At 46.1% G+C, this 230,686-nt stretch carries 195 protein-coding genes and 1 rRNA gene (1 of these 196 cut by a window edge); 142 read left to right on the top strand and 54 right to left on the bottom strand.

The window, feature by feature from the left end; translation table 11 throughout:
* The 3 genes in view from J2Z66_RS19680 to J2Z66_RS19670 are tightly spaced (at most 14 nt apart) and all read right to left on the bottom strand, a layout consistent with a single transcriptional unit that may run on beyond the window.
* Positions 1 to 1,476 carry the 5' portion of a hypothetical protein gene (locus J2Z66_RS19680; RefSeq protein WP_209973507.1) on the bottom strand. Its footprint begins 483 nt before the window's first position, so the window shows 1,476 of its 1,959 coding nt (coding positions 1-1,476); the start codon lies at positions 1,474 to 1,476; its stop codon lies off the left edge, out of view.
* Between the two features lie 14 nt (positions 1,477 to 1,490).
* Entirely contained in the window at positions 1,491 to 2,432 is a 942-nt protein-coding gene (locus tag J2Z66_RS19675; protein ID WP_209973504.1) for a hypothetical protein, read from the bottom strand.
* Complete coding sequence (locus tag J2Z66_RS19670; RefSeq protein ID WP_209973502.1) at positions 2,422 to 2,577, bottom strand: hypothetical protein; 156 nt, start codon at positions 2,575 to 2,577, stop codon at positions 2,422 to 2,424. The genes J2Z66_RS19675 and J2Z66_RS19670 overlap by 11 nt, the downstream gene beginning before the upstream one ends.
* Before the next feature lie 193 nt (positions 2,578 to 2,770).
* Between J2Z66_RS19670 and J2Z66_RS19665 the strand changes: the two genes are divergently transcribed.
* The 15 genes from J2Z66_RS19665 to J2Z66_RS19595 all read left to right on the top strand — a co-directional run bounded on the left by J2Z66_RS19665 (position 2,771) and on the right by J2Z66_RS19595 (position 25,856).
* Positions 2,771 to 4,579 carry a VWA domain-containing protein gene (locus tag J2Z66_RS19665; protein WP_376774442.1) on the top strand — a complete coding sequence of 603 codons (1,809 nt, stop codon included), beginning with the start codon at positions 2,771 to 2,773 and terminating at the stop codon, positions 4,577 to 4,579.
* Positions 4,580 to 4,601: 22 nt separating this feature from the next.
* On the top strand, positions 4,602 to 7,991 hold the full coding sequence (locus tag J2Z66_RS19660; protein WP_209973500.1) for a tubulin-like doman-containing protein: 3,390 nt from the start codon (positions 4,602 to 4,604) through the stop codon (positions 7,989 to 7,991).
* 83 nt (positions 7,992 to 8,074) lie between these two features.
* Entirely contained in the window at positions 8,075 to 10,414 is a 2,340-nt protein-coding gene (locus J2Z66_RS19655) for a hypothetical protein (RefSeq protein ID WP_209973498.1), read from the top strand.
* A gap of 75 nt (positions 10,415 to 10,489) precedes the next feature.
* Entirely contained in the window at positions 10,490 to 11,773 is a 1,284-nt protein-coding gene (locus tag J2Z66_RS19650) for a vWA domain-containing protein (protein ID WP_209973495.1), read from the top strand.
* A gap of 49 nt (positions 11,774 to 11,822) precedes the next feature.
* On the top strand, positions 11,823 to 12,461 hold the full coding sequence (locus J2Z66_RS19645; RefSeq protein WP_209973493.1) for a hypothetical protein: 639 nt from the start codon (positions 11,823 to 11,825) through the stop codon (positions 12,459 to 12,461).
* A gap of 52 nt (positions 12,462 to 12,513) precedes the next feature.
* Complete coding sequence (locus J2Z66_RS19640; protein ID WP_209973492.1) at positions 12,514 to 13,785, top strand: TRAFAC clade GTPase domain-containing protein; 1,272 nt, start codon at positions 12,514 to 12,516, stop codon at positions 13,783 to 13,785.
* A complete protein-coding gene (locus J2Z66_RS19635) occupies positions 13,782 to 16,418 on the top strand; it encodes a GAP1-N2 domain-containing protein (protein WP_209973491.1) in 2,637 nt (878 codons plus the stop codon). Before J2Z66_RS19640 ends, J2Z66_RS19635 begins: the two co-directional genes overlap by 4 nt.
* A gap of 243 nt (positions 16,419 to 16,661) precedes the next feature.
* The gene (locus J2Z66_RS19630; RefSeq protein ID WP_209973489.1) at positions 16,662 to 17,444 is read left to right on the top strand and encodes an IclR family transcriptional regulator; all 783 of its coding nucleotides are present in this window, start codon (positions 16,662 to 16,664) and stop codon (positions 17,442 to 17,444) included.
* Positions 17,445 to 17,945: 501 nt separating this feature from the next.
* The gene (locus tag J2Z66_RS19625) at positions 17,946 to 18,728 is read left to right on the top strand and encodes an SDR family oxidoreductase (protein ID WP_209973486.1); all 783 of its coding nucleotides are present in this window, start codon (positions 17,946 to 17,948) and stop codon (positions 18,726 to 18,728) included.
* A 163-nt stretch (positions 18,729 to 18,891) separates the two neighbouring features.
* Positions 18,892 to 20,229, top strand: a complete 1,338-nt coding sequence (locus J2Z66_RS19620) for a neutral/alkaline non-lysosomal ceramidase N-terminal domain-containing protein (protein ID WP_209973484.1) — start codon at positions 18,892 to 18,894, stop codon at positions 20,227 to 20,229.
* A 154-nt stretch (positions 20,230 to 20,383) separates the two neighbouring features.
* Positions 20,384 to 21,385: an ornithine cyclodeaminase family protein gene (locus J2Z66_RS19615; protein WP_209973482.1), complete on the top strand. Its 1,002-nt coding sequence runs from the start codon at positions 20,384 to 20,386 to the stop codon at positions 21,383 to 21,385.
* Between the two features lie 69 nt (positions 21,386 to 21,454).
* Positions 21,455 to 22,561, top strand: coding sequence for a Gfo/Idh/MocA family oxidoreductase (locus J2Z66_RS19610; RefSeq protein WP_245375674.1), 1,107 nt, complete (start codon positions 21,455 to 21,457; stop codon positions 22,559 to 22,561).
* Between the two features lie 49 nt (positions 22,562 to 22,610).
* The gene (locus tag J2Z66_RS19605; RefSeq protein ID WP_209973480.1) at positions 22,611 to 23,993 is read left to right on the top strand and encodes an ABC transporter substrate-binding protein; all 1,383 of its coding nucleotides are present in this window, start codon (positions 22,611 to 22,613) and stop codon (positions 23,991 to 23,993) included.
* A 114-nt stretch (positions 23,994 to 24,107) separates the two neighbouring features.
* Complete coding sequence (locus tag J2Z66_RS19600) at positions 24,108 to 24,986, top strand: carbohydrate ABC transporter permease (RefSeq protein WP_209973478.1); 879 nt, start codon at positions 24,108 to 24,110, stop codon at positions 24,984 to 24,986.
* 24 nt (positions 24,987 to 25,010) lie between these two features.
* Positions 25,011 to 25,856 (top strand): carbohydrate ABC transporter permease, encoded by an 846-nt coding sequence (locus J2Z66_RS19595; RefSeq protein WP_209973476.1) that lies wholly within the window; start codon positions 25,011 to 25,013, stop codon positions 25,854 to 25,856.
* 922 nt (positions 25,857 to 26,778) lie between these two features.
* Here the strand turns inward: J2Z66_RS19595 and J2Z66_RS19590 are convergent.
* Positions 26,779 to 27,630, bottom strand: a complete 852-nt coding sequence (locus J2Z66_RS19590) for a helix-turn-helix transcriptional regulator (RefSeq protein WP_209973474.1) — start codon at positions 27,628 to 27,630, stop codon at positions 26,779 to 26,781.
* Between the two features lie 304 nt (positions 27,631 to 27,934).
* Here J2Z66_RS19590 and J2Z66_RS19585 point away from each other — a divergent pair, with 304 nt between their 5' ends.
* The 8 genes from J2Z66_RS19585 (at position 27,935) to J2Z66_RS19550 (ending at position 38,086) form a co-directional block, all read left to right on the top strand.
* A complete protein-coding gene (locus J2Z66_RS19585; RefSeq protein WP_209973472.1) occupies positions 27,935 to 31,546 on the top strand; it encodes a fibronectin type III domain-containing protein in 3,612 nt (1,203 codons plus the stop codon).
* 167 nt (positions 31,547 to 31,713) lie between these two features.
* Positions 31,714 to 32,775, top strand: coding sequence for an S-layer homology domain-containing protein (locus tag J2Z66_RS19580; RefSeq protein ID WP_209973469.1), 1,062 nt, complete (start codon positions 31,714 to 31,716; stop codon positions 32,773 to 32,775).
* A 552-nt stretch (positions 32,776 to 33,327) separates the two neighbouring features.
* Positions 33,328 to 34,386 (top strand): MBL fold metallo-hydrolase, encoded by a 1,059-nt coding sequence (locus tag J2Z66_RS19575; RefSeq protein WP_245375673.1) that lies wholly within the window; start codon positions 33,328 to 33,330, stop codon positions 34,384 to 34,386.
* Positions 34,387 to 34,409: 23 nt separating this feature from the next.
* Positions 34,410 to 35,660 (top strand): M48 family metallopeptidase, encoded by a 1,251-nt coding sequence (locus tag J2Z66_RS19570; RefSeq protein WP_209973467.1) that lies wholly within the window; start codon positions 34,410 to 34,412, stop codon positions 35,658 to 35,660.
* 171 nt (positions 35,661 to 35,831) lie between these two features.
* Positions 35,832 to 36,293, top strand: a complete 462-nt coding sequence (locus tag J2Z66_RS19565; protein WP_209973465.1) for a flavodoxin — start codon at positions 35,832 to 35,834, stop codon at positions 36,291 to 36,293.
* Positions 36,294 to 36,313: 20 nt separating this feature from the next.
* Entirely contained in the window at positions 36,314 to 37,087 is a 774-nt protein-coding gene (locus J2Z66_RS19560; protein WP_209973464.1) for a hypothetical protein, read from the top strand.
* Positions 37,088 to 37,106: 19 nt separating this feature from the next.
* Entirely contained in the window at positions 37,107 to 37,283 is a 177-nt protein-coding gene (locus tag J2Z66_RS19555; protein WP_209973463.1) for a hypothetical protein, read from the top strand.
* Positions 37,277 to 38,086 carry a hypothetical protein gene (locus J2Z66_RS19550; RefSeq protein ID WP_209973461.1) on the top strand — a complete coding sequence of 270 codons (810 nt, stop codon included), beginning with the start codon at positions 37,277 to 37,279 and terminating at the stop codon, positions 38,084 to 38,086. The genes J2Z66_RS19555 and J2Z66_RS19550 overlap by 7 nt, the downstream gene beginning before the upstream one ends.
* A gap of 664 nt (positions 38,087 to 38,750) precedes the next feature.
* On the opposite strand, the gene J2Z66_RS19545 is transcribed toward J2Z66_RS19550, so the two are convergent.
* The 4 genes from J2Z66_RS19545 to J2Z66_RS19530 all read right to left on the bottom strand — a co-directional run bounded on the left by J2Z66_RS19545 (position 38,751) and on the right by J2Z66_RS19530 (position 43,916).
* Positions 38,751 to 39,896 carry a virulence factor gene (locus J2Z66_RS19545; RefSeq protein WP_209973458.1) on the bottom strand — a complete coding sequence of 382 codons (1,146 nt, stop codon included), beginning with the start codon at positions 39,894 to 39,896 and terminating at the stop codon, positions 38,751 to 38,753.
* A 569-nt stretch (positions 39,897 to 40,465) separates the two neighbouring features.
* Entirely contained in the window at positions 40,466 to 41,053 is a 588-nt protein-coding gene (locus J2Z66_RS19540; RefSeq protein WP_209973456.1) for a guanylate kinase, read from the bottom strand.
* Positions 41,054 to 41,203: 150 nt separating this feature from the next.
* Positions 41,204 to 43,102, bottom strand: a complete 1,899-nt coding sequence (locus J2Z66_RS19535; RefSeq protein ID WP_209973454.1) for a DEAD/DEAH box helicase — start codon at positions 43,100 to 43,102, stop codon at positions 41,204 to 41,206.
* A 127-nt stretch (positions 43,103 to 43,229) separates the two neighbouring features.
* Entirely contained in the window at positions 43,230 to 43,916 is a 687-nt protein-coding gene (locus J2Z66_RS19530) for a hypothetical protein (RefSeq protein WP_209973453.1), read from the bottom strand.
* Positions 43,917 to 44,205: 289 nt separating this feature from the next.
* Here J2Z66_RS19530 and coxB point away from each other — a divergent pair, with 289 nt between their 5' ends.
* The 22 genes from coxB to J2Z66_RS19420 all read left to right on the top strand — a co-directional run bounded on the left by coxB (position 44,206) and on the right by J2Z66_RS19420 (position 70,531).
* Positions 44,206 to 45,222, top strand: coding sequence for a cytochrome c oxidase subunit II (coxB, locus tag J2Z66_RS19525; RefSeq protein ID WP_209973450.1), 1,017 nt, complete (start codon positions 44,206 to 44,208; stop codon positions 45,220 to 45,222).
* 62 nt (positions 45,223 to 45,284) lie between these two features.
* Positions 45,285 to 47,135: a cytochrome c oxidase subunit I gene (ctaD, locus tag J2Z66_RS19520; protein ID WP_209973448.1), complete on the top strand. Its 1,851-nt coding sequence runs from the start codon at positions 45,285 to 45,287 to the stop codon at positions 47,133 to 47,135.
* Complete coding sequence (locus tag J2Z66_RS19515) at positions 47,132 to 47,755, top strand: cytochrome (ubi)quinol oxidase subunit III (protein ID WP_209973446.1); 624 nt, start codon at positions 47,132 to 47,134, stop codon at positions 47,753 to 47,755. Before ctaD ends, J2Z66_RS19515 begins: the two co-directional genes overlap by 4 nt.
* Position 47,756: 1 nt before the next feature.
* The gene (locus J2Z66_RS19510) at positions 47,757 to 48,074 is read left to right on the top strand and encodes a cytochrome C oxidase subunit IV family protein (RefSeq protein ID WP_209973444.1); all 318 of its coding nucleotides are present in this window, start codon (positions 47,757 to 47,759) and stop codon (positions 48,072 to 48,074) included.
* An 88-nt stretch (positions 48,075 to 48,162) separates the two neighbouring features.
* Complete coding sequence (locus tag J2Z66_RS19505) at positions 48,163 to 48,993, top strand: cytochrome c oxidase assembly protein (protein WP_209973550.1); 831 nt, start codon at positions 48,163 to 48,165, stop codon at positions 48,991 to 48,993.
* A 45-nt stretch (positions 48,994 to 49,038) separates the two neighbouring features.
* Complete coding sequence (locus J2Z66_RS19500) at positions 49,039 to 49,494, top strand: DUF420 domain-containing protein (protein ID WP_209973442.1); 456 nt, start codon at positions 49,039 to 49,041, stop codon at positions 49,492 to 49,494.
* A gap of 596 nt (positions 49,495 to 50,090) precedes the next feature.
* Entirely contained in the window at positions 50,091 to 50,828 is a 738-nt protein-coding gene (locus J2Z66_RS19495) for a hypothetical protein (protein ID WP_209973440.1), read from the top strand.
* A gap of 32 nt (positions 50,829 to 50,860) precedes the next feature.
* On the top strand, positions 50,861 to 51,283 hold the full coding sequence (locus J2Z66_RS19490) for a GntR family transcriptional regulator (protein ID WP_209973438.1): 423 nt from the start codon (positions 50,861 to 50,863) through the stop codon (positions 51,281 to 51,283).
* Complete coding sequence (locus J2Z66_RS19485; RefSeq protein WP_209973436.1) at positions 51,280 to 52,194, top strand: ABC transporter ATP-binding protein; 915 nt, start codon at positions 51,280 to 51,282, stop codon at positions 52,192 to 52,194. Before J2Z66_RS19490 ends, J2Z66_RS19485 begins: the two co-directional genes overlap by 4 nt.
* A gap of 42 nt (positions 52,195 to 52,236) precedes the next feature.
* Complete coding sequence (locus J2Z66_RS19480; protein ID WP_209973434.1) at positions 52,237 to 53,139, top strand: ABC transporter ATP-binding protein; 903 nt, start codon at positions 52,237 to 52,239, stop codon at positions 53,137 to 53,139.
* Positions 53,132 to 54,421 carry an ABC transporter permease gene (locus J2Z66_RS19475; RefSeq protein ID WP_209973432.1) on the top strand — a complete coding sequence of 430 codons (1,290 nt, stop codon included), beginning with the start codon at positions 53,132 to 53,134 and terminating at the stop codon, positions 54,419 to 54,421. Before J2Z66_RS19480 ends, J2Z66_RS19475 begins: the two co-directional genes overlap by 8 nt.
* Positions 54,422 to 54,632: 211 nt before the next feature.
* Entirely contained in the window at positions 54,633 to 55,004 is a 372-nt protein-coding gene (locus J2Z66_RS19470) for a PDDEXK family nuclease (protein WP_209973430.1), read from the top strand.
* A gap of 206 nt (positions 55,005 to 55,210) precedes the next feature.
* Positions 55,211 to 56,956 carry a sensor histidine kinase gene (locus tag J2Z66_RS19465; RefSeq protein WP_209973428.1) on the top strand — a complete coding sequence of 582 codons (1,746 nt, stop codon included), beginning with the start codon at positions 55,211 to 55,213 and terminating at the stop codon, positions 56,954 to 56,956.
* A 3-nt stretch (positions 56,957 to 56,959) separates the two neighbouring features.
* Positions 56,960 to 58,618 carry a helix-turn-helix domain-containing protein gene (locus J2Z66_RS19460; protein WP_209973426.1) on the top strand — a complete coding sequence of 553 codons (1,659 nt, stop codon included), beginning with the start codon at positions 56,960 to 56,962 and terminating at the stop codon, positions 58,616 to 58,618.
* Between the two features lie 118 nt (positions 58,619 to 58,736).
* Positions 58,737 to 60,431 carry an extracellular solute-binding protein gene (locus J2Z66_RS19455; RefSeq protein WP_209973424.1) on the top strand — a complete coding sequence of 565 codons (1,695 nt, stop codon included), beginning with the start codon at positions 58,737 to 58,739 and terminating at the stop codon, positions 60,429 to 60,431.
* A 68-nt stretch (positions 60,432 to 60,499) separates the two neighbouring features.
* Complete coding sequence (locus J2Z66_RS19450) at positions 60,500 to 61,393, top strand: ABC transporter permease (RefSeq protein WP_209973423.1); 894 nt, start codon at positions 60,500 to 60,502, stop codon at positions 61,391 to 61,393.
* Between the two features lie 10 nt (positions 61,394 to 61,403).
* On the top strand, positions 61,404 to 62,288 hold the full coding sequence (locus J2Z66_RS19445) for a carbohydrate ABC transporter permease (RefSeq protein ID WP_209973421.1): 885 nt from the start codon (positions 61,404 to 61,406) through the stop codon (positions 62,286 to 62,288).
* Between the two features lie 36 nt (positions 62,289 to 62,324).
* The gene (locus J2Z66_RS19440) at positions 62,325 to 63,806 is read left to right on the top strand and encodes a glycoside hydrolase family 28 protein (RefSeq protein ID WP_209973419.1); all 1,482 of its coding nucleotides are present in this window, start codon (positions 62,325 to 62,327) and stop codon (positions 63,804 to 63,806) included.
* A gap of 63 nt (positions 63,807 to 63,869) precedes the next feature.
* Positions 63,870 to 69,587 carry a DUF4838 domain-containing protein gene (locus J2Z66_RS19435; RefSeq protein ID WP_209973418.1) on the top strand — a complete coding sequence of 1,906 codons (5,718 nt, stop codon included), beginning with the start codon at positions 63,870 to 63,872 and terminating at the stop codon, positions 69,585 to 69,587.
* A gap of 143 nt (positions 69,588 to 69,730) precedes the next feature.
* Entirely contained in the window at positions 69,731 to 69,949 is a 219-nt protein-coding gene (locus J2Z66_RS19430; protein ID WP_209973416.1) for a hypothetical protein, read from the top strand.
* Complete coding sequence (locus tag J2Z66_RS44110) at positions 69,897 to 70,202, top strand: SDR family oxidoreductase (RefSeq protein ID WP_376774441.1); 306 nt, start codon at positions 69,897 to 69,899, stop codon at positions 70,200 to 70,202. Before J2Z66_RS19430 ends, J2Z66_RS44110 begins: the two co-directional genes overlap by 53 nt.
* A gap of 113 nt (positions 70,203 to 70,315) precedes the next feature.
* On the top strand, positions 70,316 to 70,531 hold the full coding sequence (locus J2Z66_RS19420; protein ID WP_209973413.1) for a hypothetical protein: 216 nt from the start codon (positions 70,316 to 70,318) through the stop codon (positions 70,529 to 70,531).
* A gap of 743 nt (positions 70,532 to 71,274) precedes the next feature.
* Here the strand turns inward: J2Z66_RS19420 and J2Z66_RS19415 are convergent.
* The 4 genes from J2Z66_RS19415 to J2Z66_RS19400 all read right to left on the bottom strand — a co-directional run bounded on the left by J2Z66_RS19415 (position 71,275) and on the right by J2Z66_RS19400 (position 75,582).
* Entirely contained in the window at positions 71,275 to 72,498 is a 1,224-nt protein-coding gene (locus J2Z66_RS19415; RefSeq protein WP_209973412.1) for a GerAB/ArcD/ProY family transporter, read from the bottom strand.
* Between the two features lie 82 nt (positions 72,499 to 72,580).
* Complete coding sequence (locus J2Z66_RS19410) at positions 72,581 to 72,808, bottom strand: hypothetical protein (protein ID WP_209973410.1); 228 nt, start codon at positions 72,806 to 72,808, stop codon at positions 72,581 to 72,583.
* A 4-nt stretch (positions 72,809 to 72,812) separates the two neighbouring features.
* Positions 72,813 to 74,018, bottom strand: a complete 1,206-nt coding sequence (locus J2Z66_RS19405) for a Ger(x)C family spore germination protein (RefSeq protein WP_209973408.1) — start codon at positions 74,016 to 74,018, stop codon at positions 72,813 to 72,815.
* Positions 74,019 to 74,055: 37 nt separating this feature from the next.
* Complete coding sequence (locus J2Z66_RS19400) at positions 74,056 to 75,582, bottom strand: spore germination protein (RefSeq protein ID WP_245375672.1); 1,527 nt, start codon at positions 75,580 to 75,582, stop codon at positions 74,056 to 74,058.
* Positions 75,583 to 75,754: 172 nt separating this feature from the next.
* On the opposite strand from J2Z66_RS19400, the gene J2Z66_RS19395 reads away from it, so the two are divergent.
* The 7 genes from J2Z66_RS19395 to helD all read left to right on the top strand — a co-directional run bounded on the left by J2Z66_RS19395 (position 75,755) and on the right by helD (position 85,547).
* Positions 75,755 to 76,831 carry a DUF4432 family protein gene (locus tag J2Z66_RS19395; RefSeq protein WP_209973406.1) on the top strand — a complete coding sequence of 359 codons (1,077 nt, stop codon included), beginning with the start codon at positions 75,755 to 75,757 and terminating at the stop codon, positions 76,829 to 76,831.
* Positions 76,832 to 76,838: 7 nt separating this feature from the next.
* The gene (locus J2Z66_RS19390) at positions 76,839 to 77,198 is read left to right on the top strand and encodes a c-type cytochrome (protein WP_209973404.1); all 360 of its coding nucleotides are present in this window, start codon (positions 76,839 to 76,841) and stop codon (positions 77,196 to 77,198) included.
* Between the two features lie 133 nt (positions 77,199 to 77,331).
* Positions 77,332 to 79,308, top strand: a complete 1,977-nt coding sequence (locus J2Z66_RS19385) for an LTA synthase family protein (protein WP_209973402.1) — start codon at positions 77,332 to 77,334, stop codon at positions 79,306 to 79,308.
* Positions 79,309 to 80,657: 1,349 nt separating this feature from the next.
* Complete coding sequence (locus J2Z66_RS19380) at positions 80,658 to 81,434, top strand: ABC transporter permease (RefSeq protein ID WP_209973400.1); 777 nt, start codon at positions 80,658 to 80,660, stop codon at positions 81,432 to 81,434.
* A complete protein-coding gene (locus J2Z66_RS19375) occupies positions 81,431 to 82,222 on the top strand; it encodes an ABC transporter permease (protein ID WP_209973398.1) in 792 nt (263 codons plus the stop codon). Before J2Z66_RS19380 ends, J2Z66_RS19375 begins: the two co-directional genes overlap by 4 nt.
* Positions 82,223 to 82,250: 28 nt before the next feature.
* Positions 82,251 to 83,222: an ABC transporter ATP-binding protein gene (locus tag J2Z66_RS19370; RefSeq protein ID WP_209973396.1), complete on the top strand. Its 972-nt coding sequence runs from the start codon at positions 82,251 to 82,253 to the stop codon at positions 83,220 to 83,222.
* A gap of 57 nt (positions 83,223 to 83,279) precedes the next feature.
* On the top strand, positions 83,280 to 85,547 hold the full coding sequence (gene helD, locus J2Z66_RS19365) for an RNA polymerase recycling motor HelD (protein ID WP_245375671.1): 2,268 nt from the start codon (positions 83,280 to 83,282) through the stop codon (positions 85,545 to 85,547).
* A 188-nt stretch (positions 85,548 to 85,735) separates the two neighbouring features.
* Here the strand turns inward: helD and J2Z66_RS19360 are convergent, their stop codons facing one another.
* Entirely contained in the window at positions 85,736 to 89,230 is a 3,495-nt protein-coding gene (locus tag J2Z66_RS19360; protein WP_209973394.1) for a DUF642 domain-containing protein, read from the bottom strand.
* A 247-nt stretch (positions 89,231 to 89,477) separates the two neighbouring features.
* On the opposite strand from J2Z66_RS19360, the gene J2Z66_RS19355 reads away from it, so the two are divergent.
* The 6 genes from J2Z66_RS19355 to J2Z66_RS19330 all read left to right on the top strand — a co-directional run bounded on the left by J2Z66_RS19355 (position 89,478) and on the right by J2Z66_RS19330 (position 96,872).
* A complete protein-coding gene (locus J2Z66_RS19355; RefSeq protein ID WP_209973392.1) occupies positions 89,478 to 90,617 on the top strand; it encodes a Gfo/Idh/MocA family protein in 1,140 nt (379 codons plus the stop codon).
* Positions 90,618 to 90,801: 184 nt separating this feature from the next.
* Positions 90,802 to 92,211 (top strand): extracellular solute-binding protein, encoded by a 1,410-nt coding sequence (locus tag J2Z66_RS19350; RefSeq protein WP_209973390.1) that lies wholly within the window; start codon positions 90,802 to 90,804, stop codon positions 92,209 to 92,211.
* Between the two features lie 302 nt (positions 92,212 to 92,513).
* A complete protein-coding gene (locus J2Z66_RS19345; RefSeq protein ID WP_209973388.1) occupies positions 92,514 to 93,944 on the top strand; it encodes an ABC transporter substrate-binding protein in 1,431 nt (476 codons plus the stop codon).
* A gap of 75 nt (positions 93,945 to 94,019) precedes the next feature.
* On the top strand, positions 94,020 to 94,910 hold the full coding sequence (locus J2Z66_RS19340; protein WP_209973386.1) for a carbohydrate ABC transporter permease: 891 nt from the start codon (positions 94,020 to 94,022) through the stop codon (positions 94,908 to 94,910).
* Positions 94,911 to 94,926: 16 nt separating this feature from the next.
* Entirely contained in the window at positions 94,927 to 95,754 is an 828-nt protein-coding gene (locus tag J2Z66_RS19335) for a carbohydrate ABC transporter permease (protein ID WP_209973384.1), read from the top strand.
* Between the two features lie 155 nt (positions 95,755 to 95,909).
* Positions 95,910 to 96,872 carry an aldo/keto reductase gene (locus tag J2Z66_RS19330; RefSeq protein WP_209973382.1) on the top strand — a complete coding sequence of 321 codons (963 nt, stop codon included), beginning with the start codon at positions 95,910 to 95,912 and terminating at the stop codon, positions 96,870 to 96,872.
* Between the two features lie 514 nt (positions 96,873 to 97,386).
* Here J2Z66_RS19330 and J2Z66_RS19325 read toward each other — a convergent pair.
* Positions 97,387 to 97,569, bottom strand: a complete 183-nt coding sequence (locus J2Z66_RS19325) for a hypothetical protein (RefSeq protein WP_209973378.1) — start codon at positions 97,567 to 97,569, stop codon at positions 97,387 to 97,389.
* Between the two features lie 1,350 nt (positions 97,570 to 98,919).
* Here J2Z66_RS19325 and J2Z66_RS43845 point away from each other — a divergent pair.
* The 3 genes from J2Z66_RS43845 (at position 98,920) to J2Z66_RS19310 (ending at position 101,656) form a co-directional block, all read left to right on the top strand.
* The gene (locus J2Z66_RS43845; protein WP_209973377.1) at positions 98,920 to 99,960 is read left to right on the top strand and encodes a sensor histidine kinase; all 1,041 of its coding nucleotides are present in this window, start codon (positions 98,920 to 98,922) and stop codon (positions 99,958 to 99,960) included.
* Complete coding sequence (locus J2Z66_RS19315) at positions 99,957 to 100,592, top strand: response regulator transcription factor (RefSeq protein ID WP_209973376.1); 636 nt, start codon at positions 99,957 to 99,959, stop codon at positions 100,590 to 100,592. The genes J2Z66_RS43845 and J2Z66_RS19315 overlap by 4 nt, the downstream gene beginning before the upstream one ends.
* A 113-nt stretch (positions 100,593 to 100,705) precedes the next feature.
* Positions 100,706 to 101,656: an alpha/beta hydrolase gene (locus tag J2Z66_RS19310; protein ID WP_209973374.1), complete on the top strand. Its 951-nt coding sequence runs from the start codon at positions 100,706 to 100,708 to the stop codon at positions 101,654 to 101,656.
* Between the two features lie 76 nt (positions 101,657 to 101,732).
* Here J2Z66_RS19310 and J2Z66_RS19305 read toward each other — a convergent pair whose 3' ends face one another.
* Together J2Z66_RS19305 and wrbA are read right to left on the bottom strand one after the other, a co-directional pair.
* Complete coding sequence (locus tag J2Z66_RS19305) at positions 101,733 to 102,785, bottom strand: S-layer homology domain-containing protein (RefSeq protein WP_209973372.1); 1,053 nt, start codon at positions 102,783 to 102,785, stop codon at positions 101,733 to 101,735.
* A gap of 447 nt (positions 102,786 to 103,232) precedes the next feature.
* Positions 103,233 to 103,850, bottom strand: a complete 618-nt coding sequence (gene wrbA / locus J2Z66_RS19300; RefSeq protein ID WP_209973370.1) for an NAD(P)H:quinone oxidoreductase — start codon at positions 103,848 to 103,850, stop codon at positions 103,233 to 103,235.
* Between the two features lie 284 nt (positions 103,851 to 104,134).
* Between wrbA and J2Z66_RS19295 the strand changes: the two genes are divergently transcribed.
* The 6 genes from J2Z66_RS19295 (at position 104,135) to J2Z66_RS19270 (ending at position 111,441) form a co-directional block, all read left to right on the top strand.
* A complete protein-coding gene (locus J2Z66_RS19295) occupies positions 104,135 to 105,058 on the top strand; it encodes a hypothetical protein (RefSeq protein WP_209973368.1) in 924 nt (307 codons plus the stop codon).
* A gap of 149 nt (positions 105,059 to 105,207) precedes the next feature.
* Positions 105,208 to 105,948 (top strand): ABC transporter ATP-binding protein, encoded by a 741-nt coding sequence (locus J2Z66_RS19290; protein WP_209973365.1) that lies wholly within the window; start codon positions 105,208 to 105,210, stop codon positions 105,946 to 105,948.
* Positions 105,941 to 106,693, top strand: a complete 753-nt coding sequence (locus tag J2Z66_RS19285) for an ABC transporter permease (protein WP_209973364.1) — start codon at positions 105,941 to 105,943, stop codon at positions 106,691 to 106,693. Before J2Z66_RS19290 ends, J2Z66_RS19285 begins: the two co-directional genes overlap by 8 nt.
* 2 nt (positions 106,694 to 106,695) lie before the next feature.
* Entirely contained in the window at positions 106,696 to 108,153 is a 1,458-nt protein-coding gene (locus J2Z66_RS19280) for a sensor histidine kinase (RefSeq protein ID WP_209973362.1), read from the top strand.
* A 122-nt stretch (positions 108,154 to 108,275) separates the two neighbouring features.
* Complete coding sequence (locus tag J2Z66_RS19275; RefSeq protein ID WP_209973360.1) at positions 108,276 to 108,965, top strand: response regulator transcription factor; 690 nt, start codon at positions 108,276 to 108,278, stop codon at positions 108,963 to 108,965.
* Positions 108,966 to 109,296: 331 nt separating this feature from the next.
* A complete protein-coding gene (locus J2Z66_RS19270; protein ID WP_209973358.1) occupies positions 109,297 to 111,441 on the top strand; it encodes an S-layer homology domain-containing protein in 2,145 nt (714 codons plus the stop codon).
* A gap of 374 nt (positions 111,442 to 111,815) precedes the next feature.
* Here J2Z66_RS19270 and J2Z66_RS19265 read toward each other — a convergent pair whose 3' ends face one another.
* The 5 genes from J2Z66_RS19265 to J2Z66_RS19250 form a co-directional block, all read right to left on the bottom strand.
* Positions 111,816 to 112,205, bottom strand: a complete 390-nt coding sequence (locus tag J2Z66_RS19265) for a spore germination protein GerPE (protein ID WP_209973356.1) — start codon at positions 112,203 to 112,205, stop codon at positions 111,816 to 111,818.
* A gap of 17 nt (positions 112,206 to 112,222) precedes the next feature.
* On the bottom strand, positions 112,223 to 112,393 hold the full coding sequence (locus tag J2Z66_RS44360; protein WP_512699954.1) for a spore germination protein GerPD: 171 nt from the start codon (positions 112,391 to 112,393) through the stop codon (positions 112,223 to 112,225).
* Positions 112,394 to 112,395: 2 nt separating this feature from the next.
* Positions 112,396 to 113,001: a spore germination protein GerPC gene (gene gerPC, locus J2Z66_RS19260; RefSeq protein WP_209973354.1), complete on the bottom strand. Its 606-nt coding sequence runs from the start codon at positions 112,999 to 113,001 to the stop codon at positions 112,396 to 112,398.
* Between the two features lie 85 nt (positions 113,002 to 113,086).
* A complete protein-coding gene (locus J2Z66_RS19255; protein ID WP_209973352.1) occupies positions 113,087 to 113,308 on the bottom strand; it encodes a spore germination protein GerPB in 222 nt (73 codons plus the stop codon).
* Complete coding sequence (locus J2Z66_RS19250; protein WP_209973350.1) at positions 113,305 to 113,532, bottom strand: spore germination protein; 228 nt, start codon at positions 113,530 to 113,532, stop codon at positions 113,305 to 113,307. The genes J2Z66_RS19255 and J2Z66_RS19250 overlap by 4 nt, the downstream gene beginning before the upstream one ends.
* 136 nt (positions 113,533 to 113,668) lie before the next feature.
* Between J2Z66_RS19250 and J2Z66_RS19245 the strand changes: the two genes are divergently transcribed.
* The gene (locus J2Z66_RS19245; protein ID WP_209973348.1) at positions 113,669 to 114,133 is read left to right on the top strand and encodes an Hsp20/alpha crystallin family protein; all 465 of its coding nucleotides are present in this window, start codon (positions 113,669 to 113,671) and stop codon (positions 114,131 to 114,133) included.
* 123 nt (positions 114,134 to 114,256) lie between these two features.
* Here the strand turns inward: J2Z66_RS19245 and J2Z66_RS19240 are convergent, their stop codons facing one another.
* The 4 genes from J2Z66_RS19240 to J2Z66_RS19225 form a co-directional block, all read right to left on the bottom strand.
* On the bottom strand, positions 114,257 to 114,754 hold the full coding sequence (locus J2Z66_RS19240; protein ID WP_209973346.1) for a C40 family peptidase: 498 nt from the start codon (positions 114,752 to 114,754) through the stop codon (positions 114,257 to 114,259).
* A gap of 158 nt (positions 114,755 to 114,912) precedes the next feature.
* On the bottom strand, positions 114,913 to 116,277 hold the full coding sequence (locus tag J2Z66_RS19235; RefSeq protein WP_209973344.1) for a sensor histidine kinase: 1,365 nt from the start codon (positions 116,275 to 116,277) through the stop codon (positions 114,913 to 114,915).
* Entirely contained in the window at positions 116,274 to 116,984 is a 711-nt protein-coding gene (locus J2Z66_RS19230; RefSeq protein WP_209973342.1) for a response regulator transcription factor, read from the bottom strand. Before J2Z66_RS19230 ends, J2Z66_RS19235 begins: the two co-directional genes overlap by 4 nt.
* 174 nt (positions 116,985 to 117,158) lie before the next feature.
* On the bottom strand, positions 117,159 to 118,115 hold the full coding sequence (locus J2Z66_RS19225) for an aldolase catalytic domain-containing protein (RefSeq protein WP_209973340.1): 957 nt from the start codon (positions 118,113 to 118,115) through the stop codon (positions 117,159 to 117,161).
* Positions 118,116 to 118,296: 181 nt separating this feature from the next.
* On the opposite strand from J2Z66_RS19225, the gene J2Z66_RS19220 reads away from it, so the two are divergent.
* Both J2Z66_RS19220 and J2Z66_RS19215 read left to right on the top strand, forming a co-directional pair.
* The gene (locus J2Z66_RS19220) at positions 118,297 to 118,644 is read left to right on the top strand and encodes a hypothetical protein (RefSeq protein WP_209973338.1); all 348 of its coding nucleotides are present in this window, start codon (positions 118,297 to 118,299) and stop codon (positions 118,642 to 118,644) included.
* A 171-nt stretch (positions 118,645 to 118,815) separates the two neighbouring features.
* The gene (locus J2Z66_RS19215) at positions 118,816 to 119,475 is read left to right on the top strand and encodes a hypothetical protein (protein ID WP_209973336.1); all 660 of its coding nucleotides are present in this window, start codon (positions 118,816 to 118,818) and stop codon (positions 119,473 to 119,475) included.
* Positions 119,476 to 119,532: 57 nt separating this feature from the next.
* Here the strand turns inward: J2Z66_RS19215 and J2Z66_RS19210 are convergent, their stop codons facing one another.
* Complete coding sequence (locus J2Z66_RS19210; RefSeq protein ID WP_209973333.1) at positions 119,533 to 120,861, bottom strand: BaiN/RdsA family NAD(P)/FAD-dependent oxidoreductase; 1,329 nt, start codon at positions 120,859 to 120,861, stop codon at positions 119,533 to 119,535.
* Between the two features lie 223 nt (positions 120,862 to 121,084).
* Here J2Z66_RS19210 and J2Z66_RS19205 point away from each other — a divergent pair, with 223 nt between their 5' ends.
* The 14 genes from J2Z66_RS19205 to acpS all read left to right on the top strand — a co-directional run bounded on the left by J2Z66_RS19205 (position 121,085) and on the right by acpS (position 131,787).
* A complete protein-coding gene (locus tag J2Z66_RS19205; RefSeq protein ID WP_209973332.1) occupies positions 121,085 to 121,309 on the top strand; it encodes a hypothetical protein in 225 nt (74 codons plus the stop codon).
* Positions 121,310 to 121,660: 351 nt separating this feature from the next.
* Entirely contained in the window at positions 121,661 to 121,951 is a 291-nt protein-coding gene (locus J2Z66_RS19200) for a LiaF transmembrane domain-containing protein (protein ID WP_209973330.1), read from the top strand.
* 45 nt (positions 121,952 to 121,996) lie between these two features.
* Positions 121,997 to 122,656: a PspA/IM30 family protein gene (locus J2Z66_RS19195; protein ID WP_209973328.1), complete on the top strand. Its 660-nt coding sequence runs from the start codon at positions 121,997 to 121,999 to the stop codon at positions 122,654 to 122,656.
* A gap of 6 nt (positions 122,657 to 122,662) precedes the next feature.
* Complete coding sequence (locus J2Z66_RS19190) at positions 122,663 to 123,157, top strand: PspC domain-containing protein (protein WP_209973326.1); 495 nt, start codon at positions 122,663 to 122,665, stop codon at positions 123,155 to 123,157.
* 3 nt (positions 123,158 to 123,160) lie between these two features.
* Positions 123,161 to 123,853 carry a PspA/IM30 family protein gene (locus J2Z66_RS19185; RefSeq protein ID WP_209973324.1) on the top strand — a complete coding sequence of 231 codons (693 nt, stop codon included), beginning with the start codon at positions 123,161 to 123,163 and terminating at the stop codon, positions 123,851 to 123,853.
* 241 nt (positions 123,854 to 124,094) lie between these two features.
* Positions 124,095 to 124,790, top strand: a complete 696-nt coding sequence (locus tag J2Z66_RS19180) for a response regulator transcription factor (RefSeq protein WP_245375669.1) — start codon at positions 124,095 to 124,097, stop codon at positions 124,788 to 124,790.
* A complete protein-coding gene (locus tag J2Z66_RS19175; protein WP_245375668.1) occupies positions 124,780 to 125,889 on the top strand; it encodes a sensor histidine kinase in 1,110 nt (369 codons plus the stop codon). Before J2Z66_RS19180 ends, J2Z66_RS19175 begins: the two co-directional genes overlap by 11 nt.
* A gap of 1,684 nt (positions 125,890 to 127,573) precedes the next feature.
* Positions 127,574 to 128,470: a D-alanyl-D-alanine carboxypeptidase family protein gene (locus J2Z66_RS19170; RefSeq protein ID WP_209973322.1), complete on the top strand. Its 897-nt coding sequence runs from the start codon at positions 127,574 to 127,576 to the stop codon at positions 128,468 to 128,470.
* Positions 128,467 to 128,700, top strand: a complete 234-nt coding sequence (locus tag J2Z66_RS19165; RefSeq protein WP_209973320.1) for a hypothetical protein — start codon at positions 128,467 to 128,469, stop codon at positions 128,698 to 128,700. Before J2Z66_RS19170 ends, J2Z66_RS19165 begins: the two co-directional genes overlap by 4 nt.
* Positions 128,701 to 128,758: 58 nt before the next feature.
* Positions 128,759 to 129,082, top strand: coding sequence for a hypothetical protein (locus J2Z66_RS19160; protein ID WP_209973318.1), 324 nt, complete (start codon positions 128,759 to 128,761; stop codon positions 129,080 to 129,082).
* A 22-nt stretch (positions 129,083 to 129,104) separates the two neighbouring features.
* Positions 129,105 to 129,560, top strand: coding sequence for a DUF3905 domain-containing protein (locus J2Z66_RS19155; RefSeq protein ID WP_209973316.1), 456 nt, complete (start codon positions 129,105 to 129,107; stop codon positions 129,558 to 129,560).
* Between the two features lie 109 nt (positions 129,561 to 129,669).
* Positions 129,670 to 130,107, top strand: coding sequence for a BrxA/BrxB family bacilliredoxin (locus J2Z66_RS19150; protein WP_209973314.1), 438 nt, complete (start codon positions 129,670 to 129,672; stop codon positions 130,105 to 130,107).
* Positions 130,108 to 130,259: 152 nt separating this feature from the next.
* Entirely contained in the window at positions 130,260 to 131,069 is an 810-nt protein-coding gene (nadE, locus tag J2Z66_RS19145) for an NAD(+) synthase (protein WP_209973312.1), read from the top strand.
* Between the two features lie 319 nt (positions 131,070 to 131,388).
* Positions 131,389 to 131,787 (top strand): holo-ACP synthase, encoded by a 399-nt coding sequence (gene acpS, locus J2Z66_RS19140; RefSeq protein WP_209973310.1) that lies wholly within the window; start codon positions 131,389 to 131,391, stop codon positions 131,785 to 131,787.
* A 101-nt stretch (positions 131,788 to 131,888) separates the two neighbouring features.
* Here the strand turns inward: acpS and J2Z66_RS19135 are convergent, their stop codons facing one another.
* Together J2Z66_RS19135 and J2Z66_RS19130 are read right to left on the bottom strand one after the other, a co-directional pair.
* Entirely contained in the window at positions 131,889 to 132,266 is a 378-nt protein-coding gene (locus J2Z66_RS19135; RefSeq protein WP_209973308.1) for a c-type cytochrome, read from the bottom strand.
* A 40-nt stretch (positions 132,267 to 132,306) separates the two neighbouring features.
* Complete coding sequence (locus J2Z66_RS19130) at positions 132,307 to 132,894, bottom strand: hypothetical protein (RefSeq protein WP_209973306.1); 588 nt, start codon at positions 132,892 to 132,894, stop codon at positions 132,307 to 132,309.
* Positions 132,895 to 133,137: 243 nt separating this feature from the next.
* Here J2Z66_RS19130 and mutY point away from each other — a divergent pair, with 243 nt between their 5' ends.
* The gene (gene mutY, locus J2Z66_RS19125) at positions 133,138 to 134,259 is read left to right on the top strand and encodes an A/G-specific adenine glycosylase (RefSeq protein WP_209973303.1); all 1,122 of its coding nucleotides are present in this window, start codon (positions 133,138 to 133,140) and stop codon (positions 134,257 to 134,259) included.
* Between the two features lie 12 nt (positions 134,260 to 134,271).
* Here the strand turns inward: mutY and J2Z66_RS19120 are convergent, their stop codons facing one another.
* The 4 genes from J2Z66_RS19120 to J2Z66_RS19110 all read right to left on the bottom strand — a co-directional run bounded on the left by J2Z66_RS19120 (position 134,272) and on the right by J2Z66_RS19110 (position 137,777).
* Positions 134,272 to 134,949: a Crp/Fnr family transcriptional regulator gene (locus J2Z66_RS19120; RefSeq protein ID WP_245375682.1), complete on the bottom strand. Its 678-nt coding sequence runs from the start codon at positions 134,947 to 134,949 to the stop codon at positions 134,272 to 134,274.
* Between the two features lie 32 nt (positions 134,950 to 134,981).
* Positions 134,982 to 136,103, bottom strand: a complete 1,122-nt coding sequence (locus J2Z66_RS19115; RefSeq protein ID WP_209973299.1) for an HD-GYP domain-containing protein — start codon at positions 136,101 to 136,103, stop codon at positions 134,982 to 134,984.
* A 594-nt stretch (positions 136,104 to 136,697) separates the two neighbouring features.
* Positions 136,698 to 136,826: a hypothetical protein gene (locus J2Z66_RS43465; RefSeq protein WP_281068861.1), complete on the bottom strand. Its 129-nt coding sequence runs from the start codon at positions 136,824 to 136,826 to the stop codon at positions 136,698 to 136,700.
* A 339-nt stretch (positions 136,827 to 137,165) separates the two neighbouring features.
* Positions 137,166 to 137,777, bottom strand: a complete 612-nt coding sequence (locus J2Z66_RS19110; RefSeq protein WP_209973297.1) for a superoxide dismutase — start codon at positions 137,775 to 137,777, stop codon at positions 137,166 to 137,168.
* A gap of 471 nt (positions 137,778 to 138,248) precedes the next feature.
* Between J2Z66_RS19110 and J2Z66_RS19105 the strand changes: the two genes are divergently transcribed.
* From J2Z66_RS19105 to J2Z66_RS19065, 9 genes are all read left to right on the top strand, one after another.
* On the top strand, positions 138,249 to 138,680 hold the full coding sequence (locus J2Z66_RS19105; protein WP_209973295.1) for a GNAT family N-acetyltransferase: 432 nt from the start codon (positions 138,249 to 138,251) through the stop codon (positions 138,678 to 138,680).
* A gap of 126 nt (positions 138,681 to 138,806) precedes the next feature.
* Positions 138,807 to 139,352, top strand: coding sequence for a DUF402 domain-containing protein (locus tag J2Z66_RS19100; RefSeq protein ID WP_209973291.1), 546 nt, complete (start codon positions 138,807 to 138,809; stop codon positions 139,350 to 139,352).
* A 10-nt stretch (positions 139,353 to 139,362) separates the two neighbouring features.
* On the top strand, positions 139,363 to 140,544 hold the full coding sequence (gene queG / locus J2Z66_RS19095; protein WP_209973289.1) for a tRNA epoxyqueuosine(34) reductase QueG: 1,182 nt from the start codon (positions 139,363 to 139,365) through the stop codon (positions 140,542 to 140,544).
* Positions 140,541 to 141,068 carry a methylated-DNA--[protein]-cysteine S-methyltransferase gene (locus J2Z66_RS19090; protein ID WP_245375667.1) on the top strand — a complete coding sequence of 176 codons (528 nt, stop codon included), beginning with the start codon at positions 140,541 to 140,543 and terminating at the stop codon, positions 141,066 to 141,068. Before queG ends, J2Z66_RS19090 begins: the two co-directional genes overlap by 4 nt.
* Before the next feature lie 31 nt (positions 141,069 to 141,099).
* On the top strand, positions 141,100 to 142,134 hold the full coding sequence (locus J2Z66_RS19085; RefSeq protein WP_209973287.1) for an HD-GYP domain-containing protein: 1,035 nt from the start codon (positions 141,100 to 141,102) through the stop codon (positions 142,132 to 142,134).
* Between the two features lie 138 nt (positions 142,135 to 142,272).
* Positions 142,273 to 142,482 carry a YneF family protein gene (locus tag J2Z66_RS19080; RefSeq protein WP_209973285.1) on the top strand — a complete coding sequence of 70 codons (210 nt, stop codon included), beginning with the start codon at positions 142,273 to 142,275 and terminating at the stop codon, positions 142,480 to 142,482.
* A gap of 103 nt (positions 142,483 to 142,585) precedes the next feature.
* Positions 142,586 to 143,167 carry a TetR/AcrR family transcriptional regulator gene (locus J2Z66_RS19075; protein ID WP_209973283.1) on the top strand — a complete coding sequence of 194 codons (582 nt, stop codon included), beginning with the start codon at positions 142,586 to 142,588 and terminating at the stop codon, positions 143,165 to 143,167.
* A 17-nt stretch (positions 143,168 to 143,184) separates the two neighbouring features.
* Positions 143,185 to 143,775: a GTP cyclohydrolase I FolE gene (folE, locus tag J2Z66_RS19070; RefSeq protein ID WP_209973281.1), complete on the top strand. Its 591-nt coding sequence runs from the start codon at positions 143,185 to 143,187 to the stop codon at positions 143,773 to 143,775.
* Between the two features lie 56 nt (positions 143,776 to 143,831).
* Complete coding sequence (locus J2Z66_RS19065) at positions 143,832 to 145,148, top strand: deoxyguanosinetriphosphate triphosphohydrolase family protein (RefSeq protein WP_209973279.1); 1,317 nt, start codon at positions 143,832 to 143,834, stop codon at positions 145,146 to 145,148.
* Between the two features lie 60 nt (positions 145,149 to 145,208).
* On the opposite strand, the gene J2Z66_RS19060 is transcribed toward J2Z66_RS19065, so the two are convergent.
* On the bottom strand, positions 145,209 to 146,468 hold the full coding sequence (locus J2Z66_RS19060; protein WP_209973277.1) for a Fe-Mn family superoxide dismutase: 1,260 nt from the start codon (positions 146,466 to 146,468) through the stop codon (positions 145,209 to 145,211).
* 183 nt (positions 146,469 to 146,651) lie between these two features.
* Positions 146,652 to 147,671: an alpha/beta hydrolase gene (locus tag J2Z66_RS19055; protein WP_209973275.1), complete on the bottom strand. Its 1,020-nt coding sequence runs from the start codon at positions 147,669 to 147,671 to the stop codon at positions 146,652 to 146,654.
* 389 nt (positions 147,672 to 148,060) lie between these two features.
* Between J2Z66_RS19055 and J2Z66_RS19050 the strand changes: the two genes are divergently transcribed.
* From J2Z66_RS19050 to J2Z66_RS19020, 7 genes are all read left to right on the top strand, one after another.
* On the top strand, positions 148,061 to 148,804 hold the full coding sequence (locus tag J2Z66_RS19050) for an IclR family transcriptional regulator (RefSeq protein WP_209973273.1): 744 nt from the start codon (positions 148,061 to 148,063) through the stop codon (positions 148,802 to 148,804).
* 99 nt (positions 148,805 to 148,903) lie between these two features.
* Positions 148,904 to 149,794, top strand: a complete 891-nt coding sequence (locus tag J2Z66_RS19045; RefSeq protein ID WP_209973271.1) for a cation diffusion facilitator family transporter — start codon at positions 148,904 to 148,906, stop codon at positions 149,792 to 149,794.
* A gap of 155 nt (positions 149,795 to 149,949) precedes the next feature.
* The gene (locus J2Z66_RS19040) at positions 149,950 to 150,837 is read left to right on the top strand and encodes a helix-turn-helix domain-containing protein (RefSeq protein ID WP_209973269.1); all 888 of its coding nucleotides are present in this window, start codon (positions 149,950 to 149,952) and stop codon (positions 150,835 to 150,837) included.
* Positions 150,838 to 151,690: 853 nt separating this feature from the next.
* A complete protein-coding gene (locus tag J2Z66_RS19035) occupies positions 151,691 to 152,539 on the top strand; it encodes a sugar phosphate isomerase/epimerase family protein (RefSeq protein WP_209973267.1) in 849 nt (282 codons plus the stop codon).
* A gap of 3 nt (positions 152,540 to 152,542) precedes the next feature.
* Complete coding sequence (locus J2Z66_RS19030; RefSeq protein ID WP_209973265.1) at positions 152,543 to 153,553, top strand: Gfo/Idh/MocA family protein; 1,011 nt, start codon at positions 152,543 to 152,545, stop codon at positions 153,551 to 153,553.
* A 16-nt stretch (positions 153,554 to 153,569) separates the two neighbouring features.
* Positions 153,570 to 154,274, top strand: coding sequence for a PIG-L deacetylase family protein (locus J2Z66_RS19025; protein WP_209973263.1), 705 nt, complete (start codon positions 153,570 to 153,572; stop codon positions 154,272 to 154,274).
* A 49-nt stretch (positions 154,275 to 154,323) separates the two neighbouring features.
* Positions 154,324 to 155,271, top strand: a complete 948-nt coding sequence (locus tag J2Z66_RS19020; RefSeq protein ID WP_209973261.1) for a sugar phosphate isomerase family — start codon at positions 154,324 to 154,326, stop codon at positions 155,269 to 155,271.
* Positions 155,272 to 155,724: 453 nt separating this feature from the next.
* On the opposite strand, the gene J2Z66_RS19015 is transcribed toward J2Z66_RS19020, so the two are convergent.
* The 4 genes from J2Z66_RS19015 to J2Z66_RS19000 all read right to left on the bottom strand — a co-directional run bounded on the left by J2Z66_RS19015 (position 155,725) and on the right by J2Z66_RS19000 (position 159,303).
* Positions 155,725 to 155,925, bottom strand: coding sequence for a twin-arginine translocase TatA/TatE family subunit (locus J2Z66_RS19015; RefSeq protein ID WP_209973259.1), 201 nt, complete (start codon positions 155,923 to 155,925; stop codon positions 155,725 to 155,727).
* Positions 155,926 to 155,966: 41 nt separating this feature from the next.
* A complete protein-coding gene (gene tatC / locus J2Z66_RS19010) occupies positions 155,967 to 156,698 on the bottom strand; it encodes a twin-arginine translocase subunit TatC (RefSeq protein WP_209973257.1) in 732 nt (243 codons plus the stop codon).
* 70 nt (positions 156,699 to 156,768) lie between these two features.
* The gene (locus tag J2Z66_RS19005) at positions 156,769 to 158,490 is read right to left on the bottom strand and encodes a GMC family oxidoreductase (RefSeq protein WP_209973255.1); all 1,722 of its coding nucleotides are present in this window, start codon (positions 158,488 to 158,490) and stop codon (positions 156,769 to 156,771) included.
* A 54-nt stretch (positions 158,491 to 158,544) separates the two neighbouring features.
* Positions 158,545 to 159,303, bottom strand: coding sequence for a gluconate 2-dehydrogenase subunit 3 family protein (locus tag J2Z66_RS19000; protein ID WP_209973242.1), 759 nt, complete (start codon positions 159,301 to 159,303; stop codon positions 158,545 to 158,547).
* Positions 159,304 to 159,458: 155 nt separating this feature from the next.
* On the opposite strand from J2Z66_RS19000, the gene J2Z66_RS18995 reads away from it, so the two are divergent.
* The gene (locus J2Z66_RS18995) at positions 159,459 to 159,806 is read left to right on the top strand and encodes a c-type cytochrome (protein ID WP_209973240.1); all 348 of its coding nucleotides are present in this window, start codon (positions 159,459 to 159,461) and stop codon (positions 159,804 to 159,806) included.
* A gap of 130 nt (positions 159,807 to 159,936) precedes the next feature.
* On the opposite strand, the gene J2Z66_RS18990 is transcribed toward J2Z66_RS18995, so the two are convergent.
* Complete coding sequence (locus J2Z66_RS18990; protein WP_209973238.1) at positions 159,937 to 160,734, bottom strand: AIM24 family protein; 798 nt, start codon at positions 160,732 to 160,734, stop codon at positions 159,937 to 159,939.
* Between the two features lie 113 nt (positions 160,735 to 160,847).
* Entirely contained in the window at positions 160,848 to 161,741 is an 894-nt protein-coding gene (locus J2Z66_RS18985; RefSeq protein WP_209973236.1) for an SDR family oxidoreductase, read from the bottom strand.
* A 135-nt stretch (positions 161,742 to 161,876) separates the two neighbouring features.
* Here J2Z66_RS18985 and J2Z66_RS18980 point away from each other — a divergent pair, with 135 nt between their 5' ends.
* Together J2Z66_RS18980 and J2Z66_RS18975 are read left to right on the top strand one after the other, a co-directional pair.
* The gene (locus tag J2Z66_RS18980; RefSeq protein WP_209973234.1) at positions 161,877 to 162,227 is read left to right on the top strand and encodes a winged helix-turn-helix transcriptional regulator; all 351 of its coding nucleotides are present in this window, start codon (positions 161,877 to 161,879) and stop codon (positions 162,225 to 162,227) included.
* 73 nt (positions 162,228 to 162,300) lie between these two features.
* The gene (locus tag J2Z66_RS18975; protein WP_209973232.1) at positions 162,301 to 163,464 is read left to right on the top strand and encodes a P-loop NTPase family protein; all 1,164 of its coding nucleotides are present in this window, start codon (positions 162,301 to 162,303) and stop codon (positions 163,462 to 163,464) included.
* Between the two features lie 25 nt (positions 163,465 to 163,489).
* On the opposite strand, the gene J2Z66_RS18970 is transcribed toward J2Z66_RS18975, so the two are convergent.
* Positions 163,490 to 164,143 (bottom strand): transmembrane-type terpene cyclase, encoded by a 654-nt coding sequence (locus tag J2Z66_RS18970; protein WP_209973230.1) that lies wholly within the window; start codon positions 164,141 to 164,143, stop codon positions 163,490 to 163,492.
* Between the two features lie 293 nt (positions 164,144 to 164,436).
* Here J2Z66_RS18970 and J2Z66_RS18965 point away from each other — a divergent pair, with 293 nt between their 5' ends.
* Positions 164,437 to 165,222 carry a TetR/AcrR family transcriptional regulator gene (locus J2Z66_RS18965; protein ID WP_209973227.1) on the top strand — a complete coding sequence of 262 codons (786 nt, stop codon included), beginning with the start codon at positions 164,437 to 164,439 and terminating at the stop codon, positions 165,220 to 165,222.
* Between the two features lie 640 nt (positions 165,223 to 165,862).
* Here the strand turns inward: J2Z66_RS18965 and J2Z66_RS18960 are convergent.
* From J2Z66_RS18960 to J2Z66_RS18950, 3 genes are all read right to left on the bottom strand, one after another.
* Positions 165,863 to 166,654: an ABC transporter permease gene (locus tag J2Z66_RS18960; protein WP_209973225.1), complete on the bottom strand. Its 792-nt coding sequence runs from the start codon at positions 166,652 to 166,654 to the stop codon at positions 165,863 to 165,865.
* Positions 166,651 to 167,607, bottom strand: a complete 957-nt coding sequence (locus tag J2Z66_RS18955; RefSeq protein WP_209973223.1) for an ATP-binding cassette domain-containing protein — start codon at positions 167,605 to 167,607, stop codon at positions 166,651 to 166,653. Before J2Z66_RS18955 ends, J2Z66_RS18960 begins: the two co-directional genes overlap by 4 nt.
* 467 nt (positions 167,608 to 168,074) lie before the next feature.
* A complete protein-coding gene (locus tag J2Z66_RS18950; RefSeq protein WP_209973221.1) occupies positions 168,075 to 168,713 on the bottom strand; it encodes a GGDEF domain-containing protein in 639 nt (212 codons plus the stop codon).
* A gap of 242 nt (positions 168,714 to 168,955) precedes the next feature.
* Here J2Z66_RS18950 and J2Z66_RS18945 point away from each other — a divergent pair, with 242 nt between their 5' ends.
* Complete coding sequence (locus J2Z66_RS18945) at positions 168,956 to 170,182, top strand: hypothetical protein (protein ID WP_209973219.1); 1,227 nt, start codon at positions 168,956 to 168,958, stop codon at positions 170,180 to 170,182.
* A gap of 41 nt (positions 170,183 to 170,223) precedes the next feature.
* Positions 170,224 to 171,000 (top strand): RNA ligase family protein, encoded by a 777-nt coding sequence (locus tag J2Z66_RS18940; RefSeq protein ID WP_209973217.1) that lies wholly within the window; start codon positions 170,224 to 170,226, stop codon positions 170,998 to 171,000.
* A gap of 357 nt (positions 171,001 to 171,357) precedes the next feature.
* Here the strand turns inward: J2Z66_RS18940 and J2Z66_RS18935 are convergent, their stop codons facing one another.
* Positions 171,358 to 172,128 carry a YwaF family protein gene (locus J2Z66_RS18935; RefSeq protein WP_245375666.1) on the bottom strand — a complete coding sequence of 257 codons (771 nt, stop codon included), beginning with the start codon at positions 172,126 to 172,128 and terminating at the stop codon, positions 171,358 to 171,360.
* Positions 172,129 to 172,357: 229 nt separating this feature from the next.
* On the opposite strand from J2Z66_RS18935, the gene J2Z66_RS18930 reads away from it, so the two are divergent.
* Complete coding sequence (locus tag J2Z66_RS18930; RefSeq protein WP_245375665.1) at positions 172,358 to 173,122, top strand: Imm51 family immunity protein; 765 nt, start codon at positions 172,358 to 172,360, stop codon at positions 173,120 to 173,122.
* A 90-nt stretch (positions 173,123 to 173,212) separates the two neighbouring features.
* On the opposite strand, the gene acnA is transcribed toward J2Z66_RS18930, so the two are convergent.
* The gene (gene acnA / locus J2Z66_RS18925; protein WP_209973215.1) at positions 173,213 to 175,927 is read right to left on the bottom strand and encodes an aconitate hydratase AcnA; all 2,715 of its coding nucleotides are present in this window, start codon (positions 175,925 to 175,927) and stop codon (positions 173,213 to 173,215) included.
* Positions 175,928 to 176,103: 176 nt separating this feature from the next.
* Here acnA and J2Z66_RS18920 point away from each other — a divergent pair, with 176 nt between their 5' ends.
* From J2Z66_RS18920 to J2Z66_RS18910, 3 genes are read left to right on the top strand one after another with little or no spacing between them, the layout of a single operon-like run.
* Positions 176,104 to 177,144 (top strand): amidase domain-containing protein, encoded by a 1,041-nt coding sequence (locus J2Z66_RS18920; RefSeq protein ID WP_209973213.1) that lies wholly within the window; start codon positions 176,104 to 176,106, stop codon positions 177,142 to 177,144.
* Between the two features lie 30 nt (positions 177,145 to 177,174).
* Positions 177,175 to 178,323: a D-alanine--D-alanine ligase gene (locus tag J2Z66_RS18915; protein WP_209973211.1), complete on the top strand. Its 1,149-nt coding sequence runs from the start codon at positions 177,175 to 177,177 to the stop codon at positions 178,321 to 178,323.
* A 6-nt stretch (positions 178,324 to 178,329) separates the two neighbouring features.
* Complete coding sequence (locus J2Z66_RS18910; RefSeq protein WP_209973210.1) at positions 178,330 to 178,647, top strand: hypothetical protein; 318 nt, start codon at positions 178,330 to 178,332, stop codon at positions 178,645 to 178,647.
* Between the two features lie 24 nt (positions 178,648 to 178,671).
* On the opposite strand, the gene J2Z66_RS18905 is transcribed toward J2Z66_RS18910, so the two are convergent.
* Positions 178,672 to 179,019: a GyrI-like domain-containing protein gene (locus J2Z66_RS18905; protein ID WP_209973208.1), complete on the bottom strand. Its 348-nt coding sequence runs from the start codon at positions 179,017 to 179,019 to the stop codon at positions 178,672 to 178,674.
* Positions 179,020 to 179,088: 69 nt separating this feature from the next.
* Complete coding sequence (locus J2Z66_RS18900; RefSeq protein ID WP_209973206.1) at positions 179,089 to 180,069, bottom strand: helix-turn-helix transcriptional regulator; 981 nt, start codon at positions 180,067 to 180,069, stop codon at positions 179,089 to 179,091.
* Between the two features lie 209 nt (positions 180,070 to 180,278).
* On the opposite strand from J2Z66_RS18900, the gene uvsE reads away from it, so the two are divergent.
* The 16 genes from uvsE to J2Z66_RS18825 all read left to right on the top strand — a co-directional run bounded on the left by uvsE (position 180,279) and on the right by J2Z66_RS18825 (position 197,678).
* On the top strand, positions 180,279 to 181,322 hold the full coding sequence (uvsE, locus tag J2Z66_RS18895; protein ID WP_209973204.1) for a UV DNA damage repair endonuclease UvsE: 1,044 nt from the start codon (positions 180,279 to 180,281) through the stop codon (positions 181,320 to 181,322).
* Between the two features lie 277 nt (positions 181,323 to 181,599).
* Positions 181,600 to 182,370, top strand: coding sequence for an enoyl-ACP reductase FabI (fabI, locus tag J2Z66_RS18890; RefSeq protein ID WP_209973203.1), 771 nt, complete (start codon positions 181,600 to 181,602; stop codon positions 182,368 to 182,370).
* 220 nt (positions 182,371 to 182,590) lie between these two features.
* Positions 182,591 to 183,451, top strand: a complete 861-nt coding sequence (locus J2Z66_RS18885; RefSeq protein WP_209973201.1) for an inositol monophosphatase family protein — start codon at positions 182,591 to 182,593, stop codon at positions 183,449 to 183,451.
* 701 nt (positions 183,452 to 184,152) lie between these two features.
* Positions 184,153 to 185,025: an ABC transporter ATP-binding protein gene (locus J2Z66_RS18880; RefSeq protein WP_209973199.1), complete on the top strand. Its 873-nt coding sequence runs from the start codon at positions 184,153 to 184,155 to the stop codon at positions 185,023 to 185,025.
* Between the two features lie 655 nt (positions 185,026 to 185,680).
* Positions 185,681 to 185,830 (top strand): hypothetical protein, encoded by a 150-nt coding sequence (locus tag J2Z66_RS18875; RefSeq protein WP_209973197.1) that lies wholly within the window; start codon positions 185,681 to 185,683, stop codon positions 185,828 to 185,830.
* A gap of 139 nt (positions 185,831 to 185,969) precedes the next feature.
* Complete coding sequence (locus J2Z66_RS18870; protein WP_209973534.1) at positions 185,970 to 186,920, top strand: sugar kinase; 951 nt, start codon at positions 185,970 to 185,972, stop codon at positions 186,918 to 186,920.
* 66 nt (positions 186,921 to 186,986) lie between these two features.
* Positions 186,987 to 187,649, top strand: a complete 663-nt coding sequence (locus tag J2Z66_RS18865) for a bifunctional 2-keto-4-hydroxyglutarate aldolase/2-keto-3-deoxy-6-phosphogluconate aldolase (protein ID WP_209973195.1) — start codon at positions 186,987 to 186,989, stop codon at positions 187,647 to 187,649.
* A 25-nt stretch (positions 187,650 to 187,674) separates the two neighbouring features.
* Positions 187,675 to 188,643 (top strand): DinB family protein, encoded by a 969-nt coding sequence (locus tag J2Z66_RS18860; RefSeq protein ID WP_209973193.1) that lies wholly within the window; start codon positions 187,675 to 187,677, stop codon positions 188,641 to 188,643.
* Between the two features lie 225 nt (positions 188,644 to 188,868).
* Positions 188,869 to 189,075 carry a hypothetical protein gene (locus tag J2Z66_RS18855; protein WP_209973192.1) on the top strand — a complete coding sequence of 69 codons (207 nt, stop codon included), beginning with the start codon at positions 188,869 to 188,871 and terminating at the stop codon, positions 189,073 to 189,075.
* 319 nt (positions 189,076 to 189,394) lie between these two features.
* Positions 189,395 to 190,483, top strand: a complete 1,089-nt coding sequence (locus tag J2Z66_RS18850) for a LacI family DNA-binding transcriptional regulator (protein ID WP_209973189.1) — start codon at positions 189,395 to 189,397, stop codon at positions 190,481 to 190,483.
* Positions 190,484 to 191,542: 1,059 nt separating this feature from the next.
* Positions 191,543 to 192,580 carry an alpha/beta hydrolase family protein gene (locus tag J2Z66_RS18845; RefSeq protein ID WP_209973187.1) on the top strand — a complete coding sequence of 346 codons (1,038 nt, stop codon included), beginning with the start codon at positions 191,543 to 191,545 and terminating at the stop codon, positions 192,578 to 192,580.
* Positions 192,571 to 193,818 carry a Gfo/Idh/MocA family protein gene (locus tag J2Z66_RS18840; RefSeq protein ID WP_209973185.1) on the top strand — a complete coding sequence of 416 codons (1,248 nt, stop codon included), beginning with the start codon at positions 192,571 to 192,573 and terminating at the stop codon, positions 193,816 to 193,818. Before J2Z66_RS18845 ends, J2Z66_RS18840 begins: the two co-directional genes overlap by 10 nt.
* Before the next feature lie 49 nt (positions 193,819 to 193,867).
* Complete coding sequence (locus J2Z66_RS18835) at positions 193,868 to 195,964, top strand: hypothetical protein (protein ID WP_209973183.1); 2,097 nt, start codon at positions 193,868 to 193,870, stop codon at positions 195,962 to 195,964.
* 234 nt (positions 195,965 to 196,198) lie between these two features.
* A complete protein-coding gene (locus J2Z66_RS43460; protein WP_281068860.1) occupies positions 196,199 to 196,333 on the top strand; it encodes a hypothetical protein in 135 nt (44 codons plus the stop codon).
* A gap of 20 nt (positions 196,334 to 196,353) precedes the next feature.
* Positions 196,354 to 196,521, top strand: coding sequence for a hypothetical protein (locus J2Z66_RS18830; RefSeq protein WP_209973182.1), 168 nt, complete (start codon positions 196,354 to 196,356; stop codon positions 196,519 to 196,521).
* Positions 196,522 to 196,880: 359 nt separating this feature from the next.
* Positions 196,881 to 197,678, top strand: coding sequence for an SGNH/GDSL hydrolase family protein (locus J2Z66_RS18825; protein ID WP_209973174.1), 798 nt, complete (start codon positions 196,881 to 196,883; stop codon positions 197,676 to 197,678).
* A gap of 387 nt (positions 197,679 to 198,065) precedes the next feature.
* On the opposite strand, the gene J2Z66_RS18820 is transcribed toward J2Z66_RS18825, so the two are convergent.
* The 3 genes from J2Z66_RS18820 to J2Z66_RS18810 all read right to left on the bottom strand — a co-directional run bounded on the left by J2Z66_RS18820 (position 198,066) and on the right by J2Z66_RS18810 (position 206,951).
* On the bottom strand, positions 198,066 to 202,628 hold the full coding sequence (locus J2Z66_RS18820) for a glutamate synthase-related protein (protein ID WP_245375664.1): 4,563 nt from the start codon (positions 202,626 to 202,628) through the stop codon (positions 198,066 to 198,068).
* A 1,732-nt stretch (positions 202,629 to 204,360) separates the two neighbouring features.
* The gene (locus J2Z66_RS18815; protein WP_209973172.1) at positions 204,361 to 205,785 is read right to left on the bottom strand and encodes an aspartate aminotransferase family protein; all 1,425 of its coding nucleotides are present in this window, start codon (positions 205,783 to 205,785) and stop codon (positions 204,361 to 204,363) included.
* 155 nt (positions 205,786 to 205,940) lie between these two features.
* Positions 205,941 to 206,951, bottom strand: coding sequence for an LCP family protein (locus J2Z66_RS18810; RefSeq protein ID WP_209973170.1), 1,011 nt, complete (start codon positions 206,949 to 206,951; stop codon positions 205,941 to 205,943).
* A 141-nt stretch (positions 206,952 to 207,092) separates the two neighbouring features.
* On the opposite strand from J2Z66_RS18810, the gene J2Z66_RS18805 reads away from it, so the two are divergent.
* The 5 genes from J2Z66_RS18805 (at position 207,093) to J2Z66_RS18785 (ending at position 211,233) form a co-directional block, all read left to right on the top strand.
* Positions 207,093 to 208,169, top strand: a complete 1,077-nt coding sequence (locus tag J2Z66_RS18805; RefSeq protein ID WP_209973168.1) for an ABC transporter ATP-binding protein — start codon at positions 207,093 to 207,095, stop codon at positions 208,167 to 208,169.
* Positions 208,162 to 208,956: an ABC transporter permease gene (locus J2Z66_RS18800; protein WP_209973166.1), complete on the top strand. Its 795-nt coding sequence runs from the start codon at positions 208,162 to 208,164 to the stop codon at positions 208,954 to 208,956. Before J2Z66_RS18805 ends, J2Z66_RS18800 begins: the two co-directional genes overlap by 8 nt.
* Positions 208,957 to 208,960: 4 nt before the next feature.
* Entirely contained in the window at positions 208,961 to 209,746 is a 786-nt protein-coding gene (locus J2Z66_RS18795) for an ABC transporter permease (RefSeq protein WP_209973164.1), read from the top strand.
* Between the two features lie 175 nt (positions 209,747 to 209,921).
* Positions 209,922 to 210,407, top strand: a complete 486-nt coding sequence (gene bcp / locus J2Z66_RS18790; protein ID WP_376774438.1) for a thioredoxin-dependent thiol peroxidase — start codon at positions 209,922 to 209,924, stop codon at positions 210,405 to 210,407.
* Between the two features lie 25 nt (positions 210,408 to 210,432).
* A complete protein-coding gene (locus J2Z66_RS18785) occupies positions 210,433 to 211,233 on the top strand; it encodes an SDR family NAD(P)-dependent oxidoreductase (protein WP_209973161.1) in 801 nt (266 codons plus the stop codon).
* A gap of 520 nt (positions 211,234 to 211,753) precedes the next feature.
* Here the strand turns inward: J2Z66_RS18785 and J2Z66_RS18780 are convergent.
* Together J2Z66_RS18780 and J2Z66_RS18775 are read right to left on the bottom strand one after the other, a co-directional pair.
* Entirely contained in the window at positions 211,754 to 212,440 is a 687-nt protein-coding gene (locus J2Z66_RS18780) for a YidC/Oxa1 family membrane protein insertase (protein ID WP_209973159.1), read from the bottom strand.
* 378 nt (positions 212,441 to 212,818) lie between these two features.
* Positions 212,819 to 213,691: a helix-turn-helix domain-containing protein gene (locus J2Z66_RS18775; RefSeq protein ID WP_209973157.1), complete on the bottom strand. Its 873-nt coding sequence runs from the start codon at positions 213,689 to 213,691 to the stop codon at positions 212,819 to 212,821.
* A gap of 339 nt (positions 213,692 to 214,030) precedes the next feature.
* Between J2Z66_RS18775 and J2Z66_RS18770 the strand changes: the two genes are divergently transcribed.
* The 7 genes from J2Z66_RS18770 (at position 214,031) to gdhA (ending at position 225,522) form a co-directional block, all read left to right on the top strand.
* Complete coding sequence (locus tag J2Z66_RS18770; RefSeq protein WP_209973156.1) at positions 214,031 to 214,861, top strand: sugar phosphate isomerase/epimerase family protein; 831 nt, start codon at positions 214,031 to 214,033, stop codon at positions 214,859 to 214,861.
* 70 nt (positions 214,862 to 214,931) lie between these two features.
* The gene (locus J2Z66_RS18765) at positions 214,932 to 215,909 is read left to right on the top strand and encodes a zinc-dependent alcohol dehydrogenase (RefSeq protein WP_209973154.1); all 978 of its coding nucleotides are present in this window, start codon (positions 214,932 to 214,934) and stop codon (positions 215,907 to 215,909) included.
* A gap of 1,153 nt (positions 215,910 to 217,062) precedes the next feature.
* Positions 217,063 to 219,045 (top strand): polysaccharide deacetylase family protein, encoded by a 1,983-nt coding sequence (locus J2Z66_RS18760; RefSeq protein ID WP_209973152.1) that lies wholly within the window; start codon positions 217,063 to 217,065, stop codon positions 219,043 to 219,045.
* Between the two features lie 68 nt (positions 219,046 to 219,113).
* Complete coding sequence (locus J2Z66_RS18755) at positions 219,114 to 220,091, top strand: AAA family ATPase (RefSeq protein WP_209973150.1); 978 nt, start codon at positions 219,114 to 219,116, stop codon at positions 220,089 to 220,091.
* A 34-nt stretch (positions 220,092 to 220,125) separates the two neighbouring features.
* Entirely contained in the window at positions 220,126 to 221,346 is a 1,221-nt protein-coding gene (locus J2Z66_RS18750; RefSeq protein WP_209973148.1) for a DUF58 domain-containing protein, read from the top strand.
* On the top strand, positions 221,333 to 223,912 hold the full coding sequence (locus J2Z66_RS18745) for a transglutaminase-like domain-containing protein (RefSeq protein ID WP_209973146.1): 2,580 nt from the start codon (positions 221,333 to 221,335) through the stop codon (positions 223,910 to 223,912). Before J2Z66_RS18750 ends, J2Z66_RS18745 begins: the two co-directional genes overlap by 14 nt.
* 230 nt (positions 223,913 to 224,142) lie before the next feature.
* Complete coding sequence (gene gdhA / locus J2Z66_RS18740) at positions 224,143 to 225,522, top strand: NADP-specific glutamate dehydrogenase (protein WP_376774436.1); 1,380 nt, start codon at positions 224,143 to 224,145, stop codon at positions 225,520 to 225,522.
* Positions 225,523 to 225,570: 48 nt separating this feature from the next.
* On the opposite strand, the gene gltC is transcribed toward gdhA, so the two are convergent.
* The gene (gene gltC, locus J2Z66_RS18735; protein WP_209973144.1) at positions 225,571 to 226,479 is read right to left on the bottom strand and encodes a glutamate biosynthesis transcriptional regulator GltC; all 909 of its coding nucleotides are present in this window, start codon (positions 226,477 to 226,479) and stop codon (positions 225,571 to 225,573) included.
* A 226-nt stretch (positions 226,480 to 226,705) separates the two neighbouring features.
* On the opposite strand from gltC, the gene guaA reads away from it, so the two are divergent.
* The 3 genes from guaA to J2Z66_RS18720 form a co-directional block, all read left to right on the top strand.
* Positions 226,706 to 228,244 (top strand): glutamine-hydrolyzing GMP synthase, encoded by a 1,539-nt coding sequence (gene guaA, locus J2Z66_RS18730; RefSeq protein ID WP_209973142.1) that lies wholly within the window; start codon positions 226,706 to 226,708, stop codon positions 228,242 to 228,244.
* Between the two features lie 309 nt (positions 228,245 to 228,553).
* Positions 228,554 to 229,954 carry an NCS2 family permease gene (locus J2Z66_RS18725; protein ID WP_209973139.1) on the top strand — a complete coding sequence of 467 codons (1,401 nt, stop codon included), beginning with the start codon at positions 228,554 to 228,556 and terminating at the stop codon, positions 229,952 to 229,954.
* A 552-nt stretch (positions 229,955 to 230,506) separates the two neighbouring features.
* Positions 230,507 to 230,686, top strand: a 16S ribosomal RNA gene (locus J2Z66_RS18720); the annotation flags it as partial.

The following is a 230,686-nucleotide window of genomic DNA, read 5'->3' as shown; positions in this document are numbered from 1 at the left end:
GTCGACTTCGAATGCTGCAAATCTAGATTTGCGGGAATTGGAGGAAGCCTCAAGAATTAGGGTGGGATTGCCTTGAAGGCTTATATTGTAGGCGATGGTCATGTTTTTGATAGTAAGGCTTTTGTCGATAAGCACCTCTTTTGTAGCAATGCTCATGTCTGGCATCCATCCTGCCCAAACAAGCTTGCCGCCCTCTGTAATTCCTGCTGCGTATATTACAGCGCCTAATTGATTGCTACTGGCTGCATTCCCTGATGTAGCTGAAGTATTTGATGTACCTGATGTACTGTCTGAAGGATCACCTGAGGCATTACCCACAGCATTTCCTGCAGCATTACCCGCCGCCGCATTACCAAAGGTGTTTCCTCCAGTTTTGCCTCCTATAACAAAGGTGAAGGTTTGGTCTGGCATTGCTTTTTGCAGGAGGTAGCCTGGCTCGTTCGCAGCCCATTTCAATTCGGTGTCTTGCTGTTGTTGAGTAGTGTCCTTGTAGTTTCCAAGCTCGATATAAGCGGCTATTGCATCTTTGTAGTTGTTATTTTTGGCTAGCTGGTCGGCTTGAGTGAATTGTTGGTTAATCGCTGTTTGAATGTAGGCAGCTACTTTGGGGCCAGCTATGGAAGCTGGCTTATTCGCCTCGAACTGTTTGGCAAGTTCAATGAAGCCTTTGATGTCTTGGTCAGTTAATTTTTTGGCCAACAGGTCTAGTGTATATTGCTCGATTATGGGCTGAAGCCAAGCAGGATCAACCGCTTTGTCCTGATAAAATTGTTGGAGTCGAACTCCTTCAGCAAGCATCTCGGCAAATTTTTTTGCGCCTGCCAGGGCTCCAACTCGGGCGTTGTCGTACTCTGTCAACTTGGTCTGAATTTCTTGCTCTCGTTGTTTATTGTCGCCGAAGTAGGCCGCAGGAATTTGGAGAAAGGCTGAGACGGTTTCATCGGAAAATTTGTGCTTGTTTATGCCTGTTTGCAGGTCTTTGCTTAATTGTTCTCTGAAACTGATGAAAGAAATAGTAAATTGTTCCCCAGTTTTGTAACGGGAGAGCATCTCCGTAAAAACACTTGAAAAGGAGGTGTCGGCTTCCTGGGCGGTAGTGTCTTTTTTTAATTTCTGATAATCGTTGTATGAGCTTATTAGTGCTTCGATATCTAGCTCTTTAGCAGCTTGGTCAGCCCGGGAGGTAATGGACTGCAGGCTGCTTTTGATATCTGTTACTGGCTTGAGCTGAAGCAATGCTTTTGAAATTTCGGCTTCCTTGTATCGGAACCATGTATTGTTCCTGGCTTGGTGAAAAAGCTCTTCTGCCGCGATCAGATCGTTAGCTGAGTAAGCAGCTTCGGCTTTAGTATAAATTTGTATTTTGGCATAATTATTGTAAAGCTTGTAACTGGTCGCGGCGAGTACTACTATTAACAGAATGGAGGCTGCAACTTTAAGCTGTTGTGAACGTTTATAGGATGGGATGAGCAGCATGGTTTCCTTCCCTTCTACCAAATGCCTTGGAAATCGGGATCAAAGCTGTATCGCGTTCTAACGATTTCCTTGCTTCTACTATAAAGAGTGCCCCAGTCATTTCCGGGGAATGCGGCCATAATTTTGCATAACCGGAGGAAGCGATCTTTGGGCAAGTAGTCCACGTGTTCAAGAATGAAATTTTGATAAATTGCTACGTATTGTTTCATACGCAGGGATGCGCCGGCAATATTCGTCAATATAGTAGGTCCATTCTCCAGCAATTCGATCTTGGCTTTGTAGCGGACTACATAATCAAGCACGTTGATCCGGATGAGCTGCTTGTTGACCTTGCTAACCTCCCATAAATATTTCACGAAATCCTTGTCATAATGGGAAGGGATTAAGGTTTCCAGCTCCAGATCCATGTCTTTACGAATAACGAAGTAATTGAGACACATGATTTTGCGGATTTTAATGCGGTCGTTGTTCAGGAAATAGCTGATTTCCCGGAGCTTTTCATAGGCAGTTTTATAATCTTCAGCCTGGATATCACCCACAGCTTCCATAAGGTCCTGCTGAAGTCCTTTGTAAATGGCAGGAGTATGCTCAATCAATACCTTCTGAAATCGAAATGCCTCTGTAGTTTGTTTATAGCGGCTGCGAAGGTAAAAATAAAGAGCCAGCAGCGCTCCCCCTGCGACGATAGCGACAAACATTTCAGTCACACTGTTAGCGAAAATAATGCCAAGGAAAAAAATGGATAGAGCGACAAGCGTCTCGGTCAGAGAAAGTCTTTTATTAAGGGACTTGGCATAGTCTGTTATGGAAATGAAGTTGTCTTCTTTACCGCAGGATGGGCAGTCGTCTTCAAATAGCACCGTGTAGCTTCCACAACGCTTGCAGTACTTCAAGCGCTGGAAGGCATACATCGTTCTTTTGCTTCTGCGGAATTGCACAGCTATTTTATTTTTCATGGGGCTCACTCTCTCGATTCAGTCTGACAATAAGAGCATCGTCGATTTGTGTGTTTGTGGCGGATTGCTTTTTATATCTGGCATAGGCGGTCCATTTGATCAATAAAAACACAGCGGCGACAATAAGTATGAAATAAGTGAACATATCTCGCTCCTATTCGCGTCTAATTTACATGTTCCAACATTTGCTGGTGTCCGGAAGAAGATTACTACTGGAATTTTTTACTTCTAGAAGGTATCATTAACCGTAACATAGGGACTATTTTACTATCAAGAAAACCTTTTGACTACCCACTCGAAAAAATTTAAGAAGTACTCTAACGGCGGAGGTACGCAACATGCGAATGACCAAAAAGAAGAGCAAAATGCTGCTATCGATAATAGGATTGAGCTTGATTTTGCTTGTAGGGATGGCGGGAAATGCTCTAACTTTGGCAACCACCTTTGCCGCTTCCAATACGGAGCCAAAGATTGATGCTGTGCTGACCATAGACGCAAGCACCTCCATGAACGAAAGCGATAAAGGCAAAGTGGCCAACGAAGCAATGAAGATGTTCATCGATATGACTTCAGTGCAGGGGGATAAAATTGGCATCATCTCCTATACGGATCAGGTTGTAAGAGAAAAGGCACTGCTGAAAATAAACTCCTCCAAAGATAAAGACGATTTGAAAGCATTTATAGATCAAGTAGCCAGAGGACCCTACACGGATATAGCCGTTGGCGTCAGTGAAGCTGTCAAAGTGATCGAGTCCGGGAAGGAAGCGGGTCATTATCCGCTGATCGTTCTGCTCTCGGACGGAAACAACTCGCTAAATGCGAATAGAACGCAGGAACAGTCGGATCTTGAGCTTCAGGAGGCTGTTAAGAAGGCTGCTGATCTGAACATACCGATCTACACGATCGGGCTCAACGCAGATGGACAGCTGAACAAAGATGTGCTGGAGAAAATAGCCAAGGATACGAACGGGAAATCATTTGTGACCAGCTCGGCGGATTCGCTGCCGCAAATTTTGAGTGAAATTTTCGCCAATCATTTGAAGCTGAAGGTTATTCCGCTGAAAGGTATAGTCGGCAACGGACAGTTCCAGGATGTTACGATCACGATTCCGAATGCGAACGTGCTGGAAGCAAACATTTCAATCATGTCAGCAAAGCCGATCGAAGCGAAGCTGATTGATCCTGCTGGTAAGGAGCATCAAATTCCTTCGGATGACATCGTGTATTCAAAGTCCAGTGCGTATTCTTTGATCAAAATTGCCAAGCCTGACATGGGCGACTGGAAGCTCCAGGTTAAGGGCAGCAGCAAAGATCAAATTGATATCAACTTAATTTTTAACTATGATGTTCAGCTTGTGATGGATGCTCTGCCTGGTGGTAAAACTTATAAGCCGGGAGACACCATTGATCTCCGGGCGCAGTTGTTGTCCAACGGACAAAGCCTTGCAGATGAAGATTTGTTCAAAAATGTGAAGTCAACGCTGCTGGTCACAGACTTGGATACGAAGCAGACGACAGAAGTGCCGCTGAATAATTCGGGCAAGGATTTCACGGGAAGCTTTAAGGTGGCCGAGGCCCATGAATATGAAATAAAGGCTAAGGTGGAGGATGCCAGCTTTTTCAGAGAAAGTGATCCTGTTCTCATCAACGCCAAGCCTGGGGCAAAGCCCTCTTCCAGCACTAGTGCCACACCGGCACCGGTAACAAAAGATGACTCCAAGCCGCTGCCATGGGGATATATTCTCGGTGGACTCGGGAGCCTGATTCTCCTGCTGGTTGCTGTGCTCTATATCATGGCTATGATGAAGAAAGCCAACAAAGGCTTTTATGGTCAAGTTGTTATCGAAATCCGGGATGAAGATACAGAGGAAAGAACAAGCCCGCAGTACAAAAAGCTGACTGGCTTCAAAGGTAAAGTGAAGCTGCACCAGCTTCTCCAGCTCGCTCCCGAATTCGCCGAAACAGATAAAATTATTTTCACGCCGGGCCGGGATTCAGTCATTATGTATAACCAATCAGAGTGCCTGATCGAAAAATCCGGCAGAGCCTTCGATGCCTCCAAAGGCAAGGAACTCAAAAATAATGATCGCATCAAAATTACGCTGCAAAAAGTAAATAAATCGATTTGGCTGGATTACATCAGCTAACTCTTCCTAGGAGGCTACATTCATGAAGGCAGTCGTCAGAGAACATATCCAGCAGTTGGACGTTTCCCAAGGCGGGGGAATTGTCAGTGATAAAATACGCGTAGATACTATTGACAATCCGATGCTGATCATCGGGCTTGGCGGCACAGGGATTGATGCGCTGCTGCGGCTCAAATATCAGATTAACCGCAGATTCCGGCTTCCAGAGGACCCTATCTCCAAGAAAAAGAGCGAAAAGCCCGATAATGTCGAGTTTATCGCCTTCGAAACCAATGAGCATGACCGCAACAAGAAATATCGCGGCATAGGTCTGGATCCAATGAGCGAATTCGTACTGCTGTCCAACTCGGAGGTAGGCGGATTGCTTCAGAACCGCAGTCTGCTAGAGCCTTATATTACGGAATGGCTCTCTCCAGAGCTGCTCATTTCCGATGGGATCAGCGGCGCTTCCGGTATTCGCCAGGCGGGACGGCTGCTGCTGTTCACCAAAATTGTGCAGGTCGTGCAGTCCATTGAGAAGAAAATCCGCAGCTTGTCTGTAGGTACGAATAAGAAGCTGATGGTTTTTGTGCTTACCGGCCTTGCCGGCGGTACAGGCAGCGGCTGCTTTCTCGATATCTCCTACATCGTAAGAGGTTTAATGGAGCGGGAGCATGGCTCGGCCGGTATCGACAAAGTGAGCATGCTGGGCTATTTGTTCATGCCAGACGTGAACTTGTCCAACAAAAGTCTGACCGACCACACCAAAGAATACATGAAGAAAAACGGCTATGCAGCTCTCAAAGAGCTGGACTACTGGATGAACGTAGATGAACGGGGCGAGCGCTTTAAGCAGCGCTACGGCAATGTGATGACCGTCAACTCACCTGTTCCTCCATTTAATCTGGCGCATTTAATTTCGGCAACGAACCTTGAGGGCAAGCTGCTCGAAAATGCTTATGACTATTGTATGAACGTAACGGCCGAGAACATTACCAATTTTATGGCCAGTGAGGATAAGCAGTCCGGCGAGGAATTTGCTATTCACGATTACATCAGCAATATTCGTACTAATATTAATCAAATGTCGAAGCCGTACGCGGCTAACTATCAATATAATATTATCGGTGCTTCCTCGGCTGTACTACCTATTGAGGAAATGACCACCTTTTTGGCCTATCGTCTGTTTAAACGCATGGAGAAAATGTTCCAGGTGGGCCCGACTCAGGAAGAGACAGAGAAGCTGGCCAGGAAGCTGGAGATCGACCCCGATTCTATACAGAGGGAATTCGAGAAGCGCGTGCCGGAACCTATTTCCGGCTATCAGAATAGCGAACGTCTAAGCTACAACAACGTGATCAAGCAGCAGGTCGTAAGCATCGATACGGAGCTTGAGCAGAGCTTCCTCTCCCGTGCACGGGAGGAATATGTGAAGGCTAAGCGGCAACTGCCGGGTCCGTGTCTGGAGCGTTTTGCCGAGCAAATCAACCGTATCTTTTTGAATCCGGAGCAGGGGCCTTTTTATGCCACCAGAATTATTTTTTCTGCGAAGGGTTATTGCCTGCTGAATCAGATCAGCTCCTATATCGAGGCTTTAAAAGAAAATTTATACCGCATTCCGCAGGATATAGAAGGTGCCAAAGAGACAGCGGCGCTCAAGCTGGGTGATGCCAGAAGTGCTTTCATTGCCAAGGACAAGAAGAAGGATGCCTATATCGAGGCCAAAATTCAAGAATATCTGCTCCATGCCGACCGGGAACGTACAGAGCAAATGATCGAGTTTTATGAGGATCTCTACAAGCTTCTCAATGATCAAAATTCTCGTGTTTATTCCGTATTTACGGAGCTTCTGAATGCGCTGAACAGCATTTTCGAGAAAAATGGCGACATTCTGGTTAACGGGGATGAGCAGACGGACCATAGAGGGAACAAAACCTACTATTGGAACCTCGTGAACGTGCCCGATATTGAGAAGGTTATCGACGGCATTATGGACGAGAAGCATGTGAATGACCTGATCAGGGATTTCACGAGTGAGCTGCTGGAGAAGTCGAATCAATGGATCAAGGAGCAAGAGGTTGATATCATCGGCTCGATTTCCGACTTTTTGACGGAGCAGTTTGGTGATTTGATCACGAAATCGATGGAAGAATTTTTGGCTATGAAATATGGCCAGGACGAATCGATCGAAAAGGTAGTTGAGCGGATGATCGCCAAGCGTCTTGATGAAGAAGCGATTCCGGTGTTTCATTTGAGCAACAGCTCCGGTAACTTCCATTTTCCGCAATGGGGCTTCGTTTCGGTGCCAGCGGATGCGCCCAACATCTATAAAGGGATCAAAAGGTTCCAGGAGGTTGCGCTTGGGCACTCCCGGTTTACAATCAAGGAAAGCCAGGTCAGGAATCGGATATTCTGGCTCAATACACGGAACGGGGTTCCGCTCTTTTCCTATTCGCCGCTGAAGGTGCTGGAGGAAAGCTATGAACGGACGATTCTCGATCAGGAGGGGATTGGACGCCATCTTGTACAGACGGATAAGGTCAACTGGACATATCTGCCGTCTCCGATTCCTGAGAAATCCTGGGGTGACGTCTACGTCAACAGCCGCGTGAGGAACTATAACGCCGGAGTGAGAGGCTTGTTTGACAGAGCCTTGAGTTTCCGCAGCATTATTGAGAAGCTAGAGAATGTGGCTACAAGCAGCCGCTTTGAGTGCATTCTAACGAAGCCATTCCAGCTTGACGATGTGCTGGGTAAATATAACCTGCAGCTCGGCAGTGAACGGCCGAATCTTGGTGAGCTGAAGCGCTGCATCGATGAGTTAAATGGCCTTGTGCGAAATGGGCTTGAGCGTGAGGCTGTGCGCGATATTTTCGGCAGCGTCAATGAGGAAATGGCCAGAGAAAACCTGATCCGTTCGCCGGAGCTGCTTGAGGCCATGCGTAAGGAAGTTGCCAAATATGAGCAAATTCAAAATAAAATTGCCGAGCTCGAAGCGGTAACGAACAGCCACCAGGATGGAGAGCGGCTGCTCGACCAATTCATCGAAGCGATGTACACGAAGACGATCTACAAGAAGGGCGCCCAGTTCGTCTATGACCACGACGCGGATGAAGATGCTTGGGAACCTCTAGTCAATCTGACAAAAGTGAATAAATTTGTTGAATATGCGATTTTTGAGCAGATTCGCAAGCTGGATAACAGGAAGCTTGGCTTGCTGCAGCGCAAATCCTCCAAACGCGGAGAGCTTATGGCGTCTTCCGACGATATTGCAGGTCTGCTGAACAACCTGATGGAAATGGCGGCAATCTACCAAGAAGGCAAGTCTGCACTTGATTATGACCGTAACGAGTGGACGAACGGCGAGGATATGTACAGCTTCTATAAGCAAATCTCCGTTAAGGTCAGCGATATGCTGAGAACATTAAAGTAGCTGTGGCGGCTTCATCGCAAGTGTCCCGAGAGCACCACAGGAGCGTCTCGTAAATGAAGCCGGACTATGTGGGAGGTAGAGCCATGCAGCGACAATTATTTGCTTTTGCAGGCGATTATGATGCGGAGGCGGATCGCTGGATCGATGACCAGGAGGGTCAGTTCAGTATCCATAATCCGCTCTTGTTTGTTTTTATCGGCGACAAGTCTCTTGATGCGCTGAACGCCGTTTATGATATGGGCCAAAAGAAGTGGCATAACGGCAAAGGTGTCTTATATGTCCACTTTTATACGGACAAAACGGTTTCCAGGGAAAAGGAAAATGTCTTTTCCCTGCAGCTTTCTGCTCCCGTAGCTGACCGCAGGAAAATACGCAAGGATTTGCATGGGAAGTTCTACGAGGACACGCGAAGACTGGTTGAGCTCAATCGGGCGGTAAGACAGGTCAGCAACCGGATTGCCGAATACGGCAGCATGTACTCTTCCTTCCAGCGGCTGAATATCGCTGTTGCAACGAGGGCGGATGATCCTTGCAATGTGCTGCTGCCGGAAATCGTGCTGCTGCTGAGGACGGTGCTCAGCGAATCCTTCAAGCTGATCCAGACGGATCTGTACGGATTGATTCAAGAAAAGCAGGGAGAGGAGGAGCACGCCTACTCTGCTTCTATGGGTATCAGCTTTCTGAATGAGCTGGAGCTTTATCAAAGCCGGTCGTACAGCTTTAACGCGATGCTGCTCGTGACAGAGGACCAGATGAGTCTGCCTGCCGTGCACGGCCCTGCGCCGCTGTTTGATCTGGTCTATTTGCTCAGTGATAAAAATGAGCAGGGGATATTTCCCGATGCCAGCATGGAAACGAACTATGAGATTATCTGCAATATGAGCCTGCTGAAAAACCGCAAGATCGTGGATGACTTCGATCATCGGCAGGAGCCTTATAACAATCAGCATTTCAGACAGCATATCAATCCTGCGGAAGCCAAGGGCAGCATTTATTCTACTGCCGGCTTCTCCAAGATTAAGCGGCCTAATCAGGCCATTGCTTTAACGGTCATTTATTATTTCTATCAAAGCTTCCTTGCCAAGCTCTCAGAGCAAAGCAAGACGGACAAAAGAAGCATCGCCCAGCTGCTGCAGCTGGATTCTGACGCTCTGGACCGCAAGGTCAGCGGGCTGCTTCCGAGGCAGGAGAAGCTGGAGGAGATGAATGCGCTCCTCTCTGACTATATTTCCTTTGATGAGCTGAAGAAGCTCAATCTGGGGCAAGCCGAAGAGCAGATGTACGGCAGGCATGCCGACGTTTTTTTCGATGAGCATTTCGCCCGCGCGGCTGCTTCCCGCCTGCATGAGTACGATTGTGAGAGCGAGCTGCGGGAAATTATGGACCGCAGGATCGTCGATAATCCGACCTATGGGCTTTACTGCGCGTATGCCTGGACCTCCGAGCGCGAGGATGCGGTCATATTTCAGGAGCTTCGCAGTATGATTAGAGATACGGCCAAACTGCTCGAGGATGCCCGTTCACAGCTGCAGCAGCTGCGGCAGGAGTCAGTTGAGCAGCAGTCCTTTCAGCGCATTCCTTTTATGAACAAAGCTAATGTGAAGAAGTTCAGCCGCCATTTTTTTCAACAGGTTTATGGTCAGAAGATGGACATTCTTTTCTACGAAACGAAGCTGAACCTGTTGAAAAGGTATGAGAATGCCGTGGAAAAGCTTCATATGTCGTTGAAAGCCAAGGTAGACCGGCTGCATGAGCTGGAGAAGCTGATGAAGGATGCTTGCCGGCAGAGCGTTTCCGAAGCGAACGACTATTTGGGGCGCAACATCGCTGAATATTACCGTACTGTCGTGACAGAAATCATTCAGGATATTCAAGCCAAAAGAGGCGAGAATTTCTACTTTGATGAGCGGTATATCGGCAATGTCGTTCCGCTAATAGCTTCCGGGGTTGAGCCCCTTCTTCGAAGACTGATGGAGGTTTGCCGCCAGGAAATTTTTACCTACCCGCAATTCCGCCAATCTTTCGAAGATGAGCTGCTGCAGCGGGCTAATGTAACTGTGAGATTCGAGGACAAAGACCATGTCTTGTCCAAGGAAGAGCTGTACCGTGATTTAAACCAAAGGCTGGAAGATCAGGCAACTGTACACATAGATGTGTATAATTATACACATAAGCATCGTTACGAGGAGAAGTATTTCTTCGCTGATTTCGACAGTGAGTTTATCCGCTATGCCTTTGCCATCGATAAGGGAAGCCGTATGTACAAGCTCGGCTGTGTGCATGAGAAGAAAAACAGCGGCATCGAGAAGCTGAACATTATGGGCGGCTTTCAATTGGAAGACCTTATGTACTACCGTAACGGGAAAAAATATTACGAAACCTATAAAGAGGGTGGATTTGAGTTCCATCCAGAGCCGGTGTAAGCATCATTCCGCTTCGTTCTGTTTCATACTGCTTCATTTTGCTTCATTCCATTGGCAAAGAAAGGAGAGTCCTCCATGTATCAACGTAAAATAAATCTGCTTCTCGTATTGTTCTGTCTAATCGGAGGCGTAGCCGGCTTCGTGTCGGGAGAAGCAATCCTTTCTTGGGGAGAAGGGCGGGTTCCGAACATGCTGCTTATGGGCATGTATTTCGGACAGCTAGCGCTGTGGATAGGTCTGCTGAGCCTGTTGGCTGAGCTGATTATGCCGGAGCTTAACGGCAAGGGCTGGAGACTGCGCTACGCCAAGGACGGCTGGAAGCTGCTGATTCCGGCAACGCTGCTGCTGCTCTTGATAGCGGGAGGCGTCGGGCAACTCGTGTATGGGCTTTACCTCGGCAAATATCAGCCTCCACGGGATATCCTGATGGCGATAGATGTATCGGAGAGTATGCTCCAGACCGATCCGAGCCGGGACAGCTTTGAAGGTGCCAAAGCATTGATTCAATCTATGGAAGCTGATAAACGCAGTGCGATTATCACGTTTAACGAGCAGGCGGAGCTGCTGCAGCCGCTGGTGGCATTGAATGATCAGGCTGCCAAAGATGAGGTCATCTCGAAGCTGGATGCATACGGCCCTCCTATCGGAGGGACGAACATAGGAGCCGCTTTAGCCACGTCTATGGAGCAAATTGACGCGGTCAAGGGAGACAACCGGAAGAGCATGCTGATTCTTATTTCAGATGGCTACAGCGAGGTTGATTTAGAACAGGCGCTTGCTCCTTACCGGAACGAGCAGATTGCTATCAGTACGGTCGGCGTCAACGCTTCGGACGTGCAGGGCAACAACTTGCTGCGGCAAATAGCATCGAAGACGGGTGGTACTTACCACAGCGTTGAAGACGTGCGCCAGCTATCGTCTGTGTATGCCAAGATCTACGAGGCGAACCGTTCCTGGCATTTGGTCGGAGAGCGAACGGGCTCGTCTGTAGACAGCTATTATTACATCATTCTGAGAGTTCTGTTCCTGCTTATCCTTGGAGCCCTTATGGGATTGTCACTGGGCATTATTTTCGATAATCGTTTTCTGGCGAAAAGTTTCTCTATCGGGGGGGCAATCGCTGGACTTATCGCCGGATTGATTCTGGAGCAGGGTCTGAAGAGCGCTGCGTTTTCACCTGCAGCCTATCGCGCGGCGGCGGATATTGTGCTTGCTGTTGTGCTTTCCTTGTCGACAGTTATGGTTGCTTACAAGCAAGGGGCATCTGTGGAAGCTGGCAGCCGTTTCTATCAGCGCAGTGGAAGAAAGGGAATACGCGGCTCAAGCCAACATCAAAATACCCATAAAGATTTTCACTGATTATTTTTAACTAGAAGGAAGATTTCGATAAAAGGCGGGTGGGGAACGGATGCGATGGCAGGACACTGTACCTGAACAGCGGCGCATTACCGACATGGGGCAGCGGATTCACAATAATGAGTGTATCCTGACCTGGAAATGGCCGGAGGATGTGCAGTTCGTCTATATATACGGCTTCGCAGCGGACAAGGAATTGCCTGTGGAAGAGCGCTCAAGCAGCTCCATGAAGCTCTACACCCGCGAGGAATATAAAGCTAAAGCAGGCTATAGTGTACGACTGGAGACGATAGGAAGCTATACGTTTCGCGTGTATCCCTGTGAGATGAAGGATAGCGATATGCTGATCCTGAAGCAGGAGGATGCCGATAACAAAATCCGGTTTAGTACGGGGAAGGCAAGAATTGTCTACTCCATCAAATATAGCAAATCCTTTTTCAGCAAGCTGAGAAGTGTGCGTATTGAACTGAACAGTGAAGTGCTTGTACCGAAGGAAGCGCTCTGCTATGTAAAAAAAGAAGGGGCCTTTCCACTGCAAAAGGATGACGGCACCATGTACCCCTTCATTCATGATATCATGCCCGGCCGGAATGCCCTGCCTGAAATTGAGATCCAGAAGCAGGATCAGATCAAGCTTTTTTTTACAGATGGCAAGAAGTATGGAGAAATGTATGAATTGATTCCAGAATAAACGCCAGGATAGTTTGTTAAGATCTTAAGATCAAACACTAAGGAGAATGGATATGCTGAAGTTTTTAAAAGACCTTTTCGAGAAAAAAGCGCCGGTCAAGATCAAGCCTCCTTTTTATCCGATTGTGTGCCCTTACTGCTTCAGCAAATTCGAACCGGATGAGGTTGTATTCCGCGCCGCTCATCATCGTGATGACGATCAGGATTACGCCTTGCAGGAAGACGAAGCGCTGAACAAATACCGCGAGAAATTCAACCTCTCTCCGATCGATGAGATCGAGGCAGTTATTTACCCGAACACTGTACCGGATGAGTACAAAATCATTTCCGAGCATGTGCTCGTAGGCATAACCGATCGTCACGGAATCATGACAAGGAAACGGCTTTGCCCGAATTGCCACAATGAGCTGCCTATCCCATCCGGCAAGGTGCCCAGCAATATTATTTCGATCGTAGGGGCAGCACAGGTGGGTAAATCGGTGTATATGACCTCTCTGATACATACCTTGCAGCATATAACGGCTTCTAATTTCAATGCAGCCTGTATGCCGCTTAATGCGGATATCAGCCGGAGATTTCGGCTTAATTATGAGGAGCCTATCTTTGATCGGGGCATGATGCTTGAATCCACCCAGAAGGAGTCCAAGCAGGAGCCTTTTATTTTTCAATTTGTGTTTAAGGATGAGGAGCTGGCTCCTATTACGCTGGTGTTCTTTGATGTTGCCGGCGAGGGCATGGTAGACAAAGAATATTTGGATCTCTACGCGTCCCACATCAAAAATTCCGCTGGCATTCTTTTTATGGTCGATCCGCTGCAAATCCGTACGATTCGCGATCGTTTGCGCATTAATTTCGGCGAGCGGCAGGAAGAGGAATTTACGTCCAGATATGATGATCCCCGTGAGGTCGTCATTACCTTGTTCGAGAATTTCATTGGTCATGAGGAGAAAAGCAAGACGGACATTCCTACTGCCATTATCCTGACCAAAAGTGATATGCTGCAGTATTTGAAGGAAGAGGACGGGGAGTACATTAAGTCGAACAGCAATGTGTTCCGCAATGTCGTGCATACCAAGCAATTGGATTTGAATGAGTTTGAGAATATCAACGGAGAAATCGGGCGGTTTATTGAGAAAGTGGACAGACCGTTTAAAGATGCCGTAGATGTTTATTTTACGAACACAGCTTATTTCGCTGTTTCTGCTTTAGGCAGCAATCCTGTGAACAAGCAAATCAAGGGAGTAGTGAACCCGACCCGGGTTGATGAGCCCTTTGTTTGGCTGCTTTACAAGCTTGGATACATTGAAGGGGGCGACAGCAGGTGAATACCGAAAGCAAAATCCTGCAGCAGGTATATACCCGCGGCCGTGAGGGCATTTTCCGGACCAACGAGGGTCTGGATACCATAGCCAAATCGCCTTCACTGGACAACGGTTTTATCAAAAAGACGCTGCATCCCTTCTGCGTGTACCACGCACCACAGGAGCTGCGCCAGCGCGGCGAGCAGGATCTGTCCTTGTATCCGGAATCGTTGACGGTATTCCATGTTGACTCTGGGGAGCTCGTCATAGGACGAAGTATTTTCGCCGGGGCGGATTTTACAGGTCAAAGGGATACTATATTTGTCCATAATTACATTTTTCCCCCAGATCGGGTGGAGTCCATGCTGCGGCAGGTCAGTCCGATGTTTCGGATTGAACATTTTGAATCGCATTATGATGCTCAATCAGGGAAGATCCTTCCTGAGCTGGATCATCTGGAGTACAATCAAGACTCGCATTTGGAGAGCCAGCAGGCTGTTTTGGACAAGCTGGGGATCGATGAGAGGGTGTTCAAGCAGCTATTATGGGCCATCATGATGTCCATTTCCAGTAACAAAAAGGTGTATATCGCCTTGGACGTGGATGTTACCCAAAGCTCTTTGTATGCAAATTTGCTGCTGGAGATCATGTTTCATTGCCTCCCTTATGAGATGCGCAGGCACTTCGGGTTTACGACTTACAGCAACGAGCCTCAAGGCAAGAAGCACATCAACGTCATGTTCGTGGAAAAAGGCAGTATCCGCGGCGGCGATCGAAACTTGGATAAGGATTACTTGTTTGATTTTGAGAATCGGCGTTTTGTTAATGTAGGTCTTCAAGAGCAGAATCAATATTATCTGGACTTTGCCTGGGATCATAAGGAGCGTCCAGAGGTTCTGACGGCTTTCTACGAGTTTGCCGAAGAAGCGCTGCAGGGCTCTGATTCTTCCAAAACGCTGGCTATAGCAACTTATTATCAGCTAAGCGCCTTATTTCTTGTGCAGCTAGGTGACACAGCGATTTATCGGGATAACAAGGAAGGCGTTATAAGCAGTATTCTCAGTTATTTGGATGCGGACACGATGCCTTTGAAGCCGCGGATGAGCGAATTGATATGGAAGCTGGTTGCCGAGGAAATATCCTTGATTCAAAACGGAAGCACCCCGTCTTTGGAGTATTTGAATGGGTTGATGCATTTTTACCGGATCAGCGGAGAGAAAGCGAAGTCCAAGCTGGTCACCTCTTTAGTCTATTTTCTGTATAATGGCTGGCAGCATCACGAGGATCCGAGTTACACACCTGAGGTTTTTCAAGCCATGCAGAAGCAGCCTGAGCTGTTCAAGTCTGTCATTGCGCTTATGCATACGCAGGAACGCTTCACCAAGGTGTATGAGGATTATATACAGAGCCGCATGCAGAAGCTGACGTCGGTTAAAGGGCTGCAGGAAGAAATCCTGTTTTGGGTTATGAATGCCGAGGATGCCGCAACCAGCTTGTTCTTTAAAGAGCAATGCTTGCGCAAAATCAAGGAGTTACTGGAAAAAAGTGACAGCAGCGATAAAAGCGAGAAAATTGCAGCAGGCAAGAGCATGTGCGAATTTCTGGACCAATTGTATGAAAAAACAAATAAAAATGCCAATAAAAAGCAGTATGAAAGCTTCTGCGATGATATAGAGCTATGGATTTCCATGTACATCCTGTCTGAACTAGATGTTTCTAATATAACCCAAATTGAGTTTCAAAAGTTGGACTATATTGTAAAAAACAAATCCGGCTTTTTAGAAAACAGCCTTGGCCGGCAAGAGCTCGAGAAGCTGCGGGTGCTGCGTGCCGTATCTGTGGTGCTGAGTGAAGAACAGGCACAGGAAGCGGTTATAGCAAGCTCGATCAATCAGCTAAGCAAGCCGGAATGGGAGCAAGCGCAAGCTATGCTGCAGTTCTTTCTGCGCGACCGAATCGGGCGGAAGCATTATGAACAAATCACCTATGCGTTCTATTCCAGTAAAGGACAGGGCGGAAGCGCACAGGAATACTCTAAAGAGTCCAAGAATGATTACCCGTATTTGTTTGCGGAAATGCTAGCTTATGTGCATCGTGCAACCAAAGATACAGGTGAAGTGTATGACTTCCTGATTTGGGCCGTTTCCCAGCCTAAGTTTTTGGATAAAAATCAAAATCTGTCCACTCCTTATAAGCAGGCGGTTCGCAGTTTTTTTATCAAGCAAGACAAAGAAGCTTTAAAAAACCGCAGCATCTTCAAAAAGCTGATGTCTTCAGATAATGCCGTCTTCAATAAAATGATCAAAGATATCAGATTGGAGCAATCGAACGCTCTCGTCCGTTTTTTTTCTCTAAATAAAAGAAAGCCCGTCCTTATTGGGCTAATTATCGTGGCCTTGCTGCTGCTTACGCTTATTGTCATGTCGATCATCAAAGCATTCGCGCCTTCCGCCGACCCTGAGCAAATCGAGGGGACACCAGTGCCTTCGCCAGTGGAGACTGCCAATAATGGCATTGGTCAAAGTCCGGTGCCTAGCCCGAGCCCGGAAGGAAGTCCAGGGGCAAGCCCTGATGCAAGTTCTGGAGTTAGCCCGAGTTCGAGTCCTGAAATGAGTCCGAGTGCTAGTCCAAGTTCAAGTCCAAGTGCGAACCCTTAGTAAGTTTCGAGTAAGTACGATGCGTGATGCGAGTCCGAATGTAAGTTAGAATGCAAGTTCGAATGCAAGTCTGGAATAGGTTCCGATATTATCCGCCGCTGGCAGAAATGGCTGGTGGCGGTCGATGTCGGCAAAGCTGCAGAAGAGAATAAAGATTTGTTGACACCAATCAATTATGCAGTTTATAATTATATTGAGACATCGTCTCTTAATTAGAGAAATGATGAATGAAAAGAGGATTTCATGAAGTCGGATAATTCACCCTATTTTTTGGTCCAGTCTGTCGATCGTGCCTTTCAGATTTTTAAATTGTTTATTCAGGAAAGAAAGCCGTTAGGTATTACAGAGGTTGCACAAGCGCTGAAGCTGCACAAAAGTGTAGTCCATCGGCTGTTGGCCACGATGCAGTCTCATCAATTGCTTGAGCAAGTGACAGAAACCGGTAAATACAAGGTAGGGCCGATGGCATTTGAGCTCGGGTCGGTCTATATGAATAATAGCTTGATGGCTGAAGGGAGACGCGTGCTGCCACAGCTGGCTGAGGAAACCGGCGGGCTTGCTCATATGGGGATTTTGCAGCAGGGCTCAGTCTTGTATTTGATCAATCAGGAGCCAATGAAATCAATGCGCATGAATGCGCCGGTCGGGGTGCGCAAGCCTCTTAGCACAACGGCGCTAGGGAAGGCGCTGCTGGCCTGGAAAGAGGAGGATGAGGTAAAGAGATTGCTGCAAGAGCAGGACATTGCTGTAAGCACGCCTCATTTGATCCCCACTATAGAGGCTAGTTTGGAGGAGCTGAGGAAGGTTCGCGAGACAGGCTATGCGGTCGACAACGAAGAGATGGCTGTAGGCTTTCGCTGTATTGCAGCACCTGTGCGCGATCAAACTGGCGAAGTCATAGCGGCAATCAGCATGGGAGGACGTATCGCTCTTACGGAGAACTTAGAGAAGATAGCAGACTTGGTCGTAAATTGTGCTAATCTCGTATCGGAGCGTTTGGGGTATGTCACCAAGGAGATGTTTTGAAGGATAGAACGATTATTGAGTGTGGCTTTCTGCGAAGGAAGCCTTTACTTTCGGGCTTATGATGAGACGTGGTCTCTTAATAAGAGAAAATCTGGGGATATTTCAAAATAAATCATCAAAACAAATCATTTAATCTAAGGCTTAACACCTAAATCAGTGCTTGATTAACCTCTGCCTATCATTTTGGCGTGCTGACTGACCTGAATATCTTCAAAATAATCGATGATCCAAGCCGAACCTGATCTGCACGCCCAAAAAAGCTGCAAATATACATCATTTTAGGGCCATTTCTAACCGGATAAAACGAATTACTGCAAATATACAGGAATTCTCCATTTCCTAGCCCGTTTCGGAAGTTTAAGCCCTAAATTCCTGCACTTTTGCAGGTTTAAGAAATCTAGCTGAGATTTTCTCCAAACTCATCTAAACCTAAATTATTTTCAAGGTCAAGCACCTACTAACAAAAGTACAAAACTAAAAAACGAAAATGGAGGCATTCATATGACTGTTTTGAAATCGTTCTCACTTGAAGGAAAGGTTGCACTTGTAACTGGTGGAGCTGGTAAATATGGAAGACAGATCGTTCAGGCACTGGCTGAGGCAGGGGCCATAACTTATTTCACTTCAAGTCGTAAGGATCAGCTGCTGCAATTGGAGGAGAGCTTTCGTGAGACGGGGCATGAGGTTAAGGCATTGTATATGGATCAAGGAATTGAAGCCACCGTTCTTGCAGCCAGGGACCAGCTCGAGGAGGCTGAAGGCCGTATTGATATACTAATCAACAATGCTGTGGCCAGAACTATGAAAAACGGTTGGGCAGAAAGCAGTGAACGTTTTGCTGAGAGCATGAACGTTAATGCAACAGGCTTGTTTGTGGTCACACGTGCTTTTGGAGACAGGATGGCTGCCAGGCAGAGCGGATCGATCATTAATATCGGTTCCATGTACGGTATGGTAGGACCTGACGTGACGATGTACGAGGGGCTGGGCACACGTGTGAACCCGGATTATTTCTTTAACAAAGCTGGTATGATCAACTTCACCCGTTTTACAGCAAGCCAGTATGGATCGTCTAATGTACGCTGCAATTGTATCAGTCCTGGGGGTTATTGGACACCTCAGGCTGCTGAGTCTTTTGTCGAGCGTTATGAGCAGCGGACACTGCTGGGTAGAATGGCAAATGATACGGATTTGAAGGGAGTTATTGTTTTTCTGGCTTCTGATGCTTCGAAGTATATTACCGCTGCTAATATTCCTGTTGATGGTGGATACACGGCGAAATAATAGGAAGATAGCACTCAAGTTGCTAAGACGAAATAAGCCGATAGGATCCATTAGCTGACATTAGTTGAAGGGGGTGATTTCGGGGCATGGAACATATAAGCACGATGTTAGAACACCCAATAACCGACTGAAATTAGGGGCTAGAGCAAAAGGAGGAATGGATATGATCCGGTGCGGTATGCATGAAATCCAGATTACACCTGCATTAGGTAGTTCAATACCCGGGTATTTGAGTGAGAGAAAGGGTACAGGGGTTCGAGATGAGTTGTTTGTAAAGGCGTTTGTTGTAGAGACAGCTGACGTCAACGCCGTGATGGTTGTGATTGATGCGCTCAATTTGACAAGAAAGGAGGTTCAGCGAATTCGCAGACGTATTCAAGAAGAGACCGGTATAGCGGAAAGCCATATTATGGTCTCGACGACTCACACTCATACGGGTCCTCCGATCCGTCCTGGATTTGATGGCAGCGATAGTGGGCCATACCTTGATTGGCTGGTGGCCAAGGCGGGGGATGCTGCTGCGATTGCTTTCCGCAATAAACGGGAGGCCAGAATCGGTTTTGGCACAGGTGAAGAGAACGGAATTTCTTATAACCGTCGCTATTGGATGGCCGATGACACTTTGCAAACGAATCCAGGCTTCGGGAACTCTGAGATTGTCCGGCCCGCTGGTCCTATCGATTCCGACGTCCAGGTTATCCGCATTGATGATACGAATGGGGAGCCCATTGGAGTTATTACCTGCTTTGCGTGCCACACAGATACAGTGGGAGGTACTGAATACAGTGCCGATTTTCCTGGAGAGCTGAGCCGTACTTTAAAGCAGGTGCTGGGTGAGCAGGTTGTCAGTCTATTCCTTCTAGGTGCATGTGGAGACATCAACCACTGTAATTTTATGAAAAGGAATCCCCCTGGCGAGGAGCACTATCGTACGATGGGACGTATATTGGCCGGAGAAGTGCTGAAGGTGCGGGAAAAGATCTTTCTCGAACCAAGTATCACTGAGCCGGTATTAGCGGTAGATCGTGTATTGTTTGAAATGGAGTTTCGCAGTCCTACCCATGATGAGGTGGAGGAGGCCAAACGGATTTTGACAATAACCCCTGATCCGCAAGGACATTATTCGGGACCTGCCCGGATTGATAATGAGCATTTTTTCGCCAGGCAATTGCTGGAGGTTCTGGATAACCCGGTTAGCTCCACCGAAATCGAAATTCAGGTGTTCCGCATAGGGGAATGTGCGATAGTTGGGCTTCCGGGAGAACTGTTTGTCGAGCTGGGCCTACAGATCAAAAGGGAATCGCCATTCTCCCAAACGATGCTCAATACGCTTTGCAATGGCTCGACTGTAGGATATGTATATACACGGAAAGCATATGAAGAAGGCGGATATGAGCCGCGAGTCAGAAATAACAGCCGCAATCCTGTGGGTGCCGGGGAGCTTTTCGCTGAACGGGCTGTTGAGCAGTTGAATCGTATGGCTGGAAAAACAGGACAGTGAATGCGCCGGAACGAGCAAAGCTACAGCGTAAAACGAGCAAGGCTACAACGATCAAAGCTACAACGTGCAGGCCTACAATGAGCAAAGCTACATATGAAGGGATACAAGAATAAGAAGGATTTTGCAAGATGATTTGCAAGAAGGAGCTGCTGCAATGAAACATACAGACGGGACGCTATTAATTGACCAGGCGAGCATTGAGAAATGCTTGACGATGAAAGACGTTGTTGAGATTTGCGATCGAACCTTTCAAGGCTTTGGTGAAGGTACAACGATAAATCCGACGAAGGTAACGCTGGATCTTGGTGAGGAGTCGGCTTATCCTCCGTATGAGGGATTTATGAATGCGATGCCTGCTTATGTAGGCCATCTAGACACAGCAGGGATGAAATTTGTAGGCGGATTTTTAGGGGAAAGAAGGAAGCAGGGTCTGCCTTATTTGACCGGACTGATTGTACTCGTGAATCCTCATACAGGGAATTTTACAGCCATACTTGAAGGGGCGCATATTACTAATATGCGCACGGGAGCGCAGACGGCTATTGCATTGAAATATATCAAAAAGGCAAGCTCAATCCGTCTCGGTCTTTATGGGGCTGGCATGCAAGGGCATACTCAAACGATGGCGATCAGTGAGATTTTTGATATCGAGGAATTGAGGGTGTTTGACAGCAGTAAGGAATCGGCACAGCGCTTTAAAGAAAACATGAAGCCCTATGTAAAGGGAGAAATCATCATTGCCGATACTCCAGAGCAAGCCGCCGATGCAGATGCTGTAGTTGCAGTGACGCCATCCAAAGATAAATTCATTCGCGATAGCTGGATCAAGCCAGGGACTGTCGTCTTCCCTATGGGCTCATACCAGGAATGCGAGGATGCGCTAATCCTAAATGCCGACAAGATTATCGTCGATCATGTGAGCCAAGCGCTGCATCGGGGGGCCTTAAAAAAACTCCACGCCGAAGGATTGATTGAGGAGAAGCATCTATACGCTACGATTGGCGAGCTTGCAGTCGGTACAAAAACGGTAGAAGACGAAAACGGCCGCATCTTGTGTATCCCAATCGGGACGGGCGCGCTGGATGTTGCGATAGGGCAGGTGGTGCTGGATAGGATCAAAGCGCAAGGAGGCGGCTTTTCCTTTTCGTTTGTGTAGCTTAAACAATCAGAACTTATTTGCAACATCGGCAAGCCACTATGATCCCATATAACAAGGAGACTTTCAATGAGAGCGCATGAAGAAAGCTTTGAGGCTTCCGGGAGTTCCTCAGCTAAGCAGTTAGAGCGACTTGTGACGCTGGAGCAGGGCGAGAAGCCGGCAACGAATGCGAAACGCACTACGAATACAGAACCAACAACGAATGGAGAATCAGCAACGAACACGAAACCGCTGCGTCTCGCGATGCTTGGCATGGTCGATGGCAATGGCCACCCCTATTCGTGGAGCGCGATCTTCAACGGTTACGACCCGGAAGAAATGAAGCACTGTCCATATCCGGGGATTCCAGTTTATTTGGATAAGGAGCCTAAGGAAACGCTGCAAATTCAGGGTGCAAGGGTAACGCACATATGGACAGATGACCCTGAGGATGCAAAGCGGGCATCGCGGGCTTCGTTGGTCCCTAACGTGGTCCTCCGTCCGGAGGAAGTTATCGGCCACGTTGATGGTGTACTTGTCGCGACAGACAAAGGAGGCGAGCATGTCGAGCGCTGCCGGCCTTTTGTGGAAGCGGGTATTCCGGTCTTTGTAGATAAGCCGCTCGTCGACAATGAGGCAGATTTGCTTGTTTTCACAGATTGGGTCAATCGTGGAAAGGCGATTTTGAGTTCTAGTGCGATGCGCTACTGTAAAGAGTTTATGCCTTATCGGCTATCGAAGTCGGAGCTGGGGGAAATCCGCTTTGCTACAATAACGACTTCAAAATCATGGGAGCGCTACGGCATTCACGCATTAGAGAGCATCTATCCCATACTCGGCCCAGGCTTTGTTTCCATCCGCAACAGTGGAACGGTGGAACGCAACGTTGTTCATATCAAGCACCGAAGCGGGGCGGACGTAGTAGTTGCTGCACATTCGGACATGTCGGGATCTTTTGGTTTGCTCCAGCTGTGCGGTACGGCGGGTCATGCCTTTGTGAAATCCAAGGATTCTTTCTTTTCCTTCAAGGCCCAACTGCAAAGCTTCGTCGATTATGTGCAGACTGGGCAGCGACCTTTTCCATTTGATGAAACCATAGAGCTGATGAAGCTGATTATTGCCGGTATTCGCAGCCGTGAGCAGCAGGGCCGGGAAGTGTTTCTTAAGGAGATTGCTCCGAATAGAGAATTGTAGATTTAAAAGCTTGGCATAACCAACAAACTAATCATGGAGGGGTTAAAAAATGAAAATGCGCAAAATAATGATGATTCTTCTTGCAGCGATGCTGGTGTTCATTACCGCTTGTTCAGGGGGGAAACAGGAAGCTGGCGGCAGCAGCAAGGAGCCTGCAGGGACAACGGCTGATGGGACCAAAGAGAAAGAGATCACAATCAGTTACTGGGTCGATCCGAGATTCAAATTAGTTCAAGGGTTGGAAGACCAGACAAAAGAATACGGCGATTGGGAGAAGCTTCAGGCCGCAGAGTTTACGAAATTACATCCCAATGTGAAAATTGAAGTGCAAGCGCTAACTTGGGACGATTTGGGTAAGAAGGTTCCTATTTCGATTACCGCACAAACCAACCCGGATATATTGCGTGACTACTTGGGCAGAACTTCACAGTATGCACATCAAGGCGTTTTGGAAAATCTCGAAGATTTAGTACCTAAGGAAGAATTGGACGATTATCTCCCAGACTATTTGGATTTGTACACGATCAATGGTCATCTGCATGCTCTTCCTTCCTTCGCGTGGACGTTGGGTCTGGTAATAAACAAGGAGTTGTGGAAGCAAAAAGGCAAGGAAAGCATGATTCCGACTCCTGATAATCCCTATTGGACGATTGACCAGTTCGACCAGGCCATTCGCGAAGTAGCGGACAAAGGCAAAGTGCCATTCTCTGTCATTGTGGCTACTGCCCAAGGCGATACAGGTCTCCTTTCGTTCTTCTGGGGCTTTGGTGCCAAGCTATTCAAGGAAAGTGATTACAGTAAAGTGGCCCTGAATTCGCCAGAAGGCGTCAAGGCGCTAGAATATTTGGTTAAACTGAATGACGATGGCCTCATACAGCCTAGTGCTGTATCGATGCAGGCAGGAGATATGGATACGCTGTTCACAACTGGAACGGTCGGGGCATATGGCGGTCAGTTAGGCTTATGGAAAACGATAGAAAATTCCAAAAAGGAAGGCAAAACCAAAGCAGAATTCGATTTGACGATGGTTCAGTTTCCGAGTGACGGAGATGTCAAGAACGGAGTAGCTGTTGGACCTACAGGTCTGGCGATTTTCAAGCAGGAAGATGAATATAAACGCAAGATGGTCGTGGAATTTGCCAATTTCCTGAACAGCACTCAGTATCAAAAAGATTATGCAATCAATGCCGGGCAATTCCCAGTGAAGAAATCTGCTGGCATTCCGATGGCCGAGGATCCTAACTATAAAGTGCTGCAAAAAATTATTGACGAGCGCGGTGTAGAAGACATGGGCCTAACGAATCCCAAATATGCGGAAATCCGGGCTCTGCTGCAGCCGGAAATACAGGCAGCTCTGTTAAAGCAGAAGACGCCTGCACAAGCGCTTCAAGATTACGAGACGGCGGCGAATAAGGTTTTATCGGAGAAATAAGTACTTATCTTATATCTTATATATCAGCTTGGCATGGTGGTAAGACAATGCGGGGCTGGTGGCGAATGCGCACCGGTCCTTATTTCCTGGATGTGAATGGAAGGGGTTGATCAAATGGTGCTCTTCAAACGGCTGTATGAAGGAAGATGGGGTTATTTCTTCCTGTTTCCCGCTTATTTCTTTTTTGTCATCTTTACTTTGATTCCCTTAATTCAAGGGCTTGGCTTCAGTTTTTACGAAGTTGGACTGAGAGAGAAAACATTTGTCGGTTTAGACAATTTCATAAAGCTTGCTGAGGACAAAGTGTTCTGGAAAGCATTGATGAATACGGTTCTTATTGTCGTTGGCGGTGTGCCAACTATCGTCATCGTTTCCCTGCTGATTTCGGTGGTGGTGTTTCCGTTGGCTCGCTGGGCTCAGGGCTTTTACCGAGTCGCCTTTTATTTACCCGTTGTAGCTAGTGGTGTTGTACTGTCGATGGTTTGGCTGTGGATTCTGCACCCGAGCTACGGTCTGCTGAATTATTTGATCGGCCTCTTGGGCATGGAACCGGTGGCATGGCTCGGCACACCCTCGTCCGCATTAATCATGATTATGTTGGTGGTCGTTTCCTTTACACTTGGGCAGCCTGTCATCTTGTTTCTAGCTGGACTCGGAGGCATTCCTATCGACTTGTACGAAGCTGCTATGATCGATGGGGCCAATTCGCGCGCGCGATTTTTCCGCATTACGCTGCCGCTTCTGAAGCCTACCACACTGTTTGTCACGGTGACACAGATTATTGGCGTTTTTCAGGTGTTCGTCGTGGTGCTGCTGCTTACCAAGGGGGGACCAGCTAATGGGACCCAGACGATTGTATACCGCATGTATGAAACTGCTTTCGAGTTTTTTAATTTCGGATATGCTTCAGCCATTGGCCTGGTGTTGATTTTCGTGATCGGGATCATATCTTGGATTCAGTTCCGTTTTTTCGGTCAGGATACGGATTACTAACTATGTGAAGCGGGGAAGAACGTTATGGAGAGTAAAAATTTAAGTGTACCGGAAAATGTCCTGAGGGTCATTGGCCTGGTGATGATTACGGTGATTGCCATAGTTGCGATTATGCCGCTGTACTGGATGATCACCGGTTCTTTCAAGATCCAGCTGTCCGCTATGAGCGTTCCTCCAGAGTGGTTTCCGGCGATGCCGACGCTGGAAAACTACAAGGATTTGTTTACGGACAAACCAACTTTGCGCTGGTTATTCAACAGCCTGTTCACTGCGGGCTGCATTTCACTCGGAGCGATTATTACGAGTACCATGGCCGGTTATGCCTTTGGCAAGAAGCAGTTTGTCGGCAAGAAGTTTCTTTTCTGGCTGATGCTGGGCACGATGATGCTCCCGCATCAGGTGCTGCTGATCCCGCTGTTTCTGATGATTACTAAGCTGGACTGGATCAATTCATATGCGGGGCTGATCGTTCCTTTTCTGGCATATCCGCTGGGAGTCTTTCTTGTGAAGCAATATATGCAATCGGTACCTAACGAGCTGCTTGAGGCGGCGAGAATAGATGGGGCCAATGAAATCAGGACATTTACAATGGTAGTTGTGCCGATGGCCAAGCCGGCGATTGGAGCGATCGGTATCTTTTCTTTTGTCGCCGGATGGAATGAATACCTGTGGCAGCTGGTCATTTCGGACAAGGAGCACATGCTGACACTGCCTGTTGCCGTATCCCGCTTGTCCCAAGGCTTGGGAGCCACTAATCTGGGACTTGCCATGGCAGGTGCGACGGTAGCCTTCATTCCCATGCTGATTTTCTTTATCGTGTTTCAACGTTTCTTTGTCAAAGGTATTTCCGTCGGTGCCCTAAAGGGTTGAACGCTGACGTCTAGCAACGCAGCTGATAATAAGCCTGTATGCCGCCTTGAAGGCTGCAGGCTTTTTGGTGCTTGGTAGAACGTTTACGTTTCTGGTTGAAGCCTGGAGTGAATAATTTATCTGTCATACGGTGTAGCTTTGCAGGGATAAAGTAATTGGTATTGTCATTCCTGCTCCAAGGGAAGCGAAAAGGAAGTGTAGTTTTTCTATATGGTCACTATCCCTTTCCCTCAGGAAGGCAAGTTGGAAAGCAAGTTTTCTGCTGACAGTCCGTTGGAGTTTGCATGTTTGGCATGTTCGGCATTTTGAATCTGAGAGAGAAGGGATGTGGGGAGGATGAGGGCAGAAGAGTGATAGTAGCAGTGTAGCAAGGTAGCGCCCAAAGTAGCAACCGAAGTAGTAGTCCAAGTAGCCACCAATTAGCGCCCGCCTCCCCCCGAAATGGGAGAGTGAGCTTCACTTAACGATGTTTTTAATCGTTAAAGGAAGTGTTTCCAGGTAATCCGTCACGTTAACGATGTTTTTCATGGCTAAAAGAGGACGGATGGCCTCTGTGGGTGGGAAAAAGGGATTTTACGATGTTTTTCATTGTTAAAGTAAGGTTGGGAAGCGGACCTGGTGCTTTTAACGATGAAAAACATCGCTAAAGTAGCAGATCCGCTCAGCTCTTCATTCCTAGCGGGCTGTCCGTTTGAGAATGGTTTTGTTCTGCGCTTTGTAGGCTGAGAGAGGGAACGGCTGTGGGTGGAAGAGCTTGAGCGCCCGCATTTAAAGATTTCATTCAAGGGAACAAATCTCTAACAGTGGCTGGAGCCCATAGCCATTTCTTCTCGTAACGCTCTCTAGTGTTTTCCTTATGTAAGCGCTATCGAACATGCAATTATTTGAGCGTGAATCGTACATCTAGTAGTTTAACTTACGGTTAAGTGCAGGGTAACAATTCTCTAACATTGTTTTTACGCCATTGGATGGGGCTCTCTCCATATTTTTTTTTAAAGAGCCGGCAAAAATAGTGCACACTGTTGAAGCCTGTCTTTTCTATGATTTTTTGCAGAGGAAGGTTAGTTCTTGTTAGATAGCTTTCTGCCGCGTTCATGCGGAGCAGCTGCAAATATTCGATAGGAGTGTACTGCGTACGTTCTTTAAAAATACGAACCAGATAGGAAGGGTTGAAATTCACCATTTGGGACAACATTTTGAGCGTGATATCGTCTATGTATCGCCACTCCATATAATTTTTAAGGATATCGATGGTTTCGTGTGTACTCCATTTTCTCTCATCTGGGCTGTGGGCCTGGTTGGAGGTGTAGATAAGAATATAGGCAATCAATTTGAAAATCTTTTGAACTTCGAGCAAACAGATCTGCTGGAGGTTTTCATGCTGCATAGCTTCGTATGTATGGATAAGTTGGCAAATAAAATCTAAGGAGTGTTGAATCGCGGTATGGAAATAAGCACTAGAGGCGGTTGGCTCTTGGGATTGCATCATATTCCAGCTGTCTACAATAGATGTAGTGAAGAAGTGATCATTCATTTCCGTTATTTCCAGAAAAAAGGTGCTGATTTCCTTGCCTATGCTTTCTACCATATGCGGTGTGGATGGAGAAACTAAAAAAATAGCAGGAGCCACTGTTTCGCAGCAATGATCAGCCCAATGAAATTTTGCAGTTCCTTTGGTGATATATAAGATTTCGAAGGTATTTACATGAATGCCGCCCTTGGGGAGTTCATCGGTTTCACTAATCGTCAGTGTGTTGCTGATCCGTATTTTCAATCCCATTCACCTCGTTTGTATGTAAGTATGTCAACATAGTTCAATTACAATGTGTAACTATGAACATTAGTGCCCATACATCATGATCAAATGATTGTAAAGTGTGATACACAGTGCAATGACGGATTACACTCTATATTGTACACTTAATTAAGACAAATAACTAATAGCAGCTTAGTAAAACAACATCTTTTTTCGGGTGAAAAAATGAGGAGTGGAGGGGTGATTTCCATAGGCAAAATCGATGCACTTGCACAAACTGAAAGCGCTTTAAAAAATATTGCTAAATAAAGGAGCGAATTAAATGAGAAAAAAAAGAACAGGACTATGTACACTGCTCATCACCTTCCTCGTTAGTATTGCGGCAATTTCCTTTTCATTCGCGAATGCTGCGCATGCAGCCACTGACGATGAATTTCAGATTGGCGCATTTTTTATGCCGACTTGGCCCTATACGAATGCAGCACAATACGATTATTTAAAAGATGCGCATGTAAATCTAATTCAGTCCTTTTATCCTAATGACACTCAATTTAAAACGATCGAGCATATGAAGACAGCGCTTGACTTAGCAGAAGCAAGAGGGATTACAATACAAGTTTCCGATGAGCGAAGCGGATTTCTGATGAACAGCGCAACGAATCAAGATATCGATGCGATCGCCAGCACCTATAAAGATCATCCTGCAACCAGCGGATATTATATTATTGACGAGCCGGGGATGGCTGCACTTTCAAGAGCCGCATATGTCTATAAGCGATTTCTATATAACGATCCTGACTCGCAATCGAATGTTAATCTATTTCCCAGCAATGGAGTGCCGGGAACGACATATACGACTTATCTAAAAACATGGGTAAATGAAGTTGACGCACGTAATTTAAAGTATTTGACGATGGACCGCTATCCGTTTGTAGGAACCGGGACCGCTATTGATGGCAATTTTTATTTGGATATGAGAGATCTAAGAACTATCGGATTGCAGACGCATGTGAAGACAGCGCTCTATCTGCAGTCCGTGGGGCTTGGCAATGATTTGCGCAGGCCTAATGCCAATGAGTTAAGATGGCACATGTATAATTCTCTGGCCTATGGTGTTAAAGGGGTGTATTGGTTTACATGGTTTCAACCTAACATTCCTGGCTTTGATTTCAAACCCGCGATCATAGATAAAACAGGAAACAAGACGGATCTGTACGCTCCAGCCAGCCAGTTGGGTGCAGAAGTTACAGCTTTAGGACCGACTTTGATGGGTCTCACATCGCTGAACGTCTATGTTAATGGCAGCGTGCCCGCTGGGACTGTGGCAATTCCGCCGGACTATTTCTGGAAACCAAGTACAAATGATAATTTGCTGATATCACACTTTGCCAATGCTCAAGGACGAAACTATATTATGGTAGTAAATAGAGACCATATCAACAGCAAAACCCTGTCCTTCACCTTGCCTGCGAAACCTGTCACCATTACGGAAGTCTCCAAAGAGACTGGCTCCGAGGAAAGTACAAACTATTCCAGCACAACAGGTGAGGTAAGCGCGACATTCTTGCCCGGTGAGGGCAAGCTGTATGCACTGCCTGCCGGATTCGAGCTGCAGCCTAGTGCAGATGTGAATGATACGGACACGACAATTATTTATACCGGAAGCTGGTCGCTGCAATCCAAAAATGCCCAGAAAGAGGATGCACACTATACTACCACGAGTGGTGCCTCTATGGAATACACCTTTACTGGAACCGGGATTGAGCTTATTGGCGAAACAGGCCAAAGCGGCGGAGAAGTTGAAGTTTATCTCGATAATAAGCTAGAAGCTACCGTATCTACTTATGCAGACGCTGCAACAAAACAGCAGCAAGTCTTATTTCAAAAAAATAATTTAACCAGAGGTACTCACACAATAAAGGTCGTAAAGAAGACGGGCGGTTCTTTATACTTTGACATGCTGCGGGTAGAAATAGGATCGGGGCCTATCATTTCAGTTCCTACTGTTCCGAAAAGTCTGACAGCAGATCACAGCGACCCGAGCCAAATTGCTCTTACTTGGAGCGGGCAAGGATCCAACATTGATGCTTACAACGTGTATCGTGCGGAAAATGCGACAGGCGTGTATACAAGATTGAATACAAATCCGTTAACAGAACCCGCTTTCACGGACAGCGCTTTAGTGGCAGATACGACCTACTACTACAAGGTGACTGCAGCTAACGGTGTGGGAGAGTCCAAGTTTTCTCCGATTGTGACTGTAACTACAGCAGATGATTTGCCTGCCAAGCTGGAGCCGGTCTTAAATCAGCTTCACTTGAAAAATATATATAGGAGCGGCAGCCTGCAAACCGACCTAACACCACTTCCTGAGGGATATTTTTGGAAACCGGCAAGCACTACAGACAATATGAGAATAAGTCATTACACTAGCAATGAGGGGAGGAGCTATGTGCTGGTTGTGAACAGAGACTATGCAAATAGCAAAACCGTCACCTTCAATTTGAACGATAAGCCCAATAATGTCACTGAAATATCTAAGGAAACAGGTAAGCAAATCAGCACCAGCTACAACAGCTCCAGTGGGCAGTTGAGCGCTGCTTTTCAGCCTGGGGAACAAAGATTATATGCGCTATCTACAGATTTTACAGAGACATCCATAGCATTAATCAATGATACGGACACGTCTATTTCATACACGAACTGGTTTTCCAGCCATCCGTATCCACGGAATATCGGCGACTATATGGATGACATTCACTATACGACTGCGCAAGGTGCATATTTCGAGTATACGTTCACAGGCACGGGTATCGATCTTGTTTTCGAGACGGACCGTAATGGCGGTACGATGGAAGTCTATATAGACGATTTGTTGGATAAAACGGTAAATACTTATGAAAATGTAGTTAGTAAGGTGATGCAAACTGTATATCAAAGGAATGATTTGGAGTATGGGACGCATAAGGTCAAGGTTCTGAAAACTTCAAGCAGCGCTACTTATTTATTTTTTGATATGATTCGAGTGAAGAATAAGCAGGCACTCACCATCACTTTACCTGACCTACCGCAAAACCTGGCTGAAGTGACAAAGAATGCGCAGGAAATCACCATCGGCTGGACCAGTGAAGAGCCTAATTCTGTAGACTCTTATCATGTATACCGATCTAGTACGGAGGGCGGCAGCTACACGAAATTGAATGATGCACCGGTTATCGGAAATACCTATACAGACAGCGGACTCAGCCCAGATACGAACTACTATTATAAGTTAAAGTCTGTGAACGTAATTGGCCAGTCAGATTACTCAAATGCGATCAACGTCAGGACTAACTCCGATGCACCTGCAACCTCCTTAACGACTCAGGCAAGCTCGGTCTCGGGAGGGGAGATGTTTAAAGTGAAATACGGTCTAGGTGTTGTTACTGCAAGGGTGTATGCACAGGATATTTTCCTTACTTACGATCCTGCAGTCGTAGAATTTATTTCGGCTGTATCGATCAAAGATGGGGTCAGTCTGCTTGAGACTGTAACAAGCCCAGTTGGAAGTATTCAATTGATTTTAGCCAGTACAGGAGCAGGCAACGAGATCACTGCTCAAGCTGAAATCGTCGAGCTCACGTTCAGAGCTAAGCATGTATCGCGAGCAGCAACAAGTGAAATCAAGGTCAGCAGTGCTACTTTGGCAGACGGTCAAGGCATTGAATATGCGGCAGCATTGTCATCGATTAACGTTCAAGTTATATCGGGTTTTCCTGGTGATGTTAACCATGATAATAAAGTGACGATCGGCGATTTGGCCATCGTGGCCGCTAATTATGGCAAAGACACGAGCAGTCCGGATTGGGAGCAAATCAAGCAAGCCGATCTGAATGGAGATGGCAAAATCGATATCGAGGATCTAGTGATTATTGCCAGGAAAATCATAAAGTAGCATCATAAAATAGCGGTATAAAATAGCAGCATATAATAACAGGTTATGAATTAAGTAGACTATCAAACAGGGGGTGCGTTGCCTCCTGTTTGATGGAGTGTGAGAAGTAGAAGAAGTACTAAGCATGAGCAGTTTGGGGAGCAGGATGAGATAAGGAGGGGATGATTTTGCGGATTTGGATCGCTTTGCTGCTGATAGTTACACTTAGTTCACCAGTTCAATTTTTTGAAACGGCTAACGCGGAAACAGCTCAAGCTCCAATGTTTCTTTTGGATGTGAGTAAAGCTGTCGAGGGAAAAGTTACTTTGACCATGAGCGGAAAAAACATCGTGAACGTATATGGATACGAAGCCGTATTCTCTTATGATCCTGACAAGCTTGAATTATTGGGCGCCAAATCAAATATGGATGGCTTCTCTGTCTCTCCAATCATCAAAAATAACAAGATTACCATTGCCCACACCAAAATCGGCAGCGTAGCTGGAGATAGCGGGAATATGACCATCGGTACCTTAACTTTTAAGCTCAAGAAGCATGGGGAAACCACAGTGAAATGGGAGTCTATGAAGGTGGTAACCGACCAATCGAAGAGCACCCTAACAAGCGTTGGAAAAAGTGTCTCAATGGGCAAAGCCTTCATAGATTTGGTTGGGCACTGGGCGCAAGCGGATATTGAGCTGCTCGCTTCGATGGGCATCATCGATGGTATGGATGAAAATCATTTCGTTCCGGAAGCCAAGGTGACCAGGGCACAGTTTGCTGCGATGATTTCAAGAGCATTGACACTGAAAGCAACGGCTGATCCCAATCCATTTACGGATGTACCGGCGGATTCCTGGTATGCTGGAGTAGTAAGCAGCGCATACACCGCAGGAATTATCAAGGGGAGGACAGACAGCAGCTTCGCTCCTGAGCAAGATGTTACCAGAGAAGAAATGACGGTTATGCTTATGAGAGCGGGCAGGTATGCTTCTGCGGGAACGTTTGAGGAACAAGGTTCATTAGGTGCAGTAGGTGGAATAGGTGAAATACCGTTTGCGGATGCACACTCTTTTAGTGAATGGGCGATTAAAGATATACAGATTGCCGTTCGTGAAGGCATCATCAATGGCAGAAGCGACAATAGATTCGTGCCGAAGTCTCAGGCAAGCAGAGCAGAAGCAGCTGTGGTAATTAAGAGATTGTTGTCCAAACGCTCAAGTGGAGACACAACCGGAGAGATTTCTTGAGATGCTTTATATGGATGGAGTCGGCTAGCTAGCGGAGGAAGAGAAGGAAGAGAAGGGAGAGAAGGGAGAACAGAAAGAGAAAAATTGCTACTTTAACGATGTTTTTCATCGTAAAAACGCTGGTGCTACTCCAAATACTTGACTTAACGATGAAAAACATCGTTAAGTGAAAGTGCCCGCTCAACTCGGGAGAGGCGAACTGTTCCAGGGCTGCGCTTCCGTTAAAAAAACTTTACTATACTAGTAAGTTCATCAGAAAGAAGAAGTCTGCCCTCTCGGGACTGTTGACAAAAGCCAATTTTTCGAAAAAAGACTTTTAGATTCCCAGTGTTTATGCGGGTTGTCAAACGTCAATTTCGTCAAAAAGGTAATTTGTCAACAGTCCCCTCTCTGCAGGCTTCTTCTTTTTGGGTTAAATTTCGGATACAAAAATGTTGAGCGATAGTAGGGCTTTGCGCATGCATGCTGACCGATCGGGGGAATCTCAGAGTAATATGTTTGCGCTAATGACATCTGCGAAGGAATTTTTCTCAAGGTGATGGTCATGTTATGATGCTTGTATCCATACATATAAGGGAGACTTCAAGGATGGCTCGAAAACGATATGTGAATATGAATGCAGCGGCGACTATTAATTCTCTTAAGGATGTACGCAAATGGCAAAAGGAACGGAAAACGAAGGTCAAGGATCTCAGCTTTACCGTGTCTCAAAGCGAGAAAAAGGAGCTTGAATTCTTGCTTAACAATCGTGAGAAGACGACGATTACCTGGATCGGGCATTCCACGTTTTTGTTGCAAACGGCCGGTCTCAACATCGTGACCGACCCCGTCTGGGCCTCGCGCATGGGCTTCGCCAGGCGGCTCACGGAGCCGGGGCTCGCGATCCGCGAACTGCCGGAGATCGACGTGATCCTGCTGTCGCACGGACACTACGATCACCTGCACTACAGCTCACTGCGGGCGCTGCCTGGCCGCCCGCAGCTGCTCGTGCCGGAGGGACTCGGCGGCACGATTAAGCGCAAAGGCTTCGCCGCAGTGAGAGAGCTTCCCTGGTGGGGAAGCATGGAGATTGGCGGAGCAGCCTTTCATTTCGTGCCCGCCCAGCATTGGACGCGGCGCACGCTGTGGGACACCAACACATCCCACTGGGGTGGGTGGGTCATTCAAGGCGTTGAAGGCGCCGCTGCAACGAATGTCGGGGTGGCTGGCCATGCCCGCTATGACAGTACCGGTAGGACAGGCGACGATGGCGACTTGGCTGACGGCAATGGCAGCACCAACACAATTTACTTCGCCGGGGACAGCGGCTACTTTGAAGGATTTAAACAGATTGGCGAGCGCTTTGGCAAGCTGCACTATGTGCTGATGCCGATAGGTGCTTACGAGCCGGAGTGGTTCATGTCTATGCAGCATGTAACGCCTGAGGAAGCTGTACAAGCTTTCATGGACGTCAAGGGTGAAGTATTTATCCCGATGCACTACGGAGCCTTCAGGCTGGCTGATGACACTGCTGATGAGGCGCTTCAACGGCTTTACCTGGAGTGGAAGAGGATTGGCCTCGAAGAGTCCAGATTACAGTCACTGCTTCTTGGCGAGACTCTAATAACATAGGACTTTGTTTGAGGGGGGCTGTCATGAGAAAAATCCATACCATGATCATCACGGGATTTATACTCTACGCAGCAGTAATTAGTATATATCTAATGCAGGGAGATTTGTATGCCATCCCATCAGGGCTGCAGGGGACTGCTGCCGACCCGGCGACCTTTATGACGGGGGAACAAATTATCAAGGCAGAATCTCTCTCACGAATCAATTCGCTTGGCTATTTTATTCTGACTCCGATGCAGATAGGGCTGCTGCTGATTTTGCTCGGTGTGTCCGTACGTCTGCGTGATTTGGCTGGGCGCTGGTTTCGGCATTCCTTTTGGCAAATGGCAGCTTTTGTCGGCCTATTTCTTTTATTGTTCGATCTACTTTTTCTGCCGATTGATTATTTGCTGCTGAGGGTGAATCAAAGCTATGGCATCTCGAATGAAACATTAGCTTTATTTTTCAGCGACCATATCAAAAATTTCCTGATCAACGGCATCGGAACCTTAATTATAGTGGCTATCTTCCGGTTGTTGTTGAATAAAAGTCCACGTCGCTGGTGGCTCTGGCTGTGGCTTATTTCCATACCGCTCCTGCTGTTTGTGTCTTTCGTGCAGCCTGTTTTGCTGGATCCGTTATACAATGATTTTCAACCGCTTCAGGATCAAGGTTTGAAAAAAGAGATCTTAACTCTGGCAGAGCAGGCGGATATTCCTACAGATCAAGTGTATCAAGTGAATATGTCGGAGCGAACGAACGCAATCAACGCCTATGTGAATGGAATTGGTGGAAATGCACGGATTGTCTTATGGGACACCATTTTAAACAAGCTGCAAAAAGAAGAGATTTTAAGCGTAATGGCTCATGAAATGGGCCACTTTGTGGAGAAGCATATATACTGGGGAATCCTTTATGGCATGATTTTGAGCTTTATTGGTTTTTGGCTGGCATCCTATATTTACCGATATTCGATTCAGCGATGGGGGGCTGTGTGGGGGATTCATGGCGAGCGGGATTTAGCTGCTTTACCAGTGCTTTTGGCTATCGTGGCGGCTATGGGCTTTTTGTCAGCGCCAGCACAGAACACCTTTTCGAGAGTCATGGAACATCGGGCTGATACATATGCTATGAAAATAACCCATAACGGCGATGCTGCCATTCACGCTTTTCAGAAAATAGCCAAAGAAAACCTGGCACCCGTCACCCAGCCTAAGCTGATCAAGTGGTTTCGGGGCTCACATCCAACGATTGCCGAGCGGATTGTGTACTTTGAACAATATGCAAAAGAATGAGGCACAAGCGGATAAAAAGCTGGTTGCAAGCTAAGCTGGAAATAAACTCGTGAAAACCGATGTCAATCCGAATCGGTTTTTATTTATATGTTGACAATGATAATCATTATCACTAATATGGAATTAGATAAAAAGAATTTTAATAATCTTAAGCCCATCGGAGGGAAATGAATGTCCAATATTATTATTGTTTTTGCAAGCATGACTGGAAATACAGAAGAAATCGCAGATGCCATTGCTGAAGGTATTCGCGCTGAAGGTATAGAACCCGTTGTAAAATCAGTCCTCGATACGAACGTTAGTGAACTCTCCGACTACGAAGGAATCCTGCTTGGAGCCTATACATGGGGGGATGGCGATCTTCCTGATGAATTCCTCGATTTTTACGATGAGATGGATGATCTTGATTTGCATGGGCGCAAAGCAGCCGTATTTGGTTCGGCGGACTCTTCCTACTCGGAATATGGAGCGGCAGTCGACATTTTGATCCGTAAGCTTCAGGAACTGGGCGCAGAGAACGTCCTGGAAGGAATGAAGATTGAGCTGAACCCGTCTAACGAAGAGAAAGCAAGCTGCAAGGAGTTCGGCAAGCAATTCGTAAGCATTCTGAATGCGGCTAAATCAATTTGTTGAACCGAAGGAGGAACCAACTTTTGGGCGCGATGCACCTGATTGAAGATTACAAGCTTGAAGAATTATTGAGATGCCCATACCGGTTTCATAAGCAAAAAGAGCAGGAGGATCAAGCTGCTTCAGATGTGAATTGGAGACAGTTAGTGCAGTATGCAGTAAGTCATACGATCAAAGACTACTATACCTTGCCTGCTTCCCAAAGAAAGAGTCTCAACGTAGCGGACCTGGTCAATAGACATTGGAGCAACCGGGGCTATAAGTTTGAATCCAGAGAGCATTTCTGGGAGATCAAAAGGAAAGTGATTTCTCATCTATCAAACACCTTGACTTCGCAGCAGCATGAAGAGAATCCAATGGTTCTTTTTGAAAAATGGGATACATATGTCAGCCGCCTTGATTTGCAAATGTCCTTGATTTTCCAAGCTATTTTCGGGCATCCTAACGCTTCAAACAGCGCTTATACCGTGCAAAAATTTATCGTTGATAACGACGACGAGGTCATAACCGCTTTTCAGCATATGGCGGCTGTTTTTTGCTTCAGTGCTTTTGCCAGATTGCCCGAAAAAATCGAAGTATTCACTATTCTAGACGGTAAAAAGCGGACCTTCTACCCCGATGAGCATACCATTGAAGCTTCTATGGATTATATGCGCCTTATCCGCGATTTTCTTCCGGAGGCTGTTGAAATAAAAAAGTTCGATGCAAAGAGCGAATGCCGCAGCTGTCCTTTTCAAAATGATTGCTATAGTCGCTTTGAAACTGAAACTGTTCCAACTAATTATAACGTTTGTTAGCGAGAGGGATGGGATACACTTGGGTGTGTTATATGAAATTGTAACGAGCTCCTTGGAGCAGCAACTGGAGAAAGAAACCGAAGATATGAATAGACAGCTGGAACAGATTTTAACGAAAACAATAACAGATACAATAACAGATACAAAAACAAAAATCAAAAATGATGACAAGCCTGTGGAGTTGAGAATATGTTAAATAACCCCAAGAACGAGCCAACTCGATATTTATTTCATTTTTCTTCTATTAAGATTTGTGAAGATGCTTCCTTGGTTGCGGCCCCGCTTGGCAGGGGGATATTGAGAAAGCAAAAGGAAAGTCATGAATGGGAAAATTTATCACGGGGACTGCCCAATAATACGCATGTAAACCGCCTGCAAGTATGCGGAAATCAACTGTATGCCTGTACAAATAACGGGCTCTTCAAATACGGGACAAATGAATGGCTGGAAACAGAGCTGGCTATCACCTGTTACCAATATAAAGAGCTGGAAGGGAACTGTTTTGCCACAACCCAATATGGTCTATGGTGCCGAACTTTAGGCGAATGGAAGAAAACGGCCTATTCCAATACAATTGTATATGATTTTTTATACTTGCCTCATTTTGTGATACTTGCACTTGCGCAGGGGCTTGCCATTTATGATCGTTATATGGATTCGTGGATGGAGTTTCCGATGGAATCTGCTATTACAAGCCTGGCTGTTTATCAGGGCCACATACTAGGAATAACGGACAAAGGTGATTTGTTAAAAGGGGACAAAAAAGGCGGCTTCGAAATTATTCATTTCGAGGATCATTTCCTTTTTTCCATCATTGCCAAAGGCAACGAGGTGTACGTTTGTTCCGAGCGCGGCTTGTACCGGTTAAGTTATTTCCGTGGAGATATCACCCTTGTGTCCATCAAACTGGGCTACCCCATTACCGACATAGACAGCGACGGCGACAACCTCTATTTGGCCACTTTATTTCAAGGCATTCAAGTATTAGATATGCTTTAGAGAAGCGTGTTTTTTACTTGTTGCTGCTGTCTGTGCAGATGCCTAATGCCTATTGCTAGATGCTAAAGCAAAATGCTAAAGCTAACTTCTTTTCTCCTCTTGGCTGCCTCATTTTCATTACTTGCCGCCTTGCTATTCTTCGACTTCACTCTATTTGGATTTACTTATCCTCTTTTATGATCAATTGCAAAGCTTTCCTCCTTAGCATGTCAAAGTTGAACGACTCTAGCGTCTGAAAAAGTGCAAAAGTGCAGGAATTTTGTTCAATATTAGTTCCTCGCCGAGAAATACCTGCGATTGCGAGATTGTGCAGGAATTTAGGGCTTGGATTACTCAAAATGGCAATAGAAGGGGCAAAATCCTGCATTTTTGCAGGAATGTATGTTAATTTGCCTGGAAATGGTCGAAAAAGATGTACATTCTGCATTTTTTGGCCGCGCATGGGGTTGGGTGGTCTTGCCTTTGAATCAACTTTTATAGATTGTGTAGACGCGGCGGATTTATCTTAAAATCCTTATAAGCAAAAAACAAGCATCGACTCTCATCTATGAAAGTGATGCTTGTTTATATACTAATATCGTATTGAATTAGCTATTTTAATTAACTATTTCAATTAACTATTCCAATTAGTGATTCAATTAATCATGTTTATTGATCATTTCAATTAGTCATTTCTTCGAGTCATTTGCTGCCACACTGAACCCTCAGCGGTATGTCCGCCTTCTATGCGCTCTAAAGCTATTTTAACTTGCATCCGTACCTCAAATTCAGAGTCGTCAGCCGCTTCCTGTAAGGCAGCTAAAGCAGTTTCATCGCCAACCTCGTAGAGAAACCGGGCTGCGCGCCAGCGTACCAGCTTGTTGGTGTCTTTAAGCGCCTTGATCATTGCTGGGATTGCTGAAGGATCGCCAAGATCAGATAGCGTATCGCCAGCCGTTCTTCGTACTGCAGGCGTATGATCCTCCAGGGCACGATAAAGGTAGGGCAATACTTCGGGCTCTTTGATATCGCCGAGATAGACGGTAGCCAGCCTCCGGACAGATACCTTCTCATCCTCCAGAGCCTGGATAAGAAGGGGGAGCGTTTCAAGCGAAGGCTTCACTCCTTGAAGCGCAGCATAACGTTTCTTCCAGTCAGGATCGCGCAGCAGCTCAGCTGTAGCACTGGCACTTAATGCTGACTCTGCTTCCAGCGGAGAATCTTCAGGGGTTTCCTGCATAGCATGGGAAACAAGGTCACTTAAACGCGCATCGTCATAAGAAGCATCCAACTCCTGGACAACTTCGTTAGCTATATCCTTAAGTTCGCCATAGCGGACTCCCAGTTCTTCAAGCTTGCGTTCCCTAATCAGGTTTGGCGATGCTGTACCTGCTTGTATGGCTGCTTGAGAGAAGCGATCTGGCATGGCAACCCGGGCTTCCTCCACACCGCCTCGTACACGAACCTGCAAGGGAATGCCGCGGAACATCTGTACCAGAACATGAGCCTCCCCGTAAGAGCTATCCGCTTCCTGCACAGCTTCAGCTTCAGGCGCTCTGTTCTCCGCTGTTGGAGCTTCACCAAACACCTTGCGGGCTTCTCCAAGGATAAGCTGCCAATCTCCTTTGGGGGTGCGGTCTACAGCAATGAAATCTGCTGCATGAAAAACACTTTTCACCCCTGGAATAGTAAGCAACTTTTGCATGTAGTCTGGGGCAGTTTCACTGTTATCGCGTGTATAAGTGATGCGAATGCCCTGAGCTAGTGACTCGTCCATATTCAGCTTCATAGAATTGGGACTGGGCGTAGGCTCTATGGAAATAATTTTCACGATTTCTTCGCTCCTTCATCCTATAAATTTTAAGTGTGAGTGTATCTTGATGATCCAGAGTATGAGGTTGACGAAGAATATACAGTCTGAATCATTGAAATAAACGCCTAGTGGGACTGTTGACAAAGTACTTTGATGTGCGTGTACGTGAAGTTGGAGCATGGAGGGAGGGAATCGCTGTGGTTTCAGCCGCTATTAAAGATTCGTTCCTTTGAATGGAATGGATGTGGAGGTTGGAACAAATCTTTAAAGACGGATGCTAATGCTTTTCCACCCATACCCTATCCCTTATCCCTTATCCCTTATCTCTTTCAGCTACAATCGTACGAACACCATAATCAAACGGACAACCAGCAAGGGTTTTCTCTTGGTTTGGAGGAGATTTCCTACCAACTGCAATACTTTTTTGACTGTAAGCCAATCAAAGTAAGATAATAGTGCCAACTAATGCCCAATTACACACTTTTACATACTTTAACAATACTTTAACACTGTAAACCTTAACTTTCTAATTATGCTGAAAAAACCCGGACGAGTATCGTCCAGGCATCTCAATCTATAACAGGTGATTAGTCCAAATCAACAAGATTGCGGCCTAGGGTCTCATCCAATGTTTTTGTTAAATCAAATACCGTGTGGGCTAAATCCAGATTTTCAAAGGATACCTCACATTCCTCGCGATAAGCCATTTCCTCTTCAAAATGAGATAGATAAAGCCGGATATTTTCTTCCGAATCGCCGCTTTCCCGCATCCTTTTCTCCAGTATATCCCTGTCGGCATAAATGAAAACCCGCACCACACGATCCCCGTACAATTCCTTTAGTGTGGCCGCGCCAAAACGGTTAAGAATTAAATAAATATTATGTCCGGCCAAAAACATTTGTTGAATATCGTTGCTTTTAATTCCATAAAAATGATGATTAATAGTGCCTATTTCAATAAATTCATTACGTTCTTGAGCATCTGCAAATTGCTTAGATGTGATAAAGTGGTAATCTTGCCCGTCAAACTCGGTTGGGCGCTGCGGTCTGGTGGTGTAAGAAATAACCTGCTTTAAGCCTAAGGTTGAGCCAGACATTTCTGCTACCGTTTTACGCCCTGCGCCATGTGGACCTGTAAAAACAAAAATCATTTCTTTTTCCTTTAAAGTGTACATAAATGTGCCTCCTTTAGTAGAAAACGATTTTTGTAAAGAGCAGGATCACCAAATGCAGCGAAGTCGCCCTTGCTGCATTGGTGGATACATGGTTTTATTTTACATCTTTCCTGACAAACGGTAAAGCAAAAGAAGTAATTGGTAAGCGATTTACTTTTTGGGTCTCTTGCCGCCTCTTGGGCTTCCTGTGGCCCCTTTGCCTTTTTGAACTCTGGCTGCAGCGCTTGATCTGTTGTCGCGTCCACGAGTATCGGCAGCTCCTGACCTGCTAGCAAAGCCGCGTTCAGGATTCGCTCCGGCTTTCGGTGTTCTTCCAGGATCTACGGTCTTGCGTCCAATCTTGATTCCACGTGTTTGCTCTGCGCTATCCCGGTTGCTGCGCTCGGTTCTTTCTGCTGCGTTCCTCATGTTTCCTGTTCCTGAGCGTTCGCCATACGGACTTGCCGCAGCTGTCCGCGCGCGTCCGCCTTCCTGGCCTCCGCCTGAACGTGCTCCGCGGCTGCGCTCACCGCCTGCCTCAGCACTAGGCTTGCGCCCGCCAGCGCCCCGCGTGTCCGCCCCGCGGCCACCAACACTGCGCCCTTCGGCGCTCCAGCCGCCAGCACCGCGCGTGTCTGCCCCGCGCCCGGAAGCGCCCCGGCCTTCAGCGCCTCTTCCGCCAGCGCCGCGCGTGTCTGCTCCGCGTCCTGAGTCGCCGCGTCCTACAGCGACTGATCCTGCAGCACGCCGCGTTGCTTCAGTGCCGCGTGAAATCCCCGCGCGTCCTTCAGTTACGCGGCCACTAGCACCACGACCGTTGGCTCCACCGCGGCCATCGGCGCCACGTCCGCCGCCTCGCGCAGCTGCGCGGCCACCAGGCCTGCCGTCTTTGCTTGAGCGTGGCTTCCTGCCATCGGCTTCGGAAGTGTATACCTTTTTGCCTGCTGATGCTGGCCTCGTTCTGCCACCAGATTTCAGTAAGGTCATGCGAATACCTTTTTCGATCAATTCCAGATTGACCATATCTCTTGGTGTCACGAAGGTGACAGCTACACCGGTTTGCCCGGCTCGTCCAGTCCGGCCTATGCGGTGGATATAGCCTTCAGCATCCTGCGGAATGTCATAGTTAAAGATATGTGTAATGCCTTCAACGTCAAGTCCGCGGGCGGCGACATCCGTTGCTACCAGCAGTTCGATTCTGGCTTCACGGAATTTCTTCATGACCTGCTCACGTTTGCCTTGGGAGAGATCGCCATGAAGCTCGTCCGACATAAAGCCGCTTTCCTGCAAGGCTTCGTTCAGCTCGCTTGCTCTGCGCTTTGTACGGCAGAAGATCATAGCCAGATATGGCTTGTATTGAATGATGGAGCGGATTAACGCATCCTTCTTATCCTGGTCCGATACTTCAACGATGATCTGTTCGATCTCCTCCAAAGTAACTTGTTTCGCTTTAATTTGAATTTCCAGCGATTCCTTCATATAGCGTTTGGCCAGCGTTCTCACTTGCTCTGGCATAGTAGCCGAGAACAGCAGGGTCTGTCTGCGCGGTGAAGTTTGTGCGATGATTTCCTCTACATCCTTCAGGAATCCCATATGCAGCATTTGATCCGCTTCATCTAAAACAAGCATGCTAAGCTTATAGAATTCTACAGATCCGCGGCGTAAATGATCAAGCAATCTTCCCGGCGTGCCTACTACTATATGTATATTTTTTTGCAGCTTTCTGAGCTGACGTTCTACATCTTGTCCACCATAGGCTGCCAGTACAGTTGCTCCCACGAGAGGGGCAAGCTCATTTAGCTCTGCAGTGATTTGAATAGCCAATTCCCGGGTAGGAGTTAGTATCAGGGCTTGAACATGTTCTTTTTCTATATCTATTAACTCCAGTATGGGAAGAACGAAAGCTAATGTTTTTCCAGTACCAGTCTGGGCTTGTGCAATAATATCGGTTCCTGAAAGCAGGGCGGGAATACTTTGCCGCTGGATCGGCGTTGGCTCGACCACTCCGGATTCCTTTAACCTTTGAACCAATTGTTCTCTTATACCTAGTGAAGCAAATCCGTTTGACATTTCGGTTCGCCAGCTCCCTTGTTTCTACATAATTTAATGTGATATCACTCCATTCTACAGCAGAAGGAGGAAAAATAAAACAGCGGATAGCCATTCTATCCGCTCCATGTTGTTTTAACAGCAGATTTTATCGCTGAGCAGCAGGTTGGGGGGGAGGTACTTGTTCAGTTCCAAATACATCCGTCACAAGCTTATTAAATTGTAAAAGATAAGGTTGAAGCGAATTCCCTTTCCAGCTTTCTTGGGCGTAACGGTTCATTTCATTGACAAAATCACGGTTCGCAGAAATATAGACATCTTGTAAATATGGCGCGCTGTAACGGATTTTATCAGCCAATACTTGTTTGAAGCGATGAGCAAGCAGGTCATGATGTATAGCTGTTTCTGCATTGTTGGCGCCATTGTTCAGCTTGTTAGGATCCATGGAATCAGATTCTGGCGTATCGGGATTGTAAATGCCGGTTACTGTACCCTGATTATTCGTTTCTCGGGTCTTTCCCTTGGTACCAGTAGCTGTACTATCCATCATTACAGCTACATAAGCCCGCTGATCCGTCGTCATAACAATAGCCGCATTGACGCCGTTAGCAGCCGCAACAATATTAGAAAGGGATTGGCTGTAGGATAACAAGCTGTTATTATGGGTAACGGGCCCAACAAGCTGCTGGGTTTGATAAGATCTTTCCGAGTCCGTCTTGTCTTCCCCCTGTAGTCCATAATTCATTTTTGCCGGTTGTTTGCCTACGGAGCAGGCGGATAAAAGCAGCAGTAAAAGGAAAGCGGCAGTTAGCCGATAATAGTTCTGAACGCTCATTTAGGACAGGCCTCCTTGGATTTTGGTCTCCTTCTATAGGATGGTATGGAGGCTTTCTTAATATGCGTTGGATATTTATCCACCTTTTATGTATAAAGAAGTTCAAATAAGGAAATCTAGAGGGAAGGAAAACATTGATGCAGCGCTGTATAAGAACAATTTGTGAACTTCGCTACAGCGATTGACAAAAGGTTTTAACGAATTTATAGTTAATAAATGTGGTACGATTAATAGACAATGGCGAGTTCTGTGCAGTAAAAATAATGGTTCAAAAGTGGGGCTGATAGAAATGAATCGATTGAAAAAAAATTGGCGTCTAATTCCCCTTTTTGCGGTATTGACGTTTCTGCTAACCGGTTGTGGTAATCCAACGATTTCCGCTTTGGTTCCCAAAGGTCCAGTAGCTTCAGAGCAATTTGATTTAATGAAGCTTAGTCTGTTTATTATGGCCTTAGTTGTTGTTGTCGTTTTTGCTATTTATGTATTTGTATTGATTCGCTTTCGTGCACGGAAGGGTCAAACAGGTGTACCTAAACAAGTAGAAGGAAATCACGTTCTTGAAATTATTTGGACAGTTATTCCTATCCTGCTGCTGCTAGTGCTTGCAGTACCTACTGTTGCTTACACATTCAAGCATTCGACCGATTACAGGCAGGATCCAGATGCCCTTCAAGTAAAAGTCACTGCTTATCAATTCTGGTGGCAGTTCGAATATCCTGATTTGGGAATTGTTACCGCTCAGGATTTGGTTATACCTACTGACAAGAAAATTGCCTTTGAGCTAATTTCTGCCGATGTTAACCACTCCTTCTGGGTACCGTCTCTGGGTGGGAAAATAGATACAAATCCTGGTATGGCTAACGTCTTCTATTTAGAGGCAAGTGAGATTGCTTTATTTCAAGGGAAATGTGCCGAGCTATGTGGAGCCTCACATGCTTTGATGGACTTTAAGGTTAATTCCAAGAGTCCTGATGATTTCAACGCATGGGTAGAAAGTATGAAAGCTCCGACCGCCATTCCAGCAAACGCACAAGCTGGAGAGCAGCTGTTTAAAGATAACTGCATGTCCTGTCATGCTGTAGATGTTAGCGGATTGGGGTTAGGGCCGAATCTTAACGGATTTGCAGATCGATCCATGCTTGCTGGCGTTTTGGAGCATACTCCTGAGAATATGGAACTGTGGATCAAGGATCCTCTTGAGCAGAAGCCAGGCAACAAGATGCCTGCTTTCGGTAAAGAAGCTGGTGGTCCGCTTGACGACAATCAAATCAAAGACATCGTCCAGTATCTGGAGTCCTTGAAATAAAACACTTAAATGTCTACGAAAGTCAGTTTTCCTAAGGGAAAACGCTAAAGGAGGTAAATGCGTTGGCTCACACTCACACGGTCAAACGATACAGCGGTTTAATGGATTGGCTTACAACAGTCGATCATAAAAAAATCGGAATTCTGTATATGCTGGCAGGCGGCTTCTTCTTCATCTTAGGAGGACTTGAAGCGATTCTTATCCGGATTCAGCTTGCATTTCCCGATCAGAAGATTTTTATCGGGGATACGTTTAATCAATTAACGACTATGCACGGAACGACGATGATTTTCTTTGCAGCGATGCCCATCATCTTCGGATTTATGAATGCAATTGTACCTTTACAGATTGGTGCAAGAGACGTAGCATTCCCTTTCTTGAATTCATTGGGCTTCTGGCTGTTCTTTGCCGGAGGAGTACTAATGAACACCAGCTGGTTCCTTGGTGGAGCGCCGAATGCTGGTTGGACAGGTTATGCACCCTTATCTATTCTACAGGATAATACGGGGAATTTTCTGGGTACGGATTTCTATGTACTAGGTCTGCAGATTGCTGGTATCGGTACGCTAATTGGTGGTATTAACTTTTTGGTTACGATCGTTAACATGCGTGCGCCAGGTATGACCTACATGAGAATGCCGATGTTTACATGGACAGTTCTAATTACATCAGCGCTTATTCTTCTTGCTTTTCCAGCAATCACAGTTGGACTTGTAGAGTTGATGTTTGACCGTTTGTTTAACGGAGCTTTCTTCGATGTAAATCGAGGCGGGAACACCGTCTTATGGCAGCATTTATTCTGGATTTTCGGGCACCCGGAAGTTTACATTCTGATTTTGCCTGCTTTCGGTATCGTTTCTGAAGTTGTTTCAACGTTCTCCAAAAAACGGTTGTTTGGTTACAGCTCCATGGTATTTGCAACCATACTTATCGGCTTCTTGGGCTTCATGGTTTGGGTTCACCATATGTTTACAGTAGGTATGGGACCAGTAGCTAACTCGATTTTCTCTATCGCTACAATGGCGATTGCTATACCAACGGGTGTGAAAATATTCAACTGGTTGTTTACATTATGGGGTGGGCAGATCCGTTTTACTACAGCTAACATGTGGGCAACGGCATTTATCCCAACATTCGTAATGGGGGGAGTTACCGGGGTTATGCTCGCGGTTCCTGCGGCAGACTTCCAGTATCATGACACATATTTCGTTGTTGCCCACTTTCATTACGTTATCGTTGGTGGTCTAATCCTTGGATTGTTTGCCGGAGCCTATTATTGGTGGCCTAAGATGTTTGGCCGTATGCTTAATGAAACTCTTGGTAAAATTCATTTCTGGACGTTCTTTATTGGCTTCCATTTAACATTCTTTCCACAGCATTTCCTTGGACTTATGGGGATGCCGCGGCGCGTATTCACCTACCAGCCGGGGAATGGGTTAGAAGAAGGGAACTTTATAAGTACCATTGGGGCTTTCCTGATGGGAGTCGGAATGATTGTTTTCCTTATTAATATTATTATTGTAAGCAGGAAAAAAGCAGACGCTGCTGCGGATCCATGGGATGGACGCACGCTGGAGTGGACCATGTCTTCACCAGCACCGGAGTATAACTTCAAACAAACTCCGCTCGTACGTGGTTTAGATGCACTCTGGAAAGAAAAGATGGCTGGCAATAAAGAAATGATTCCTGCAGAACCTGTTGGATCCATCCACATGCCTTCACCATCCATTCTGCCGCTGCTTATGTCAGTCGGATTGTTCATAGCTGGTTATGGATTTATATATGGCCATCACTGGGTCGCTGGTGCTGGAGTTGTTATGACATTTATTTGTATGATCGTACGTTCTTTATATGACGATCACGGTTTCCATATTGAACCTGAAGAATTGGAAGAGAAGGGGGTTAAGGCATGAGTACCGATACGCATGGCTCTCATGGCGTTCTGCCTGCAAATCCAGAAACGGCAACCCTTGAAGGAAAAAATAAAGTCCTTGCCTTTTGGTTCTTTCTAGGCGCGGAGGTCGTTTTATTCGGCTGCTTGTTCGCCACTTATATCGCTCTTCGCAATTCCGTACCAGTTGGTCCTACAGCTGAAGAAATATTTAACCTGACTACGGTTGGCTGGTCTACATTCATCTTGTTGACGAGCAGCTTGACAAGCGTACTGGCTATGATTGGTATGCACAAGCATAATCTTAAAGCTACACTGTTCTGGTTAGCAATTACTGTTCTTTTGGGTCTTGCCTTTCTTGGTCTGGAGATCTATGAGTTTTATGAGTATGTGCATGAAGAGCACACTTTTACAAGTAGTGCGTTTGCAACCTCATTCTACACATTGCTCGGTTTCCATGGAGCACACGTTGCATTTGGGGTAGCCTGGATTTCCTTGCTGATTGGTCAAGGATTAAAGAAGGGGCTTACTGTTGTAACAGCACCGAAGTTTTATGTAGCTAGCTTGTACTGGCACTTTGTAGACTTAGTGTGGGTGTTTATCTTTACAGTCGTTTACTTGATGGGGAAGGTGGGTCACTAAGATGAGCAGTAATACTCATGAAGCAGCCGCACCAAACAAACGTATCAAGCACGAGTCGCCAAGAAACCATTACATGTCTTACATTATATCGATATTATTAACAATGCTGGCCTTTGCCGTAGTTCTTTACGGCGGGCTGGATCGCTCCTTTATTATGGTTTTCATTGTTTCTTTGGGATTTGTGCAAGCAACCATTCAATTGTTGTTCTGGATGCATGCTAAGGAAAGAGGACACTTTCTGCCTTTACTATTTATGGTAGGTGGATTGATAGTGGCAATTACAGGAGTTATTGCAGCTTTATATTTGACGTGGTGGTAAAATAAATTGAAGAGGTGGCTTTGTTCAAACTTAGCTGCCTCTTCTTTTTTAAAAGCAATGGTGGAAAGGAGCAAGTGCAGTGGATCAAATGAACCATGCAGGCGGATTCTTTGAAATGTGGAATCCTATACTTCTGCTCTTATTAATTGTAATTGGATATGTGTACTGGAATCTGGTAGGCCCTGAGCAGCGAATATTTAAAGATGCCGAGCCGGTTGAGCGAAATAAAAAGCTGCTTTTTTATACCGGTTTATCGCTTTTTTATATAGCACAAGGAAGTATTGTTAACTATATTGGACATCACTATTTATTTAGTGTGCATATGCTTCAACAAACTATTTTATATTTAATGGTACCGATTTTGATTTGGAGAGGGCTGCCAGCTTGGCTGCTGCGTCCGTTTTTATACAAGGGATTCTTTGGTAAGATATTCACCTTTTTAACAAGACCGTTAATCGCTATTTTCACATTCAATATGGTATTCTCTATCTATCACATGCCTTTTATCATGAATGGTTTAATGCAGAACGAATGGCTGCTGTTTGGATATCATTTAATCCTGCAGATCACGGCGTTTACGATGTGGTTCCCTATTTTCTGTCCATTGCCGGAGAAAGATAAGCTGAGCGATATGCAGAAGATCGGTTATATATTCGCTAACGGAGTTCTACTTACCCCAGCCTGTGCATTAATTATTTTCGCAAAAACTTTATTATATGATATGTACTCCTATTCCAATGTTCCATTTGCGCATTTACCTGCGTTGGATGATCAGCAGCTTGGCGGAGTCATAATGAAAATTATCCAGGAAATCGTATATGGGGCTGTATTAGCACATATTTTCTTTAGATGGTATCGCAGGGAGCGTCAAGATGATAAGGATGATTATCCGCAAGGCTATGAGCCTCAACAGGGCTGATGCGCCTCCGGGTAACTGAATAGGCTATAAGGATGGGATCTTATTATGCAAGTATTACCCACGATCAGTACGTTTTTTATAGTAATTAGTGCGATCTTTGTCGGGTTTGGCTGGTATCATATCGTGAAAGGACATCGCGAAACCCATCAGAAGCTGATGGTAATGGGTGCAATTTTCGCATTAGCCTTTTTCATTATATATATGTCGCGGACCTTATTTGCAGGCAATACAGCGTTTGGTGGGCCAGAGAGTCTAAAACTTCCCTATCATTTGTTTCTATTTTTCCATATTGCCTTAGCAACATTAGGTGGGGTTTTGGGATTGGTCACACTATGGTTTGCTTACAAGAAGAAATTTTTCAAGCATAAAAAGGTTGGACGTGTAGCGGCGATCACATGGCTATTAACTGCTCCAACTGGAGTAGCGGTATACGTACTGTTGTATGTTCTTTATCCAGGTGGCCATACGAAGCCTGCTATTGATGCTATTTTTGGTTTATAAAATGGGAAAAGTACTTTGCTGCGTCCTTTGAGGAGGATGTTCGAGACTTGGGTGCATGGTGGAGGGAATGGATGTGGGCTCCAGCCGCTGTTAAAGATTTGTTCCCTTGAATGAAAATGAATGTAGGGTGGAACAAATCTTTAAATGCGGACGCTATCGCTCTTCCACCCACATCCATTCCCACTCTCTGCTACAAAGTGCCGAACAAACCATTCTCAAACGTACACCAGAAGTCTGTTTCCTGACCGAAAGGGATAGTGAACATAAGACTGCACTAGGTTCTCCTGTTCCGAATATGCTATAGCCCTAACGCTTTACCGCTGCAAAGCACTCGAACTTTTCTTAATTGTATAAAAAGACGGAGCCAAGGTTACGGATTTCACGTAAACGACAGGCTTCGTCTTTTTTTTTTGAACCTTAACACTTCAGCCCACAGCCACTCCTTCCCCCTAGCACTAGCGTCACGAATACGTTCCTCAAAGAACGCCGCAAGGCGACTTCCTCAAAAAAAGGCTCTTGTCAAATACCCATTCATATGTGTATACTGTTTATATAGATATACACACATAAACACCTAAACACAGCAGGGGGATAGAATGGATAAATTTCGAGATTCCTGGTGGCTGGCAATATGGGAGATTCGAAGTAAATGGATATCTCTGGTCTGGAGTTCTTTATTCAATATTTACTGCGTATTTGCAATTATTTCATTGACTAACCAAGCTCAGAATGCTGAAGCTCATGAGATTTATCGTTTAATATTGGCAGGAACAGTGAATTTTTTCGTATTGATTGTGATGCAGAATTTAGGTGTTCTTCAATTTCATCGGAGGTATTTTCGTTATTGGAAGACGGATATATACACGAAAAGACTTGCTTTTTTTAAGCAAATGCCAATTAGTAATGTGGTTCTTGTACGCAGCAGGTTGATCATATATCTGCTCTCACTTGGTTTGATGTCGTTTGTTTTTTTTATTCCCTATTATTTTTTAATGCGAATTGATCAACTTTTTATGCTGACAGTGAATGAATATATAGCCTTTGCTCTGTTTTGGTTAGGAGTTTCAGCAATTTTGGGAAGTTTGAGCATTTATGGAGAGTTTGCGGGGAGCGGTAAGTTGTATCTCCGACTTTTATTGCTTAGTTATGTAATTTTTTTAATAGGCGGTCTATGTATAACATACTTCTTAGAAACTCCAATATGGACTTCCTCTATGGAATTAATTCGATCGTATGGATATATAGCATCCGCTGTCTCTCTGGGGACAGGAGTTCTAGTCCTTTATGTAAGTGAAATCAGAGTCAGGAAGCTGTTGGAGAAAAGGAGCCTGTAATAGCTGCAGAGTTCAGGAAGAAGGTGTGAGCCTTGCATATCCCCATTCATATATCTCCGGATCATGCGGAGCCGATGTACCATCAGATTGAAACTCAGCTTAGATCGCTTATTTTGAGCGGCCAGCTTCCTGAAGGCACCTTGCTGCCATCAATTCGTGAATTTGCTCATGATTTATCCTGCAGCGTGATTACTATTCGTAGGGTTTATCAGGATTTGGAGGCAGAAGGGATGCTCCGAACGAAGCAGGGTACGGGTACATTTGTGGCCAAGGTTGGCGTTTCAAAGCTGGAAAATTACCGTCAGAGTGCTGTTGTGCAAGCGATGAAAGCAGCGATAGAGACCGGCATGCAAGTGAAATTTACTGTGGAAGAGCTGCGGCAGCTGTTTGAAGAAGCTTTGTTGCAAATTGTTCAAGACAAAGAAGGCTGGATAGGGGGAGAAAACAAGTCATGAAGACACTGGATCCGCTTATGTCTATTAGACTGAGGGGCTTGTCGAAACCACTCGGAAAGCTCACTCTAGGTCCCCTTGATCTGGAATTGGAGGCTGGCTATTTTACGGCTATATTAGGGAAAAATGGCTCCGGAAAAAGCACGCTTTTTCGGCTGTTGATGAATATGCTCAAGCCAGAGCAGGGAGAAATCGAGCTGTTAGGGGCTGGCTACCCCTTGGAGGAAGTGGCGTTGAAACGGCGAATCGGTTACGTGCCGGAAACCATGAATTGGCAGGAGATTGAATGCCGGACGATCAAAGAGCTCACAAGGCTGGTTTCCAGGTGGTATCCAAGCTGGGATAAGCAGCGTTACGATAGGCTTATGACAGAGTTCGAGCTGCAGGATAATTTCAAGCTTGAAGTGCTGTCGAAGGGAATGCAGCGAAAGCTGGCTTTCATTTATGCCATCTCACATAATCCCGATGTGCTGCTGCTCGATGAGCCGAGTTCAGGCTTAGATCCTTTCGCTTGGCGTATTATGATGAAAGAGATCGGGCGTTTCATGGAAAGTGGAAATAAAACCGTGCTGATGGCGACACATATTTTAGAAGAGATTAAGCTTATGGCAGACTATATAGTGTTCATGCATGACGGCCAGCTCTTGGGTAAGTATGAGAAGGACACACTCATGGATGGATGGAAAGCCTTCTGGGTTGGAATGTCAGCGTATAGTAAACTGCAGCTTCCTGGTGTTGTGCAGATTGAAGATAGTTCTCCCGGTTCTCCCGGGGTTGTAAGGCTGATTAGCGATTCCCCACTGGAAACGGAAGCGGCCCTAAATGAGCACAAAATAAATGTGATTAGCACGAAGGCGTTAGAACTGGATGAAATTCTGTCCTTTCTGATTCGCAATGGGAACAAGCAACAGTGAATTACAATATAAATTCAAATTCAAAAATGAGGAGCGATCAGCATGTATCCATTACAAATTGAGCGTGTATCCAAGCAATATGGTGATAAAACAGCAGTAAATGAAATAGACATCCGCGTGAGGTCAGGTGAAATATTTGGGCTGCTTGGAGCGAATGGGGCAGGAAAAACTACCACCATGCGTATGGTGCTGGGGCTTATTTACCCCGATGCCGGGAAAATTCTTTGGAAAGAGAAGGGCTATCGCGATGAGCTCAGAAGGCTTATGGGCTATTTACCGGAGGAGCGCGGCCTGTATCCCAAAATCAAAGTCAGCGAGCAGATTCATTATTTGGCTGAGCTGAGAGGAATGTCGCGGAAAGATTCCGATGTGAGCCTGACAAGATGGCTTGAGCGGTTTGGAGTGCCGGAATATTACAACAAAAGGGTAGAAGAGCTGTCCAAAGGAAATCAGCAAAAAGTTCAATTTATCGCAGCAGTCATTCATAATCCGGAAATACTTATTCTTGATGAAGCTTTCAGTGGACTTGATCCTGTAAATGTAGAGCTGCTTAAGACTACAGTAAAAAGTCTGCGGGACGAAGGGAAGACCATTCTATTCTCCAGTCACCGGATGGAGCATGTGGAGGAGCTGTGTGAGAATATTTGTATTTTGGATAAATCCAAGACCGTTTTAAAGGGAAGCTTGAATCAAATTAAAGCATCTTTTCCGAAGGAGAGAGTCCTTCTTCAGACAAGTCAGCCTATAGATGGCCTGGAGAAGCTCCCAGGGGTGACTTCAGTCGAAAAGAATATCAACGGGTACGAGATTCGTATTAGGGAAGCAAGCGCGGCCCAAGCTATTCTTGAGCACGCGATGAGCAGGGCGACTGTGCAGCGTTTTCAAATCATGGAACCGACACTCAATGAGATTTTTATCAAAAAGGTAGGTGTATCGCATGAATAGTATGTTTACGGTAATCAAGTTCACATTCCTTTCCAGATTCCGTTCCAAATCTTTTCGTGTTATGAGTCTGATTCTTATTGTCCTGATTACGGTTATGATGAATTTGCCAGCATTGATTCAAAAACTATCAACGGACGAGGTCACCAAGATCGGTGTGCTCGTGGAGAGTCAACCGGAGATTGCGGATAAGCTTGCTGCTTTCTACAGTGTGCAGGAGAAGCCTGAAATTGAGATTGTGCCAATTCCTTCTGCTGGAAGCAAAGAAGCGGATGAGAAGCTGGCCAAGCAGAAGATTACAGATAAAGAGATTGAGGGCTATCTGGAGTTTGACGAAGCTGCAGAGGGAAGTTTCCCAAAAGCAACGTACAAATCAGAGGGATCCATGGAGTTCAGTGTGAGCAACAAGCTGCAAACAGCACTTCAATTGATCAAAACGGATTTATTTCTAAAAGGAGCAGGAATTACACCGGAGCAATTAGCCAGTATTCAATCTCCTGTGACCATGGATACTGTACAAATTTCCACTCAGGAAAGTGGGAATAACGGCAAAACTGAATCACAAATGATGATGGCTTTTGCCTTGGTGTACGTGCTGCTTTTCCTGCTCTATATGGGAGTAATCGGCTTCGGCAATATGGTAGCGATGGAAATTACTGCAGAGAAAAGCTCGCGCGTTATGGAGATCCTGATTACGAGCGTGTCTCCACTGAAGCAGATGTTTGGCAAAATTATCGGAATATGCTTGCTGGCGCTTGTGCAGATCGTGATGATCATTGCAGTAGCAGCGGCGAACCTCTCTTTGTCATCAAACAATGAAATCATTAAGGAATTTAATTTAAGCTGGTCTGACTTAGAGATTTCGATGCTTGTGTATTTCTTGATTTTCTACATTATGGGCTTCTTCATTTATGCAACCATCTTCGCCGCTGTAGGCTCATTGGTGAGCCGGACAGAGGATGTGGGGCAAGCGATAATGCCTGTTACGTTCCTGATTATCGGAGCTTTCTTCATCGCCATGTTTGGTCTTAATGATCCTAACGCAGGTTTTGTTGTAGCGATGTCCTTCGTTCCTTTCTTTACGCCGCTTATTATGTTCCTGCGGATCGGACTCGGCAACCCGGCTATCTGGGAAATTTGGCTGTCTATCGGCATATTGTTCGCTTCGATAGTAGCCATTGGCTGGCTGGCAGCCAAGATTTACCGCACAGGCGTGCTGATGTACGGCAAACGCCCTTCGTGGAAAGAGCTTCGTAAAGCTATGCGGGCTTACAAGGTTAATTAAGACAATATAATTGTTGTGGGTAACGTCTATAATTGAGACTGATTACGTTAATAAATAAGACAAATAGTGTCACATGTTTGAGACAAACATTAAGACCTTGATAGCCAGTTTGATTGGTCTATCAAGGTTTTTTTGTCTTTTTAATAATCCTACATGTTCATCATACCCAGTATTTGTGCATAAATGATAATATGGAACATGGTGTTTTATTTTGATAATAAGTGATACTTATCGGGGGAGTCGTGTGGGTTATGACTGGTCAAACATGAATTGGAAGCAAGAGGATTTTCTGTATACTCCAAAGCGGAAGGTAAATAACTGGAGTAGTCACCAGCATCCGCATATCATTGGGAGTTTCTACAGTCACAAAACGGAACGTCCCGTGGAGTATGAATCCTTAGGGGAAAGACTCTTTTATTATTACTTGGGGCTGGATCAGTCAGTTGTAAGATACTACGTGCAACCCGTTGAAGTTTCGATTGAAAACCATGGAGAAGAAGCGTGGAATCATATTCCTGATACGTTGGTATTTCGTAAGCATACGATTCCGTTTCTATACCACACCATTTATATAGGTTTATGAAATATATAACCAAGTACAACACCATTTATATAGGTTTATGAAATATATAACCAAGTACAAAACACCATTTTGTTTGGTGTAATTGGAATTATCGAGATCCCAAAACGGCTCAACCCCATTTGTTATTCCTGAAGGATCTAGCGCCTCTGAAGGAATTACTTTATAATGTCTGCATACTTCAAATTAGTTATGTGGGGGACATGTGTATGCATATTGTTCTATTTCTTCGGAACAAAAACTTCTCGATTTATACGAAATTACTAAGTTCGTTTTTAATTGTGTTAATACCGGTCTTTACAGTGGCGCTGATTGCCAACTACGACGGAGCTCAGAAAGTCAAAACGGAAATTGAAAAGACGATCAAATCGAAAGTCAACTCCTACCAGAGCACGTTTGACAGCGAGATGCTCAGAGTTATCAACATGCGGAACGAATACATATTGGACAAGGATTTGCAGGATATCAGCGTGCTGTCCAGCATTATGTCTCCCTACCAATTTGCTCAGTCTGTCAGTCGGATCGTCGGCCGATTAAATGTACTCAGATCCTCCAGCTTATATGTAAGCGATGTCGAAGTCGGCATCCCCTCCCTTAATCGAACAATCTCAGTCACATCCTATGAAAATTCTGTAAATGAGATTGAGTTACTTCAACTAAATACAGTTTTGGATGATTCAATCATTGAAGACTCCAATGAGTATTATATTTACGGCGCATACCCGTTATCTCTTCCAGAAGGAGTTGCACCGCTGTATTCAGTAAAGATTCTTTTGTCGCAGGAAAAGATTGTGCAGTCACTCTCTGAAATGGTATTCATCTTGCGAGGAGGGGGAATGCTGTTTGGCTCCGAGATGGACTGGACGCTCCAGAGCGGTGAGAATGAAGATATGCGTGCCCATTTCCAGCCTTATGTGCAAGCATTTATCGCGGAGAAGAAAATGGAACAGAATGAGTGGATTAAAATCGATGATGTTCGTTATTTCGTGTCGATGGAGCGTTCGGAACGGACGGGAACTACTTTGCTGTTCTATGTGCAGGAAGATAAGATCCTTGGACCTTTGAAGGAGAATCAGACCTGGCTGGTTGCTTTGTCGATCGTATCCTTGTTTGTCGTAGCGCTGTTCGCTTACTGGATTCACCGGCTGATTCGAAAACCGATTCAGGTTATGGTTCAGGCGTTGCGCAATGTTGAGCACGGCCGCACCGGCGTTACGATTAAATACCGGTTCAGGGATGAATTTAATTATATGTACAATCAGTTCAATGCGATGACGAGGCGGCTTGATGTATTGATATACGAAGTTTACGAGCAGCAGATTCGTACCCAGCGGGCAGAGCTCAAGCAATTGCAGTCGCAGATCAATCCGCATTTTCTGTATAACAGTTATTTTGTGCTGTACCGTATTGCGCATATGAAGGATCTCGATAATGTGCAGCGGTTGGCTAAGCATCTGGGAGAGTACTTCCGGTTTATTACCCGCAATGAAAGTGAAGATGTCTCTCTACTGGAGGAGTGGAATCACACGCAGGCATACATCGAGATCCAGATGTTTCGGTATAAGCGGCGGATGAAGACGGTTTATGACCCGCTGTTGCCGGAGCATCATCGACTGATGCTGCCGCGCCTGCTCCTGCAGCCGATCATCGAAAACGCTTACGAGCACGGATTGCTCAACAAGCGGTCGGACGGTCTGGTCACGATCCGATTCGTCACCGGCGCTGATGGAATTGTAATCAGTATCGAGGATAATGGCGAAGAGATCGCTGACGAGCAGATTGTTCAATTGCAAAGGAAATTGACAGGATACAATGATATAGCCGAAACGACAGGGATGATCAACGTCCATAGACGCATTCAGTTGAAATTCGGTAAACCGTTTGGTTTATGGGTCTTACGTGCGTCGATTGGCGGATTATGCGTGCAAATTTATATACCCGGACAGGAGAATTGAAATATGTACAATTTGCTGGTCGTAGATGATGAGGATTATATTGTTGACGGGCTGATCACCTTGTTTGAGGAAACTTATCAGGAGACGATCCACTATTATCGGGCATACTCTCCGTTTGAGGCGATAGAGATGTTGGAAAGCACCAAAATGGATATTGTTGTATCGGATATTCGGATGCCGGGGATGACCGGTTTGGTTTTGCATGAGCAAATTATTCGGCTTTGGCCGAGTTGCAAAATGATCTTTTTGACCGGATACAATGATTTCAACTATATTCAGACGGCTCTGCGCAATGATAGCATCAATTACATTCTGAAGACGGAATCCGACGAGATCATTGTTCAGGCGGTAGATAAAGCGCTGGACCTACTGCGCAGTGCCGATGAAGCGAAACAATTGATGGAACTGGCGAAGAAACAGATGCAGGCATCGCTACCCATTTTGCAGCAGCAATATATAGGGGAGTTGCTGAATGGATCGGCGGAGCTTGCGGCTTTGCCAGGACAGTTGCTTGAACTGCAGCTGCCGCTTGAAGCGGAGCTGCCTGTATTAATGCTGTTGGGCCGGTTAGAAAATAGGGATAACATTGGCATTGCAACTGTTCAGAGTTCACAAATCTATGCCGTGAGTACAGTCGTCGATCGTTATTTTCATGGGCATGCTCAATGGCATGGCCTGTTCTACGAACAGACCAAATGGGTGTGGCTGATCCAGCCACAGTCCGGGGCAGGCCGGAACAGTGTAGCCGCTGATGGAACCAGTTCCAGTTGGGAAACGCTCAAGCACCGTATCGCCAATGTGCTGACGCATATTCAGTCGGATTGTATGCAGCATTTACAGCTGAAGCTTTCCTTGCTGGCGGCTGGCGAGCCGGTCAGTTGGGCGGTTTGCAGCGCGGAGTTCGCCAGAATGAAGGCTGTTTTCTATACGCAATATGGCATGCAGCAGCAGATGGCGGCAGTGGAAACAGACCTGCCGACCAGAACCCTTGGCCATGACAGTAAACGTTTCTATGAACTACGGCCAAATCATTGGCTGCAATTGCAAAGTTATCTCGAGAAAGGTCAGATCGAACCGTTCCGGGAGCTGTTCCGGGAAGTGACCGGGCGGGTCCGGGCAGATCAGATCAGGCAGGACGAGCTTTGGCTGCAAATCTATCATTCGCTGCTGTCCATTTTTTTCTCACACATTTATCAGTCGGATCAACGGGAGAGTTGGTCGGCATGGTTCGAATACGATCAATTGTTATACGGACACCATCAGACCTGGGGTGACATATCGGCCAAGCTGTGGCAGTTGGCTGCGTCTATTTTCCATAAGCAGCAGCATCAATTGGCAGACCGTGAACGGGAAGTTGTCCGCAAGGTCAGGCAGTACATTCAGAGCAATCTGGGGGGAGTTCTTTCATTGGAGCAACTCAGCAAAATTGCCGGATACAACCATTCGTATTTGTCGCGGCTGTACAAGGAAACAACAGGAGAGGGACTGACGGAATACATCACAAATGAGCGCTTGACGGCTGCCAAAAAACGGCTGTGCGAGCCGGATCAGCAAATCCAGGAGGTCGCTGAGTCGCTTGGCTTTGAGTCGCCCACTTACTTTACGCGCTTTTTTAAGAAGCATACCGGGATGACCCCAACCGAATATCGTGAATTTTTATAGCTGTCAGACAATGTGTAAAGAAAGGTTCAGTATGTAAACATTGTCTGATTGAGAGCGGTGTCATTCGTGCCTATACTGAATACAGGCATAAAAATATAGGTTACCAGGAGGAAAACAGATGGGCATCAAGGGGTTTCGGGTTGGATTTTTGTTTTTGTTAATCGCTGTTCTAATAACGGTTACAGCATGCAGCAAGGGGGAGCAAGGCGGAGAAGGGCAGCAAACGTCTCCAGCGCCGTCGGTTAAAGAGCAGACAGAAAGCAGTGCCAGCAAAGTTTCTGAGCAGTCGGAAGCAGTCGATCCATTGGGTAAAAATGATCCGGCTGTCGAAGTTACGGCAGTGCGAGATGTAAGCGGTGTTAATTTCCGTGAAGGAGAATCTCTTGAAAACAATGTGTGGAGCCGAGCGTTTGAGGAGCAGTTGGGTATCAAGCTCAAGTACCAATGGACGACGCAAGGGGAGTATGATCAGAAGCTGAACGTTTCGATAGCTTCTGGAGATTTGCCCGATTTGTTTCATGTAAATAGCTCACAGCTTAAACAACTGATTGAATCCGATCAGATCGCCGATCTGACAGAAATTTATGACAAGTATGCTTCGGAGCTGACTAAGCAGATCTTGGCTATGGATCCGTTGCAGATGAAGTCTGCTTCCAACCAAAGCAAACTGATGGCGATCCCGACAGTCGGTTCTGCCTCGGACTCGGCGCAGGTACTGTGGATCCGCAAGGATTGGCTAGACAAGCTGAAGTTAGCAGCTCCCCAGACATTGGCCGATGTTGAAGCGATTGCGCAAGCATTTGTCGCCCGTGATCCGGATGGCAACAATGTGTCTGACACATTTGGCATTGCGGTCAGTCAGGTGATGACCAAAGCCAGCTTCGCATCGTTAAAAGGCTTTTTCAATGGCTATCATGCTTATCCGAATCAGTGGTACCAGGATGAAGCCGGGAAATTTGTATATGGCAGCGTCCAACCGGAGACTAAGGCTGCACTGGCCAAGCTAAGCGAGATGTTCAAGGCGGGGCTGATTGATCCTGAGTTTATCGTGAAAGCTGGAGATAAGAATATTGAGCAACTGGCCGGGGGCAAAGTGGGCATTCAGTATGGAGCCTGGTGGAACCCGACTTATCCGCTACAATCCAATATCGATCAGGATCCAAAAGCGCGTTGGGTCGCTTATGGGATTCCATCTGCCGACAGTACACCTGCAAAAATTCAATTTGACTTTCCGGTTAACAAATACATTGTAGTGAAAAAGGATGCTGCTCACCCGGAAGCAGCGATTAAAATGCTCAATTTGATGATCAAAAAAGCTTACGAAGATATCGATATTGAAAACTACTTTATCGCCAAAGACGGTTTCCTGTACAACAATTATCCGTTGTTGTATGCCTCCAAACCGAACGGCAATCTGGATATTCATCTTAACCTGGTCAAGGCGCTGCAAGCGAAAGACGCCAGCGGCTTGAATGCGGAAGAGGCCGGATATTACGCGAAATTAGTTGATTACCAAAACGGCGATTTGAAGCAATGGTATGAAGAAGGGATGTACGGAGAAACGAGCGCATGGCCATTCGTGAAGGAAAAGATTGATCAGAATCTTGTGCAAAATCCTGGGTTTTTCGGCGCGGCAACGGAAACGATGTCGCAAAAGGGCGGCGTGCTGACCAAAATGGAAGATGAAACGTTTGCGAAAATTATTATGGGCGAGGTTGCCATCGATGAATTCGATAACTTTGTTCAGAATTGGCATAAGCTTGGCGGAGACGAGATTGCTAAAGAAATTACCGAATGGAATTCCAATCAGTAAACAATCCGAAAGAGGAGGAAAATCTCCCTCCTCTTTTCAATAGCCTGACAACGAGACAGGAGCGCATTATGAACAAAATTTATACTAAACAGTACCCGTTGCACGTAATGCTCATACCCGGGGTAATATTTGCGCTTGTATTCAGCTATGCGCCGATGGTGGGGATTGTCATCGCGTTTCAACGGTTTTTTCCAGTAAACGGTTTGTTCGGTTCAAGCTGGATCGGGCTGGACAACTTCAAATTCGCTTTCTCACTGCCTGATTTCTCCATTGTGCTGAGCAATACCCTCTCGATCGCTTCGATGAAAATTTTAGCTGGGTTGATCGTGCCCATTTTTGTTGCTTTGCTGCTTAACGAAGTGCGGATTCATTTTCTGAAGCGCAGCTATCAGACGCTGATTTACTTGCCGCACTTTCTGTCGTGGGTTATTCTAGGCGGCATTTTAACAGATATTTTATCGCTGGATGGGATTATCAATCAGCTGCTGCATTCAGTCGGTGTCGATCGGATCTCTTTTCTCAGCCGCAACGCATGGTTTCCGACAGTACTTATCGTATCAGATGTGTGGAAGGAATTTGGTTTTAACACGATCGTATACTTGGCAGCGATTACGAGTGTTAATCCTTCCTTGTATGAAGCAGCTGTTATCGACGGGGCCGGACGCCGGAGACAGATGTGGCATATAACGTTGCCTGGGATGAGAACGATCATTGTGCTGCTGGCGACGTTAAGTCTTGGGAATGTACTGAATGCCGGATTTGATCAGGTGTTTAATTTATATAATCCGGCAGTATATACAAGCGGTGACATTCTCGATACCTTTGTGTACCGGATGGGTATGATTGATTTCCAGTACGGTTTGGCTACGGCGATCGGCATGTTTAAATCGGTCATTGCAATGCTGTTAATCTCCATCTCCTACTGGACGGCGTACAAGTTTATGAATTATCGGATTTTTTAAGGAGGCAGTCATGCTCGAAAGAAAAACATTCAGCAACTATACCTTTCATGTATTTAATTTATTTTTCTTAACGACAATTGCCTTCTGTTGTGTAGTCCCGATTATTCATATTTTGGCTGTTTCGTTTAGTACCAGTAGCGCAGCTGCAGCGGGATTAGTCAAGTTTTGGCCGGTGGAGTTCACTACAGATTCCTATTCGTTTATTTTGAATAAACCGGAATTTCTTCGTTCAATGGTTGTGACGCTGATCAGAGTGGTGTTGGCCACGACGCTGGGTATGATTCTGACGATTCTTTGTGCTTATCCGCTGTCCAAAGAGAAAGAAACGTTCAAGTTTCGTGCGATTTACGCCTGGTTTTTTGTGGTTACGATGATCTTCAGCGGCGGATTGATTCCGTGGTATATGACAATCAAGTACATTGGTATTCTGGATAGCATCTGGGCGTTGATTCTCCCTTCGGCATTGCCGGTGTTTAACATTATTTTGCTGTTGAACTTTTTCCGTGCATTGCCCAAAGAAATGGAGGAGTCTGCTTTTATGGATGGCGCTGGTTATTGGCGCGCGATGTGGAGTATTTCTCTGCCTGCTTCGACACCGGCACTGGCAACGGTCGGACTGTTCATGATCGTCACACAATGGAATTCCTGGTTTGATGGCCTAATCCTCATGAATTCTCCGGATAAATACCCGTTGGCCACCTATTTGTACACCGTTATCAAGGGAATGGATCTGACCAAAATAAACGGCAATGATTTTCAAAATCTGGCATCGATCAGTGATAGAACGGCTAAAGCGGCGCAAATCTTTTTAGGGGCGCTGCCTGTGCTGCTGGTGTATCCGTTTTTACAAAGGTATTTTGTGAAAGGGATCGTGCTGGGAAGCGTGAAAGAGTAACCGTACGGCGTGCGGCAGGAAGAAAGGAAGAGGGCAATGAAGAGCTATGATGTGGTCGCTTTTGGAGCGGTTGGCGACGGGATTGTACCCGCAACGCATTCGTTTCAGCAGACGATCGACGCTTGCGCAGCAGAAGGCGGCGGAATGGTGTTCGTACCGGCAGGACGGTATTTGATCGGTACGATTTACTTGAGGAGCTATATATCGCTGGTTCTGGATGCAGGCGCGGTGCTGCTGGCTAGTACGGATCGACAGCATTATGAGATGGTAAACGTTTATCAGCGTACAGGCAATCCGACAGCTTATCCCGGTAATATTTGTGCAATCGGCGTTTCGGGAGTCACGATCAGCGGTCGGGGCCGATTGGACGGGCAGGATCAATCGTTCTGGATAGCCAAAGAGGGAGCAGGTAACAGCTCGGAATCAACCCTGATCGCCTACTGGCCGAAGGACTGGCGACCGATGTCGTTATTGTTCGAGCATTGTGAAGATGTGCTGATTGAGGGAATCACAATCAGTCACAGTTCTGTGTATGCGGGCTGGCTGATCGACTGCAATCGTGTAAATATCAACGGAGTGACTATTAGCAACGATTTGCGAGGACCGAATACCGACGGCTTCCATCTAAGCTCCTGTCGCTACGTAACGATTGCGAATTCGCATTTTCAGACCGGAGACGATGCGATCGCGATTGATGCCAATGGAACGCAAGCGGCCAGCTATATGACGATCACGAATTGTACATTTCATACTTCGGTCAATTGCTTTCGGATCTACACAGGACTGGATCCGTGGATTACGGAGCGTGTGTATTCCCTGGTAAGTCAGATTGTCATCTCCAATTGTTCTGTCTCTGAAGCAGCCGGTTTTATCAACCTCACAGCGGAGGATGGGGAAATCGCTGGAGTTGTTGTAACGGGGATTACGCTGCGGATGAATATTGAGGGCGTGCCGTTTTTTCTGATGACAAATCGGGGAAGCATCCGCCGAATTTCAATCAGTCAAGTGATCGCTGAAGCGAATGGAGTCTGTACGGTTGTCGGGCAACCCGGCGACTGCATCGAGCAGGTACAGATTGCCCAGTCGCAATTTGAAATAACGCCGCGAAAGAAAAAATATGGATTGGGGATTCCCGAGGATATCACAGGATACGCGTATCATCATTTTGCACCCTATCATATTTATATCCGCCATGTGAAATCGATCGGTTTTCATCAGGTGCGCGTACGTTGGACAGATAATGCGCTGCCAGACTGCTGGAGTCTGTTGCAAGCCGAGCATATCGAGCAACTCGTATTGCATCGCGTCCAGGGAGCAGCATATGGCGGTAATGCTGATGTTCCGGTGATCGCATTGCATCAGGCGGGGGAAGTTGAAGTGGCGGGCATGAAGGTCGACGCGGCGGCGACGGTATTTATACGTCTGACCGGCGATCAGGCAGAGCGGACACGACTGCGATTAACCGATAATCATCTGGAACTGATAGCAACAGAGGTACAATCTGATTTCAGAAAATAACATTTATTTCAATGATTGTGTCAAAGAGGGGCACTTAAAAACGAAAATGAGGTGTGAAATTTTATGATTAGAATAATCGATCGAAGGTTACTTTGCTGTTTGCTAGTTCTAAGCCTGCTCTGCTCCTTGATCACCCCGTCAATCTCAGCGGCTGACAGCCTGCCTGACAATAGCGGGACACAGACAGATTTATCAGGGCACTGGTCACAGCCAGTCATGGAAAAATGGATACAATTGGGGCTGCTGAGTGGTTATTCATCCGGCCAATATTTTCCGGACCGCACGATAACCCGTTCAGAGTTTGTTACATTGATCGATCGGGTGTTTAACTTTCCTGAATACGCCAAGCTGGACGACCAGCCCTTTAAAGATGTGTCAGCAGATGCGTGGTATTTCGGGGCTGTGCTGCGTGCATACCATGCTGGAGTTATAGAGGGTGTGGTTGGAAACAAGTTTACCCCGCTAGCTTTACTTACCCGTGAAGATGCAACTGTTATGGTAGCTCGTGCTTTTCAGATGAAAGTTAGCGATGAAGGCACATCTGCATTTGCCGATGCCCCCCAAATTTCCTCCTATGCTCGGCCAGCTGTTGGGCTTATGCAGAAACAAGGGTACGTAAAAGGCAATGCAGGGGGCTTATTCAAGCCTAAAGCGAGTATTACGCGATCAGAAGCCGTTCAAATGATGGACAATGTTACCGGAATGTTAGTGAGAGCAAATGAAGTGCTGAATGAGAGTGCAAAAGGGAACGTTATTATTCAGGGTGGAAGTACAACATTGTCAGATATGGTTGTGGCGGGAGACTTATACATTACCCAGGGTGCAGATGACGGGGGAATTTCGCTCACAGGCGTCACTGTAAAAGGCAATGTATTTATTTATGGCGGAGGACGCTTGGAACTTCTTGATACGACAATCGGCGGTTTAATTCATGTAAATAAGTCGAACGCTGATATTGAGATAGTTGCGGCTGGCAGCAGCCATATTCCAAAGATTGAACTGTTGACTGGAGCTGCCCTTAAGGAACAGCAGCTTGCTGAAGGTTATGAAGGCTTTGGCGATGTTGCGATTGGCGGGGGAGCTCAATCTGTGCCAATTAAGATTTTTTTGCAGGGCCAATTTAAACAGGTTTACAATTCCCTGAAGGGAGTCAAGCTCGCGATTGCTGAGATTACTACGGTTGCACGCTTGACGCTTGATGAGGCGGCTGATGTTAGCGTCGATGGGTTGATCCTCACGGCAGAGCTGAATAAAAGCGGCTCGACATTAAGCAAATGGCCTGCCAAGGTAAAGTTTGGCACAAGTGTAACCGCAACGATCGAAGGCAAGCTTGTTGTGCAAGAGCGGCAAGTGGAGGATACAGTTAAAGGCGTGATCTCTTCTGGAACATATCCAGAACCAGAACCGGAGACGAATGGTCCACTGCCAGTCGTTGAGAACAATCTTGCCAAGGCATCCGTCATTGTAAGTGACACTGCGGATTTACAGACGAGAGAAGCAGCAGATAAATTGATTCGTTATGTTAAGCAGTCAACAGGTGTCGAGCTTCCACTCGTTGTGGATAATAACACGACGGAAAAGTTGATCGCGTCCAATGGGAGCTTGCAGTATGAACCGATTGAGCGATTGGAATTGCCGCCGACAGTGGCGGATTTTAAAGTGCAAGCTGTAATAGACGGCATAGAAACGCTTGCCTACAGCCCACTTGAAGTGATCTGGAATGAAGCTGCCAATACCGGCAAGCTAATCATCCACTCTCTTGAAAACTTAAACAAGGAGCAAGCTGTTCAATATAAGGTCACTTATAAAGATCGTGATCCTATACATAGTACGATATTAACGATTCCGGGCAACAGCCAGGGGGCGTTGAGTGTAAATGGTTCTTTTGAAATTGGGTATGCAGGGGACGCCGATGCGAAGCCGTGGCGGTACTTTTATGAATGGGCAGGCCAAATGTCCCGCAGCAATGAGCAAGCCAGAAGCGGCGGCTATAGCCTGAAGGCTGCAGGGATTACCGGCATCGCCTGGCCGAACCAGCTAATTACTTTTGCCGAACCTGGTCAATATGAGCTATCAGCCTACATCTATGTCCCGGCAGGGGCGGCAGCAAGCGGTACGGCACAGTTGTTCGCCAATCTGGGCGGTGACGGAGGCGAGATGAATACCAGAGGTGCAGTTGTTGCGGCATCGAGCAGCGGTGGTGAGTGGAAGAAGCTGAGTCTGGAGCTTATCGTACCAGAAGCCATAGTGGGCAACGAGATTATGTTTGGACTTGAGCTGTTGGGCTTCGCAGCCAATGAGTCCGTATATATTGACGATGTGAAGCTTATTCGTACCGATGCCGGGGAAGAGCTTGAGGAGCAAGAACAAACGGGTACAATGGAGCCTGCCGATTTGGGTACGGGTACACAAATTTATATTGGCATGCAAGGATTAACAACCCCGGAGCATCAATTGCTGCTGGAAGGCGTGGATAGCGATGGCTTTGTCATTCATCCCAATGGCAATCGGATCACGATCGCGGGTCCTACATCGTGGGGAACCGAGTTTGGTGTCGACGAGTTTTTGGAGCGCTACATCGGTGTCCGCTGGCTCATGCCAGGACCGGATTGGGAAGATGTGCCTGTACATGATAACCTTTCAGTTTTACTCCAGGATACGATTCGTGAAGAACCGGCATTTTTCTCCCGATCATTTGAGACCGTGGGCAACGCTGCGCGGACACGCTGGATGAGAGATATGAGGATGAACTTCAAAGTGGAATTTGCACACAATTTGTACAATTTGCTCCCACCGAGTAAATATCTGGAGTCACATCCGCAATTTTACCCTGAGGGTGCAGACCTGTCATTAGACCATACTTGGCAGCCTTGCTTTAAAGCGGAAGGGATCGTGGAGGAATCCATTGAAGTCATTAATGCATATTTCGATCAACATCCGGAAGCGACCTCGTATTCCATCGGAATCAATGACACTACTCAATTCTGTAAGGAAGATTACGGAGATAATGTAACCTACAACTCGCTTGGAATGGTAGATATGTCGAATATTTTCTTTGACTGGGTAAATGAGGTGTCGATAGGTGTGTTTGAGGAGCATCCGGATAAATACTTAGGGACATACGCTTACTTTAACGTATATGATCCACCGACAAATGTCGAGCTTGACCCGCGTGTTGTTGTCTTTATAACAGATGACCGCCTGTCTTGGGGGGATCCTGACATGAGACAGTTAGGGCATACCCTGTCCGAGGGATGGGCAGAAACAGGGGCTACAGTAGCTTTCTATGACTATGTGTACGGTGCGCCATACGTGGCTCCGCGCAATGCCTATCAATTAATGGAGGACCAATATCGTTATGCGGAATCAATAGGGGTAAATGCTTATTTCAGTGAGCTGTTTCCGAATTTCGGAGAAGGTCCCAAGCCATACCTGTCTGCGAAGCTTCAATGGGATCCGGGCCTGGATAAAGATACTATCCTTGAGGAATGGTATGAGCGCGCAGTAGGTGCTGCAGCTGCAGCGGATGTGAAGGCCTATTATGAGATCTGGCAGAGGTTCTGGGAAGAAGATATCTATGAAACGCAGTGGTACCTTGCCTGGAAAAATAGCACACAGAGGACAAATTTTTTACCTTTGTATTCTGCGGCATACCTGTCCGATTTGAAATTAGAAGACTTGGAAGAGAGCCGCCGACTGCTGGAATCTGCTATCAGTAAGACGGAAACACCAGCACAGGAAAAACGTGCCCGAGATTTGCTGCATATGTTTGAATACTATGAGATATCAAAAGCAAGCTATGTGGACCAGGGAATCGTTGTTGCCGATCCGACAAGTGATGCAGAAGCCCAGGCTATCCTTGATCATGCAGTTGAAAAAATCGAGCTTATGAATAGTCGTTATGCCATGGTTGATGGCTTCAATACTGATGATGTCTATTTGCAAACTCTTCAGCCGTTAAAATGGGAAGTGGTGTCCAATAATGAAATATGGGCATTAGCAAGGTGGATCTCTCAAAATCCAGATAGCGAAATTCACAATCAGCTTGAACAATGGAAGGATTCGCCAGTGCCGGAAATTCAACAATTGGCTTACAAGATCACCACTGCCTCTTACGGGGCAGGAGTAAGGAATCCCGGGTTTGAAGAAGGGCTCACTTCTTGGTATGACTTTCCGGACACAGTGGCAGAACTGGTGGATGATGCTGCAGCCGGTAGCAAAGCGATCAGAGTCAACAGGAGTAGCGTGGAGCAAACGGTCTTCGTGGAAAGCGGAAAACAATATGAATTATCGTTCGATGCCAAGGTAGAGGGAAATGCCGGGGTACTCAATCTGGTTGGGATGAATTTCTGGAATGTACCCGGAATCGGGTTGACCGGCTCTCGGATTACGGTCATTCCCCAAACGTACACACGGATTAAAATCCGGTTTACTCCGCCGGCCGGATTCTCTCATGCAACGATCGTTATCTATAAAGATCCAGGCGACGGCTGGGTATATGCAGATAACTTCCAATTGAAGGAATGGTCGGAAGCAGACGAGATCCAATTGACAGGAGTAACAGGGACAAACGGCAGCATCGTTGCCGCTTTCGATGGCGTACCGGCGAATGTACCTGTAGCCCAGGATTTTATCGTTCAGCCGATCATTAACGGTATAGCTGCTGATGATATGCTTGTTAATCAGCTTATGTGGGATGAGGAAACACAGACTGTGACGCTCTCCGTTCCGGTTATAGCGGCTGCAGCAGTAGAGCAACAGATTGTATATAAGGTTACCTATGATGACGGAGAGGCAAAGGATAGTCCGGCCATAGTGATCAGTGCGGATCCAACAGCATCACTTCTCCTTAACACTTCCTTTGAAATCGGGTATGCAGGCGATGTGGATGCGAAGCCGTGGCGGTACATGTATGAATGGGTGGGCGAAATGTCCCGCAGTAATGAGCAAGCCAGAAGCGGCAGCTCCAGCCTGAAGGCGACTGGGATTACCGGCATCGCCTGGCCGAACCAGCTTATTACCTTTGCTGAGCCTGGTCAATATGAGCTTTCGGCCCACATCTATGCACCGGCAGGAGCGGAAGCAAGCGGTACAGCACAATTGTTCGCCAACCTAGGTGGTGAACTAAACACTAGAGGTGTAGTTGTTGCGGCATCGAGCAGTAATGGCGAGTGGAAGAAGCTGAGTCTGAAACTTAACGTGCCGGAAACCATAGTGGGGAACGAGATTATGGTTGGGCTCGAGTTGTTGGGCTTCGGCGCCAACGAGTCTCTCTACATGGATGATATTGAAATGGTGAAGGTATGGGAACCACTTAATGAAAATTTCTCTTTTGAGATTGAAGCACAAGGAGATGTGGATGCGAAGGCGTGGAGGTACTTTTATGATGACTGGGTGGGCGCAATGTCCCGCAGCAATGAGCAAGCCAGAAGCGGCAGCTATAGCCTGAAGGCTGCCGGGATTACCGGCATCGCCTGGCCGAACCAGCTTATTACCTTTGCAGAGCCTGGTCAGTATGAGCTTTCAGCCTACATCTATGCACCGGCAGGGACGGCAGCAAGCGGTACAGCACAGCTGTTCGCCAATTTGGGTGGTGAACTGAATACCAAAGGTGCAGTTGTTGCGGCATCGAGCAGCAATGGCGAGTGGAAGAAGCTGAACCTGGAACTTACTGTGCCGGAAGCTATAGTTGGGGATGAGATTATGTTTGGGCTCGAACTGATTGGCATAGACACTAATGAGACTCTATTCATTGATGATGTGAAAATAATGAAACGTTAGCTAGCCGATTCATCTCATTGATAATGAATTGTTCGACTCCATACACCTAAAACTATTGGCGTTCATGAAGCCGCCCCTTACTTTCTGAGTAAGGGGCGGCATTTTAACAGGTACGCGGGATGAGGAAACGGAGGATATTACGGATGTCCGAACTGCAATTACAGAATAAAGTGATTTGTATTACTGGCGCGTTAGGTGCAGTCGGGAGTGAAGCGATGAGACTATTTCTAGATCGAGGAGCACGGGTAGTGGCGTGTGATTTGAAGGAGCAAGGAGAATTCATCGAGCGGGAAATCATTTCAGATCTTTATGGGAAAGGGGAAGCAAACACCGGAATCGTTCAAGGCGACTATGAAAAATAACAGCTTGATTGGAAGGAGCGGCAGGCCAAATGAAATAAATGAGGTTGCCGCTTTTCTGCTTTCAGATGCTGCGTCTTATGTTACAGGATCCTCCTATCCGGTGACAGGGGGTTGCGCTTGTGAGAACGTCAAGGAACCTTTTAATGGATTAATGACATACACCAGAAAAAAAGTAGCAGTCATTATTACGGAATATCGGCTTAATTCCCATGCGGAGGTAATTGTCGCGGAATATGTTCCGTTCACACATTGACAGGCAGTGAGGTTTGGACAGCGATGGATCAGAAAGAGTGGCATCTCGAGGCGCTTGCCACCTACCGGGTTCATTATGTGGGGCATCTGTGAGAAAGAGTCAAAGAACCTGTTTTGTTTATCATCGAATATAATGATGGTTTAAAAGGATATGTAATCCAGCTTCAGAACGAGGTTGAGCAATGGTCGTTTGCCTTCTGGAGAGCTAAAGGGAATAGGGTTGCCGCTCTCTGCGATTCGGATATTGAACGTCCTTTCGGTCATTTTGACGTATTGACCCACCATATTGAAGATATGATTGTGACAGGGAAATCTCTGAATTATTCTTAGTGATGGGGATTATCATAAAAAACTTTGGAGCAGTTGGGATGGAAAATTGTGGGCTGCATCTCTACAAGATATACCATTGAGAGAAAGGCTAGATTGCTGGGGCATGGGTGGAAGAACGATAGTGTCCGCATTTAAAGATGTGTTCCAACCTCCCAAGTAGAGTCAAGGGAACGAAGAGCCCTCCCATAGCAGCCAACGTATCAGCTCGCCTCCCCCGAATCGAATTCTCCCGCCTCTAATGGAGCGTGTGGCTTCACTTAACGATGTTTTTCATCGTTAAAGCAAGTTTTTCGAGGTCAGTCGTCACTTTAATGATGATTTTCATCGCTAAAAGAGGCCGGATGGCCTCTTGGGGTGGTAAAAAGGGACTTTAACGATGTTTTTCATTGTTAAAGTAAGGAAGTGGAGTTGATCTGGTGTTTTTAGCGATGAAAAACATCGTTAAAGTAGCAGCTTTTCATCCCAAGCGCCTTTGCTGCTAGGAGATTTCCTCCATTCAAGAGAAAACCCTTGCTAGTTGTCCGTTTGAGCTTGGTGTTCTTGCAATTTGTAGCTGAGAGAGAAAGGGCTGTGGGTGGAAGAACGAAACCGTCCGCATTTAAAAGATGGGTTCTTACCGCCTAAGTCTAATCAGGGAAAACTATCTTTAACAGCGACAGGAGCTCACAGCCCACAGTCCTCCCCTCCCTCCATGCACCCAGGTAATGAACACGATAATCAAAGGGCGCCACAAAATGTCTTTCTCAAAATAAACGTTTAAGCAACTTTTCCTGATTATCAGAATCATTTGGGCTAGTGTCAGTGAGATTAGAATTAGAATTAGAATCTGAATTAGAATCTGAATTAGAGCCGGAGCCAGAGTCAGAGTCAGGTGGTGGAGCTAGTTTTTTTCGGCGCAGAAAAGCGACGATAAGGAGCAGGACCGGCAGTACAATGCCGTACATAGACGCGTAGGGGGTCCAGACTAGACCTGAAAATTTGTTGCCGTAAATAATGTCAGGATAAACGATCAGGGAAAGCGGGACAAGAATGACGCCGAGTGGTACAAGCACGGTGCGGTAATCCTTCAAGTTTAATATTTGTGCGAGTCCCAATGCGGAAACGTAATAGGTGACGGCGGATTTGAAGAAGATGGTTAGAAACCAGATAACGGCAAGTAAGGATTCCACCCTCTGCAAGAAGTTGCCGACATGGATTTTTTGTGTGAGAGAAAAGGTTGGATAATTGTTTCTGATTGTAAGACTGGCCCCTAACACCGTAATGGAAAGAAATGTGACAACAACAATTAAGAAGCCGCCTATGATACCTCCAATGAGAAAGGCCTGGCGCCTTTTATTTAAATTTTTTACATTGGGGAATATAAAAAGGAACAGCGATAGCTCCAGATAAGGTATTGAAATCAGTGGAAGAGAGCCCTGGAGTACAGGTTTAAGGCCATGCTCCAGCATAGGCTGTAAATTTATCATTTGGATTTGCGGGGAAACGAATACCGCTATGATGAAATAAAAGAGCACGATCCATGGAAAGAAAATTTCCGCCGCTCGTGTCAATACCTCCAGACCAAGAGAGGCTGCCATAATGACGATCACCATAAACAAAATAAGAATGGCTGTAATTGGTGTTTCCGGCATTACCTCCGTCGTTAAGAAGTCTCCGATATATCGCAGCATAAAAGCAGCGAGCAGGTAGGAAAAGATGAAAAACTGTATCGCGACAAAGAGGCCAATCCATTTGCCCAGCAGGATTTTGCAGTACTCGAACAGGGTCTTGCCAGGGAATTTACTCCCGATGGCGCAATACAGGACGATTAATCCAAGTCCCGCGGCGACCGCTAGAATCGAAGAAATCCAAGAGTCCTGCTTTGCATGCATCGCAATAGCCCCAGGAATCATGAGGATGGAGCTGCCGACGATGAACATAATGACCAGTACAGTAAATTGTCTTGTCCCTATTTGAGGATGCTCCATACCATCACACTCCTTTTCCTGCTCTTTCCTAACTCGTTTCCGTCTCTTCTTCGGTTGCTGGTTCTTCCTTTTCCGTCTCTTCCTATGGTGTGAATATGATTTTGCCCAGCGGTTCAAAGAGATAGATAATGAAGTCTACCGGGTTTGGAATTTTTAAATGAAGGATCTGTCCAATAAATAAGGCTGTGCCAAAAAGGAGCAGGACGGAGTAAGCGGCCAAATCCTTGATCATTTTTTTGCGCAGCATACCTGGAACCTGTACCAGGGCAATTAAGAGAATGACAATAATTAACCCAGCTATTCTAGTCATTTGGTTACTCCTTAGTTTCTTTTACAATGGTGTTCGTTATACTGCCTACTCTTCGGATATAATGATTAACTTTAAAATGGACAGGAATTGAAGTGAATTCTTCATTCCAATTATCTTTCATTTTGTCCCATTCTTTGGGATGAGTGCGATGAATGACGGATCCAAATCCAAGAAAATCGGTCTTGAAGACCGTTTGTGCTTTTTCTACTGTTTTCTCCATCAGATTTTTCAGATAGGCTGATCCGAGATCATTGAGCATCGTTATTGTTTTTGGATCATCCATTTTGATATTACAAGTAACTTCACCAACGTCCGCTTCAATGTCCATGGTGACGTCGATTTCCGGATGCCCATTTACCAGGTGACTGGTGGTTTTGGTATCCGTTCTTACAACTTCTATAGTCACACGCCCGCCGCCCTCAGGGCAATCCAGATGCCCCACCGTTTTCTCCACTTTTCCAGTGATATAATTATAGGCTTTGCTTTCACTCGGATTTAGCCAGCCGATCAGCTTGTCTTTTTTAAAAACACCAAGCCCCACATATTCCAGCTTGACAGGGGGGAGAAGTTTATCTGTATTTTCTGCTTGATTGATCAAGCTCTTATTGCCTTTGATTTCAATGCCGGTAATGACAGGAGAATTACCCGAGATGGAAAAGTCATTCAGCAAATCGTCCAGGTAAAATCCCTTGGTTGGGGCCCAAAACTTTTCAGACGCCTGAAGGGACAGGAACATTGAATTTGCTGGGATTTTTTCTAAGGGAGTAAGCAGCTTCAGAATATTGGAGGCGGAATCCTTCTTGGCAATGGCGATAAAGAAATCGCTCCGAACCTCATGGCTGCGTGAGAAAAAATCGAGCACATCGTTCAGGCCTTCCCTGGCCATGCTTTCACCCACGATCATCATCCGTAAATGCGATAAATAAATTCTGCGGGGAGCTGTCGTCGTCATTTGCCGCAAGGCCTCAAGAACACTCGAATTAGTTGCCGTAAAGATAGTGACAGGCAGTCCGCCATCGCCGCTGCCGCCTTTGCCTGCAACCAGACTGGGGACAACAACCTGAGCGGTTATCTTATATTCGCTGCCTATCTTATCAATACCGATACCTACGGTTATGCCAAGCTCATTTAATTCCCTGCGGTTCCAGCATCCCGTCAGCGGAAGGACAAGCAGGCCGACGAGAATAAGGCTCGTCATTTTTTTGAACATAGCAAGCTCCTCCTTATTCGGTGATGCTGTTATTTCATTAGGATGGTGATGGCTTCTTTGGTGCTGAGTTGTGCTCGCGAACCTTGTTTTTCTTCCCGATAAAGCGGGGTCTGGTGTGCATCATCCAGATGGGCAGCCGGATCAGTGTGTCCCGCTGCTCGTTCCAGATGAAGGGCGCGAATGGCGACATAAACGGAACTCCGAACGAACGCAAGCTGCATAAGTGAAGCACAATCCCGATCAGGGCGGCGCTGATGCCGAATAGGCCGAAGGAGGCAGCAAGCAGCATAATTGCAAAGCGCAGTACACGAATAGAAATAGCCAGATTGAAAGCAGGGATAACCAGGTTAGAGAGTGCAGTCAAAGAGACAACGATAACCATAGCGGGGGAAACAAGTCCAGCCTGAACAGCGGCATCTCCCAGAACGAGAGCGCCTACGATAGAAACGGCCTGACCGACTGCGCGGGGCATGCGAACTCCTGCTTCCCGTAAAATCTCGAAGGTCACTTCCATAATCAAGGCTTCCACAAAGGCTGGGAAAGGAATCCCTTCACGCTGAGCCGCAAGGCTGATCAGAAGCGGTGTGGGCAAAGTTTCTTGGTGAAAGGTAGTGATTGCGATATACATAGCCGGACCTAATAATGCTATAAAGAACGTCAGGAATCTTAATAGGCGAATGATTCCATAGTCATATCTTTGGTAATAATCCTCTGCTGCCTGGAAAAATTGGATAAATAAAGCGGGAATAAGCAGGACAAAGGGAGTGCCATCGATAAAAATAGCGATGCGCCCCTCCAATAAAGCAGCGGCAACCACATCCGGACGTTCGGAATTCATTATGGTTGGAAACGGTGTGTAGGTTTCATCCTGAATCATTTCTTCGATATAACCGCTTTCCAGAATGCCGTCTATATCAATCCGATCCAAGCGGATGCGGGCTTCCTCAACCACTTTCTTGTCTGCAATGCCTTCGATGTACATGAGGGCCACATCTGTTTTCGTAACGGTTCCGATGATTTTCTTTTCCAGCCATAAGTTTTCATTCTTGATTTTTCTGCGGACAAGCGCTGTATTGGTATTCAAATTTTCGGTAAACCCTTCGCGCGGCCCCCGTACGACCGTTTGGGTGGAAGGCTCCTCTATGCTTCGTTCTTCTCCGCCTTTTGTATTTAAAGCGAGGCAGCCTGTATGTCCATCGAACACAAGGATAGCTTCACCGGATAACATAGCTTCGAATAAGGAGCTTATCTCATAAAGGTTACGGATGCCCCCAACGGGTAAGCTGATATACTGCAGCAGATCTGGAAGATCATCCTGGAACCAGTCATTTGCTTTGAATTCCTGGGCATATTTATTTTCGAGTAAGGATTCAATGGCATTGCCTATCACTTTGGAATCGATTAAGCCAGCCACAAATATAATGGCAGCCTGGATTTGCCGGGACTCTCCTATGAAGAGGATTCGGGAAACCAAGTCACTGCTGTGACCCATCTTTGAAGAGAGGTAGCTCACCTTGTCTGCGAGCGAGGATTGGAAAAACAGTTCGGATTTTGATTCACTCAATGGCAATCACCTTCGATGTTAAAGGATACATAATTAAAGATACATACTAATTGTTTACCATGGCGGAATTTTTATGCATTTATGATTTCTCGTTGTAATGGTATAATGTCATAGTAAATATATGGAGCTTTGGCGTGATTTTCGATGCTTTTATTAGATGGGGGGAAGGGACTTGGATACATACCGTAAACAACGGAATTATGGCTGCCGTATACATGACCAAGGCACTTATTTGGGGATGAGAACCATTGTAATGGAGAATGATAAAGTGCGCATTTCCATTCTTGCTGATAAAGGAACAGAAATTTTTGAATATTTATACAAGCCCCTTGACCTCGATTTTATGTGGCTTTCCGAGAACGGTGTGCAGAACCCGCGGGATTACGTATCCACTTCATCGGACCCTATCTCGAACTTTATAGATTATTACCCCGGTGGCTGGCAGGAAATATTCCCTAATGGAGGCCCGACAAGTGTGTATAAGGGAGCACAGTTCGGTCAGCATGGAGAAGTCGCTCATATGCCATGGTCTTACCGGATTGTGGAGGACAGCGCAGAACGTATCCAGGTCTTGTTTTCAGTAAGAACGAAAAAAGTACCTTTTTTATTAGAGAAAACGCTGACGTTAGTATTAGGCTCATCCACCTTGACGATCGAGGAAAAGTTGGAAAATTTAAGTGATGTTCCCCTGCAATATATGTGGGGCCAGCATTTGGCGTTCGGGAAGCCATTCCTGGAAGAAGGCTGCCAAATTATTGTTCCCGAAGGCATTAAAATCGTAACGGAAGCAACTGGACCGGGTGAGGCTGGCCGAGTGGCACGAGGTGCTAATTACGAATGGCCTCTGGCAGCCGGACATAACGGTGAAAGTGTTGACCTCTCGATACTGCCGCCTCAAGGAACGCCAACAGATATTGCTTATCTGACGGGCTTTAACCAAACAGGGGAATACGCACTTGAGAACAGTAGAATAGGGGCAGGTATACAAGTGAAATGGGATGCCGAACAGTTCCCTTACTTATGGTTCTGGCAGGAATTTGGTGAGACGGTGGACTACCCCTGGTACGGACGGCATTATAATATTGGCTTGGAGCCTTTCTCGAGCTACCCGACCTCCGGCTTATCCGAGGCTATCCTTAATGGTACCGCTGCAGCGATTGAACCCAAAGGCAGGAAGAGCTTTACGATGGAAGTATCACCTTACACAATCACAAACAGTGAATCCAAAAGTGAAACGAAAGGGACATAGAGATGTTATGAAAAAAATAGCTTTTCCAATGCTCCTCATTATTTTGTTAATTTCAGGCATATCAGCGTGCAGTAAATCTGGCGGTAATGAAGTGACACCAGTCCCATCTCCAGCGGCTTCAGGCGAGACCACAGTCGATACTACAGCCAAAGCAACTGAGCTTTATAAGAACTTCTGTATTACCTGTCATGGAAGCAGTTTGCCAAGGATGGAAGCTCCTGATCTGCAAAAAGTCGGAGAACGTTTAAGCGCCGAGCAAATCGTGAAGCAAATTGAAAAAGGTGGAAATGGAATGCCGGGCTTTCGTGTTAGTATGAAGGACGAGGAGATCCAGATATTGGCGAATTGGCTAGCTGATCAGAAATAATTGGATTGTAAAGGTTTCGTAAAAGAGATAAATAGTTTACAATGGAAAGAGACTGCAGGGTGCCGGGTTAGCGGCAGTGCTATCTCTTTTTTTATTGTTTTAAACAGTTTAGATAGAGGAGTGTGCTAGAGAAATGCGTCTTACCTTTCCAGTACCTAAACAAGCGATTTACGGAAAGCTAGGCAACAATCGCTTTCAATCATACAGTATGATCATTATTGCTCTACTAATTGTCCCTATGCTCTTAGTTATTGCTGTTGAGTATATCCAGAGGGGCTCATTATCGCTGACACTAGATTGGGTGAATTTAAACCACAAATTATTTTTCGTCAATTATTTAATCAATTTTTTTGTATTTCTATTCATTTATTGTTTGCTAGGCTCTCTTGTAGTTTCTATGGGAGTGACTACGATGCTTATGTTCCTGGTATCATTGATTAATTTTTTTAAGATCAAGCTGATCGGAGAGCCCTTCTTTCCCTGGGATGTTCTTCTTAATAAAGAGGGAATGAACATCATTCCATTAGTTTCCGGGTCATCAACGATGATCAAGATTTTGGGCTTGTCGGTTATCGTCATCTGTATTTTTCTGCTCAGATTGATTGTGCCCCGGCTTTCGATGCATTGGATTATGAGGGTTACCCTTGGCCTGCTCTCCATATTCATCCTGTATTCAGTAGCTCTCAAAACACCATGGGCAGCTAAACTTGTAAGTAAAATGGACGTCAATGAAGTTGTTTGGAATCAGCGGCAGAGCTATTCGAGCAATGGCCTGGCCATAGCGTTCACCTTGAATGTGAAAAATTCAATTGTACCCAAACCATCGGGATACGAGAAAGAAGCTATTGAAGCCACAGCCAAAGCGATCACGGAAACAGCCCAATCCAAATCTTCGGACGCTGTCTCCATGAGCAGCAAGATCAGCACGAAGCAGCCTAATGTGATTTTTATTATGAATGAAGCTTTCTGGGATCCTACGTTGCTTCCGAATGTAACCTTTAGCGAAGACCCTATTCCTACAGTCCATCGTTTGCAGAAAGAACACAGCTCCGGTTATATGCTTTCCCCGCAATTTGGCGGGGGGACCAGCAATGTAGAGTTCGAAGTGTTGACTGGATTCTCAACAAGCTTTCTTCCAGGCGGTTCCATTGCCTACCAGCAATATATTAATAAGCCGACGCCAACGCTAGCAAGCTTATTTGAAGGAAGAGGCTATAAAAGTATGGGCATCCACCCTTATGAGGGTTGGTTTTGGAGCCGTAATACTGTATATAAGGAATTTGGATTTGAGAGCTTTAAAAGCAAGGATTATTTTGTGGAACCGGAAATCAAAGGTACGTTTATATCAGACGATGAGGTTTCCCGAAGTATTATCAAGGAAATCGATGAAACTGAAAACCCTATGTTCATTTATGCTGTCACAATGCAGAATCATGGTCCGTATGCGGATAACCGTTATGGTTCCAATCCCATCAAGGCTACGGGCAATTTAACTCCTGACGCCAAGAATATTCTGGAAACCTACACACAAGGCGCACATGATGCGGACAAAGCATTGCAACTCTTGATCGACCATTACGAGCAATCTGATGAGCCTACTATGATTGTTTTTTATGGGGATCATCTGCCGATGCTCGGGCTGGGATATGAAGTGTATGAACAAGGTGGCTTTATAAGCACAAATAATCCCGAAGAATGGTCGCTTGAGGAGCTAAAGAAAATGCGCAGCATTCCTTTGGTAACCTGGTCTAATTTCTCTTTACCTAAGGATGATCTGCCTATCATCAGCAGTTCTTTCCTCGGTGGATATGTGCTGGATGCATTGCAAATAGAGAAGCCAGGACAATTCGCGGTGAATAACGAGCTGTATAAGAAACTGCCTGGAATGATTAATGGTTTATCCATAGATGCCAATCTGCAGCTCCATAAGACAGTACCTGAGGAGTTGGAGTCAGAGGTTGAGGCATACCGCAATGTGCAGTATGATCTTCTGTTCGGTAAGCAATATTTGGCAGAATTTATGAATCCGGACTTTTTAAATACAGAATCCATTCCTACTTTTAACTTTCAGTTTGATGATAAGCAGGAGAATTCTTCAAGCAAGCAGTAAGTAGAAGGATTTCTATATGTGGAAAAGTGAAGAATAATTAAAATAGAATAAAGGCATGGGTTTTAAATAAGAAAGCTTCGAACTGCTTAAATAGCGGTTTGAAGTTTTTTTATGGTTTATTAGCGCCAGGAAGTATAAGTTTTTGGGGGATGCCTGAAGTGAATATTTGCGATTTCACAGTGCTGCTTTTTTAGCTTTGCAGTGATAAAGTATTTGAGCCACCCTTCAATCTTCAAGGGAATCAGAAAGTAAGCGTAGTTATTCCATATCGCCACTATCCCTTTCACTCAGGAAAGCAACTTATGCTGGCAGTCCGTTATCGGTTTGAGCGTGGCACGTTCGGCAATTTGTAGCAGATAGAGAAGGGATGTGGGAGGGGGAATGATAGTAAGAAGAGTAGTAAGAAGTAGTGATAAGTAGTAAGGAGCAGTAAGGAGCAGTAAGGAGCAGTAAGAAGTAGTAAGGAGCAGTGAAAAGAAGTAAGTAGCAGTAAGAAGTAGTTAGAAGTATGTGAGAAGTAGTGAGAATTAGTAAGAAGTATGTGAGAAGTAGTAAGAAGTAGTAAGAAGTAGTAAGAAGCAGTAATAAGCTGGTAAGCAGCCCTCCTTCCGCCGAAACGAGCATGTGCTTGACTTAACGATGTTTTTCATCGTTAAAGCAAGTGCTTCGAGGTCAATCCATCACGTTAGTGATGTTTTTCATCGTTAAAAGAGGTCGGTTGCTCCCCTCAGGGTGGAAAACAGGGATTTAACGATGAAAATCATCGTTAAGTAAGGATTTGGAGAAGAGCTGGCGCTTTTAACGATGAAAAACATCGTTAAAGTAGCAGATCCTTCTCAGCTGCGCGCGCTCTTCATCCCCAGCGCCTGCACCAGCTAGGAAATCTCCTCCAACCAAGAGAAAAACTCTTGCAGGCTGTCTGTTTGAGCTTGATGTTTCTGCGATTAGTACGATTGTAGCTGAAAATGGTAAATGGTAAGTGGTAAGTGGTAAGTGGTAAGTGGTAAGTGGTAAGCGGTAAGTGGAAAGTGGTGAGTGGTAAGTGTTAAAGGGGAAGGGGGATGGGGTATGGGAATAGGTGGAAGAGCGGAAGCGTCCGACTTCAAGGATTTGTTCCAACCCTCTCATCCATTTCATTCAAGGGAAGAAATCTTTAACAGCGGCTGGAGCCCACAGCCATTTCCTCCCTCCATGCACGAACGTCACGAACATGCTCCTCAAAGGACGCCACAAGGCGTGTTTCTTCATTTGAAAAAAAAGCTTGCCAAAGAAAAACCGCTTTTGATAAGATAGAAATCTTCTCTCAAAAAAGAGAACTGCTGGTAGAATTTTAAAAATGGAGGTGCTGCATGCTTTTTGCCGTATTGGTACGGAAGGCTTATGCGAGGAACCTGCAATATCGGGGCGCGCATATGCTGCATAATGTGGCCAGTGCTTTATTCGGATTTATTTATGTGTCCATATGGACAGGACTTGGCGCAGATAGCTCTCTTGGAGAATATGGCGTTAAGGGAATGGTCAGCTACATAGCCTTTAATCAGGCAAGCCTTTGGATCACACTATTCATCACTAATGGGCTAGGCATCGAACAGTCGGTGCGGACTGGACAAATTTCGCTCGATCTCATGCGGCCTGTGCATCTGTTCTATCAGACAATGAGCCGGGAATGGGGCCAAATTTATTATCAGTTTCTGTATAAGTTCATTCCGATTTATCTCCTTTACTTCTTCTTGTTCTCACTCCAGATTCCCAAGCAAGCTTCCGTCTATGCTACAACCGCTCTCGCACTCGTTCTCGCTGCATACATCTCAATTTGCATAAATTATTTAATTGGCGTCGCTGCCATGTGGACAACTGAATCACGCTGGCTTTACTGGGTAAATTATGCATTTAGCATGCTGTTATCCGGTTTTTTTATCCCTTTGGAGTGGCTGCCCAGCGGATTAAGCGATATTGCTTTCTATTCGCCCTATCCTTATCTGCTTTATTATCCGACACGCATTTACCTGCAAATGGAGCAGGGTACTGTGCTGTTTGGAAGTCTCTTGTGGTGTATCGGGTTTACTCTTTTATGTTTGTTTGCGACTGTGCTGGTAAGAAGAAAGCTGGAGGTGCAGGGAGGATGAGTACGCTTAAGCTCTATGGACTACTGGTTCGTGCCAGTATTCGCAGCCGGATGCAGTATAAATTCAATTTTGTTTTCTCTACCCTTATGGCAGCTTGTGTAAGTGCAGCGGAAATTCTGATGGTTGCTTTCGTGCTGATGAAATTCGGGCATGTGAAGGATTGGAGCTTTTATGAGGTTGGTTACTTATACGCCGTAATTATGCTGTCAAAAGCGATCTATCGCACATTTGCCTCAGATGTGCATCATCTGGAGAAATATCTCGTGAGTGGTGATCTGGATGCTTTATTAATTCGTCCGATCCCGCTGCTGCTCGCTTTGATGACCCAGAATGTACGCCTTCTGGTTGCCGAGTTTGGTCAGGGTATCCTCATCCTTTTTATCTCTATGAGAGCGCTCATATCCAGCGGACAAATAGATTGGGTCGCTATTCCGCAGACCCTGCTTATCGTGCTGAGCGGTTCAGTGATTCTCTTCTCTATAGGTCTGGCTACTTCAGCTATCGGGTTCTGGACCACTCGTGTGGAGGAGCTGCAAACGTTAACGGAGGATGCGGCCAGAACCGCTGCGCAGTATCCGCTCGTGTTATATCCGAAATGGATGAGCACCGTTCTGCTTGTTCTTATTCCTGTCGGCTTCGTTAATTATATACCATCGCTATTTATATTGAGGAATGAGTATGGAAGCTGGCTGCTTCTGTCTGTGGTTGGTGTTGCGGCTGTCTGCTGCATGCTGGCTTTACTGTTTTGGCGTATAGGAATATCCCGCTATCAAAGCACTGGCAGTTGAGGGAAATAAGAGGAAGAGGGAGTGAATCATGATCACGGTAACGAATTTAAGAAAAACATTCAAAAGCCCGCTTGTCAGAGAGGGCCGTTTTGTCGGGCTTCGCAGCTTATTCTCAAGAGCTTACCGGGAAAAGGAGGCGGTTCGCGACATCAGCTTTACGATAGAAAAAGGGGATTTTATCGGCTATATCGGTCCAAATGGTGCAGGCAAATCAACCACGATCAAGATGCTTACCGGCATTCTTCATCCGAGCTCTGGCGAGGTTCTGATTCGGGGCTTGAGTCCACAGAAGCACCGGCGTCAGGTGGTGCGGCATTTGGGCGTTGTTTTCGGGCAGCGCAGCCAGCTGTGGTGGGATTTGCCTGTGAAGGATTCTTACGACATTCTGGCAGCCATGTACCGGATTGAGGATGCGACTAAGCGCAGGCGGCTGGGAGAGCTGGAGGAGCTGCTCGGGCTTGGCGAGTTCATGGATACTCCGGTACGCAGGCTGTCGCTGGGACAGCGGATGCGGGCGGACTTAGCCGCGGCGCTGCTCCATGACCCTGATATTCTTTTTCTCGATGAGCCGACAATAGGGCTTGATATGGATGCGAAAAGAAATATTCGCGGCTTTCTGCGTACGCTTAACCGCGATTTCGGCAAAACGGTTCTGCTTACCACACATGATATGGACGATATTGAGCAGCTGTGTAAGCGGGTTATAGTTATTAATCATGGCCAGCTTGGTTATGATGGCACCATAGCCAGCTTGCGTGAACGGATTGGGCTGCCCACCGTTGTCAAAATCACTTACCGTGGAAAGGTTAGCGTCCCGGAAAGCTGGGAGCTGCCTTTTCAAATTACGGAGCAGGGTGAGGGAGTTTTAACAGTTCATTGTAACCGCCAGGAAATGAAGGCGATGGACATGCTGCGTGTAGTTAGCGGCTGGGGAGATATGGAGGATGTTCATATGGAGGAGCCCAATTTCGAGGAAGTCATCCACCGGATTTATCAATGATCCTTAAGTAGTGTAAGATAGAGTTAGAAAATGAGCCATTTCAAGGAGGTCATCCATATGACAATTGGACAGGATGAGTGGCAGCTTGAAGCAGCCCGCCTGATGAATGTCAGGGAACAGATAGAACGTAAGATTGAAGAACTGGATGCAACTGTAGATATCCGCCGAGGTGATGCGGAGACGATCCGTCTTAACTTCTGGAATGACATATCTGTAAATGTGGAAAATGAAGACGATCTGATAGAAACGGCGGCAAGTATTACCCAGCAAGCGCATGTGCTGTCCGGTCAGGAGCGGAGCTACAAGCTGGCCTATGATGCTTTGCGGAAGCTGGAGCAGATTGTGGACACGCCTTATTTTAGCAGAATTGACTTTGTTGAAGCGGGAAGCAGTCTTGAAGAGCAGATTTATATTGGACTTGCTTCCTTTCTTGATCCTGTTACAGATGAGATTCTGATTTATGATTGGCGGGCGCCTATCTCTAACCTTTTCTATGATTTTCCGCCAGGACCGGCTTCTTATACGACGCCAGAGATGACGATTGAAGGGGAATTGAAGCTTAAGCGGCAGTATATGATCAAGTCGGGGCAGCTACTAAATATGTTTGATACAGGCATTAGCATCGGAGATGAAATGCTTCAACAAATGCTTAGCCGCAACGCAGATGATAAAATGCACAGCATTGTCACGACCATTCAGCGCGAGCAGAATCTGATTATTCGTGACGACAAGCATAAGGTGCTGATCGTACAGGGCGCGGCAGGCAGCGGGAAAACGTCTGTCGCGCTTCAACGGATCGCCTACCTTCTGTATAAATACCGCAAAACGCTGAGTGCGGATCAAATGATTCTCTTTTCTCCCAATTCCTTATTTAGCGATTATGTGTCCAGCGTGCTTCCAGAGCTTGGGGAGACGAATATGCAGCAAACGACGCTTCAGGATTATTTGAGCTATAGGCTGGCAGGAGCAGAGTTAATGGTGGAAGATTCCTATGATCAACTGGAATTCGTGTTATCCGCAGACACTGTACTTCAACCCGAGGATGCAGCCCGTCTGGAAGGCATTCGCTATAAAGGCTCAGCTGCATTCCTGCAGGTTATTGAAGCATATGGAGCACGCCTTCGACAGGAGGGCATACGATTCAGCAGCTTTTCTGTAGGAGCCAAGGTGCTTATCTCTAGCGAGCAAATCAGTGGCTTTTTCTATGAAAAGCAAACCACTATGTCGCTTGGAGACCGGATGGAAAATATGAAAGAGTGGATTACAGGCAGGCTTGACGAGATACAGCTTGAGGCGGAGAAGCGTATTTATCGTAAGCTTAGCAAGGAGCCGAAGTATATTGGTGCCGATCAGGAATTGAAACGAATGAGCCGGCAAAAGGCGCAGCGCGCGCTTGGACCGCTCAAAGAAAAAGCGGAAAAGCTGCAATTTATTGATGTGCCTGGCTTATACAGGCAGCTGTTCGAAAGCTCAGAGCTGTATGCTTCACTCGCCCGGGAGGTTAGGCAGGAGCTGCCGGAGGCGTGGGAAGCGATTAAACAATATACGAGCTCAAAGCTGAAGCAGGGGCACATCATGTTCGAGGACGCCACACCACTGGTGTATCTCAAAGGTATTATTGAAGGTCAACAAACCGTTAATACGATTCGTTATGCCATTGTAGATGAGGCTCAGGACTACTCGCCGTTTCATTATGCTTATCTCAGGAAGCTGTTTCCGCGTGCGCGCTTTACATTGCTTGGTGACTGGAATCAGGGGATTTATGCCCATGCCAGCCAGGAGGGGGCTTACTCATCGATTGGAGAGCTGATGGCGGAGGAAACAGAGACAGTACGTCTGGTCAAAAGCTATCGCTCCACTCGTGAAATTGTCGAATTCGCAAGCCGCATTCTTCCTCATGGAGAGCCGGTGGAGCCCTTCAACCGCAGCGGTGAGGAGCCTCGTCTTGAGCGGGCCAGCGATGAACAGGATTTGACGCGCCGCGTGGTGGCCTCTGTGAAGGCATGGGCAGATCAGGGTATCCATTCGATGGCAATTATCTGCAAAACAAAACAGGAAACGCGCCGCGCCCACGAACTTCTAGTCGGTCATTTGCCGCATCTGCAGCTGATTACGAAGGAAACGCTCCATTTTGCCGCGGGTGTAATGATTCTTCCTGCCTACTTGGCCAAGGGCCTGGAGTTTGATGCTGTTCTAATCTATAACGCGGGCCGTCAAGTATATGCCGAAGAAAGGGAACGTAAACTTTTCTATACCGCTTGTACGCGTGCGCTTCATCAGCTGCAGCTTTGTTATGTGGGGGAGCCTTCTCCATTCATTATGTAATCCATATGAAGCATATCGATTCCACTACCAATACGATCATCTACGATCATCTTATGCACGTCCAATTATGCACGTCGACTTATGGCGGCCTCTTTATTTCAGGGCGTTCTCACAGGCTGCTTGGCAAGGCGATAAGGGGAGCCCCTTATCGCTTTGCGTTTATTAACTAGTCCAATAATGTAAGTGCTTTACAATGTGATACCCAATTCATCGACATAAATCACGCCCCCGCTTGCTGCGGGATTATCATGCTGAATGATAATCATTAATTCATGGTCAAAGCTGGTTGGAGCGGTAAAGACAGTTGAATAATCATAGAACTGTCCCGTATCCGTGAAGGTTATGGAAGTCAGATTAGTTCCGGCCGTCATATCTTTAATGATGACTTTGCCTCCCGTAGTTGACCCTGCCCCCAATGAAGCTGAAAACTTTAGCGTGTAGCTTCCAGAAGGCTTGTAACCATACCATGAATACATTAGCTCCTGAACGCCGTGAGCAGGTGAGGTTTCCAGCTTGAGGCTTTGACTGCCCCGGTAATTAAAGGCGGGTGCCACGACCACGCTGCCTTCCGCTGTCGTTGCCCCTCTGCTCCACCACTTGGGTAGTGTATGATCCGAGAGCTCCGTAAATTCGAACCCCCCATTAGGAATGGCGGAGTGGAATAAGGATGGAGTCAGGGAAACATCGTCGAAATAGCTGATTCCGCCGGACACTGCATAATTCTGATGATAGAGCCGTATTTTCAACTTTTCTGTGTTTGCTGCTGGAGTACGGAAAGTTGCCGTATATTTCGTCCAAGTTCCGTTGTCGAAATTGACGGTTGCAAGTAAGGAGCTTGACGTATCGGTAACGATATCCACCCTTCCTTTGGCAGCAGTCGCATTATTTTTGGCATAGAAGGTCAACGTATAGTCTGTGTTCGGTTCGTAATCGGCAACGATCTGCTCCAGCACCTGCCAGCCTGCTGCCGGGTTTGTTTTCACCGTCATGCCTGCTTTGCCGCTTCGGGAGTTGGCCGTATCGATATAGGCGGTGGCGCTTGTCGATTGCCACCTTTGCCAATAAAGAGGCAGTGTTGTGTCCATAGGATTGGAATACTCAAAGCCCTGATTCAGCAGTGTATGCTCATTCGCCCATCGCAGCGCAACGGTGCCTGTCAGTGGAAAGTATACCGATTGTTTCGGATCTTTGACGATTCCGCTTATGATAGGTTTCATTGAAGCGTTAACCTCGGCCAGCATTCCCCAGAACCCCGCATAGGGTGTCCATGAATGGTAATGAATCGGATACGTCCCCGTAGTATCGAGGCTGTGGCTGATCAAATAAGGCGACGTCGAACCGTTCCACATGACATCGGTTAAAGTTTTGGAGAACTTGACCATATCGGTTTGGCTAAACACTTGACCATGCCGATAGGCCTCGATCGCACCTGTCAGTGCCACGGCAGAATGCGTCAGATCATCTACGAAGGTGTACACGCTAGCGTTGTCAAACCAGAAGTTATTGTCCCATGAACCGTGATTGCTCCAATAATTCCATTGGTAACCGCCCGATGCATTCGTACTCAGCTTGTTTTTGAAGGCGGTAGCCATTTTATTGGCCCTGTTCAGATAGGTGGAGTCACTTGTAACATCGTACAATAAGTACAAGGAACCGGCATACGACAAATACTGATTGTTGGGCAGACTTCTGCCCGGATTGGATTGTCCGACGTTGCTGTTCGTTTGCTTATAAATACCCGAGGAGGCGTCTATATCCTGCCAATAAGGCTCCCATTTGTTGTACAGGTTGTCGGTAATGAAAGTTTTGTAAGTGTTGGCTTTGCTTAAATAGGTGGTATGGAGCGATGCATCGTTCTGGACAAGCTTCACAAAGTTCAGAATAGGATTCATAATCATACCTTCGTGAACCATATAAAATCCATACTCCCCGGCATTCACATTGCTGTAAACTGCACCATGCCCATTGACGTTATCTGCCAAACCAATCCTTATCGTCACAATATCAGAAGCATTCGATGGGGCTGTGAAGCCAAGAACAAATGACTGGAACTCGTTATTGGTAAAATCTTTATGGGCAATTTCCGTCCCGGTCGTTTCGTTGTATACCGTCACTCTTCCCGTCGAGCCGTTGAGCGCTTTGGCTGTCACGCTTAACCCGTGTTTGATTCCTGGTGCAAATCCCATCAGTCTTTGTGTGAAATAAGGAGACAGCGTGCTGCCGTTCGAAACGACAACACCCCAGGGAACGTTCAAGTTCGGACTGTGCTGATTGGTCCGATAGGCGAGGGTTGCATTTCCGTTCACAAGCTCCCATGAAGCGGGAGTCGTTTGGCGAACCGGATACACATTCACATTATCGTAGATCGTTATCCATTTATTATTCGTATAATCATTCTGAAGCAATCTCAGCTTCAACGTATGCCCAGCCGAAGACGGGGCGGTGAAAGTAAAGTTGTAAGCGGACCATGCGTTATTCTGAAACGTGATACTCCCATATGTAGTATTGTTTTCATCTATAATATCCGCTTTTCCAACTGCAGAAGACATATTGTTCTTAGCGAAAAATTTGACAGTGTATTCCGTGTTTGGCGAGTAAGCTATCGTCTGCTCCAAGGTCTGCCACGACGTGCCGTTAGCTTTGATGACCGCCGAAGCTGTACCGTCATATCCGTCGGTAACCAGGGTGGACCGGTAAGCGGTAGCCGGGCTGCCTTGCCAGCGGCTCCAGCTTTGCGGCAGTGTAGAATCGCTTCCGTTCACCGTCTCGAAGGAGGGGTTCTGGATAATCGTGGCTGCGGCTGAGGCGTATGAGGCCAACACCGAAATCTGATCGAAGTAAGCGATCCAGCTTGTATCCTGATTAGAAGTTAATGCGATTTCAAGCCTTACACTTCCTGATGTAGGAGCAGTGAAATTATAAGCGTAACGCTCCCAATTCGGATGGTAGACGACTGGCTCCATATCCGTCACCCTTGAATTAACAATGACCGTGCCGGTAGCGGTATCGACCGCGCTGAGGATGGCTCCTGTCTGATAACCGTTTGTCTTGGCATAGTAACTGAGCGTGTATTCCTGATTGGGCACAAGCGTTATTGTCTGGGTCAGTTTTGGCGTCCCGCTGCCATTGTATTTGACGGCGATCGCCTGATTTCCCGCGAACTTTTCCGTCGTCGATAAATAGACATCGGAGGCTCCCCCCGTCCTCGTCCAGTTGTTGGGAACGCCACCTGAAGCCGTCTCAAATCCGCCGTTCAGCACCATTTCCGTTGCTCCACCCAAAGCGCCCGCGAATTTGAAATCCTTGTTATCCAGCATCGGATAGGAGTACAAGGAAGGCCAGCCTTTAGCGGTACCACCAAGCGAGGAAGCGTTTACAAGAAGCCTATCGGTCTGATCTACGATTTTGTCCAGCCAGTAGTTATCCTTTGTGGCATGATAGCTGTTAACATAACCGTCAAGCAAGTAAGCTTCCGCCCATGCCACAGTCCCTCCATCAGCAGCATCCGTTGTCAGAGCAGGATCGCTGAAGCCTCTGCCATAATTCCAGCTCTGATCGTACTTTTTAAAACTGTCATACGTGTAATCGGATGCGTGAACCGGTAAATTCATGAACAACGCAAAAATGCTGATTGCCGTTAAAGCCACTACGGATCTGAAACTGAATCGGTTAATCTTCATCATTTACATCCCCTTTGAAAGTTTGGATTTCAATACAGTCATTCGAATTTAATTAAAACACATGTTTATACATGTTTATATTAAGTTTTGTATTACCCCTGTGTCAATACATTTATGAGTCTTATATTGACAGGAAGGAAAAATCGGTATAACATCGCATTACAAACATGTCCACACATGTATGTAATGAGATGTTGTTTTTTATTTCTTAAGGTGTCTGCGGGTTTTTCGAAAGGGGATGAGAGAAGAAATGCGTTTAGGAGTGATTGGTTATGGGCTTCGTATCGGACAAGTGCTGGATGAGTTGAAGCTTGTGGATGACGGCTGCCGTGTGGCTGCAATCACTGACGTGCGGTATGAAGAAATCAGGGACAATTGGACTGCCGTGCAAGGAGAGGTGCCTGCATGTTACGAAAGCCCGGAAGAGATGCTGGCAAATGAAAGGCTGGACGGCGTGCTGATCGGCACCCGCTGCTCCCTTCATACGGAGATGGCATTAAAGGTGCTGCCGACAAAGCTGCCACTTTTTCTGGAAAAGCCGGTCGCCACCCATTATGAGGACTTATTGCGGCTGAAGCGGGGCTTCGAAAGCTATCCCTCGCCTGTACTGGTTTCCTTTCCTTTGCGCGCCTCGCCATTGGTGAGCCTGGTTAAAGAGGTTCTGGAATCAGGCAAGATCGGAACGATTGAGCATGTGCAGGCCGTAAACAATGTCCCGTACGGTGGAGTTTATTTTCACTACTGGTACCGGGATGAGCGGGAGACAGGCGGATTGTTCCTGCAAAAGGCCACTCATGATTTTGACTATCTGAATCATTTGATCGGACAAAGACCAGTATCCGTATGTGCCATGGTTTCCAAGCAAATATTTAAAGGGGATAGGCCGGCCGGGTTAAAGTGCGCTGACTGTGAGGATAACGGGAGCTGTCCTGAAAGTACTGTCAGCATGACGAACCGCAAGCTAATGCCGTCTGAATGGGAGCATTGCTGTTTCTCGGAAGATACGGGTAATGAGGATTCGGGTAGTGCTATCATCAAATATGAATCAGGCATGCATATGAGTTATTCCCAGAACTTTTTTGCCCGCCGCAAAGCAGGAAGCCGTGGTGCAAGGCTGCTGGGTTATAAGGGCACGCTGGAATTTGATTTCTACACGAACGAGGTTAAGGTATTCATGCATCATCAGCCGCGCGTTGAAACCTATACCATAGACCCGGGTGAAGCGCACTTCGGAGGAGATGCCGTATTGGCGCAAAATTTCATCGGCATGATGAAAGGAATAGACCAATCGGCTAGTACACTGGAATCTGGACTGACAAGCGCTTTGATGTGTCTAAGAGCGAGGGAATCGGCACAGACCCATATGTTCCAAGACATAGCTTGGAGTTAGTATAGAGAGAATTAGGGGCTACCTTGGTTGTCTTAGTTGTCTGCATGCACTCCATTGCTCTTACCAGTCATTTACACTATAATATATACATGTATTAACAGGTTTATATTGTAGTCTATATGTGCTTAATTGTTATATAAAGAGGCAATTCAGTGTATTAGGCGCTGGGGAGGAAAGGGTTGGCATGAAGGAACTCAAACGCAGAAATAATTTCGATGAGCGCTATCAGGCGCTGCTCTCTGATTTACAAACTCATTTAAATACAGGCGTACTACGACCGGGGGATCCGCTGCAGCCGGAGAATTGGCTTGCAGAGCATTATGAAATGAGCCGGACTTCGGTACGTAAAGCGTTGGATTCGCTTGTAGAGGCAGATATTATTGTCAAGATTCCTGGTAAAGGGAATTACATTAAGCAAGTTCCGGTGTCCGCCACAACTAAGGAAACGTTGCATATTTGTATGTATAAGCCCTTTTATGATAACGAGGCAGTGAGGGCTGTTTTGTCCTCATTTGAAGCTGCCTACCAGAATGTGTCCGTGCAGCTGACGGAAATTTCAAGTATGACGTACTTAAAGGATTTGGATCATATGCTGGCGGGGGACGATGGACCTGACTTGTTTATGCTTACAGATATTCATCTGTCTTATAATGATTTTGGTGAATATTTAACTGATGTTACGAGTTGGTTGCCTGCTTCGTTCGATATTGACAGTGACAGCTATGCGGCTGCGTGGCAGCCGTATTTGAAGGAGGGCAGACTCTATTGCCTGCCTGTTTCTTTCTCGCCAGTCCTGCTAGCATACAATAAGAACTTGTTCAGGAATAATCAACTTACTTTTCCAGCCGAACTGATGAACTGGGAGCAATTGAAACAGCTTGCGATAAAGCTGACGACTAACAGCGCAGAAGAGCACAAAATTTACGGTTTTGGAATAAGCACGACAATTAACAGATTCAGCGGTTTTTTGATGCAAAGCGGCTTTCGGACCAGAGAGGGAGAAGTCATCGATTGGAACAGCGAATCTGTGCGCAAATCGGTTACTTTTGCCTATCAAATGCTTTTCGAGGATAAAGCCTCGCCGATTTATCCGGCTTCTGTAGGGAGGATGGTGGATGATTTGTTCCATCTCGGCCATATGGGCATGGTGCTGACGACTCTGATTACGTTGAATAACCAGCGTAAAGATGATTTTGACTGGGATATCGCGCACCCTCCTGTTGAGGATATGCAGGCCACACCAATGCTGACAGCAGGGCTTGGCATGAACCGGCGCAGTAACAAAAAGGCGCTAGCCCAGCTGCTGATGGAACATTGGCTTAAGCCTGAAACACAGTTGGAGTGGAGCAAATGGACGCTGAGCCCCCCTCTTTTGCGGCAGGTGGCTAAAGAAGCGGCAGCTATGCCCAACAAGCCGCAGAGCTGGCTTTTGTTCGAGGAGATTATCGCCTACAGCAAGCACTTGGCTGATGTCGTAGACCCACAGGCCCTGCAATGGTTTATGGATCAGCTGAACCCGCTATGGTCCAATATCGAAAATCCGCGTACAGCATGTGAGCGGGTTCAGAACGAATATTTATTGAAAAGTAAGTAATAGATCACCCCATAGCTTATCGCAGCCCGCATTCCCTGATGCAATAATTATTAACAAATTCCAATGTAATAGTTATTGACATGACGGAGTGCGTGTGATAATTTATACATGTATAAACATGTATGTTGTTTTTTTGTACAGCAAGGAAATGGTTAAAAGCAGTTTGAATCGCAAAATGCGGCAGTTTCGGGTGGGGCTATTAAAAAAAAGGATTTGAAATCGTTTTCAAAACAAAGGTTGTCGGATTTCCATTAATAAAAGAACTTCGAAAAGAGCAGTCATAACCAGGAGGAGAACAAACAATGAACCGAATCGTAAAAATGACTTGTCTGATGTTGGCAATCATACTTCTTTCCTTTATCACTGCCTGCGGTGGAGGCAGCAAAGCGGGGAATTCAACCAGCACCCCGAATAATGGCAGTACAGGGCAGCCGGAGGCATCTCCTTCGCAGAAGAAGATTACCTTGAAGCTGTACACCCTTGATGAAACAGATAAAGAGCTGGTCGATTCGACTATCGATGAATGGCATCAAATCAATCCCAATGTTGATGTGGAAACCGTGATTTTAACCGGAGAGGATTCCATGGACAAATTAAAGGTTATGCTGGCCGGCGGCGAGAAGATCGATATGGTCTATTATGACTTCTCCAACAGCTCCCGTGATAAAGCTTCGAAAATCTATTATAAACTGAATGATCTTATGGCTGAAGACAATTTCGATTATTTACAAACGTATGGTGATTACGGCCGTGCCACTATGATCGGCGATGATATTTATGGTTTTGCCAATTGGCTTTCGCCAAGCGCAGTATGGGTCAATACGAAAATGCTGGAGGCCAAAAACATTCCGCTACCGGACGATTCCACATGGACCTTCCAGGATTACTTTGATATGATCGCCAAGCTTTCTACGAAGGAAGGCGGTAAGCAGCAGTATGGAGGCATGCATTATCAGCGCGGCATTGCCGGTATTCTGGATGTTGCCGCATACGGAGATTGGGAAATTGTCAAGGAAGACGGCTCCCCTAATATCGACGCTCCAGCATTGAAGCAGGCTGCCCAGTGGTTCTACGACGCTATGTATACACAGAAGTCGATGCCTACCGAAGCAGATGTTGACGCCAATAAGCTCGTCGCTCTGTTCGATTACGCCAAAGGCGAGCTCCCTACGATGCTTGGCGCAGCCAATAGTGCCCTGTTCTTCGATGTATGGAAAACAATGGGCTACCTGACCGAAGAAGTGGATGCTCAAAACCCGTTCAAATTGCTCAAAATGCCTCATTGGAGCAGTGGCGGTGGAACAAATAAGCATACAGCGACTGTAATTAGTCATGCTGTAGCAAAGACATCTGCGCATCCGAAGGAGGCCTACCAGTACCTGAAATTTTTCACGCAGCAGGGCCTTGTCTTATCTTCCAAGACCGTGCACCGTATTCCTGTCTGGAAAGATGCCGATGCCAACACGCTGATGAATAATTGGAAGTTCTATAAAGATAAGGACGGAAATCAGGTTGAAGGCAAGGACCGGACTGATTTATACAAAGAAGCCCTCGATCGGAACCAAACGCCAATACTACCTAAATACGCCAATGAATACGCCTATTCCTCATTAATGCTCCAGGAGCTGAAGAAAGAGCTTAGTCTGGTGCTGGCAAATGAGAAAACGATCGATAAAGCGCTGGCTGACGCGCAGAAAGCATCAATGGACATTTACAAAAAGAACAGCAAATAGCAAGCAGCTTCACGGAGCCCTGATTCAACCTGCGTTGAGGCAGGGTTCCGCATCATGTTTGTCTGGAGAGATAAGATGCGTACAATGAGCCGAAAATCGAAAGAAAACGCAACGGGTTACTTATTTATATTACCTAATATAGTGGGGTTTATTTTATTTACGGCTTTTCCTGTCGGATTTTCGCTGGTGATGAGCTTAACGGACCGGCAAATATTCGATACTTTCGCGGAAAGCAGTTTCATCGGTCTTACTAATTTTATCGACGTATTTAAGGATAGCTGGTTTATTAATTCCATTCTTAACAATTTATATTTTTTGCTGTTTATTCCTGTACAAATGTTTTTGGCACTTGTGTGTGCCGTTATTTTTAACAGCAAATTTCTAGGTGCAAATGCGGTCAGAATGACGATCTATTTGCCCTATATCACCAGCTTTGTCGCTATATCGCTGATTTGGTTCCAGCTTCTGCATCCCAGCCAGGGAATTATCAATGAAATGCTGAAGCAACTAGGGGTGGAGCACCCTCCCTCCTGGCTTGGAAGCAGCTTGTGGGTAAAGCCCTCGATCCTGCTGATCCTGACCTGGCAAACACTTGGTTATAAAATGCTGCTATACCTGGCAGGCTTGCAGGGGGTGCCGGGGCATTTGTATGAGGCGGCTGAAATTGACGGCGCGGGCCCTGTACGGAAATTTTTCTCTATTACTATGCCGCTGATTTCTTCTGTCACCTTTTTTATTCTCATCATCTCTATTATTGATTCCTTTATGATGTGGTCGACCATTCAAGTGCTGACCGGAGGCGGTCCAGGAACATCAAGCACTGTCATCGGATATTACATTTATAAAACTGCGTTTGAGAATGACAATATGGGCTACGCTTCAGCTTTATCCTGGGTGCTGTTTTTTATTGTATTGATCGTATCCATGATGCAGTGGTGGGGACAAAAAAAATGGGTCAACTATTGATAGGCTCGGAGGTACTATGATCAAATTTATCCGTATCATTATTGCATATGCCATAGCAGCTTGTATGCTGCTGCCCTTTCTTTGGATGGTGTCCACATCGTTCAAAAATCCGGCGGACGTCTTTCAGTTCCCGATTAAATGGATTCCAAACCCGATTAATCTGGACGGGTACAAATATGTTTGGAAATCCTCTGTACTGGGTGTCTCTTTTTATACATTTTACTGGAATTCTTTGAAGGTTGCGTTTTTTGTGCTTGCAGGAACTTTCTTTAGCTGTACTTTGGCGGCTTACGCTTATGCAAGAATTAATTTTACAGGCCGCAGCGTTATTTTTATGGTGATGATTGCGACTATGATGATTCCTTTTCAAGTGACGATGATTCCGATCTTTATGATGTATAAAGAATTAGGGCTGCTTAATACGCATATGGCGCTCTGGCTGCCTTCTTTCTTTGGTTCTATGTTCGGGGTTTTTCTGCTTCGGCAATTTATTATTTCACTCCCTTTGGAGCTTTCAGAGGCAGCTGTTATCGACGGAGCGGGACATTTCCGTATTTATTGGAATATCGTGCTGCCGCTTATTAAACCTGCGATTACCGCCCTGCTGATTTTAACCTTGGTTGCGACATGGAACAATTATGAAGCTCCGCTTCTGTTCATCCGCAGTGCCGAGCTGTTTACGATACCTGTTGGACTTAAGGCGATGGCAGATGATATTTATAACATTAACTACTCAGGCATCATGGCCGGAGTCGTCAGCTCGATAGTACCGATACTGTTGCTGTTCGCGTTAGGACAAAGATATTTTGTGCAGGGGCTTACTTTTTCTGTGGTTAAAGGTTAATAGCATGAAAGAGTGACAGCAGGTGAGGACTTGATTATGGAGGCTAAAGGCTTGCCGGAACGGGCGGAACCCTTTAATATGGAAGGTGTACGGATTCAATTGAAATTCGTCCTTAGTGAAATAAGCCATATAGAAACGTATAGGGGGTTCCAAGCATGCTGAAGCAGCGCATTCCAGGTACAGATTTAGACGCTTCACTCATTTGTATGGGCACGGTGTCTCTGGGAAGTACGATAGACGATCAGGAGTCTTTCAGACTGCTGGACACTTTTGTTGATTTGGGCGGTAATTTTCTGGATACCGCTCTGAATTATGCGGACTGGTTGGATAATGGGGTGAAAGCTTCCAGTGAAAAGCTGCTGGGCAGATGGCTAAAGCAGCGGAAGGGCGGAGATCGTATTATCCTGGGCACTAAGGGCGCTTGTCCGACTGCGGAGCGATTTTTCCGGCTTAAACGAGAGGATATTTTGTCCGATCTTGAAAAGAGCCTTACCCATTTACAAACGGATTGCATAGATTTCTATTGGCTGCATCGGGATGACACGTCTGAGCCGGTTGAAGGTATTATCGATGTGTTGAACGAGCAGGTGCAGGCTGGTAAAATCCGCTACTTCGGCTGCTCCAACTGGACGTTGGAGAGAATTCAGGAGGCGCAGCAATATGCGCTTCAGCAGGGTAAGCAGGGGTTCAGCGGGAATCAAATGATGTGGAGCTTAGCGGATCCGAACTTCGAGAAGTTTGCCGATAAAACAATGGTACTTATGGATGAACAGACAAAGGCCTTTCACGAGCAAGTGGAACTTGCGGCAGTGCCATTCTCCTCACAAGCTGGAGGCTTCTTCAGCGGCAGATACAGTCGTGGTGTGATTCCTCAAGGGAAAGAAGATTTTGCGAACCAATATTTCAACGAGGTCAATTTCAACAGATTGGACCGTGTCCAAGAGGTAGCGCGGCAGCTGGGTCAGCCTAGTTCTGTCATCGCATTATCCTATATGCTGTCACAACCGTTCCCGGTCTATCCGATCATCGGCTCCCATACCGTTCAGCAGTTGACGGAAAGCTGCGCGGCAGGCGACTTGCGGCTGGATAGCGATACGGTCCGTTATTTGGAGGCTTAGTAATAGTAAGCTGGATTAGGCTGGATTACGCTAGAATACATACACTGGAAGAGACAGAGCTGTAGATGTGTGCTGTTGAAGCAGGTAGAATTGAAATAGCCTTACCTGGAGGGATTCTCTTGGGTAGGGTTATTTTTTGAGTTATGATCTTTGGAATAACCTTAGTTGAGGCAAGTTTGTTTTCAAAATCGAATCATTAATTTTGAGTTTTGTTAGGAGTTATTCATGATATAATGTGAATAGTGCTTTCTTTGTGGAATACTGTATTAGAATCTTATAGCTATTAATAAGTGATAGGAGCAAGTGTGAAAAACCACATAAGCCTTCCTAGAGGACGCAGCCTCAAGGAGGGCTGGTTCCTGTTCGTAGTCTAGTATCTAAGTAGTGACTTAACTTATGATTAGGTTTTTATAAAGAGGGTTTTGTAGCAAAGATGAGGAAGTTATTTATGTGCATCAAAAAGGGGATATACACCATTCTATATACCCCCTCTTTTATGTAACAGGACAAAAATTTATGCCCAAATTCCTAATGTACCTGCACGTGATACTTTGCTTTCACTCTTATCTTGAAATAAATTTTGAATGGCTTGCTTTTCTTCACTGGAGAAATTGGATTTCTCAACGTTGCTAACACCCTGTTGTTTGAAAAGTTGAACTGTTGATCTAACATTAGAAGACCATGCAAGAGAAGACATGCTAACACCTCCTTTTAATATCTAGTAGTTACTAATTATTATTATACCAAATTTATTAGAAATAGGTGAGTAAATTTGAAATTTTTTCGAATCATGTTTATATTACTAATTCTGACCCAAGCATGGTTTACATATGTCACTCTCAAGTACCCGTATATCGGAATTCAAGTAGAAGATTTAGGGCAAAATCAATGGGTTATTAGCGGTTTTGAGGAAGCAAGTCCCGATATATTAAGTAAATTAAATATTGGAGATATTGTGGTTAAAATTGATGGAGAAGACCCTGATAAGAATTTATCTGTTAAGAGATGGGGAAGTATCGATCAAGCAAAAAATCTCACTGTTGTACAAGGGAACATAGAGTCGCGTGTTGTTATAGATAGCATAAATAATTGGGGGAAACTAGAGTTTTTACCACTGATCGGCGAATTCATCAGTTTGTTTTTTGCGGGTCTAATCTACTTTAAGGCTAGAAATTCGCTCTCCGCTAAATTTTTAGCGTATTTATTTATTAGTATTGCTATGGTTTATATGAGCTTAGGAGCTTCTAGTAGAGGGGATGTAATAAGTAAAATACTGACGACGTCTGGACTCATGGTAATACCTGTTATCTTTTTTCATTTTCTTATTGTGTTTTTTAAAGAGAAGACAAATGTGGAAATTAAAAATAATTCATTGAAATATCTTTATAGCATTGTTATTATATCGGTCGTAGTGAAGATTTCGTATTTTTTTCCATATATCACCTATTACATTTATGATTCTTCTTTGTTAATTACTATTTTTTTCTTCTTAGTTGGTTTGATATTTAATATTGTTCATCTAACCCATATCTATATAAAATATAGAAAACAAAGTGTTTATTTATCAACTATGATAAAAACAATATTATTAAGTTTGTTAATCTCGTTCATTCCATTTGCAATCTTTTCTTTTCTCCCAATGCTATTAAACCAAAATGCATGGTTGGATCCTTATTACACAAGCTGGATTATCCTTTTCTTTCCATTAACTTTTGCTTATTTAATTATATCCAAGCAGCTTTACGATATTGAAACACTGCTTCGCCGGTTTTTGTTTACCACGATCATATCAATCATACCAAGTTCTATAATAGTACTCATTTATGATTTTTTTGGGCAATGGAAGGTATCTTTCAAAGAAGTTCTCAGTTGTTTCTTTATTGTGCTACTTATCTTTTCTTTCGTGCTCTATTCCCTGGAATACTTCACATCCAAATTCGAGCCTGTAGTTTTCCCAAGAAAACACAAGCTTCAAAGTGCATTAAGAAAAATCTCCAAAAATCTCGGGTCCATCTCAAGCTTCCGCGAAATGAAAGAGATTATTCTGGTGGATATCGTACAGACGCTTCAAGTATACGGTGGCGCGGTGGTGTTCAAGTATGCTCATAATATTGAAACGATCAGCGAAGGAGATATTAATAACGAAGAGGTGGAGTATCTGATTGAGGCGGGCAGGTTTGAGGATCACCCGGTCTACACTTTTTTCGAAATTAATCATCATGAGGAATACACCAGCTATCTGGTTATGACAAGAAAAAGGACGAACACGATGCTGGGGCTGGAGGATAAGCAGTGGCTCAATTTGATTATCTCTTACCTTGCTGTTAGTCTTGAGAATGTATATCTGATTCGTAAGCTTACAATGAAAATGCAAGAGCTCGCCGCGCAGCTTCCTAACGAAGAGGCAGGGGAAGATTTCATATGGTTCCGTAAGCTGATGTTTGAGCTGCAAGAGAAGGAACGGGTGCGGATTGCTACAGATTTACACGATACGACGATGCAGGATTTATTTTTCCTGAAGAAAAGATTCGCGTCCATTATGAACACGCTGTCGCTTGTTCCCGAGCAGCAGGCTCAGTTCCGCAGCATTATTGAATTTGTCGAGATTATCAATACGAATTTGCGGCAAAGCTGCTTTGATCTTCATCCGCATTTGCTGCAGGAGATTGGACTGGTTCAGACCATACAGAAGCTTGTGGATCGGGAATCTTACGAAAGCTCTTTTGAGATTCAGTTTGACGGAGACAAGGCATATTCGATTGAGAATCGCGATCTGGATACGAAGCGGCACTTATTTCGAATGGTTCAGGAGCTCATTACGAACGCTAAGAAGCATTCACAGGCATCCAAGGTGGTTATTCAAATGACGACAATCGGGAACAGTTTCAAGCTTTTGTACGAGGATAATGGTATTGGGTTTGACGAGCGGCGCATGGTTACGAGGGAAATCGGAGCCACGGGCATTGGGATGGAGCAGATTAAGAGTCGAACCCTGTACCTGAACGGACAATTTCATCTGGAAACGTCACAAGGACATGGCGTAAACATTCAAATAATGATTCCATTGAGAGAAGGGCTCAGCGCATGAAACCAAAAATTAAAACGTTAATTGTAGAAGATCACCCATTAATGGCAAGCGCCACGAAAACAATGCTGGAGCAAATCGACCGAATCGAAGTGATCGGCACTGCCGGCAGTGGAGAGATGGCGATTGAATTAGTAAACAAACTTCAGCCGGGCATTGTTTTTTTGGATTATCACCTGCCCGATGGTTTTGGCACCAAGGTGGCTGCACAAATTAAAGAGATCAACGCTGCTATACATGTTATTATTTTCACGGGAATAGACATCTCCGATATTTATAACAATTTATTGGAGATCGGAATCAGTGGTGTAGTTTCCAAGGAGTCAAGCGAGGATACTATACGAAACCTGGTCAACTGCGTGATGGATAATCATACGATGCTGCCGCTGCCGCTATACCATCAAATGAGGCTTACATCAGGCAAACAGGCGACTGAAGTCATTCTGACAGATGACGAAGTCCAAATCATGACCTTAATCGTCAAAGGTGTGACGCATGATTTAATCGCTGATCATATTCATGCCAGCCGGAGATCGGTGGACAATTATGTGCGTAAAATCTATGACAAATATGGCGTGAAGTCGCGTGTGCAGGCCATAGAACGTTTTGTGAAGAGCAAGTATTATTCAGAATGAACGATTTAAGTTAACATCTATGACAAGGCTGCCAGTTAATTTGGCAGTCTTTCTGTGCTAACGGACAGATCATGCTCAATCTCTTCATTCTCTTCATTGAGGCAGGGAGGATTATGAAAAAATTCCGCAACAGAATAAGAAAAGTGGTCGTCATCGCAGCAGCTTGTCTTATAATTGCTTTCGTGTCGGCAGTCGTATACTACCTTCTCATCAATAATAATCCGAACCTAGGCCGAGTCTATGCTAATATCCCTTATAAAATAACGAGCGGCCAGGAGCTCAAGCTGGATATTTACATGCCAGAAAGGCAGCTATCACCTAATATTCCCATGCTGGTGTTTTTTCATGGCGGCGGTTGGGACAGTGGCAGCAAAAATTTGAACGATAGCGACCTTGAGACCTTCAACATTTTTCGTTTACTGGGTTTTGCAATTGTGAGTGTGGAATATCGCCTGACCAATAAGAATATCATCTTCCCGGCACCTTTTGCGGACGCCTCCGACTCCATACGTTGGCTTCATCAGAACGGCTCACAATACGGACTTGATAACCGAAAAATTAATCTGATCGGCACCTCCGCCGGAGGCCAAATGGCACTGCTGGAGGGATTGGCAGGCAATCAGTTCAAGGATGACCCAGCTCTTGCTGATGTAACATTTAAAGTAAATAGCATCGTCTCGCTTTGTGGTCCGACCGATTTGACCGATCTTAGCGGGTATGATGATGTCGCTCGCGTCGATGCAGCCAAGCTGCTAGAGGGTCTAATTGGAGGTAGTATGGAAGAAATGCCCAGCCAGTACGCATTGGCATCGCCTATCAACCACATCAACAAGCACTCACCGCCAACTCTTATATCACATGGTACGCTTGACGAAAGGGTGCCCTTCCAGCAGGCTGTGAAATTTTATGAGGCTGCAAAAAAGGCTGGCGCACGAGTGACCTTTATTCCAGTGGAAAATGCTGATCACAAGTTCAAGGCACCTCCAGGTGAGACCACATCGCCACTTGTTAAAGATGCGCTCAGACAAATTTGCATATTTTTATTAAAGAGAAATTTGGTATAAACAAACAGCCATCGACAGATCTTCAGCAGATCCATCAATGGCTGTTTTGCATGTGGTTGAAGCTATGAAGCTGTTATTATTTGGCTGATAAATCTTCAGGATTCTCTACAGGTGTCGTTGGAGCTTCACCGACAGGAAGCATGAGCGATGTATCTGGTGCATCGGGTTCAACAGCATCTGTTGTCTTTTGTTCTACAGCCAGCGGCTTGTAGTAGGACGACAGATAGGTTTCTGCTTTACCGTCTGTGATAACTTGCGGATACGACATATTCGGGTCCGGTTTGTGTACGGAATAATGGACCGTTGCGATTTGATCGGATGCAAACTTAATCTCGTTTATAACAACCTTGTAGCCCGGGTTCGGTAAACCTTCAACAGTCAACACGACTTTGTTGACTTGATCGTTCACCTTCTCAATGGTAACTGTTGCTTTGTGGCTCTCTTCGACAACAGGTTCTTTTTCAGGTTCTGCCTGAATAACCCGGCGAACGAAGTCTGATGCTTCAAAGATCCAATCCGCTGCTTCGGAACGTGTAATGGCATCCTGAGGACGGAATTTGCCGTCTTCACCTAACTTAATAATTTTGGTGTTCAGCAGAATCTGCAGACGACCTTGAATATCCTGCGGCAGGTTTTCTCCGTCTGAGATCTGGAAGAACATTTTCGTTACAGGAAAGTTGCCCTTAGTATCCAAAGCTTCTCCAAGCAATTGAGCAAATTGGGCACGTGTGATTGTGCCGTAAGGATCAATATTCTTATCTAGGGATAAGCCATGAACACTCGCTATAATGAATGCTTCGGCAAACCAAGCATTATCAGGCACTTTTGTGAAATAATCACTGGCTTCCGGTTTTTTGATAAATTTGACTAGATCTAAATTAAGGTCAAGTCCCTTTACAATCAGCTGAACGCCTTGGGCAAAGGTTACCTTCTCCTTAGGGGCAAAAGTATCATTAGTAATGCCGCTAATAATACCTGACTTCTGTAAGGCATTAATCTTCGCTTCGGCAGGATCACCAGCCAAGTCTGAGAAGGCAAATGCTGATGTAGACCACATTAGTGCGGCAGCCACAATCCCTCCGGTTAACATGATCGTTCGATTGCTTCGTTGTGGTTTTTTATTTTTCATAATAATGCCACCTCCATCTATCCTAACGTTGATACTGAGTAAAAGGTTGCGGAGGAAGCTGGAGTGGGTTTCAGCCGCTGGGGATGAAGAACCGAGAGGACCTGGGGATTTAATGATGTTTTTCATCGTTAAAACCACCAGATCCTCTCCGTAACCTTACTTTAATGATGAAAAACATCGTTAAACCCCCCGTTAAGTCCCCTGAGAGGCCATCGTCCTCTTTTAACGATGAAAAACATCATTAACATGACGGATTGACCGGGAACACTTGTTTTAATGATGAAAAACATCGCTAAGTGGAGCTTTCCTGAAGGAAAGGGATAGTGGGAATAGGGGAATAGGGGGAATCTGCAGCGCGTTCTTTCTTATACTTTCTGGCGACTTTCCGGCGCTTATAAGTTCACAAAAAAAACCGCACCGCTTACGCGGCACGGATTCAAGCCCATATTATTGTCCTTGTCCTTGTTTGATCCAACCTGCAACAGTAACAGCGCGTTTTCCTTGATGCCTAGCTGCCTGAAGAGAAGCCTCAGGAATAGAACCGTCTTCTTTGGCAGTGACGCTAAGACCGTATGGATTGCCTCCGCTTTGAAAAATAACGGGATCAGTGTATCCGGGTGGAACGATGATGGCACCCCAGTGATAGAAGGTGTTGTTAAGCGACAAAATAGTGGATTCTTGACCACCATTAAGATTGCTTGCACTGGTCATGCTGGAAACAACCTTATTCGCCAGCTTGCCCTGGAACCATAGACCACCTGTTGTATCGATGAAGGCTCTTACTTGGGAAGCTGCGCTGCCGAAACGGGTAGGGGTACTAATGATAATGGCATCTGCCCATTCGAGATCGGCCAGGGTAACCGCAGGAACAACATCTTTAGTAGCCTCATAATGTGCTTTCCAGGCAGCGTTGGATGCAATTGCAGCATCTGGTGCGGTTTCGGGAATACGAAGCAATTTTACTTCTCCACCAGCTTCCTTTCCTCCTTCGATAGCTGCTTGAGCCAAACGATGGTTGGTTCCAGTGGAGCTGTAATAAATTACTGCAAGCTTTGCTTTACTCATAATCTGCCTCCTGTAGGGGGTTGCCCTTGTTATACAAGCCTTTGATCAAACAAACATAGTAGAACATGAATGAAACCTGCTGACTTCATATAGTTTATTAGGGTTTTTCGTGATCATTTTCGTGATCTTGGTGATTCCCCTGGGCAAAGGCGAGATGACAGTTTATAAAATATTAAGAATTGTTTTATAGTCGGTTTATATGTGCTTTATAGGCAGTTTATCCTGGGCTGATATGATGTTTGTAAGAGGCAGGTAGCTGCTTCTACATAAGGAGGAATAATTAAATGAATAAAAAGTTGGGATTGATTGGTGCAGGTGTGGCAGTAAGTAGTATGCTTCTCATTTCATCGGCTTATGCGGGAATTGGTGCAGACCCTGGGTATGAGGCATATAAATCGGCATTTAAAAATACGATGGCTATTCAAAATGTGACCCGAAATGTGAGTGTATCGGTCGAAGATAATGGATCTTCGCTGCTGAATGTGAACTCTACGATAAAAACAAATGGTGAAGATGCAATAGGAAGTGCCAATGTTGCTGTAAACAACGGCTCCACGGAGCAGACGATTCAGTTCTACAATCAAGATGGCCAGCAAATTGTAAAAACAAGCGGCTCTGACGTGTATCAAATCGTTGATATCGAAAATAGTGACTTTGAGGATAAGCACTGGAAGCATGATAAGCAGGCGGATCCGGCCTTGGCTCAAGAAATGGAAACGATTCTCGATTCACTCGTAGGCAATCTGAAAAATTACGTATCCGTCGAGGATGAAGTTGGTGGGGTGAGGGACATCCACTTTAAAGTATCGGGCAGCCAAATCTCACCTGTTGTCAACACGATAGGCTCCGTTATCATTAAGCATGGATCTCAGGCAAATCCTAGTCTTCCTGCACCTGCAGAAACCTTAGGTGTGAATTTAAGCAGCATCCAGGACAGCTTCCCCAAGCTGGCGCAGGATATCAAAATCGAATCTGTCTCGATGAACGCTACTGTAGACGCGGATAATCATATTACTAATCAAATAGCTGAAATTGAGATTTCCGGCAATGATGGGCAGGGAACCACACACAAGGTGATTGTGAAGCTTCAAATGGGCTTGTCGGATTTTAATTCTACGGTAGCCGATACGGTTGACTTGGAAGGGAAGCAAATAGAGAAAATAAACCCTTTTGAAAATCTTAAAGACAGACATGGCGATTCAAAATAATTGAACATAAAGAACAAGTACAGCAAGCATAGCAAGTATCAAACATCAGCAAATATGCTACTCTAGTTGCAGAAAAGGGCGTGTTCGATGCGAAAGAGATCGAGTTGCGCCTTCTTCATGTTGCAGCTCTAGGAAGGGAGACCGGGCTAATGGAGAAGATTGTAGAAATAGATGGATTGACGAAGGTATTCCGTAACAAGAGAGGCATTCATAACGTGTCCATGACTGTGGAACGCGGCGATGTATATGGTTTTTTCGGACCCAATGGAGCGGGGAAAACGACGGTAATGAAAATCATGACCGGATTAAGCAGAGCGGAGAAAGGCAAGGCAAAGCTTTTTGGCTTTGACGTATCTACCCAATATGAGCAGGCCATGGCGAAGGTTGGGGTGTTGATTGAAACAGCGGAAGCCTACACCTACATGAGCGGAAGGAAAAATCTTGAGCTTGCAGCCCGGTTTTATCCCGATCTGGAGAAGCAGCGCCTGGATGAGGTGCTGGAGCTGGTCGGATTAGAGAAATACCAGCATGAAAAGGTAAGCCAATATTCGCTAGGGATGAAACAGCGTCTAGGCATCGCGTCAGCCATTTTATCCAAGCCTGAGCTGCTCATCCTTGACGAGCCAACCAATGGCCTTGATATAGAGGGTATGGTGCAAATTAGGGAGATTATTCTCAGACTTGCTAAAGAAGAGCGGATTACATTTCTCATTTCCAGTCACCTGATTCATGAAATGGAGCTGATGTGCAGCCGGATCGGAATTATTTATGATGGGAAATTGATTTGTGAAGGTCTTCAGAACGAGCTGCTCGCAGGCCGCTTCGATTCACTCGAGGAGCTGTTCTTGTACGAAATTTCCGAAGAGAGGAGGGGAGTCGCTCATGTATAGCCTAACAGCCAGTATTCGCAATGAAACGAGCAAGCTCGCATTGAAGAAAAAAACGATATTTTTTCTGGCTATGACATTACTGCTGCCAGTCGGGGCCAGTTTGCTTATTGCCAACTTTCAGAGCAGCATGGGAATCGGTGCTGTAGCTTCCAGAGAGTTTCCGATTGTCATGCTGGGTCTTTTCACTGCTGTTTTTCTGCCGCTATTTGTTTTTATGGGAGCAGCCGACCAGTTTTCAGGTGAAATGGCGGACCGGACGATGAAGAACGTGCTAACCCGCCCTATTTCACGCTTCAAGGTATTCGCCTCGAAGCAAATTTCTCTGGGTATTTACATCGCCACTTTTCTGGCTGCGGCGCTGCTCGCATCCATTTTATCCAGCTTCTTGCTGAAGGGTTCAAGCGGCTTTGGAGCTTCAATGCTGGAGTGGATCAAGGCTTATGGTGCTGCCTTTCTGCCTCTTCTGACTTTGAGTATAGCGGCTGTGCTGCTGGCCCAATTTTTCAAAAGCAGCAGCGGCGCACTAACCACGAGCATTTTGCTTTATTTGACAGCGAAGCTTGGGGCAATCTTTTTTCCGCAGCTGGCTGTTTATTCACCGACCTCTTATACAGATTGGCATGTGATGTGGCTGGGAAGCCCAATGGCAACCGATAAAATCTTCAGTGTCTTTATGTTTCTGCTGGCATGTAGTATATTGTTTTTTACAGTTGGATTTTATTTGTTTGATAAAAAGGAGCTTTAATGATGTCTATTCGCATGCGGCTTGTACTTTCTTATATTGCCATGTTGATTGTGCCTATTGTGCTTTCCATAGTAGCCGCCGCGCTGATCATGATTTTCTTTATTGGAGATCTGCGCACCCTTTATCAGGTCACCGACAATCATCGGAACCCGTTCACAGATATTATGGAGCAAGAGGCAGCCATCACTGCTGATATCAAGCTTATGTCCGCACGCGAACCGGAAATGCTTATGGAAGATGCTGTAGCCGAAGAATTGGACAGCCGTCTGCATAAAATCAATATGAATCTGATTGTACGTAAAAATGATGAACTGCTTTATATCTCGCCCAATTTATCGAAGACTAGGGATTATAATCGCTTGCCTGCTTATGGCGGGTCATCGATTAAAGAAAATGATATTAGAGAGAGGCTTATTATTACAAGACAGGTGGATTTTCTGCTGTCAGGGCAGGAGAGAGCCAGTGTTTTTATCGTGACGGACGCCAATACATTTCAAAAATATGTGCATCAATATGCGAAATGGCTATTCATTGCCCTGCTCCTTATTCTGATTCTGACGAACGGAGCGTTGACCTACTTTGTTTCCCGCAGCATTATCCGCCCTTTGAAGGCTTTAAAGCAGGCAGCGGAAGAAATTAAAGAGGGTAACCTCGATTTCGAAGTGAAGCCCCAGTCCAAGGATGAAATTGGTGAGTTAAGTACGGCATTTGAGGAGATGCGCAGCAAGCTTAAGCACTCGATCGGACTGCAGCTGCAGTATGACGAGAATCGCAAAGAGCTAATTTCCAACATTTCGCATGATCTCAAAACACCTGTAACGGCTATAAAGGGATATGTCGAGGGCATTATGGATGGTGTAGCCGATTCCCCTGATAAGCTGGAGCGGTACGTCAAAACGATCTACAACAAAGCGAACGATATGGACCGGTTGATCGATGAGCTGTTTTTATTTTCGAAGCTGGACTTAGGAAAAATTCCTTTTCATTTCGAACGGGTGGACCTTGGACAGTATTTGGAGGATTGCGTGCAGGAGCTTTATTTTGATATGGAAAAAAAGGGCGTCAAGCTGGAACCGGAAAACGCTCCAAGTGCCCCACTCTATGTCAAGGCAGACCGTGAAAAGCTGAAGCGGGTGCTGCTCAATATTTTTGAAAATGCGGTAAAGTACATGGACAAAGACGAAGGAAATATTCGTCTGAAGGTACAGGAAATCGAAGGGAATGCAATCGTCAGCATCGAAGATAACGGACAGGGCATTTCAGCAGAGGCGCTTCCGCACATCTTTGACCGCTTCTACCGCGCTGATCCCTCTCGAAATACCGCGACAGGCGGGAGCGGACTCGGACTAGCCATCGCCAAGCAAATTGTGGAGGAGCACGGAGGCATGATCTGGGCCGCCAGTGAAATCGAACAGGGAACAAAAATATTCATCATGCTGCCTATATGGAGCAAACCATAGTTGTTGTACTGTAGTGTGTTGACAGATATAGCTTGGTTGAAGGAACGCTAGAAGCAATACGGTTGCCAGGAACATCAGGATTTGTGAAGTTTGTGAGGAGCGTGGGTGGGGTGGAGAATCATATGAGCCGAATATTGATTATTGAGGATGAGCAAAGCATTGCTGAGCTCGAACGGGATTATTTGGAAATTAGCGGGTACTCCGTTGATATAGAGAATAGTGGGGATAAAGGTCTGCAGCGTGCATTAAGCACGGATTATGATTTGGTTATTCTGGATCTTATGCTGCCGAAAATAGACGGCTTTGAGATATGCCGCAGAATTCGCAGTGAGAAGGATATCCCGATTTTAATGGTTTCCGCCAAGAAAGAGGATATTGATAAAATCCGCGGCCTCGGCCTCGGGGCTGACGACTATGTAATCAAGCCCTTCAGTCCTAGTGAGCTGGTTGCCAGAGTCAAGGCTCACTTGTCCCGGTATGAAAGGCTCAGGGGGAAGCGGGAAATCAAGAACGATGAAATTAGCATCCGCGGTCTGCTTATCGACAAAACAGCCCGCCGCGTCTTCATAAATGAGCAGGAAGTGATATTTACGACCAAGGAATTCGATTTGCTGACCTTTCTCGCATCGAGTCCCAATCGAGTATACAGCAAAGAACAGCTGTTTGATCAGCTGTGGGGCTTTGACTCCATAGGCGAAATTGCAACAGTCACAGTTCATATCCGCAAGCTGAGGGAAAAAGTAGAGCTCGACCCCTCCAACCCGCAATATATCGAAACGATCTGGGGCGCAGGCTATCGCTTTCGAATTTGAGCAGCAGCATTCGGGTCTCAGATCCGAACACCATCATTCTCCATTAATCTAAACCAACATCTTCAATCTAAACCAACATCTTCGTCAACATCTTTATCATAACAATCATAACAAGCTTGATTTGAGGCTTCCTTGTTCATCCAGATTATTCGGGTGGAAAAAAGGGGTCTTTTTGCATTTTGCATATAGATCAGAAAAAATTCTCTTAATAGATTGTTCATACGGAAAATAAAAAGCGTTACCATTATTTGTCCTTTGCATTCATAGACGTTTTAGCTGCATGATAGAAAGGTAACCCTACTTTTAGCTAATATGGAAAAGGAGAGAACAAATGACATATACAGATAATAAACGCAAGGAAAAACACACGGATAACGGCAGAAACATAGAGGCAGCATCTATTCAAAAATGTAGTGAAAGAGAGTACGATACTAGAGAAAATAATAAAAAAACTCCTGATTTTCGCAAGTTTCATCCTGATGGAAAAAATGTTAGTAGAGCTGAAGATATCATATATCTCTTGAAAAGCAGGATACATAGTAAAGATAGAGATCGTGATTGTACCAATGCCATTAGCAATATTAATAGCGAAAGCAGTGGTAATAGTAATAACAGCCAAACCAATAATGGCATTAGTAATAGAAATGAGAATAGCAATAAAAATATTAATGAAAATATTAATGAAAATATTAATGGAAATAGTACTGGAAATAGTAATGAAAGTAGTAATGAAAGTAGTAATGAAAGTAGTAATGAAAGTAGTAATGAAAGTAGTAATGAAAGTAGTAATGAAAACAGTAAAGTAAATAGTAATGTAGATAGTAATGAAAACCGTATTGTTAGTATCACTAGTAAAAAATCAATATGGGGTCGTACTACAAAGTTAATATTGGCTTCTATGCTATTCGTCTCGTTAGCTGGCTTAGGTAAGGAAATCCCTGTTGGGGCAGAAGCGGCGGGGAAATTCAATATGTCTTTTTTGTTTTCAGGCAATCCGCAAACTTATGTGAAGCAAGTAGATCAAACGAAAGGTTCGCTTCATGTGGTTTCGCCGAGTTATTTTGATTTGACCGATGCAGGGTATTTGAAGCTCTCTGGGTCGCTTGATCCTTCTTTTGTAAAGGAGATGCATAACAGAGGATTGAAGGTCGTGCCTTTTTTGAGCAACCATTGGGATCGGCAGAGCGGGATCTTGGCGTTGAAAAATCGGAAAGCATTAACGGAACAGCTTGTTCAGGCCATAGAGGACTATGAGCTTGACGGTGTTAATGTAGACCTCGAGAATATACCTGAAACACAGCGTGATGCCTATACGGACTTTGTCCGCCTGCTGCGTGCTGCGCTGCCTCCCTCAATTGAAGTCACAGTTTCCGTTCCTGCTAACCCATATGGAGCAACTAGTGGCTGGTTGGCTTCTTACGACTACAAGGCTTTGGCCGCGGCTAGTGATTATTTGATGCTTATGGCTTATGACGAGAGCTACCCAGGTGATCCGACACCGGGTCCGGTGGCCAGCTTGCCGTTCGTTAAGGCGTCAATTGAATTTGCCCTGAAGCAGGTGCCTGCTGAGAAGCTGGTGCTGGGTATTCCTTTTTATGGGCGTTATTGGAATGGTAATTCTGCAAATGATGGGGCGGGAGTTTCGAACCGGGTTGCTGAACAGTTGATTGCCCAATACAGCGGCCAAACTCGTTATGATACGGCCAGCCAGTCACCAGTCGCTACTTTTACGATTGGCTCTGCGGACGCTCCGTTCTCGCTTTCTGGTAAAAAACTTCCTCCGGGTAACTACACGCTTTGGTATGAGAACGAGCGCTCTATCAAAGAAAAGCTGAAGCTGGTCGAGGCCTACGGTTTAAAAGGTACGGGCAGCTGGAGTCTCAATCAGGAGCCGGCAGCTACGTGGAGCTACTATGGACTGTGGCTCAACGGTTTTCATTTTGCTGATGTGCAGGGGCACTGGGCACAGCAGTCGGTGCTAGCCGCGGCAAACCGGGGCTGGATGCTCGGCGCATCCTCCGAGCGGTTCTCGCCGGACGCGGCGCTCACCCGGGCTGAGGTCGCGGCGGTACTCGTCCGCGTCCTCGGCCTCAGCCCTGGAAACGAGGCCGCCGTAGCGGCAGCCTCGTTCAGCGACGTGCCTGCCGGCCACTGGGCCCGGCAGGACATTGCGCTGGCGAAGCAGCACGGGCTGATCCAGGGGATCAGCGACGGGCGCTTCGCCCCGGGCGAGCCCTTGACGCGGGAGCAGCTGTGCCAGCTGCTAGCCCGCGTCTTGAGCCTGACTTCGCCGGCGGCTGCGGCGAAGATGCCTTTCCCGGACGTGCCGGCCGGGAGCTGGTCGTACGGGCCTATCGCGGCGCTAAGCACGCTAGGCCTCGTCGACGGCTACGCAGACGGCACGTTCAGGCCAGGCGCGGCAGTGACCCGCGCCCAGATGGCTGCGCTGCTGGAGCGGATCGAAACGCTGTTATAGGCTTGTCAAGATAATCGTTACGGACACCAGAGACCTTATTTCCCGCAACGCCCCCTATTTAGGAAGGCTAACGGACATCAGATACGCTATTTGGATAAAAAGGGGCCCATATACCACTAGCCAAGGCGAATAACGTACCTCATGTCCGTAAGCTGCTTTTAATTTGCTCTATCTCAACTATCTCTCAACAATTTCAACTGGTTCAACTATTTCAATTATCTCGACTATCTCAACTATCCCCGTCACTCAGGCGGGGGAGTTGAGATTTTTTTGGATCAATCGGCCATTGGGAGGGAGGCTTCCTGAGCTTTGGGGATAGTGACGATAATAAGCTTTCCATCACCATTTAGGCGTGTGGCAGGAACTATTTTTCACTATTTACCCTTTGGCTTAGCCGGGAGCGGTTTGGCGAATTGACGGATATTTTTAGTACGGTTATCAGCGTCGATAACTCGGGTGTTTCCTACCTGCATAAGGGCAGCGGTTGAAATACCCAAAATCCGGACCTGACCGACCTGGATACAGGAGCCCAGATTGTCAATAGACATGGAAACGGAGTCCAGGAAAGGGGGCTGAGGAATCTCGCGGCTGAAGATGGGGTATAGGTCGAAATTGCCCTCTTTTTCGTTGAAGGTTGCAACTTCACGCTGAACGGCAAAAACCCGGCTTCTCGGTTGAATGACGGAGTTGTCCCCGATATGCAGAAGAGAGCTTTCGCTAATGCCGTTAATGATGATGTTTCCTACGATGGATAGTCTTTTCATGGTTATCCTCTATGCCTCTATGATTCTAGGGGTAGCGGAGCTAAGCCTTCGACAATGGATTCCAGAGGTGTATCAAACATCGATGATAAGGAAATAACCTCCGTATCGCCTATGAGGAACACTGAGGAGCTTGCAACACCGACGATGCGGACATTTCCTACAGCTATCACTTTATTTTCGATATGCAAATTCAAGGCTGTTCACCATCCGTTTCTGTCAAATTAGAAATATAGGCGTTCATGGCTGTGCGGATATCGTTTTTTGTTTGATCAATAATGTTTTCGCGGATGGCATCCAAAGGTTCTTTGAAGCCCGCGCTGCGGTACTGGTCGATATATTGCTTAATTCTTGGCTCCACCTGATTACGAATATCGTCTAAAATTAACTGTTTGTAGCTCTCATCTATAGGATATTGATATTTATTTTCCATGGCATTGATATCATCTTTGGCATCTTGACTCAAATAATCATTGATACTCCCGGAAATGTCATCTTTCAGATTGCACATGGGGTTAGGTGGCATAACCTTGCTGTTTAGGGGAGAACCATTAACCGTAAAATCCTCAACATCGTCAAAGGAAGATGGATTTATCCCTATTGAAAGACTTCCATCCAGCCGCTCCACTTTCAGTTGGTCGAACTTGTATTCAATTTTATCGATGTGAAACTTCTTCTGTCCTTTAGAGGCATCAATTTCTGCCTGCAGCTTGATCACTGTCTGCTCGAGCTTCTCAATACGCTTGGCTTGTGAGCTCAGGTGGGCGTAAACTTGCTGGAAAACTTGTTGACAAGACATCCCCGTATGCATCCTGAGTAACCTCCCTAGTGACTCCTATTTTCGTTTAACACATTAAGTACCCACTTAAATAACCAATAAATAACTAAGTAACAATTCTACCTGTGGGAGGTAGGGGGACTAAAGAGATTGGGTTTACTTCGTTTGTACCAATTTCCGGGGCAGGCTCGGTAAACCCGCCTGTATTATAAAGGTTAGACAGGGAGCGGATCATGCCCGCACTGCCGATTTGCAACACCGAGGAATTGGAAACAGAATTTACTTTGAGCTGTTGAATGGAAATCGTTTGGTTGATAGTCCAGTTCATAGTCCCCCCACCTTATTAGCGTTAGCCTCCACAAAATCTGAATCATTCGTTATTGTATTGCTAGCTCCATTCACAACTTGCGGGAAATCACCAGTATTAAAGGAACCGGCGCCGGCGAATGTTTTGGATGAACTATTTGGTGACAGAATGATGGAGTCTCCGAAGTGTACGATAGAGCTAGGGCCAACACTGAGTATTTTTACGTTACCTACAATAGCTGGCATAGTTCTGTCTCCCTTGCTCAAGGATACCCTTTGCTGCATTGTATGATGATATTAGCCCAGAGGTTCTCCCTTATGAGGATAGGGGTATCACTTCAGGGCGAAACCACATATACTGCAAACAAATGAGGTGATGAGCTTGAGCGAGTCCAATCGCCAGCCATGGCTGAAATGGGAGAATATCGAGAAATTCCTCGGCCAAAAGCTTCCTGTTAACGCTAAAGAAAAAGGCCAGTCGCTGCTGGATAATATGTCATGGGTGGAAAATTATGTGCAGGACGTTCTGAAGAAGTCCATGCCGAGGCTGCATGGAGAAGGAACTCTGAATGAGGAGCCTTCTATAGAGGTTTTCGAAACCCATGAGCATGTGATCGCGCAAATAAAACTTTCTAAGGAAGAGGACCCCAGAGCCCTTCAGGTGTTTGTTAAATCCAATCTAATCAAACTGACTGGCTTTCTGAAGGGAGGCAATAAATTCATCAAGCTCCCCGTTCTGGTTAATCCCAAAACGGCAAGAGCCAGCTATAAGGCACGCACCCTGCAAATCCAAATCCGCAAGCGCGATCAAAAAGAAAGCTACCATGAGGCGTATATCCGCTTCTGACGAAATAAAAGCAACCTTTGGATTATTCTCCAAAGGTTGCTCGATCTTTATTCAAAGTGCTGCATGCTTGCCATTAACGTGCTGTATGCCGCTTCAATGTTGAGCTGAGTCAACGTGCAGCGCCTACAGTACCCGGCGTGCTGTCATGTAACGCTTGGACCATGTTCCGGAAGATAGCTTCGTGAAACGAACGCCGCCCTCGCCATAGGTATGAAGAATTGTTCCATTACCGGCATAGATGGCGACATGATTCACAATTCCTGGCTTGCCAGGATTAGAGAAAAATATTAAATCTCCTTTACGGAGTTGGCTTCTTGGTACATAGCTGCCTGATTTAGATTGTGCTTTGGAAGTCCGCGGCAGGTTGATGCCGTAATTTTTATACACATACTGTGTAAAGGATGAGCAGTCGAACGTCCGTGTTTGTCCCGATTTAGCCCCGAAAACATAAGGTCTGCCTAAGAAATTATCACCGAATGATACAACCCGATTCGCAAGGGTGGATGACGATGTAGCCGCGCTCGCCGAGTGAGGAGTGATTACCAGACTTGATGAAAGTCCTATAGTTAACGCCATTGCGGTAATAACCAGCTTCTTGTACCATTTTTGTTGATAATTCATAATTACCTCCTGTGATTCTTTTTCGGTGTTTTGATCACCTAAGCCCAAGTATAGCAAAACAAATCAGGCCCACTATTTACATGTTGGCCGAGATGCAGTGCGGTCACAGGAGAAACGGGCCTTTCTGAGAAAATGATGAGAATCTGCTTATAATTTTTTTATTGACAGGTCGTTGGGAGCTTTACGGTGAGCAAAGTTCCTTTTCCGAGCTGACTGGAAATAGTGATGGTTCCTTGATGAAGCCTCACAATATTGTCAGCAATGGCGAGTCCAAGGCCTGCTCCGCCCTGCTTTCGGTTCCGGGCTTTATCTGTTCTATAGAACCTGTCGAATAGCCGGGGTAAATCCTCTTTGGAAATGCCAATACCCCTGTCCTCAACCTGCAGTTTTATGTAATGCGCATTTTTTTCTGCAGATACGATAATGGTTTGTTTGCTGTATTTAACTGCATTATCGATGAGGATAATTAGAAGCTGTTTGATTTTCTCAGGGTCGCCCTGCATGGTCAAGCAATTGTCATCACCCTCTGGTAATCTTGTTTCAATATTTCTGTTGAAGGTGAGCTTTAATGAAGCTGCCGTGGAGACTATGAGTGGAGTCAGGTCAAAATCGACCCGTTTCATCCGGTGCTCTTCTTCCATTAAAGATAATAAATTTTCTGTGAGCTTTTTAAGCTGGGCAGATTCGGTTTGTATGGCATCAAGTGCTTCTTCCCGCAGAGCAGGATCGCTGCTAGCCCATCTGCGGAGTAAGCTGGCGTAGCTGTCGATAACGGTAATGGGTGTACGAAGCTCGTGAGAGGCATCGGCGAGAAATTGCCTGTGTTTTAGAAAAGTATCCTCCAAGCGGTCAATCATGCGGTTAAAAGTAGCACCCAGCAGGGTCAGCTCATCCTGTTTGGGATCGTCGGGCAAGTGAATTCTTTTAAATACTCCGTTTTCTTCTATAGTCTGCATAGTTGCAATTAATTGGTCCAGCGGTTTTAATATGACCTTGATGTAGAAATGGAGGCCTGCGTAGGAAAGCATAACGGTACCAATGGATGTAAAAAGAAGAACGGATACAAGAGTCTCCAAATAACCGCTTAATGCTCCCAAGCTTTGGCCTATCTCCAAGGTAGCTAACTGCTGAAGGCGGTCATTGTATACCGGCATCATTACATAAATATAATAGCCGCCCTTGACGTGGACTATTTTCGTCGTTTCTTTGTTTGTGTAATGTGGGCGCTGCTTCAAAAGCTCTTCATCCGTGTAAACCTCGTGCAGTACCTTAAGGTCGGGTGTTACAAGACGTATCATTTCCTGAGGAATAAGGAATTCATCCAGAGGGCCGGGTTTCTGCCAATATTCAGGATGATTGTACAAATCTTTGGCTATAAGCGTATTAGCTTTTTCACGGAGAAGCCCGGCCTCGCTGTTCGTAGTGATGCGAATAAACAGGAAGTAAATGACTGAGTTTCCAAGCAGCAGAATAATCAGCAGCCAAGCGCTAAGCAGTAAAGTAATTTTAAGCTTTATACTCATGATGGAGGCTCGGGTTTTTCTCTAACCATGTAGCCAACACCGCGGATCGTATGGATCAGCTTACTGGAAAAGCCCTTGTCAATTTTTTGCCGCAAATAACGGATATAGACATCTACGACATTAGTATCTCCCATAAAATTATAGCCCCACACCTCGGAAATAATTTGCTCGCGTGACATTACCTCATCTTTATGGCGAATTAAAAAAAGCAGCAAATCAAATTCTGTTGGAGTCAGCTCTATCATTTTTTCCTCGCGGCGTACTTCTCTGCTTTTTAAATCCATCCTCAGGTCATCGATTTCAATTACATGTGAAGTTTGAGGCTTTACAAGCTTATCCTTTTGTCTAAGCAAATTGCGGATTCTGGCAAGCAGCTCCTCGATAGCAAATGGTTTGGTTATGTAATCATTGGCACCTTGATCAAGACCGCTAACCCGGTCAGGCACAGTGTCCCTCGCTGTAAGAAGGATAATGGGGATAATCGTATCAGTCTGACGAATTCGCCGCAATACTTCAAGGCCGCTAAGCTCAGGCAGCATAATATCAAGTACAATTAGGTCCCACTCGGGATCGGGGTTCGATAATGCAAGCTCCAGTCCGCTCCTGCCCCCGCCAGCGATGACAACCTCGTATCCGTCATGCTCAAGCTCCAACTGCAGAACTCTTGCTATTCGCTCCTCATCCTCAATCAGCAAAATACGGCTCATGCTTGCTACACTCCCGATTTTTTTTCACCTCAAGCAGAGGGTTATCTTCATATAGTCCCTAACGGGCTACTTTTGCATACATATGAGGCAAAAAAGAAGCATCCGGCCTCCCCTTGTGGGGAAACCGGATGCTCAAGTCATCGTATGAAATGATGAAAAATTTGTATGCTGATTTTATTCAGGAGTCGGGATAACCTCTGGTGAAGTCAACTTGTCGTAGAAGCCTAAGAATTTATCCTTCTCCGGGCTGTTCAGATGTGCCATAGCAACACGAGGATGCTCATCAAGAGATCCGACGATCATATAAGGAATGAGGTAGCCCCACATCCATTTCTCGCGCATTTCAAGCATATGACGCTCAATAATACCGAGTACAGGGCGAACATCGTACCGCGGGTTTTTCAGATAGCTGACGAGCAGCTCAGTCGGGCAGTTTCCAGCTGCTCTACCCATGCCGTAAACGGAAGAGTCCAGGAAGGTAACGCCTTTGGAAGCGCCAATAATCGTGTTGGAGTAAGCTAACTGCAAATTATTGTGCATATGAATGCCTAGTTCCTTCTTAGGAAGCAGACGTTGGAATTTAGTCGCCAGGTAATCAATGTCCTTGTAATCCATGCTTCCGTAAGAATCTACGATGTAGACGACATCAACGGGGCTTTTGTTAATTTCTTCAAAGCCTTCGATAAGTTCATTCTCCATAACATGGGAAAGTGCCATAATGTTGAGCGAGGTCTCGTAGCCCATATTATGGAACTTTTGCACCAATTCCAAGCCTTTATCCAGATCTTTAATGTAGCAGGCTACACGGATAAGATCCAGCAGGCTTTGTTCGCGGGGAAGAATATCATTCTCGTCCACACGGCCGATATCTACTAAAGCTGATAGCTTCGTATCGGTTTTCTTAGTGATGACATCTTTCAGGAAATCTTCATTGAGGAAGCGCCAAGGTCCGGAATTGCCGCCTTCAAGCAGCTTTTCCGAGTTTTTGTAACCAATTTCCATATATTCCACTCCGGCTTCGCTTAAGCCGCGATACATGTCCTGGACAAATTCTACGCTAAAATCCCAATTGTTAATTAAGCCGCCATCCCGAATTGTACAGTCCAAAATTTTATGCTGATCCTGTCTCATTGTTGTTCCCCTTCCGCCTACTAAATTGCATATTGATTTTGATATATTATCACTTATCTACGGGGAGGTTGTCAATGAATTGTCGCTGGGAAACAAAGAATGCGGGGAAGCCAGGTATGAGAGCATAGCAAATTGCAGATGCTAGTGGCAAATGGAAAACTACCCCGAAAGGAAGCGAACGATGAAATCTTTAGCGATTTTCTTTGAATTCGACAAAGAGAGGGATGCCCTGCTTGCTTTGGATACATTAGAAGAGCTGGGTTATTCACCTAAGCTCCAAGAGGATCGGCTTCGTCCAACCCTGCATATTCATTTGGATGATCAGGATTTAACCTCTGCGCTGGAGATTACACAAGCTCATGGAGGCAGGCTAGTGGAACAAGCTGCAATTAATGAAGGAGAATCCACATTTGCGATGGCCTATGATTTGGAGGACACGATCCCGATTCCTGCGCATGTTGTAAATGAAGATTGGACTGAGGATTATTCGAAGGATTACAATCATTTTCCGCCTGGCGTCAGATTCTAGTCAATCAGTTGCGGAATAGGATCATTTAAGCTTTATTGCAGCAATCCCGGCCGCTATCAGATTCATGATGGCGGTTTTTGGGCTTTTTAACCAAGTATGGTCCGTAACTTTTACATCATTAATTGCGTCTGATAAGGAGAAGATTATTCTAACTTTGAGGAGGAATCTTAGGTGCATCGTTTATCTGCAATAGCAATGGCTATGGTAATTTCGATTTCATTGACAGCTTGTTCAGCCGGAACTTTAAAGATGGATCAAGCGGGTAGTCAAGGAGCGGGAACCTCAGTTACTCCTGCAGCTCCTTTAACGGAAGAGGAATCCAAGACGATTATAGAGAACCGCATTAAGGAAACTATAGAGGCTTTTCAGTTAAAAGATATGAAGAAAATTACTGCTATTGTGCATCCCGAGAAAGGGGTCCAATTTTCCCCCTACGCTCATATCGATCCGGATAAGGATGTGCGTGTTCAAGCCGGAGAGCTTGAGGAGCTTTGGAATAACACAGCAGCCAAGAAAGTTTGGGGGCAGTACGATGGATCTGGTGAGCCTATTGAGCTGAGCTTCGCCGACTATTATCAAAAATTTATTTATGACCACGACTACGTCAAAGCTCCCAAAATAGGTTACAACAAAACGCTGGGTGTTAGCACTACTGTTAATAACATATTTACTTTGTATCCAAAGGATAGCTTCATTACTGTAGAATATCACTTTGAAGGTTTTGATAAGCAGTATGCGGGTATGGATTGGGCAAGCTTGCGCCTGGTTTATGAATATAATGAGGGCGAATTGTACCTAGTCGCTGTCGTTCACGATCAATGGACTACTTAATGTAAAAATAGAAAAGCGCTCTGAGAGCTCTCAAAACGGCTCATGAGCGCTTTTTATTTATTTAGGATAAACATGTTCGGCCGCGCTTTTGCCTGCTGTATAGCCTGTTGTAAACGCCGCAGTAATGTTGTAGCCTCCTGTATATCCATGAACATCTAGAATTTCACCGCAAAAATAAAGCCCGTCTGTTAATTTCGAATGCATAGTTCGGGGATCAATTTCTTTCAGATTGACGCCGCCTCCTGTAACGAAGGCTTCCTCGATGGACAATGTACCGTCCACGATAACAGGAAAGGCTTTAAGCAGCTTTATAAGCTCCAGCCAGGTAAGTTTGGGAATGTTGTGGTAGGTAAGATCCTCTGCCAAACCTGCCATCTTTAGAAGCAGCGAGATCATCCGCTCTGGAATAAAACCTTTCAACACATTTTTGAGCGATTTCTTTGGCTCGTTTGCTGCCAGCAGCAGAGCATCCGTCCGCAGCTCTTCGAGCTCCCTCTCGGGAAATAAATCAATGGTCAATAGGATTTCCTTAACGGAAAACTGCTTTCTTTGCTTGACCACATATTGCGAGCAGCGCAGCACGGCCGGGCCTGAAATGCCGAAATGGGTAAATATAAGGTCACCTTCGTGCTCTTTTACTTTCTTGCCCTTCGGACTCCAGACGGTTAGTGTAATATCGCGCAGCGATATTCCCTGGAGCTCACGGTTGCGTATAAAAGGCTCGCTGGAAGTCATGGGCACCTCTGTCGGATATAGCTCAGTGATCGTATGCCCGGCAGCCTCTGCCCAGCTGTAGCCATCCCCTGTCGAGCCGGTATGTGGCACGGACTTGCCGCCGGAAGCGATAACGACGCAGCGGCTCTCCAGCTTCTCACCGGAACGCAGCAGCACGCCGCTGGTCGCGCGGTCTTTCGCGGCGTCTGTTGCGCCATCAGTTGCACCATCAGTTGCACCATCAGTCGAGTCGTCTGTATAGAGAACCTCAGCCACAGGACTGTTGACGCGGATATCCACACCGAGCGAGCGGACTTTGTTCACTAATGCGTCGACTACAGTTTTCGCTTTATCGGAAACCGGGAACATCCGTCCGCGGTCTTCTTCCTTCAGGGCGATGCCCATATCCTCGAAGAAAGCCATAATATCTTTATTGCTGAACGTATCCAGCGCACTATAGAGGAATCTTCCATTACCGGGAATAAACTTAATGAGCTCGTCAATTTCCTTGGCATTGGTAACATTGCAGCGTCCGCCTCCGGAGATGCCAAGCTTTCTTCCAAGCTTGTCGCCTTTATCAATCAAGCCCACCTTGGCTCCATGCTCTGCCGCTGCAATGCAGGCCATTAGCCCTGAGGGACCTCCGCCTATCACAATGACATCATACTTCATAGCTGAGCTGCCCCTTTGTTGTCATATGTAGATTCGAGTATTTAACGCTATTACGAATCCTTCCTTTCAATTGTAATAGGTATTCCTACAAAATCCAAATTGCAATACGGCTTATACAACCTTGGCGGTAGGAAGGCATCTATCTTTAAATGCGGACGCTAGCGCTCATCCACTCAGAGTCACTCCTTCTCACAGCTGCAAATCGCAAGAGCACCACGCTCAAATGGAACAGCCATCTCAAAATGAATACCCATCTCAAAATGGACGCCAACAACGTTTTTTTGAGCGGGCATTGGCTCGCTGGGAAGGAAAAAGCGAGAGGAACAGGTACTTAGCGATGTTTTTCATCGCTAAAGTACCAGTCCGTCTCCATAAACCTACTTTAACAATGAAAAAGATCGTTAAAGTCCCATATAATCATCCAGAGAGGCCGTTTGCCCTCTTTTAACGATGAAAATCATCACTAACGTGACTGATTGACCTGGAGGCACATACTTTAACGATGAAAAACATCGTTAAAGTGAAGCGCACTCAGCAAGTCCGGGTCCGGGGAGGCGGACTGTAAATCAAGCACTTATCTTACATTCACTCGACACACATCAGGCACAAATCAAGCAATCACTAGGTAATCAATAGGCAATCAGCAAGACAGTCACCTTAGGTCTGACAACGACCTCGACTTAGGTCCAGGTTCAAAAACCGCCCGTAGTCCGTTTTAGCGGAAAGCGAAATGGACTAGAATAAAGACATGAACAAGGGGAACAACAAATAATCTCCTCACGAAAGGCGGTGACTAACAGTGAATAAAAATTTAGGAATTCCGCTCATCCTGATTGCAATCGGTGCCTTGATCCTGATGAATAAGTTCGGATTTAATCTGCTGGGCCCGATCATGAGCTATGTAATACCAATCGCTATGGTTGCACTAGGTTATCTGGGAATTAAGAACGGCAATAAGCTTGGATGGTTGCTTGCCGGAGTAGGAGCCATTATATTGGTTGGCAAGCTGGCCGGATGGCTGGTAATCCTCTTGGCAATCGGGCTTATCGTTTACGGATTCTCGATGCTAAGAAAAAGCCCTCAAACATAAAGTTTAAGATACAGGAAAGAGTAACAAGAAAAGGTGGTATGAGAGATGAGCTTGATGAAGCGAGTGAGAGATATAACAGCTGCAACGCTTAATGATCGTCTGGAACGCTCTGAAGATCCAGTTCGCTTGATTGATCAATATTTGACAGCGCAGCGTGAACAGCTTCAGCAGTCGGAAAGGCTGTATCAGCAATGCGTTACACATGCAGCCGCTCTTCGGCAGCAGTACTTAACGGCGCTGGAGACGAAGGAAAAGAGAGAACACCAGGCGCTGCTTGCACTTAAAGCCGGCGAGGAGCATATGGCGCGAATCGTGCTGCAGGAAAAGCTTCAAGCCGAAGAAAAGAGCGAACAGTACCGGGAGCTTTACGAGCAGGCAAAGCAGTCCATACTTGATCTGGATGAAGAGCTGCAGCAGCTCAAATCGGACTATAGAGAGGTCGCAGAGAAACGCGGCTACTATCTGGCAAGAATGGAATCGGCGAGATTGCAGCAAAGGCTCAACTCGCGGATGGGCGGAGTCGGCCAGAATGCGACCCCCCGTATGTTCAATCGGTTGGAGGAAAGTGTCTCCGACATGGAAATGCAGGCCAAATCGCTTCGTGATGTAAGACGCATGAGCAGAGAAGGCTACTATCCATCCGGTAATCCGGCGGTTGACGCAGAGCTTGAAGCTCTGAGGCAACGACTTAACAAGGAGGAATGAGTTTACATGAGCAAATTATACCGCTCTAGAAGAGACAAGAAAGTAACGGGTCTTTGCGGCGGTTTAGCGGAGACGCTTAATGTAGATGCTACGCTGCTCAGACTAGTAGTAGTAGTGACCGCGTTTTTCTCGGCGGGGACAGTGATTCTGCTTTACTTCGTAGCCAGTATGGTTATTCCTAAGGAGCCAGGCTTCTATCCGCCTCATCACGATCCTTATGCAGGACCTTACGGAAATCCGAATCCGAACTTTAACAGCGGAGGCTGGGATAACAACAGAGCTTATTCGGACAGAGGTCCTTCCTCAGCAGCCGGATTTAATCGCGGACCTGCTGGAGGAGCTGCCAGCTCAGCTTCCTATGAAGGCAGCAAGTCAAGCAATATAGACGAATTGATGAAGGATATTGAAAAAAAGGCGCTGCAAAAAGAACTTGAAGAGCTAAGAGCAAAGGTCGCCCAGCTAGAAAAAAATAATGAGAACAATAATAAAGGAGACGTGTAAACCATGGGAGTATTTACTAGATTGAAAGATATGACGAAAGCATCCATTCATGAGGTGCTCGATAAAGTGGAAGATCCGATCATTATGTTGAATCAATATCTGCGTGATATGGAGGAAGAAATTGCTCAAGCGGAGGTTACTGTAGCCCGGCAAATCGCAAGTGAGCGCAAGCTGAAACAACGTCTGGAGGAATCCGAACGCTTAACCGCGGATCGTGAATCCAAAGCAGCGGCAGCGCTGAAGAATGGTCAAGAAGCCACTGCACGCCAAGCCTTGGAAGAAAAGCTGTACTACGATGAGAAAATTGCCGAGTACACAGATTTGCATGCCAGCGCTAAAGGTCAAGCAGATGAATTAACACAACAGCTTCACGAAATGAAGGACGAATTCTACAAAATGCGCAACAAGCGCAATGAACTCGTATCCCGTGCCCAGCTAGCTAAGGCTAAGAAGCAAATGGCACAAGTATCATACTCCGGTGTTATTGAGAGTGGTAGTGCATCCCGCGGCTTCCAACGCATGGAAGAGAAAATCATCCAGCTTGAAGTAGAAGCGGAAATTGCCCGCAAGCCTTATGTACCTGTTGGATCCGCTAATGGATACACAACTGTTGACACAGCTAAGCAAGTTAAAGTGGATGAGCAGCTTCAGCTCTTGAAAGATAAGCTTAATGGTGGCAGCAAAGAAGAACAATAATCATAATTTCTTATAAGTAAAACAAAGAAGAACTGGTGGCGGCGCCCCGGTTCTTCTTTGTTTTGCGTGGCTGGGTGAGATTAATACAAGTAAATTAACTGCATATTAAACCCAATGCTTAAAAATGTTTTAAGAAACTCTTAAAGATCCTAAAACCGTAGTCACTTTGCGGACAAAGGCTGACTTCATCATGTATAGTAAGGGGAGAACGATGATTTTCCATCATAAAGGAGCTACAGCAATGATCAATCGCCGGATATTAATAGTGGATGATGACCGGGAAATTGCCGAATTAATCGGCATCTATTTGAAGAATGAAGGATTTGAAACAGACAAGGCTTATGACGGCCAAGAGGCACTCGAACGCTTCGAGCAGAATGAATATCACTTGGTCGTTCTAGATATTATGATGCCCAAGATGGATGGGCTGGAAGTTTGCCGCAGGCTCCGCCGCGATCGGACCTTACCGATTCTGATGCTGAGTGCGAAGGCAGAGGATATGGATAAAATCATGGGGCTTATGACGGGTGCGGATGATTATATGGTTAAGCCGTTTAATCCCATGGAGCTCATAACGCGAATTAAATCGCTTCTGCGCAGGTCTTATCAATACAACCAGGCAGCTTCTCCCAATTTGGACGGAGTACTGGTCATCGGAGCATTAAAAATCGATAAACGGATGCATACCGTGGAGGTTGAAGACAGGCTTTTGCATCTGACCTCAACTGAGTTTGGCATTCTGTATTTGCTTGCCAGCCACCCTGGCCAGGTATTTAGCGCTGAGGATATTTTTCAGCAGGTGTGGCGGGAGAAATATTTTGAATCGAATAATACGGTGATGGTTCATATTAGCAAGCTTCGCGACAAGCTGGAGCATGAGCTGGGAGATAAGCTTATCACTACCGTATGGGGGGTGGGGTATAAAATTGAAGGGTAATGTAACGGCCGGGATGCTGATCCGCTTTCTTGGATATGTGGTGCTCAGTATCGTGCTTTCATTTATCACTGTATTTATATGCTACAACTTGCTTAAAGGCTTGACCAGAAATTACTATTTTTTGAGCCGGGTGGCCAACGAAATCCTGGGGATCCTGGGCGAAACGGTTATTGTAATTAGTATGGGCGCAGTGTTTTTTGTACTTTACTTGATTATTTTGCAATGGCGATGGTTCCGTTATGTTGGTGAAATGAGCGAGGCCGTTATGCATATTGCAGAGGGGCACTTTGATCATAAAATAGCTGTTAAACAGAGCAATGAGCTAAGCAATCTAGCTGCTAATATCAACAGGCTCGTAGAGCAGCACCAGCGTTCCTTGGATGAAGAGAGGAAGACAGAGCAGACCAAGAATGAATTAATCACCAACGTATCCCATGATCTGCGCACGCCGCTAACTTCGATTATCGGATATTTAGGATTAATTGAACAGGACCGTTACCGCGATGAAGTGGAGCTCCGCCATTATGTGCAGATTGCTTATGAGAAATCTCAGCGGCTTAACCTGCTGATCAACGACCTGTTTGAATATACGCGAATGCGTCACGACGCTCCTCCCCTTCAAAGTGTGGCATTCAATTTGATCGAGATGCTGAACCAACTGCTTGTGCAGTATCGCATGCAGATGGAGCAGGCGGGCTTGGTCGGCAGGCTGCAAACTGCGGAAACGAAAGTGATGGTGGGCGGTGACCCGAATAAGCTTGTGCGCGTATTTGAAAATTTACTGATCAACGCGATTATATATGGCTGCGATGGACATGGAGCGGATATCCGGATCCGCTGTGAGAATGGCGAGGCGAATGTTGAGGTGGTTAACTATGGGGATCCAATTCCGCCGAGCGATTTGCCGCATATTTTTGACCGTTTCTACCGGGTTGATAAATCCCGTACCGAGCATGCTGGCGGATCCGGACTAGGACTGGCGATTGCCAAAGGGATTGTGGAAAACCACGGAGGCCGTATTAGCGTCACCAGCAATTCTTACGAAACATCGTTTCAGGTAGTTTTGCCGCTGGCGAGTAAGCAAGAGAAGCAAAGATAAATTAAGACGATCTAAGAGGATCTAAGATGCTCTAAGATGCTCTAAGGCGATCTAAGGCGATCTAAGAATAAATTATGATAAAAGGTTTGATTCAATGTTTTCATCGATATCTTTGAAGCTTCAGCCTTTTGCTGCAGCTTTTTTTATGCCTATCTGTTGGAAAGGCCAAGGATTCGTTGTTTATTGTTTAAATGTTTGAATCATGGAACCAGTAAGGAAGTCCAAATTTTTCATTGTAGTCACTTTCCCTTTGCCTCAGGGACAGACGTCTGGTGGCTGCCCGTTGGAGATTGGCTTGTTCAGCACCTAAGAGCCATTCCCTCTGCAACGCAACCAAGTCACGATGGAAGAGCAGTATTTTAGCAAGTTGTAGCAGCCCGCCTCCCCCGAATTGAGCGTGTGCTTTCCTTTAACGATGTTTTTCATCGTTAAAGGAAGTGTTTCCAGGTAAACAGTCACGTTAATGATGTTTTTCATCGCTAAAAGAGGACGGATGGCCTTCATGGGTGGTTAAAAGCGATTTTAACGATGTTTTTCATTGTTAAATAGGCATGTGGAGATTAGCGATGAAAAACATGAAAAACATCGTTAAAGTAGCATATTCTTTCTGTTCATCATCCCCAGTGCCTTTGGCAGCTAGGAAATCTCCTCCAATTAAGAGAGAAACCTTGCTGGTTGTCAGTTTGAGTCCGGGTGTTCTATGTTCTACGCTTGCAACTGAAAGAAATGGGGGTGGGTGGAAAAGCGTCCGCGTCCGCATTTAAAGATTTGTTCTTACCGCTAAAAATTATTCAAAGGAACAAATCTTTAACAGCGGTTGGAGCCCACAGTCCCAATGTTGTCAGGTTAAGCAACTTCTCAGGCGATACGCCGAGCAACCCGAGCAACGGCACGCGGAGAGTGGACGGATTTCTAACGGACATGGTTGCACCTTAGACGCATTTTTTTCATCCGTCGCCCATCTAACGGACATCAGCGACTCTTAGCCCGCTCAACAAGGGGAAAATACGCTCCGTTAGGGCTGTAAGAGGCCCCAATGTCCGTTAGAATTCCAGCTGGGCTTTTGGGGGGCGCTAAGGAGCGCTGGTGTCTAAACTTGCCCCACTATGCTTCCAATTTTATGGAAACATCAAATATTGGAAATTAAGTTGATTTTATATAAATAAAAAATATCCAAATGAGCCCAATAATAATAATTTTTCCCTTTTAAAAGCACTGGGAACGAACAAAATTACTAAAAACAGCTATGGCTTGCCGCGGACCCCCGACATGAAAGCGGCTCTTTTACAGAAAATAGAGCTGGGGCTCTACGAGGAGAGATCAAATTTCATCATATATTGGTAAAATAGTATATTTTCCGCTCTTGAACAACGCTCATATGGAGCTAATATGAAATCCCATTTTTCTGGAAGCGTTGTGGGTCAAGTTTAGGCGCTGGTGTCCGTTACAGTTACTGGCTTCCCATTCGCGTCCGCTGCCCCTCGTTAACCTGACAGCATGGCCCAAAGTCCTTCCCTCACTTCCTGCACCCAAGTTACGAACAAACCCCTCAAAGGACGCCACAAGGCATTTTTCGTATCGATTCTTAAGAAAAATTTATGATTTGGTTACGGTTTATTTAAAGCTTGCCAGTTACAATTATTAATAACGACAACAATCAATGGTTGTAAGGAGGAAGCATTTTATGAAACGTATACTACTTTTTGTAATCATTTCCGCTGTAGCTGTGGGTATATATAAATGGGAGGAATCGGTGCCGAGTGCGGCAGCTGGAAATTGGCCCCATGTACAAGCAACTGCCGCCATATTGATGGATGCTGATAGTGGTGAGATTCTGATGTCACAGAATGCTGAAGAAGCGCTCCCACCTGCCAGCATGTCCAAAATGATGACGGAACTGGTTGTTCTAAATCAAGTTAAGGCAGGCAAGCTGAATTGGGATGACATTGTGGTGACAAGCAAATACGCCGCGGTTGTTATTGGCGCTCAAATCGGTTTCAAGTCAGGGGAGCAATTAACAGTTAGGGAGCTGTTCGAAGCTATGATTGTCCATTCTGCAAATGATGCTGCTGTTGCACTTGCTGAGTTTACAGCAGGGTCAGAGGCGAAATTTGTAGAGTTGATGAATCGTCAGGCGAAGGAAATCGGGCTCTCATCAAGCGCACATTTTGCTAATGCTACTGGACTAGACCGTGAAGATTTAATCGGTTTATCGGGAGCCGCATCTAAGGGAAATACGTATTTAAGTGCTAAGGATACGGCAGAACTGGCGAGGCATCTGATTACAGCTTATCCGGAGGTTCTGGAAATAACTACGCGCAACGATATATTTTTGACAAATCAGGTTGAACTACGGACTACGAACTTAATGCTGCCTGGGGAGCGGTTTGCATACAGTGGCAACGATGGTTTAAAAACCGGCTATACTTCACAAGCTGGCTATTGCTTCACTGGGACAACTAAGCGTGGCAGCACACGTCTGATCGCGGTTGTCATGGGAGCTGATTCGGGAGATACCCGGTTCACAGAGACAAAGAAGCTGTTTCATTACGGCTTTAAAAAGGAGCGGGCCAGAGCATGAAATTTAAAGATAAAATCAACACGCTAAGAGCCTTTGAAACCGTGTGTTACCAGATGTGCATTTTTTTGCTGGGCAACCAGTCATCTGCGAACCAAGCAGCGGAGGCTGCCTTGATTGAGCTTTATAACGATCAAGATTTCTGGAAAGCAGAGGAAGAAGGGGAACGGCACAATCGGGTTCGCCTGGTTGCCAAGCGCCGCTGTTTGCAGCAGAAAATCCTTTCCTGCTAAGATGTGGGATGAAGTTTCTCCTTTGCAGGCATAATATAGCCAGAAGGGGGAGGCTTGCATGGAAACAGAAATGACGGCAGATATGACGGTAGGAACGACGGTAGAAACGGCAGCACAGAAGGAAGCACAGAAAGAAGAGCAGAAGGAAGTACGGAAATCACGGGAAGCATTGCAGACGCAGGAAGTACCTCAGAGTGTGTCACAGAGCGTATCACAGAAAGTACCACAGGATGTATCACAAAAGGCAGGGCATGATGATGCCGAATCTCTGATGAAGCAAATGCAGGAAGAAGAAAACGCTGGGAACAATGGGAGTTTGGATACGAACGGAGACGGTAATTTCGACAAAAAGCTGGACGGTCCTAACCGCCCGGCGGAATAAGCCGATTTAAGGAGAAGTAATTATGAACCATTCAAATCCAGAGCAGGACCGGGAACAACAACGGTTGAACGAGACAAAGACGAGCAGGGAAGATAAGCAGGTAACGGATACGGATGAAGACGCAAGCCTGGATCCTTACGAGATTAACTTCCTGCCTCAATATATGGAGAACCGTGGCCCAAGGGAGCCTTTTGTTAACGGCTATGGGGTAACTATTGGCGATCACGAATATGAATCTGCTGCCTCGCCGTTAAGCCAGTGGAATGAGGATACCGATCCTTCCGTTATGGCGGGTGATCAGTGGGTGCATCCTTTTAAGGATATAGGATTTCATACGGCAGAGAACCGTGACTATTTCGAAAAAGGGATTTTGCCGCAAAGCGAGATTTTCATGCATCCGGACAAGGATGCTGCTTATGAATACAAGGTAGGGCAGGGCGGTTCCGAGGCTGGCTCCGATGAAGAGCAGGAAAATTGAGTCAAGCGGTTTATGTCATTTTAACTTTGCTTTCACTGCAGACGGATGTATAATATAACTAATAGCGCAGTTTGTTATATAAAATTTTTTCCTGAGGAGTGAAAGTATAATGGCAATGTCTTTTGATTCATACATGAAGGATATGGTTCTGCCGATGAGACAGGATTTAACCCGTCACGGCATTAATGAGCTATTAACACCTGAACAGGTGACCGAAGCGATTGAAGCTTCCAAAGACGGCACTATGCTGCTTGTTATTAATTCCGTTTGTGGTTGTGCAGCTGGTCAATGCAGACCTGGCGTAGCCAAGGCGCTTCAGAATGAAGTGAAGCCAGATTATTTATATACGGTTTTTGCTGGTCAGGAGAAGGAAGCAACAGCCAAAGCTCGTGAATACCTTGCACCTTACCCGCCATCGTCGCCTTCAATTGCTGTATTCAAAAACGGCGAATTGGCACATTTCATCCAACGTCACCAAATCGAGGATCGCTCCGCAGACATGATCGCAGGAGACCTGATTGGTGCTTTCGAAACTTACTGCAAGTAATAATTAAGATCACAGCCTTCTTTGCAGCTTTCTGCAGAGAAGGCTTTTGTTTTGTAGTTAAGAAGTTCATTTTGAAATTTAGCAGTTGAGCGTCTATACTAGACTTTAGGGACAGACAGGTTCGATAATTATATAGAAAAGGTGGAGAGGGCATGGGTACACAGCAGGATATCATCGCAAAGCTGGGCGTTAAGCCTGAGATTGATGTTGATGCGGAAATTCGCAAACGGGTAGATTTTCTGAAAAATCAGGTGAAGCAATCGAATATGCGCGGGCTGCTTATCGCAATTAGTGGCGGCATCGATAGTGCCGTTGCGGCCGGTTTGTGCAAAAAAGCTACCGATGAGCTGACCGTAGAAAGCGGGATAGAGCATAAGACGATTGGTGTATTCCAGCCTTACGGAGCGCAGGTTGATATAGAGGACAGCTACGCTGTGGCCAAAGCCTTTGATCTGAAATATCAGATCGAAACGAATATTGAGGAAGCTGTTGGTGAAATAGCGCTTGAGGTTGAATATGGCTTGAAAACGATAGGTGTTCATCAGCATGTCAGCCGCGGCGGCAAAGGGAACATAAAAGCAAGAACACGAATGGTGATGCAGTATGCGTTGGCTTTTGAGCTGAACCTTCTGGTTGTCGGAACGGACCATGCTTCTGAAGCGATCACAGGCTTCTTTACCAAGTATGGCGATGGAGCGGTGGACATTACCCCCCTCAGCACGCTAAACAAGCGGCAGGTAAGGGTGCTGGCAGCCAAGCTGGGCGTTCCGCAGAGCATTCTGGACAAGGCTCCGACCGCAGGCTTATGGGAAGGGCAAACTGATGAGCAGGAGCTTGGCATTACCTATGAGGATAATAGCTCCTACCTGGAAGGCAAGCAAGTAGATCAGGCTGTAAGTGACAAGCTGGAAAAGCAATACTTCAAGACTGAGCATAAGCGGTCTGGAATCCCGGGAATTTAACTTAAGTTGATAACTCGGAAAATTAAGCAAATTAACATGAGGTTTGAAATTGCTTTGAAATTGCTTTGAAATAGGAGGGCCGCTCCAAAAGTCTAAGAGACCTGGGAATGGCCCTCCTTGCATGTTAAGCTAAATCCGTGCTGTGCTATAATTAATGTGATTTATAGTGCAGTGATTTTAGCGGGGACTAGTATTAGAGTATTAGAAAAAAATCTTAACCTCGTATAAATCTCTCGTATAAATCTTTCATATACGAATAAATCTCTCGCATAAATCTTTCGAATAAACTTAATAAAGAGGTCTAAAAGGCGGAAATCTAATGATACTAGGAATTGGAACGGATTTGGTGGAAATCTCCAGGATGCGCAAAGCGCTGGAACAGACAACTGGAGAACGTTTTCTGGAGAGGATCCTGACACCTGCTGAGCGGGAGTTGGCTTTGCAGCGCAGGGGAAGACTGGCTGAGTTTGCCGCAGGCCGGTTTGCCGCGAAGGAGGCGATCGTCAAAGCGCTTGGCTGCGGCATTGGCAAGCAGGTAGGATTTCAGGATATAGAGGTGCTGCCAGATTCACTCGGCAAGCCTGAATGCCGGATCTCACCTGGAGCGCTTCAGCGAGCAGGGCAGGAGGAGTCTCTGCGTGTTCACATCAGCATCACACACACAGAGTCAATGGCCTCTGCATATGCAATCGCTGAACGTATTGAACGTACTAACTGATTGCACTAATTGCACTAATTGCACTGATCGCCACTGATCGTACTGATCACACTGAATAAACCGAACGCACTGAGCATAAGCAGCCATGACTCGCTCATTACTCACTTCTTGGAAAATAGCCACTCGGTAAGCAGATTAATTTCATCATCTGTAAGCTTGGATTTATAGACGGGCATGCCGCCTCCGCCATTGCGGATTTGATCGGCTATTTGCTCTTTAGTTTTCGAAGCCCCGATCTTTTGTAGATTAGTCGTTGGGCCTATGCGACCAGAGAGATCAACTCCATGGCAGCTAATGCAGTTGGTTTTTTGAAAGAGCTCCTCTGCTTTCACGAAAGCTTCGTTCGTTTCTGCGCTTGGGGTGGAGGAGGCGCCGGGGGACTTGTCCCCGCCCGTTTGCGGTTTGGGGGATGCTGCCCCACAGGCTGAAAGAGCAGTCACTAAGAGCATCAGAATCAGCAGCGATATACTTTTGTGCATAAATAATTAACCTCCTGAATGAAATCTGCCCAAATGGGTGCTATCGGCTCCACGTTCGGAGCATCGAGCTAAATAGCAGAAGACTTAATCCTCCCATACCTTCGAGAACAACTGTAGAATAGCCTAAATACCAAAATCCCATAACGGCGATTAACGCAATAAGCCAGATGCCTAAATAAACAAGCCATTTGCTGAGTACGACTCCTAGCAGAATATAGAATGCTGCAAGTATACAGGCACGTAAAATAGGCAGAAAAAAGGGCCCAGTAGCAGTGGTATCATTCAGCAGCAGTATGACAATGATCAGCATAGCGCCAGGAAATAGCATAGCCAATGAACGAAGCAGCCAATTTGATACAGACACAGCATTCTGGGAATTATTTGTTTTTTCTTTGAGGCGCAGGAAAATTTTTTGCCCGATCAAGGCTGCACTTATAAAGATGGCCAGCAGTAAAGCTGTCAGCTTGGCAGGCTCCACGTTATACCAATCCTGAGCAACGTCGAGCAAAGAATTGGCAACGCCTTGAATTCCCCAGATTGCGAATAGTGGAAACAGCCAGGTTTCCTTTAGCAGCCAAAGCTTTCTTTTAGGATTAGGGGGAGAAGCTTCTTTGTTTGAAGCCAGCATAATATCACCTCAGATATTAACAGGATAAGATATAAGGGATCTATTATGCAAGTTATCCACCTGTTTATAAGCATATATACGGATTAGATTACAATCTATCAGTTTCTTCTCGGCTTAACTTTTCGTATAATGAAAGAAATGAATGAATAGACCACTAAACAAATAGCTAGCTTGGTCATGCCCGGGCAAAATGATGGATCCATTCTGGTGGGTTGGTCCTTATTTACCGGAGAAGGAGTTTCTATGTACAGCGAAGAGCAAAAACAATATTTTTCCGAACAATTATTAATCTGGTATGGAAGACATAAACGGGATTTGCCATGGCGGCAAAATAAAAATCCATATTATATTTGGATCTCAGAGGTTATGCTGCAGCAGACGCGGGTGGATACGGTAATTCCTTATTTTCATCGGTTTATTGAGCAATTCCCTACAGTAAAGGCGCTTGCTGAAGCTCCTGAGGAGCAGGTTCTCAAAGCATGGGAGGGTCTTGGCTATTATTCGAGGGCCCGTAATTTACAAAGTGCTGTGCGTGAGGTTCATGAGCGTTACGGTGGGCAAGTACCAAATGAGAAGGCGGAGATTTCATCATTGAAAGGGGTAGGCCCCTATACATCAGGTGCCATCCTCAGCATCGCTTATAATAAGCCGGAGCCAGCGGTGGATGGAAACGTTATGCGTGTACTTTCCAGGTATTTTCTGATCGAAGAAGATATTATGAAGCCAAGCACGAGAGTCCGCATGGAAGCCTTAGCGAAGGATTTGATCCCTGAAGGGACGGCAGGCGATTTCAATCAGGCTTTGATGGAGCTGGGAGCGATGGTGTGTACGCCGCGATCACCGCATTGTCTGACTTGTCCGGTTATGGTTCAATGCGCTGCCAGAGAAGAAGGGATGGAAGAAGCGCTGCCCATCAAGAAGAAGGCCAAGCCTCCCCGCCCGGAGCGAAGGCTAGTAGCACTGATTAAAGGTGAGGGCGTTAATGATGGCAAATGGCTCATACGGCAGCGGCCTCAGGAAGGCTTGCTGGCGCGGATGTGGGAGCTGCCCCACATAGAGCTCGGACATTCAGAGTGGCAGACGGATGAAGTGAATATGGACGTGCTTCGTGAGACAATCTCTTTATCCGAAGGCATCCGCCTGGCACCAAGCGGGTGGCTTATGGATACGGATCATACCTTCAGCCATATTTATTGGGATATGAAGGTGTACCAGTGCAGCCTGGATCAAGCTAGTCTCAGCCGTGAAAAGGAAGGCTTGCTTCCCTTCCATTACCGTTGGATCAGTCAAGAAGAGCTTGTCCAGTTCGCATTTCCTAATGTTTTCGTGAGAATCATGAAAGCTTGGCAGGAAGCACAAGGTTAACTTTATTTTATCTCATTTCATTTCATTTTGAAGAGATTCCGGGTTCTTAAGAATGATGCGTTTCTGCCGGACTTCTATAATATCTTCTTCCTGCAGCTCCAGCAGAACCTTGGTAACCGATTCCCGCACAGTGCCGACCATGTTGGCAATCTGCTGATGCGTCAGCTTCACATCTATAAGGATTCCTTCCGCGGTAGCTACGCCATATTGATCGGAGAGCCTGGTTACAATCTTCAAGATCCGGGAGCGTACACCGAGGAAGGTAAGATCATAGATCTGTTCGTTCGCTTTGCGCAGCCGCTGCATCGTCGCTTCCAGAAGTTTAAGACAGAGCTTGGGGCTCCCTTCCATAAACTGGGCAAACACGGAGCGCTTCATCAGAAATAAGGTGGTGGCTTCCAGCGTTTCAACAGTAGCAGATCTGGTGAGTCCCTCATGAATAAGTGACATCTCCCCGAAAAAATCACCATCACGGAACAAGGCTAATATAATTTCCTTGGAGTCGTCGATGCGATATATTTTGACGACGCCGGTTTTAATTAAATAGAAAGCATCGCCCGGATCTCCCTCCAGAAACAAAATACTCCCTTTCTTGCATTTTTTTTCCGTAAATAGTGGCGCAAGGGCAAGCAGCTCTTCCTCCGATAAGCCTTGGAAAATAGGAACTTGCTGCAGCATTTGGACGATCATATTCAAAGAGTACACCTTCTTTTCTTACATTATCAGACCATCGTCTGTTCCCCGATTTTAGTTATTACAATGTTCAGCTTGCGGGATAAGTCAATCTCATAGGGTTCCTTCAGATCTTCGCCTGATGCGTTCTTTAATACCCGGATCACAGGACGCTGCATGCTTTTGAAATTTAACTGCGATACGACTCCCTTGTCTCCGGAGCTTAGAGAAACGCTTAAGCCGATAGGAAATATGGCTACATGATTACGGAACAGCCTGACCATATCTATATCGTACAATGTTCCAGCACCTGCGTAAAGTGCTTCGAGTGCTAGATTGGGGGGCAACGCCTGACGGTAAGAGCGCGGATGTATCAAAGCATCGTAGGAATCCAACATTCCGATCCAGCGGGCGTACGGATGAATCTCGTCTTTGGTAAGTCCATAAGGATATCCGCTGCCATTGATTCGCTCGTGATGCTGCAGTGCGCACAGTGCGGCCACCTCGGGGATGCCTGCTTCATTTTTCAGTAATTGAAAGCCGTATTCGGGATGCTTTTTAATTTCCAGATATTCATTTTGTGTCAAATGGTCTGCTTTTTGCAAAAGCTGGAGAGGCAGATGCACACTGCCAACGTCGTACAGCAGGGCACTTAGCCCTATATTCATTAGTTCTTCTCTATTGAAGCTTCCTTCTGCCATAGCGAGCTTGGTGGCGTGGATACACATGTTAAGGGCTTTCTGAGTAAAATGCTGCTCCATGCTGCTTGGGAGGACCTGATTCAAAGTGCTCACCATAACATGGTCATTGTTGAGGGTCTGCAAATCGTCAATAACCCGTGACATCCCTTCCACGAAAAACTTGCTCATCGTAGAGAAGCTGTCTGGAGCAGCCGAGGAGATTCCAGCGGTGGCACCGAATTTCTCAAAAACCTTGCTCAAAGAGGAACTTAACAGCAGGCGGGTTTCTTCTTGAATAGGATCTACGATATGAATATCATCGGTTCTTGGGTCGTCAATATATAAATGCTGGATGCCCATTTGGCTTAGCTTGCGAATCATATTGTCTGTCAAGGATACATGAACACCTACAAGGACTTGTCCTTTATCAGTAAATATGGTTTTTCCAAGCCGCATCCCGGATTGACAAAGCAGAGTGGGGAGAATGCGCATCTGTAATTACACCAGCCTTATTCCATTCATTATTTCTCACATACTTATTTCTGGAAAAAAAGGAAAATACTCGATTATCAAAGGATGTCGACATAATTTCCTTAGTATAATTATAAATATGTATGATAAATTCACAAATAGGCATTTAGACATGTATGAATATGCCTAATTAAGCTAGACCTGGGAACGGGCAGGCAAAGTAAACGGTGGCCACAATATAACACAGATCACCCTGCAAACCTGCTTTATGAGGAGCCGCATTTTTCTTCAGGAGGATGGACGCAAAACTGACTTCATGAGAAAAACGCTTTGAGGGACTGTTGACAAATTATCTTTTTGACGAAATTGATGTTTGAGAACCCGCATAAACACTGGGTATCTAAAAGTCATTTTTTGTAAAATTGGCTTTTGTCAACAGTCCTTTGAGGCGTCCTTTTGATGAGCGTGTTCGTGACGTGGGAGCGTTGCGGAGGGAATGGCTGTGGGCTCCAGCCTCTGTTAAAGATTTGTTCCCTTCAATGATGAGGAGGTAGGAACAAATCTTTAAAGGCGGACGCTACCGCTCTTCCGCCCACAGCCATTCCCTCTCTTTAGCTAGACAGCCAGCAAGTTTTTTTCTCTTGATTCGAGTAGATTTCCCCACGGGTCCAGCTGCTGGGACTGAAGAACACACCGCTGGGCAGGATCCGCAACTATAACGATGATTTTCATCGTTAAAAGCATAAGGTCGGCTCCACACCCTAACTTTAATGATAAAAAACATCGTTAAAATCCCTTGTTAGCCTTCAGACAGGCTATCCGACCTCTTTTAACGATGAAAATCATCATTAAAGTGATGATTGGCCTGGAAAAATTTACTTTAACGATGAAAAACATCGTTAAATCAAGCACACGCTCATTTTCGGCGGAGGGCGGGCTGCTACTAGGTGGCTACAAACGCTCATCCTCTCCACATTCCATTGCTTTCCTTCCCTCTCAGCTACAAAGTGCCGAAGTATCACGCTTACTCTTATATGTCAAAAAAGACGACCCGAAGGTCGTCTTTTATCAAAAGCGCGTTTATTACTTAGCAGCGTCGTAAAGCTTGCCAACTGCATCCCAGTTAACTACGTTCCAGAAAGCTGCGATATAGTCTGGACGTTTGTTTTGGTATTTAAGGTAGTAAGCATGCTCCCATACGTCTAAGCCAAGCAAAGGTGTATCTCCTTCGGAGATCGGGCTGTCTTGGTTAGGAAGACTGTATACTTTCAGCTTGCCTTCTTTAGTTGCAACAAGCCATGCCCAGCCAGAACCGAAACGGGTAGCGCCAGCTGCTGCGAAAGTTTCTTTGAATTTATCAAAACCGCCAAGCTCGCTTTCAATAGCAGCTGCAAGAGCTCCTGTAGGTGCGCCACCAGCGTTAGGAGCGATTGTTTCCCAGAAGAAAGTGTGGTTGGCATGTCCGCCACCGTTGTTGCGAACTGCTGTACGGATATCTTCAGGAAGACTATTCAAATCGCTAAGCAGATCGTTTAAGGATTTGTCATGAAGCTCAGGGTGCTTATCCAGTGCTGCATTCAGGTTAGTTACATAAGCATTGTGATGACGATCATGGTGAATCATCATAGTAGTCTCGTCAATATGAGGTTCAAGTGCATTGTTCGGATAAGGTAATGATGGTAGTTGGTGTGCCATGAATAAAATCCCTCCTAAAGTTAGTTTAACACTTCCCATTATGGCCCATTTCCCATAATAAATCAACATTTATGTATACTAAGTCAGAAACCCATGTATTTAGAAATGCGGCCTGTAGCACGTGTAGTAGTATTAGGAACGTTTACGTTTTGTATACATTTTAGTTATTACTTTAACTATTGTGAGAATTTACAAGTAAATCATATAAAAATGGTAATAAATCCTTATATTAACTTGAAAACGCTTCCTATCAAGCGCTTTCACGAGGAAAACGTATGTATCTCGACTTTTTGTGAGTTTTTTCACCCTTTTTGCAGGAAATCGCCTACTTTTGTCGTATTTATAACATTAACATAGGAAAACGGCTATTCCGTTGGAAGAGACGGGGCGTTTGTCCTAGAAATATCAGCTTGCGTGTACACATACAATTGCTGATATTTTACAAAAATAAGCTTAATGGGAGAGAACTCTATGCACGTTCGTTCATTTCAGCTTGGGGATACACCATCGGTAACGAGACTATTGCAGGATGTATTATCGGAACCCTGTTACGAAGACACAATCACAGCATTTGCCAGACAGCTGTCCTGGGACACTGAGTTGGTGCTTATTGCAGAGGAAGATGAGCAAATCGTTGGGATCATTATCGGAACGATTGATAACAACAACGGTTACTACTATCGTATTGCAGTTGCCAAAGAGCATCAGCGTAAAGGCATTGGGAAGGCCATGATTGAAGGAATGAAGCAGCGCTTCCTGCAGCGAAAGGTAAATAAAATCATGGTAACCGTCGATGTTCATAACGAGATTATGCTTCCGGTCTATGAATCCGCAGGCTACCGGCAATCAGATTTCTCCAGAGCGGCGCACCGTTTAAGTATTGTTAAAAAGATAAGCAGCTAGTCCAGATGCTTACATGAGTATAAATTTGAAGCATATCGTTCCAATAATTGCAATTGCAATTGTTGAAGTGATATGCTTTTCTATTACTACGAGTCAAAAACCGAAGGGGACTGGGGTGTCTTGCATATGGAATCTTTTGAGCCTTTCATTATTAAAAGCTTCAAGCATGACGGACACCTCCATCGGATGTGGCTGGAGAATTGGCAGGTTCCAGGGCATCTGCTTCATCCTGATCATCAGGCTGAAGCCATGCGGGTGATGATTAACAATCAGACAAGGGTTGTGGAGTCGGATGGCAAGGAATGGACAAGCCGCACTCCCGGGGTATCCTTTTTTATACCGAAGATGTGGTTCAATATAGTTGCTTTGATTGAAGACAACGGTGTCAGATATTATTGCAATGTGGCTTCACCGCCTTATGTTGCGGGGGATACTATCACCTATATCGATTATGATCTTGATGTGATCAAATCGCCCGATGGCTCCATACATGTTGTGGACCAGGAGGAATATGAACGCCATCGGACGGGATACCGGTATTCAGCAGAGACCGAGAACAAGGTGAAGCAGGGCCTGGAATCGCTGCTGGAACGGGTGAATGAAGGCAAGCCGCCGTTTCAGGATGAGCTGGTTTTACGCTATTACGAGTTGTGGGACAAACAAAGAATTTGAGGTGATGTGAGTGGCTTTGACTGTAGCGTATGGAACCCAAAACGATTGGACATGGTTGAAGCGTGAAATCGTTGAAGCCGCTCCATCCTTAGGTATAGATAAAGTGGGCTTTACATCGGCGGAGCCTTTCACAGAGCTAAGGCATATTCTGCTTGAGCATCGTGCCAAAGGCTATGAATCAGGTTTCGAGGAGCCGGATATTGAGAAGCGAGTGAATCCTGAGCTTAGCTTCAAGGCTCCACAATCGATCGTGTCCATTGCCATCGCGTATCCTTCCAAGCTTAGCAATCCTCCACGTTCCGAGCCAGGAGCTTATCGTGGAATCATATCACGCTCTTCATGGGGCGCTGATTATCATCATGTGCTGCGGGACAGGCTTGCTAAGCTCGAAGGCTTTATTGCTGAGCGAGTTGCAGACGCAAGAATGGAAAGCATGGTGGACACAGGCGTGCTGGTAGACCGGGCGGTCGCTGAGCGTTCGGGAATCGGCTGGAGCGGGAAAAACTGTGCAGTCATTACTCCGGAGTGGGGCTCCTGGGTTTATCTTGGAGAAATGATAACAAATATACCGTTTCCTTCCGATACATCTATTATGGATCAGTGCGGGGACTGTACGATTTGCATCGATGCTTGTCCTACAGGAGCATTAGTAGGCCCGGGGCAGTTGAACTCCAGCGCATGCATTTCATTCGTCACACAGACCAAAGAGTTTGTTAAAGACGAATACATGCGCAAAATCGGCAATCGGCTTTACGGCTGCGATACTTGTCAGGTAGTCTGTCCGAAAAATAAAGGGAAGAATTGGACCCATCAGCCTGAGCTTCAGCCTGATCCGGAGAAGGTGAAGCCGCTCCTGATTCCACTGCTGCAGCTCAGCAATAAGGAGTTCAAAGAGAGGTATGGCCAGATCGCAGCTTCATGGAGAGGGAAGAAGCCGATTCAGCGCAATGCCATTATTGCTTTGGGTAATTTTAAGGACCGCACGGCAGTGCCGGTTATATCCGAGCTGCTGCGAGAGGATCCGCGTCCTGTTATCCGCGCCACTGCTGCGTGGGCACTCGGACGGATCGGTGGTCAGGACGCCAAGGAAGCGCTGCATGGCGCTTTGCAGAGCGAACTGGATCCACTCGTGCAAGAGGAACTGGAGAAGGCGAACGGACAATTAGATGCAGAGGGAGGCGGGGCTGTATGACACAAACGGCTGCAATCATTTATTATGATGAGATGGCTTCGCCGATCGGCCCTCTTTTGCTTGCAACAACTGAACGGGGGCTTTGCACAGTTGAGTTTGGCGGATATGAGGAGCGCAGAGAGAAGCTGGAGCGCTTTGCAGACCGCTGGATCGGAGAGCACCGGATCGAGCGCAATGAGAAGGCGCTTTCCTCTATCCGGGAGCAGCTGGAGCAATATTTTCAGGGCAGCAGGCGCAATTTTGAAGTGGAATATGATTTGTATGGGACGGAATTTCAAAAGCGTGTATGGCACGCACTCACTGGAATTTCTTACGGTGCGACGGTTTCCTATAAAGATATAGCCCAGGCTATTGGCTCACCTAAAGCAGTTAGAGCTGTAGGGGGAGCGAATAACCGCAATCCGATCTCGATTATTATCCCTTGCCATAGAGTAATAGGAGCAAGCGGTGAAATGGTCGGGTACGGCGGCGGCCTGGATATTAAATCGGCTCTTCTGAAGCTGGAGGGCTGGGCGTTGTCTTAACATCAATTATATCGGTTATGGAGTGAGAGGTATGAAATACATACACGTGGATTCCGTAGAGCCAGGGGAGCATTTGGGCAAAACCATATTCGCAAGCAGTGGCGCAATTCTTCTTTCCAAGGATGTTCAGCTTACCGTATTTATGATCAACACGCTTAGACGTATTGGGGTAACCATGCTGTACATCAAGGATCCAAATTTGGCAGATGTAGAAATATTGGACGTTATTTCCGAAGAAACAAAGCAACTGGTAATGAAGCGCATGGGCGAGACGTTCGATTCGATCCGCTCCGGCAAAGAAATCAATTCAAGGTCGTTCAGCATCAGCATTGATCAACTGCTGGAAGAGGTTATGAAAAATAAAGATGTGCTCATCCAGCTATCCGACATTCGTACCAAGGACAACGAAATGTATGTACATGCTACTAATGTATGTATGATGTCTGTTTTGGTCGGGATTGAAATGGGCTTGTCCCCTGGTCAGCTTAAGGAATTGGCGATCGGCGGGCTGCTGCATGATATCGGAAAGATAGAGTATTCCTGTGACGACGGTTCAGAAGATTTAAGACGGCATCACACTTGGCGCGGCTTTGATGTGATCAAGAACAAACGCGAATACAGCCTGCTTATTGCCCACGTCGCTTTCCAGCATCATGAGCATGTAGATGGAGAGGGGCTGCCGCGCAAGCTTACAGGGGAGCAAATTCATCTGTATGCCAAAATTGTTGCTGTTGCGAACGTCTACGATAATCTGCTTTTCGATCTGTCCCAGGGAAGGAGAATGCTTCCGCATGAGGCATGCGAGCATTTGATGGCGCTCTCGGGAACGAAGCTGGATCATGAAGTGCTGACTCATTTCTTAAAGACGATTTCTGTGTATCCTACGGGCACATCGGTCCGTTTATCTACTAAAGAAACAGGCGTAGTTGTGGGACAGCATCGGGGGCTGCCGGGGCGTCCTATCGTCAGGATTGTGAGGCAGGATGCGAATATTAAGGAGCTGGAAGTGAAAGAGATGGATTTAGCTAAGCTGACCACCGTTTTCATCGAGCAGGTGTTAGTCTAAAATTAGTCTAGTATTACTTTAGAATTACTCTAGAATTTGTCTAGTTTGTGGCTCACCGATTTGTAATCAGAATGCCGAAAATGCTATGATGGGAAAAGCTTGTCATTACTATTTATGCAAATACAGGGGGAGTTAGTGATGTGGGATTATATTATCCCGATTATTACCTTAATCGCCGGCTTGGCGGGGGGCTTTTTTATTGGGATCTATTATTTGAAAAGGCAAATGGAAGCAATGCAAAGCAACCCGGAAATGCTGCAAAAAATGGCTAAACAAATGGGCTATAACATGAATAAGCAGCAGATGAATAAAGTGCAGAATATGATGAAAAATCAAAAATGGAAATAAGGCAAAGGCAGGGCGGAACAGGCAATCGCCGTTTCGCCCTCTATGCTTCAAATAGTCAGAAAACTGGTTAGAACAGACCAGTACTACCTAGAGGTGAACGTTCATGACAAGCAACAAGGAAAAGATCGTTGTGGCTGCGATGGATTTGTTTCATGATAACGGCTTTCAAGCAACTGGACTGGAAGATATATTGACAAGCAGTGGCGTATGCAAAAGTAATTTTTATTATCATTTCAAAAGTAAAGAAGAGCTCGGGATCCAGGTCATTGAACGGAAAATCCGCCAAATGCGGGAGAAGTTTCTGGAGCTCAGCCTGGAAAATCGGGAGCTGACACCCAAACAAAGGATACTGCGCTTTTTTGAGAAAATGCTTGAATTTTGTGAGGAGCATGGCTGCCGCAAAGGTTGTTTTTTTGGTAATTTAGCTATTGAGCTGAGCGATCATCGCGAGGAGCTCAGGCGGCCGATCAGCCGCTTTTTCAAGGAGCTGGAAGAGAGCGTACATGCCTGCTTGGCCGAGGGCTGCCGCAGTGGCCAGCTTAAGCTGCACGGTATGCAGCCTGGTGATCTGGCTATGCCGATCGTTTCCCTGCTGGAAGGTGGGCTTTTGCTCGCTAAAAGTCATAAGAACAGTACGGCAATGCGTGTGAATATTAAGCTTTTACAGTTTTGCATCGAAGATTGAGAGAGGTGGAGAAGACGATGGCGTCTAAGGAATATACTAACACATCTGTGAATGAGAATCGTGAGCAAATTGAATACCATGTGAAAGAAATATTGAAATTGATCGGTGAGGATGCAGGCCGCGAGGGCTTATTGGAAACACCTGCCCGGGTTACCCGCATGTATGAGGAGATTTTCTCAGGTTATGCAACCGATCCAAGAGAAGTGCTGGGTGTTACTTTTGATGAAAGCCATGAAGAATTGGTCATCATTAAAGATATAGTGTATTACAGCCAATGTGAGCATCATATGGCACCTTTTTTCGGCAAGGTCCATGTGGGTTATCTGCCAAGCGGGAAAATAGCGGGGCTCAGCAAATTCGCCCGTCTCGTTGATGCTATAACCCGTAAGCTTCAAGTACAGGAACGGATTACTTCGGAGATTGCCGATATTTTGGATGAAGTGCTGCATCCGCATGGTGTTATGGTCGTTGTTGAGGGTGAGCATTTATGTATGTGTTCCCGCGGCGTCAAGAAATACGGCAGCAAAACGATCACATCTGCAGTACGCGGCTCCTTCCGTTCGGATGCGACCTTGCGTTCGGAATTCCTGTCTTTACTCAAGCAATAAGCGTTATCTAAGAAGAATAAAAATAAGAAAGAGCATTTGGTGGAGGCGATCAAGCAGTGGATCTAAGAAAAATACGGCCTGGCGAAGCTGCTTCTTCGAAGGTTGGCGAAGACCGGGATGAGTTTGAAAAAGATTATGCGCGGCTGATCCAATCTCCGGCATTTCGCCGTCTTCAAGGGAAATCCCAAGTGTTCGGTGCAGGTACCGGAGATTATTACCGGACAAGACTTACCCACTCCCTGGAGGTAGCCCAAATTGCAAGAGAAGTAGCCAAGCGGTTTGGCAGGACCATGCCATCCTTGCAGCAAGCGGAGCACCCAGGCTTGGTGATTGACCCTACAGTGGTGGAATGTGCGGCGTTAGCCCACGATTTTGGACATCCTCCTTTTGGTCATAAGGGTGAGGAAGTGCTTAACAACATTCTGTGGAGTGAATATGGGCTCAAATATGAAGGCAACGCCCAGAATTTCCGCATTCTGATGTTTCTGGAGAAAAGAGCCGGCAGTGAGAGTGGACTTGATTTAACGGCGGCTGTGCTGCTGGGCATTAACAAATACCCGTACCTGTTAGAGGAAGAAGGCAGGCTTAAAGGGGTGTATGCCTCGGAGTGGGAAAGCATTCAAATGCTGCGCACTATGTGGCAAATGCCGGCAGGCTGCCCTACTCTCGAAGCTCAGTTAATGGATTTATGCGACGACATTGCTTATTCTACGCATGACATTGAAGATGGAATACGGGCGGGTAAAATTCAGATGAACGCGACCTTTTTCGAAAATCAAAGGATGATTCGCCATCTGGTGCTGGAAATTATTAATGACCCTAACAATCACCGGTTCGGTTGGGAACAAGTGGATATCGAGGCTATGGTGCGCAAGGTTATGGCTGATTACCTGGAGCAGTGGGAGCGGATTTTTGTTGAATGCCACCGGGAAGAATCGAGAACCCGCAGAGAGATGAAGGCTCGCTGGGTAAGCCGTTTTGCCAATAGTCTTGGCATTGTTGATGATCCCGGAAAGAATTGGAAAAAGGTGACGCTGGTCATAGACGGCGTTGAAGATTGGGACCTGCTGAGAACGATGGAAATTTTGAAAAAGTTGGCGTGGGTGACCTTGATCAAGGATTTCCGTGTCCTGCGTCTGCAAAAGCGCAGCGAAATTATCGTGCAGAGCTTGTGGAACAGCTTCATTGAACCGGACAAAGGGCAGTGGATTATCCCGCCGGATTGGCTGGACAGCTACGAGCGCCATAAGCACCACTGGAGCTGGCCGCGATTTATTGCGGACTATATTTCGGGCATGACCGATGCTTACGCAGAGAAGGTATATGCGGAGCTCTTTGCCAGCAAATCCGGATCTATTTACGAGATGGATTAGATGAAATAGAGCAACAAAAAAAGGGCTATTCGTACGCCCAATTTTCGTTGAAAGTTGAAATTAGTAGGGAGTCCACATCAAGTGTTTAGCGGCCTCGAACCGTTCATTCACATGTTTCCAGTTAACGACTTTCCACCAGGCTTCTATGTATTTGGCCCTTTCATTTTTATATTTCAAGTAATAAGCATGCTCCCACACGTCCAGTACCAGAAGGGGGACGACATCCCACTGTGAAAGATTCTGATGCTTCTCAGCTTGAAGAATTTCAAGCCTGTGGCTGCGTGGGCTCCATACGAGAATGGTCCAACCCCCGCCCTCTACTTTATCTGCTGCGGCAGAAAATTGCTGCTTAAAGCGTTCGAAATTGCCGAATGAATGGCGGATCTCACGTTCAATCGGCCCAACTGCAGGACCTCCTCCTGCAGGACTCATTATATTCCAAAATATGGTATGCAGATAATGCCCCGCTCCATGAAAGGCTAGCTCTCTTTCCCAGTGCTTAATAAGCTCATAATCTCCGTTAATACGTGCCTTCTCCAGCATTTTCTCAGCTTTATTAAGCCCATCCACATAGCTTTGATGATGCTTGTCATGATGAAGCTTCATAGTAGCCGCATCAATATGCGGTTCTAACGCTTCATAAGGGTAGGGAAGAGGCGGCAGCTTGTGTCCTCCTATAGGGACAGGGTTGCGTGCTGGAGGCTCCTGCATGGCAGCTGAAGTCTCGTAGGCAATCTCGGACCAGCTCGATTCGCCAGTGGCATTCAAGTTGATGAAGTTGGATACTGTGGCTACAGCATCAGCATCATTTCTTGTATCCCTGACAGCCAAGTCTGGTGCGGGAACAATTGCTGGCTCAGTTGCATAACCCTGAACTCCATAGCCAGGAACAGTGGGGGTAGAACCACTGAGTGCCTGAAGAACTCCCAGGAAGTATTCGGATTCCCGGATGATATGTTCGACCACCGTCTTAACGGTGGGGTTGGATTGAATGGGCTTGCTGTTTTGTTCCATGTCCAGAAGCTGCTTAATGAAATCCTCCGATTGAGCTCTAGAGGATTGCAAGAGTACATGCAACTGCTGCTGCAGATAGGCGTCAGCGGGCTTTTGTGTGCGCAAGGCCCATTCGATCCATTGCTGGGCCGCCATTTCTGTTTTTTCAAAGATAATTTCCCACTCTTTCAGCGTCTTCACATACTGAGGCTCCAGCGTGGGGACCAGGGTGCGGATGACTACAGTGTGCTCCTTTTCCTGGGTTTTCCAAAATCGAATTTCCTCCAACAGTCTTAACGGCATTAATTCTCCATAGACCATTAGCATGATTACAAATTCCTCCCCCAAAAAAATCATGTCTTTCTACATATATGAGAAGAGGTTGACGGTTATGATGATGTGCAGTGTAATGGGGAGTTGGAAGATGTATGAATAAAAAAATACCGCCCCCGGTAAACATAAAGGGGCGATTATATAGGGAGGAGGGAATACCAAAGTTAGTTAGAGAGTTCAGAACGTCTGTTCAGCCATAAGCGGGCCGTAAGTGAACGGATGAGATAAATCATCGAGAAACTTCATGGTGCTTTCTATATAAAGCTGTGGTTCTGCGTGGTAAATCAGCTCATGCTGAGCGGCTGGCAAAATCCACAACTTGGTACGCGGGTTAAGGATTTGCTTGCTGTAAATGTTTTCGGTCATTTCGTAGGGAGCTTTGAAATCATCCGTGCCGTGAATGAAATAGATAGGCAGGTTGTAGTCGGAATCCGTGACCTTCTGATAAGGAATTTCCGTCAGGCTGACGCCATTAAGAATTGGGAAAAATAAGCGGACAAGCTGTAAGGAAGGGGATTTCGGGACGTTCACGTGCTGTTTCATATTATGGTAAAGGGTATCGGGATTAAGGAGAAAGGTGCTGTCCAGAATCATGCCGGCAATTTCCGTGGAATCCTGTAATGCTGCCTGCAGGGCTGTTCCTGCTCCCATCGAGAAACCCCAGATGTATACGGGACCTTCAATTTTCTTTTTAATGAAATCCAGCGCTCCAAGAAGCTCTTTGGATTCTTGCACGCCGCCGGTTACGATTCTTTGATTGCCGGGCTGTACATATCCATAATCGAACATAAGGACATTGTAGCTTTGTTTATGAAGCTCCTGGGCCAGCTTGTAGATCGGTACCCAAAGCTCTTCCCGATTGCCGCCATAGCCGTGAGAGAAAATTACCGTTTTGTTCGAGTTGCCAGGGATGAACCATCCGTTCAAATGACTGGTCTCATTGCGGCTTGGAAAGGTGATATCCTCGAAAGGAAGGCCTACCGCCAAGGTGGGATTGGAATGAAGCGGGTCAATATGCGGCCGTGCCAGTGTCCAGGCTATATAAGCATGAAAGGCCAGCAGCAAGCTTGTGCAGAATAAAACAACGGAGCTTGTAATGGTTATTAACAGTTTCTTTCTACGTCCTAGTACGCGTACTGCCGTCTGCTCGAGCGGCGCGGGATTAAGGGGATGCGGCGATAAGGATGTGGATGACATATGGGGTTCCCTCCTATGATGAGACTTGCCAATAGCTGAGTAAGTGAATGAAGGGGAATCCTGAAATGAGTTGATAATTATCAAAATTTTCAGACAATGACAAGCAGTGTTACCCTCTAGTTAAGGACGTATGCGTTTGCCAAGAAATATCAGATGAAACCATTCACGCTATCACATACTGATATGTAACTGATATTTAAAATCCTCTTGTTATAAATATTATGTTGAATCCGCTTACAAGTCAATGACCGTACGGAATTGTTAAAATCCTGTAATGGTTCTGTAATATTGAAAAAGGATATCGGGCATCTTTACGACTGGGCTTGGTTTCCAGTATAATAAAGATACTCGGTTTCATATAGTGAAACCAATGAAGGCGGGTGCCAGCTATGGACGATTCCAAACTAACTGTCCGCTCTGTAGAGCGTGCTTTGGATATTTTGCTTTGCTTTACCGATGCCTCGGATTTAACCTTGACGGAGCTTTCCGGCCGCGTTGGACTTCACAAAAGTACGGTTCACCGGCTGCTGGCTTCGCTCGAAGGCAAAGGCTTCGTCATGCGGGATGCCGGTACGGAGAAGTATCGCCTCGGCTACCGTCTCTGGGAGCTGTCAGCCAATCTTTCCCAGAGCGATGACCCCGGGCAGATTCTGCTTGCTGACATGGAACATCTGCGAGATCAGATCGGCGAGACGATCTCGCTGTACGTCCAGGACGGCCTGGAGCGCGTGCGCATCCAAGCCGTACAGAGCAACCAGCCCATTCGCCGCGTTGCCCCTGTGGGGGCGCGAATGCCGCTGTACGTCGGCGCCTCGAGCAAGGTGCTCGTCGCCTTTGCCGAGCCTGCTGTGCAGGAGCTGCTCCACGCCTCGGCCGACTGGCCGCCGGGGCTTAGCCGCGAAGCGTTCCTGCAGCAGCTCGGCGAAACAAGACGCTTGGGCTACGCCACCAGCGTCGAAGAGCGCGAGCCCGGCGCGGCTGCGCTGGCCGCACCGATTCTCGGGCGCGGCGGCAAGCTCGTTGCCGCGCTTGCTGTTTCGGGTCCAGCGAACCGTCTGACGCTGGAGAAGATGCAAGAGCACGGGCCGCTTATCATGGAAGCGGCGCGGCGCATGGGAACGATGCTGAAGTAGGCTTGATTCAACAGATCTCTTCCGTCAGGGGCTGCTCGCTGACGGGAGGGATTTTTCCCCTTTCAAGGGGTATCCTAGAAAGGAAGGGAGGTGGATGCTATGCAGAAGGCAGCATCCATGATGGCGATCTGGATCAGCCTCGCGAGCAATATCGTGCTGACCGCCATTAAGATCACCGTTGGCCTCGTTTTTCGCAGCCAGGTGCTAATTGCCGACGGGATTCATAATGCTGGCGATGTAATTGCTGTAGCGACAGCCTACAGCTCAATGCGTGTATCCTCCAAGCCGGCGGATGAAGAGCATCCATACGGACATGGCAAGGCAGAGGTGCTGGGGGCCTTTATCGTCGCGATCATCCTTGGAGCCGCTGCAATCTATATGGGCTACCATGCGGTGCTCTCACTATTTAAAGAGGCTGAGGAGGCGCATATTATTGCTTTTCTGGCAGCTATTTTATCGCTGATCTGGAAGCAGGCGCTATACATATATACGATCCGTATCGGACGGCAAAGCAACAGCAAGGGCTTGATTGCAACGGCGAAGGATCATTTGGCTGACGTATACGCCTCAATTGCAGCATCTATAGGGATTGGCCTTGGACTGCTGGGCGATCACTATGATATGCCATACTTGTCCTATGGTGATCCGGCCGCGGGGATTGTGGTGTCATTTCTTGTACTGAAGCTTGCTTACGAGATGGGGAAGGAATCCTTCGATACCCTCATGGAGAAAAGCGTGGGATCTTTGCATATGGAGCAATACGCAGCGCTGATCCGCGCTGTACCGCAGGTCAAGCGCATTGACAGGCTGCGCGCCCGCGAGCATGGCCATTATATCCTGGTTGATGTGCGGGTAGGGATGCCCGGGACCATGACGATACAAGAGGGGCATGACGCCGCAAGGGATATCAAAAGCAAAATTATGGGGGCACATGCCGACGTGGATGAGGTGCTTGTACATATTAATCCATGGTATGAAAATGAAGCATAAAGTTTGAAATTTGAAGCATGAAGTTTGAGGATTTTAAGAATTTTAATGGTTTTAAGAATTTTAAGGCTTTTAAGGGTTTTGAAGAGAAGAGGGATTTGAAAAGCAGTTAGAAAGGTTTATAATGAAAGGGTAGATGATTTGAGGGGGACCTGAGCGTGGTTTTTAAAAAGCTGACTCTCAAAGAAGAGATCTCCATTACAAACATTATGTCCCTTCATTATTTTGAGTTTGCCAAGGATTTTGTGTTCGCCGGTGAGAAGCATGATTTCTGGGAGTTCCTTTATGTGGATAAAGGGGAATTAGAGGTTATGTGCAATACGGAGGGCTTTAATCTGAAGCAGGGGGACATTATTTTTCATAAGCCGAACGAGTTCCATAGTGTGTGGGCGAACAAGAAAATTGGCCCTAATCTGATAGTGGTGTCCTTTGAATGCCATTCCAAAGCGATGAAGCAGTTCGAGAACAAAATTTTCAGCCTGGGGGACAGTGAAAGAAATATTTTATCCGTGATCGTGAAGCAGGCGCTGCTCACCTTTCTTCCCCCTTTGGACGACCCGCATATGCATATTTTGCAGAAGCGGAAGGACGCCCCCATTGGAAGCGAACAGCTGATCAAAATTCATTTGGAGCTGCTGCTCCTCCATATTATGAAGAAGCCGGACATGCTGGAATACGAGAGCAGGCTCTCTTCAGTCGCGAGGGAACGGAGCGAGGATGACATCCTGCTGCGGATGACGGAGCTGCTGCACCAGAATCTGGATCAGAATTTAACGCTCGATGCGATTTGCAAGCATGTAAATATGAGCAGGACGAATGTAAGCACTCTTTTCAAAAAGAAAAAGGGTGGGAGCATCATGAAATATTACAAGGATTTGAAAATTGAGCGGGCCAAAGAGCTGATCAGACAAGAAGCCTACAACCTAACAGAAATTTCGAAGATTCTTAATTACGGAAGTATTCATATATTTTCCCGCCATTTCAAAAAAACTACCGATATGTACCCATCCGAATACGCAAAGTCAGTCAAATCGAGGCTTAGCTAAAAGAAGACAAAAAGGATTTTTTCCTGATAGTCTTCTTTTTTACAATAAGATATTCCAATCCTGTGTTTCTATGGATATAATTGGGGGGTGAGGTCAGCCGTGAAGGGATTTTTTTACTTTTCCCCCTCAGCATATACCTTAACATGCGTCTTAACACAAACCTTAACACAAACCTTAACATGAACCTCAACACGAACCTCAACACACAATAAAGCCCAGAACTCGGCCGAAAAACAAGCTTATGGCTACAATAACGATGAAAAACATCGCTAAATAACCAAGTTGCAGGTACATACCTGCTTTAACGATGAAAAACATCGTTAAAAGCTCAGAACTTGGCCGAAAAGCAGACTTATGGCTTCAATAACGATGAAAAACATCGCTAAATAGCCAAGTTGGAGGTACATGCCTGCTTTAACGATGAAAAACATCGTTATCTGGGAGGAAGAAGGTCCTGTCCCAATGTTGTCAGGTTAAGCCAGCCCAATGTGGTTGTTTTTCGACCTACAATTGGCCGCGTCGGCTCGCGCAAGCGAAATGTGGTTGTTTTTCCGCCTACATTTGGCCGCTTCGGATTGGGGAAAGTTAAACATCAACTTTCATGTTAACCTGACAACATTGGGCCCAGCTCTCCCCATAGGTAATCACAGATTTTCATGTGCTTTCATGATGCTTTTCATATCATTACTATCCCTTTCCCTCAGAAGCGGTTAAAATGCCAAATAAAACGTTCTTTTTGGTAAAGAAGTGGGACATGTGGAACAGGTATAATTGTAGAGATGAAGTTTGGCAAATCATTAATCATTGAACTGCCGATCATTATCCAGAATTCATGAAAGCGGTGAACTACGAAGTGAAAAAAGGAATTAATATTTGGTCGTTCAATCCTCAATTATCCGTGTTACAATGTATGGAACTCGCGAAGAGAGCTAATTTTGACGGTATTGAGCTAGCTTTGGCAGAAACCGGAGAATTAAGCCTGGATAGTAAAGAAAGTGAAATCGTTGCGATCAAAAAAGCAGCAGACGATATTGGGATAGAGCTGTCCAGCTTGGCAAGCGGATTATACTGGCAGTATGCGTTCACAAGCTCTGATGCGAAAATTCGTGAAAAAGCGATCAGCATCACGACTAAACAAATTGAATTTGCAGCCATTCTGGGTGTGGACACGATTCTTGTTATTCCCGGCGCAGTAGGTGTGGATTTTATTCCTGGTGCAGAAGTTGTTGAATATGATACGGCTTACGACTACGCATTGGAAGCGGTAACTAAATTGTCCAAGGTGGCTGAAGCTCATCGCGTCAATATTGGACTTGAGAATGTTTGGAACAAGTTTCTGCTTTCCCCACTTGAAATGCGGGACTTTATCGATAAAACGAATAGCGAATATGTAGGCTCCTATTTTGATGTGGGCAACGTTGTTGTGAATGGTTATCCGGAGCACTGGATCAAGATTCTTGGCAAGCGGATCAAAAAGGTTCACTTCAAGGATTACAGACGTCAAGCAGGCGGACTTCATGGCTTTGTCGATTTGCTCGCAGGCGATGTGAACTATCCGGCAGTGATGGAGCAGCTGCGTTCGATCGGTTATTCCGATTATGTCATTGCTGAGATGATTCCTGGCTACACTCATTATCCAAATCAGATTATTTATAACGTATCGGGCTCGATGGATCGTATTATACAAGGAAATGAGGAATAGACGATGGTGAAAATCGGATTGATTGGAGCCGGGTTTATGGGTACTACCCATGCCCTGTGCTATGAAGCTCTTAATGGGAAAAGTGATTTTCAAGTAACTGCAGTAGCTGATGTTGATCTGAAAAGGGCGCAGGAGCTCGCTGCAAAATTTGGCGCAGCTGTATTTGCTTCAGGTGAAGCTTTAATCGAAAGCGCTGATGTGGATACGGTCGATATTTGCCTGCCTACTTATCTTCATACCGCTCACGCTTTGCAAGCTATGAAGAAAGGGCTTAATGTGCTGGTCGAAAAGCCCGTTTGTCTAAATGAAGAGGAAGCGGCAGAGCTGCTCAAGACCCAGAGCGAAACTGGTGTTCAGGTGATGGTTGGACAGTGTCTGCGTTTCTGGACCGAGTATCAGTATTTGAAGGAACTGGTAGACAACCAAACATATGGTGAGCTGCTGACAGGCGTATTTACGAGAGTAAGTCCTAGACCGGGCTGGGCTTGGGATGAATGGCTGCATGATATCAACCGCAGTGGTTCCGTAGCGCTTGATTTACATGTTCACGATGTTGATTTTGTGCGTTACCTGCTTGGTTCACCGGACAAGATAACGAGCCAGACAGCAGAACGCGGCAATACGATCGAGCATATTTTTAGCCAGTATCACTATCCAGGCAAGCTTGTATCGTTGGAAGCGAGCTGGGATTATCCAGGCAGCTTTCCTTTTGAAATGGCGTACAGGGTGAAGTTCAAGGAAGCTACAGTAGTGTTCTCCAGTGCTAAATCGCCAAGTCTGTCCATTTACAAAAATGATGGTGAGGTTCTTGTTCCCGAATTGAAATCTGATTTGGAGCAGCAAGCAGGCGACACAGGCGGCAATATTTCCAGTTTGGGTGGATACATCAATGAAATTCAGTATTTCCTGGATCGTTTGAGCAATAACCAAACTATTGAAAATGCGACGCTAGAAGATGGAATCGAATCTATGAAGCTAGTATTGGAAGAAATCAGAGCGGCCAAACAGGCCTAAGAGAGGGTGCCCGAGAATGAACGTATTAGCCATTGGCTGCCATCCGGATGATTTGGAGATCGGCTGTGGAGGAACACTTGCCAAGCTTAGCCAGTTGGGTCATAATGTCACTATGTGCAATGTCGCTAACGGAAACAAAGGACATGTCATTATCCAGCCTGAAGAGTTGAAACAAATCAGAGCTGAAGAGGCCCAAGCCTCAGGCCGCTTGATCGGGGCCAAGGTTGTGAATTTGGATGTTCCTGATTTGTATGTACGTGCGGATAACGAGGATTTGTTAAAAGCGATGATCACGCTGATTAGAGAAACCAAACCAGATTTTATTATCACGCACAATCCTGATGATTATATGAGCGATCATGAAGAGGTCAGCAAATTGGTGTTCGATGCCAGCTTCTCCTCCAGTGTTCCCCATATGATTCCTGACGTTCCGGCATATGCCAAAATTGCGCCGATTTACTACATGGACACGCTGGCGGGTGTGAACTTTTTGCCTACTGAATATGTAGACATCACGGATACGCTGGATATTAAGCTGGAGATGCTGAACGCTCATCAAAGCCAGATCGCTTGGCTTAAGGAGCATGACGACATTGATTTCCTTGAATTCGTCAAAAGCTGTTCCCGCTTCCGCGGCCTTCAATCAGGTGTTAAGTATGCTGAGGGCTTTAGAATGTGCCAAAGCTTGCACAGAATGACTACGAAACGTTATCTTCCTTAATTTTGGCCCACAATAAAAGGCAAATAAGAGCAAGGAGTGTGAATAGATTATGGATTTCATGAGTACGAAAAAAGGAACACTCTTGGAAAATTTCTATCCAGCCGGATGGGATTTGCAAAGAATTGATGATTGTGTGAAAGATCCGGAAGCTATTCTGGAAAGACAAAGCTTTTGGAATAAGGATTTTCAGCCTGTAAAATGTACACAGCTAAATGACTTCGATGTCATGTTAGGTCATGAAATAGCTCTTGAAATCAAAAAAGCCCGCGATGAAGGCATCCAATTGGCGATGATTCTTCCTGTCGGCCCGATGGGCATGTACAAATGGGCCGTCTACTTCCTTCGTGAGTGGAACGTAAGCTGTAGTCATGTCCATGGTTTCAACATGGATGAATGGAGCGACGATCAAGGCAATACGCTTGCAGCCGATAATCCAGGATCCTTCCAACAAGCTATGCGCGGCGCTTTCTACGGTCCGCTTGGGGAGCTTTCTGTTCCGGAAGGGCAGCGTAATTTTGCCACTAAGGACAACCTGCCAACGTATCCTGAAAAGATCCAAAAAATTAAAGCTGAGGGCGGAAAGCTGATTACTGTTTTCGGTATTGGCCGGATGTGTCATATCGCTTTCTGGGAGCCTCAATTTGCTGAGGATTATGCTACGGATGAGGAGTGGAAGAGCCAGCCTTACCGGATCGGAGCTCATCTGCACCCGCTGACGATTGAACAAAATGCCGTAACCAGCTTCAAAAGCCGTACCACATTAGTGCCATGCACGGCCAACACTGTTGGACCGGGACTTTTCTTGCAGTCGGATTACATTATCGGCGGTTGTGACGGGATCTTCGGCAGAGGTATGCAGTGGCAGGGTCTTTCCTTATGGATGACACTAAGATACGGTCCAGACCGCTGGATTCCGTCCTCTTATATGCCTACACTTCCTGGTAAGCTGTTCTTCCTGGAAGAGCTTGCTGGACCACTTGTTGCTGATTGTAATTAATAAAGAACAACGTCTTGTGGTTTCCTTTGAGGAGCTTGTTCGTGAAATAGTGCATGAGGAGGAAATGGATATGGGTTCCAACCGCTGTTAAAGATAAATGCGGACGCTGCCGCTTTTCCACCCACACCCATTTCCTCTTTCAGCAGCAGGGCGCAAACAAGCAAAGCTTAAACGGAACAACCGGAAGACTTCTGGTTCCTGAGGTAAGGGGATAGTGACTATAATGAATATATGTACTCCCTTACAAATTTCATGATGTGACAATACGGATGATATTCCGCTTCACTGCTTTATTGCAATGCAGTGGCGAAGTTCGCCCTAATGAATAATTAGAGATTAAAAGAAGACCAGAGCTAGTTCTGGTCTTCTTTCGCTATGCTTTGCTCCATACTTTTCTCGTATCTTCATATCTTGCAAGTTAACTCAAGCTTAAGCTCAGGATCAAGATCAAGCTTACAGTAGTTTTTTTACATCATTTGTTGGAGCTTGCTCCGGTTGCTCGTTATCCTCTACCATGCCGCGGGTAGAATTACGAAATTCACGGAGGGTATCTCCGAACGCCCGGCCAAGCTGTGGCAGCTTAGAAGGCCCGAAGAGGATCAAGGCAATCGCCAGAATCAAAACTAAACCGGACACACCAATATTGTTTAACATGAGAATGACCTCTTTTCTTTTGATGGATTTGTTTGTTTCACCTACTCAACTGTTGGTCGTGCTTCCTGCATAGTGCGCCACTGCTTGCCCGAGAAGAAAACACTAATTTCAAAAAGCAGGATCAAAGGGATGGTGACCGACAGGTGGGACAGGATATCCGGCGGTGAAATGCATGAGCCCACCACCGCTAGGCCGACATAGGCGTATTTCCGCGTCATCTTTAAGCGTTCAGGCGTAAGCAGGCCAATCTTGGTTAAGAACAGCAGCACCACAGGCAGCTCGAAGGCGACAGCCATCGGGAATACGATATCGAACAGAAATGAAAAGTAGCGGTCGATGCCATACGTTTCAACCGCGCCGATGGTGTGATTCATTTTTTTCATGAAACGAAGCATCATCGGGAACACAACCAGGTAGCTGAACGAAAGCCCGCTCAAGAAAAGCGCAAAGGCTATCGGTATATAAGGCAAGGTGCTTTTCGCCTCTTCCTCGGTAAGCCCCGGCCGTACGAATGCCCATAGCTGGTACAATAGAACTGGCACTGTAAATAGCAGAGCGAACAGGAAGGCACATTTCATATAGATTAGCAGCCCATCCGTGAAGGAGAATACGTTCCACTCCACTACGCCTGCCGCAGGCTGGTTTTTGATATAGCGTAAGATATGGGGCGATACATACAATCCGACACATGCCGTCGCAATAAACCAGCCAGCTACGATCAGTACCCGCTTCCTGACTTCTGTCAAATGAAAGATCCAGTCTTCTTGCTTCATCCTTTATCCCCCCTTAGTAAAAAATTAGCAACTCAAGCAACCCAAGCAATCCAAGCAACTCAAGCCCAACTCACACCAGCATGCCGCCTTGCTTCAAGTATTTACTGATTCCTTCTGCCGCACGGTAGGATAGGGCTCCAACCGTACCCGTCGGATTATAGCCGCCATTATGGGGGAAGGCTGAAGCGCCTACTACGAACACGTTCTCAGCATCCCACATTTGCATATACGAATTGACTGCCGAAGTGGAAGGATCAGCTCCCATGATCACCCCTCCGGTATTGTGAGTGGATTGATAGGGGACGATGTTATAGGGTCCGAGTTGATCGGCTGAGCCCATCGTGGTGGGCTTCATTTCCTTCATAATCTCAGCAGCTTTCCCTGCAATGAATTTGATCATTTGACGATCTTGTTCCTCAAAGTCAAAGGTTACCCGCATCAGAGGAAGTCCGAAAGCATCTTTATAGGTGGGATCCAAGTCGATATAATGATGCTTCCACGGCATGCTGCTGCCTTGCGGGGAGACTGCCAGGATGCTATTCGCATATTTGATTGACTTTTGTTTGAATTCTTTGCCCCAAGAAGGCGTTCCTTGCGGGACAGAGTTTGTGGCAATCGGCCGCAGTCCTGTTTGGGAGATACGAATTCCCGCCCCATGGATGAAATTCAGATTGCGATGATCGAAATTGTCTCCGTTGAAATCGGGAACTTCCATGCCAAGCGATCCGGCTCCTGCATATAAGTTAAATTCTTTATCATCAAAAAAACCAGTCGCCGCGCCCCCGTTCGTCTGATAGGCATAATTCTTGCCGATGACACCCGTTCCGGAAACTGGATCGTAAGGCTTGCCCAATTTGGAGGTAAGCAGCAGCTTGGTATTGCTGAATACGTAACTGGCCATTACGACTACATCAGCGGGCTGTTCGAATTGTTCTCCCGTCACCGTATTCACATAGACGACGCCGCTTGCCTTCTTTCCGTCATTAAGAATTTGAATCACATTGGAGTAAGTTCGCAGTTCAAAATTACCGGAATTTTGAGCTACGGGTAACACGGTCACTACAGGATCTGCTTTTGCTCCATATTCACAGCCAAACCGCTCGCAGAAGCCGCAGTATTGACAGGCCGCCCTGGTAATACCGTCAGGATTCGTATACTGTTCAGAAAGATTGCCAGATGGCATCATATAGGGATGGTAGCCAAGGCGCTTAGAAGCTTCTTCAAAAAGCTTGATCACTGGAGTACGAATCATCGGCTTCGTAGGAAAAGGATTGGTTCGCTTGCCGACCAGCGGATTTTGATCCGGGTCTCCTGATATTCCTGCCATTTTCTCGAACTGATCAAAGTAAGGCTCCATTTGATCATAGGTGATGCCCCAGTCTTGAAGGGTCATTCCGGCTGGTATTTTTTCTTTGCCGTATCGTTCTACTGTTTTACTGTAGATTTCGAAATCGTAGGGCAGGAAGCGGTAGGTTTGTCCATTCCAATGGATGCCTGCGCCGCCAAGACCCTCGCCCATCAGGAAGGAGCCGTATTCCCGCATAGGTACAGCGGCTACTTTTTCCGTATTGCGGAACGTTATGGTGTCCTTCGATAAATCCTGCATCAAATCATACCGCTGGGCGTAACGGAGTTCATCATGCACCATGTAATAGTCTTTGGTACTCCGCGGCTTACCCCGTTCCAATCCCACAACCTTGATGCCCTGCTTGGTTAATTCAGCGGCAATGATGCCACCAAGCCACCCCATTCCGACAATCACGACGGGTACTTTCTGCATTTTGGTAGCCATTCGACTTCCTCACTTCCTTTGTAATGATCCTAGGTGGGTTCCCCTTGTTCCTCATTAATGAGCAAAATGATCGCGCAGGCTGCGCGGCTCCATAAGGACAAACTGATCCTTTTCCATAATGTCGGTGTAGCTCATTTGATTGCCAGGATATTTGCGCATTTTCCAGCCTTCCATATTCTTATTGCCCCCATACAGTGGATCACTATAGACTCCTTCAATCGTTAGCCGGCGAAGCAAATTAAAGAAGGTTTTACCTGTCACTCCGTTGACGACCATAATTTCACCGCTTTCAAGCGCTTTTAAGATGGCATCCTTTTCTTCATCCGTTAAATCGATAAACGATTTGGTATATTTCTTCTGACTGGCTTCCTCCATCGCTTCCAAGCCCATGGTGAATACTTCATTGCGGCTAATGCTTTGGTAATCTCCCTGTGTGACTTCCCCTCTCACGAAAGGTCCTGAACGATACTCACGGGAGTTTATTCCCCAGGGGCTAGCCATTTGATGATCGATGTAAAAGGTAACACCTAGTTCGGTAGCTCCAGGGCCCAACTCGTCCTTCGGAAAAATACGCTCGGCCGCTGCTTCTGTCATCTGAAGCTGAGCTTGATTGAAAAACATCGGTGCCCGATTGTAGTCTGCTGCTGGCTGAACCTCGGAAGGTGCTGGAGCCGCTGGATTTTTGCGAAAACCGCCGGTGAAAGCACCTCCGATCACCCCTCCAACTATAGCTCCCCCAATAGCAGTTCCTGAATATTTTAAAAACTTTCGCCGCGAACCATCTGGCGGCTGCTTAGTATGCTGTTCTGCCATCTGCAGTCCTCCTTGTAATGGGATGTTTTGCTTATATTGGGCATTCATTGCACACATTATGCAAGTAGTTTTTCTGGACTAAATTTCCTATGTATGAGAACAAAAGGAAAAGGACATTTTAAGCTTAAAATTGTGTAGTTAAAGGAGAGAGATCGATGAAAAGGTATATCGCATGTGTCATCATCCTGCTTGTTTTCTCACTTGCCGCATGTGGGAAAAGCAGCACGAATACACCAACAGCTACTCCAGGAGGCACAGCTGCCGGCGGCGGAGCCTCAACCGTCGATGCACAGGCCTTGTATAAACAAAACTGTATGAGCTGTCACGGCAACAGCCTTGAAGGTGGAGTGGGACCGAAGCTGCAAAACGTTGGGGCCAAATTATCCAAAGACCAGATAGCGACAATCCTGGCGAATGGAAAAGGAGCGATGCCGAACTTCAAGGGCAAGCTTTCTGATGATGAAATAGGGGCCCTATCCGACTGGCTATCTGCCAAAAAATGAAAAGCATAAAAAACCGGCAACTCGCCTGGCTGCAGGATCACTCCTCAGCCAGTGTTTGCCGGTTTTTTTTATTTTGGAAGTTTGTTCTCAGAAGTAAGCCATGCTTTGATTCTTCTTTAGTTTCTCCGCATCATCGTTTAGCGCTACCCGGGGTAGGGACGGTTTTGTAGTCCATTAGCGGAGCCAGCCAGACCATTCCGCTGCCTCTGTACACATTGACCAGCCCTTCGCCGGAAACAGCTGAGCCAAGCATGGATTTGCCTGATTTTTCAACGGTGAAATCCAGTGAATTCGACCACATAAGTGCAAAGTTACCGTCTACCTTCAGCACATCATTATTCAATTCAACTAAGACGGCTTCCTCAGACGGAATAGGCGCTTCCAAGGCCAGGATGCCTTTCCCTTTGGCGCTCAAGTTAAATAGACCTTCTTTCCCAAGTACAGCAGAGGAGATGCTTTTTCGCGCGCTTACGGATACGGTCAGTGTCGTTTCACAAGCCAAGAACATGCCGTCCTCGACGACAATGTGATCATCATCGACATTAATTAACCATAAATATTTATAAGTGGGCTCCAGCATAATGGTACCCGTGCCTTTGTAGACAGGCTTAATTGCACTTGTTCCAGTAACGGCACCGGCTACCAGATTTCGCATCAATCCACCTACGCCTTTTACACCTGAGGTCATTTCAATGCTGCCAGCGATATACTGCATCGCTCCTGCACTCATCATAATCTCATTGCTGTTCAGCTCAATCATAAGCTGCTTTTTGCGCATATTGCTTCTGCTCATGAAATAATTGGATTCTGCGTCCGCAATTGTGGTGCAGCTCAGATCCTCGATATACTCGAGTATGCTAAACCCGCCGAGGGTTTCTTTAATGACAACATTGCTGTTTTCCTTGAGATTATTTATGGTAAAAGCCATACACGTATAATCCTCCTGTTTGAATTCATTTGTAAAGGCTGGGAAAATCCTTCAATAAATAAAGTTCGACAGGAAACGTCATTATCCTTGCTTCTAAGAAGAACAGATGGCTTTTACTCGGAAAAGAAGCCTTGAGCTATGGCACGATCCACCCATGTTGTGAGCGCAGTGCCGTGGATGGCTGATCGCCATACAGGATCTACATGCTCGGGCTGTGGCAGGGATAGGGTATTTGCCGCAATCCAGTGATACAAGCCTGCGAGCCCAGCAGCTGTCTCTTTGCCTAATAAGGGGCTGATAGCAGCTTCAAAGGCTTCAACGGGGAGGGAGTAGAAATGCACTTCTTTTTTAAGAGATTGACTGAATCTTTCGGCTAATTGTTTGCCGGTAAGCGCCTCAGGACCACACACTTGAATGGTTTGACCTGCAAGCTCAGGATGAGTTAATGCATATACAGCAAAGCTTGCGAGATCCTCCATACTAACCCAGGAAATAGACTCATCGGCAGGCACTGGATAAGCTAATACATTGTTGGCAAGCACACCAGGGATATAGAAATTCTCCAAGTAAAGCGTAGGCTGAAGGACGATATAAGGAATTCCGGATTGTTTAACGTAGTTAATGAGTTCTCTTTTGATCTCGATAGCGGCTGTATCCGTAATTTGATCAGGTACGTAAACGCTAGTGTTTACTACCAGCAGCTCTACATTCGCACTTTTTGCGGCTTCGACTGCCTGGTGGAAATATAAACGGACTTTCTCCAGGTCAAAATCCACAGGGATTTGCAGAAATACTTTGCTGACTCCCTTATTAGCTTCAACTAGACTATTTGGATCTGCCAAGTCCCCAATAACCGTATCGATTCCCTGCTCATTAAGCTGCTTGGCTTTGTCTTGATTCCTTATAATCGTTTGAACGGAGTAACCTTCTTTAAGTAATTGTTTTACAACGGCCCCTCCTTGTACACCTGCTGCTCCATATACAAGAATTTTGTTAGCTTCTTTCATGATCATCAACCTTTCTTTTTGGCTTGAAAGTGTTTCGTAGTTGTATTTATAATAGAAGATAGATGCATTTTATGTAAGTAGGCACATTTAAGATATGTAGTATCTATTTGGATACCGAAGGGGGGGTGAGCTATAGTGGAAAAATCAGAAACACAATGCCCGGTGGAGGTAACAGTTAATTTAGTCGGAGGTAAATGGAAGCTTGTTATTTTGAATCAGCTAGCTACCCACGGCTTCAAAAGGTTCAATGAATTAAGAAGAATTTTCCCTGACATTACCCAGCGTACGTTGACCCGTCAATTGCGGGAGCTTGAAGACGATGGTCTCGTCAACCGTAAGATATACCCGGAAGTCCCACCTAAAGTGGAGTACTCTTTAACGAAAACAGGCGAAAGCTTAATTCCCTTGTTATTACTGCTAAGAGACTGGGGCATATCTTATATGGAGCAAGAGCGCCGCGGCATTAGCCAAAAGGAAACGATGTAAGGAAACGATCTAAGAATACCATGTAAGAATACTGGTAAAATGAGACTAGAATCGTTCTAAGCGGGGTGTTCCAATGGGTGCACATTTGCAATCCAAATTAATTCTTGTCGAGGGCCTCCCTGCGACTGGAAAGTCGACAAATTCAGGAATAATACGCTCACAGTTAGAGCAAAACGGATATAAGGCAAGGTGGATTCATGAGGTTGCAAGACCTCATCCAACTTTGTTTTTCTATGAAGCGAGCTTGAGTGAACAACAATATGCAAATTATTTGCAGCGTTTTCCTCAGGTGAAACCTTATCTGGACCAAATCACAATACAACGAAAATACTCCTTTGGCATTGACCTTCTGGAACTGGAATGGAACTATCTGGATCAGATTGGCTTACAGGGCTATGAGGAGTTAAAAAAATATGATGTATGGAATTTTTCTTTGGAGCCATATATAGATGCAGCATTGGAAAAATGGGAGGATTTCATCCGGATTCAATCGCAAAAATCCGATGAGATTATTTTGCTAGACAGTAGTATTTGGCAATTTCAAATTTATTCTTTTCTACTTGCTAATGCCTCATTTACTCAGATTCACAATTTTCTGCAAAAAATCTATGCTTTGCTGGCAGTCCTTCAACCAACTTTCATTTACTTTTATCGGGATGATGTTGAACATACAATAAACGAATTGGAGGCACAGCGGGGGACAGGCTTTCTGGAAGGTATTTGGGCGCGTGATCAGCATAACCCCTATTACCAGGAACAACGACCTCCGGGCGCCGCGGGGTATAAAGAGTTTTTAAGAGATTATAGCAGCTGGGCGGAGAGGTTGTTTGAGCTAATTCCTTTTAAAAAGAAGGCTGTAGAAATAACAGAAGGTAACTGGGGGCTGTATACAAAAGACATCCTAACTTTCTTAGATCTAGAATATGTACAGAATCCAGTTGATGCGGTGCCTGATTCTCTAATGAATGGAACCTACGTGAACCGTAAGCTTAATCAGCACATACATATTTCGGGGAACACGCTTATTACTCCAACTGGTGCTAGAAAGAAACTAGTGCCGAGATCCGAAAAAGAGTTTTATATAAGCGATATTCCCGTGATTCTACAATTTGCGGATAATCAAATCAGGATCAAAGGCGAGCAAATCTGTGAAAGATGGACGACTTATGGGACGGTTTTTGAACGCTTCAATCAAGGCATTGATGGTCTGGATGAAAGTGTCCTGCAGGATATCTAGTTTAGCTTCAAATCTGTCATCTCTGTCATCGAACCATTGGCTTTTTATAGGTAGCGGATCTGTGAATAATTTTGATTGATTGGTTAGACACCAGCAGGATGTACACAACATCTAGTACAAAGATCAGGATATACATAATCATTAATAAAATGGATTGCGGAAAGAGTGAATAGCAGAGGATGGAGGCGCATAGGGTTCCTATCATTTTGAAGTAAGCGATGGATAGGGATTGGCCTTGCAGATCTTTGACCAGCAGCATTTTTATAAAAAGGATGGACATCATCACATTGATACCAAAGGCCGAATAAATGCCTAATTGATCATGAAATTCAACGGCCATTCCGTAATGCAGCAGAAAAGCTATGACAAGTAAGGAGAATACGGAAGCATGAAGCGTGCGCTTGGGATATAAGCCTTTTGAGTAATAGAGAAATTGAAGCAGAATGATGCAGTCTAATAGAAACCAGACTAAGGTTACGATTTGCTGAAGCGGGTGAAATGGCATAATAAAGGTAAATAGAAATTCCCAAGTAATGTTTGCGCATATGGAGGCGAGCGGCATTCCGCAGGAGCGATCCTTAAACCCTTTATAAATTATGAGTACATAGGTAATAGTCCAAAATAGGGCTACCCCAATCATCAGCAGATATTCTACTTTTAGCGGTAATAGGTGCTGCATATGGTGGCTGTCACGTCCCTTTTAGTATATTTTCTTTCAAAAGAAATAGGGTTCAGCTTGTCTAAGTATTCTAAGCATTCTAGTGTTCTATGTGTACTATGCACTCTATGCATTTCTAAGCATATGAAACAAGCATTCTATGTAGACCACAAAGACCACAAGACAGGAGGCGGTTTTTCCGGATTGCCAATTATGGTATACTGTATGTGGAGTAAACAGTTTTTTTACGGACGATGATTTTGAAAACTGCAACGAATCATTCAAGGTAGATAACTATTGGGGGACTGGGAATTATGCAGAACAGCGATCACCTTGATCACGAAGCATTGAAGAATTTGCCTAACGGGGCGAAGCTTGGTTGGGGCTTGGGAAAACAACCGAAAAGGGGCCCCAAGGGAGAGTTGAGCGTCAAAAAAATCGTTGAGGCAGCTATCACAATCGCCGATAAGGATGGGCTTTCCGCTGTCTCGATGAATCGGGTTGCCGGATCCTTGGGCTTTACCACGATGTCCCTTTACAGGTACATTTCCAGCAAGGACGACCTTCTTCTGCTTATGCAGGACTCCGTATGCGAGATTCCAATTCCTCCGGAAGTGGCAGGGTCGGATTGGCGTGAAGACATGCGGGAGTATGTCAAGGCTTGCATTGACGTATTTAGGGTGCATCCTTGGTTTGGCGAGATACCGATTACCAGCGTCCCCGTAGCACCAAATAACTTGTTAGTTATTGATTGGGTACTTAGGGCAATGCGTAACTTTCCGCTTAACGATTATGAAAAAATGTCAATCGTACTTCTGCTAAGCAGCTACTCGCGGTCATGCGGGATGATTCAGCGGGATATGGATCGGGCCCTCCAGGCTGGGGGCAGTCCTGATAGCTTTAGCGGATTGGACTATAGCGCTGCCCTCAAGCAGTTAGTTAAACCGGAACGCTTTCCCAACCTGCATCCAGTCATCATGTCGGGCGCTTACACTGGCGAGAATGAGAGTGATAATACGGTGGGTGATGATTTTGATTTTGGTCTGGAGCGAATCCTTGATGGCATCGAGCACTACCTTGTCAAGAAAATGGCAAAATAGTCGGCTACGCCTGCGCCTGTGACTACGACGCGATAACGTCGAAATGTACAGCAATAACCAAAAAGAACAGCGGTTCGACGATTGTCGAGCTGCTGTTCTTTTGTAACCTTTGCGGTTACGGACCTCAGATCCTTTATTTTAGCAATTCATGGTGTTTTTTCGATGCTTACGGACCTCAGATCCCTTATTGTTGCGAAAACCACGCCAAAATTATGGATTTAGGGCAAATAGCGGAACCTATGTCCGTAACTCTCGTGAAAAAGGGATAAATATTAAAATAGCGGACCTCATGTCCGTAACCCTATATTTCAGGATTGCCTGGGTAAAATGCTTGATTTATGAAAGCTGCAAAACAGTCCCAATATTCACTGTCATCACTATCCCTTTCGTTCAGGAAACAGACACCTTCTAGCTGTCCGTTTGAGCTTGGTGTTCGTGCGATTGTAGATGAGAAGAGGGAAGGGATGTGGGTGGAAGAGCGATAGCGTCCGCCTTTAAAGATTTGTTCCAACCTCCACAGCCATTCCAATCAAGGAACAAATCTTTAACAGCGGCTGGAGCCCACATCCATTCCCTTCACCATGCACTCACGTGATGAACACTAACCTCAAAGGACGCCCAAGAAGGGCGTCTTTCATTTCTAGCTATGGCGTCCCGTTTTCCGGTGAAATGCGAGGAAGCACCACGCTATGGAGACAAGGAGGATGAACGAGCACCAACCTATTGCCCACCAAGCATGATGATGGATCGGTGTATTGGTAAGAAGTCCGCGAATGGTTTCGATGACCGGTGTGATCGGCTGATGATTGGCAAACCCTTGCAGCCAGCTTGGCATCGTATCTGTTGGGACAAAGGCGCTGGACAGGTAGGGCAGGAAAAGCAAGGCGAACCCGTATCCGCTGGCTGCGGACGGACTGCCCGTGACTAGTCCGATGGCAGCGAATAGCCAGGTAAAGGTAAGGATGAACAGGATGATAACGCCTAATGCGGCTAGCCACTCTATCGCGGTGGAAGAAGGCCGAAAACCAACTAGCAATGCTACACAAATGACCACTGCAGTTGCAAGCAGATTACGGGCAAGGCTTGCGACGACATGCCCAGTGACAACGCTCAGGCTGTGGATCGGCATCGTGCGAAACCGGTCAATGATGCCGTTCTTCATATCTTGAGCTACATCGACTGCTGTACTGGAAGAGCCGAAGCCGGCGCATAGCAGAATAATTCCAGGTACCACGTAATTCACATAATTACCGCCGGGGTCGATTGCTCCGCCAAACACGTAGGTAAACAGCAGCATCAGCATGACAGGAAGTGCAATGGCCATGATCAGTGCCTCAGTATTCCGCAAGCTGAGACGAATGCTTCGAACGATGAAGACGGCGTTCGTGACGCCGAAGGAGGTAGTCTTGGTCAACGAGTGAGGAGTTGTCATAATAAAGAGCCCTCCAATTTCTTTGCTTTTTCTGATCCTTTTGACGCCATTGCCTTTGTTTCGTTTGTTTTCTTGATATCCTTTGTACCTTTTGTTGTCAGGGCAAGGAAAACATCATCCATACTAGGTTTACGGATGCTCACACGTGTTTCGTGCGGGACCTGAAGAGCTAGATCATTTAGCGTTTGTCTGATGTCCTGGATACTTCCGGTTGTTGAGATTGCTCTGATCATTTCTTCTTTTTCATTGTACAGTTCAATAACCTCTCCACCTACCCGCGATTTCAATTCTTCCGGCGTTCCGGTCGCAACGACATGCCCGTCGGCAATTACGGCGATCGTATCAGCCAATTGATCCGCTTCTTCCAAATACTGAGTCGTGAGGAAAATAGTGATGCCTTGCTCCTTCAATTGAAGGATGATTTCCCACAGAGCCCGCCGGCTAATTGTATCCAGCCCTGTCGTCGGTTCATCCAGGAAGAGCACGGGCCGTATGGTCACGAGGCTGATAGCGAGATCTAGCCGTCGGCACATACCGCCTGAATAGGTCTTGACCCTTTTCTTTGCGGCGGACATAAGGTCGAAGTGCTTCAGCAGCTCGTCTGTCCGAGCACGGGATTCAGCAGCTGTAAGCCCGGAAAGTCTGCAAATCATCCGAAGATTCTCCTCGCCGGTTAGCATTTCATCTACAGCGGCGAACTGTCCGGTAAGGCTTATGGATCGTTTCACCAAGTTTCTTTCGGCAATGACATCATATCCGGCTACGTGTACAGATCCCTCGTCTGGAGTCTCTAGCGTAGACAGGATATGGATCAGCGTAGTCTTCCCCGCACCGTTGGGGCCGAGCAGGGCATACACGGTGCCCGCCTGTACGGCGATATCAATGCCGTTAAGCACAACTTGGTTGCCAAATTTTTTGCGTAATCCTGTAACTTCAATAGCGAACTTACTCATGTTTTTCCCCCTTATAAAAGATAAATTAACTGTATGTGATATAAACAGTATATATAGTATACAGTTAATTTGCAACATAAATTTGCCCATAAAAATTACAAGCTTGAAGCTGCGAATGGAATTATTAATATGTTAATTTGAATAAGGATTGGAGTAATATCGTCTGAATGAGGTTTGTTGGGATGATGACAAAGATGATAATCTGGAAGGAGCGGCTACATATTTATCTAGAAAGAGGCAGTTAATTTGAACGAGTAGTAAGATTAAAGGAGGCATCATAAACAAGAAGGAATAGAACTACCAGATTACAAAAAAAATGACTCCAGAAACTTCTGAAGTTATCGCTTTATCGCTATAAAAAGGCAATCCGTTTCTTATATCATATTTCATAGACCAGTAACGTATTACATGAATATATTTGCAGCATCGACCGTTGCTCTGGACGAGACGGTTTGTTTTTGAACAGCTTACTTTTTCAGAAACTTTAGTTTGTACATATTTTGGTCGGCAATATTTAATAGATCATTGAATGTTTGGGCGTCACCCGGATATTCAGAGGTGCCAATAGAAACGGAGATATCTATACGCAGTTCCTCAGATGATTTACGCAGCTCTTTATGGATTCGTTGGATAATGATGTCTGCACCCTCTTGGTCAGTGAAAGGAGCAACTAGCAAAAATTCGTCTCCAGCCCAACGGGCAACAATGGTGCTTTTATCGGTAGGTAACGCCAGTAAGCTTGAAATGCGCTGAAGAACTCTATCTCCTGTTTCATGTCCGTAAGTATCATTGATTACTTTGAAATTATCTACATCTATTAGAAATAAACTTAATTTTCCGGCCTTTTTATCGATTGAAGCTATAAGCTTAGGGAAGGTTTGGATGACATATCTCCTGTTGTAGAGCTTGGTTAAAGTATCTTTTTCGGAAAGAAATTTAACCATATCATACTGTTTTCCCAGCCAATAAAAAATAAATGTAATAGTTATTCCGACATAAGGAAAACCAAGCGGGGGATAATTATAGTAAAAAATGCCATACAGTCGTACTATTACTGACAAAACCAAGCAAACTGTCACGATGGCTATTCTACCTGTATATTTCATTGTTCCCACCACTATTAAAATTTTTGTCTTCTTGACTCACTGGTGAGAATAAGTATAACACAGAATTTGAACCTCAAATACAACTTTCAATTGGAATCTTTATACAAGATTTAGCTGTTCAAAAGGCTTGCACTTGAAGGATCTTCTGCTTTTAGCTTGGAAATTGGATTGAGCGATAATAAGGGGAATTGAGTAGATTCTGTAAATCTCGTATTATAGTAAAAAAAGGATGTGAGGAGTTAATGGGAAATCGGACGTTTTTGACTGTTAATGAAATAGAGGCAGTGAATGGACCGTATGAAGAGGTTGCTTTTGAGACGAATAACTTTCTTGCACCCATCTGGTTCTCCCTGGTTAGTCAGGAGCACTACCAGCGTTACCGCGAGCAGCTTTTAACGGCCTGGGAGGCGGTTCAGCCCTACTTGGACAATGAGGATGCTGACGCTATACCCGAATGGGATGCATTTTACGAGGCATTAAATTTGCATATTCCATGGACGGAGGCTGCTGCACAAATGCGCCAGAGCTTGCCAGTCACATTGGCGCGTTTCCCGGCGCTTGGTCCTTATATGGCAGAGTGGTTGGAAACATTATCCACGCATGTGCAATCGTATCAATCCCCTGTTCTTCATTTGGAGCTGGCTCAGCATTTTGACTTTTATGGTGTACCTCTCCCATACTTGGCAAGTATAGAAGATTTACTTGTTCTTTGGTGGAACCCCGACGAATTATGGTTTAAGCGCTATAACGAAAAGCTGAATGATTATTTGTTGGGAGGCGAGCATTTACCTAAGAGAAGGCGGGAAGAAGAGCGGACAAATGTAGAGGCTATGGCTGGGTCAGCTGAGATAGGTGAGCTAGATGAGCATGATGAGCCAGATGCGCCGATTACCCCAGATAGACCAGATGCTCCAGATTCCCTGAATACGCAGCAGATTGAAGAAGTACCTGCTGCAGGCCCAACTCATCCCCAGAAGCGCTCATCGAAAAGGTTGCAAGAGCTATACATCTGGCTGCTTGCTATCCTGTCGGCTGCTCTTTTTATCGGGACTTTGGCGTTGACCTCCAGCATGTGGCTGGCTGTGCTTGTGTTCCTTTTTCCTGCTATATGCATAATACTTTGGGAGATCCTTAAACGCCCTAAAAAGATCCCGTCTACTATAAAAAATAGACCTGCTCCTTCAAGTGGAGAAAGCCAGATCACTTACTACGATGGAATTTCGCCGATTAAGCTTCTAGGTGTTGATGCCGTTAATTTGGATAAAAAAGAATCCTTCACAGTGCCGTGGCACCATATTGTGCTTGCACAAGTCAACTCGTCGAATCAAGTCGTGCTTATACTTCATACTGAATTTGAAAGCTTATATCCACCAGTTGCAAGCGTTGTTGTCAATGACAAGCTAGCTGCTGAACAAATCGCCTCTGCCACGAATGCTATCGCTGGTCTTGCGCGGCTGCATAGGAGATAGGAGATAGGAGATAGGAGATAGGAGATAGGAGATGAAAACCAATGGATTTGAAGAAAATTAACTCTTTAACTAAATATCCCAGTATCCTTACCTATCATCAATTGGGTGAAAGAGGGCGTTTAACCGATGAGCTATCTGAGTCGAAGGGATTCTCTCCTTTAGAGGAAGTATACGTATATGAAAAAGTAGACGGCGAGAACTCGAGGATTATTGTTTTCAAAAATAATGACAAAGAAATTGATTATCTCATCGGCTCCAGAGAGGAACTACTATTTGCAAAGGGAGACAGAATCGGCAACCCTTATGGCAATATTGCAGAATTTCTTAAGCCGCTGGCTGATAAATTTGTTGATACAATTTTCTCTAATAACGACTGGGCATTAACTGTCATATTCCAAGAATCTTACGGAGGCAAGACGAAATCAGCGAAAAACTATACAGAAACTAAAATTCAAGATTATCGCGTGTTTGATGTGTTCTCCTTAAATCAAAGGGAGTTAGATCATCTCCTTTCATTACCGCAAGAAAAAATTGCGGAGTGGCGCGATCATGGCCATCAACCCTTCTGCAAGGAAGCTGAAAAGCTTGAATTTGTTGATAAGCTGCAGTTGAAGTCTGCTCCACTGTTGAAGAAAGTGAATGGTGCTGATTTTCCGGTAACTTTAAATGAGACCTACTCATTTCTTAAACAGTTTAGTGAAACACAAGTGGGAATGGATGCTGCTGGGAAGTCCGAGGGAATAATTGTTCGAACCTCAGACCGGAAGCAAATTAGAAAAATTCGTTTCGAAGACTATGAAAGAAGCTTCAGAAAATAAAACGAGGAGCGGGGGACTTTTTGTTTGAAGTCCAGTAATCAGGCTTAAGAGCAGCCTGCCCCTTGGCGCGGCTCTCCTTTTAACGATGTTTTTCATCGCTAAAGGGAGTATGCACCGCAACTCGGGCTCGATAATGATGTTTTTCATCGTTAAAGAAGCATGAGATGCCAGTTCGGCTAACTTTTTCGTCTAGTTTCAGGAGGAAGCCCTTGCTGTTTGTCCGTTTAACAGAGGGAAGCCGATTGCTCCTCGTTTGTCCATCGCTTATCCATCGTTTGTCCCTTGATTGCTCCTCGTTCATACCTCATTTGTCCCTCATTTTCCATCATATCCCCCTAATATCCTCCTTATTTTCCCTCACTTGAAGTTTCCGCTCTTTTTCACCTGGTTGCCTTGCCCTTGCTCTCTTTTCTTAAAATACTTAGGCACTTGGTAAAAAAAGAAGTAGATCAGTGTGAAAAAGAGCAGGGCAACAAATTCTTCGGATATGAGATAGTAAGGATGCGGCCCCAAAACATCTATTAAAGACACGGTACTAGGTTTTCTCATCAGGAACATGTAATTGGCGTCAAGTAAAAGGTTCATTCCGATTACCAAAACGACAAACAGGTTAATAAGAATCATGGTTCTAGGAATCGATTTCCATGTTGGCCGAAGCTGCTCGATCCAGGACATGTACATAGCCGCCAGAATAATACCCATATGTACGATGAAAAAGTGTGAAAAGCGGAAGTGTGGAAAGGGATAATCCAGGTTGGGTGTCACAATAGCCAGGAAAGCGCCGCTAACTCCAGCAAAGAACACAAATTCATATAAAAGCTGATGGGGCCTCAAAAGCAGGAGGATTCCGGCGAATAAAGAAAAGCTGCAGAGCTCAAGCGGTAAGGAGTAACTGCTATCCCAGATGCCATTAGAAATATACCATATGTGAAGCATAACCTCCGGAACAACTAACGAGCCGAGAATGGCAGCTTTAACACCTTTTTTTAAAGAGGGATTGGAACGAATAGGGCGCCTGAATACATAGAGGCTCAGTATGATGAAGAAAATTAAGATTATTGTCACCCAATGAGTTGTTGAGAACATCACCATTTCATACGGATAATTTGGATCAAAAATAGTAATCATTCCCTTTCATCCTGATATGCTTGCTATTCTACAGGAAAGGACCGGTTTCCGAAAGACCTAATTTGCTGCTGCCTGACCGGATAAAGTAAGTTTCTCTATCAATCCTGGCTATTGGTTTCTATGGCTGGCTATTGCTATTGCTATTGCTATTGCTTTACTTGCAAAAGATAGTAAAAGTATTTACGCTAGAACTATTGGAACAAATTTGATTCATAGAAAAGAGGCCATAATGATGGATAATGAATTATTGCAACAGCTCAACCTTTGGCATGAAAATAGTGAATATAAAAAAATTATACATAAAATCAAGCAAATTCCCGAAGCGGACAGAGATTATGACTTGCTTAATCATTTGGCAAGGGCGTTGAATAATCTGGACAAGCATAAGGAAGCACTTGAAATTCTTTTATCTGTGCAGGAGCAGGGCGAAAGCGATCCTCTTTGGCATTTTCGCGTAGGATATGCTCATTATTACTCGGAACAGTACGAGGAAGCCATACAAGCATTTGAACAAGTTTTAAAGCTGGACCCTAAGGATTCGGTGGCCAAGATGCTTTTGGAAGGGAGCCGTCGTGCCGTTGACAGAAACGCAAGCGAGGCTAGCGGTATAGAAGAAGATACCTTTGCTGCGGTTGAAGCTGAAGATGGGGAAATTATCGAAGATGAACTAAATCCATTTATGTTAGTTTCGCATAAAGGTGGAAACCAGTCCTTGATTTTGTCTGTTGGCACTTATAAGGACGATATTTTTCAGGCTAGAGCGGCGGAAGGTTTTGAGGGGAATGGTTATGATTGGGCTTCATTAGCGGCAGTGTTTCTTGAGGAGAAAATGCCAGATTTGGTAGGTATTATTAAATTTGATCCGGAAGCGGGTATGTTTGCTGCTTATACAGACAACAAAGAAGCCATGCAAAGATTTGCTGCAGGCTTTAAGGATGCTTGTGAGAACGACACGCTGATTCGCGATTTATTTTCACGAGCTGAATTGGACTAAATACAAACAAGCGGCTTCCCGTTGCGCACGCGCAAATTCGGAAGCCGCTTATTTATGTTAACCATTGAATCCTGGGATTCAACTTGTGTATTAAATATCAGCGATCATCGAGCGAAGAACGGTTTGCAGGATACCACCATTACGGTAGTAGTCTACGTCAACCATGCTGTCCAGACGAACGAGTACGTTGAAATCAAAAGTTGTTCCATCTTCACGGGTAGCTGTTACTTTCACAGTTGAACCAGGCTGAACATCGTTGCTCAGACCAGTAATGTCGAAGGTTTCGCGTCCTGTGATGCTGAGTGTTTGCCAGCCCATACCTTCCATGAATTGCAGAGGAAGAACGCCCATGCCTACAAGGTTGCTGCGGTGAATACGCTCGAAGCTCTCGGCGATAACAGCTTTTACTCCTAGCAGGAATGTACCTTTGGCAGCCCAGTCACGGGAGCTTCCGGTTCCGTACTCTTTACCGGCGATAACGACCAGGTTTTGTCCTTCGGCTTGATACTTCATGGAAGCATCATAGATGGACATCACTTCATTCGTTGGCAGGTAAGTCGTAACGCCGCCTTCTGTTCCCGGAGCAACCTGGTTGCGGATCCGGATGTTGGCGAAAGTTCCGCGCATCATAACTTCGTGATTGCCGCGGCGGGAGCCGTAAGAGTTGAAATCAACTTTCTTAACGCCGTGCTCCAGCAAATATTCACCAGCAGGGCTGTCTGTCTTGATGTTACCAGCAGGTGAGATATGATCCGTTGTTACGGAATCTCCCAGCAGGGCAAGTGTTTTTGCGCTGCGGATGTCTGCGATATCGTCAAGCACGGTGCCAAGGTCGGTGAAGAAGGAAGGCTCTTGGATGTAAGTGGAGCTGCTATCCCACTCATAAAGCTCGCCTTCAGGAATCGGAATGGCGTTCCAACGCTCGTTAGCGCGGAATACGTTTTTATATTTATCACGGAACATATCGGCATTCATGGAAGCTCCAAGTGATTCTTGAATTTCCAGATTGGAAGGCCAGATGTCCTTCAAGTATACTGGATGATTGCTTTGATCGTAACCGATAGGATCATTGGTCAAATCAATGTTCACAGTTCCAGCAAGAGCATAAGCAACAACTAGCGGTGGTGATGCCAGGTAGTTAGCTTTAACTTGAGCATGTACGCGGCCTTCAAAGTTCCGGTTACCGGACAAGACGGCAGCAACAGTCATATCGTTATCTGCGATGGCTTGGCTAACAGCGTCTGGCAATGGACCGGAGTTTCCGATACAAGTCGCACAGCCATATCCAGCAAGATGGAAGCCAAGTGCTTCCAGAGATTCAAGCAAGCCTGCTTTAATCAAATATTCGGTAACAACCAGGGAGCCTGGTGTTAAAGAGCTTTTCACGTAAGCTGGTTTTCTTAGGCCACGTGCTACAGCTTTCTTAGCCAGCAATCCTGCAGCGATCATAACGCTAGGGTTCGAAGTGTTTGTACATGAAGTGATGGCGGCGATAACGACTGCACCAGCGCTCATTTTAACAACTTCACCATTGCCGTAGTCAACATCGATGCTTTCAGTAATCTTTTCCTCAGTTAATCCGTATCCGCCTTTATCAATAGGGGTGCGGACGATCGAGTTGAAGGAATCCTTCATAGCTGTAAGCTCAATGCGGTCTTGTGGACGTTTAGGTCCTGCTAAGCTTGGAACTACAGTTGAAAGGTCAAGCTCCATTGTGTCAGTAAATACAGGGTCAGGCGTGCTGTCAGTACGGAACATGCCTTGTGCTCTGTAGTAGGACTCAACGAGTGCGATTTGTTCTTTCTCGCGGCCTGTTGTTTCCAAATATCTTAGTGTTTCTTTATCTACAGGGAAGAAGCCGATAGTGGCGCCGTATTCTGGTGCCATGTTAGCTACAGTGGCGCGGTCAGCCAGGCTGATGTTGCTAAGTCCTGGACCGTAGAACTCTACGAATTTACCTACAACGCCTTTTTTACGAAGAATTTGTGTCACTGTAAGGGCAAGGTCAGTAGCTGTTGCGCCTTCAGAAAGACTGCCAGTCAATTTAAAGCCGATAACTTCAGGAGCAACAAAGTAAAGCGGTTGTCCAAGCATTCCTGCTTCAGCTTCAATTCCGCCTACTCCCCAGCCTACGATACCAAGACCGTTGATCATGGTTGTGTGGGAGTCAGTTCCCACGAGGGAATCCGGGTAGACGACTGTTTCACCATCGATTGTTTTGGTAGCAGCAACAGAAGCCAGGTACTCTAGGTTAACTTGGTGAACAATACCTGTAGCTGGAGGAACTGCGCGGAAATTATCAAATGCAGTTTGCGCCCAGCGAAGGAAACGATAACGTTCTTCATTGCGTTCGAATTCAATGTTCATATTGTATTCAAGAGCATCGCTAGTTCCGAAGGCATCAACCATTACGGAGTGGTCAATAACAAGATCTACAGGAACAAGTGGGTTGATCCGTTTAGGATCTCCGCCTTCAAGCGCCATTGTAGAACGCATAGCGGCCAAATCAACGACAACCGGAACTCCGGTGAAATCCTGCAGCACGATACGAGCAGGGATGAAAGGAATTTCCTTGTTGCTGTCAATGCCATTTGCCCAGCTGGCAATTTGCTTTACATGCTCGCTGGTGATCGCTCTGGCGTCGAACTGGCGAACTGCTGCTTCAAGCAGCACCTTAATGGAAAATGGAAGATTTGTTACAGTGCCGTGGCCTTTGCTTTCGAATTCTGGAAGACTGTAGTAATGATACTCTTTATCTCCAACTTTTAACGGCTTGCGCACGGAATAGGCATCCTTTGTGGACATGGGTATTCCTCCTTGTTGTATTGAGAATGATTTTCATCTAGTGAAACCTAATTTCATAATTTCCTTACTTTTAAGTATACCTTTTAGGAAACCTTCCGTAAAGATGAAATTGAATCATTTTTCCTTAGGCATACACATATATTGAAACAAATTCTTAGCTGCAAGGAGGATTCGGCATGACATGGAAAAAAGCACTTTATAACTACGGCAATGCCAAAAACCAAGCCGAGCTGGAAGGCTCTGTCGAACCGCTCGCTGCCCTTTTGGAAGACAAAGTGTATGTAGACCATCAGCATGCCAGGCTGCGGCAGACAGCGCTTCTAAGGCAAGAACGCGGTACTAAGCCGCTGCGTAATGAAACGGCCTTGAAATGGAGTCAAATTGAAGAGACGGACACACAGGTTATTGCCGATATCCAACTGCATAGAACGTTTCATTATGCAATCGGACGCGTAGAGCATATTGAAGAACGAATCGAGCTGGAACGGGTAACACTGAACAGAAAAAAAAACGGCTGGCAGGTTCTGCGGTCGGAAGCCAGGCAATCGGAGAAATCTCCGAAGTTTGCGAATGCTCATCCATCTGCGGCAGCGGGTAAGGCAAGCCTGTCCTTAATGGCTGACGAGCAAGCTTCAATGAGCCATCAACGTATGCCGTCGATTCCTTACATAAATTATAGTATACTCAACAAGGAAGAAATCCTCCCAAGAAAAATCCGCTATGACCGCGATAAGGTCGTGCAATATGCGGAAGCCTGGTGGAACAAGCCTAATCCGAAGTATCTGGAATTTGCTGTGGATTGCACGAACTTTGTATCCCAGTGCCTCTATGCAGGCAACGCTCCCATGGACTATACTGGGAAAAGGGAGTCGGGCTGGTGGTACAGCGGCAAGCAGGGAAACCGTGAGCTTTGGAGCTTCAGCTGGGCAGTGGCCCACAGTTTGCAGAGCTTTACAGCCGCTAGCCGCAAAGGCATGCGGGGCACGATTGTGTCCAAAGCGCAGGAGCTTCGGCCAGGGGACATGATCAGTTACGACTGGGATGGCGATGGCCGTTATCAGCATAACACGATCGTGACAGCGCTGGACGCCAATGGAATGCCGCTTGTTAATGCGCATACCTACAACAGCCGCAACCGTTATTGGGATTACCGCGATTCACCGGCTTGGACGGAGCGAACACGGTATGTTTTTGTGCAAATTGCGGATGAAATGTAAAAAGATACGAACATTATAACGGAGGTACATATGAGTCGCAAAATACGAGTCGGACTGATCTATGGTGGGAGGTCAGGGGAGCATGACGTTTCCTTGCAAACCGCACTGGCTGTCATTAAGGCTATGGATTTCAGCCAATATGAGGTCACTCCCTTCTATATATCCAAAAAGGGTCAATGGAGCAGCGGTGCATGTTTGCAAGCCCCTGTGGAGACGAAGGAAGCTCTTACTTTTAGTGGAGCTGGTTCTTTAGAGGATGGGGCTGCAGGCGGCGAGGGAACCTCTTCCTTGCTGGCGCCTATTTTTGGCAGCTCGTCTGTACAAACAGCGGGCGCATCGGATGCGGCCGGCTTACAAGCACTTGACGTGGTATTCCCGCTCTTGCATGGTACCTTCGGCGAAGACGGAACGATACAGGGCATGCTGGAAATGGCCGATATTCCTTATGTTGGCGCTGGAGTATTAGCTTCTTCGGTCGGCATGGATAAGGTCATGATGAAGAAGGTATTCGCCCAGGAAGGCTTGCCGCAGTGTGTATTTCGTTATTTTACCAAAACGCAGTGGGAGAAGAACCAGTCCTATCATCTGCTGGAGATCGAAATCGCTGTCGGGTATCCATGCTTTGTCAAACCAGCTAACTTGGGATCAAGCGTCGGCGTTACGAAAGCAAGAAACCAGGAGGAGCTGCTTCAGGCTGTCGGGTTCGCTTTTCAATATGACCGGAAGGTTATTGTGGAAGAGTTCATAGATGCCCGCGAGGTGGAGGTCGGCATACTGGGGAATGAGGAGGCGCAGGCATCGGTGGCTGGCGAAATTGTTTCCTCCAATGAATTTTATGATTACAAGGCCAAATATTTGGACGGGACTTCGGCGATGGTCATTCCTGCAGAAATTCCTGCAGAAATTGCTGAGCAGCTTAGAGAAATGGCCATTAGGGCTTTTCAGGCAATCGATGGAAGCGGACTTTCACGCGTGGATTTCTTTCTGAGAAGAGAGGATTCAGCCATTTTTATTAATGAAATTAATACGATGCCAGGCTTTACTCCATTCAGTATGTATCCACAGCTATGGAAAGGGTCGGGCAAGCCCTACAGTGAGCTGCTGGACGAACTGATTCGATTGGCGATCGAACGCCATGAAGCCAAGCAAAGCATCCAATATACTTTTGATGTGGAGTAGATAAATATGGGATTTCAAACTGAATTTAATTCTGTGTGCAAATTCAAATCCGAGCAAGAGCTTTATGAATTGCTGGAATACGGCCGCTGCAAAATGGTCAAAAGCGGCTTCCGTGTATATCCCACAGGGCAAAAAGTCATTGCTTACGATCTTAGTAATCAGGCTGTGGCCATCGTGAAAATTTTTGCTTCTATCGCCGAAATTAATTTTCAGGGGAATGAAGTGACTTCAGTGGAAATGGAATTGGTCCGCAAGCTGACAGAAGAGGAAGCGCGGGTGCAGACCGCGCTTGCGTATGAGATGTTTTTTGGAGAGCAGGTCTAAGTTATTAACACAGCTTAGTTGATCTCATTTGAGCCTTACAGGCTGTCGGATGATCGTTCTCAGCTTGTCAGGAGCGGCTTTTCTGGGATCGCTTAGGTAGATTTCATGATGCTTTCCGTTCTTTTCGAGCCCTTCTTTTTCCATGAGCGAATCCAGCTTTTCTACAGCAGTCCCCTCTTCGGTGTAGGGTCCAATATGCATGATTTGTGCGGACAAGCCTTCCTCGATTGAGGTCCATTTGACTTGATCGAGCAGCGGCAGGGCTTTCTTTTTAACGGTGTCGTTCCATACGGTCATAAATAGCTCTGGAGTCACAACATCGGGCTGCATGATCAGTAAGGTCCAAGCCCAATCTTCCTTGCTGCGGTCCACATCTTCGTCTCGCCATAGCCCGCTGCAGATCTCCTTTGCATTTTTTTCTATTATACAGGTACATCCCTGTCAGTTATGGTCAGGGATATTTGTATAATGCTTAGCAAGATCCAGAGCAGTTTCTATAAGTTTGTGCTTTAACTCTTCTGGCTCCACCACATCCAGCCTTTTGCCATAGAAAAGCAAGGTCTGGGGCATAAATGCCATCATGCCTGAATAATCAAGCTGAAAATGCGCCATTTCGCCATCCCGTGCGATTAAATAATCACGCAGCACCCAATGGTCGCACAGTTGATCCAGGGCTTGCAGCTCCCCGCGAATTTTCATATCCACTATCTGCTCCCCCGGTTCAATACCCTTGGGCATCATTAGCTCCTCAAAGTATTCGCGCACCGAAAAGTCAAGTGGTTTCTCGAAGTTAGTATCGGAGGCAACAGCTTCCATGATCCGGTCAACCCGGAAGACACGTATATCCTGCCGCACCAGGCAATAGGCTAACAAATACCATTTGTGATTCCTATGTACAAGGCCGTACGGGTTCAGCTGCCGCTTTTCCGGAGCTTGTCCCTTCCATTTTAAATAGCTGATTGAAAGCGTAAGGCAGTCCGCGGCAGCGTGCTCTAGTGTCTGAAGGATAGATTCTGCAGCATTATGCTCCAAATAGGACAACACCTCGATACCCCCCACATGCCTGTTCAAATCATCAATTTGCCGTCCGTTCATATGCTGCCGCATTTTCGTTAATGCTTTTTCCAAAGCTTGTACAAATGGATATCCCGCTTTCTCCGCGAACTGTGCGGCATGAACCATAGCTTTTAATTCCGTACTGTCAAAAAAAAGCGGCGCTTTGTGAAAATTTTTCGGCAAGCTGTACCCGCCCCCATATCCCGGCTCTGACACAACAGGAACCCCGCTCGCGCATAGAGAGTCTATATACCGATAAACGGTCCGGATACTGATTTCTAGCGCTTCTGCAAGCTCCTCTGCCGTCATCCGCTCACGGGATCTTAACAGCCATAGAATGGAAAGCATTTGATCTGACTTGGCCATAGGATACATCACCTTCTCTTCAATACTTGTAAAAGCTTGCGGATACAGGGATAAATACAGTGATAAATATAGGGATAAATACAGGCATACGGAAAAGAATAAGAAAGATACTTTGTATGTTATCACTTTACCATATAAGATAAATGAACTTTACTGCAAGCGGTCAGCCGGACAGTGCTAAGAAATTTATAAAAAGGGAGCGAAGCTGTATGATCGTTCGTTTAGGGTATGTTGCAATGTCGACTCTGGTGAAGAACGCCTCGCCCTCCAAGACGATGACTGTCACGCAATTTGATAAGCTGAACAACCGTGAAGCCGCGGTTCGTAAGCTGGAACGAATAGGGGCTGAGAATTTGCACAATACGCTGCGCCTTCTCCGTCATAATAGAGCTTATGAAATTCAAGTATACCGCTTTTCTTCGAAGCTGATTCCACTCTTTGGTCATGAGATGCTGGAGGAGTGGGACCCTGTTCCTACATTAGGGCAGGATTTTGCTAAAATTGGCGATTATTGCAAAAAAAACGGGATGAGGGTTAGCTTCCATCCTGATCATTTTACAGTGTTGAGTACGCCGCGGCAGGATGTGCTGGAGAAGTCCTTGGCTGACCTCGAGCGTCATACGGATATGCTGAATGCAATGGGGCTGGGTTTGGAAGCAAAATGCAACATACATGTAGGTGGAGCTTATGGTAATAAGCTGCTGGCAGGAGAGCGGTTTATACAAAATTTCAGCCAACTGAGAGCCGATGTTCAGAGAAGAATCACGCTGGAAAATGACGATAAAACATTCACAGCTTTAGAGACGCTTGAAATTGCCGAGAAGCTGAGCATTCCAATGGTGCTTGATATTCATCATCATCAGGTTAACAATAACGGTGAAGAAGCCTCTGACCTATGGCCTCGAATACAGCAAACATGGCGGGATGCGGCTGCTCAGGACGCACTTTCTCAAGAGGAGGGAGTGGCTGGAAGAGAGGCTGAAGGAGATACAAGAGAAGAGGGATGGCTGCTGCCTCCGAAAATCCATGCTTCCAGCCCGAAAACCGAGAAAGACCCAAGAAGCCACGCCGATTACGTAGAGCCCGGGCCACTGCTTGATTTTCTGCGTTCCATATGTCCGTCAACACCACGCCTTGATATCATGCTTGAGGCGAAGATGAAGGATGAGGCATTGTTGAGGCTTATGAAAGATTTAACTGAGCATAAAGATGTAAATCAGCTAAGCCAGGCTTCTGTGGAGGTCTTTCTTTAGAAGTGGTTAGTGGGCATTAGAAGATGCTAGAAGAAGTTGAAGCATTGGAAACATAGAAGTCGTTGGAATGCGTTGGAACACATAAAAAATCGCTGCTGGCAGCTAACACTTGGGGGCTAAGAAGCCCTCTGAAATGTGCCCGCGTAAGGATCTAGTAGATTTGACACTTGATATGTTTGTAAAAATGGGGTACTTTGAAGATTAGAAGAGCAAAATATCAAGTATCGTGCATCGAAGTGTTGAAAATACATTTATTGAGAGGGGCTTCTTCATACATATGAATCAACTACTAACCGGAAAAAATATACTTGTAATGGGTGTTGCCAACGATCGCAGCATCGCCTGGGCAATCGCCCAATCTCTTGCCGCACAAGGAGCGAAGCTAGTATTTACTTTTGAAAATGAAAGAGTAGAGGAGCGCGTCCGCAAGCTGGCCGAAACGATTCCGGGATCTACTTTGTTCCCATGTAATGTTACGGTAGATGAGGAAATTGATAAGCTGGCCGAAACGTTAAAGCTGGAGCTGGGCGTCCTGCATGGCTTCGTGCACAGTATTGCTTTTGCAAAAACAGAGGAGCTTGATGGACTGTTCGTGGATACTTCACGCGACGGATTTGCTCTGGCTCACGACATTAGCGCCTACTCCCTGGTAGCTGTAGCGAAGCGCGTGTATCCGCTCATGACCGAAGGTGGAAGCATCATGACGATGACTTATCTTGGAGCAGAACGTGCCATGAAGAATTACAATGTTATGGGCGTTGCCAAAGCCGCGCTTGAAGCGAGCGTACGTTATCTGGCTGCTGATTTGGGCCAATACGGTGTGCGGGTTAATGGTATTTCCGCAGGTCCTATCCGCACCCTGGCAGCTAAGGGTATTAAAGACTTCAACTCTATCCTGCGTCAAGTAGAAGAGAAGGCGCCGCTGCGCCGCACTACGGAAACGGCTGAAGTTGGCGATACGGCGATGTTCCTGATGAGCCATCTTTCCCGCGGCATAACCGGAGAAGTCATCTATGTGGATGGCGGATATAACATCGTAGGGATTTAATAGTACGGAATGAATCTGGATAGCACCTGTGAAAATAATGCGTAAAATAAAGATCAGGGCGAATGGCTCTGATCTTTATTTTGGAAATCTGCCTATTGATGTGCCTAATTGTTATAGACGACTAAATTTTTTGGGTGAAACTACGTAGCAGAGTTAACGTATTATTGACTATACTGAAGATATGGAATAATTGATAAAAAAAGAGAGAGTTGATATATAAATGATTAATGAAGTGCAAGAACCTTATGTCGTCGGGGGAAAAAGCTTCACAGCAGTAGCCATCAATACGGCGGCCAAAGCAGGGCAATGGATTAAGAGCAGGCTTGGAGCGCATAACAGCGTAGATATGAAATATTCATCACATGATCTCGTGACAGAAGTAGATAAAGGATCGGAGAAGATGATCCGCAATTTGATCATGACACATTTCCCGAATCACTCCTTTTTGGGTGAAGAGGGGGTGGAGCCAGGTCCTGCAGCTTCTGCACAAGCGCTCCAAAATGTTCGTGATGCTGAATATTTGTGGATCGTAGACCCGATCGATGGAACAACGAACTTCATCCATGGCTTTCCTTTTTACTCGGTCTCGATAGCGCTTGCCTATCAAGGGGAAGTTGTAGTAGGTGTCATCTATGACCCTTCGCGGGATGAGCTGTTTGTAGCTGAGAAAGGCAAGGGAGCCTATGTCCATGGGCAAAAAATGAGCGTTTCTGCTGAAAGCAAGCTTTCTGATAGCTTGATAGCAACCGGCCTGCCTGCCGATCGTCTCGGGGCGCTGCCGGCGAACCTTAGCGGTATTCAAGCCCTTGCGCCGAAGGTGCGTAATATTCGCGTTGCCGGCTCCGCGGCACTGCATCTTGCCTATGTTGCCTGTGGCCGGTTAACCGGATTCTGGGAGATTGGTCTTAACTCCTGGGATATTGCCGCAGGGGCACTTCTCATCCAGGAGTCCGGCGGTCAAGTAACGGATACAGAAGGAAAGCCTTATACGCTAGACGTTCGCAATATAATCGGCACGAACGGCCGTGTTCATCAGGAGCTGCAGCAAGGGCTTGCTGATTCTGGAGCTACTGGGTTTTAAGAGCTTTTTGTTAAAGATTAAAGATTAAAGATCATGAAAAGTATCACTGGAGAGCTAGAGCTAGATTTCTAGAACTAGTATTAATCGAATGATGACAAACATCCTTACAGAACATTACAGAGTTGCAACCAGTCTTCGTTGTGGAGAAAAAGGCTCTGTAAGGATGGAAAACATCATTCAGAGCCGAATCTGCCATGCAGGGCGCAGGCTTACGGACATCACAGCCGTTATTCGTGACAAAATCGCATGAATTGAAATGCTTACGGACATAGAAGCCCTTAATAAGGCTTTTTTCTCCTATTTGAGCTCTTTTCAGGGCAATTAAGGGATCTCATGTCCGTATGTTTTAGAAATGGCCTTATTTCGGGGAAATAACGGATCTCATGTCCACTACGACTTCGTTAGAATGCCTGTAACCTGTCTAAAGCCCACTTTATCATCGCATTCTGCCCAAATCTACGTCTGTTAGCGTGCTTCTTCTCCCAGTGGCCAGTGTTATTTACTTAAGATGACATATTCACAGCATAGCAACATATTTTTGAAATAAAGACTTGCACATGGGAAGTAAATTGATTATAATAATGAATGATAATTGTTCTCATCATACTCTGGATCGGCTCAGGGGCAAATTTTCTTTTTTTTAAGTATTACTGAGAATGAGAATCATTTCTGCATATACGTAACGGAAAGGGAATGATGTCATGAACCGTTTGCATACAGAGCATTTGGATATTGCTTATGATGACAGAATTATTGTTGAAGATTTGAACCTGAAAATTTTGGACGGGAAAATTACAGCACTTGTCGGCTCTAATGGCTCCGGTAAGTCAACTGTATTGAAAACCTTGGCCAGAATGATGAAGCCAAAAAATGGGAGCGTTCTGCTTGACGGCAGCTCTATTCATAAACAAGCAACTAAAGAAGTGGCTAAGCAGCTGGCAATTTTGCCGCAGAACCCTACAGCCCCGGACGGATTAACGGTAAGCGAGCTCGTATCCTACGGTCGTTTTCCCCATCAAAAGGGATTCGGCAGCCTTACTCGTGAGGACAAGGAAATCATTCACTGGGCGGTTTCCGTGACAGGTATGGAAGAGTTCTTTCATCGGCCTGTGGATCAGCTTTCCGGCGGACAAAGACAACGGGCCTGGATTGCAATGGCGCTTGCGCAACAAACGGATATTTTATTTCTTGATGAGCCGACAACCTTTTTGGATATGGCCCACCAATTAGAAGTGCTGCAGCTGCTGCAGGAATTAAACGAAAAAGAAAACCGGACTATCATTATGGTCGTGCACGATTTGAACCATGCAGCAAGATACGCGCACCATATGGTTGCCATTAAACAGGGTAAAGTGATCAGCGAAGGCACGCCTACCACAGTTATGACGCCGGATGTGCTGCGTAAGGTTTTTGGTATCGAAGCAGACATTATTCCTGATCCTAGATCTGGAGTTCCTCTATGCTTGCCTTTTGGTCTTGTTGATTCTTCTCATAGCAAAACGAATAGCGAGCGCAGTAAAATATCGGCTCCTCTCCAAAAGAAGGAGAAAGACAGGGAAGCAGTCGTTGTTTGATTAACAAAGTCAACCTGCCCGCGCATTCAAGTGCGGTACATAGATGGAAAGGAATGCTGCCTGAATTTTGGGGGCGTTCCTTTTTTTATTAAAGTATAAGCTTTGGAGAGGCCTTGGAATGAATAAATTTCAATTACAAAGTGAAGCTTTGAAGTGATAAAGTAGCCGGTATTATCATTTAATGCTCCAAGGGAATCAGAAAAGAAGCACAGATTTTCCTTATTGCCACTATCCCTTCCCTCAGGAAAGCGGCGTTTGTGAGTAGTCCGTTTGAGCGTGGCAGGATCGGCACTATATATCTAGAGGGAAGGGATGTGGGGGGAGAGTGTTTGTAGCAGCATATTAGCAGCATAGTGACAGCGTAGTAACAGCCAACCCTTCGCTGAAATGAGCGAGCTCCACTTAACGATGTTTTTCATCGTTAAAGTAAGTGTTCCAGGTCGAGCCGTCACTTTAATGATGAAAAACATCGTTAAAAGAGGACAGATGGCCTCTCAGGGTGGTTAAAAGGGATTTTAACGATATTTTTCATCGTTAAAGTAAGGATGTGGAGAGGACTGATGCTTTTAACGATGAAAAACATCGTTAAAGTAGCAGATCCTCTCCGTTTTTCATTCCCTGCGCTTTTGCCCGCAGGGAAATCCCCTTCAATCCAGTGAAAACCCTTGCTGGCAGTCAATTTGAGCTTGGCGTTCTTGTGATTCCTGTGATTCATGTGATTCGTGTGGATGTAGCGGATAGAGGAAGGTTTGTGGGTGGAAGTGCGGCAGCGTCCGCCTTTAAAGATTTGTTCCACTGGCACTAAATGCAATCTTGGACTATAATAAAAGAATGAATTGAAGCGTTTCAATTAATTTTTGAAGGGCGGAAGGCGAGCAGATATGAGTGATAAAATAATTGCAACTGATGCAACCAATGCAACCAATGGTACAACAAGTGTACAAATGTTTACGCCGGAGCTGTTAACCTTTGGGGAGACAATGGCTCTGATGATGCCGGTGAGCGGGAAGGGGCTGGAATACTCTTCGGAGCTGTACAGCCTATTTGGCGGGGCGGAGAGCAATGTTGCTATCGGAGTGGCCAGACTTGGGCATAGGGCCGGATGGTTTGGGCGCCTTGGCAAGGATCCGCTGGGGCGGATGATTCTGAAGAGAATCCGCGGCGAAGGTGTGGATGTGTCACATGCAGAGCTTGATGCACAAGCGGCTACAGGTTTAATGATGAGAGAAGTGATTATGGGGAAGACTTCTGTATATTATTACCGCAAGAACTCAGCAGCGAGCCTCACAAGGCCTGAGCATTTGGATGAAAGCTACATCGCACAAGCGAAAATGATTCATATTACAGGAATAACGCCTGCCCTAAGTGAGTCTTGTAAGGAGGCTGCTTTTGAGGCGATCCGATTGGCGCGGAAGAATGGCGTTAAAATTAGCTTTGACCCGAACCTGCGGCTGAAGTTGTGGAGCATAGAGCAAGCTCGTCCCGTGCTGCTGGAAATGGCCAAGGAAGCAGACGTATTTCTGCCTGGTCTTGATGAGCTTAAGCTTTTGTATCAGACGGAGGATTGGGAGACTATTGTTGCGAAGCTTCGCGAGCTGCGGGCGGTTTCCATAGTTAAGGGTGGAGATAATGAAACCTATATTGTGGACAAAGACAGCATTACGGCTGTGCCTTATTTTAAGGTGGAGCATGTTGTAGATACAGTAGGTGCTGGAGACGGGTTCTGTGCAGGTTTTCTTGTAGGCTTGTTAAAAGGCTATTCCTATCCAGAGGCTGTTCGGATCGGCAATCTTGTGGGCTCTATGGTGATCCAGACGGAAGGCGATTGGGAAGGTATCCCAAGCTGGGAGCAGGTTGAAGCGGTACTTTTGGACGTTAAACATATAGAACGTTAATCATTCTTATACAGAGTAGTATTCAAAGCTAAGTAATAAATGGTTGTGGAGAGGAAAGATGAAAAAATGAAAAAAATCAAACTTATTCAGCAAATTAGCAGTGAAGGTGTCGTAGCTGTATTGCGCGGCGAGACGTCCAATGAAGTAGTAGAGATGGCGGAGCAGGCCATCGCTGGGGGCATTAAGGTGATCGAGGTGACGATGACCGTGCCTTTTGCGCTGCGCGCTATCGAGGAGCTGGCGAAGCGCTACTCCAGCACAGCGCAGGACGCGGCCAAGTACGCGATCATTGGCGTCGGCACGGCGCTTGATCCAGAGACGGCGCGCGCCGCGATTCTTAGTGGGGCCGAGTTCGTGGTCGGCCCCTCGCTCAACCCGCAGACGGTTGTGCTCTGCAACCGCTACAGGGTTCCTGTTATGCCAGGCTGCATGACAGTCCAGGAAATCCAGACCGCGCTTGAGCTGGGCGTGGATATCGTCAAGCTGTTCCCGGGGAATTTGTATTCACCGGGCATGATTAAAGCGATCAAGGGGCCTCTGCCGCAAGCGAATATTATGCCTACAGGCGGCGTATCGCTGAGTAACCTCGCTGAATGGATTCAAGCTGGAGCTGTAGCGGTCGGTATAGGCTCTGATCTGACGAGTGAAGCAGTGAAGACTGGGGATTACAGTCTGGTCGCCAAGAAGGCAGCACAGTATATTGAGGCTTACAAGGCTGCTAAACGATAAGTTTAACCCGCAGAGGTGAATGATTATGAGTTCACATAAGGCCGCGTTGCTGCTAAGAGTGAAAAGTGTCAGTGACTCGGTACAATTTTACACGAAGCATTTGGGCTGGGTGTTAGTAGAGCTTGAGGGCTTTGCGGAATCCGGAGGAGCAATCGGAGCAAACGGAGCAAACAGAGCAATCGGTGCCCTCGGAGCAATGGGATCAACTGGATCCAACGAATCGAACGGTTTAGAAGTGTCGGTACAGCCAGAGGAATCAGAAAGTGCAGCGCTTATGGAGATTATTCCCGGATATAAGGTTGTCCTTGCCGGAACGCAGCCGCCTGTCCAGTGGTTGGGAGAAGTTATTCATAGCCCGCAGCCGCAAGACCGCTTTTATGTAGGAGTTCAGTCTATAGAGGTGATCAAGCAGCTTTTGGAGCGGGGGGAAGCTTCATTTCATATCGCAGAAGACCCTGGTTTTATCCGTGAGCTGCTTGTGTCAACGCCTGATGGATATACTGCTGTATATTGGGAAGAGCTGTACTTGGCATCGGGTGAAATTGTTTCTTTATATGGACAAGGCGCTCGGGAGCTGAAAGAAGCTTTGACCGGACTTGATGAAAAGTCGCTGGATCTTTCACTCGATAATGGCAAATGGTCGATTCGCCAGCACGTTTTACATCTTATTGATCTGGAACTGGTCACGATTCATAAAGTTAAATTCGCTCTGGCAGAGCCTGGCAAGCAGGTGGAAGGAGTTCCTTTTTCCCAGGATGTCTGGAGTGAAGGTCTTGCATATGCATCCCGTTCCATCGGATTGGAAGTCGAGATGTTTGCGCTGCTCCGAGAGCACATTTTGGGGATGTGTAACTGCTTGCCGGATGCATTGAAACGGTATGTTCGCAGCTCAGGTATGGATGTGACAGTAAGTCAGCTGTTAAAAATGATGGCTGGTCATTCCCGGCATCATGTGCGAACGATTAGGCAGATCAGGGCCAAGCATGATGTTTGAATATGGAGTGGTTGTGGTCTTTAGACTGACAATCTAATTGCTTATTGATTTATATAAGATTTATATTCATAGAAAGATGTCTCTAATGATGCTGTTTCTACAGTAATCTATAGAGTCGTCTTTTTTTATTTTCTGGATACTAGCCGCCTTTGAATATTAATTTGAAATTTACTAATTTTAACAGGTTGATGATGATACAATAATGAATAGGAAGGTGGGGGCTTAATGAGGGATGATAAGGTATCAAAATGGATTCAAGCGGCCAAAATTTTAGGAAAAGACCCCATAGAAAAGGTTGCATGTCCTGAATGCGGTCAGGGAGAGCTTGAAAGCACTGACGTAGATAGTCATTTGGATTCAGTAAATTTTGAAAGGTATATGCACTGCCCGATTTGTTTAAAGAGAAATATTCTAAGAATGAAGCGCGGCTAAGTACACAGATACTGGGGAGAGCATGAATGGGAAATTTCAACTGGTTCCGAGGACTCTATTACTTTTCAATATGGATAGTGGTAGGATTTTTTTTGCTATTTGGCGGTAATTGGTGGGGAAAATCTATTTTTCTGGTTTATATATTGTTAATTTATTTTATGTCGAGATTGGAAAATAAAAAAATAGGACAAGCACTAATTGTAATTACGTTGTTAGGCGTGATATTGCTTAAAATATTTAATCTTATTTAAGATGAATTACAGAGAACCCTCTTCAACCTCAACCATCTCTCGAAGTAATTTCGTTGGGTGGTTTTCATTTGTTCGCCGCGGTGCTGCCTACGATGACAGATCCTCATGAAATGATGTATAGTAAGCTTAACGAACGTTACTACATGACTTGGAAAGGGATCAAATATCACATGGTAACAAAAAAGGAAATTGCCGATTATTTAGGTATATCTCGAACTGCTGTTTCTTTTGTGCTCAATAATGTGCAAAACAATAAAATATCTGGAGAAACCAGAGAGAGAGTATTAAAAGCCGCCAAAGAACTGGGTTACAGAAGCAATGAAGCCCAAAAAAACATTTGCTATCTCCTGTGTAATAGGGAGTTTAACGATTCGCGATATTCCTTGCTTATGGAGGATCTTGAGGAAATTATGAGCGAGCAAGGCTATAATTTATTGTTTATGAGCATCAAAGGTCCCTCGGGTATTAGCAAGCTGGAGAGCTTTCTGGAAAGAAATGAGGCTGATGGCGTTGTAGTAACGGGGCTTTTGGACGATAAAATTATTCATACGCTTGAACAATCAGGGATACCTTTTGTTATCTATGGTGTAGTTGAAAATGAGACTGGGAATATCGTGACGCCCGATTCCGAATTGATAGCGAAGGAAGCCATACAATATTTGATCGATAAGGGACATGAAAAAATAGCTTTATTTACTGGAAGGCTGGATTTATTAATCCATCGTCAAATTTTTGAGGGGTACAAGAAAGCGCACGTGGAAAATGGCTTGGTCTTGGACAAGCTGCTGGTCCAGGTCATTAACCAAGAGGATGGTTATGAGATGGCCAAGCGTATGAAGCTGCTTGATATTGAGTATACGGCTGCATTTTGTGTGGAAAATGTGATTCAGTTCGGCATATTGCAGGGGCTTAAGGATGCCGGAACGGAAGTGCCTGGACAAATTAGCCTTTTGGGATATGGATATACGGAGTTGGTCAAATTAAGTAATCCGCATCTATCTACCATTTACTTTGATAGGAGCGAAATTACCAAATTAATCATTAGTAGACTACAGCACCTGATCTCCGACCGGAATGCCCCCCCACAAAAAACGGTGCTGGATTGTATTCGTATTTATCCGGGCGAGACGGTCAATTCCATTAGAAGCGTTGATTGAATACTCCTACACCTCCAATATACCGCCTATAACTCCCTTGTCCCAGTTATTTGCCCATAAAGCCCAGTATTTCCTTGTGAAATACTGGGTTCTTTTCTTTTATGAATTTATTAGAAAGTTGAAGTTGAGGATGAGCTTTAGTAGCAGCTTAGTAACCAGACCGCCCACCGCCGAAATGAGATTGTAGCTGAATGAGGACGGGGCTGCGGGCGGAAGAGCGGTAGCGTCTGCCTTTAAAGATTTGTTCCAACTCCCTCATCCATTTCATTCAAGGGATCAAATCTTTAGCAGTGGCTGGAGCCCGCAGCCTCAATGTTGTCAGGTTAAGCAACTTCTCAGGCGATACAATGAGCAACCCGAGCAACGGCAAGCGGAGGGCGGACGGATTTCTAACGGACAAGGTTGCACCTTAGACGCGTTTTTTTCCATCCGTCGCCCGTCTAACGGACATCATCGACTCTTAGCCCCCTCAACAAGGGAAAAATACGCTCCGTTAGGGCTGTAAGAGGCGCTAATGTCCGTTAGAATTTCAGCTGGGCTTTTGGAGTGCGCTAAGGAGCGCTGGTGTCCGTTACAGTTACTGGCTTCCCATTCGCGTCCGCTGCCCCTCGTTATCCTGACAACATTGGCCCACAGCCTTCCCCTCCCCGAATCGCATGAGATTTTTATGGGATTTTTTTCGTTGACAGGGGAGGTAACGCGTGTTACCATGCAAGTATATTCCTAGTGGTAAAACTTTTGGGATTGTGTAGTGGGTAAATAAGTATCCGCTTACAGTTCATGCTTTTCTGATAGTGAGTGAACGTAGGCGTTAATATGGAATGATGTTTATCAATAGGTAACGTCGTTACTATTTTCGGATGTGATTGTTTGTATAATTGTTTGTATGATTGCATGTTGAAACTGCCTGTTGTTAGTGCTTGTTGAAATTGCATGTTGAAACTGCTTGTTGTGAGTGCTTATTGAAATTACAAGTTGAAACTGCTTGTTGAAATTGCTCTTGAAATGGCTTGTGGGAATTACTTGGGAAATCAGAGTGGGAAGGATGAGTGGACATTTATGAGTCGGCAATTTTCTATGGGGGAGTATATTCGAAGCTATCAGGCTAATTTACAGCCTGCTTTCAATTTTCAGGCGAATACGGCAGATGAATGGATGCAGTGGAGGGAACAATTTTTTCCTAAGCTGCTGGAGTTGATGGGGGACTGGCCAAGGGAGAGGGTGGAGCTTCAGCCTGTGATTTTGGAGAGGACGGAGTTTGACGCCTACACCTGTGAGAAAATTATCATTCAAAGCGAAGCCAATATGAAGATTCCGATGTATATGCTGATTCCCCGAAAGGCGGCGAAGGGAAATCCGGCAATTCTATGCTTGCACGGTCATGGAGCAGGGAAAGACGATGTGATGGGCATTCAGCATGGAGAGCGGCAAAGAGAGGTCGACTACAAGGAGTTGAATTATCATATAGCGCCGAGGCTTGCCGAGGATGGCTTTGTCGTACTGGTTCCGGATGCAAGGGGATTTGGGGAAAGAAGCTTGGGTTACGGCAAGCCGCATCGGCATGGCGAGAAGGACGGCTGCGACCTCGTGTTTCTTAAATCGATCATGATGGGCTTTAATCCACTAACGCTGAACATATGGGATATCATGCGATGCATCGATTATCTGGAAACGAGGGAGGAAGTGGATCCAGGCAGGATTGGAAGTGCCGGGCTTTCCTTTGGCGGGGCGTGGAGTCTCTATGCGACTGTATTTGAAGAACGGATCAAGGCATCCGCTGTGTGTGGATATTTCAATACGTTTGAGTCATTTGCCATCAATTGGGGTAATTTCTGCGGCTCGATGACGATCCCAAATGTATTGAAGTATGGAGAAATGGCTGATGTAGCAGCGCTCATTGCACCGAGGCCTCTGCTTATCTCAAACGGCAACCAAGACCACGGATTTCCTATCGAGGCTTCAATTCAAGCTTTTCCTACTCTGGAAAAAGCATACCAAGCGGCAGGCTACCCGGACAGAGTAAAACACGATGTATTTGATGGAGGACATGAATTTCATTATAAAGCCGTGGTCGACTGGATGAAACAATGGTTATAGTTAAGGCTGCGCTAATTGGAATCAACGGTTTTGGGAGAAGGCATCTGGATCAAATGTTTCAGCTTCAGGATCAGGGCATTGTGGAGCTTATAGCTGTTAGTGAGGTCCGGCTTTCTCTGCAAGACCGTCAGCTGCTTGAAGGTAAAGGGATTAAATGCTACGCGGATTATAAGGAGATGCTGTCTAGCGAGCGAGAGTTGGATTTTATAACACTAGCGACCCCCATTCATTTACATGCTGAGATGGGGATTGAGATCATGGAGTCAGGGTTCCATGTACTGCTGGAAAAGCCGCCTGCTGTTACTATTCAGGACGTGGATCGAATGATCCATGCGTCTCGGCAAACTGGTAAACATTGTGCGGTGAATTTTCAACTGGTATCGGGGAAAGCCTTTATGGAGCTTAAGCAAATGATCACCAGTGGTGCTTTGGGCAGGATAGGTACCATTACAGGAACAGGCCTGTTCCAGAGATTAAACGAATATTATCATAGAACACCCTGGGCTGGTAAAAATAAGGTGGGAGAAACCTACATTTTGGACGGTACCATTAACAATCCGCTATCTCATCTGCTGAACAATATGCTTGTTTTGTCGGGTCTGCAGGCTGCAGAGACGGTTCAAGAAATCGTGCCTGTGCAAGTGACGGGCGAGTTGTACCATGCCAATGACATTGAAGGCGAAGACACATCGTGTATTCGGGCCCATATGAGTAATGGAGTGGAGCTGTATTTTTATGCCACACTTTGTGGTGCAGAAGAGACGACACCAACCATACGAGTAGAGGGAACGTTGGGGACTGCAGTATGGAGCTATGATAACACCTTAACGATAGAAAAAGATGAGGAACTGGATGCTAATCATTTTGGCGAAGAGGATAGTTTGGAAAATATGTATCTAAATCTGATTCATGTTATCAGGGGAGAGCAGTATTCATTGCTTTGTCCGGTAGCTTCTACCAGGAATTTTGTACTTATTTCCAATGGAGCTTTTGAATCCTCGGGAGAAATCTTCAACATTCCTTCGAATGCTGTTTTAAACGTACCGAAAGACGACTCCGTGGCTACAATCATTAAGGATATTGCGGAGATCATCCAATCAGCATCTGACGACAAGCTTCTATTTTCAGAGTCAGGTGTGCAATGGGCAGTGGGTACGAGAGCTATGAAGATGAGTAAATATGAGAAGTTTCCGGCTTATTTTGATTTTGCCAAGGAGGTGAGCAAGGTTCGGCAATAAGGAATGTCCGCTATTATTGATTGCGATTATTCATTAGGAGGAGGATTATATGACTAGAATGATATCAAAAGTTTTAGTACTTGTAGTCAGTCTAATGTTTGTTCTGTCTTCAGCGGCTTATGCATTTACTTGGGGGCCCAACACCAGCTTGCTTACCAATACGACTACCTACTGGCCTGCTCCATCTTTGACGAAACCAGGTTATCTGGCAACAGTGACGGATCCGACTTTCGGGACTAAAATTACTAGAGTTTCCGGGGACCCGGGAACAAGTATTCCAAACGTACCAGGCGGAGTATGGGGGGATGTATCAAGGCATAATTATCCTAAAGATGCGGCTTGGAATGCGGATCAATCCAGGCTGGTGCTTAAATTTAATTTCAATGAGACAGGACCGGCAATCCCTCCCACAGGGATGATTTTCCTGGACGGTTCAACCTATGAGACGCAATTTGCCAGACCTGCATGGGCTACAGAGCTTAGATGGCATCCTACGGATCCAGATATCATGGTGTATATTTTAGGTAACGAGCTAGGCTATTGGAATCCTGTGACAGATGTCAAAACCGTTAAAAAAGTATTTACAGGCATAACGGGTGCCCAGTTTGGACCCTGGGAGGGCAACTTGTCGGATAATGGTCAATTTGTAGTTATCCAGCATGGCACTACAGTTTTTGCCTACGATATCGTTAACGATGTGAAATATGCGGATATATCTGCTACAGCAGATGGGATGACCCTTGATTTTGCCACAATTTCGCCCCTTGGCAATTATGTTGTAGTGACTGGAACTGTCGGCGGCAATCCTAATTACACCAAGATTTATACCAAAGCAGGCGTCGTTGTACAAACATGGTCGGAGCTATGGACGCCATCGCATTATGATCTTACTGTTGATGCGGATGGCAGTGAAGTTGCCGTGGGCAGCTCCCGGAACGCACCCTATGATGGTCTTGTGTTAAAACGGAAGCTTACGGATGGAACTGCAACAGCCTTAACAACAGGAGGCTATGCTGGCCACACTTCAGCGCGAAATCTAGACCGCAACGGTTGGGTTTTTGTTACTTACCCTTATAGGGATGCAGGCTGGAATCCATATAAAAATGAGCTGGTTGCCGTTAAGCTTGATGGATCAAGAGTAGAGCGCATCGCCAATCTGCACGCCGTCAATACAGAAAGCAGCAGTTATTGGGCGCAATCTCAAGGAAGCGTTTCTCCGGATGGACTTAGGGTTATATATGCAAGCAACTGGGATGGCGATGCTAATCCGACGCAAGCGTTTGTAGTAGATTACAGAGATAAAGTTTTAAATCCCATTTGGTCTGACGGGTTTGATAGTAACAACTATACAGCAGGCGGGTGGACCAATAGCGGTACAACTTTGGGGACACCTTATGTATATACGGGAACACACGGCGCCAAATTCACGGGAACGAATTCATTAACAAAAGCCGTCAGCACTGCAGGCAAAGGGAATATCACGATTTCCTATGCTTTGAAAACGCTTAATTCTCCCACAGCCAGCGACCATTTCATATGCGAATGGTGGAACGGCAGCAGTTGGGTTGTAGCTAATGATCAAACCGGATATTTTGGCTGGGCTATTAAAACATTGACATTACCTGCAGCTGCAAGTAACCTGCCGTACTTTCAGGTACGCTTTCGAACCAACATGAGCGCTTCGCCATATGCCTATCTGGATAAGGTCGAAATTACAGGTACCCCATTAGTAACCATCTGGTCTGACGGGTTTGATAGCAACAACTATACAGCAGGCGGGTGGACCAATAGCGGTACAACTTTGAGTACAGCTTATGTGTATGAAGGAACCCATGGTGCCAAATTCACCGCAACAAATTCATTAACAAAAGCCGTAAGTACAGCAGGAAGAAGTAATATCACGATTTCCTATGCTTTAAAAACGCTCAATTCCCCCACAGCCAGCGATCATTTTATTTGCGAATGGTGGAACGGCAGCAGTTGGGTTGTAGCTGATGATCAAACGGGGTACTTCGGCTGGGCAATCAAAACCTTAACCTTGCCAGCAGCCGCAAATAACCTGACGAATTTCCAGGTTCGCTTTCGCACCAATATGGGCAGCTCGCCTTATGCTTATCTGGATCGGATTGAGATTACAGGGAGTTGAACTGTGAAGTTAGTATGCAAAGGGAAGAAGAGGCGGTCCGCCTTTTCTTCCCTTTTTTAAAGAAATTATTAGAAAGAATAAGTTTTAGGATGCCTGGAGTGAAAGGAAGTATCGTATGGTGCAGCTTTATAGTGATGAAGTAATCGGTGTGACTGTTCATTCACCAAGGGAATCAGAAAGGAAACACAGATTTCCCTATCGCCACTATTCCCTTCCCTCAGGAAGCAGCCTCTTATGGGTAGTCTTTTTGAGCGTGCGATTCAGTTAACGATGTTTTTCATCGTTAAAGTAAGGTTATCCAGTCGGCCAGTCACTTTAATGATGATTTTCATCGTTAAAAGAGGGTGGATGGCCTCTAAAGGTGGTTAAAATAGCAGAACCTCTCGGTTGTGCCCGCTGGCGGGGCCGATCTTCAGTCCCAGCGGCTTAGCCCGCGGGGAAATCTCCTTCCATCCAGAGAAAAAACCTTGTTGGCTAGTCCGTTTGAGCTAGGTGTTCGTGTGATTCGTGCGATTGTAGCTAAAGAGAGGGAATGGCTGTGGGAGGAAGAGCGGTAGCGTCCGCCTTTAAAGATTTGTTTCTACCTCCTCATCTATACGATTCAAGGGAACAAATCTTTAACAGCGGCTGGAGCCCACAGCCATTCCCTCCACAACGCACCCAAGTCACGAACACGCACCTCAAAGGGCGCCGCAAGGTGTTTTTCTTTAACAGCGGCTGGAGCCCATAGCCATTCCCTCCGCAACGCACCCAAGTCACGAATACGCACATCAAAGGACACCGCAAGGCGTTTTATTTTAATGTATAATGTATTGTGAAAGTGCTATTATTTGGTCGATGGGGATGAAAGAAAGCTGAAAGAGGGCAGTGCTGGATTGAAGTGGTGACGCAAAATTTTAAGAAAGAGAGTGATACAATGAAGCCTCGTTTTCCGATGATCCGACCCGATTATAAACCTTCCATTGTTTCCTACGAATTGCGAAGGGCAGAATTTGATATGCATAACGAAGTTTTGCTGGCTCATAAAGTACCAGTGGATATTGTGTTTCTTGGAGATTCAATAACGCATTACTGGGAGCTCCAGACGTATTTCGGGAACGGTGGGCTTAAGATCGTCAACCGCGGAATTGGCGGGGATACTACGCAGCATGGCCTGCACCGTTTTCAAGCCGATGTTGTACAATTGAAGCCGCGTTATGCAGTCATTATGATAGGCTGCAATAATTCCCTGCCAGTTGACGAAATGCCTGCTATTCCAAATTCTATTGACAATATCGCTGCTATGGATAGACGGAATGATAGTAATGATAATAGTCTGGATAATGTTCTGAATGATATTCGGATTAGCGCCGAAGATCGTTTAAAGCTCACACAAATCAAAGAGGACATTGTGGCGGACACCCGCACTATGATTAGCATAGTCCAACAAAACGGTATCCGTCCATTTTTGGGGTCACTTTTACCAAGTGGAACTGAGCGATTTGGTTATGAGATTCGCAACAGGCTATTTGTTCAAGTGAATGAAGAACTAAAACAGCTCGCAGTAGACAACGGCATAGACTACATTAATTACCATGCTGCTATGTGCGAAGCTGATGGTAGAACGCTCAGGAGTGATTTAGCCTATGATGGTGTACATCCAAATGTAGACGGGTATAATCTTATGGCAGAAATAATAAGGAATGTTCTAAGTTCTTCGGAAGTAAAGATTTAGACTGCTCAATAGAACAGTAGAAAATAAAAAAAACCATCTCTTTCGAAATACAAGGAGTGAAGAGAAGGTGCGAATCGTATATCGGTTTTCTCCTCCTGAGAGAAAGGGATTGTGCATATAATGAAAAAATTAATATACATAGTAAGTGTAAGTGTTTATTTGAGTTGATGAGTTAACGGATTGATGAGTTGACGAGTTGGTGAATTAATCAATTAATGAGTTAAAGTGATAAAGTATTTAAGGGGAAAATAAGATCAAATGATAGACAATTTGTTGGTTTAACGATGCAATTAAATAAAGCATTCCGACGTGTCGTGCGATAAAGCTAGAAAGTAAAAAAAAAGAACCTCCCAAGAGCAATAACCATGGGAGGTTGTTTTGTATCTATTATTCCGTAGCGACCGACTGGTCAGCTTGAAGGCCAACAGGTGCGATGCGCACGAAGCTTTCATCCAAGTTGCCAAGCAATGTGGTAATTTTGGCCGCGGCTTCGTCTTGGCCGGAGCCTGCAAGCTCAGCATGGTAGGCTGTGAGCAGTTCGGTAAGATCAGCCTTGCTTTTCGTACCGAGCGGTTCGATCTTGACCTTGGCGCCTTTGGCGACACGGCGCTCGATAGCAGCGACATCGAGGCCCATTTCCGGCACAAGGTGCTGGTAAATGACGCCGCCGGTCATCCCGGCGCAGATCCATGGACCCGGATCGCCCATAACGACGGCGCGGCCATTGGTCATGTACTCAAAGGCAAAGCCCTTGAGATTGGCACGTGCTGCCAAACCGCCAAGCTCATCCTGCAGCGGGGTGGTGATTTCGCCGCCGAAGACGACATCGGCCCCGGAGAAGCGGATGCAGGCACGGGTGTCGGCGTTTCCTTGAATCAGGAACAAGCCTTTTTGTGCGCCGTAGCCGAATGATTTACCAACGCTGCCGTTGAGGTAAGCATTGTTTTTGCCGATTGACTTCAAGATGGCTACTTTGCCGCCAAGTGACATTTTGGCAACGCCATCCTCAGCACCGCCATGAACGGTAATGTTCACACCGCGTGCATTGAAGGCGGCCAAGCCGTTGCCTGGAACGGAGCCGTCCAGCAGCTCCAAGGAAATGGCTGGAAGCTGATCGTAGCTGCCATCGAAGCGATCTCTAACGCGATGGCTGGAGTAGCGGCTGCCAATAATTCTTGTTTCGGCATCCACACGTGACCATTTGCGTGAGATAGGCGCATCCATGACCAAGGTGTCAGGGAAAAATTCTTGTCCTTCCGCTCCAGCGGCGATCTTGATATCGGAGGAGGCAACAGCAGCTTGTGCTGCACCTTCTTGCGCCGCTTCCGCAGCTGCGATAAACGATAATGGAGCTGGGCGAAGGATATCAGACAAATCTATTAGATCCTGGTGGCTGAATTGCTCCAGCAAATCAGAGCGGCCAACTAGCTCTTGTGCGTTTGAGAAGCCAAGCTGAGCTACAATTTCACGAATTTCTTCGCCCATTGAGCTGAATATACGAACCAGGCCGTCTACAGCCAGATCGAATTCCCGTGGAACGAAGCGGCGGAGACCTTTTTCATCGGCTTCTTCTTTGGAGTCGATTTGTGTGGCAATCCCCACGTGACAAGTATCCAGATGGCAGCCGCGGCAAGTTGTACATCCAATGGCTTGCATCGATAAGCTTCCAAAACCGCAGCGGTTGGCGCCGAGCATAATCATTTTCACAACATCCGCACCGGACTTCATGCCTCCATCAGACCAAAGCTCTACTTGGTGGCGCAGACCTGCTTCAATCAAGGCAACGTGAGCCAGCTTCGTTCCGATTTCGGTAGGCAGACCAACATGGGTAAGGGAATGTATACGAGCTGCCCCAGTACCTCCGTCAAATCCGGAAAGGGTGATCACATCGGCACCAGCTTTGGCAACCCCTACTGCAATCGTTCCGATTCCCGGTACAACCGGTACTTTAACAATGATTTTCGCTTTGCGGCCGCTGGCCTCTTTAAGCTCTGAAATGATTTGTGATAAATCCTCAATAGAGTAAATGTCGTGATTGTTGGAAGGCGAAATTAAATCCGAGCCGATTGTGGCGTTACGCGCTTCAGCGATTTTCGCTGTAACCTTTGAGCCTGGCAGATGTCCGCCTTCGCCCGGCTTGGCGCCCTGACCGATTTTGATTTCCAGGAAGGCGACAGCATTGGCCAGCTCGACATTAATACCGAAACGTCCGGATGCGACTTGTGCACCGCGCGTTCTTTTGTAACGGCCAAGCATATCTTTAATTTCTCCGCCCTCGCCGTTCATGGTAACCATGTTCAGGCGCTCGCCTGCTTCGGCATAAGCACGGAAAGCTGTTTCGTTCTGAGAACCGAAGGACATCGAGGAGATCAACATCGGCAGATCATGCTTACCGACAGAAATATCTACTTGAGACGGCTCCAGGGGCTTACGTCCCTCAGAATAAGCTTTGTCAAAATTGAAGTCAGCAACGTGACGGATCGATACCGGATTTTTACGTTCCTCTTCACGAAGCTTGTCGCGGTAATCACTGTAAGGAGCAGTACCGGAAGCAGCTTCATTCAAAGCCTTCCACATGCGCTGGAAGAAACGGAAGTTACGTGCCGCTTTTGCTTTCGGATTGGAGATGTCGGCATACCTTGCTTCGGCTTCAGCTTCAAGCTTGGCGAAGCCTGTGCCCGCGTTCTCGCTGCCAAGATAGTTCACAATATCCAGCACCTCTGCGACTTCCGGTTGGAGGCCGATGGAGGAGAAGAAACGGGTGTAGCCGCGAAGCTCATGGGTTCCGATTGTGGAGATTACTTTCTCCAGGCCTTTGGTCAAAGCCAAATATACTTTACGTGCTGCAGCGGCAGAGCCGTCTTTGGCTGAGGCTGTAGCAAACAACAGATAAGGAGAGATAACATCAGCGCCTAATCCACAAGCTACTGCAATATCATGCAGGCTGCGAATGGAAGCAGAGCGCAGTACGAGTGTAACGTGCCGGCGCAGGTTGTCACCGAAAGCAAGCTTCTCGGCGCGCAGTGCAATGTCAATTTGTGAAACTACCAAATGCGGATCGATCCACAATCTATCGTTGCGGTGAGCCTCTGCGTCGTCAAGCACTAACAGGGAAGCGCCGCCGCGAACGGCAGCAATGGCTTCGGAGGCAAGTGACGCGAGCCCTTCGCTTAGGGATGAGCCTTTGGCAAAAGTGGTTGACAATGTTGCAACAGAGCTTTCATCCTGTGAGCGAAATAAGGAGATAAGCTGTTCGAAAGCAGGTTGGGAGAGCTGCTCCTCGCTATCAACACCATTGGTGCCTTCAAGTACGAGAGGCGTCAAAAGCTCCAAGCGAAGCTTGGAATCCACCTGCCCATAAACGGAAGGACGGGGGCCGGCAATTACACGAGTGGAGAAATGCTCCATCTCACGATCGCGGTCAATCGCTGGATTCGTTACGACAGCAACGCTTTCTTTGATGTAGTCGGGTATATTTTGACGCTCCGGGTTAAGGGCCGCATGAGGACCATCGTGGCCGAGGGAACGAATAGGCTCCGCACCGGTTTCAGACATGGTCTCAATCATTTGAATGCCATCGCGGTCCCAGCCGAATGCGCTGTACATAGCATCAGTAATAGTCACAGCTTCGCTGTTTGTGTAGGCCTCGCCAGTTGGCTGAGGATTCAAATGCTTACGCAATCCTTCAAGGTTCAACCTTTTGCTGGCGCGTTCAAGCACTAAATTTTGTACTTCATGATAAGGAATGACCTGAACATGCTCCCCTGGAGTCAGGACAACACCGACTTTTTCCCCTGGAGCTATCGATTTAGGATCTGCCACCATTTGGTCAACTGTAATGACTCCCTGCTCGGAAGAAAAGTACAGCGATGTTTCACTTTCTACCATCCATACCGGACGCAAGCCAAGTGCATCAACGCTGAAAATACATTCATTGCCGTAGCGCGAGACGATACCTGCCGGACCTTGAGCATAATGCCCCCATACCTGGCGATAATACACATATAGATCTTGCAGCTCAGAGCGGTACTGCTTCATTTCATTAATAATGGGCGGAAATACCATTTCCATGGCTTCAAAAAGGCTAAGTCCAAAACGATGAATGAATGTTTCAACGGTACGGTTCATATCCTGGGAATCGCTGCCGCCGTTAACGAGCGGGACGCCGACCATATCGGCTTCAATGCGCATTTTTTTCACAGTATTGATCTCGCCGTTGTGACCGAGAAGGGAGAAGGGTTGTACGCGGAAAAAGCTGGATAAAGTATTGGTTGAGTAGCGGTTATGTCCGATTGTAACTTGCGCAGCAAATAAAGGGTCACGTGTGTCGTTAAAATATTTGGGCAAAATACTGGCTGCGCCCATCACTTTATACGCGGCTGTGACATTGCTGAGTGTGGCAACATGAACATTGTACTGCTGTTCGATAGCAATATGCAGCTCATACAAGAAATCGGCTGCCTGGCCATCCCCTTTATCGCAAAAGGCTGCGATTTGCCAGAAGACAGGCTCGTCATTGAGGCCGTTTGGCCCAAGCACACTATTGTCTACTTGATTTTCTAATTCTAAAAGTATTGAGATCCCATGCTCATTGAATAAATTGCGGATTCCAGCTTGAATCTGCGCCGGAGTAAGATCAAGCTTGCGGGGAACGAAAATGTGACCAACCGAAAAACGCTCATCGTAAGCAAGTTTGCCATCCCTGCCAGCCTCTGTAAGTTTTCTTTCCCACAGAGCTCTTGGAATGTCGGTTAAAATTCCGCAGCCATCACCTTCTCCGTTAATAAATCCCGAACGATGCTCCATCTTAACCAAGGAATCAATCGTTTTTTGGATATTGTCGCGGGAGGGCAGACCGTTCTTCTCAATAATACATATAATGCCACAGCTGTCGTGCTCGGTACCCAGTAAATTTTCAAAACGGCCTTCATTACGCATAACATCGTTCATAGCACCAGGTCAGTTGCCTGACCTTCACCTCCAATACAAATTTAAAGTTCTTAATTCCAAGGTCCTGCCTGAGCCTGCTGGATCTCTTTTCGCTAATCCCGAATGAAGCAAAAAAGAGTGAAATCCGAAACATGCAAAGAAATGCATAAAAATACAAAAAGCAATGAATACGATGAATTTTTTCTTTGACTCTAACGTAGCGTGTAAGCTTTAGCTTTGCCTCATTCGGTAAAGGCGAAAATGATTTAGAAAAAAGGGGTGTGATTGAAATCCCCTTGATTATAAAGGAAAATTGTGTGAAAGTCTGTTGAGTTATCAAGAGAGTGAAAACATCTCTAGAATAACATGAAAAAAGTAAGCCGACAATAGCCCGATCTCGGGTTAATTGATGAAAGCGTTGCCTAATTTGCATATATGGTGAATAAAACCAAAAAAAAATACAAGCAAAGAATGGTAAAATACGAACGAACTATTAAGAAATCTCTTTATAGTTCGCTTCTTGTGAGAATGGTCAATGTCGATGAAAGCGCCGTTTTTGGCGGGTAAACCCGGTTGTCAGGAGAAATTAGAAGGCAAATGGAATGGAATTAAATAGAGCAATAAGTATATATTTTCTGATTAATTAAAGAATTCGGCCCATAAAAAAGTTTTATGAACCTTAACGCAAAAATAATGCAAAAAAAGCATGAAGAATGACATATCAATGCTAAATCAATGCCAAATTGAGATTAGACTGAGATCAAACCGAGATTAAGCGGAGATTTAATTAAAATCAAACCGAGTTTAATCCGAGATTAAATCGAAATCAAACAGATCTAATACCGATAAAAGTTTAGTGATTTACAGTGATAAAGGGTGAGGGCGGTCATATTCAAAAAGAATCGCACGATGGACAGCGGCTGGAGTCCACAGCCATTCTCTCCCCCAACTACCAACGCAACGAACATGCACCTCAAAAGGACTCCCCAAGGCGTGTTTACTTGTGGTTTTTTTAGAAAGTGTAAGTTTTGAGGGTGAGGCCTGGAGTGGAAAGTTCCCGATTACACAGTGCAGCTTTACAGTGGAAAAGTAGGCAGTGTGACCCTCTATTCTCTGAGGGAGTCAGAAAGGAAGCTCAGATTTTCCTATCGCCACTATCCCTTTCCCTCAGAAAGAAATTTCTTTTGCTCTGCTTGCAGTTTGTTTGCGCGTGACACGTTCGACACTTTGTAGCTGAGAGGGAAGGAAATAAAGGGAAGTAAAAGAGTAAAAGGAAGAAAAAGGAAGTGAGAAGAAGTAAGAGGGAAGTAGAAGGAAGCCTAAAAGGAAAGTGTATGTGGGGAGGATGAGCGTTAGTAGTTAGTAGCATCTCTAGAAGCAGTCCGCCCTCCGCCGAAATGAGTGTGCTCCACTTAACGATGTTTTTCATCGTTAAAACAAGTGTTCCAGGTCAATTCGTCGCGTTAATGATGATTTTCATCGTTAAAAGAGGTCGGATGGCCTTCCAGGGTGGTTAAAGGGGATTTTAACGATGTTTTTCATCGTTAAAGTAAGGATATGGAGCGGAACTGATGCTTTTAACGATGAAAAACATCGTAAAGCATCAGCTCCTCTCAGTTGCAGGGGTGCTTCAGCAATTGGAGCTCATACATACCCCTTATCTCTCCCAAGCACTAGCGCAACGAGCACGCACATCAAAGGACGCCGCAAGACGTTTACTTTAAGTAAGTAAAAATATGATTTTAAATATGATTTACATTGCTTTGAATGCACGGTCTACAGCATCGAGCGTAAAGGCGATATCTTCTTCGGTATGGGCTGTGGTAAGGAACCATGCCTCATATTTGGAAGGAGCGAGGCAGATGCCTTCCTCCAGCATAAGACGGAAGAACCGGGCGAAGCGTTCGCCGTCTGTGTCTTGAGCTTCTGCGTAATCCGTCACCGGATGGTCGCAGAAGTGGGTCGAGAAGGCACTCGCGATGCGGTTGACCGTCAAGGCGATGCCATGACGGTCTGCCGCTGCGCGGATGCCTTCGGCAAGCGTCTCGCCAAGCTGCTCGAGCTTGGCGTAAACACCGTCCTGCTGCAGCACCTGCAGGCAGGCGATGCCGGCGGCGATGGAGGCGGGATTCCCCGCCATCGTGCCGGCCTGATAAGCAGGTCCGAGAGGCGCGACCTGCTCCATCACGGCCTTACGGCCCCCGTAGGCCCCAATCGGCAGCCCGCCGCCGATGATTTTGCCGAGGGCCGTAAGGTCCGGCTCGATCGCGGCGAAGTATGCCGCCGCCTTTGATGCCGCCGCCTCGGATGCGGCCGCGGCCTCGGTTGCTGGCGCGCCAGCGGCGCCGGCTGTGCCAGCCAGCAGCGCGCTGGCTGGGGAGCCTCCGGCCTCCGCCAGCGGGAGGCCGGGGTAGGTCTGCGCCGCTCCATAGTGGAAGCGGAAGGCGGTGATGACCTCGTCGTAGATGACGAGGGCTCCATGGCTGCGGGCAGCGGCGCAAAGCTGCTCGAGGTAGCCGGCATGGGGCATGACCATGCCGAAGTTGCCGACGATGGGCTCGACCATGACGGCCGCCACTTCGTGGCCCCAACGCGCCAGCGCGGCTTCCAGCGCCGGAATATCATTGAAGGGCACGGTAATGACTTCCTGAGCGATGCTCGGAGGCACGCCCGCGCTGTCGGGAATGCCTAAGGTCGACGGGCCGGAGCCCGCGGCGACAAGCACCAGATCCGAGTGGCCGTGGTAACATCCGGCAAACTTCACAATCTTGGAGCGCCCGGTGTAGGCGCGCGCCACGCGGATCGTCGTCATCACGGCCTCCGTGCCGGAGTTGACGAACCGGACCTTGTCCAGCGATGGGATCGCGGACTTTAACATTTTCGCGAACTCGAGCTCAAGCTCGGTTGGCGTTCCATAGAGCGTGCCGTTCTCCGCAGCGCGGCAAATTGCTGCGGTTACATGAGGATGGGCATGTCCGGTAATAATAGGACCATAGGCAGCCAAATAGTCAAGGTAGCGATTGTCATCTACATCCCAGAAATAAGCTCCTTTAGCACGCTTCATAAAGACGGGAGCTCCGCCTCCGACGGCTTTGAAAGAACGGGAAGGGCTGTTCACGCCTCCAACAATATGCTGCAAGGCCTCTTGATAAAGCAATTCAGATCGGGTTCTTTCCATAAATAGGCTCCATTTCTTCCTGGTGATTTTTATTATGCAAGCTGGGCGCGTTATTGTTCAAGCTATGTATGCCACATCTCTCCATTATAAGATAAAAGCAGCGGACAATAAATAACCCCCATCCCGGCTAGGCCGAAATAGGGGCAGTATGGATATTACCTGGATGGAGAAGAGGAAGGAGTTGGAGACGTCTCCGCATTCACTTCTTCCGTTTTGTTGAACGTATCTTGGATAAATAGCTGCAGCCTGTCAACATTCACACCAATGACAGAGGCGCCGCCGACATTTTTTTCCTGCAATAAGTTCGGAGGCGGTATCTGAGCCGTTACAATGCCATCTGCCTTGGCTTCAAAGCCCAACTGAACGAGCTTAAGCATATCGGTAACGCTGAGATTCGTTTTGATATAAGGATCAATGGCGTTCAGAATTTTCGGAAGCTTAAGAATAGACGAAGTTGTCTGCATCTTTTCGGCGACAGCTGTCAGAAATTTGCGCTGACGTTCAGTGCGTGAATAATCGGAAAGAGCATCGTGACGGAACCTTACATATTGAAGCGCTGTTTTACCAGTAAGATGCTGTACGCCCTTTTTCAGATCGATGTCATATACATGACCATCTGCCGAATCGCTATATTTCATATTTTTTTCAACATCAAGTTCAATGCCATTAATGGCATCAATTAGTGCAATAAAGCCCTCAAAGTCGGTGTAAACGTAATATTGAACAGGAATTCCCAGCAAATCACTGACGGTTTTCATAGCTAGATTCGGCCCGCCAATAGCAATTGCGGCATTAATGCGGTCTTGTCCACTGCCCGGAATCTTCACATACGTATCACGTAAAATTGAAAATAAGTGCGCTTTTTTACTGACCGGGTCGATAGAGGCGACCATTAAACTATCGGAACGGGGCAGATCATTGGAATCAAGACCCCGGGTATCTCCACCAAGCAAAAGAATGTTGACTCTCTGCTTGCCTTCCCATTTAGGAGGCTCGTAATCCTTTCCTTTATCTATCACATTCTGGTTGGTTGTAAAAGGCTTATCTCCACCATGATCATCGGTTGAAATATCGTTCGCAAATTTATAAAATGAATATCCATAATAGCCAGCCGTGCCCAGAATCGCTACTAAAATAATTAGCAGGATCCATTTAAACTTTCGCATCGATGATGCTCCTTCCAAGTCATAATAATCTGCACTTTTTCATTTAACTGTTTTCATGTATCATATTATAGATGGTAAGAAACTGTCATAGCAAGTTTAGTCATAAAATATCGCAAAATAGCAGTTTTTGTAGGAGGGTATATGCCAGCTATAGATGTTCAACTGCTCCGCAAGGACTTCAAAGTGCAGCAGAACCGCGGAGGATTAAAGGGTGCTCTGCAGGATTTATTTCAACGTCAGTATAAGGAAGTAGCTGCTGTTAAGGACATCAGCTTTCAAATCCCCAAAGGTGAAATTTGCGGATATATTGGAGAGAATGGAGCCGGAAAATCTACCACGATCAAAATGCTCACCGGTATTCTCGTCCCCACATCTGGGGAAATTCGCGTCAACGGCTTCGTGCCTTATAAGGAAAGAGAGAAGTTTGTCTCCGGCATTGGTGTCGTTTTTGGCCAGCGCAGCCAGCTTTGGTGGGACATAGGAGTTATAGAATCCTTTCAATTGCTGAAAAAGGTATACAGGGTTTCAGATCAAGATTTCAAAGTGCGGCTCGATGAACTGGTGCAGCGTCTGCAGCTGGAGGATATTCTGTCCCGTCCGGTGCGTAAGCTGAGCCTTGGTCAGAGGATGCGTTGTGAGCTGGCGGCTTCGCTGCTGCATAATCCATCGATTTTATTTTTGGACGAGCCGACGATTGGCCTGGATATCGTAGTGAAAACAGAAATTCGCGAATTTCTAATCTCCATGAACCAGCGCTATGGAACGACTATTTTGCTTACAACTCACGATCTGCAGGACATTGAAGCCTTGTGCTCGCGGGTAATCATGCTGGATGATGGCCGTATTATTTACGATGGAGGACTCGAAGAGCTGAAGGCGAAATGGGGCAAAGGCAAAGAGGTGTTCCTCGACTTCGACAATCCGATCACGCTGGCTCGTCTTCATGAGCTGACCGCAGGACTTGAAACCGCCTGGGAGCTTATCGATGAGCGGAGGGCCAAGGTGCTTATCCCGCAAGATCGCGTCAATATCTCGGAGGTGCTAAGCCGCGTCGTTGGCGTACTGTCGATCCGGGATATCAAAATTGTGGAAATCAACACGGAGGATATTGTCCGTGAGATTTATAAATCAGGCTCAAGTAACAGCTCAAGTAACACTGGGGACAATGCAGACATAACTTCTGAAAAGGAAGAAAAGGAAACGATCGGCCATGCTTAGTGCTTATTTAGAGCTGATTCGTATCCGGTTTCTTATGATGCTTGCATATAGAGTGAATTATTACAGTGGCATTCTCATTTATGCGTTGAATATAGGCTCTTATTATTTCTTATGGAAGGCCATTTTTGGCAGTCAGCAGGAGCTTGGAGGGCTCACCCTCAGCCAGATGACTACGTATGTTGTCGTTTCCTGGATGGGCAGAGCTTTTTACTTCAATAACCTGGATCGTGAGATTGCGAGTGAAATTCGTGATGGGAGCGTCGCGATCCAGTTCATCCGTCCTTACAATTATGTAATGGTCAAAATTATGCAGGGCCTCGGTGAAGGATTATTCCGGCTTTTGCTCTTTATGGTTCCGGGCATGCTGATTGTATCTCTGCTTTTTCCGGTTGAGCTTCCGACCGAGCCGTCCAAATGGCTGCTGTATGCCCCAATGCTGATGTTCAGCTTTCTGATCAACTCGCAAATTAATATCATTACCGGATTGTTTGCCTTTTTTCTGGAGAACAATGAAGGACTGATGCGGATGAAACGGGTGGCGGTTGATCTATTTTCAGGCCTGATTATCCCGATCTCTTTATTCCCGGGTTGGACATCCAAAGCGCTGGAGCTGCTTCCTTTCCAGGCCATTACTTACTTGCCGGGCTCCTATTTCACCGGAAGATTGACAGGCTCCGCCGCTGCCCAGGTGCTGGGCATCCAGTTTGCCTGGTTTATCCTGCTGATTATTCCTATAGGCATTCTTTGGGTCAAAGCCCGGACACGCTTGTTCGTGCAGGGAGGGTGAAGCCATGTTCTATATATCGCTAGTTGTTGATTATCTGAAAAATTACTTGAAGACCCGCCTTACCTACCGCTCCGACTTTTGGATCGAAGTCTTGTCCGATCTGTTGTTTAACGGACTTAACCTTTTCTTTATCCTGATTGTTTTTCAGCAGACCCCGCTGCTTGGCGAGTGGAATAGAGAACAAATTTTGTTCATATACGGATATTTTATGATCCCTTACGGATTGTTTAGTACTTTCTTTAATTTATGGGGATTTAGCGAGCGCTATATTGTCAAAGGGGAAATGGATCGCATTCTGACCCGTCCGGCGTACAATCTTTGGCAGATTATGCTTGAAAATTTGGACCCTGCATCTTTGTTCAGCGCACTTGCTGGAATCATTGTCATGGCATACTCATGGTCAAGCCTTGGGCTGCCGTTTCACGGTTCTGACTTGCTCATGCTCATAGTGCTTGTGGGAGGCTCAATCCTCATTTATGCAGGCATTTACGTCTCGCTTACGGCGCTCTCTTTCTTTTCAGATGCTCCGACGGGGATTCTCCCGATGATGTGGAACATTCAGAATTATGGCCGTTATCCGGTTACGATTTATAACAAGCTGCTTCGCGGCATTTTGACATGGATCATGCCTTTTGCCTTTGTTGGTTTTTATCCGTCAGCTTATTTCCTGGATCCTGAGAATTGGGCAAGCTTTGCTCTTTTGACTCCGGTAATAGGAATTGTCTTCTTTGCCTTTGGGATCATAGTTTGGAATTATGGCGTTAAGCAGTACCGCGGCGCAGGCTCATAGGAATATGAGGACATGAGTGTAAGGGGATAGGATAGGGATGGGAAATAGGATAAAGGAATCAGGGCGAAGACCTTACTCTGTTCACTATCCCCTTTACTCAGAAAGCGGGCAGCTAAGGTTAGTTGGTTGGGAAGATAGCGAAGGATTTGGATGGTTTGGAAGGTTTGGAGGGATTATGACGTTGAAGATTGAAATAGGTGCACGAGCGCCGGATTTTAAGCTTGAGGCCAGCAATGGAGAGCGTGTTAAACTATCTGATTTTAAAGGAAAAAATGTGGTGTTATTCTTTTACCCTAAGGATATGACTCCCAGCTGTACGACTGAAGCTTGTGATTTTCGGGATCGCAGTGATGACTTTAAGGGACTAAATACTGTTATTTTGGGTGTCAGTATGGATTCAATTGCCAGGCATCAAAAATTTATTGAAAAATACGATCTGCCCTTTTTACTGCTTGCGGATGAGGATCACAAGGTGGCTGAGCTGTATGAGGTATGGCAGTGGAAAAAGCTGTATGGAAAAGAATTTATGGGCATTGAACGTTCAACCTTTGTCATCAATAAAAAAGGCATATTGGTTAAGGAGTGGCGCAAGCTCAGGGTGAAGAATCACGTGGAAGAGGCACTCGAGTACATTCGAAGCCATGGCTCTGCCAAACTATAAAACTACTAAGTTCGGGGGATTCCGTATGAATACGATGGATATGTTCAGATTAGACGGAAAAGTTGCGATTGTTACTGGCGGTTCCGGGGTATACGGGCAGCATTTATGTCTGGGACTCTGTGAGGCCGGGGCGCTTGTTATCGTAGCGGGGAATGAGCTGGATGCTTGCGAGGCTGCCGCTGAGAAATTTACGAAGGCTGGTCATAAGGCGGTAGCGATGCATTTGGATTTGTCCAAGGAAGAGAGCATTAACGCTCTTGCCAACCAGGTGGCGGAGCAATATGGCTCTATCGACACTCTAGTGAACTGTGCTGTTTCTCGTGCAGGCAATCAGAATCTCGAAGACGCCGAGGCGGAGCTATGGGAAGCTTCGGAGCGTATTAACGGAACCGGAACGATGCTGATGACCAAGGCGGTTATTAAATATATGCGCAAACAGGGCAAAGGCAGCATTATTAATATATCCTCCATCATGGGTGTAGTCGGCCCTTATTTCCCGATGTATGAACAGAACGGCTCCGTCAGCGGACTTGAGTATACATATACGAAATCGGCCATGTTCGGCATGACCAAGTGGCTGGCTAACTTTTATGGGAAATATAACATCAGGGTGAACAGCATCAGTCCGGGCGGCAACAATATTGCTGGTACAAAAGATGAGATCGGATCGCAGGCTCTGATTGACACCTATTTAAGCCTTACGCCGATGAATCGTTTTGCTGACGAACATGATTTGAAAGGCCCGGTTGTGTTTCTGGCATCGGATGCATCGCGTTACATGACAGGGCAAAATCTGATCGTGGACGGCGGGTATACGAACTGGTAATTGGATTGGCCGCTAGTATTAACTAGTGCTGGAACAGGTGAATGTTCGGTGCTGCTGATACGAATTGAGCGTGTGCTTCACCTAACCACTTAACGATGTTTTTCATCGTTAAAGCAGGATTTCTGGGTCAATCAGCCACTTTAATGATGATGTTCATCGTTAAAAGAGGAGAGATGGCCCTTCTAGGGAGAAAAAAGGGATTTTAACGATGTTTTTCATCGTTAAAGTATGAATGTGGAGCCGCCCCCCGGCATTTAACGATGAAAAACATCGTTAAAGTAGCAGGGAAGGGTCAGCTCTTCATTTCCTGGCCTACGCTCACTAGGAAATCTCTTCCAAATAAGAGAAAAACCTTGTCGGCTGTCCATTTCCTCCTCATGCAACCACGTCATGAACACGATCTTCAATGGATCCCCTTTACTCAGGAGCAGATGATCAAAGTAAAAACAACCGGAGGCCTAACCTTCGGTTGTTTCTGTTGCAATTGTTTCTCTTACAGTTGTTTCTGTTTGCAGATGTCTCAGGCCGCACTCGGTTCCATATGATTTCCCCGCAGCAGCATGGCCCTGCCAAGCTTTGTACGATAAAAGATGCGCTCCAAGATGGCGAAGACTGAGTTTGTTGTCCAGTAGAGGGCCAGAGCAACCGGTGATTTCCACATCACAACCAGAAAGATCCCGGCAAACAACAGCGACATACCGATGCGCTGGTTGAATGATTGCATCGCTATCAGTTCATTAGTCAAAGGTACTAGGTAACTGATGAATGAAAAGATGGAGCAAACAATAGGGATGATATGCCAAGGATCGTACTGCCCCAGGTTAGATACCCATGGGAGGAGCAGTGAACTCATCGCAGCTCCATGACTCTTGAAAAGTCCATACATGCCCATGAAGACAGGCATTTGCAGCAGTCCTGCGGTGAACATGGCGAAAGGTTTGATTCCATATTGGTTATACAGCTTTAGGGTTTCTTGAGAAAGGCGGCTCATATCGCCGCTAAATTGTTCCCTGAGCTGCTTGAGTTTAGGTTGAACACTAGCCTGCTTCACTTGCTGCCGGGCCATTCGCAGATTAAAAACAAACAGGATGGAACGAACCATCAGGGTCAGCAGGATAATAGCCGCGCCCCAATCATGGGACAACCGGAAGAAGAAGGTGAGCAATGAATCCAAAACGGAAATAATCGGACTAATCCACGAAAGCATATACAATTCCTCCTTGATTTCATCGATTTCATCTGTGTGTTAGCGATGTACAAGGAAGGATGCTGCTCTTCGTCGGTCGATTTTCGCTTCTTGCGGCAGGGCCGTTTACGGCGAATCCATCCTAATCTCGTTCCGAGAAAGCTTATGCCTGGCGTGGACTCTAATCTTTTATTGCCATCTATGCCTGAGGAAGCGAAGGCTGAGCGATGAGGTGCAGAACGCACGAACAAATATCCGATAAAATACCCCGATAAGCCGATAACGAGCAGCAGTAAGCTCAAGTCAACGGAAAGATCCATTTCACACCTCCCTCCAATAAAGTTACTTTCAAGTATACAACACAACGGATAGTCAGCAAAGATGAACAAAATAGCTTGTCTAAAAGCTGTGTATGCTGCCAAATAGCTCTTTATGCATGCTGCGAATTTGCAAGGGGGATTTTTGAAAACTTTTTTTGAATTCCCTGCTGAAATGAAACGGATTGCTGAAGCCGGTTTCTTCGGCAATTTTTGCGACCGATTTCTCTGTACTGCACAGCTTGCGGTAACCTTCATTGAGTCTGACGAATTTTACATAATCCATCGGAGTTTTGTTGAAGTGCTGCTTGAATATTTGGAAAAAAGAAGAGCGTGACAGTGGCAGCTGCCGCATTAAATCCCCTAAGGTAATAGGCTCGCCTATATGTTCTCTGATGTACATAATGACGGGGGCGACAGCTTGATAGGCTTGCAGATCAAATAGACTTTCTTCTAGCGGCTTCGATATTTCCAGCAAAACATTTAATAGCCGATAGGCAATTTCATTGGATTTTACAATGATCGATAGTGGAGATTTTGTAGTATTTCCTGTGTTTTCCACTTTCAAACGATATAATTCGTCGATCATCTCTCCGATCTGCCGGCCTTTTTCTTTGGTAGTTTTTAGAGGGAGAGAGAAAATAGAGAAAATATCAATGGATTCAAATAATGTGAAATTAATATGGATAAACCGGTAAGTCATAAGGGTGGTAGAGGGTGTGTTGGTATGTAATATTTTAAGCGGGATATTTGCAGGAGTCAGAAAAACCTCTCCCTCAGCAGCAATGACTGTTCCCAAAGGTGACGTAACCTCATAAACCCCTGAAGTTGCTTGGGCAAGGATGACAAAAGGGACGGTTTTCTCATGGATATAGCCGCTGTGTATTTGACCTGTTCCCACATCTAAAAAATCAAGCTTAATCACATGATCAGGATAATCCCCCCATGGATACATATTCATTCACCTTCCTGTTGCTTCGATAAATTTATGGATATATAAACCGATGTATGAATCCACGTATGAATCAACATGTGAATCAACATGTGAATCCACATATGAATCGATACATGAATCAATATATGAAGTAACATATGGACCAGCATATTAATCGGCATATGGGTTGAGTTCACATCTATTGTAGCAAAGCGATAATACCAAAACAATCAACCATCGTGAAACGATTCTTTAAATGAGAATTGGACTATCAGATATATTTTTTCGACTTGCAGACATTCAAAATAATGCCCGGAGGGCTTATATTTATTTCAATCTTACAGAAGGAGTGATTACCGAATGAGACTTGGCGGACTAATCTCTTTGAATAGCGATCCGGAGCAATGGGTCCGGCTTCATAAGGAAGCTGGATATTCTGCGGCAAATGCCTATGGTATGGAGGAGGGCAATGGAGAGGTTGAGGATTATTTGCGGGAAGCACAGCGGAATAATCTGCTCATTGCAGAGGTTGGTGCTTGGAGCAATCCTATTGATATCGATGAGAAAAAGCGCAGAGAGGCAATTGCACGTTGCCAGGAGAGGCTTGCGTTCGCAGAACGAATTGGAGCGAGATGCTGTGTGAATATAGCGGGCTCCCGAAGTGAGACCTGGGACGGGCCCCATCCGGACAATTTGTCCGAGGATACCTTCGCACTTATCGTGGAAACCGTCCGTACGATTATTGATGCCGTTCAACCTACACGTACGTTCTACACGCTGGAGACAATGCCCTGGATTTTTCCTGATTCACCGGATCATTATTTGAAATTAATCCATGCCATCGATCGCAAAGGATTTGCGGTTCATTTGGATCCAGTCAATATGATCAATAGTCCTTCCCGATATTTTCAGAATGCGGCATTCCTGAAGGAATGTTTTGACAAGCTAGGCCCTTACATCAAAAGCTGCCATGCCAAGGATATTACCCTTGATTCCCGTTTAACTGTACATTTGGATGAGGCCCGACCTGGACTTGGCGCATTGGATTATAAGGTTTTTCTGCAGCAAATGAACCGTCTGGATCCGGACACCCCGCTGATGCTGGAGCATTTAAGCAGTGATGAGGAGTATGGGCTAGCAGCTCAATATATCCGGCAAACTGCAAGTGAGATTGGAATCTCTATACAATAGCTGGTGATAGCTATCCGATGCTTGTTAACCAGTGCTTGCTGCCTACACCCATTTTGAGGAGTGAATTAGAATGAATTATGCCATAACTTTTACTGATTATGCCCAGGCTGAATTGCTGGAGGTTGATCCGGTTGGGCAGCCGGGGCCTGATGAGATCGTCGCAGAGACGATTTACTCTTTAATTAGTCCTGGTACGGAGCTGAGCGCTGGATATTTGGGCGAACCTCCTTTTCCTAAAGGAACGGGCTATGCCACAGTCAGCAAAGTATTACAAGCTGGTGAACAGGTTACCCATGTAAAGCCAGGAGACCAGATCTTCGCAATGGGAAACCATCGTTCCCGCCAAATCCTCAAAGGAGCAGCGTCTTTTCCGCTTCCTGCCGGCTTGGAGCCATGGAAAGGGACGATTTCCCGCTTGATGGGGGTGAGCATGACGACCTTAATAACCACATATGCCCGTCCCGGAGATCGAGTATTGGTCATGGGTGCAGGACCTGTCGGTTACTTGGCCGCGCATATTTTCCGCAATGCAGGCTATGAAGTCACTGTCTGTGACCCGGATGTTGAGCGTCTAAAAGTAGTGAAAGCATCGGGAAATATAGAGGTCTATGAATCTGTTTCTAATTTTGATGAAAAGCACAGGCTGGAGCCTTTTGCATTAGTTTTGGAATGCTCAGGGCATGAGGCGGCCTTGCTTGATGGATTGCGTGCTGTGCGAAGACGGGGAGAAGTTGTGATGGTTGGAGTGCCTTGGAAGCGGCGGACCGATCATACAGCCCATGAAATTACATGGGAGGTATTCCACAAATATGCGGTTCTAAGAAGCGGGTGGGAGTGGGAAATGCCATTTTTCACAGATGAACACCAGCATCATAGTATCTTTACGAACCTTCAAACAGCGGCCAAGTGGCTTCAACAAGGAAAAATCCCTCTGGAGGGCCTGATTCGGCAAGTGTCACCAAGGGATGCTCAGGATACTTATCAAGCGCTGGTGAACCGGTCGTGGCAGGAATTATTTATTGTATTTGATTGGACAAGAATAAAATAAGAAGGTGCGATTGAGCGGCTGAGGACTTAAATTAAGGAATCTGCATGTATAACCATTGACCAAAGGTAATTCTTTGGAGCAGTGGTTTTTTTTATGCGTTAGGTAATTGTATTTCTTTAAGATGGTGGAGCGGTGGAGTGTTCGTGCTAAACGAAAAGGTGCAGACCTTACGTTACGGACCTCAGAGACGTTATTTTAGTAATTCATGGGGTTATTGCGATGCTTACGGACCTGAGAGACGTTATTGACGCTGAAACCGCGCCAACAGCATGAATTTAGGGTCAATAGCGGAATGTATGTCCGTAACTCTCGCGAAAAAGAGATAAATGGTGAAATAGCGTATCTCATGTCCGTAACCAATAAGAGAACAACCTGCCATGGAGGAAAGAAATGCAAATGTGCATTTTTTTTGGACCTAAATGAACTTGATAAAGTAAATTACTGCGAATCTGCAGGTTTTCTGCCGTCTCTTGCCCGTTTGAGAGCTCCATGTGGTAATTTTCCTGCACCATTGCAGCAATTCTAGGTAAATTTCCGATTTTAGGTGAAAAAACTGCACTTTCGCAGCTTTTACTGCGGGCCACCATCCAGGTTGAAAGGGGGAGGACGATTTTGACAACGAGTTGTCTATATGTTTGTGATACATGAGATAACTTGGTTATAATCTAAAGTATGTAAAAATAGTTTTATACAATAAGTTTTTTTGAATTTGGAGGAGGAACGAAAGGAATGGACATTGTCTTCGCGTTGGTGGGAGTGCTTTTTATGTATTGTTTTTGACCACTCTTCATAAATTAATACACAAAAAAGAAAATGATTTCATGTTGCTTATATTACTTACTTCTGTGTTGTTTGGCTCTCTATTTTGGATTTTATTGTATATTGTGGGCAGCCGATAATAAAATCTTCCAGATCAATATTGATAGTATTTCAGCTATAACTCGTATTTTTAAATTGTTTTCTTAGCTCCAGCCATGATAGAAACGCCCCTATTTGTTATTTTCAACTCACTTCCGGCGGTTTTCCTTCAGGGCTGTTTCTCGTTTAGTAAGTTTTTTCATATTTAGCGTTTGGTTAGGCATACTCTATGCATCTCTCTCATATACTCTATTAGTAGTCAAAAAATGATAGATTAACCGGAGGGATTATCTGCATGCGCAATTATCCAATTATAACCTTACAGAAATTTTCTGCTAGATTATCTTTTACGTTAATGCTGATCATTTTCCTGCAAGTAAGTGTGTTTTTTTCTCCGGCGTCATTCACTCATGCTGAGGATTCGCAGGCTTCCGGTAGTTCTTTGCAACAAAAAACTGGTAATCAAGAAGCGGGAAGTCCAAAAGCAAGCAGCCAGAAAGGAAACAATCAGAAAGAAAGCAACCAGAAAGAAAGCAATCAGGAAGAAAAGAATCAGAAATCAAACAATCAGAAAGTAGTCGAGCAAAAAGTAATCGATGAAAAAGCAGGTAATCAACAAGCGGTTAATCAAGATGCCAAAAATCAAGCGACATTCAAGCTGCTTAATGAAGGTAAGCGTCAAGGATTGCAGCAGGAGCAGCAGGATAAGACTTATAAGATTCCTGAGAAGCCTACCGTTTATCTAACCTTTGATGATGGTCCGAGTAAGCTGACTGGGCCTGTGCTGGATTTGCTGCAAAAGGAAAATATTAAAGCGTCCTTTTTTGTGCTTGGGAAAGAAGCTCAGGCGCATCCTGAATTGATCAGGAGGATTATTAATGAAGGACACACAATTGGCAATCATAGCTATGACCATATATATAAAGAGCTTTATAGTGATTTTTCAAGCTTTTGGGAGCAGCTTCAGCGGACGGAACAGATTTTGAACGACACTGCCGGGGTGAAGCCGCGTTTGGTTAGAGCGCCTGGCGGGACCTTTACGAATTTTGATGCTTACTATTATTATTACATGGATCAAGCGGGCTACACGGTAGTAGATTGGAATGTGGACAGCGGAGACTCCAGGAAGAAGAATGTACCCAAGGGAGATATTATTGAAGAGGTGAAAAAGGCGCCGTTGAAGCATGAAATGACTGTCCTGTTTCACGATGGAAGCGGGCATGAAGCGACTTTGGAGGCACTGCCGGAAGTTATTCGTTATTTTAAAAATAAGGGCTACGCTTTTGCCCCTCTGTCTGCTGAGGTGAAACCCGTACAGTTCCCGCTTGGCAAGAGTAAGTGGAATCGTACTATGAGCTACGCTCATTTTCAGGAGCTGCTAACAGAAGTGGCGGCCTATGCGCATCTATATCAGTCTGAGCACGCTCAGCAATCTGGACAGTCCCATCTCGCGAAGCAAGTCATAGAGGCAGTGGAGGAGGATCGGGCCAAGGAAGTTCAAGCCAAGCAAGCAGAACAAGCAAAGCAAATCAAGCAAGCGGAGCAAGCCAAGCAAACAGTGCAAGCCAAGCAAACCAAGCAAACCAAGCAAACCAAGCAATCCAAACAAACAGAGCAAGAGACTCAGGCAGCCAATCAAACTCAGCAAGCTAAACAGGTGCCGCAGGTTCAAAAAACTCAAACTCAGCAAGCACAGGTCCAGATAGCTCAGCAGAAGCTGGCTTTTGAAGGGAATCTATCTGCTGACGAATCTTATGCAAGTGAAGCTTTCATCAGCTCGGAGATGGGGCTGTCAAATAGCAGCGGTGAGGAGCTTCTGGCCTGGCAAGGCAGATTGGCGATTCAAGAATCGGAGCAGGCGCTAGCTGTTGCCAAGGGCGGCCAGCTTACTATAAAGCTTGGGAATTATGCTAATCAGTCCTTCATCCTGGAGCCGGATCAATATCAGCTTAAAGGTGATCGTATCCAGCTTTCGCTCCGTTTTTTGATGGAAGGACTGGGTGCTGAAGTGTCTTGGGAGCAGGAGAAACGGACGGCATGGGTGCATTTTGGGTTGACAGATATTTCATTTGATGTGCCAAGTCGAACGATCCAAGTCTATAAAATGGGCGTTGCAAAAGAAGTCTATTATTTAGCGGAATTAAATCTTATAGAGGGAGTTCTGCAAGTACCGCTTACTAGTACATTAGCACTTCTGGGTGGTCAGGTGACCGGATTTAATGCTGGAGATGGACCGAAAGAGGTTGCTATAGATATGCGAAAATATCTCTTTATCTAGACTATGTCTAAAATGCTAGACGGCTGGAAAAACTAGAGGCATAACCTTTATAAGGAGGCTACATAAATATGCAGCCATATGCCGGATTATTTGACCATCCCGCTTCTATTATTGAACGCATGGTAAACAATGTAGAGAAAGTAATTGTAGGTAAAAGAGAGACGATAGAGAAGCTTTTTATCGCGATGCTTTGTGGCGGTCATGTTTTGTTGGAGGATGTGCCGGGTGTGGGGAAGACCATGCTCGTAAGGGCTGTTGCCAGGACGATAGGCTGCGAGTCTAAGAGAATTCAATGCACACCTGATCTTCTGCCCTCTGATGTGACAGGGGTATCTATTTACAATCCCAAAACGGCAGAGTTTGAGTTTCGCCCTGGTCCTTTGTTTACGGCGGTCGTGCTTGCGGATGAATTGAACCGTACTTCACCGAAGACTCAAGCTGCGCTGCTGGAGGCTATGGAGGAAAAGCGCGTCACTGTTGACGGGGTCAGTCATGACCTGCCGGAAGCCTTTGTGCTGCTGGCCACGCAAAATCCGTTCGACTATGAGGGGACCTTTTGTTTGCCTGAGGCTCAGTTGGACCGTTTTATGGTTAAGCTCACGCTTGGATATCCTGATTCAGTGCAGGAAAAGCAAATGCTGGATCGGCTGCTCCGCAAGTCCTCGCTTGAGCTGCTAAAACCAGTTATTCTGCTGGATGAGTGGATTCAATTGCAAAACGCTGCCCAAGCGATTCATGTCGATGATACGCTGATGGAGTTCATTGTGCGTATTTCCGCAGCTACAAGAGAACATGGGGAACTGTTGCTTGGTGCAAGTCCACGGGCATCCTATGCGCTGATGCGCGCAGCTCAAGCCAGAGCGTTGATGGAAGGCAGAAGCTATATGATTCCAGACGATATTAAAGAGCTTGTTGTGCCGGTTTTGGCGCATAGGCTGATCCTCTCTTCGCAAGCAAGAATGGCAGGAAGGAAAGCGGAACATATTTTGGCTAATATATTAGCAGGCATTGCTGTGCCTTTGCTGCGCTTTGCTTCGGGTAAGTAACGTGGTAGCTGTAAAGATAGGGGCTAGAAGCCTCGTGCTGCTTGTCGGATGTGTGCTGGTAGGATGGATGGCGGTATCCAGAGGCGGATTTATTTCTTATTACATTCTGGGATGCTTATTGGTGATTATGCTCACTGCTGTTTGTTTACAGTGGTTCTCTTTGCTGCGGCTACAGGCACAGCGAAAGGTTTTGAACGCTGTGGGCACTGCTGGTGATGAAATGTTTGTTAAGGTGCAGGTTACTTTTCGCTCGCTGCTGCCGCTTGTCTGGCTAGTGTGGAGAGAGACTTGGAAGCATGAAGAGAGTGGAGAGCTGCTGCAATACAGCACACTACAGTTTCCGTGGTTTCAGCGCTCGCTTGCGATTGGTTACAAAATTAGAGGCTTGCGTCGTGGAAAATACTCCTGGGTCAGCGGTGAGGCGGTGACCGGGGATCTTTTTGGATTTGCCGTTAATAAAAGGAAGGCTTCCGCAGAGCACGCCGTTCACTCTTTTAAGGTGTATCCGAAGCCTGCTGAAATCAGCCGCATCGCTATACCCCTTGCTTCGGGAGATGGAGCTGCCGCGCAGCAGCGCCGGCAGCTTGATTGGGCGCCGGCACATGCGGTTGGCGGCATCAGGGAATATGTGAGCGGCGATTCCCAGCAGCGCATTCACTGGAAATCAACCGCAAGACTGGGGCGGTTGATTACGAAGGAGGCCGAGCGCAGCTCCGCGGCCAAGTGCATGCTGCTGCTCGACGCTGCGCCCGCATTCCCGCCCGGCTCCGCAGGTGCGGCTGCTTCGCAGCCCCTGCTCGAGCAGGGCATCGCACTGGCGGCGGCCTTCTTCGAAGCCGCCGCTGCCGCGCGTGAGAGCTGCGGCTTCGCCAGCAGCTCCGCAAGTGCCCAGCGAATCGCCCCCGCGATTCGCCAAGATCCCACGCTCGCGTACGAAGTACTCGCGAGCGTGGGCGGCAACGCCGCCGAAGCCTTTCCTGACCTTGTCAGGAAAGAGGCCGCGGCTTTGCCGCCCGATACGTCGATGCTGTGCATCACATCGACGCTGGGTCCTGCCCTGCTCCACGCTCTCGCAGAGGCGCGGAGCAGGAGACGAAGTGTGCACGTGGTCTACGTGCACGCTGGTTTGGCCCTCTCGCCAGCGGAGCGCGAGGGCGTTGCTCAGCTGCAGGCGCTGGGCTGCAGCTGCAGTGCTGCGCCACATCCGCGCAGCGAGTGGCCGAAGCGGGAGGTGATCGTCGATGCCGACGCCTAACCTTCCGCTTCAACCACCGGGCAGCTCGTCCGCTCCCGCGGCAGGGCCGCGCTCATCAAAGCACCAGTCCAAAGCTGATCGCACGAAATCATCTCGCAACGTTTCATCTAGCTCTGATCTATCTGGCACGGCTTCAACTCAATCAGCTCCGTCCCGAACGAAATCATCTCGCAAAGTTTCATCTAGCTCTGATCCATCAGGCGCGGTTTTAGAAGTTAACGCGCCGGGTAAAGCGGATGATTCACCTGCCGCGGGCTCATTGCTGAGAGATGGCGCGCTTTCTTTGCTGCTCCTTGCGATGCTTTGGGAATGGCTGCGTCCGATGCCGGAGCTGTCAGGTGCTTCGGGAGCCTCCGGGGTGTACAGCATGCTGCCGTTTCTTCTTATTTTCGCGGTAGGTATTGCGCTGGATTGGTTGAGAGTGCCTTACATGCTCGGGTGGGTTATCAAAGCTGCAGCGCTGCTGACCTGGATTGGAACTTCGTTTTATACAGATGTATTTCTTGAGATGTCCTGGATCTGGGATTTCCTTGTTGTGCTAGCTCAAGATGGCCTGCATACCTATCACTTGGAATTAGCCTTAATTAGTCAACAAAGCCGCGTACTGCTGTTTCTAATTGGCTGGCTGCTGCTGCTTTCTGTAGCGCAAGCCCTGATGCTGCAAAAGCTGCATGCCCTGTGGTTTATAGCCGTAACTATAGCCTATTTGTTGCTGCTGCAATTGCTGGTCGGCATTGATACTACACTAGGCGTTATCCGGGCATTGGGCTCAGGACTAGCTCTCCTTGCTCTATTAAATTTCTCGAAAATCCAGCAGCACTATGGAGTTAAAATAAATGTGGCTGGCTGGCCTGCACGTTGGCTAATGATCAGTATAGTCGCAGCGGCAACCGTTGGAGGATTGGGCTGGTTTGGCCACCAGTCACAGGCGGGAAGGCTTATTCAGCCTATAGATGGAACGGCGCTGCTGCAGCGATGGGAAAGTTATTTTCAACAGGATTCAAATGGTTTCGCAGGAGCCAAGCAAGTGATAGCCAAATCAGGCTACAGTACAGATGATTCGGTGCTTGGTGGTCCGCTGCAATCTGACGATAGTCTTGTTTTTACGGCAACAACTACGGCAACGGTTAAAGCAACTGCGTCAACCACAGAAATGGCGCCGGCTAAGGAAGTGGTTGTAGTCCCGGCTTACTGGCGTGGAGAATCCAAGAGTGTCTATGACGGAAAAGGCTGGAGCGGTAAAGAGCCGCAGTGGGAACCGTTTATTCCGCAGCCGTCCTCACTCTCACAAGAGCAATTGGAACGCGGGGCTCAATTGACCCAGGAAGTTTTATGGCATAATGAGGCGGATAGCAGCAAGCAAATCTTTTATGGAGGCAGCCTGGTGCGGGTGGATAACCTTATTACAGCGAAGGGTAAGTCCGCACGGCCGGAAACAGTTTTGCATGATGAGCTAACCGGGAAGGTTGTGCTGCCGGAAATAGCAGATGCCATTTCTTACTATAAAATAACCGTTAGCCAGCTTCAGCCTGATCTTTCGATGCTTGCTGCAGACAGGGGTGAATATCCAGCTGATATACGAACGGAGTATTTACAGCTTCCAGAGCGGCTTCCAACTGCAATCAGGCGGCTGGCGGAGCAGATTACGAAGGGACTTGAAGAACCCTATGCAAAGGCACAGGCTATCCAAAACTACCTGCGCAGCACCTACACATACAGTATGGTCAAGCCGACCCGGCCTGGGCGAAATGAGGATTTCGTCAGCCACTTTCTTTTTGTTGATAAAAGCGGCTATTGTGATCATTTTTCAACAGCGATGGTCGTGATGCTCCGTTCAATCGGGATACCGGCGAGATGGGTGAAGGGATTTGCGCCTGGAGAGGCAAAAACAATGGATGCCGGAACGGCGCAAACGCTGAGGGTGCTCGCTAAGGATGCGCATTCGTGGGTAGAAGTTTATTTTCCTTCTGGAGGATGGATTCCCTTCGAGCCAACCCCCGGTTTTACGGGACCAGCACTTCTATCAGCCCAGGAGCAGTCTCAAGAAAAAGCTCAGCAGGCTGTTTCTTCTATAATAGAAGATACAGGCAGTGATAGTGGCGCGGCAGCGGTATGGCTGCGACATTTAGGAGAAAGAGGAGCGGCATTGCTGAAAAAGATACAGGAGACCGCAATTCTCAATAAACGTGGAGATCTGCTGCTGCAAATTATAGTCATAGGAGCTATAGCTGTTTTAGTCACAATAGCCTCTCTGTTTGTATGGAAAAGACATCGGGCGTTCTTTTTACCCCGGCGGCCTATTAGATTGATGGAGGTTCTGTGGGGACAAATATTCCGTGCATTCGGCAGCAAGCAAGCCCATCAGACCTTGCGCGAGTATATCGAAGGGCTGCAGATACAGGATGCCGCTTTGAAGCTGGAGCTGCTTGAGCTTGCCGGCCGGTATGAGGAAGCCAGGTATCAGCCTTATGGTCATGCTCTGTACTCACGAAGCCAGATTGTCGATATGTGGAAAAATATTCAAGATATAGCTGCCAAATCAGTAGACAAGCATCTGGTTAAATGAAGCTGACTGGCTAGAAAAAAGCCGATTTTTCTGTGATGTAGATTTTTTGTCACGTCTTTAAAGTCTTAAATTGCCCCAATAATCTCACTCATATCAATTTGGCATGAAGATCATCTAAATGACATATTGTTTATGCCGACTCTCGCATAATAAGATACAAGTAACGTAAACCGACTTCTGATGTTGATTTCTAGGAGTTCGGATTGTTTACAAGCGAGGGGGAGACTGGAATGGCAGTTATGGAAACAGAATTGGAAAATACTGCGGCAGCAAAGCAGTACGTTCAAGAAGTATATGAAACGGTAAAAAGAAGAAATCCAAATGAAAGCGAATTTCACCAAGCGGTGAAAGAAATCGTGGACTCTTTAGTTCCGGTATTCGCTAAGCATCCGAAATATATGAAGGCCGGTATTCTTGAGCGGATCGTTGAGCCGGAGCGGGTTCTATCCTTCCGTGTTCCTTGGGTGGACGATCAAGGTAAAGTACACGTTAACCGCGGTTTCCGCGTACAGTTTAACAGTGCGATTGGCCCATACAAAGGCGGCTTGAGATTCCATCCTTCCGTCAATGCCAGCATTATTAAATTTCTGGGCTTTGAACAAATTTTCAAAAACTCATTGACCGGTCAACAAATCGGCGGTGGTAAGGGTGGTTCGGATTTCGATCCGAAAGGCAGATCCGACAATGAAATCATGCGCTTTACACAAAGCTTCATGACGGAGCTTTATAAGTACATTGGTCCTGATGAGGACGTTCCTGCTGGAGATATTGGTGTAGGCGCACGTGAAATCGGCTTTATGTTCGGGCAGTACAAACGGATTCGCGGCGGCCATCAAGCCGGTGTTCTTACAGGCAAAAGCGTTATTTATGGCGGCAGCTTGGCTAGAACGGAAGCGACTGGCTTTGGTACGGTTTATTTCGTCCATGAAATGCTGCAATCTATTGGTTGGAGCTTTGCTGAGAGCACAGTAGTCGTATCCGGTTCCGGAAATGTATCCATTTACGCCATTCAGAAAGCACAGCAGCTGGGCGCCAAGGTTGTTGCCTGCAGTGATTCCAATGGTTATATTCACGACCCGAACGGCATCAATGTCGATACTGTGAAGCGCTTGAAAGAGGTTGAACGCAAACGGATCAGTGAGTATGTACTGGAGCATCCGGGTGCAACTTATCATGAAGGCTGCCTGGGCATCTGGACGATTCCTTGCGATATCGCGCTTCCTTGTGCAACCCAAAATGAAATTGACATCAACTCCGCCAAAATCCTTGTGGCTAACGGCGTAAAAGCGATTGGAGAAGGCGCGAACATGCCATCCACGCTGGAAGCGATCGATTTATTCCTGGAAAGCGGCGTCCTATTCGGACCAGCCAAAGCAGCAAATGCAGGCGGTGTAGCCGTATCTGCTCTGGAAATGTCCCAAAACAGCATGCGCTACTCATGGGCGTTCCACGAAGTAGACGATAAGCTGCATGAGATCATGAAAAATATTTATCGCAACAGCATCGATGCTGCCGAAGAGTACGGTTGTTCCGGCAATCTAGTAGCTGGCGCCAATATCGCAGGCTTCTTGAGAGTAGCCGACGCTATGATGCTTCAAGGTATCGTATAAATGAATACAAAAAAAGGAAATGATCGCATAGCGCTCGTTTCCTTTTTTTTATCCGTTGCTGAATTCACGGATCGTTGCAAAGTAGTTTCTCAAGAAATCGTAAAATAGCTTTTCAGTTGGCGGCAGCTCCCGGTTACTCGGTGTAATGATGCCAACGCTGCGGGTTACTTGAGGATCATCTATATGGACTTTTACAGTGGAGCGCGGAATGTTGTCATTTAAAGCAATTTCAGGCAGCAGCGTGATGCCCAGACCGGCCGCGACAAGACCTTTGATCGTGTCGATATCATCGCCTTCGAATGAAATCTTCGGTTCAAAGCCCTGCGCCTCGCAGGCGTCAATGACAATATCTCGCAAGACGAAGCCTTCCGGAAACAAGACGAACATATCGCCGCGCAGCTGGTTCAGTCTCAAATTGGGCTGATCGACCAGTGGATGGCTGGCAGGTAAGAGTGCAACGAACCGTTCCACAAACAACGTATCTCCGTGAATTTGCTTATCATGCTTCGGTACCGGACCAATCAGGGACAAATTCAAAGTTCCTTTGCCAACCAGATCGATCAGCTCCCGGTAAGAGCCGTGCTGCAGTTGAAATTGGACTTTGGGATAATGGTCCCGGAAAGCAGATATGACCATAGGCAGCATATGGGAAGCAAGGCTGCTTGGAAAACCGATGTGCACCGTGCCGCGCTCCGGGTCAAGAAATTCTTCGATTTCCTGCTGCGCCTTCTCGATGACCTGGATCGCCTGTTCCATATGGCCGAGAAACATTTTGCCAACGGGAGTCAGTCTCACCTTGCGGCCGTCGCGGATGAAAAGATCGACCCCAAGCTCAGCTTCCAGCTTGAAGATTTGCCGGCTGACAGCGGATTGGGCCACGTGGAGGAGGTAGGATGCCTCGGTAACGTGCTCCAGCTTGGCTACTTCGATAAAGTATTGGATTTGTCTTAATTCCACTCTAGTTATTCACCGCCATTACTTGTCCATTACTTGTTCAATACTTGTTCTGCGAACTTGCGGCACTAACTTGTCATGCTATGTGAGGTTTAGTGCTTACCCTATTGTACAACAAACTGGCAAACAAGCAAACAGTAGAACTTGGATATTCCTGAAGCACTGTAATTTCTTGACCACGAAGCGCTCTGTAGATATAATAAGCACTATGAAATTAGGGGGGCGGCACATGGACAAGCCGAATGAGCTTATCGTTGTTTTGGATTTTGGAGGACAGTATAATCAATTGATTGCAAGGCGGATTCGTGATTTGGGTGTTTACAGCGAGCTTATGCCTTTCAATACAACAGTGGAAAAGATCAGCAGCTTGAATCCTAAGGGGATTGTTTTCTCAGGAGGGCCTGCCAGTGTATATGGAGAAGGTTCTCCTTTGGTTGATCCGGCCATTTACGATCTTGGTATTCCAATTTTCGGTATTTGCTATGGCATGCAGCTTATTGCGCATCAATTGAATGGGAAAGTGGAACGTTCCTCATCCCGTGAATACGGCAAGGCAGAGATCGGCTTTGTTGAAGGAAGTGCTCTTGTTCAAGGATTGGATTCGAAGCAGGTTGTCTGGATGAGCCATGGCGATCATGTTTCAGCGCTTCCTGAAGGCTTCGTTCTTGATGCAAGCACGGAATCGGCACCTATTGCCGCTATGAGTCATCCGGACAGGAAAGTGTTCGCGGTGCAGTTCCATCCCGAGGTTCGCCACTCAGCTCAAGGTAATGAGATGATTCATAATTTCATTTACGGAGTTTGCGGCTGCACGGGTGAATGGAGCATGGAAAGCTTTATTGAAGACACGATTAAGGATATAAGGGACGAAGTAGGCGATAAAAAGGTGCTCTGCGCGTTAAGTGGAGGCGTGGACTCTTCGGTAGTAGCTATTTTGCTGCATAAAGCGATCGGCAGCCAGCTTACCTGTATGTTTATTGACCATGGTCTGCTGCGCAAGGGCGAAGCGGATAGTGTGATGGATACCTTTGTCGGTAAATTCGATATGAAGGTTGTCAAAATCGATGCCCGCGACCGGTTCCTGGGCAAGCTGTCAGGCGTGGACGATCCTGAGCAAAAGCGTAAAATTATCGGCACGGAGTTTATCCGCGTATTTGAAGAGGAATCCGCCCAGTTTGATGACTTCACCTTTTTGGCCCAAGGAACGCTCTATACAGATATCGTGGAAAGCGGCACGGCAACGGCACAAACGATCAAATCGCATCACAATGTCGGCGGCCTGCCGAAAGATATGAAATTTAAGCTTATCGAGCCTTTAAAAGCATTATTTAAAGACGAAGTACGCAAGGTCGGCGAAGAGTGCGGTCTGCCAGGCGTAATCGTATGGCGTCAGCCGTTCCCAGGACCAGGGCTTGCTATCCGTGTTTTGGGTGAGGTTACTGAGGATAAGCTGCTTATCGTCCGTGAATCCGATGCAATTCTCCATGAGGAGATCGCCAAGGCTGGACTGCAGCGGGAGATCTGGCAGTATTTTACGGCGCTGCCTAATATGAAAAGCGTAGGTGTAATGGGCGATGCCAGAACCTACTCCTATACAGTCGGCATTAGAGCTGTGACATCCATCGACGGAATGACAGCAGACTGGGCGCGTATCCCTTATGAGGTGCTGGAGAAAATATCGAACCGCATCGTCAATGAGGTTGATAATGTGAACCGTGTTGTTTACGATGTGACTTCCAAGCCGCCTGCGACGATTGAGTGGGAATAAAAGATATTAATTCATGAAGAATGGCCTGTTTGAGGGATGAGACCTCGGCGGGTTTTCTTTTTTTTACGAGATGCTGAGCGGCTGGTAAGCTCTTCTGCCCAGGATTAGAGCCGGATGGATTCTAGAAATATTCAAATTGACAGCATTAGAAACCGTTTACATTCCGAATGAATATTTTAATCTGCATAAATAATGTACGGATTTTTTTCATTGACAAGCAGGTGATGGATTCATAAAATGGTGGAGTACACATATTTGGAATTGTCAAGTTTTGCTGTTCCAATCAAAATTTTAGGAGGAGTTTGAAAGATGGACCGGTTTTTTAAATTGAAGCAAAGTGGAACGACAGTACGAACTGAGATCATGGCAGGCTTAACGACCTTTATGGCGATGGCGTACATATTGGCTGTAAATCCCAATACGTTGTATGCTTTTGGTCAGACGGGTATGAATTGGTATGCCGTGTTTCTGGCTACAGCCTTAGCGGCCGGTATTTTTACAATTGCTATGGGGCTATTCGTTAATTTTCCGGTAGCTGTGGCTCCAGGGATGGGTCTTAACGCTTACTTTGCTGCCGTCATTCTCTCTTCAGCTGCATCAGAGAATCCATTTACTTGGCAAATGGCACTAACAGCCGTATTCGTATCGGGGATTATCTTTATCATTTTGACGATTACCCAAGTGCGGCAAATGCTGTTAACCGCGATACCGGATGGGCTTAAACATGCGATAACGGTAGGTATCGGGCTTTTCATTACTATTATTGGTTTGAAGAACAGCGGTTTATTATCCGTTGGTGTTGAATCGGTTAATGATATTCCTAAAGGAGTTTTCACGGAAGTTGCTTTCTTCGAAACGGTCTTTCATATGGGAAGCCTGGAGAATAAAAGCGTACAGCTGGCCATTATCGGGCTTATTCTGATTAGCGTGCTAATGGTGCTTAAAGTTCGTGGAGCGATTTTATTCGGTATACTTGGAACAACAGTTGTTGCTATGTTAATGGGTGAAGTGAACTGGGATGTTCTAACCAGCAACCAGACACCTTGGGTTCCTCATTTTAATGAGCTTCAGTTTATGGCTTTTGATTGGAACGGCATTTGGCAGACGGGTATTATTTCTGTCATTGTAACGTTCACCTTTGTGGAATTGTTTGATACCTTTGGGACATTGGTCGGTACAGCTAACCGCGCTGGCTTAATGAAGGATCCTGTTGAAGGCAAAAAACGTGTTGGTAAAGCGATGCTTGTTGACGCTTTTGGCGTTGGCGGTGGAGCTATGCTGGGAACATCAACTGTAACTGCCTATGTGGAAAGTGCTGCTGGTGTTGCTGAAGGCGGACGTACTGGACTAACGGCTGTTACAACTGGTGTATGTTTCTTGCTTGCTCTGTTCCTGGCTCCGGTAGCTGCTCTTATTCCTGGCTCGGCTACGGCAGCAGCTCTGATCATTGTTGGAGTTCTGATGATGCAATCCGTTCGCGATATTGATTTTCAGGATTATGTCATTGCCATTCCTGCCTTTTTGACCATCACCTTTATGCCGTTTACTTATAATATTGCGAATGGAATTTCGTTCGGGATCTTTACTTATGTAATATTGGCTACCGTAGCTAATGTAGGCGGCAAAGGCAAATATAAAGTTCATTGGTTGATGTGGGTTCTGGCCGTGCTTATTCTTGCCCGCTACGTATTTATTGGGAGTCAGGGTTAAAGCGATCATATAAAGAAAGAAAACCAGAGGACGCCGAAAGGCGTTTTCTTTTTTTCTTTGTTCGGTTCACTATCCCTTTGAATCAGGAGGGAGGATGCAATCGGTAATGTATTGTAGTGTATGGGAAAAACCTTGCTGTTAGCAGGTCTTTTGCTTACCTGAAAGCGGCCCTGAATTTAATTTTAAAAAAAGATGGATAAAAAGCTTGCATTCTGTTTTAGAATTTGTTATATTACTCCTTGTCGCTTCGGAAGCTTAAATGAAAAAAAGAATTTGATAAAAAAAGTTCTTGCAATGAAGTAGGCAGATGTGGTATATTGATTAGGTCGCCTTTGAAGGGTGGCAATGATAAACAAAAGAAATTGTTCTTTGAAAACTGAATAACGAGTGAAGAAGAGATCGCCTGATGAGGCCTCAGATCCTAACGGAAATGAAGCGCGCAAGTGATCACAAAAAGTTTTAAAATGAGATGTAAATCTCGTCAGTTTCGAATTTTGAGCTGTTAAGCTTGAGAATAAAAAGTCGTGTGTTGCTTCGGCAGCATGCGCAACTTTATTGGAGAGTTTGATCCTGGCTCAGGACGAACGCTGGCGGCGTGCCTAATACATGCAAGTCGAGCGGATTTGTTCCTTCGGGAACAAGTTAGCGGCGGACGGGTGAGTAACACGTAGGTAACCTGCCTTTAAGACTGGGATAACTATCGGAAACGATAGCTAAGACCGGATAATTGGC

The organism is Paenibacillus eucommiae (assembly GCF_017874215.1).
Lineage (GTDB): Bacteria > Bacillota > Bacilli > Paenibacillales > NBRC-103111 > Paenibacillus_AI > Paenibacillus_AI eucommiae.
The sequence above is the reverse complement of the archived record's forward strand: the minus strand, read 5'-3'. Positions and strand labels throughout refer to the sequence as shown.

Excerpts from the sequence above, each read along its gene's own strand:
- J2Z66_RS19675 (WP_209973504.1), bottom strand. The coding sequence starts at position 2,432 with ATGAAAAATAAAATAGCTGTGCAATTCCGCAGAAGCAAAAGAACGATG.
- J2Z66_RS19670 (WP_209973502.1), bottom strand. The coding sequence starts at position 2,577 with ATGTTCACTTATTTCATACTTATTGTCGCCGCTGTGTTTTTATTGATC.
- J2Z66_RS19665 (WP_376774442.1), top strand. The coding sequence starts at position 2,771 with ATGCGAATGACCAAAAAGAAGAGCAAAATGCTGCTATCGATAATAGGA.
- J2Z66_RS19660 (WP_209973500.1), top strand. The coding sequence starts at position 4,602 with ATGAAGGCAGTCGTCAGAGAACATATCCAGCAGTTGGACGTTTCCCAA.
- J2Z66_RS19655 (WP_209973498.1), top strand. The coding sequence starts at position 8,075 with ATGCAGCGACAATTATTTGCTTTTGCAGGCGATTATGATGCGGAGGCG.
- J2Z66_RS19650 (WP_209973495.1), top strand. The coding sequence starts at position 10,490 with ATGTATCAACGTAAAATAAATCTGCTTCTCGTATTGTTCTGTCTAATC.
- J2Z66_RS19645 (WP_209973493.1), top strand. The coding sequence starts at position 11,823 with ATGCGATGGCAGGACACTGTACCTGAACAGCGGCGCATTACCGACATG.
- J2Z66_RS19640 (WP_209973492.1), top strand. The coding sequence starts at position 12,514 with ATGCTGAAGTTTTTAAAAGACCTTTTCGAGAAAAAAGCGCCGGTCAAG.
- J2Z66_RS19630 (WP_209973489.1), top strand. The coding sequence starts at position 16,662 with ATGAAGTCGGATAATTCACCCTATTTTTTGGTCCAGTCTGTCGATCGT.
- J2Z66_RS19625 (WP_209973486.1), top strand. The coding sequence starts at position 17,946 with ATGACTGTTTTGAAATCGTTCTCACTTGAAGGAAAGGTTGCACTTGTA.
- J2Z66_RS19620 (WP_209973484.1), top strand. The coding sequence starts at position 18,892 with ATGATCCGGTGCGGTATGCATGAAATCCAGATTACACCTGCATTAGGT.
- J2Z66_RS19615 (WP_209973482.1), top strand. The coding sequence starts at position 20,384 with ATGAAACATACAGACGGGACGCTATTAATTGACCAGGCGAGCATTGAG.
- J2Z66_RS19610 (WP_245375674.1), top strand. The coding sequence starts at position 21,455 with ATGAGAGCGCATGAAGAAAGCTTTGAGGCTTCCGGGAGTTCCTCAGCT.
- J2Z66_RS19605 (WP_209973480.1), top strand. The coding sequence starts at position 22,611 with ATGAAAATGCGCAAAATAATGATGATTCTTCTTGCAGCGATGCTGGTG.
- J2Z66_RS19600 (WP_209973478.1), top strand. The coding sequence starts at position 24,108 with ATGGTGCTCTTCAAACGGCTGTATGAAGGAAGATGGGGTTATTTCTTC.
- J2Z66_RS19595 (WP_209973476.1), top strand. The coding sequence starts at position 25,011 with ATGGAGAGTAAAAATTTAAGTGTACCGGAAAATGTCCTGAGGGTCATT.
- J2Z66_RS19585 (WP_209973472.1), top strand. The coding sequence starts at position 27,935 with ATGAGAAAAAAAAGAACAGGACTATGTACACTGCTCATCACCTTCCTC.
- J2Z66_RS19575 (WP_245375673.1), top strand. The coding sequence starts at position 33,328 with ATGCTTGTATCCATACATATAAGGGAGACTTCAAGGATGGCTCGAAAA.
- J2Z66_RS19570 (WP_209973467.1), top strand. The coding sequence starts at position 34,410 with ATGAGAAAAATCCATACCATGATCATCACGGGATTTATACTCTACGCA.
- J2Z66_RS19565 (WP_209973465.1), top strand. The coding sequence starts at position 35,832 with ATGTCCAATATTATTATTGTTTTTGCAAGCATGACTGGAAATACAGAA.
- J2Z66_RS19550 (WP_209973461.1), top strand. The coding sequence starts at position 37,277 with ATGTTAAATAACCCCAAGAACGAGCCAACTCGATATTTATTTCATTTT.
- J2Z66_RS19540 (WP_209973456.1), bottom strand. The coding sequence starts at position 41,053 with ATGTACACTTTAAAGGAAAAAGAAATGATTTTTGTTTTTACAGGTCCA.
- J2Z66_RS19535 (WP_209973454.1), bottom strand. The coding sequence starts at position 43,102 with ATGTCAAACGGATTTGCTTCACTAGGTATAAGAGAACAATTGGTTCAA.
- J2Z66_RS19530 (WP_209973453.1), bottom strand. The coding sequence starts at position 43,916 with ATGAGCGTTCAGAACTATTATCGGCTAACTGCCGCTTTCCTTTTACTG.
- coxB (WP_209973450.1), top strand. The coding sequence starts at position 44,206 with ATGAATCGATTGAAAAAAAATTGGCGTCTAATTCCCCTTTTTGCGGTA.
- J2Z66_RS19515 (WP_209973446.1), top strand. The coding sequence starts at position 47,132 with ATGAGTACCGATACGCATGGCTCTCATGGCGTTCTGCCTGCAAATCCA.
- J2Z66_RS19510 (WP_209973444.1), top strand. The coding sequence starts at position 47,757 with ATGAGCAGTAATACTCATGAAGCAGCCGCACCAAACAAACGTATCAAG.
- J2Z66_RS19505 (WP_209973550.1), top strand. The coding sequence starts at position 48,163 with ATGAACCATGCAGGCGGATTCTTTGAAATGTGGAATCCTATACTTCTG.
- J2Z66_RS19500 (WP_209973442.1), top strand. The coding sequence starts at position 49,039 with ATGCAAGTATTACCCACGATCAGTACGTTTTTTATAGTAATTAGTGCG.
- J2Z66_RS19495 (WP_209973440.1), top strand. The coding sequence starts at position 50,091 with ATGGATAAATTTCGAGATTCCTGGTGGCTGGCAATATGGGAGATTCGA.
- J2Z66_RS19485 (WP_209973436.1), top strand. The coding sequence starts at position 51,280 with ATGAAGACACTGGATCCGCTTATGTCTATTAGACTGAGGGGCTTGTCG.
- J2Z66_RS19480 (WP_209973434.1), top strand. The coding sequence starts at position 52,237 with ATGTATCCATTACAAATTGAGCGTGTATCCAAGCAATATGGTGATAAA.
- J2Z66_RS19475 (WP_209973432.1), top strand. The coding sequence starts at position 53,132 with ATGAATAGTATGTTTACGGTAATCAAGTTCACATTCCTTTCCAGATTC.
- J2Z66_RS19465 (WP_209973428.1), top strand. The coding sequence starts at position 55,211 with ATGCATATTGTTCTATTTCTTCGGAACAAAAACTTCTCGATTTATACG.
- J2Z66_RS19460 (WP_209973426.1), top strand. The coding sequence starts at position 56,960 with ATGTACAATTTGCTGGTCGTAGATGATGAGGATTATATTGTTGACGGG.
- J2Z66_RS19455 (WP_209973424.1), top strand. The coding sequence starts at position 58,737 with ATGGGCATCAAGGGGTTTCGGGTTGGATTTTTGTTTTTGTTAATCGCT.
- J2Z66_RS19450 (WP_209973423.1), top strand. The coding sequence starts at position 60,500 with ATGAACAAAATTTATACTAAACAGTACCCGTTGCACGTAATGCTCATA.
- J2Z66_RS19445 (WP_209973421.1), top strand. The coding sequence starts at position 61,404 with ATGCTCGAAAGAAAAACATTCAGCAACTATACCTTTCATGTATTTAAT.
- J2Z66_RS19440 (WP_209973419.1), top strand. The coding sequence starts at position 62,325 with ATGAAGAGCTATGATGTGGTCGCTTTTGGAGCGGTTGGCGACGGGATT.
- J2Z66_RS19435 (WP_209973418.1), top strand. The coding sequence starts at position 63,870 with ATGATTAGAATAATCGATCGAAGGTTACTTTGCTGTTTGCTAGTTCTA.
- J2Z66_RS19430 (WP_209973416.1), top strand. The coding sequence starts at position 69,731 with ATGTCCGAACTGCAATTACAGAATAAAGTGATTTGTATTACTGGCGCG.
- J2Z66_RS44110 (WP_376774441.1), top strand. The coding sequence starts at position 69,897 with ATGGGAAAGGGGAAGCAAACACCGGAATCGTTCAAGGCGACTATGAAA.
- J2Z66_RS19415 (WP_209973412.1), bottom strand. The coding sequence starts at position 72,498 with ATGGAGCATCCTCAAATAGGGACAAGACAATTTACTGTACTGGTCATT.
- J2Z66_RS19410 (WP_209973410.1), bottom strand. The coding sequence starts at position 72,808 with ATGACTAGAATAGCTGGGTTAATTATTGTCATTCTCTTAATTGCCCTG.
- J2Z66_RS19405 (WP_209973408.1), bottom strand. The coding sequence starts at position 74,018 with ATGTTCAAAAAAATGACGAGCCTTATTCTCGTCGGCCTGCTTGTCCTT.
- J2Z66_RS19390 (WP_209973404.1), top strand. The coding sequence starts at position 76,839 with ATGAAAAAAATAGCTTTTCCAATGCTCCTCATTATTTTGTTAATTTCA.
- J2Z66_RS19385 (WP_209973402.1), top strand. The coding sequence starts at position 77,332 with ATGCGTCTTACCTTTCCAGTACCTAAACAAGCGATTTACGGAAAGCTA.
- J2Z66_RS19380 (WP_209973400.1), top strand. The coding sequence starts at position 80,658 with ATGCTTTTTGCCGTATTGGTACGGAAGGCTTATGCGAGGAACCTGCAA.
- J2Z66_RS19375 (WP_209973398.1), top strand. The coding sequence starts at position 81,431 with ATGAGTACGCTTAAGCTCTATGGACTACTGGTTCGTGCCAGTATTCGC.
- J2Z66_RS19370 (WP_209973396.1), top strand. The coding sequence starts at position 82,251 with ATGATCACGGTAACGAATTTAAGAAAAACATTCAAAAGCCCGCTTGTC.
- helD (WP_245375671.1), top strand. The coding sequence starts at position 83,280 with ATGACAATTGGACAGGATGAGTGGCAGCTTGAAGCAGCCCGCCTGATG.
- J2Z66_RS19360 (WP_209973394.1), bottom strand. The coding sequence starts at position 89,230 with ATGATGAAGATTAACCGATTCAGTTTCAGATCCGTAGTGGCTTTAACG.
- J2Z66_RS19355 (WP_209973392.1), top strand. The coding sequence starts at position 89,478 with ATGCGTTTAGGAGTGATTGGTTATGGGCTTCGTATCGGACAAGTGCTG.
- J2Z66_RS19350 (WP_209973390.1), top strand. The coding sequence starts at position 90,802 with ATGAAGGAACTCAAACGCAGAAATAATTTCGATGAGCGCTATCAGGCG.
- J2Z66_RS19345 (WP_209973388.1), top strand. The coding sequence starts at position 92,514 with ATGAACCGAATCGTAAAAATGACTTGTCTGATGTTGGCAATCATACTT.
- J2Z66_RS19340 (WP_209973386.1), top strand. The coding sequence starts at position 94,020 with ATGCGTACAATGAGCCGAAAATCGAAAGAAAACGCAACGGGTTACTTA.
- J2Z66_RS19335 (WP_209973384.1), top strand. The coding sequence starts at position 94,927 with ATGATCAAATTTATCCGTATCATTATTGCATATGCCATAGCAGCTTGT.
- J2Z66_RS19330 (WP_209973382.1), top strand. The coding sequence starts at position 95,910 with ATGCTGAAGCAGCGCATTCCAGGTACAGATTTAGACGCTTCACTCATT.
- J2Z66_RS19325 (WP_209973378.1), bottom strand. The coding sequence starts at position 97,569 with ATGTCTTCTCTTGCATGGTCTTCTAATGTTAGATCAACAGTTCAACTT.
- J2Z66_RS19315 (WP_209973376.1), top strand. The coding sequence starts at position 99,957 with ATGAAACCAAAAATTAAAACGTTAATTGTAGAAGATCACCCATTAATG.
- J2Z66_RS19310 (WP_209973374.1), top strand. The coding sequence starts at position 100,706 with ATGAAAAAATTCCGCAACAGAATAAGAAAAGTGGTCGTCATCGCAGCA.
- J2Z66_RS19305 (WP_209973372.1), bottom strand. The coding sequence starts at position 102,785 with ATGAAAAATAAAAAACCACAACGAAGCAATCGAACGATCATGTTAACC.
- wrbA (WP_209973370.1), bottom strand. The coding sequence starts at position 103,850 with ATGAGTAAAGCAAAGCTTGCAGTAATTTATTACAGCTCCACTGGAACC.
- J2Z66_RS19295 (WP_209973368.1), top strand. The coding sequence starts at position 104,135 with ATGAATAAAAAGTTGGGATTGATTGGTGCAGGTGTGGCAGTAAGTAGT.
- J2Z66_RS19290 (WP_209973365.1), top strand. The coding sequence starts at position 105,208 with ATGGAGAAGATTGTAGAAATAGATGGATTGACGAAGGTATTCCGTAAC.
- J2Z66_RS19285 (WP_209973364.1), top strand. The coding sequence starts at position 105,941 with ATGTATAGCCTAACAGCCAGTATTCGCAATGAAACGAGCAAGCTCGCA.
- J2Z66_RS19280 (WP_209973362.1), top strand. The coding sequence starts at position 106,696 with ATGTCTATTCGCATGCGGCTTGTACTTTCTTATATTGCCATGTTGATT.
- J2Z66_RS19275 (WP_209973360.1), top strand. The coding sequence starts at position 108,276 with ATGAGCCGAATATTGATTATTGAGGATGAGCAAAGCATTGCTGAGCTC.
- J2Z66_RS19270 (WP_209973358.1), top strand. The coding sequence starts at position 109,297 with ATGACATATACAGATAATAAACGCAAGGAAAAACACACGGATAACGGC.
- J2Z66_RS19265 (WP_209973356.1), bottom strand. The coding sequence starts at position 112,205 with ATGAAAAGACTATCCATCGTAGGAAACATCATCATTAACGGCATTAGC.
- gerPC (WP_209973354.1), bottom strand. The coding sequence starts at position 113,001 with ATGTCTTGTCAACAAGTTTTCCAGCAAGTTTACGCCCACCTGAGCTCA.
- J2Z66_RS19255 (WP_209973352.1), bottom strand. The coding sequence starts at position 113,308 with ATGAACTGGACTATCAACCAAACGATTTCCATTCAACAGCTCAAAGTA.
- J2Z66_RS19250 (WP_209973350.1), bottom strand. The coding sequence starts at position 113,532 with ATGCCAGCTATTGTAGGTAACGTAAAAATACTCAGTGTTGGCCCTAGC.
- J2Z66_RS19240 (WP_209973346.1), bottom strand. The coding sequence starts at position 114,754 with ATGAATTATCAACAAAAATGGTACAAGAAGCTGGTTATTACCGCAATG.
- J2Z66_RS19235 (WP_209973344.1), bottom strand. The coding sequence starts at position 116,277 with ATGAGTATAAAGCTTAAAATTACTTTACTGCTTAGCGCTTGGCTGCTG.
- J2Z66_RS19230 (WP_209973342.1), bottom strand. The coding sequence starts at position 116,984 with ATGAGCCGTATTTTGCTGATTGAGGATGAGGAGCGAATAGCAAGAGTT.
- J2Z66_RS19225 (WP_209973340.1), bottom strand. The coding sequence starts at position 118,115 with ATGAGACAGGATCAGCATAAAATTTTGGACTGTACAATTCGGGATGGC.
- J2Z66_RS19220 (WP_209973338.1), top strand. The coding sequence starts at position 118,297 with ATGAAATCTTTAGCGATTTTCTTTGAATTCGACAAAGAGAGGGATGCC.
- J2Z66_RS19210 (WP_209973333.1), bottom strand. The coding sequence starts at position 120,861 with ATGAAGTATGATGTCATTGTGATAGGCGGAGGTCCCTCAGGGCTAATG.
- J2Z66_RS19205 (WP_209973332.1), top strand. The coding sequence starts at position 121,085 with ATGGAACAGCCATCTCAAAATGAATACCCATCTCAAAATGGACGCCAA.
- J2Z66_RS19195 (WP_209973328.1), top strand. The coding sequence starts at position 121,997 with ATGAGCTTGATGAAGCGAGTGAGAGATATAACAGCTGCAACGCTTAAT.
- J2Z66_RS19190 (WP_209973326.1), top strand. The coding sequence starts at position 122,663 with ATGAGCAAATTATACCGCTCTAGAAGAGACAAGAAAGTAACGGGTCTT.
- J2Z66_RS19185 (WP_209973324.1), top strand. The coding sequence starts at position 123,161 with ATGGGAGTATTTACTAGATTGAAAGATATGACGAAAGCATCCATTCAT.
- J2Z66_RS19180 (WP_245375669.1), top strand. The coding sequence starts at position 124,095 with ATGATCAATCGCCGGATATTAATAGTGGATGATGACCGGGAAATTGCC.
- J2Z66_RS19170 (WP_209973322.1), top strand. The coding sequence starts at position 127,574 with ATGAAACGTATACTACTTTTTGTAATCATTTCCGCTGTAGCTGTGGGT.
- J2Z66_RS19165 (WP_209973320.1), top strand. The coding sequence starts at position 128,467 with ATGAAATTTAAAGATAAAATCAACACGCTAAGAGCCTTTGAAACCGTG.
- J2Z66_RS19160 (WP_209973318.1), top strand. The coding sequence starts at position 128,759 with ATGGAAACAGAAATGACGGCAGATATGACGGTAGGAACGACGGTAGAA.
- J2Z66_RS19155 (WP_209973316.1), top strand. The coding sequence starts at position 129,105 with ATGAACCATTCAAATCCAGAGCAGGACCGGGAACAACAACGGTTGAAC.
- J2Z66_RS19150 (WP_209973314.1), top strand. The coding sequence starts at position 129,670 with ATGGCAATGTCTTTTGATTCATACATGAAGGATATGGTTCTGCCGATG.
- nadE (WP_209973312.1), top strand. The coding sequence starts at position 130,260 with ATGGGTACACAGCAGGATATCATCGCAAAGCTGGGCGTTAAGCCTGAG.
- acpS (WP_209973310.1), top strand. The coding sequence starts at position 131,389 with ATGATACTAGGAATTGGAACGGATTTGGTGGAAATCTCCAGGATGCGC.
- J2Z66_RS19135 (WP_209973308.1), bottom strand. The coding sequence starts at position 132,266 with ATGCACAAAAGTATATCGCTGCTGATTCTGATGCTCTTAGTGACTGCT.
- J2Z66_RS19130 (WP_209973306.1), bottom strand. The coding sequence starts at position 132,894 with ATGCTGGCTTCAAACAAAGAAGCTTCTCCCCCTAATCCTAAAAGAAAG.
- mutY (WP_209973303.1), top strand. The coding sequence starts at position 133,138 with ATGTACAGCGAAGAGCAAAAACAATATTTTTCCGAACAATTATTAATC.
- J2Z66_RS19120 (WP_245375682.1), bottom strand. The coding sequence starts at position 134,949 with ATGATCGTCCAAATGCTGCAGCAAGTTCCTATTTTCCAAGGCTTATCG.
- J2Z66_RS19115 (WP_209973299.1), bottom strand. The coding sequence starts at position 136,103 with ATGCGCATTCTCCCCACTCTGCTTTGTCAATCCGGGATGCGGCTTGGA.
- J2Z66_RS43465 (WP_281068861.1), bottom strand. The coding sequence starts at position 136,826 with ATGCTTTTAACGATGAAAATCATCGTTATAGTTGCGGATCCTGCCCAG.
- J2Z66_RS19110 (WP_209973297.1), bottom strand. The coding sequence starts at position 137,777 with ATGGCACACCAACTACCATCATTACCTTATCCGAACAATGCACTTGAA.
- J2Z66_RS19105 (WP_209973295.1), top strand. The coding sequence starts at position 138,249 with ATGCACGTTCGTTCATTTCAGCTTGGGGATACACCATCGGTAACGAGA.
- J2Z66_RS19100 (WP_209973291.1), top strand. The coding sequence starts at position 138,807 with ATGGAATCTTTTGAGCCTTTCATTATTAAAAGCTTCAAGCATGACGGA.
- J2Z66_RS19090 (WP_245375667.1), top strand. The coding sequence starts at position 140,541 with ATGACACAAACGGCTGCAATCATTTATTATGATGAGATGGCTTCGCCG.
- J2Z66_RS19085 (WP_209973287.1), top strand. The coding sequence starts at position 141,100 with ATGAAATACATACACGTGGATTCCGTAGAGCCAGGGGAGCATTTGGGC.
- J2Z66_RS19080 (WP_209973285.1), top strand. The coding sequence starts at position 142,273 with ATGTGGGATTATATTATCCCGATTATTACCTTAATCGCCGGCTTGGCG.
- J2Z66_RS19075 (WP_209973283.1), top strand. The coding sequence starts at position 142,586 with ATGACAAGCAACAAGGAAAAGATCGTTGTGGCTGCGATGGATTTGTTT.
- folE (WP_209973281.1), top strand. The coding sequence starts at position 143,185 with ATGGCGTCTAAGGAATATACTAACACATCTGTGAATGAGAATCGTGAG.
- J2Z66_RS19060 (WP_209973277.1), bottom strand. The coding sequence starts at position 146,468 with ATGCTAATGGTCTATGGAGAATTAATGCCGTTAAGACTGTTGGAGGAA.
- J2Z66_RS19055 (WP_209973275.1), bottom strand. The coding sequence starts at position 147,671 with ATGTCATCCACATCCTTATCGCCGCATCCCCTTAATCCCGCGCCGCTC.
- J2Z66_RS19050 (WP_209973273.1), top strand. The coding sequence starts at position 148,061 with ATGGACGATTCCAAACTAACTGTCCGCTCTGTAGAGCGTGCTTTGGAT.
- J2Z66_RS19045 (WP_209973271.1), top strand. The coding sequence starts at position 148,904 with ATGCAGAAGGCAGCATCCATGATGGCGATCTGGATCAGCCTCGCGAGC.
- J2Z66_RS19030 (WP_209973265.1), top strand. The coding sequence starts at position 152,543 with ATGGTGAAAATCGGATTGATTGGAGCCGGGTTTATGGGTACTACCCAT.
- J2Z66_RS19025 (WP_209973263.1), top strand. The coding sequence starts at position 153,570 with ATGAACGTATTAGCCATTGGCTGCCATCCGGATGATTTGGAGATCGGC.
- J2Z66_RS19020 (WP_209973261.1), top strand. The coding sequence starts at position 154,324 with ATGGATTTCATGAGTACGAAAAAAGGAACACTCTTGGAAAATTTCTAT.
- J2Z66_RS19015 (WP_209973259.1), bottom strand. The coding sequence starts at position 155,925 with ATGTTAAACAATATTGGTGTGTCCGGTTTAGTTTTGATTCTGGCGATT.
- tatC (WP_209973257.1), bottom strand. The coding sequence starts at position 156,698 with ATGAAGCAAGAAGACTGGATCTTTCATTTGACAGAAGTCAGGAAGCGG.
- J2Z66_RS19005 (WP_209973255.1), bottom strand. The coding sequence starts at position 158,490 with ATGGCTACCAAAATGCAGAAAGTACCCGTCGTGATTGTCGGAATGGGG.
- J2Z66_RS19000 (WP_209973242.1), bottom strand. The coding sequence starts at position 159,303 with ATGGCAGAACAGCATACTAAGCAGCCGCCAGATGGTTCGCGGCGAAAG.
- J2Z66_RS18995 (WP_209973240.1), top strand. The coding sequence starts at position 159,459 with ATGAAAAGGTATATCGCATGTGTCATCATCCTGCTTGTTTTCTCACTT.
- J2Z66_RS18990 (WP_209973238.1), bottom strand. The coding sequence starts at position 160,734 with ATGGCTTTTACCATAAATAATCTCAAGGAAAACAGCAATGTTGTCATT.
- J2Z66_RS18985 (WP_209973236.1), bottom strand. The coding sequence starts at position 161,741 with ATGAAAGAAGCTAACAAAATTCTTGTATATGGAGCAGCAGGTGTACAA.
- J2Z66_RS18975 (WP_209973232.1), top strand. The coding sequence starts at position 162,301 with ATGGGTGCACATTTGCAATCCAAATTAATTCTTGTCGAGGGCCTCCCT.
- J2Z66_RS18970 (WP_209973230.1), bottom strand. The coding sequence starts at position 164,143 with ATGCAGCACCTATTACCGCTAAAAGTAGAATATCTGCTGATGATTGGG.
- J2Z66_RS18965 (WP_209973227.1), top strand. The coding sequence starts at position 164,437 with ATGCAGAACAGCGATCACCTTGATCACGAAGCATTGAAGAATTTGCCT.
- J2Z66_RS18960 (WP_209973225.1), bottom strand. The coding sequence starts at position 166,654 with ATGACAACTCCTCACTCGTTGACCAAGACTACCTCCTTCGGCGTCACG.
- J2Z66_RS18955 (WP_209973223.1), bottom strand. The coding sequence starts at position 167,607 with ATGAGTAAGTTCGCTATTGAAGTTACAGGATTACGCAAAAAATTTGGC.
- J2Z66_RS18950 (WP_209973221.1), bottom strand. The coding sequence starts at position 168,713 with ATGAAATATACAGGTAGAATAGCCATCGTGACAGTTTGCTTGGTTTTG.
- J2Z66_RS18945 (WP_209973219.1), top strand. The coding sequence starts at position 168,956 with ATGGGAAATCGGACGTTTTTGACTGTTAATGAAATAGAGGCAGTGAAT.
- J2Z66_RS18940 (WP_209973217.1), top strand. The coding sequence starts at position 170,224 with ATGGATTTGAAGAAAATTAACTCTTTAACTAAATATCCCAGTATCCTT.
- J2Z66_RS18935 (WP_245375666.1), bottom strand. The coding sequence starts at position 172,128 with ATGATTACTATTTTTGATCCAAATTATCCGTATGAAATGGTGATGTTC.
- J2Z66_RS18930 (WP_245375665.1), top strand. The coding sequence starts at position 172,358 with ATGATGGATAATGAATTATTGCAACAGCTCAACCTTTGGCATGAAAAT.
- acnA (WP_209973215.1), bottom strand. The coding sequence starts at position 175,927 with ATGTCCACAAAGGATGCCTATTCCGTGCGCAAGCCGTTAAAAGTTGGA.
- J2Z66_RS18920 (WP_209973213.1), top strand. The coding sequence starts at position 176,104 with ATGACATGGAAAAAAGCACTTTATAACTACGGCAATGCCAAAAACCAA.
- J2Z66_RS18915 (WP_209973211.1), top strand. The coding sequence starts at position 177,175 with ATGAGTCGCAAAATACGAGTCGGACTGATCTATGGTGGGAGGTCAGGG.
- J2Z66_RS18910 (WP_209973210.1), top strand. The coding sequence starts at position 178,330 with ATGGGATTTCAAACTGAATTTAATTCTGTGTGCAAATTCAAATCCGAG.
- J2Z66_RS18900 (WP_209973206.1), bottom strand. The coding sequence starts at position 180,069 with ATGGCCAAGTCAGATCAAATGCTTTCCATTCTATGGCTGTTAAGATCC.
- uvsE (WP_209973204.1), top strand. The coding sequence starts at position 180,279 with ATGATCGTTCGTTTAGGGTATGTTGCAATGTCGACTCTGGTGAAGAAC.
- fabI (WP_209973203.1), top strand. The coding sequence starts at position 181,600 with ATGAATCAACTACTAACCGGAAAAAATATACTTGTAATGGGTGTTGCC.
- J2Z66_RS18885 (WP_209973201.1), top strand. The coding sequence starts at position 182,591 with ATGATTAATGAAGTGCAAGAACCTTATGTCGTCGGGGGAAAAAGCTTC.
- J2Z66_RS18880 (WP_209973199.1), top strand. The coding sequence starts at position 184,153 with ATGAACCGTTTGCATACAGAGCATTTGGATATTGCTTATGATGACAGA.
- J2Z66_RS18870 (WP_209973534.1), top strand. The coding sequence starts at position 185,970 with ATGTTTACGCCGGAGCTGTTAACCTTTGGGGAGACAATGGCTCTGATG.
- J2Z66_RS18865 (WP_209973195.1), top strand. The coding sequence starts at position 186,987 with ATGAAAAAAATCAAACTTATTCAGCAAATTAGCAGTGAAGGTGTCGTA.
- J2Z66_RS18860 (WP_209973193.1), top strand. The coding sequence starts at position 187,675 with ATGAGTTCACATAAGGCCGCGTTGCTGCTAAGAGTGAAAAGTGTCAGT.
- J2Z66_RS18855 (WP_209973192.1), top strand. The coding sequence starts at position 188,869 with ATGAGGGATGATAAGGTATCAAAATGGATTCAAGCGGCCAAAATTTTA.
- J2Z66_RS18845 (WP_209973187.1), top strand. The coding sequence starts at position 191,543 with ATGAGTCGGCAATTTTCTATGGGGGAGTATATTCGAAGCTATCAGGCT.
- J2Z66_RS18840 (WP_209973185.1), top strand. The coding sequence starts at position 192,571 with ATGGTTATAGTTAAGGCTGCGCTAATTGGAATCAACGGTTTTGGGAGA.
- J2Z66_RS18835 (WP_209973183.1), top strand. The coding sequence starts at position 193,868 with ATGACTAGAATGATATCAAAAGTTTTAGTACTTGTAGTCAGTCTAATG.
- J2Z66_RS43460 (WP_281068860.1), top strand. The coding sequence starts at position 196,199 with ATGGGTAGTCTTTTTGAGCGTGCGATTCAGTTAACGATGTTTTTCATC.
- J2Z66_RS18825 (WP_209973174.1), top strand. The coding sequence starts at position 196,881 with ATGAAGCCTCGTTTTCCGATGATCCGACCCGATTATAAACCTTCCATT.
- J2Z66_RS18820 (WP_245375664.1), bottom strand. The coding sequence starts at position 202,628 with ATGAACGATGTTATGCGTAATGAAGGCCGTTTTGAAAATTTACTGGGT.
- J2Z66_RS18815 (WP_209973172.1), bottom strand. The coding sequence starts at position 205,785 with ATGGAAAGAACCCGATCTGAATTGCTTTATCAAGAGGCCTTGCAGCAT.
- J2Z66_RS18810 (WP_209973170.1), bottom strand. The coding sequence starts at position 206,951 with ATGCGAAAGTTTAAATGGATCCTGCTAATTATTTTAGTAGCGATTCTG.
- J2Z66_RS18805 (WP_209973168.1), top strand. The coding sequence starts at position 207,093 with ATGCCAGCTATAGATGTTCAACTGCTCCGCAAGGACTTCAAAGTGCAG.
- J2Z66_RS18800 (WP_209973166.1), top strand. The coding sequence starts at position 208,162 with ATGCTTAGTGCTTATTTAGAGCTGATTCGTATCCGGTTTCTTATGATG.
- J2Z66_RS18795 (WP_209973164.1), top strand. The coding sequence starts at position 208,961 with ATGTTCTATATATCGCTAGTTGTTGATTATCTGAAAAATTACTTGAAG.
- bcp (WP_376774438.1), top strand. The coding sequence starts at position 209,922 with ATGACGTTGAAGATTGAAATAGGTGCACGAGCGCCGGATTTTAAGCTT.
- J2Z66_RS18785 (WP_209973161.1), top strand. The coding sequence starts at position 210,433 with ATGAATACGATGGATATGTTCAGATTAGACGGAAAAGTTGCGATTGTT.
- J2Z66_RS18780 (WP_209973159.1), bottom strand. The coding sequence starts at position 212,440 with ATGCTTTCGTGGATTAGTCCGATTATTTCCGTTTTGGATTCATTGCTC.
- J2Z66_RS18775 (WP_209973157.1), bottom strand. The coding sequence starts at position 213,691 with ATGTATCCATGGGGGGATTATCCTGATCATGTGATTAAGCTTGATTTT.
- J2Z66_RS18770 (WP_209973156.1), top strand. The coding sequence starts at position 214,031 with ATGAGACTTGGCGGACTAATCTCTTTGAATAGCGATCCGGAGCAATGG.
- J2Z66_RS18765 (WP_209973154.1), top strand. The coding sequence starts at position 214,932 with ATGAATTATGCCATAACTTTTACTGATTATGCCCAGGCTGAATTGCTG.
- J2Z66_RS18760 (WP_209973152.1), top strand. The coding sequence starts at position 217,063 with ATGCGCAATTATCCAATTATAACCTTACAGAAATTTTCTGCTAGATTA.
- J2Z66_RS18755 (WP_209973150.1), top strand. The coding sequence starts at position 219,114 with ATGCAGCCATATGCCGGATTATTTGACCATCCCGCTTCTATTATTGAA.
- J2Z66_RS18745 (WP_209973146.1), top strand. The coding sequence starts at position 221,333 with ATGCCGACGCCTAACCTTCCGCTTCAACCACCGGGCAGCTCGTCCGCT.
- gdhA (WP_376774436.1), top strand. The coding sequence starts at position 224,143 with ATGGCAGTTATGGAAACAGAATTGGAAAATACTGCGGCAGCAAAGCAG.
- guaA (WP_209973142.1), top strand. The coding sequence starts at position 226,706 with ATGGACAAGCCGAATGAGCTTATCGTTGTTTTGGATTTTGGAGGACAG.
- J2Z66_RS18725 (WP_209973139.1), top strand. The coding sequence starts at position 228,554 with ATGGACCGGTTTTTTAAATTGAAGCAAAGTGGAACGACAGTACGAACT.